The 230686-nt window shown below is 64.8% G+C and carries 209 protein-coding genes, 1 tRNA gene and 2 riboswitches (2 of these 212 only partly in view); of the genes, 129 read left to right on the top strand and 81 right to left on the bottom strand.

What is annotated here, in order from left to right; genetic code table 11:
• Nucleotides 1-848, top strand: the 3' portion of a protein-coding gene (locus tag WIMU1_RS19285) for a branched-chain amino acid aminotransferase (RefSeq protein ID WP_062799570.1). Its footprint begins 253 nt before the window's first position; 848 of the gene's 1101 nt are visible here — the last part of the coding sequence; the start codon falls outside the window, past its left edge; the stop codon is at nucleotides 846-848.
• Nucleotides 849-865: 17 nt separating this feature from the next.
• Here the strand turns inward: WIMU1_RS19285 and WIMU1_RS19280 are convergent, their stop codons facing one another.
• Genes WIMU1_RS19280 through WIMU1_RS19270 form a run of 3 tightly spaced genes read right to left on the bottom strand, consistent with a single transcriptional unit; the run spans nucleotide 866 to nucleotide 4044 of the window.
• Complete coding sequence (locus tag WIMU1_RS19280; RefSeq protein ID WP_023953783.1) at nucleotides 866-1630, bottom strand: adenosylcobinamide-GDP ribazoletransferase; 765 nt, start codon at nucleotides 1628-1630, stop codon at nucleotides 866-868.
• Entirely contained in the window at nucleotides 1627-3366 is a 1740-nt protein-coding gene (gene cobT / locus WIMU1_RS19275) for a nicotinate-nucleotide--dimethylbenzimidazole phosphoribosyltransferase (protein ID WP_062799568.1), read from the bottom strand. Before cobT ends, WIMU1_RS19280 begins: the two co-directional genes overlap by 4 nt.
• 6 nt (nucleotides 3367-3372) lie before the next feature.
• The gene (locus WIMU1_RS19270; RefSeq protein ID WP_062799566.1) at nucleotides 3373-4044 is read right to left on the bottom strand and encodes a DUF3043 domain-containing protein; all 672 of its coding nucleotides are present in this window, start codon (nucleotides 4042-4044) and stop codon (nucleotides 3373-3375) included.
• Nucleotides 4045-4168: 124 nt separating this feature from the next.
• On the opposite strand from WIMU1_RS19270, the gene WIMU1_RS19265 reads away from it, so the two are divergent.
• The 3 genes from WIMU1_RS19265 to WIMU1_RS19255 all read left to right on the top strand — a co-directional run bounded on the left by WIMU1_RS19265 (nucleotide 4169) and on the right by WIMU1_RS19255 (nucleotide 6917).
• Nucleotides 4169-5224, top strand: coding sequence for a glycerate kinase family protein (locus tag WIMU1_RS19265; RefSeq protein WP_062799868.1), 1056 nt, complete (start codon nucleotides 4169-4171; stop codon nucleotides 5222-5224).
• 134 nt (nucleotides 5225-5358) lie between these two features.
• The gene (locus WIMU1_RS19260; RefSeq protein ID WP_023953775.1) at nucleotides 5359-5733 is read left to right on the top strand and encodes a HesB/IscA family protein; all 375 of its coding nucleotides are present in this window, start codon (nucleotides 5359-5361) and stop codon (nucleotides 5731-5733) included.
• A 206-nt stretch (nucleotides 5734-5939) separates the two neighbouring features.
• On the top strand, nucleotides 5940-6917 hold the full coding sequence (locus tag WIMU1_RS19255) for a carbohydrate kinase family protein (protein WP_211339022.1): 978 nt from the start codon (nucleotides 5940-5942) through the stop codon (nucleotides 6915-6917).
• A gap of 26 nt (nucleotides 6918-6943) precedes the next feature.
• Here the strand turns inward: WIMU1_RS19255 and asnB are convergent, their stop codons facing one another.
• Nucleotides 6944-8872, bottom strand: coding sequence for an asparagine synthase (glutamine-hydrolyzing) (asnB, locus tag WIMU1_RS19250; RefSeq protein WP_062799564.1), 1929 nt, complete (start codon nucleotides 8870-8872; stop codon nucleotides 6944-6946).
• Between the two features lie 240 nt (nucleotides 8873-9112).
• On the opposite strand from asnB, the gene ctaC reads away from it, so the two are divergent.
• From ctaC to WIMU1_RS19235, 3 genes are all read left to right on the top strand, one after another.
• Nucleotides 9113-10192: an aa3-type cytochrome oxidase subunit II gene (gene ctaC, locus WIMU1_RS19245; protein ID WP_442316350.1), complete on the top strand. Its 1080-nt coding sequence runs from the start codon at nucleotides 9113-9115 to the stop codon at nucleotides 10190-10192.
• Nucleotides 10193-10209: 17 nt separating this feature from the next.
• Complete coding sequence (locus tag WIMU1_RS19240; protein ID WP_062799563.1) at nucleotides 10210-10626, top strand: cytochrome c oxidase subunit 4; 417 nt, start codon at nucleotides 10210-10212, stop codon at nucleotides 10624-10626.
• An 82-nt stretch (nucleotides 10627-10708) separates the two neighbouring features.
• On the top strand, nucleotides 10709-11197 hold the full coding sequence (locus WIMU1_RS19235) for a GNAT family N-acetyltransferase (RefSeq protein WP_245968972.1): 489 nt from the start codon (nucleotides 10709-10711) through the stop codon (nucleotides 11195-11197).
• A gap of 292 nt (nucleotides 11198-11489) precedes the next feature.
• Here the strand turns inward: WIMU1_RS19235 and qcrB are convergent, their stop codons facing one another.
• From qcrB to ctaE, 4 genes are read right to left on the bottom strand one after another with little or no spacing between them, the layout of a single operon-like run.
• On the bottom strand, nucleotides 11490-13106 hold the full coding sequence (gene qcrB / locus WIMU1_RS19230) for a cytochrome bc1 complex cytochrome b subunit (protein WP_030171511.1): 1617 nt from the start codon (nucleotides 13104-13106) through the stop codon (nucleotides 11490-11492).
• Entirely contained in the window at nucleotides 13103-14275 is a 1173-nt protein-coding gene (gene qcrA / locus WIMU1_RS19225) for a cytochrome bc1 complex Rieske iron-sulfur subunit (RefSeq protein WP_062799561.1), read from the bottom strand. Before qcrA ends, qcrB begins: the two co-directional genes overlap by 4 nt.
• Nucleotides 14272-15195, bottom strand: coding sequence for a cytochrome bc1 complex diheme cytochrome c subunit (gene qcrC / locus WIMU1_RS19220; RefSeq protein ID WP_062799559.1), 924 nt, complete (start codon nucleotides 15193-15195; stop codon nucleotides 14272-14274). The genes qcrA and qcrC overlap by 4 nt, the downstream gene beginning before the upstream one ends.
• Before the next feature lie 54 nt (nucleotides 15196-15249).
• On the bottom strand, nucleotides 15250-15861 hold the full coding sequence (gene ctaE, locus WIMU1_RS19215; protein WP_081729571.1) for an aa3-type cytochrome oxidase subunit III: 612 nt from the start codon (nucleotides 15859-15861) through the stop codon (nucleotides 15250-15252).
• Nucleotides 15862-16010: 149 nt separating this feature from the next.
• On the opposite strand from ctaE, the gene WIMU1_RS19210 reads away from it, so the two are divergent.
• Together WIMU1_RS19210 and trpD are read left to right on the top strand one after the other, a co-directional pair.
• Nucleotides 16011-16493 carry a hypothetical protein gene (locus WIMU1_RS19210; protein ID WP_245968973.1) on the top strand — a complete coding sequence of 161 codons (483 nt, stop codon included), beginning with the start codon at nucleotides 16011-16013 and terminating at the stop codon, nucleotides 16491-16493.
• Between the two features lie 9 nt (nucleotides 16494-16502).
• A complete protein-coding gene (trpD, locus tag WIMU1_RS19205; protein WP_062799556.1) occupies nucleotides 16503-17555 on the top strand; it encodes an anthranilate phosphoribosyltransferase in 1053 nt (350 codons plus the stop codon).
• A gap of 75 nt (nucleotides 17556-17630) precedes the next feature.
• Here the strand turns inward: trpD and WIMU1_RS19200 are convergent, their stop codons facing one another.
• Together WIMU1_RS19200 and WIMU1_RS19195 are read right to left on the bottom strand one after the other, a co-directional pair.
• The gene (locus WIMU1_RS19200; protein ID WP_023953755.1) at nucleotides 17631-17906 is read right to left on the bottom strand and encodes an Lrp/AsnC family transcriptional regulator; all 276 of its coding nucleotides are present in this window, start codon (nucleotides 17904-17906) and stop codon (nucleotides 17631-17633) included.
• 4 nt (nucleotides 17907-17910) lie between these two features.
• A complete protein-coding gene (locus tag WIMU1_RS19195) occupies nucleotides 17911-19698 on the bottom strand; it encodes a DEDD exonuclease domain-containing protein (protein ID WP_062799554.1) in 1788 nt (595 codons plus the stop codon).
• 204 nt (nucleotides 19699-19902) lie between these two features.
• Here WIMU1_RS19195 and WIMU1_RS26220 point away from each other — a divergent pair, with 204 nt between their 5' ends.
• The 13 genes from WIMU1_RS26220 to WIMU1_RS19135 all read left to right on the top strand — a co-directional run bounded on the left by WIMU1_RS26220 (nucleotide 19903) and on the right by WIMU1_RS19135 (nucleotide 31327).
• Nucleotides 19903-20127, top strand: a complete 225-nt coding sequence (locus tag WIMU1_RS26220; protein ID WP_147431381.1) for a hypothetical protein — start codon at nucleotides 19903-19905, stop codon at nucleotides 20125-20127.
• A gap of 109 nt (nucleotides 20128-20236) precedes the next feature.
• Nucleotides 20237-20416: riboswitch (cyclic di-AMP (ydaO/yuaA leader) on the top strand.
• 14 nt (nucleotides 20417-20430) lie between these two features.
• The gene (locus WIMU1_RS19190) at nucleotides 20431-21006 is read left to right on the top strand and encodes a C40 family peptidase (RefSeq protein ID WP_030171502.1); all 576 of its coding nucleotides are present in this window, start codon (nucleotides 20431-20433) and stop codon (nucleotides 21004-21006) included.
• A gap of 256 nt (nucleotides 21007-21262) precedes the next feature.
• Nucleotides 21263-22306 carry a C40 family peptidase gene (locus tag WIMU1_RS19185; protein ID WP_245968974.1) on the top strand — a complete coding sequence of 348 codons (1044 nt, stop codon included), beginning with the start codon at nucleotides 21263-21265 and terminating at the stop codon, nucleotides 22304-22306.
• A 16-nt stretch (nucleotides 22307-22322) separates the two neighbouring features.
• Entirely contained in the window at nucleotides 22323-23768 is a 1446-nt protein-coding gene (locus WIMU1_RS19180) for a gluzincin family metallopeptidase (RefSeq protein ID WP_062799552.1), read from the top strand.
• A gap of 19 nt (nucleotides 23769-23787) precedes the next feature.
• A complete protein-coding gene (locus WIMU1_RS19175) occupies nucleotides 23788-24912 on the top strand; it encodes a glycosyltransferase family 4 protein (protein WP_062799550.1) in 1125 nt (374 codons plus the stop codon).
• A gap of 73 nt (nucleotides 24913-24985) precedes the next feature.
• Nucleotides 24986-25405 carry an SRPBCC family protein gene (locus tag WIMU1_RS19170; RefSeq protein WP_062799548.1) on the top strand — a complete coding sequence of 140 codons (420 nt, stop codon included), beginning with the start codon at nucleotides 24986-24988 and terminating at the stop codon, nucleotides 25403-25405.
• Complete coding sequence (locus tag WIMU1_RS19165; protein ID WP_023953741.1) at nucleotides 25402-25839, top strand: SRPBCC family protein; 438 nt, start codon at nucleotides 25402-25404, stop codon at nucleotides 25837-25839. The genes WIMU1_RS19170 and WIMU1_RS19165 overlap by 4 nt, the downstream gene beginning before the upstream one ends.
• Nucleotides 25836-27092 carry an ArsA family ATPase gene (locus WIMU1_RS19160; RefSeq protein ID WP_084248396.1) on the top strand — a complete coding sequence of 419 codons (1257 nt, stop codon included), beginning with the start codon at nucleotides 25836-25838 and terminating at the stop codon, nucleotides 27090-27092. Before WIMU1_RS19165 ends, WIMU1_RS19160 begins: the two co-directional genes overlap by 4 nt.
• A gap of 38 nt (nucleotides 27093-27130) precedes the next feature.
• On the top strand, nucleotides 27131-27610 hold the full coding sequence (locus tag WIMU1_RS19155; RefSeq protein ID WP_062799544.1) for a hypothetical protein: 480 nt from the start codon (nucleotides 27131-27133) through the stop codon (nucleotides 27608-27610).
• 44 nt (nucleotides 27611-27654) lie between these two features.
• The gene (locus tag WIMU1_RS19150; RefSeq protein WP_023953733.1) at nucleotides 27655-28599 is read left to right on the top strand and encodes an ROK family protein; all 945 of its coding nucleotides are present in this window, start codon (nucleotides 27655-27657) and stop codon (nucleotides 28597-28599) included.
• Nucleotides 28600-28689: 90 nt separating this feature from the next.
• Nucleotides 28690-29397 (top strand): lysophospholipid acyltransferase family protein, encoded by a 708-nt coding sequence (locus WIMU1_RS19145; protein WP_062799543.1) that lies wholly within the window; start codon nucleotides 28690-28692, stop codon nucleotides 29395-29397.
• Between the two features lie 7 nt (nucleotides 29398-29404).
• The gene (locus tag WIMU1_RS19140; RefSeq protein ID WP_062799541.1) at nucleotides 29405-29914 is read left to right on the top strand and encodes a polyadenylate-specific 3'-exoribonuclease AS; all 510 of its coding nucleotides are present in this window, start codon (nucleotides 29405-29407) and stop codon (nucleotides 29912-29914) included.
• A gap of 9 nt (nucleotides 29915-29923) precedes the next feature.
• Nucleotides 29924-31327, top strand: a complete 1404-nt coding sequence (locus WIMU1_RS19135; protein WP_023953728.1) for a class II 3-deoxy-7-phosphoheptulonate synthase — start codon at nucleotides 29924-29926, stop codon at nucleotides 31325-31327.
• Nucleotides 31328-31352: 25 nt separating this feature from the next.
• Here WIMU1_RS19135 and WIMU1_RS19130 read toward each other — a convergent pair whose 3' ends face one another.
• Together WIMU1_RS19130 and pknB are read right to left on the bottom strand one after the other, a co-directional pair.
• Nucleotides 31353-32153 (bottom strand): 3-oxoacyl-ACP reductase, encoded by an 801-nt coding sequence (locus WIMU1_RS19130; protein WP_062799865.1) that lies wholly within the window; start codon nucleotides 32151-32153, stop codon nucleotides 31353-31355.
• A riboswitch (TPP riboswitch) is annotated at nucleotides 32145-32238 on the bottom strand. Its footprint overlaps the gene before it by 9 nt.
• Nucleotides 32239-32296: 58 nt before the next feature.
• Complete coding sequence (pknB, locus tag WIMU1_RS19125; protein ID WP_062799539.1) at nucleotides 32297-34531, bottom strand: Stk1 family PASTA domain-containing Ser/Thr kinase; 2235 nt, start codon at nucleotides 34529-34531, stop codon at nucleotides 32297-32299.
• 149 nt (nucleotides 34532-34680) lie between these two features.
• On the opposite strand from pknB, the gene WIMU1_RS19120 reads away from it, so the two are divergent.
• Nucleotides 34681-35046: an Rv2175c family DNA-binding protein gene (locus WIMU1_RS19120; RefSeq protein WP_030171473.1), complete on the top strand. Its 366-nt coding sequence runs from the start codon at nucleotides 34681-34683 to the stop codon at nucleotides 35044-35046.
• A 37-nt stretch (nucleotides 35047-35083) separates the two neighbouring features.
• Here the strand turns inward: WIMU1_RS19120 and WIMU1_RS19115 are convergent, their stop codons facing one another.
• Genes WIMU1_RS19115 through WIMU1_RS19105 form a run of 3 tightly spaced genes read right to left on the bottom strand, consistent with a single transcriptional unit; the run spans nucleotide 35084 to nucleotide 38625 of the window.
• Nucleotides 35084-35995: a phytoene/squalene synthase family protein gene (locus WIMU1_RS19115; RefSeq protein WP_062799537.1), complete on the bottom strand. Its 912-nt coding sequence runs from the start codon at nucleotides 35993-35995 to the stop codon at nucleotides 35084-35086.
• Nucleotides 35992-37548, bottom strand: coding sequence for an alpha-(1->6)-mannopyranosyltransferase A (locus tag WIMU1_RS19110; RefSeq protein ID WP_084248395.1), 1557 nt, complete (start codon nucleotides 37546-37548; stop codon nucleotides 35992-35994). Before WIMU1_RS19110 ends, WIMU1_RS19115 begins: the two co-directional genes overlap by 4 nt.
• Nucleotides 37549-38625 carry a polyprenyl synthetase family protein gene (locus tag WIMU1_RS19105; RefSeq protein ID WP_245968976.1) on the bottom strand — a complete coding sequence of 359 codons (1077 nt, stop codon included), beginning with the start codon at nucleotides 38623-38625 and terminating at the stop codon, nucleotides 37549-37551.
• A 104-nt stretch (nucleotides 38626-38729) separates the two neighbouring features.
• On the opposite strand from WIMU1_RS19105, the gene WIMU1_RS19100 reads away from it, so the two are divergent.
• Entirely contained in the window at nucleotides 38730-39665 is a 936-nt protein-coding gene (locus tag WIMU1_RS19100; protein ID WP_023953714.1) for a methylenetetrahydrofolate reductase, read from the top strand.
• Between the two features lie 25 nt (nucleotides 39666-39690).
• On the opposite strand, the gene WIMU1_RS19095 is transcribed toward WIMU1_RS19100, so the two are convergent.
• Genes WIMU1_RS19095 through WIMU1_RS19075 form a run of 5 tightly spaced genes read right to left on the bottom strand, consistent with a single transcriptional unit; the run spans nucleotide 39691 to nucleotide 44607 of the window.
• Nucleotides 39691-40785 carry a glycosyltransferase family 2 protein gene (locus WIMU1_RS19095; RefSeq protein ID WP_062799535.1) on the bottom strand — a complete coding sequence of 365 codons (1095 nt, stop codon included), beginning with the start codon at nucleotides 40783-40785 and terminating at the stop codon, nucleotides 39691-39693.
• Between the two features lie 20 nt (nucleotides 40786-40805).
• Nucleotides 40806-41534 (bottom strand): LppM family (lipo)protein, encoded by a 729-nt coding sequence (locus WIMU1_RS26440; protein ID WP_158599261.1) that lies wholly within the window; start codon nucleotides 41532-41534, stop codon nucleotides 40806-40808.
• A gap of 54 nt (nucleotides 41535-41588) precedes the next feature.
• Nucleotides 41589-42425 carry a carotenoid biosynthesis protein gene (locus WIMU1_RS19085; RefSeq protein ID WP_084248419.1) on the bottom strand — a complete coding sequence of 279 codons (837 nt, stop codon included), beginning with the start codon at nucleotides 42423-42425 and terminating at the stop codon, nucleotides 41589-41591.
• A complete protein-coding gene (locus tag WIMU1_RS19080; RefSeq protein WP_081729568.1) occupies nucleotides 42422-44029 on the bottom strand; it encodes a phytoene desaturase family protein in 1608 nt (535 codons plus the stop codon). Before WIMU1_RS19080 ends, WIMU1_RS19085 begins: the two co-directional genes overlap by 4 nt.
• Nucleotides 44026-44607, bottom strand: coding sequence for a GNAT family N-acetyltransferase (locus WIMU1_RS19075; RefSeq protein ID WP_030171444.1), 582 nt, complete (start codon nucleotides 44605-44607; stop codon nucleotides 44026-44028). Before WIMU1_RS19075 ends, WIMU1_RS19080 begins: the two co-directional genes overlap by 4 nt.
• Nucleotides 44608-44815: 208 nt before the next feature.
• On the opposite strand from WIMU1_RS19075, the gene WIMU1_RS19070 reads away from it, so the two are divergent.
• From WIMU1_RS19070 to ileS, 22 genes are all read left to right on the top strand, one after another.
• Nucleotides 44816-45295, top strand: coding sequence for an SAV_6107 family HEPN domain-containing protein (locus tag WIMU1_RS19070; RefSeq protein ID WP_158599262.1), 480 nt, complete (start codon nucleotides 44816-44818; stop codon nucleotides 45293-45295).
• 172 nt (nucleotides 45296-45467) lie between these two features.
• Entirely contained in the window at nucleotides 45468-45881 is a 414-nt protein-coding gene (locus WIMU1_RS19065) for an SCO2097 family morphological protein (protein ID WP_031330998.1), read from the top strand.
• Between the two features lie 381 nt (nucleotides 45882-46262).
• A complete protein-coding gene (gene mraZ / locus WIMU1_RS19060; RefSeq protein WP_023953698.1) occupies nucleotides 46263-46694 on the top strand; it encodes a division/cell wall cluster transcriptional repressor MraZ in 432 nt (143 codons plus the stop codon).
• 248 nt (nucleotides 46695-46942) lie between these two features.
• Nucleotides 46943-47887, top strand: coding sequence for a 16S rRNA (cytosine(1402)-N(4))-methyltransferase RsmH (rsmH, locus tag WIMU1_RS19055; RefSeq protein ID WP_062799853.1), 945 nt, complete (start codon nucleotides 46943-46945; stop codon nucleotides 47885-47887).
• Complete coding sequence (gene ftsL / locus WIMU1_RS19050) at nucleotides 47884-48741, top strand: cell division protein FtsL (protein ID WP_062799530.1); 858 nt, start codon at nucleotides 47884-47886, stop codon at nucleotides 48739-48741. The genes rsmH and ftsL overlap by 4 nt, the downstream gene beginning before the upstream one ends.
• A gap of 83 nt (nucleotides 48742-48824) precedes the next feature.
• On the top strand, nucleotides 48825-50837 hold the full coding sequence (locus WIMU1_RS19045; protein ID WP_062799851.1) for a peptidoglycan D,D-transpeptidase FtsI family protein: 2013 nt from the start codon (nucleotides 48825-48827) through the stop codon (nucleotides 50835-50837).
• A gap of 23 nt (nucleotides 50838-50860) precedes the next feature.
• Nucleotides 50861-52465: a UDP-N-acetylmuramoyl-L-alanyl-D-glutamate--2,6-diaminopimelate ligase gene (locus tag WIMU1_RS19040; RefSeq protein ID WP_062799529.1), complete on the top strand. Its 1605-nt coding sequence runs from the start codon at nucleotides 50861-50863 to the stop codon at nucleotides 52463-52465.
• Nucleotides 52462-52920 (top strand): UDP-N-acetylmuramoyl-tripeptide--D-alanyl-D-alanine ligase, encoded by a 459-nt coding sequence (locus tag WIMU1_RS19035; protein ID WP_120802715.1) that lies wholly within the window; start codon nucleotides 52462-52464, stop codon nucleotides 52918-52920. Before WIMU1_RS19040 ends, WIMU1_RS19035 begins: the two co-directional genes overlap by 4 nt.
• 32 nt (nucleotides 52921-52952) lie before the next feature.
• Nucleotides 52953-54041, top strand: coding sequence for a phospho-N-acetylmuramoyl-pentapeptide-transferase (gene mraY, locus WIMU1_RS19030; RefSeq protein ID WP_023961086.1), 1089 nt, complete (start codon nucleotides 52953-52955; stop codon nucleotides 54039-54041).
• A complete protein-coding gene (gene murD / locus WIMU1_RS19025) occupies nucleotides 54038-55519 on the top strand; it encodes a UDP-N-acetylmuramoyl-L-alanine--D-glutamate ligase (RefSeq protein WP_062799525.1) in 1482 nt (493 codons plus the stop codon). Before mraY ends, murD begins: the two co-directional genes overlap by 4 nt.
• The gene (ftsW, locus tag WIMU1_RS19020) at nucleotides 55519-57420 is read left to right on the top strand and encodes a putative lipid II flippase FtsW (RefSeq protein WP_084248392.1); all 1902 of its coding nucleotides are present in this window, start codon (nucleotides 55519-55521) and stop codon (nucleotides 57418-57420) included. Before murD ends, ftsW begins: the two co-directional genes overlap by 1 nt.
• Nucleotides 57417-58574, top strand: a complete 1158-nt coding sequence (gene murG / locus WIMU1_RS19015; protein ID WP_062799524.1) for an undecaprenyldiphospho-muramoylpentapeptide beta-N-acetylglucosaminyltransferase — start codon at nucleotides 57417-57419, stop codon at nucleotides 58572-58574. The genes ftsW and murG overlap by 4 nt, the downstream gene beginning before the upstream one ends.
• The gene (murC, locus tag WIMU1_RS19010; RefSeq protein ID WP_062799522.1) at nucleotides 58571-60091 is read left to right on the top strand and encodes a UDP-N-acetylmuramate--L-alanine ligase; all 1521 of its coding nucleotides are present in this window, start codon (nucleotides 58571-58573) and stop codon (nucleotides 60089-60091) included. Before murG ends, murC begins: the two co-directional genes overlap by 4 nt.
• Nucleotides 60088-61068, top strand: a complete 981-nt coding sequence (locus WIMU1_RS19005) for a cell division protein FtsQ/DivIB (protein WP_084248391.1) — start codon at nucleotides 60088-60090, stop codon at nucleotides 61066-61068. Before murC ends, WIMU1_RS19005 begins: the two co-directional genes overlap by 4 nt.
• Before the next feature lie 203 nt (nucleotides 61069-61271).
• Entirely contained in the window at nucleotides 61272-62471 is a 1200-nt protein-coding gene (gene ftsZ, locus WIMU1_RS19000; protein WP_030171406.1) for a cell division protein FtsZ, read from the top strand.
• Between the two features lie 14 nt (nucleotides 62472-62485).
• Nucleotides 62486-63199, top strand: coding sequence for a peptidoglycan editing factor PgeF (pgeF, locus tag WIMU1_RS18995; protein ID WP_051721856.1), 714 nt, complete (start codon nucleotides 62486-62488; stop codon nucleotides 63197-63199).
• The gene (locus WIMU1_RS18990; RefSeq protein ID WP_062799848.1) at nucleotides 63192-63947 is read left to right on the top strand and encodes a YggS family pyridoxal phosphate-dependent enzyme; all 756 of its coding nucleotides are present in this window, start codon (nucleotides 63192-63194) and stop codon (nucleotides 63945-63947) included. The genes pgeF and WIMU1_RS18990 overlap by 8 nt, the downstream gene beginning before the upstream one ends.
• Before the next feature lie 97 nt (nucleotides 63948-64044).
• The gene (locus WIMU1_RS18985; RefSeq protein ID WP_030171398.1) at nucleotides 64045-64770 is read left to right on the top strand and encodes a cell division protein SepF; all 726 of its coding nucleotides are present in this window, start codon (nucleotides 64045-64047) and stop codon (nucleotides 64768-64770) included.
• Nucleotides 64771-64836: 66 nt separating this feature from the next.
• Complete coding sequence (locus tag WIMU1_RS18980) at nucleotides 64837-65118, top strand: YggT family protein (protein ID WP_062799518.1); 282 nt, start codon at nucleotides 64837-64839, stop codon at nucleotides 65116-65118.
• A 337-nt stretch (nucleotides 65119-65455) separates the two neighbouring features.
• Nucleotides 65456-66280: a DivIVA-like cell division protein Wag31 gene (gene wag31 / locus WIMU1_RS18975; protein ID WP_062799516.1), complete on the top strand. Its 825-nt coding sequence runs from the start codon at nucleotides 65456-65458 to the stop codon at nucleotides 66278-66280.
• 20 nt (nucleotides 66281-66300) lie between these two features.
• Nucleotides 66301-66657 carry a hypothetical protein gene (locus WIMU1_RS18970; protein WP_062799514.1) on the top strand — a complete coding sequence of 119 codons (357 nt, stop codon included), beginning with the start codon at nucleotides 66301-66303 and terminating at the stop codon, nucleotides 66655-66657.
• A gap of 240 nt (nucleotides 66658-66897) precedes the next feature.
• Complete coding sequence (gene ileS, locus WIMU1_RS18965; RefSeq protein ID WP_281275245.1) at nucleotides 66898-70128, top strand: isoleucine--tRNA ligase; 3231 nt, start codon at nucleotides 66898-66900, stop codon at nucleotides 70126-70128.
• Here ileS and WIMU1_RS18960 read toward each other — a convergent pair.
• Nucleotides 70125-70871: a TetR/AcrR family transcriptional regulator gene (locus WIMU1_RS18960; protein WP_307715265.1), complete on the bottom strand. Its 747-nt coding sequence runs from the start codon at nucleotides 70869-70871 to the stop codon at nucleotides 70125-70127. The genes ileS and WIMU1_RS18960 overlap by 4 nt on opposite strands.
• Before the next feature lie 114 nt (nucleotides 70872-70985).
• On the opposite strand from WIMU1_RS18960, the gene WIMU1_RS18955 reads away from it, so the two are divergent.
• The gene (locus tag WIMU1_RS18955) at nucleotides 70986-71447 is read left to right on the top strand and encodes a nitroreductase/quinone reductase family protein (protein ID WP_062799509.1); all 462 of its coding nucleotides are present in this window, start codon (nucleotides 70986-70988) and stop codon (nucleotides 71445-71447) included.
• A gap of 67 nt (nucleotides 71448-71514) precedes the next feature.
• Nucleotides 71515-72876 carry a DNA polymerase IV gene (locus WIMU1_RS18950; RefSeq protein WP_084248418.1) on the top strand — a complete coding sequence of 454 codons (1362 nt, stop codon included), beginning with the start codon at nucleotides 71515-71517 and terminating at the stop codon, nucleotides 72874-72876.
• A gap of 3 nt (nucleotides 72877-72879) precedes the next feature.
• Here WIMU1_RS18950 and WIMU1_RS27000 read toward each other — a convergent pair whose 3' ends face one another.
• Nucleotides 72880-73452, bottom strand: coding sequence for a TetR-like C-terminal domain-containing protein (locus WIMU1_RS27000; RefSeq protein WP_120802968.1), 573 nt, complete (start codon nucleotides 73450-73452; stop codon nucleotides 72880-72882).
• A gap of 53 nt (nucleotides 73453-73505) precedes the next feature.
• Here WIMU1_RS27000 and WIMU1_RS18940 point away from each other — a divergent pair, with 53 nt between their 5' ends.
• Together WIMU1_RS18940 and WIMU1_RS18935 are read left to right on the top strand one after the other, a co-directional pair.
• Nucleotides 73506-74165 (top strand): lysophospholipid acyltransferase family protein, encoded by a 660-nt coding sequence (locus WIMU1_RS18940; RefSeq protein ID WP_062799508.1) that lies wholly within the window; start codon nucleotides 73506-73508, stop codon nucleotides 74163-74165.
• A gap of 135 nt (nucleotides 74166-74300) precedes the next feature.
• Nucleotides 74301-75863, top strand: coding sequence for an HNH endonuclease signature motif containing protein (locus tag WIMU1_RS18935; RefSeq protein WP_158599264.1), 1563 nt, complete (start codon nucleotides 74301-74303; stop codon nucleotides 75861-75863).
• A 63-nt stretch (nucleotides 75864-75926) separates the two neighbouring features.
• On the opposite strand, the gene WIMU1_RS18930 is transcribed toward WIMU1_RS18935, so the two are convergent.
• A complete protein-coding gene (locus tag WIMU1_RS18930; protein WP_062799504.1) occupies nucleotides 75927-76859 on the bottom strand; it encodes an asparaginase in 933 nt (310 codons plus the stop codon).
• Nucleotides 76860-77006: 147 nt separating this feature from the next.
• Here WIMU1_RS18930 and WIMU1_RS18925 point away from each other — a divergent pair, with 147 nt between their 5' ends.
• The gene (locus WIMU1_RS18925; RefSeq protein ID WP_245968981.1) at nucleotides 77007-77543 is read left to right on the top strand and encodes a WKL family lipoprotein; all 537 of its coding nucleotides are present in this window, start codon (nucleotides 77007-77009) and stop codon (nucleotides 77541-77543) included.
• A gap of 65 nt (nucleotides 77544-77608) precedes the next feature.
• Here the strand turns inward: WIMU1_RS18925 and WIMU1_RS25865 are convergent, their stop codons facing one another.
• Nucleotides 77609-78592 carry a hypothetical protein gene (locus WIMU1_RS25865; protein WP_245968983.1) on the bottom strand — a complete coding sequence of 328 codons (984 nt, stop codon included), beginning with the start codon at nucleotides 78590-78592 and terminating at the stop codon, nucleotides 77609-77611.
• A gap of 39 nt (nucleotides 78593-78631) precedes the next feature.
• Between WIMU1_RS25865 and lspA the strand changes: the two genes are divergently transcribed.
• The 7 genes from lspA (at nucleotide 78632) to ilvA (ending at nucleotide 87867) form a co-directional block, all read left to right on the top strand.
• On the top strand, nucleotides 78632-79333 hold the full coding sequence (lspA, locus tag WIMU1_RS18910; RefSeq protein WP_062799498.1) for a signal peptidase II: 702 nt from the start codon (nucleotides 78632-78634) through the stop codon (nucleotides 79331-79333).
• Nucleotides 79326-80252, top strand: coding sequence for an RluA family pseudouridine synthase (locus WIMU1_RS18905; RefSeq protein WP_030172828.1), 927 nt, complete (start codon nucleotides 79326-79328; stop codon nucleotides 80250-80252). The genes lspA and WIMU1_RS18905 overlap by 8 nt, the downstream gene beginning before the upstream one ends.
• A gap of 3 nt (nucleotides 80253-80255) precedes the next feature.
• Nucleotides 80256-80933 carry a hypothetical protein gene (locus tag WIMU1_RS18900; RefSeq protein ID WP_062799496.1) on the top strand — a complete coding sequence of 226 codons (678 nt, stop codon included), beginning with the start codon at nucleotides 80256-80258 and terminating at the stop codon, nucleotides 80931-80933.
• A gap of 62 nt (nucleotides 80934-80995) precedes the next feature.
• The gene (locus WIMU1_RS18895) at nucleotides 80996-82243 is read left to right on the top strand and encodes a serine/threonine-protein kinase (protein ID WP_062799495.1); all 1248 of its coding nucleotides are present in this window, start codon (nucleotides 80996-80998) and stop codon (nucleotides 82241-82243) included.
• A gap of 156 nt (nucleotides 82244-82399) precedes the next feature.
• The gene (dnaE, locus tag WIMU1_RS18890) at nucleotides 82400-85948 is read left to right on the top strand and encodes a DNA polymerase III subunit alpha (protein ID WP_062799493.1); all 3549 of its coding nucleotides are present in this window, start codon (nucleotides 82400-82402) and stop codon (nucleotides 85946-85948) included.
• Nucleotides 85949-86032: 84 nt separating this feature from the next.
• Complete coding sequence (locus WIMU1_RS18885) at nucleotides 86033-86470, top strand: nitroreductase family deazaflavin-dependent oxidoreductase (protein WP_062799491.1); 438 nt, start codon at nucleotides 86033-86035, stop codon at nucleotides 86468-86470.
• Nucleotides 86471-86493: 23 nt separating this feature from the next.
• Complete coding sequence (gene ilvA, locus WIMU1_RS18880; protein WP_084248387.1) at nucleotides 86494-87867, top strand: threonine ammonia-lyase IlvA; 1374 nt, start codon at nucleotides 86494-86496, stop codon at nucleotides 87865-87867.
• Nucleotides 87868-87902: 35 nt separating this feature from the next.
• On the opposite strand, the gene treZ is transcribed toward ilvA, so the two are convergent.
• Entirely contained in the window at nucleotides 87903-89648 is a 1746-nt protein-coding gene (gene treZ, locus WIMU1_RS18875) for a malto-oligosyltrehalose trehalohydrolase (RefSeq protein ID WP_062799840.1), read from the bottom strand.
• Between the two features lie 386 nt (nucleotides 89649-90034).
• Here treZ and WIMU1_RS18870 point away from each other — a divergent pair, with 386 nt between their 5' ends.
• From WIMU1_RS18870 to WIMU1_RS18830, 9 genes are all read left to right on the top strand, one after another.
• On the top strand, nucleotides 90035-90841 hold the full coding sequence (locus tag WIMU1_RS18870; RefSeq protein WP_062799488.1) for an MlaE family ABC transporter permease: 807 nt from the start codon (nucleotides 90035-90037) through the stop codon (nucleotides 90839-90841).
• Nucleotides 90841-91707 (top strand): ABC transporter permease, encoded by an 867-nt coding sequence (locus WIMU1_RS18865; protein ID WP_062799486.1) that lies wholly within the window; start codon nucleotides 90841-90843, stop codon nucleotides 91705-91707. Before WIMU1_RS18870 ends, WIMU1_RS18865 begins: the two co-directional genes overlap by 1 nt.
• A gap of 3 nt (nucleotides 91708-91710) precedes the next feature.
• A complete protein-coding gene (locus tag WIMU1_RS18860; protein WP_062799484.1) occupies nucleotides 91711-93012 on the top strand; it encodes an MlaD family protein in 1302 nt (433 codons plus the stop codon).
• Nucleotides 93012-94031, top strand: a complete 1020-nt coding sequence (locus WIMU1_RS18855; protein ID WP_062799482.1) for an MCE family protein — start codon at nucleotides 93012-93014, stop codon at nucleotides 94029-94031. Before WIMU1_RS18860 ends, WIMU1_RS18855 begins: the two co-directional genes overlap by 1 nt.
• On the top strand, nucleotides 94028-95047 hold the full coding sequence (locus tag WIMU1_RS18850; protein ID WP_084248416.1) for an MCE family protein: 1020 nt from the start codon (nucleotides 94028-94030) through the stop codon (nucleotides 95045-95047). The genes WIMU1_RS18855 and WIMU1_RS18850 overlap by 4 nt, the downstream gene beginning before the upstream one ends.
• On the top strand, nucleotides 95041-96168 hold the full coding sequence (locus WIMU1_RS18845) for an MCE family protein (RefSeq protein ID WP_062799479.1): 1128 nt from the start codon (nucleotides 95041-95043) through the stop codon (nucleotides 96166-96168). Before WIMU1_RS18850 ends, WIMU1_RS18845 begins: the two co-directional genes overlap by 7 nt.
• Nucleotides 96165-97280 carry an MlaD family protein gene (locus WIMU1_RS18840; RefSeq protein WP_062799477.1) on the top strand — a complete coding sequence of 372 codons (1116 nt, stop codon included), beginning with the start codon at nucleotides 96165-96167 and terminating at the stop codon, nucleotides 97278-97280. Before WIMU1_RS18845 ends, WIMU1_RS18840 begins: the two co-directional genes overlap by 4 nt.
• 10 nt (nucleotides 97281-97290) lie before the next feature.
• Nucleotides 97291-98445 (top strand): MCE family protein, encoded by a 1155-nt coding sequence (locus tag WIMU1_RS18835; RefSeq protein WP_371850309.1) that lies wholly within the window; start codon nucleotides 97291-97293, stop codon nucleotides 98443-98445.
• Between the two features lie 73 nt (nucleotides 98446-98518).
• Nucleotides 98519-99352, top strand: coding sequence for a hypothetical protein (locus tag WIMU1_RS18830; RefSeq protein ID WP_062799476.1), 834 nt, complete (start codon nucleotides 98519-98521; stop codon nucleotides 99350-99352).
• Between the two features lie 17 nt (nucleotides 99353-99369).
• Here WIMU1_RS18830 and WIMU1_RS18825 read toward each other — a convergent pair whose 3' ends face one another.
• From WIMU1_RS18825 to WIMU1_RS18805, 5 genes are read right to left on the bottom strand one after another with little or no spacing between them, the layout of a single operon-like run.
• A complete protein-coding gene (locus tag WIMU1_RS18825; protein WP_030172871.1) occupies nucleotides 99370-100479 on the bottom strand; it encodes an ABC transporter ATP-binding protein in 1110 nt (369 codons plus the stop codon).
• A gap of 60 nt (nucleotides 100480-100539) precedes the next feature.
• The gene (locus tag WIMU1_RS18820; protein WP_023961030.1) at nucleotides 100540-101415 is read right to left on the bottom strand and encodes a carbohydrate ABC transporter permease; all 876 of its coding nucleotides are present in this window, start codon (nucleotides 101413-101415) and stop codon (nucleotides 100540-100542) included.
• Nucleotides 101415-102380: a carbohydrate ABC transporter permease gene (locus tag WIMU1_RS18815; RefSeq protein ID WP_023961028.1), complete on the bottom strand. Its 966-nt coding sequence runs from the start codon at nucleotides 102378-102380 to the stop codon at nucleotides 101415-101417. Before WIMU1_RS18815 ends, WIMU1_RS18820 begins: the two co-directional genes overlap by 1 nt.
• 4 nt (nucleotides 102381-102384) lie before the next feature.
• Nucleotides 102385-103764 (bottom strand): ABC transporter substrate-binding protein, encoded by a 1380-nt coding sequence (locus tag WIMU1_RS18810; protein ID WP_062799475.1) that lies wholly within the window; start codon nucleotides 103762-103764, stop codon nucleotides 102385-102387.
• Nucleotides 103764-104756, bottom strand: coding sequence for a sugar-binding transcriptional regulator (locus tag WIMU1_RS18805; RefSeq protein WP_062799473.1), 993 nt, complete (start codon nucleotides 104754-104756; stop codon nucleotides 103764-103766). The genes WIMU1_RS18810 and WIMU1_RS18805 overlap by 1 nt, the downstream gene beginning before the upstream one ends.
• A gap of 109 nt (nucleotides 104757-104865) precedes the next feature.
• Here WIMU1_RS18805 and WIMU1_RS18800 point away from each other — a divergent pair, with 109 nt between their 5' ends.
• Both WIMU1_RS18800 and WIMU1_RS18795 read left to right on the top strand, forming a co-directional pair.
• Nucleotides 104866-105915 (top strand): NAD(P)-dependent alcohol dehydrogenase, encoded by a 1050-nt coding sequence (locus tag WIMU1_RS18800; protein WP_245968985.1) that lies wholly within the window; start codon nucleotides 104866-104868, stop codon nucleotides 105913-105915.
• Complete coding sequence (locus WIMU1_RS18795) at nucleotides 105912-107405, top strand: mannitol dehydrogenase family protein (RefSeq protein WP_062799469.1); 1494 nt, start codon at nucleotides 105912-105914, stop codon at nucleotides 107403-107405. Before WIMU1_RS18800 ends, WIMU1_RS18795 begins: the two co-directional genes overlap by 4 nt.
• Before the next feature lie 15 nt (nucleotides 107406-107420).
• Here the strand turns inward: WIMU1_RS18795 and WIMU1_RS18790 are convergent, their stop codons facing one another.
• Nucleotides 107421-107792 (bottom strand): VOC family protein, encoded by a 372-nt coding sequence (locus WIMU1_RS18790; RefSeq protein WP_062799467.1) that lies wholly within the window; start codon nucleotides 107790-107792, stop codon nucleotides 107421-107423.
• 108 nt (nucleotides 107793-107900) lie between these two features.
• Between WIMU1_RS18790 and WIMU1_RS18785 the strand changes: the two genes are divergently transcribed.
• On the top strand, nucleotides 107901-108770 hold the full coding sequence (locus WIMU1_RS18785; protein WP_062799465.1) for an aldo/keto reductase: 870 nt from the start codon (nucleotides 107901-107903) through the stop codon (nucleotides 108768-108770).
• 81 nt (nucleotides 108771-108851) lie between these two features.
• On the opposite strand, the gene xylB is transcribed toward WIMU1_RS18785, so the two are convergent.
• The 4 genes from xylB to WIMU1_RS18765 form a co-directional block, all read right to left on the bottom strand.
• Nucleotides 108852-110249 (bottom strand): xylulokinase, encoded by a 1398-nt coding sequence (gene xylB / locus WIMU1_RS18780; RefSeq protein WP_062799463.1) that lies wholly within the window; start codon nucleotides 110247-110249, stop codon nucleotides 108852-108854.
• 57 nt (nucleotides 110250-110306) lie between these two features.
• Nucleotides 110307-112625, bottom strand: coding sequence for a malto-oligosyltrehalose synthase (gene treY / locus WIMU1_RS18775; protein WP_062799460.1), 2319 nt, complete (start codon nucleotides 112623-112625; stop codon nucleotides 110307-110309).
• A 70-nt stretch (nucleotides 112626-112695) separates the two neighbouring features.
• Nucleotides 112696-115221: a glycogen debranching protein GlgX gene (gene glgX, locus WIMU1_RS18770; RefSeq protein ID WP_084248386.1), complete on the bottom strand. Its 2526-nt coding sequence runs from the start codon at nucleotides 115219-115221 to the stop codon at nucleotides 112696-112698.
• Between the two features lie 105 nt (nucleotides 115222-115326).
• Nucleotides 115327-117555, bottom strand: a complete 2229-nt coding sequence (locus tag WIMU1_RS18765) for an acyltransferase family protein (RefSeq protein WP_062799458.1) — start codon at nucleotides 117553-117555, stop codon at nucleotides 115327-115329.
• A 182-nt stretch (nucleotides 117556-117737) separates the two neighbouring features.
• Between WIMU1_RS18765 and WIMU1_RS18760 the strand changes: the two genes are divergently transcribed.
• Genes WIMU1_RS18760 through WIMU1_RS18730 form a run of 8 tightly spaced genes read left to right on the top strand, consistent with a single transcriptional unit; the run spans nucleotide 117738 to nucleotide 124817 of the window.
• The gene (locus WIMU1_RS18760) at nucleotides 117738-119045 is read left to right on the top strand and encodes an adenosylmethionine--8-amino-7-oxononanoate transaminase (RefSeq protein WP_062799455.1); all 1308 of its coding nucleotides are present in this window, start codon (nucleotides 117738-117740) and stop codon (nucleotides 119043-119045) included.
• Nucleotides 119042-120223 (top strand): 8-amino-7-oxononanoate synthase, encoded by a 1182-nt coding sequence (locus tag WIMU1_RS18755; RefSeq protein ID WP_084248385.1) that lies wholly within the window; start codon nucleotides 119042-119044, stop codon nucleotides 120221-120223. Before WIMU1_RS18760 ends, WIMU1_RS18755 begins: the two co-directional genes overlap by 4 nt.
• A 3-nt stretch (nucleotides 120224-120226) precedes the next feature.
• Entirely contained in the window at nucleotides 120227-120916 is a 690-nt protein-coding gene (bioD, locus tag WIMU1_RS18750) for a dethiobiotin synthase (RefSeq protein ID WP_062799451.1), read from the top strand.
• Nucleotides 120917-120956: 40 nt separating this feature from the next.
• Nucleotides 120957-121991, top strand: coding sequence for a biotin synthase BioB (gene bioB, locus WIMU1_RS18745; protein ID WP_062799450.1), 1035 nt, complete (start codon nucleotides 120957-120959; stop codon nucleotides 121989-121991).
• 29 nt (nucleotides 121992-122020) lie between these two features.
• Nucleotides 122021-122257, top strand: coding sequence for a biotin synthase auxiliary protein BsaP (bsaP, locus tag WIMU1_RS25860; RefSeq protein WP_030172909.1), 237 nt, complete (start codon nucleotides 122021-122023; stop codon nucleotides 122255-122257).
• Nucleotides 122254-122850 (top strand): DUF2567 domain-containing protein, encoded by a 597-nt coding sequence (locus WIMU1_RS18740; protein ID WP_158599265.1) that lies wholly within the window; start codon nucleotides 122254-122256, stop codon nucleotides 122848-122850. Before bsaP ends, WIMU1_RS18740 begins: the two co-directional genes overlap by 4 nt.
• A 51-nt stretch (nucleotides 122851-122901) precedes the next feature.
• Complete coding sequence (locus tag WIMU1_RS18735; RefSeq protein WP_062799446.1) at nucleotides 122902-124392, top strand: MFS transporter; 1491 nt, start codon at nucleotides 122902-122904, stop codon at nucleotides 124390-124392.
• Nucleotides 124392-124817 (top strand): MarR family winged helix-turn-helix transcriptional regulator, encoded by a 426-nt coding sequence (locus tag WIMU1_RS18730; protein ID WP_062799444.1) that lies wholly within the window; start codon nucleotides 124392-124394, stop codon nucleotides 124815-124817. The genes WIMU1_RS18735 and WIMU1_RS18730 overlap by 1 nt, the downstream gene beginning before the upstream one ends.
• Before the next feature lie 16 nt (nucleotides 124818-124833).
• Here the strand turns inward: WIMU1_RS18730 and WIMU1_RS18725 are convergent, their stop codons facing one another.
• The gene (locus WIMU1_RS18725) at nucleotides 124834-125529 is read right to left on the bottom strand and encodes an NUDIX hydrolase (protein ID WP_062799442.1); all 696 of its coding nucleotides are present in this window, start codon (nucleotides 125527-125529) and stop codon (nucleotides 124834-124836) included.
• Between the two features lie 192 nt (nucleotides 125530-125721).
• Between WIMU1_RS18725 and nadA the strand changes: the two genes are divergently transcribed.
• From nadA to WIMU1_RS18710, 3 genes are all read left to right on the top strand, one after another.
• Nucleotides 125722-126741 (top strand): quinolinate synthase NadA, encoded by a 1020-nt coding sequence (gene nadA / locus WIMU1_RS18720; RefSeq protein ID WP_023960993.1) that lies wholly within the window; start codon nucleotides 125722-125724, stop codon nucleotides 126739-126741.
• Complete coding sequence (nadC, locus tag WIMU1_RS18715) at nucleotides 126738-127607, top strand: carboxylating nicotinate-nucleotide diphosphorylase (protein WP_062799440.1); 870 nt, start codon at nucleotides 126738-126740, stop codon at nucleotides 127605-127607. The genes nadA and nadC overlap by 4 nt, the downstream gene beginning before the upstream one ends.
• A 210-nt stretch (nucleotides 127608-127817) precedes the next feature.
• The gene (locus tag WIMU1_RS18710) at nucleotides 127818-128831 is read left to right on the top strand and encodes an NAD(P)-dependent alcohol dehydrogenase (RefSeq protein WP_174548759.1); all 1014 of its coding nucleotides are present in this window, start codon (nucleotides 127818-127820) and stop codon (nucleotides 128829-128831) included.
• Between the two features lie 12 nt (nucleotides 128832-128843).
• On the opposite strand, the gene WIMU1_RS18705 is transcribed toward WIMU1_RS18710, so the two are convergent.
• Nucleotides 128844-129260: a phage holin family protein gene (locus WIMU1_RS18705; RefSeq protein ID WP_062799436.1), complete on the bottom strand. Its 417-nt coding sequence runs from the start codon at nucleotides 129258-129260 to the stop codon at nucleotides 128844-128846.
• Between the two features lie 110 nt (nucleotides 129261-129370).
• Between WIMU1_RS18705 and hisD the strand changes: the two genes are divergently transcribed.
• The 21 genes from hisD (at nucleotide 129371) to WIMU1_RS18600 (ending at nucleotide 152939) form a co-directional block, all read left to right on the top strand.
• Nucleotides 129371-130717 carry a histidinol dehydrogenase gene (hisD, locus tag WIMU1_RS18700; protein ID WP_062799834.1) on the top strand — a complete coding sequence of 449 codons (1347 nt, stop codon included), beginning with the start codon at nucleotides 129371-129373 and terminating at the stop codon, nucleotides 130715-130717.
• Nucleotides 130714-131844, top strand: coding sequence for a histidinol-phosphate transaminase (locus WIMU1_RS18695; RefSeq protein WP_062799434.1), 1131 nt, complete (start codon nucleotides 130714-130716; stop codon nucleotides 131842-131844). The genes hisD and WIMU1_RS18695 overlap by 4 nt, the downstream gene beginning before the upstream one ends.
• Nucleotides 131841-132461: an imidazoleglycerol-phosphate dehydratase HisB gene (gene hisB, locus WIMU1_RS18690; protein WP_062799433.1), complete on the top strand. Its 621-nt coding sequence runs from the start codon at nucleotides 131841-131843 to the stop codon at nucleotides 132459-132461. Before WIMU1_RS18695 ends, hisB begins: the two co-directional genes overlap by 4 nt.
• Nucleotides 132458-133117 (top strand): imidazole glycerol phosphate synthase subunit HisH, encoded by a 660-nt coding sequence (gene hisH / locus WIMU1_RS18685; RefSeq protein ID WP_023960979.1) that lies wholly within the window; start codon nucleotides 132458-132460, stop codon nucleotides 133115-133117. The genes hisB and hisH overlap by 4 nt, the downstream gene beginning before the upstream one ends.
• A 37-nt stretch (nucleotides 133118-133154) precedes the next feature.
• Nucleotides 133155-133409, top strand: a complete 255-nt coding sequence (locus WIMU1_RS18680) for a hypothetical protein (RefSeq protein WP_062799431.1) — start codon at nucleotides 133155-133157, stop codon at nucleotides 133407-133409.
• An 8-nt stretch (nucleotides 133410-133417) separates the two neighbouring features.
• Nucleotides 133418-134158 carry a bifunctional 1-(5-phosphoribosyl)-5-((5-phosphoribosylamino)methylideneamino)imidazole-4-carboxamide isomerase/phosphoribosylanthranilate isomerase PriA gene (gene priA, locus WIMU1_RS18675; RefSeq protein ID WP_062799429.1) on the top strand — a complete coding sequence of 247 codons (741 nt, stop codon included), beginning with the start codon at nucleotides 133418-133420 and terminating at the stop codon, nucleotides 134156-134158.
• 13 nt (nucleotides 134159-134171) lie between these two features.
• The gene (locus tag WIMU1_RS18670; protein WP_023960973.1) at nucleotides 134172-135032 is read left to right on the top strand and encodes an inositol monophosphatase family protein; all 861 of its coding nucleotides are present in this window, start codon (nucleotides 134172-134174) and stop codon (nucleotides 135030-135032) included.
• Nucleotides 135029-135802, top strand: a complete 774-nt coding sequence (hisF, locus tag WIMU1_RS18665) for an imidazole glycerol phosphate synthase subunit HisF (protein WP_023960971.1) — start codon at nucleotides 135029-135031, stop codon at nucleotides 135800-135802. The genes WIMU1_RS18670 and hisF overlap by 4 nt, the downstream gene beginning before the upstream one ends.
• A 31-nt stretch (nucleotides 135803-135833) precedes the next feature.
• Nucleotides 135834-136181: a phosphoribosyl-AMP cyclohydrolase gene (gene hisI, locus WIMU1_RS18660; protein WP_062799427.1), complete on the top strand. Its 348-nt coding sequence runs from the start codon at nucleotides 135834-135836 to the stop codon at nucleotides 136179-136181.
• Nucleotides 136075-136437 carry a tautomerase family protein gene (locus WIMU1_RS26905; RefSeq protein WP_371850306.1) on the top strand — a complete coding sequence of 121 codons (363 nt, stop codon included), beginning with the start codon at nucleotides 136075-136077 and terminating at the stop codon, nucleotides 136435-136437. Before hisI ends, WIMU1_RS26905 begins: the two co-directional genes overlap by 107 nt.
• Before the next feature lie 33 nt (nucleotides 136438-136470).
• Complete coding sequence (locus WIMU1_RS18650) at nucleotides 136471-138039, top strand: anthranilate synthase component I (protein WP_084248383.1); 1569 nt, start codon at nucleotides 136471-136473, stop codon at nucleotides 138037-138039.
• Entirely contained in the window at nucleotides 138036-138818 is a 783-nt protein-coding gene (locus WIMU1_RS18645) for a Trp biosynthesis-associated membrane protein (protein ID WP_084248382.1), read from the top strand. The genes WIMU1_RS18650 and WIMU1_RS18645 overlap by 4 nt, the downstream gene beginning before the upstream one ends.
• Before the next feature lie 141 nt (nucleotides 138819-138959).
• Nucleotides 138960-139778 carry an indole-3-glycerol phosphate synthase TrpC gene (gene trpC, locus WIMU1_RS18640; RefSeq protein ID WP_030172965.1) on the top strand — a complete coding sequence of 273 codons (819 nt, stop codon included), beginning with the start codon at nucleotides 138960-138962 and terminating at the stop codon, nucleotides 139776-139778.
• A 14-nt stretch (nucleotides 139779-139792) separates the two neighbouring features.
• The gene (gene trpB / locus WIMU1_RS18635; protein WP_023960960.1) at nucleotides 139793-141082 is read left to right on the top strand and encodes a tryptophan synthase subunit beta; all 1290 of its coding nucleotides are present in this window, start codon (nucleotides 139793-139795) and stop codon (nucleotides 141080-141082) included.
• The gene (gene trpA, locus WIMU1_RS18630; RefSeq protein ID WP_062799829.1) at nucleotides 141075-141914 is read left to right on the top strand and encodes a tryptophan synthase subunit alpha; all 840 of its coding nucleotides are present in this window, start codon (nucleotides 141075-141077) and stop codon (nucleotides 141912-141914) included. The genes trpB and trpA overlap by 8 nt, the downstream gene beginning before the upstream one ends.
• On the top strand, nucleotides 141911-143398 hold the full coding sequence (lgt, locus tag WIMU1_RS26720; protein WP_084248381.1) for a prolipoprotein diacylglyceryl transferase: 1488 nt from the start codon (nucleotides 141911-141913) through the stop codon (nucleotides 143396-143398). The genes trpA and lgt overlap by 4 nt, the downstream gene beginning before the upstream one ends.
• A gap of 148 nt (nucleotides 143399-143546) precedes the next feature.
• Entirely contained in the window at nucleotides 143547-148118 is a 4572-nt protein-coding gene (gene gltB, locus WIMU1_RS18620) for a glutamate synthase large subunit (protein ID WP_062799424.1), read from the top strand.
• On the top strand, nucleotides 148111-149616 hold the full coding sequence (locus WIMU1_RS18615) for a glutamate synthase subunit beta (protein ID WP_062799423.1): 1506 nt from the start codon (nucleotides 148111-148113) through the stop codon (nucleotides 149614-149616). Before gltB ends, WIMU1_RS18615 begins: the two co-directional genes overlap by 8 nt.
• 118 nt (nucleotides 149617-149734) lie before the next feature.
• Complete coding sequence (pyk, locus tag WIMU1_RS18610; RefSeq protein ID WP_023960951.1) at nucleotides 149735-151153, top strand: pyruvate kinase; 1419 nt, start codon at nucleotides 149735-149737, stop codon at nucleotides 151151-151153.
• 388 nt (nucleotides 151154-151541) lie between these two features.
• The gene (locus WIMU1_RS18605; protein ID WP_062799421.1) at nucleotides 151542-152423 is read left to right on the top strand and encodes an acyl-CoA thioesterase; all 882 of its coding nucleotides are present in this window, start codon (nucleotides 151542-151544) and stop codon (nucleotides 152421-152423) included.
• 30 nt (nucleotides 152424-152453) lie between these two features.
• Nucleotides 152454-152939, top strand: coding sequence for a hypothetical protein (locus WIMU1_RS18600; RefSeq protein ID WP_062799420.1), 486 nt, complete (start codon nucleotides 152454-152456; stop codon nucleotides 152937-152939).
• Between the two features lie 9 nt (nucleotides 152940-152948).
• Here the strand turns inward: WIMU1_RS18600 and WIMU1_RS18595 are convergent, their stop codons facing one another.
• Both WIMU1_RS18595 and WIMU1_RS18590 read right to left on the bottom strand, forming a co-directional pair.
• Complete coding sequence (locus WIMU1_RS18595) at nucleotides 152949-153746, bottom strand: crotonase/enoyl-CoA hydratase family protein (protein WP_062799827.1); 798 nt, start codon at nucleotides 153744-153746, stop codon at nucleotides 152949-152951.
• Between the two features lie 184 nt (nucleotides 153747-153930).
• Complete coding sequence (locus WIMU1_RS18590) at nucleotides 153931-154638, bottom strand: YoaK family protein (RefSeq protein WP_062799418.1); 708 nt, start codon at nucleotides 154636-154638, stop codon at nucleotides 153931-153933.
• A 241-nt stretch (nucleotides 154639-154879) separates the two neighbouring features.
• Here WIMU1_RS18590 and WIMU1_RS18585 point away from each other — a divergent pair, with 241 nt between their 5' ends.
• From WIMU1_RS18585 to WIMU1_RS18575, 3 genes are all read left to right on the top strand, one after another.
• Nucleotides 154880-156715 (top strand): AMP-dependent synthetase/ligase, encoded by a 1836-nt coding sequence (locus WIMU1_RS18585; protein ID WP_062799825.1) that lies wholly within the window; start codon nucleotides 154880-154882, stop codon nucleotides 156713-156715.
• Nucleotides 156716-156752: 37 nt separating this feature from the next.
• Entirely contained in the window at nucleotides 156753-157403 is a 651-nt protein-coding gene (locus tag WIMU1_RS18580) for an HAD family hydrolase (RefSeq protein WP_255283883.1), read from the top strand.
• A 127-nt stretch (nucleotides 157404-157530) separates the two neighbouring features.
• The gene (locus WIMU1_RS18575) at nucleotides 157531-157761 is read left to right on the top strand and encodes a hypothetical protein (protein ID WP_062799416.1); all 231 of its coding nucleotides are present in this window, start codon (nucleotides 157531-157533) and stop codon (nucleotides 157759-157761) included.
• Nucleotides 157762-157834: 73 nt separating this feature from the next.
• Here WIMU1_RS18575 and WIMU1_RS18570 read toward each other — a convergent pair whose 3' ends face one another.
• Both WIMU1_RS18570 and WIMU1_RS18565 read right to left on the bottom strand, forming a co-directional pair.
• Entirely contained in the window at nucleotides 157835-158695 is an 861-nt protein-coding gene (locus WIMU1_RS18570; RefSeq protein ID WP_062799821.1) for an LLM class F420-dependent oxidoreductase, read from the bottom strand.
• Nucleotides 158696-158776: 81 nt separating this feature from the next.
• Nucleotides 158777-159868, bottom strand: coding sequence for a glycosyltransferase (locus WIMU1_RS18565; RefSeq protein ID WP_245968987.1), 1092 nt, complete (start codon nucleotides 159866-159868; stop codon nucleotides 158777-158779).
• A 131-nt stretch (nucleotides 159869-159999) separates the two neighbouring features.
• Between WIMU1_RS18565 and WIMU1_RS18560 the strand changes: the two genes are divergently transcribed.
• Genes WIMU1_RS18560 through WIMU1_RS18550 form a run of 3 tightly spaced genes read left to right on the top strand, consistent with a single transcriptional unit; the run spans nucleotide 160000 to nucleotide 163333 of the window.
• Nucleotides 160000-160938, top strand: a complete 939-nt coding sequence (locus tag WIMU1_RS18560; protein ID WP_245968989.1) for a WcbI family polysaccharide biosynthesis putative acetyltransferase — start codon at nucleotides 160000-160002, stop codon at nucleotides 160936-160938.
• Nucleotides 160935-161960 carry a glycosyltransferase family protein gene (locus WIMU1_RS18555; RefSeq protein ID WP_062799410.1) on the top strand — a complete coding sequence of 342 codons (1026 nt, stop codon included), beginning with the start codon at nucleotides 160935-160937 and terminating at the stop codon, nucleotides 161958-161960. The genes WIMU1_RS18560 and WIMU1_RS18555 overlap by 4 nt, the downstream gene beginning before the upstream one ends.
• A complete protein-coding gene (locus tag WIMU1_RS18550) occupies nucleotides 161957-163333 on the top strand; it encodes a glycosyltransferase (protein WP_174548756.1) in 1377 nt (458 codons plus the stop codon). Before WIMU1_RS18555 ends, WIMU1_RS18550 begins: the two co-directional genes overlap by 4 nt.
• An 8-nt stretch (nucleotides 163334-163341) precedes the next feature.
• On the opposite strand, the gene WIMU1_RS18545 is transcribed toward WIMU1_RS18550, so the two are convergent.
• The 3 genes from WIMU1_RS18545 to WIMU1_RS18525 all read right to left on the bottom strand — a co-directional run bounded on the left by WIMU1_RS18545 (nucleotide 163342) and on the right by WIMU1_RS18525 (nucleotide 169652).
• Nucleotides 163342-164289 carry a quinone oxidoreductase family protein gene (locus WIMU1_RS18545; RefSeq protein WP_062799408.1) on the bottom strand — a complete coding sequence of 316 codons (948 nt, stop codon included), beginning with the start codon at nucleotides 164287-164289 and terminating at the stop codon, nucleotides 163342-163344.
• Nucleotides 164290-164410: 121 nt separating this feature from the next.
• Nucleotides 164411-165025, bottom strand: a complete 615-nt coding sequence (locus WIMU1_RS25850) for a uracil-DNA glycosylase (protein WP_158599266.1) — start codon at nucleotides 165023-165025, stop codon at nucleotides 164411-164413.
• A 1267-nt stretch (nucleotides 165026-166292) separates the two neighbouring features.
• Entirely contained in the window at nucleotides 166293-169652 is a 3360-nt protein-coding gene (locus tag WIMU1_RS18525) for an NACHT domain-containing protein (RefSeq protein ID WP_062799818.1), read from the bottom strand.
• An 834-nt stretch (nucleotides 169653-170486) separates the two neighbouring features.
• On the opposite strand from WIMU1_RS18525, the gene WIMU1_RS18520 reads away from it, so the two are divergent.
• From WIMU1_RS18520 to WIMU1_RS18510, 3 genes are all read left to right on the top strand, one after another.
• The gene (locus WIMU1_RS18520; protein WP_084248378.1) at nucleotides 170487-171953 is read left to right on the top strand and encodes an MFS transporter; all 1467 of its coding nucleotides are present in this window, start codon (nucleotides 170487-170489) and stop codon (nucleotides 171951-171953) included.
• Nucleotides 171954-172195: 242 nt separating this feature from the next.
• Nucleotides 172196-172999, top strand: a complete 804-nt coding sequence (locus WIMU1_RS18515; protein WP_062799814.1) for an S-methyl-5'-thioadenosine phosphorylase — start codon at nucleotides 172196-172198, stop codon at nucleotides 172997-172999.
• The gene (locus tag WIMU1_RS18510; RefSeq protein ID WP_062799399.1) at nucleotides 172999-174039 is read left to right on the top strand and encodes an NAD-dependent epimerase/dehydratase family protein; all 1041 of its coding nucleotides are present in this window, start codon (nucleotides 172999-173001) and stop codon (nucleotides 174037-174039) included. The genes WIMU1_RS18515 and WIMU1_RS18510 overlap by 1 nt, the downstream gene beginning before the upstream one ends.
• A gap of 2 nt (nucleotides 174040-174041) precedes the next feature.
• On the opposite strand, the gene WIMU1_RS18505 is transcribed toward WIMU1_RS18510, so the two are convergent.
• From WIMU1_RS18505 to WIMU1_RS18495, 3 genes are read right to left on the bottom strand one after another with little or no spacing between them, the layout of a single operon-like run.
• The gene (locus tag WIMU1_RS18505) at nucleotides 174042-175079 is read right to left on the bottom strand and encodes a sensor histidine kinase (RefSeq protein WP_062799811.1); all 1038 of its coding nucleotides are present in this window, start codon (nucleotides 175077-175079) and stop codon (nucleotides 174042-174044) included.
• Complete coding sequence (locus WIMU1_RS18500; protein WP_062799812.1) at nucleotides 175079-175795, bottom strand: response regulator transcription factor; 717 nt, start codon at nucleotides 175793-175795, stop codon at nucleotides 175079-175081. Before WIMU1_RS18500 ends, WIMU1_RS18505 begins: the two co-directional genes overlap by 1 nt.
• Before the next feature lie 5 nt (nucleotides 175796-175800).
• A complete protein-coding gene (locus tag WIMU1_RS18495) occupies nucleotides 175801-177168 on the bottom strand; it encodes a hypothetical protein (protein ID WP_062799396.1) in 1368 nt (455 codons plus the stop codon).
• A 113-nt stretch (nucleotides 177169-177281) separates the two neighbouring features.
• Between WIMU1_RS18495 and WIMU1_RS18490 the strand changes: the two genes are divergently transcribed.
• From WIMU1_RS18490 to WIMU1_RS18480, 3 genes are read left to right on the top strand one after another with little or no spacing between them, the layout of a single operon-like run.
• Nucleotides 177282-177977: a glycosyltransferase family 2 protein gene (locus WIMU1_RS18490; protein ID WP_062799394.1), complete on the top strand. Its 696-nt coding sequence runs from the start codon at nucleotides 177282-177284 to the stop codon at nucleotides 177975-177977.
• Nucleotides 177967-178638 (top strand): TIGR04282 family arsenosugar biosynthesis glycosyltransferase, encoded by a 672-nt coding sequence (locus WIMU1_RS18485; RefSeq protein WP_245968991.1) that lies wholly within the window; start codon nucleotides 177967-177969, stop codon nucleotides 178636-178638. Before WIMU1_RS18490 ends, WIMU1_RS18485 begins: the two co-directional genes overlap by 11 nt.
• Nucleotides 178635-179300, top strand: a complete 666-nt coding sequence (locus WIMU1_RS18480; protein WP_062799393.1) for a class I SAM-dependent methyltransferase — start codon at nucleotides 178635-178637, stop codon at nucleotides 179298-179300. Before WIMU1_RS18485 ends, WIMU1_RS18480 begins: the two co-directional genes overlap by 4 nt.
• 3 nt (nucleotides 179301-179303) lie before the next feature.
• Here the strand turns inward: WIMU1_RS18480 and WIMU1_RS18475 are convergent, their stop codons facing one another.
• Together WIMU1_RS18475 and WIMU1_RS18470 are read right to left on the bottom strand one after the other, a co-directional pair.
• Nucleotides 179304-179582, bottom strand: a complete 279-nt coding sequence (locus WIMU1_RS18475) for a hypothetical protein (protein WP_147431382.1) — start codon at nucleotides 179580-179582, stop codon at nucleotides 179304-179306.
• Nucleotides 179583-179669: 87 nt separating this feature from the next.
• Nucleotides 179670-180185 (bottom strand): hypothetical protein, encoded by a 516-nt coding sequence (locus WIMU1_RS18470; protein ID WP_245968993.1) that lies wholly within the window; start codon nucleotides 180183-180185, stop codon nucleotides 179670-179672.
• Nucleotides 180186-180769: 584 nt separating this feature from the next.
• Between WIMU1_RS18470 and WIMU1_RS18465 the strand changes: the two genes are divergently transcribed.
• Together WIMU1_RS18465 and WIMU1_RS18460 are read left to right on the top strand one after the other, a co-directional pair.
• Nucleotides 180770-182044, top strand: a complete 1275-nt coding sequence (locus WIMU1_RS18465; RefSeq protein ID WP_062799387.1) for a molybdopterin-dependent oxidoreductase — start codon at nucleotides 180770-180772, stop codon at nucleotides 182042-182044.
• Nucleotides 182041-182493 (top strand): hypothetical protein, encoded by a 453-nt coding sequence (locus WIMU1_RS18460; protein WP_062799385.1) that lies wholly within the window; start codon nucleotides 182041-182043, stop codon nucleotides 182491-182493. Before WIMU1_RS18465 ends, WIMU1_RS18460 begins: the two co-directional genes overlap by 4 nt.
• Nucleotides 182494-182544: 51 nt before the next feature.
• Here the strand turns inward: WIMU1_RS18460 and WIMU1_RS18455 are convergent, their stop codons facing one another.
• Together WIMU1_RS18455 and WIMU1_RS18450 are read right to left on the bottom strand one after the other, a co-directional pair.
• Nucleotides 182545-182928 carry a GtrA family protein gene (locus WIMU1_RS18455; RefSeq protein WP_062799384.1) on the bottom strand — a complete coding sequence of 128 codons (384 nt, stop codon included), beginning with the start codon at nucleotides 182926-182928 and terminating at the stop codon, nucleotides 182545-182547.
• A 490-nt stretch (nucleotides 182929-183418) separates the two neighbouring features.
• On the bottom strand, nucleotides 183419-184099 hold the full coding sequence (locus WIMU1_RS18450) for a YoaK family protein (protein WP_062799382.1): 681 nt from the start codon (nucleotides 184097-184099) through the stop codon (nucleotides 183419-183421).
• A 264-nt stretch (nucleotides 184100-184363) separates the two neighbouring features.
• Between WIMU1_RS18450 and WIMU1_RS18445 the strand changes: the two genes are divergently transcribed.
• Both WIMU1_RS18445 and WIMU1_RS18440 read left to right on the top strand, forming a co-directional pair.
• A complete protein-coding gene (locus WIMU1_RS18445; RefSeq protein ID WP_062799380.1) occupies nucleotides 184364-185098 on the top strand; it encodes a GAF and ANTAR domain-containing protein in 735 nt (244 codons plus the stop codon).
• 426 nt (nucleotides 185099-185524) lie between these two features.
• Nucleotides 185525-185878 (top strand): YciI family protein, encoded by a 354-nt coding sequence (locus WIMU1_RS18440; protein ID WP_062799378.1) that lies wholly within the window; start codon nucleotides 185525-185527, stop codon nucleotides 185876-185878.
• A gap of 472 nt (nucleotides 185879-186350) precedes the next feature.
• Here the strand turns inward: WIMU1_RS18440 and WIMU1_RS18435 are convergent, their stop codons facing one another.
• The 6 genes from WIMU1_RS18435 to WIMU1_RS18410 form a co-directional block, all read right to left on the bottom strand.
• The gene (locus tag WIMU1_RS18435) at nucleotides 186351-187145 is read right to left on the bottom strand and encodes an SDR family NAD(P)-dependent oxidoreductase (RefSeq protein WP_062799376.1); all 795 of its coding nucleotides are present in this window, start codon (nucleotides 187143-187145) and stop codon (nucleotides 186351-186353) included.
• Between the two features lie 71 nt (nucleotides 187146-187216).
• Nucleotides 187217-189226, bottom strand: a complete 2010-nt coding sequence (locus WIMU1_RS18430; protein ID WP_062799374.1) for a fatty acid desaturase — start codon at nucleotides 189224-189226, stop codon at nucleotides 187217-187219.
• Between the two features lie 163 nt (nucleotides 189227-189389).
• Nucleotides 189390-190628, bottom strand: a complete 1239-nt coding sequence (locus tag WIMU1_RS18425; RefSeq protein ID WP_062799808.1) for a PucR family transcriptional regulator — start codon at nucleotides 190626-190628, stop codon at nucleotides 189390-189392.
• Nucleotides 190629-191190: 562 nt separating this feature from the next.
• Nucleotides 191191-191979 (bottom strand): helix-turn-helix domain-containing protein, encoded by a 789-nt coding sequence (locus WIMU1_RS18420; RefSeq protein WP_062799372.1) that lies wholly within the window; start codon nucleotides 191977-191979, stop codon nucleotides 191191-191193.
• 15 nt (nucleotides 191980-191994) lie between these two features.
• Nucleotides 191995-192756 carry an ABC transporter permease gene (locus tag WIMU1_RS18415; protein WP_062799370.1) on the bottom strand — a complete coding sequence of 254 codons (762 nt, stop codon included), beginning with the start codon at nucleotides 192754-192756 and terminating at the stop codon, nucleotides 191995-191997.
• Between the two features lie 3 nt (nucleotides 192757-192759).
• Nucleotides 192760-193572, bottom strand: coding sequence for an ABC transporter ATP-binding protein (locus WIMU1_RS18410; protein WP_062799368.1), 813 nt, complete (start codon nucleotides 193570-193572; stop codon nucleotides 192760-192762).
• A gap of 445 nt (nucleotides 193573-194017) precedes the next feature.
• Here WIMU1_RS18410 and WIMU1_RS18405 point away from each other — a divergent pair, with 445 nt between their 5' ends.
• Nucleotides 194018-194647, top strand: a complete 630-nt coding sequence (locus WIMU1_RS18405; RefSeq protein WP_062799366.1) for an LppP/LprE family lipoprotein — start codon at nucleotides 194018-194020, stop codon at nucleotides 194645-194647.
• A gap of 32 nt (nucleotides 194648-194679) precedes the next feature.
• Here WIMU1_RS18405 and WIMU1_RS18400 read toward each other — a convergent pair whose 3' ends face one another.
• Nucleotides 194680-195633, bottom strand: a complete 954-nt coding sequence (locus WIMU1_RS18400) for an NmrA/HSCARG family protein (protein WP_062799805.1) — start codon at nucleotides 195631-195633, stop codon at nucleotides 194680-194682.
• Nucleotides 195634-195808: 175 nt separating this feature from the next.
• Between WIMU1_RS18400 and WIMU1_RS18395 the strand changes: the two genes are divergently transcribed.
• Nucleotides 195809-196156 carry an ArsR/SmtB family transcription factor gene (locus WIMU1_RS18395; protein WP_062799803.1) on the top strand — a complete coding sequence of 116 codons (348 nt, stop codon included), beginning with the start codon at nucleotides 195809-195811 and terminating at the stop codon, nucleotides 196154-196156.
• Nucleotides 196157-196297: 141 nt separating this feature from the next.
• Here WIMU1_RS18395 and WIMU1_RS18390 read toward each other — a convergent pair whose 3' ends face one another.
• The 19 genes from WIMU1_RS18390 to WIMU1_RS18300 form a co-directional block, all read right to left on the bottom strand.
• The gene (locus WIMU1_RS18390; protein ID WP_062799364.1) at nucleotides 196298-197563 is read right to left on the bottom strand and encodes an MFS transporter; all 1266 of its coding nucleotides are present in this window, start codon (nucleotides 197561-197563) and stop codon (nucleotides 196298-196300) included.
• A gap of 60 nt (nucleotides 197564-197623) precedes the next feature.
• Nucleotides 197624-198016 (bottom strand): RidA family protein, encoded by a 393-nt coding sequence (locus tag WIMU1_RS18385; protein ID WP_062799362.1) that lies wholly within the window; start codon nucleotides 198014-198016, stop codon nucleotides 197624-197626.
• Nucleotides 198013-198345, bottom strand: a complete 333-nt coding sequence (locus WIMU1_RS18380) for a hypothetical protein (protein ID WP_062799360.1) — start codon at nucleotides 198343-198345, stop codon at nucleotides 198013-198015. The genes WIMU1_RS18385 and WIMU1_RS18380 overlap by 4 nt, the downstream gene beginning before the upstream one ends.
• Nucleotides 198345-199436 (bottom strand): Rieske 2Fe-2S domain-containing protein, encoded by a 1092-nt coding sequence (locus tag WIMU1_RS18375; RefSeq protein ID WP_062799359.1) that lies wholly within the window; start codon nucleotides 199434-199436, stop codon nucleotides 198345-198347. Before WIMU1_RS18375 ends, WIMU1_RS18380 begins: the two co-directional genes overlap by 1 nt.
• Nucleotide 199437: 1 nt before the next feature.
• On the bottom strand, nucleotides 199438-199671 hold the full coding sequence (locus WIMU1_RS18370; RefSeq protein ID WP_062799356.1) for a recombinase-like helix-turn-helix domain-containing protein: 234 nt from the start codon (nucleotides 199669-199671) through the stop codon (nucleotides 199438-199440).
• Nucleotides 199668-200123 (bottom strand): alpha/beta fold hydrolase, encoded by a 456-nt coding sequence (locus WIMU1_RS18365; RefSeq protein ID WP_062799354.1) that lies wholly within the window; start codon nucleotides 200121-200123, stop codon nucleotides 199668-199670. The genes WIMU1_RS18370 and WIMU1_RS18365 overlap by 4 nt, the downstream gene beginning before the upstream one ends.
• Nucleotides 200120-201799: a thiamine pyrophosphate-binding protein gene (locus WIMU1_RS18360; RefSeq protein WP_062799802.1), complete on the bottom strand. Its 1680-nt coding sequence runs from the start codon at nucleotides 201797-201799 to the stop codon at nucleotides 200120-200122. Before WIMU1_RS18360 ends, WIMU1_RS18365 begins: the two co-directional genes overlap by 4 nt.
• Before the next feature lie 28 nt (nucleotides 201800-201827).
• Nucleotides 201828-202610, bottom strand: a complete 783-nt coding sequence (locus tag WIMU1_RS18355; protein ID WP_062799352.1) for an SDR family oxidoreductase — start codon at nucleotides 202608-202610, stop codon at nucleotides 201828-201830.
• A gap of 38 nt (nucleotides 202611-202648) precedes the next feature.
• On the bottom strand, nucleotides 202649-203392 hold the full coding sequence (locus WIMU1_RS18350) for an SDR family oxidoreductase (protein ID WP_062799350.1): 744 nt from the start codon (nucleotides 203390-203392) through the stop codon (nucleotides 202649-202651).
• A complete protein-coding gene (locus WIMU1_RS18345) occupies nucleotides 203389-204186 on the bottom strand; it encodes an alpha/beta fold hydrolase (RefSeq protein WP_062799348.1) in 798 nt (265 codons plus the stop codon). Before WIMU1_RS18345 ends, WIMU1_RS18350 begins: the two co-directional genes overlap by 4 nt.
• Entirely contained in the window at nucleotides 204183-205181 is a 999-nt protein-coding gene (locus WIMU1_RS18340) for a VOC family protein (RefSeq protein ID WP_062799800.1), read from the bottom strand. The genes WIMU1_RS18345 and WIMU1_RS18340 overlap by 4 nt, the downstream gene beginning before the upstream one ends.
• 11 nt (nucleotides 205182-205192) lie before the next feature.
• A complete protein-coding gene (locus tag WIMU1_RS18335; protein WP_062799345.1) occupies nucleotides 205193-206146 on the bottom strand; it encodes a PDR/VanB family oxidoreductase in 954 nt (317 codons plus the stop codon).
• 55 nt (nucleotides 206147-206201) lie between these two features.
• On the bottom strand, nucleotides 206202-206720 hold the full coding sequence (locus WIMU1_RS18330) for a cupin domain-containing protein (protein ID WP_030173083.1): 519 nt from the start codon (nucleotides 206718-206720) through the stop codon (nucleotides 206202-206204).
• Between the two features lie 44 nt (nucleotides 206721-206764).
• Nucleotides 206765-207133, bottom strand: coding sequence for a RidA family protein (locus tag WIMU1_RS18325; protein ID WP_062799343.1), 369 nt, complete (start codon nucleotides 207131-207133; stop codon nucleotides 206765-206767).
• Nucleotides 207130-208677: an aldehyde dehydrogenase gene (locus WIMU1_RS18320; protein ID WP_062799341.1), complete on the bottom strand. Its 1548-nt coding sequence runs from the start codon at nucleotides 208675-208677 to the stop codon at nucleotides 207130-207132. Before WIMU1_RS18320 ends, WIMU1_RS18325 begins: the two co-directional genes overlap by 4 nt.
• Nucleotides 208678-208917: 240 nt before the next feature.
• A complete protein-coding gene (locus WIMU1_RS18315) occupies nucleotides 208918-209442 on the bottom strand; it encodes a MarR family winged helix-turn-helix transcriptional regulator (protein ID WP_062799340.1) in 525 nt (174 codons plus the stop codon).
• A gap of 379 nt (nucleotides 209443-209821) precedes the next feature.
• Complete coding sequence (locus WIMU1_RS18310; RefSeq protein ID WP_062799339.1) at nucleotides 209822-213625, bottom strand: 5'-methylthioadenosine/S-adenosylhomocysteine nucleosidase; 3804 nt, start codon at nucleotides 213623-213625, stop codon at nucleotides 209822-209824.
• Nucleotides 213626-214653: 1028 nt separating this feature from the next.
• On the bottom strand, nucleotides 214654-214914 hold the full coding sequence (locus WIMU1_RS26715) for a hypothetical protein (protein ID WP_245968994.1): 261 nt from the start codon (nucleotides 214912-214914) through the stop codon (nucleotides 214654-214656).
• A gap of 277 nt (nucleotides 214915-215191) precedes the next feature.
• A tRNA-Leu gene (locus WIMU1_RS18300) sits at nucleotides 215192-215268 on the bottom strand.
• A 117-nt stretch (nucleotides 215269-215385) separates the two neighbouring features.
• On the opposite strand from WIMU1_RS18300, the gene WIMU1_RS18295 reads away from it, so the two are divergent.
• Together WIMU1_RS18295 and WIMU1_RS18290 are read left to right on the top strand one after the other, a co-directional pair.
• On the top strand, nucleotides 215386-216015 hold the full coding sequence (locus tag WIMU1_RS18295) for an ANTAR domain-containing response regulator (RefSeq protein ID WP_030173097.1): 630 nt from the start codon (nucleotides 215386-215388) through the stop codon (nucleotides 216013-216015).
• Between the two features lie 243 nt (nucleotides 216016-216258).
• Nucleotides 216259-217608 (top strand): ABC transporter substrate-binding protein, encoded by a 1350-nt coding sequence (locus WIMU1_RS18290; RefSeq protein ID WP_062799798.1) that lies wholly within the window; start codon nucleotides 216259-216261, stop codon nucleotides 217606-217608.
• Between the two features lie 183 nt (nucleotides 217609-217791).
• Here the strand turns inward: WIMU1_RS18290 and WIMU1_RS18285 are convergent, their stop codons facing one another.
• The 4 genes from WIMU1_RS18285 to WIMU1_RS18270 are packed head-to-tail and all read right to left on the bottom strand — an operon-like array spanning nucleotide 217792 to nucleotide 222066.
• On the bottom strand, nucleotides 217792-218640 hold the full coding sequence (locus tag WIMU1_RS18285) for an ABC transporter ATP-binding protein (protein ID WP_023960758.1): 849 nt from the start codon (nucleotides 218638-218640) through the stop codon (nucleotides 217792-217794).
• Complete coding sequence (locus WIMU1_RS18280; protein WP_062799337.1) at nucleotides 218637-219758, bottom strand: ABC transporter ATP-binding protein; 1122 nt, start codon at nucleotides 219756-219758, stop codon at nucleotides 218637-218639. The genes WIMU1_RS18285 and WIMU1_RS18280 overlap by 4 nt, the downstream gene beginning before the upstream one ends.
• On the bottom strand, nucleotides 219751-220740 hold the full coding sequence (locus WIMU1_RS18275) for a branched-chain amino acid ABC transporter permease (RefSeq protein ID WP_023960754.1): 990 nt from the start codon (nucleotides 220738-220740) through the stop codon (nucleotides 219751-219753). The genes WIMU1_RS18280 and WIMU1_RS18275 overlap by 8 nt, the downstream gene beginning before the upstream one ends.
• Nucleotides 220741-220743: 3 nt before the next feature.
• Nucleotides 220744-222066 (bottom strand): branched-chain amino acid ABC transporter permease, encoded by a 1323-nt coding sequence (locus tag WIMU1_RS18270; protein WP_062799335.1) that lies wholly within the window; start codon nucleotides 222064-222066, stop codon nucleotides 220744-220746.
• 221 nt (nucleotides 222067-222287) lie between these two features.
• Between WIMU1_RS18270 and polA the strand changes: the two genes are divergently transcribed.
• The 7 genes from polA to WIMU1_RS18235 all read left to right on the top strand — a co-directional run.
• Entirely contained in the window at nucleotides 222288-225029 is a 2742-nt protein-coding gene (polA, locus tag WIMU1_RS18265) for a DNA polymerase I (protein ID WP_051721921.1), read from the top strand.
• A 132-nt stretch (nucleotides 225030-225161) separates the two neighbouring features.
• A complete protein-coding gene (locus WIMU1_RS18260) occupies nucleotides 225162-225584 on the top strand; it encodes a YciI family protein (RefSeq protein WP_023960748.1) in 423 nt (140 codons plus the stop codon).
• 59 nt (nucleotides 225585-225643) lie between these two features.
• Nucleotides 225644-226849, top strand: a complete 1206-nt coding sequence (locus tag WIMU1_RS18255; RefSeq protein WP_062799797.1) for an RNA polymerase sigma factor — start codon at nucleotides 225644-225646, stop codon at nucleotides 226847-226849.
• An 83-nt stretch (nucleotides 226850-226932) separates the two neighbouring features.
• The gene (locus WIMU1_RS18250; RefSeq protein ID WP_030173116.1) at nucleotides 226933-227226 is read left to right on the top strand and encodes an Rv0250c family protein; all 294 of its coding nucleotides are present in this window, start codon (nucleotides 226933-226935) and stop codon (nucleotides 227224-227226) included.
• Entirely contained in the window at nucleotides 227223-228047 is an 825-nt protein-coding gene (gene sdhC / locus WIMU1_RS18245; protein ID WP_062799333.1) for a succinate dehydrogenase subunit SdhC, read from the top strand. Before WIMU1_RS18250 ends, sdhC begins: the two co-directional genes overlap by 4 nt.
• A 76-nt stretch (nucleotides 228048-228123) precedes the next feature.
• A complete protein-coding gene (locus WIMU1_RS18240; protein ID WP_062799331.1) occupies nucleotides 228124-230046 on the top strand; it encodes a fumarate reductase/succinate dehydrogenase flavoprotein subunit in 1923 nt (640 codons plus the stop codon).
• 36 nt (nucleotides 230047-230082) lie between these two features.
• A protein-coding gene (locus WIMU1_RS18235; protein ID WP_062799328.1) for a succinate dehydrogenase/fumarate reductase iron-sulfur subunit crosses the window boundary here: on the top strand, nucleotides 230083-230686 show its 5' portion. It continues 143 nt past the right edge of the window; the window shows 604 of its 747 coding nt (coding positions 1-604); it begins with the start codon at nucleotides 230083-230085; its stop codon lies beyond the right edge, outside the window.

Below are 230686 nucleotides of genomic sequence, written 5' to 3'. Positions count from 1 at the left end.
GGACGATCGCATCGTTCCGGCCCGACGCCAACGCAGCGCGGATGCAGCGTTCGGCGCGTCGGCTGGCCATGCCTGAACTGAGCACCGAGGACTTCATGGCCTCGCTGCAAGCCCTGCTGGCCGCGGATCACGAGTGGGTGCCCGCAGCCGGCGGCGAGTCGTCGCTCTATCTGCGCCCGTTCATGATCGCCACCGAGCCCGGCCTCGGGGTGCGGCCCGCGACTGAGTACCGGTACATGCTGATCGCGTCGCCTGCCGGTGCGTACTTCCCCCGCGGCGTTCATCCGGTGAGCGTCTGGTTGTCCACCGAGTACGTGCGGGCGGCGCCCGGCGGTACCGGCGCGGCCAAGTTCGGTGGCAACTACGCGGCGTCACTGCTGGCACAGGCCCAGGCCGCCGAGCACGGATGCGACCAGGTGGTCTGGCTCGACGCCATCGAGCGTCGTCACATCGAAGAGATGGGCGGGATGAACCTGTTCTTCGTGTTCGGATCCGGTGCCGACGCCAAGCTCGTGACCCCGGAGCTGTCGGGATCACTGTTGCCTGGGATCACCCGGGAATCGTTGCTGCAGTTGTCGACCGACGCCGGGTTCGACGTCAGTGAACGCAAGATCAGCGTGGAGGAGCTACGCAAAGGCGTGGCATCGGGCGAGATCACGGAGGTCTTCGCCTGTGGCACCGCCGCGGTGATCACCCCGGTCGGACACGTCAAGGGCGACGTCGACGACTACACGATCGCCGACGGCCAGCCGGGCAAGGTGACGATGGCCCTGCGCGACACCCTCACCGGCATACAGCGCGGGACGTTCGCCGACACGCACGGCTGGATGACCAAGCTCTACGGCTGAGGTCGGCGTCCGGCCTGTCAGCCGATCAACATCCCGCACAAGGCGATCAGTGCGCTCAGCTCGACGAGAGCGCCGAGAACGTCGCCGTTCACGCCGTCGAACCGTCGGGAACAGTGCGCGGTGAATGCCCAGGCGAAGGCTGCGACCACCACTGCGGTGAACGCACCGGGGATCGGCGGTACCGGCTCGATGGCGAACCCGGCGACCACAGCACCCATCACCCAGAACGGGATGGTCAGCCGCTGCGTGCCCGCGGTCAACGCACCGAACTTCGATTTCTCGGTGGCGTGCAACGTGATCCGGCATCCGATCACGGGGGCCACGCGACTGAGGAAGACCACGAAGACGATGGCGGCCCAGTTTCCCTGTTCGATGAGGGCGCCGTATCCGGTTGCCTGCGCACCCATCACCAGCACCAGCGTCGCTGCGCCGAAGGGACCGGTGCTGCCGCTGTGCATCACCTCGTGAACCCGCTCGGGCGGACCGAAACAGCCGAGTCCGTCGGCGGTGTCGGCCAGCCCATCGAGGTGCATGCCCCGGGTCAGGACCGCCAACAACCCGACGATCAACAGACCGAGCATCAACACCGGTAAGTCGGTGAACGACAACCCGAAAGCGGCTGTGGCGGCGATGCCGCCGAGGACCGCACCGACCAGGGGAGTGGACCCGATCACCGCGCCGCCCAAGGCGCGGTCGAACGGGCCCGGTGGTTCCGCCACCGGCAGGATGGTCAACCAGGACAGCGCGGTCTGGGGACCGCGCAGCGCGCGGCGAAGGCTCATCGACCGGCGCGCGTGGGTTCCGGTGCGCCGGTGACCTGGGCTTCGGCGAAGGTGGCCATCGAGGCGAGTGTGGCCACCGCGGACTGCACCACCGGGAGAGCGGTCAAAGCACCGCTGCCTTCACCGAGACGCATCGAGAGGTCAAGGAGCGGCTCGAGATCGAGTTGCTTGAGCGCGAGGCTGTGAGCCGGCTCGGCGGATCGATGCCCGGCCAACCACCACTCGCGAGCACCGGGCGCCATGTCGTTGGCAACCAGCGCAGCGGCTGTGACCACAAGACCGTCGAGGATGACCGGTGTGCGCCGTAACGCGGCCTGGGCCAGGAAGCCCGCCATAGCGGTGATCTCCGCGCCTGCCACGGTGCGCAGCAACTCGAGGGGAACCCTGCCGTGGGGGCGCGCACGACGCATCCCGTCGCGCACCGCCGCAGTCTTGCGGATCCAGCCGTTGTCGTCGATGCCGGTTCCACGGCCGACCACCACCACGGGCTCGTTGTCCGTCAGAAGACCGACGAGAATCGTTGCGGGCGTGGTGTTGCCGATACCCATCTCGCCGGCGATCAAAAGATCGGCGCCACTGTCGATCTCTTGGTCGGCGATGGCCCGCCCGGCGGCGAGGGCGGCGCGGGTCTGCTCGGTGGTCAGAGCATCTTCGACGGTGAGGTCTCCCGAGCTGCGCCGCACCTTGAACCGGCTGATGGCTTCGGGGGTCTCGGCGTCGACCGCGAGATCCTCGACCCTGACCTTCGCACCGTGCAGTCTGGCCAGCACGTTCACCGCGGCTCCACCGGCGGTGAAGTTGGCGACCATCTGTGCCGTCACCTCAGGTGGGTACGCCGACACCCCGGCGCGGGCGACCCCGTGGTCGCCGGCGAACACAACAACCGTCGGCTGACCGAAAGGCGATGGGGGACAGACTCCTTGGCATGAAGCGACCCACACTGCGATCTCTTCGAGCCGACCCAGCGAGCCGGTGGGTTTGGTCAGTTCGCCCTGTCGTGCCCTGGCCGCAATGGCTGCATCACGGTCGGGTGCGGCGATGAAGTCGAATTGCTCGGGGAGTTCGAACTCCGTCGCGGCGCCGAGGCCGGCGTGCTGCCCGGAATCGTCGGACCCCTCGGTCTGTGGGGTTGCCGACGTGGCCTCGATGTCCTCGGATGTCGATGCCTCGACCGGGACGGGCGCGGCGCTGACAGCGTTGATGGCAGCCGGCTGCGGGTCGCTGATCTCGAGCACTTTGCCCGCGACGACCAGGACCGTCCGGTCACACGTTGCCGCCACGGCGTTGTTGAGAAGCCCCAGCTGATCCTGAAACAGCCGTCCCGCCGGCGTGGGCGCCACCAGGGACAGGCCCACCTCGGGACTGATGATGACCAGGTCTCCGGTGAAATCGGCTATCGCAGAAACGAATTCGGCAATCTTGTCGGAGAGGTCGAAGTTGTCGTCGTCCCAGCCGCCCACATCGTCGATCTGTCTGCTGACCCACCCGCCGAGATCGTCGACAAGAGTCACCACGTCCGGGTCGGAGCGAAGTCGACCGGCGACGTCGGCGGACTCCACCGTCTGCCAACCGGCCGGCCGTCGTGACCGGTGCGCGGCGATGCGCTGTGACCACTGTGGGTCGCCAGTCGCCGGATCGGCCGCGGTGGCGATGTATCGGACGCCGGTTGCCGGGAGCAGTCCCTCGCCGAAAGCTGATTTACCTGAACGAATTCCACCAAGGATCAGAGTGCGCATCGTCGCTCAGACCGCGTCACCCGGCTTGACCCTCGGTTTTGGTGCCCGCATGAACCGCAGCTGCATAGCGCGGCTGAATCCGTACCAGCCGAGCTTGAATCCGCCGTCTTCGGTGCTCGGGAACCGCTCGCGGACACGATTGTTCAAAATCCGTCCCAGCAACACTCCGTCGATCACCAGGAAGATCACAAAGACCAGCATGAGCAGGGTGGCGTACACCGCGATGGCCGGCACGAACATGACGATGATCAGCAGGATGGCGAAGGGCATGAACATCCCGGCGAAGTTCCTGCGGGAGTCGACGATGTCGCGGGCGTAACGACGCACCTCGCCCTTGTCGCGCGGCATCAGATACCGCTCGTCGCCTTCCATCATCTTCTGACGCTGGTCGGCGCGCTGCTGACGCCGAGCGTCGGCCTGGTCCTTCTTCTCGGCCTTGGTCAGGGTGACGTTCGACCCCTTGAGTTCTTTCTTCCGTGCCCGTGCCTCGGCGCGGGTCAGCGGGGCCGGGCTGACCGGTCCGCGTCGCTTGCCCTGGGCGTCACGCCGCTTGGGAGTCGGGCGACCTTTGCCCTCGGTGTACCTGCGACTGCCCGCAGTTTCTTCCACCGTTGTCTGACCGGCGGTCGTGTCGACGGTGTCGCCTTCGACGTCGTCCTTCTTCCAGGGCAATTTCACCCCGTCAGATTATCTCCCCGGCGGCAGTTCTGATCCCCGGGTGGTGCAGGACTCCCCGCTGGCCGGGGCAGCCGGCGTCTTCGCTGCGCTGCCGGAGCTGCCTTGCCGTTCCTATACTCCCTCCATGAAGGCTTTGATCGCCCCGGACTCCTTCGGTGACACCCTCACAGCGGTCGCGGCCGCCCAGGCCATCGCGGCCGGGTGGAAGCTGGGACGTCCCGGCGACGAGTTGATATCGGTGCCCCAGTCCGATGGTGGACCAGGATTCGTCGATGTCCTGGCCAGCCGCTTCGGCGACCGCCGCAGCGAGACGGTGGCAGGTCCACTCGGAGCGTCGGTTCGGGCCGACTGGCTGCTGGATCGTCGGGGGGACCGTGCGACCGCCTACGTCGAATGTGCGCAGGCCTGCGGGCTGCACCAGTTGGGAGGCGGCCCCACTCCGCGGACCGCGCTGTCCGCGGACACGTTCGGGGTCGGCCAGCTGGTGGCCGCCGCGGTGGCCGCCGGCGCCACCGAGATCGTTGTGGGGCTGGGCGGCAGCGCGAGTACCGACGGCGGTCGTGGTCTGATCGACGCGCTGGGTGGTCTCGACGGCGCCGCACATTTGCTGAGGTCGGTCACGTTGGTGGCTGCCTCGGATGTCGAGAACCCGCTGCTCGGCCCAGGTGGTGCGGCAAATGTGTTCGGGCCGCAGAAGGGCGCCGACCCCCAGACCGTCTCCTTGTTGGAGGAAGGCATGGCCGAATGGGCCACGTCACTCAACGGTCTCGCCGGCCGCGACATCACCGAGGATGCAGGCGCAGGCGCGGCCGGGGGACTGGGTGCCGCGCTGATCGCGCTCGGGGCGTCGAGGGTGTCCGGGGCGACCGTTATCGCCGAGGCGACCGGACAACAGCAACTCATCGACGACGTGGACCTGGTGATCACCGGCGAGGGGCGGTGTGACGAACAAACCCTCAAGGGCAAGGTCGTCGCGGCGCTCACCACCGCCGCGCGTCGGCGAGGTATCCCGACCGTTGTGCTGGCAGGCCAGGTGACGCTCACCCCCGCGCAGATCGCCGAGGCGGGTATCGCCAGGGCTGACTCGATCGTCGACATCGCAGGATCGGTCCAGCTCGCGATGGATGACGCCGACAACCAGCTGCGCCGACTCGCGCGGCACGTCGCCGAGGAGTGGTGACCGGCGCTTTCGCCCGCCCGCGTGACGCGGGAATAGGTGGGACAGGAGTACGGTTATAGGCGTTGGAAGTTCGCATCCGATACCTGGCAACTGTGCCGATCGCACGCCTACGCCCCGCACACTGAGGAGAATCCATGACCGCATCGAATGAGACCGCTGTGCAGACCGAGACCGAAGCGCCTGCCCACGGTGTGATTCTGACCGATGCCGCTGCCGCGAAGGCCAAGGCCCTGCGCGAGCAGGAAGGTCGCGAAGAGCTCATGCTGCGCATCGCGGTTCAGCCCGGTGGCTGCGCAGGCCTGCGCTATCAGCTCTACTTCGACGACCGCAACCTCGACGGCGACCTGGTTGTCGAGTTCGACGGCGTCGGACTGGCCGTCGACCGGATGAGCGCGCCGTACGTCATGGGCGCGAGCATCGACTTCGTCGACACCATCGAGAAGCAGGGCTTCACCATCGACAACCCGAACGCGACCGGCAGCTGCGCCTGCGGCGACTCGTTCAACTGACGCCCAGCCCCGACGGGGCTCTGGCTCTCGGCAACGGCCGCATCCGATCACTCGGATGCGGCCGTTGTCCTGTCCAGGCAGTTGTCATGCCGGCCCGGCTGGAGGCGCCAGCCCATACTTTCGGCGGATTCGGGGTATGCCCTGCTTCGTCTGTGGGCGTATGTAGCGTTAGCCCCATCACCGGGTGAACAGAAAGGCTCGTTTTCGTGGCCATTGCCATTTGTGGATCGATCGCAACAGATCATTTGATGCGTTTTCAGGGGAAGTTTTCCGAGCAGCTGCTTTCCGAACATCTTGACCACATCTCTCTCAGTTTCCTGGTCGAGGAACTCATCATCCGGCGCGGCGGTGTCGCCGGGAACATCTCGTATGCGATGGGTGTCCTGGGTGGTTCACCGTTGCTCGTGGGGTCGGTGGGCAGCGACTTCGACGACTACCGCAAGTTCCTGGAGGACAACGGTGTGGACACGCGCGGTGTCCGCGTCTCGGAGACAGCCCACACGGCACGCTTCATGTGCACCACCGACGATGAGATGGCTCAGTTGGCCAGTTTCTACGCCGGAGCGATGAGTGAATCCCGCCAGATCTCCCTTGCCCGGCTCGCCGAGGAGTTCGGCAAGCCCGAGTTGGTCCTGATCGGCGCCGATGATCCCGAGGGGATGATCGTGCACAGTCAGGAGTGCCGGGAGCTGGGCATACCGTTCGCCGCCGACCCCTCGCAGCAACTCGCGCGACTCGACGGCGAACAGGTACGCGAACTCATCGACGGGGCCACCTACCTGTTCACCAACGAGTACGAGTGGGGACTGCTACGTCAGAAGGCCGGGCTCAGTGATGCCCAGGTCGCCGAGATGGTCGGCTTGCGTGTCACCACGCTGGGCAGCGGCGGCGCCGAGATCGTCGAGGCCGACGGAACACGCACCCATGTGCCGGTGGTGCCCGAAACCGAGAAGGTCGATCCGACCGGTGTCGGAGACGGCTTCCGGGCCGGATTCCTCGTCGGCAACGCAGCGGGTCTGAGTCATGAGCGCAGCGCCCAGCTCGGCTCGATGGTCGCCGTTCTGGTGCTGGAAACCATTGCGCCGCAAGACTGGACGTGGAACCGCGAATCAGCGTTGGCACGCATTGCGGGCGCGTACGGAGACGAGGCCGCTGCCGAGATCGGAGCGGTCATCCCGGCGTGAGATGGCCGCCCCGGCCTACGCCGAGGCTAGAGCTTGACGGGGTAGCGGTGATCTTCGATCTGGGGCGTGATGGTGCCCTCGACGAAGATCCCGTGCCACACCATGAAGATCAGCACCGTCCAGAGTCGTCGACTGTTGTCGACCACTCCGGCGCGATGCTCCGTCAGCATCTGCCGCACCGCGTCTTTGTTGAAGATGTGCTCGGTCTGAGACTTCTCGACGGTCTGCTGAGCCCAGTCGTAGAGTTCGGTCCCGGCCAGCCAGTGACGCAGCGGAACGGGGAACCCCAGCTTCTTGCGGTGCAGTACGTGCGCCGGGACTATTTGCTCGAGGGCCTTCCGCAACGCGTATTTGGTGGTGCCGTGCGAGATCTTCTCGTCGAAGGGCAGGGCCTCGGCGACCCGCATCACCTCGGGGTCGAGGAAGGGAACCCGCAACTCGAGCGAGTTCGCCATGGTGATCTTGTCGGCCTTCACCAGGATGTCGCCGCGAAGCCAGGTGAACAGGTCGAGATGCTGCATCCGCGCCACCGGGTCCCACCCCTGCGAGGTCGCGTAGATCGGAGCTGTCACATCAGTGTGGGTCCAATCCGGTCGGAAATCCTTCAGGACAGCGCGTAGCCGCGCGTCGTCGAAGCTGCGTGCGTTCCCGTAGTACCGCTCTTCGAGCGACATCGAGCCGCGGTGCAGCAGGCTCTTACCGCGTGTGCCCTCGGGTATGCGGTCCGACAACCGGCCCGCTGCCACTCGCAGTCCTCGGGGTAGCCGCTCGAAAGGCTTGAGCGACAACGGTTCTTTGTAGATCGTGTACCCGCCGAAGAGTTCGTCGGCACCTTCTCCGGACAAGACCACCTTGACGTGCTTACGTGCTTCTTTCGCCACGAAATACAGCGGCACCAGAGCCGGGTCGGCGACGGGGTCGTCGAGGTACCACACGATCTCCGGGATCGCGGCGGCGAACTCGGCAGGTCCGACGACCTTGACGACGTGCCGAGCGCCGATGGCCGCGGCCGATTCGGCTGCCACGTCCACCTCGGAGTAGCCCTCGCGCTCGAACCCGGTCGTGAACGTGATCAGGTCCGGGTTGTGCCTGATCGCCAGCGCCGCGATGGCCGTCGAATCGATGCCCCCGGAGAGGAACGAGCCCACCGTGACATCGGCACGCATGTGTTTGGCGACCGAATCCTCGAGCGCTGCGGCGATCTCGTCGTATCGCTTCTGCTGGGTGTCCGGGGTGAACGGGCGAACCTTGAACTGGGGAGTGAAGTACCGACGCACCTGCGGTCGTTGTCCGGGCTTGATGGTGGCGTAGCTGCCGGACTCGAGGCGACGGATGCCCGCGTGCAGGGTTTCTGGTTCCGGTACGTACTGCAGCACCGTGTAGTGCTGGACTGCGCGGGGGTCGAGACCGTCCGCGACGCCGATCCGGTCGAGGAGTTCGAGGAGGCTCTTCTTCTCGCTGCCGAAGACCGTTCCGCCCGAGCCCGTCGCGATGAAGAGCGGCTTGATGCCGAAGGGGTCGCGGGCGATGAACATCGACCGCTCCTCGGTGTCCCAGATCGCGAAGGCGAACATGCCACGCAGCCGGGCGACCGCGTCAGGACCCCAGTGATGGAAGGCAGCGACGATGGCCTCGCCGTCACCCTGGGTGCGAAACTCTGCGCCCTCGTCCCGGCTCAGCTGTTCACGAAGCTCGAGGTAGTTGTAGATCTCGCCGTTGAAGACCAACGCGTACCGCTCCGGATTGTCCGCGGGACCCCAGCGCAGCGGCTGATGCGAGTGCTCGATGTCGATGAACGCGAGACGGTTGAACCCGAAGGCGACATCCGCGTCGTGCCACGTTCCACCCGGCTCGTCAGGCCCACGGTGGCGCATGCAGTGCGACGCCGCGGCCACCAATTCGGCAGACTCTCCCGCAGACGCGTCGCTGGACAACAGACCTAGCAGACCACACACGAAAAAGCCTCAATTCGTCCTCCGGACAGCACTTCGAACATGCCCGAGTATGCCGCAACAACGGCCACCCCCGCCCGCCCGGCCCATGCGCGTCCTCGGCATTCCGGGCGTCGGTGACACGAACCCAAACCCCGATACGAATGTTGCGGGCGGTTGGTCTACGCTGCGTAGTACACGAGCTACCAATCGTGGGTGGCGGTGTGGCTGTTTGCAGTCTGGGCAGGGTAGGAAGGCGTGAAATTGGCACACGGTGGGCGACCTCCGGCATCGACTAAGCGTCAGCACCGCGGACGTCGAATCAAGCAGATCAGCGCGACCCTGTTCTTGGGTGTCGGCGCGATGATGCTGTCGAGCTGCAGCGCTGAAGAAGTGATGCGGTTCGGCTGGCCCGAGGGCATCACGCCCGAGGCCGAAAGCATGCGTCACCTATGGACCTGGTCGGTGATCGCTGCCCTCGTCATGGGAATCATCGTGTGGGCGCTGACCTTCTGGACCGTCACCTTCCACCGCAAGAAGCCCGGTGGCGACGAGTTCCCGCGTCAGACCGCATACAACGTGCCGCTCGAGTTGACCTATACGGCCATCCCGTTCGTGATCATCGCGGTGCTCTTCTACTTCACGATCATCGTGCAGAACGATGTCGAGGCGAAGAAGTCCGATCCAGATGTGGTCGTGAACGTCACTGCCTTCCAGTGGAACTGGAAGTTCGGCTACCGCACGGTGCAGCTGGAAGACGGCTCCCGTTACGACGGCACCCGCGAGAACCCGTACGAGAACCAGCGGGCCGAGCTGGAGGAGCACGCCGGCGAGAAGGCCGAGCAGGCCGGCCACAACGAACAGAACGCCATCGACGCGGAGCGCAACAACATCCGCGAGTACCTCATGTACGACAAGATCGAGACCACGGGTAACTCCGAAGAGATCCCGGTCTTGGTCTTGCCGACCGGCAAGCGCATCGAGTTCGAGATCGCTTCGAACGATGTTGTCCACTCGTTCTGGGTCCCCGAGTTCCTGTTCAAGCGCGACGTGTTCCCCTTCCCGGAGGAGAACCACACCGACAACCGCTTCCAGGTCAGCTCGATCGACCGCGAAGGCGCCTTCGTCGGGCGTTGTGCCGAGATGTGCGGTACGTACCACTCGATGATGAACTTCGAGGTGCGTGCTGTCAGTCCCGAGGAGTTCGACCGCTACATCAAGTTCCGCGAATCGAACCCCAACGCCACCAACGCCCAGGCACTCGAATCGATCGGTGAGCCCGCCACAGCGCTGACCACCAAGCCTTTCGACACCCGCCGCGGCACCCAGACGGCCTCGAACTAGTACCCAGGAGCCACGAGATGAGAATTGAAGCGCGCCTCTTCGAGGTACTCACCGGGTTCTTCTTCCTGGTCGCCATCGCCTACGGGCTGGCCAGCGGGTTGTCCAGCAAGAACGTCGAGTGGGTCGGTGTCACCGGTCTGGTCATGACCGGCGGCCTGACCATGATCATCGGAACGTACTTCCGATTCGTCGCTCGCCGCGTGGACATCCGCCCCGAGGACTACGAAGACGCCGAGGTGTCCGACGGTTCAGGCGAATTGGGTTTCTTCAGCCCCGGCAGCTGGTGGCCTGTGGTGATCGCGCTCGGCGCTGCGACCCTCGCCGTGGCCATGGCGACAAGCAACTTCTGGTTTGTCGGATTCGCTGCTGCAGCCATCATCGGGGCGGTCGCCGGTCTGGTGTTCGAATACCACACCGGGCAAGAAAAGCACTGACCAGCAGAACAACATCGATTCTTCTTTGCACTCAGCTCCTGGGACGTCCGTAGAGATACGGCACACCTGGGAGCTGAGTGCTTTGCAGCGCCGCCACCTGCGTGAGCTCTTCGACCGCGCTTTCGACGGTGAGTTCGCAGACACCGACTACGACCACGCCCTCGGCGGCCTGCACGTCATGGTCGCGTCCGACGGCGGCGACGTGGTGGCTCATGCGGCGGTGGTGGCCAGATCCATCGTCGTCGACGAAGAACCACTCCGCGTCGGGTATGTGGAAGCGGTTGCAGTCGACCCCACACGGCAACGACAGGGTCTCGGCCACCAGGTGATGGAAGCGTGCGAGCGAATAGTCCTCAACGCCTACGACTTCGGGGCGCTCAGCGCCAGTGCGGCGGGCGAAGCCCTCTATCGTGCACGAGGCTGGCGCCCGTGGGAGGGCGAACTCGGGGCGCTGACGCCAGACGGCTCGATCACGACGCCTGACGACCGTGGAGGCGTTCACGTCTTCGGTGAGATCGGCCGGCCCGATGGTCGTCTGCTGTGCGACTGGCGCTCCGGCGACCTCTGGTGATCCTGGCGGCCCTGTAGCGCTGCCGCTTATCCGCCTGCTCGTTTGTGGTTCCGTGTCGGGCGTCTCCGGCTCCAGATCGTCCTTTGACGGCCGCGTGCGCGTCCTGTGGCTCAAGTCTTTCCCGTCGTTGTCGAGACGCTCAGGAGACGTCCTTCTGAGCACACCGATCGCGAGCACGGCGGTGGGGTAGGGGAGAGGTGCCTGGTCTGAGGAATCTGTCCACACACAAGAAACCCGGGCACAAAAAATCCGGGCCCCGATACGGGACCCGGATTCCTTGTGGTGTTGCAGATCAGTCGGTGAACGGGCTTCCGCCACGAGCCTGAAGAGCGCGCAGGGCGTCCTTCTCGACGTGGTGGGCTTCGCTGTCGAGCTCGATCTGACGCTGTTGCTCTTCCGGTGGGTCAGCCACCAGGAGCGAACCGCTACCGGGGTGTCCGGCCGAGCCCAGCTTGTTCATCCGCTTGGGTAGCGCTGCACCCTCGTACGGCATCGGAAGCGGGTGACCGTGATCATCGAGAGGTCCGAGCGGCTGGTGCAGCTCGATGTACTCACCATGCGGGAGACGCTTGATGATTCCGGTTTCGATGCCGTGCTCGAGCACGAAGCGGTCACTGCGCTGCAGGGCCAGGGCCCAGCGGTAAGCGATGTAGTACGCGAGCGGCGGCACGATGATCAGACCGATGCGTCCCATCCACGTGGTCGCGTTGAGCGATATGTGGAACTTGTACGCGATGATGTCGTTCATGCACGACACGGTGAGCACGATGTAGAAAGCGAGTGCCATCGCGCCGATACCTGTGCGCACCGGAGTGTCACGAGGCCGCTGCAGCAGGTTGTGGTGCGCATCGTCGCCGGTGAGACGCTTCTCTATCCAGGGATAGGCGAACATCACGGTGATGATGATCCCGATGACAACTACCACCCAGAAGATCGCTGGGATCGTGTACGCGTTTCCGAAGTAGACCTCCCACGCCGGCATCAGGCGGGCAAGTCCGTCGGTCCACATCATGTAGATGTCGGGCTGCGAACCTGCCGACACGTGCGCCGGGTTGTATGGCCCGAGCACCCACACCGGGTTGATCTGGAAGATGCCGGAGATGATCGCGAGGAAGCCGAAGGTGACCGCGAACAGTGCACCGGCCTTCGCCGCGAAGATCGGGAGGATGCGGACGCCGACAACGTTCTGTTCGGTGCGGCCGGGGCCGGGGAACTGAGTGTGCTTCTGGTACCAGACCAGTGCGAGGTGTGCACCGATCAGGGCCAGGATGATGCCTGGGAAAAGCAGCACGTGCAGTATGTAGAGCCGCGGAATGATGATGTCGCCCGGGAACTGACCGCCGAACAGGGCCCAGTGGATCCAGGTACCGACAAGCGGTATTCCGAGGACGATGCCCGACATGGCAGCGCGGACGCCGGTGCCCGAGAGCAGGTCGTCGGGGAGTGAGTATCCGAAGAAGCCCTCGAACATCGCCAGGAGCAGCAGCATGCAGCCGATGACCCAGTTGGCCTCACGTGGCCGGCGGAACGCACCGGTGAAGAAGATGCGGGCCATGTGGATGATGATCGACGCCGCGAACAGCAGTGCTGCCCAGTGGTGGAGCTGTCGGACGAACAGACCGCCGCGGACCTCGAACGAGATGTCGAGCGTGGTGGCGTACGCCTTGGTCATCATCACGCCGTTGAGCGGTTCGTAGGCGCCGTTGTAGACGACCTCGCTCATCGACGGATCGAAGAAGAACGTCAGGTACACACCCGAGATCAGCAGGATCACAAAGCTGTAGAGCGCGATCTCGCCGAGCAGGAAGGACCAGTGGGTGGGGAAGACCTTGTTGATCTGCCGACGGAGACCGGGAGCCAGGTGATACCGGCTGTCGACCTCTTCTGCGCGTTGCGCGAGTTTGCTCATGGTCTGTCCTTCCCCTGGCCGCGTTCCCAGAACGCCGGCCCGACGGGTTCGATGAAGTCGCCGGCCGCCACCAGATAACCCTGTTCATTCACAGTAATGGGCAACTGCGCGAGCGCGCGAGCAGCTGGACCGAAGATCGGCTTGGCGAACTCGAGGGCATCGAACTGGGACTGGTGACACGGGCAGAGGATACGGTTGGTCTGCTGCTCGAAGAGCGATGCCGGGCAACCGAGGTGCGAGCAGACCTTCGTGTAAGCGAAGTAGTCGCCGTAGTTGAAACTTTCCTGGTTCTTGCGCTTGATGGCCCGGGCCGCATCGTTGGGACGCAGGCGGATCAACATCACGGGGTTGTCCACCGCACGCAGTCCCTCGAGGAGCTTGTGCCGAGATTCTTCCGTCTCTCCGACGCCATCGGAGACCCGCCACGGGAAGACCGTCTCCATGCCGCCGGCATCGAGATCTTCCGGCCGGACGAGGACAACTTGGTGTGGGTTGCCGGTGTCGCGACGCAGGAAGACCGTCTCGTTGGGGGTTTCGGGCGAGTTGTGGATCGGCGACCACCCGGTGTTCCAGAGCGGGGAGTCCTTGCCCTCGGCCCACGGGTTCTTGATGATTCCGCCGACCAGGGCGACGAGGCCGGTGACCGCGAAGGTTCCGAGGCCGAAGAGTCCGGCACCGATGATCATCTTCCGACGACCGATCGTGGACGACGTCACGGTGTTGCCGAGCATGGCGGCAGCGGTCTTCTTGTCGACCTCGGTGGAGCCGCCGTCGTGGCGGTCCTGGACCGAGATCTCTTCGGGGATGAACTTCTTGGTGAACTGGATGGCGCCCACTCCGATGGAGAGGATCGACAATCCGAAGGTCACGCCCAGCAGGGGAGTGTTGAAGATGTACTGCCAGTAGTGGTCTCCACCGGGCATCACGAATTCCCAGTGGTTGAAGATGAAGATGACAAAGCAGGCCACCGCAGACAGACCGGCCAGCAGGAACCAGAGCGCGACCGACCGCTCCGCGCGCTTCTCCGCCTTGCTGCCGGGCTCGGGGAACCGTTCCCGACGGTGGATGATCTCCACACCATCGAGATTGGTTCCGAGCTTGACCAGCTGGTCGTTGCTCATCCCGTCGAGCTCGTCCTGGGTGGGGACAGATTTGTGTTGATCGCTCATGTGCGTGATCCCATCCACATCGCGGCGGCGACGATAGCCACTACGCCGACAGCCCACATCGCCATTCCCTCGGAGACCGGTCCGAAGCCGCCCAGGGCGTACCCGCCCGGTGCTTCGGGGCGCGTCGCGTACTTGACGTAGCCGATGATGTCCCGCTTTTCCTCGTCGGTGAGCTGACGATCCGAGAACTTGGGCATGTTCTGCGGTCCGGTCAACATCGCCGTGTAGATCTGTTGCTCATCGGCTGGGTCGAGGACCGGCGCGAACTTGCCCGACGACAGTGCGCCGCCGCGACCGGTGAAGTTGTGGCACGACGCGCAGTTCAGCCGGAACAGCTCGCTACCGCGGCCGATGTTCTCGCCGCGCAACTGCTCCTGCTCGACAACCGGGTAACCGTCTTCGAAGATGACGTTTCCGTTGGCGTCCTTGGCGTACACGACCTGGGGGCCGCCGCCGACCGACTGGATGTAGGCGCCGAGTTGGTCGATCTGGGCCTGGGTGAACTTGGCCGGCTTGCGCTGGATCTGAGCCTCACCACGGACCGCGGGCATGCGCCCGGACGAGACCTGGAAGTACACCGACGCATCGCCGACGCCGACCAGTGACGGTCCGCGGTCGAGTACACCTTCGAGGTTGGCGCCGTGGCACGTGATGCAGGACGTCTCGTAGAGCTTGCGGCCATCCTGGATCAGCGCCGCACTCGACTCGCTGTCCGCCTTGGCGACCTGCGGGTCCGGGGTGATCGCGGTGGCCAGGCCTCCGGCGACCACAAGACCTGCGAGCAACAGCAGGATGCCGGACGCGCGACGTCGCAACTTGCGGCGTGCCTTGGCCTTTTTCGCGTCGATCCTGCCTGCGCCCTCGCTCAGGGCGCCCTCAACCGAATCCCCGGGTGAGGTGGGTGGGGGAGATGAACTCATCTGTGTCTCTCTGCTAAGCGGACTGACTCTGCCTGGGCTGAAGTGTGGTGCGCGTTACCGGATGAAGTAAATGGTCGCGAACAGGGCAATCCAGACGATGTCGACGAAGTGCCAGTAGTAGGACACGACGATCGCGGCGGTTGCCTGAGCCGGGGTGAACTTGCTCAACCGCGTGCGGATCAGCAAGAAGACAAAGGCGACGAGACCGCCGATGACGTGCAGGCCGTGGAACCCGGTGGTGATGTAGAACACCGAGCCGTAGGCGCTTGACGACAACGTCGTGCCCTCGTGAACCAGGTGGTAGTACTCGTACGCCTGACCGGCGACGAAGATCGCGCCCATGATCAGCGTGATCGTGTACCACCGGCGAAGGCCGAAGACGTCGCCACGCTCGGCGGCGAAGACACCGAGCTGGCATGTCACCGACGACAGGATCAACACGGTGGTCACCGGGATCGCCAACGTCAGGTTGAGCTCGGTGGGCTCCATCGGCCAGTTGCCGTAGTTTCCGGCTCGCGCGACGAAGTACATCGCGAACAATCCGGCAAAGAACATCAGCTCGCTCGAAAGCCACACAATCGTGCCGACGCTGACCATGTTGGGTCGGTTCAGCGAGTGCACGCGCTGGGTGATAGCTGATCCTGTGGGTGCTGCAGCGCTAGTCACCCCAGAAGTATGACGGTTCGTAGTAAGCGCTGACTACTTGGGTCCAGAATTTTTTCCGGCGGGTCGCGCCGACCCAGGTAGACGCCTGCATATGCCCTGTTCCCGGCGTGTCCGAGAGCTGGAAATCACACACCTGGGAGGCTGGTGGGGTGCCTCGCGACGTGAACGGGAACCCGGTCGAAGTGTCCCGGTGGAAACGATGGTCCGGTCGGCTCGCCGGTGGCCGAAAGCCCAACGGGGAGTTGTCTGCCGACGATCCGTCTCTCGTGGTGACAGCCGAGAGTTTCGACGACGCGGAGGCGGCGTCGGCGGTGCTCGCCGATTCCGGTTGGCGCGAGCACGAACAGTCGGTTCTGCGGCACCTGCTGGTGCTGCCGTCCGGGTCCGTCCCAGGGGCTCTGGAACTCGCCGCCCAGGACCACTACGGGCCCGTTCCGGTTCCACCGGGGACCGGTGTCGAGGCCGCCGGCGACAACGAGGTGGTGGCACTGGCTCGCGTACAGCTGATCGATGCCCTGCACGTGTCCCAGGAACGCTCCCGGATGGCCGGTCTGGCCCAGCGGCACGGCGGCTCTGCAGTGGGCTGGCAGGTGCTGCAACCGCCGACGAATCAGGTTGCGGGGGGTGGCTAGGCTGCCACTGTGACCCACTCGAACGTTCCGGCCCGTACGTGGCCGCAGATTCTCGGTGTTCTGGCCGATGGCCACGACCTGGATCCCGACGGTGCCGAGTGGGCGATGAACGAGATCATGACCGACAACGCGACCCCAGCGCAGATCGCCGCCTTCGGGGTGGCGATGAAGCTCAAGGGGCCGACCCCCGGGGAATTGCTGGGCCTGGCAACGGGGATGCTCGCCCACTCCAGTGTGGTGCCCACGACCGGCGATTGCGTCGACATCGTGGGAACCGGTGGTGACCGGTCGAACACGGTGAACATCTCGACGATGGCATCGGTCGTGGTGGCCGCAGCCGGTGTGCCGGTGGTCAAGCACGGCAATCGCGCGGCGTCGTCGAAGAGCGGTGGCGCCGATGTCCTGGAGGCTCTGGGCGTCAAGATCGCGCTGACCGCCGACGGCGTCGCCACCTGTGTCGGCCAGGCGGGCATCGCCTTCTGTTTTGCCCCCGTGTTTCATCCCGCGTTGCGGTTCGCGGCGGCCCCCCGCAAGGAGATCGGCATACCGACGGTCTTCAATGTGCTTGGCCCCCTGACCAATCCGGCACAGCCGACCAGCGGCCTTGTTGGGTGTGCCTTTGCCGATCTCGCGCCGGTACTCGCCCAGACATTCGCTGATCGTGGTCATTCTGTACTCGTCGTCCGCGGCGACGACGGCCTCGACGAACTGACCACGACGACGACGTCAACCGTGTGGCAGGTTGTCGACGGTGCCGTGCACAAACAGACTGTGGACCCAACGACCATCGGTCTGGCCCGGGTCGAGTTGGAAGCACTTCGAGGCGGCGACGCGGACCACAATGCGCAGGTCGCGCGGGACCTGTTCGCCGGCGCGACGGGGCCGGTACGCGATGCCGTGGTGCTCAATGCTGCCGGCGCACTGGCTGCCTACCGCCGCGACCGCGGCGCCGATCTGCACGAACAGCTGCGCACGCAGATCGACGTGGCTGCCGACGCAATCGACTCCGGCGCGGCCGCGACCCTGCTCGACAACTGGGTGCGCGTGAGCAACGCCCTCTGACGCACCCTCCATGGGGTTGTCAGGCGGGCTCCCCGGTAGGCCGCCGACCAGGGCGGCCGCCCGGGTGTTCCTTCGTTACTCGCCGATGGAGAAGCCGGCGTCGACGTCGGCGCTGGAGTAGCTCTTGAAGGCGATGTGGGTGGCGGTGTGCTTCACACCCGGCAGCCGACTGATCGCGGCGGTGACGACGTCGGCGATCTCCGCGTGGTCCCGGACTCGGATCTTCGCGATCAGGTCGACGTCACCCGCACACGAGTACACCTCGGTGACGCCTGAGATGTCGGCCACAGCCTGGGCGGTCTCCGGGATCTGATGGACATCGGTCTGGATCAAGACGATGGCGGTAATCATTGACTCAGCCTAGGTCGCCCTCGAGTGTGATGGTGCGACGCGCCGTACCCACCTTGTCGCGCCAGTGGACGTGCCGGCCGCCACCGTGCCGCGGCAGGCTGAACCCGCTGGAGGCACAGACGATTCGAACACCTGGTCCGGTGAGCCACCGGTACACCAACGCGACTTCCTCGTGGGGCGCGCCGTACAGCGGTCCCGGTTCGGGGAGCACCGTCTCCGCACCGGCCGCGAGCGCGGCGACCACGGGCATCGGCGGAACGCCCCGCGCGGCGACCCCGGCGCTTGCGAGGCGGCCGTGCCTGATCACCGCCAGGTCCCATCCGCCGCGTCCATCGGGTGCGGCGGCGACCATTTCCGAGATGCGGGCCAGCGCAGCCAGCCGCTGACACCGTTCCAGGTGGGCGATGAGGTGGTCGAGGCGATCGCGCAACCGCGCGGCGTTCTCGAAGAGCTCGGCACGGGCGAGCGACTCGAGTTTGTCCAGAGCCAGCTGAACAGGGAGGTCGGTTCGGCCGCTGAACAGCTCGGCGACGGTTCGGGCTCGGGGAAGATATGCCTCGGCACCAAGTGGTTCGGTGGTGGCCGCATGGCAGCCGCCGACCACGCGCCGCCCGCCCGGGCCCACCTCGCACACATGAAGTGCAGTGGCCCGTAGTGCGGTACGGCACGTGCGCAGGCCGCATGTTTCGGCGATGAGGTCTGCGACGTCATAGGCGATGGCGCGGGAACGAAAGGGGCCGACCGAGGTCGCGGTCGGGGTCCGGCTGATCTTCAAGCGCGGGAACGCCTCCTCGGTGAGACATATCCACCAGCCGAGATGTGGGAACTTCGACCGGCGGTTGTAGGGCGGCGCGTAGGCGCCGAGGAGGCGGAGTTCGCGCACCCCGGCCTCGATCCGATGGGCACACTGGACGTGGTCGACGCGCGTCGCCAGTTCGACCATCTCGCGTATCCGGGTGCGGTTCTCCGAACCGGTGAAATAGCTGCGGACCCGCCTGCGCAGGTCGGTTGCGGTGCCCACGTACAAGACCTCGTCAGAGGGGCCCCGGAACATATAGACACCGGGTTCTGACGGCAGGTGGTCTGCCAGGCCCCTCTTGTTCCGCGTGGCACGGGAGACCCCTGGCAGGAAGTTGCGGAGGTCGCCGAAGGTGTGGATGCCGAGATTGCCGACCCGCTCGAAGAGCCGGTGCATCACCTCGACGGTTGCGCGGGCGTCGTCGAGCGCTCGGTGGGTCGGGCGGGTCTGGACGGCGAAGAGGTCGGCGAGCGCCGAGAGTTTGACAGTCGGCGCCTCGTCTCTGGTCAGGACTCGACGGGCCAGCTTCACGGTGCACAGCACCCGGCGGAACGGCCACGGGTGGCCGAGCTCGGTGGCAGCGGCGCGCAGGAAGCCGGTGTCGAACCGGGCGTTGTGCGCCACGATCACCGAGTCGCGGGCGAATTCGAGGAAGGCCGGGAGCACCTGGTCGATCGTCGGGGCCTGGTAGACCATCGCTTCGGTGATGCCGGTGAGGCGAACGATGTGTGGAGGGATGCCGCGCTGTGGATCCACGAGAGTCGCGAAGTCGCCCAGCACCTCGCCGCCCCGGACCTTCACGGCGCCGATCTCGGTGATCCGGTCGCCCATCGGGCTGCCCCCGGTGGTCTCGAGGTCCACCACCACGAATGTGGTCTCCCGCAGGGGGACGTCGTCGGGGTGGTCCAGTACGGGATCGTCGAAACACAGCTGAGTCCCAGCAGCCTCACCAACAACACTCACACCGCGAACATTAGTTCGAACCACCGACATCGCCGCGGTGGCGCAGTGCGAGATGGCTTGTCAGACCGTGGAGTTAGCGTTCGGCCATCGGGGTCGAATCAGAGGGCTCCGGACGTCAGGGAGAACCCTGAGAACCCTGAGAAAAGGCCCCCTAAACCGAATGAGACGGAGATCACAATGCTCATAGACTGCAACACCTGCCCAGGCCGTCGGGTCGCCTGCGACGACTGCATGATGACCGTTTTCCTGGGTCCCGTAGGTGTCCCCAACAGCGCAAACGACGAAGTTCGCTGTGATGAATTCGTTATTGACCACCAGGCGCGCATCGATGACGCCATTGCGGTGTTCCATGCTGCGGGCATGATCGGCAAGTCTGACCGTCACGGTCAGGACGTGGCAGTCAACGCAGGTAACAGGGTTTTTGTTCCCCGATCTGGCGGTCATCTGCGAGCTGGATGACCCGACACGCCGGTCGGTCTCCTGTCGGTCCCCTAGTGGACACGGACCATCACGGTTTCGTAACCTTTCTGAGACCTTGCGAAAGCGTCCACTCCAACCGGAGCGGATCGTAGGGTCGCCGCTCAATCACCGTCCTGGTGAACCGGGGAACCACTGATGCGAATGCGAGTTCACATCCGGGGTGAATCCCACTGAACCCTGAGGTCTTCAGACTTCTGGGTTCACCGGGTAGGGCCATCTTCCGGCCCGAATCCGACAGCTAACCCGGTAGGCGGATAGGGAAGAAACAGGAGACATCGCTTCGTGGCGAAACATCGTTTGCAACAGCCGAACCGGGGCATCAAGAGCGCCCGGGGCGCACTGATCGCCGGATCGATCACTCTCGGCACCATGGGAATGGCCGCAGCGCCGGCCATGGCTGCTCCGATCACCGTTCCCGGTGTCGGAACCTTCGAGATCCCGGGCCTGGCCGAAAACCAGATCCCCAACGAGTTCAAATCCCCCAACATCCTGCCGCAGGCAGCGCAGCCGGTCCGGCCCGCAGGCCAGATCGCCGCTGATGCCGCAGTGAGCAAGATCGGTTCGCCGTATGTCTACGGCGCAGCCGGCCCCAGCGCATTCGACTGCTCAGGTCTCGTCTACTGGTCGCACCAGCAGGCCGGTCAGACCATTCCCCGGGACAGCTACGGCCAGCTCGGCGGTGGCACCCACGTCGACGCTGCGAACATCCAGCCCGGCGACGTCGTGATCTACAACGGTGGCGGCCACGCGGGCATCTACGTCGGTGGCGGCCAGGTCGTCCACTCCTCGACCGAGGGCGTGCCCGTCGGTCGGATGGGTCTCAACGACCAGTCGATCGTCGACATCCGTCGCTACTGATCTACACAACTGAACACGACCATTGGGCGGGGCCGCACTCGAGCGGCACCCGCCCAATGGCTTCCGAACACCCGGTTGCAGACAGTCTGGCCGTCCGCGCTCGGTGGGGCGAAGGCCTGTGTAGCCTGGCCGGGTTGGTCAGTGCAGCGGGATCGGTCGAACAAGACGTACCGAGTGGGCAGCTGATCTGTTCGGTACACACAGAGGTAGAAGGGCTCGGGTTGGCCCGCGTGAAGTGTTGAGGAGTTTCATCGTCGTGGTGCGGAAGCGTTATGCCGCCGTCATGCAGACCGTGATCGCGGCTGTGGTGTTGGCGTTGGCGGTTGCACTGGGCGCAGGTGCGCCGGCCGGTGCCGAACCGGGACCGCAGAGCCCGGATGACATGCTCACCGAATACACGCAGCTGGGCCGCGAGGCCGAGCAGGCCACCGAGGCCATTCACAACACCACGATCGAACTGAACAACCAGCGCGGCGCTGTCACGGCGGCGAACGAGGCCGCTTCGGCGGCCGAGCGCACCCTTGCCGAGCAGGAGAAGCAGGCCGAAAGCCTGCAGGGCGCAGTTGATGCACTGGTCAACGCCAGTTACCGGGGCGCGCGGGTCAATCGTCTCTACGCCGTCCTCGTCAGTGACTCGCCGCAATCGTTGCTCGACCAGATGTCCGGACTCGAGATGATCTCGCGTCAGACCGTTGCCGACGTGAAGACGTTCAAGGTCGCCAACGACAAAGCGCTGGAAGCGCAAAAGGTGGCGCAGGACGCGAAGACGAAGGCCGAGCAGGCAGTGGCCGTCGCCGAGAAGACCAGCGCAGACCTGCAGGCCAGGCAGAGTGAACGAATCTTCAAGGCCACCGAGATCAGGGCGATGTACGAGTCGTTGACCGGCAAGCAGCTCGCTGCACTGGCCGGGCCCAAGATCGAGTTCGACGCCTCGATGTTGCCCGCCGGGACGGCCCCCGAGGTCATCGCTGTTCGTGCTGCGCTCACCCGGATCGGCGATCCCTACGTGTGGGGCGCCACCGGGCCGGATCAATTCGATTGCTCCGGGCTGATGGTGTGGGCATACAAACAAGCAGGGAAGACGCTGCCGCGGTCCAGCCAGGCGCAACTGGCGGGCGGCACCCCGGTGGAGCGAGATGCTCTGCGGCCCGGCGATCTGATCATCTACTACCCCGACGCCACCCACGTGGGCATGTACATCGGTAACGGCTACGTGGTGCACGCCTCGACATTCGGTGTCCCGGTCAAGGTCGCTCCGATCGACGGAGCCGGCCCGTACAACTCGGCCCGTCGATACTGAAGTCACCGGACCGCCAGTGACATCCGAGCGCGAGTCCCCAGAGCGCGAGGACCTCGATGCCGCACCGGCAGCGAACGCCACGTCCGAGCGCCGGAATCCGCTGCGCCGGAAGTGGTTGTGGGTCCTGATCGCCGTGGTGCTCGTGGTCGTTGTCGGCATCGTCGCGACAGTGCTGGTGTGGCCGTCGGACTCGGACACCGATCCACCTGCTGCAACTCAGTCCGCGCGTCCGCAGAATCCGTACGAACAGTCACGGTCGCTGGGGGTCACCCTGACCTTGCAGGCCTACACCGATGCCCTGCGCGAGGGGGATGCCGAGTCGGCTCTGGCCCAGTTGGATGCCTCGGCGACCACTGCCTTGCGTGAGCGGACGGGTGCATCGGCAGCGGGTCTGCCGGCCTTGCCGCTCAGTGCTTTCGAGTTCCGATTGTCGGCGAGCCGCGAGTTCGAGCGTCTTGTCCCCGCCGAACTCCAGGAGCGTCTCGACGCGCAGGGGAGCAGCGACTCCTGGGTGGCCCCCGTGCAGTTGCGATACGGCTACGAGGGGATCGACTCGATCCCGGTTGTGCTCGACCTCCCCATGGTGATGGCCCAGTACCCGGAGGGCTGGAAGATGGTCGCCGATGCGGGGCCGCTGTTCGGGCAGCCCGCGCCTGCGGGTCAGGTGTGGGAGTTCCCGTCACCGTCGGCGACGTCCGTCGCCACCGCGCCGGGGGAGTCCTTGGTGTTGACCAACGGGTCCGACACCGGCTTCACCGCCCGCCTGGAGCAACTGCTGCCGGCCGCCGCCGGAGCCGTCACGCAGTTCTGGGGCACCAAGTGGCCGCAGGGCGCCGGGATCATCGCTGCCCCCACCGACGACGAGTTCCGATCGCTCACCGGTGCTGCGACCGCTGACGCCCAGGCTGCCGCGGCCGTCTCGATCTTCACAGGAGTCGATCCCGCTGGACCGACCGCCCTGGGGCAACGTGTGGTCTTCAGTCCTCAAGCGGCGCAACTGGATCCGAACGCACTCGCGGTGGTGCTCCGGCATGAGCTGTTCCACGTCGCCGCTCGCACCGTCACCGCTCAGGCCGCCCCGGTCTGGGTGACCGAAGGGGTGGCCGAATATGTCGGCCGCCGAGGGACGTACACCCGCCTCGCCGACGCCGCCCCGACCCTGGCCGGGCAGGTCGCAGCCGGTGAGGTGCCTGCGGACCTACCCAGCGATGCGAACTTCTCTCCGGGCAGTCCCGACGCGGCGTTGTCCTACCAGTCCGCGTGGTCTGTGGCGGCCTTCATCGCGGACAAGTTCGGCGACGACAAACTCAAACGTTTTTATGTGGCGCTGGCCGGCGCTGATCAGCCGACCGACCCTCAGCTGGTGGTCAAGTCCCAGGACACCGCCTCGAACATCGTTCTGGGGATCTCGCGCGAGGAACTCGTCGATCAGTGGCGTGGCTGGCTCACTGCGTCACCCTGATCGCCGCTACGGTGAGCCAATGCACCGTACGCTGTTGGTCACCAACGACTTTCCGCCCCGGCAGGGGGGTATCCAGTCGTACTTGCAGAACCTGGTCGAGCGGTTGCCCGCCGGCGACGTGGTCGTCTATGCGCCGCGATGGCGCGAAGACAGCCACATCCGGTTCGACGCGGAGCAGGGCTACGAGGTCGTCCGCCATCCCACGACGTTGATGTTGCCCACGCCTGCGGTTGCGCGGCGGGCAGCCGATCTGGTTCGGGCGCATCAGGTCGACACCGTCTGGTTCGGGGCGGCGGCTCCTCTGGCCGTGCTCGGTCCGGCCATGCGACGCGCAGGCGCACAGCGTGTGATCGCCAGTACGCACGGGCACGAGGTCGGCTGGTCGATGCTTCCGGTGGCGCGGCAGGGTCTCGGCGTGATCGGCCGAGGCACGGACGTGATCACGTACGTGAGCAAGTACACGCGTGACCGTTTCAGTGCGGCATTCGGCCCCCGCGCGGCACTCGAACACCTACCGCCGGGTGTGGACACCGAACGGTTCAAGCCGGATGACGTTGCCCGACAACGTCTTCGGCAATTGCACGGGCTCGGTGACGCGCCGACCATACTGTGTCTGTCCCGGCTGGTCCCACGCAAAGGGCAGGACATGTTGATCCGGGCGTTGCCCGAGGTCCGTGCAGAGATCCGCGACGCCACGTTGGTGATCGTCGGGGGTGGCCCCGATGCCGAGCGGCTTCGGGACCTGGCACGCAAAGTCGGTGTCGCCGAGCACGTTCTGTTCACCGGCTCGGTACCCGCCGACGAGCTTGCCGCGTACCACAACATCGCGGATGTCTTCGCGATGCCGGCGCGCACCAGAGGTCGGGGACTGGATGTCGAAGGTCTCGGCATCGTCTACCTGGAAGCCTCGGCGTCGGGGATCCCGGTGATCGCCGGTGAGTCGGGAGGCGCCCCGGAAACGGTGAAGCAGGGCGAAACGGGTCTGGTCGTGGACGGCCGGTCGATCAGAGAGATCACCGATGCCCTGACAGCTCTGCTGGGAGACCCGGACCTGTGCGCATCGATGGGTGCTGCGGGACGGGATTGGGTCCAGTCGCGGTGGCGGTGGGAACACATGGCCGGCCGGCTCCGGCAGCTGCTGTGACCGCCTGCCGCGCTGCGGACCCTCAAAGCAGGGTTGTGGTCGGACCGGCACGCCGATATGTGAAGCTAATGCGGTGACCAGTATCCAGGTTGCCGACCAAACCTTCATCGCGGCGCCGCCCGAGTCGGCGACCGCGGTGATCGCCGACCGCGCCAATTGGCGCCGATGGTGGCCTGATCTGCGGCTGACCGTGGTTCAGGACCGAAAAGAGCAAGGTGTGCGCTGGAAGGTGTCGGGCCCCGTCGAGGGGACGACCGAGCTGTGGCTCGAGCGGGTGCTCGACGGCTTCGTGCTGCACTATTTCCTGCACGCGGAGCCGACCGGGACGCTCCCGTCCGAGCCGAGAGCGCGCGGGACCGAGCTGGCGCGGATGAACCACCGGCGCCGGGTGGCCGGTCGCGTCATGTCGTTCGAGGTGAAAGACCGCCTCGAGCAATCCCGTCACGTCGGCGGACCGGCAGCCGGCGCACCGGCCGCGGGAGGTTCACGATGACCGACCGCACCGAACAATCCATCGTGATCAACGCAGACGCAGCCGACATCATGGCGGTCATCGCAGATTTCGAGCAGTACCCGCGGTGGGTTTCGGCGGCGCGCAAGGTGGAGGTGACCGTCCCAGGCCCCGGAGGCCGCGCGAAGCAGGTTCGGTTCGTGCTCGATGCCGGCGTCCTCAAGGACACCTACGAATTGAGTTACGAATGGGCCGCCGATGGGCACTCTGTGAGCTGGGACCTGGTCAGCAGCGATCTGCAGACCGCGCAGCACGGTAGTTACCGGTTGGTGCAGCAGGCACCCGGGTCGACGAAGGTCACCTACGAACTGACCGTGGACCTGTCGATACCGATGATCGGCCAGCTCAAGCGGCGGGCTGAGAAGGCCATCACCGACGCGGCCCTGAAAGAACTGAAGAAGAGAGTCGAAGACTGATCGATCTAGCGCCCATCCACCTCGTTCTCGGGCCGGGTGGTGCCGGAACGTCGACGGTTGCCGCCGCCGGTGCCGTCGGCCTGCCGCAGCACCACAGCGGGTCCGGACGACGCGGGAAGACGCTTCTGGTGTCACTCGGCCGCTTCCGTGACGTCTCGGCGATCTTTGGCGTGTTCGCTTCTCCGGGCGAGCCTGTCCCTGCCTCGCAACAGGTGGACATACTCGAACTGGACACATTGGCGATGGTCTCGCAGATGTGGGGTTCGGTGCGTTCTGCGCTGACCGCCGGGGAACTGACCGGTACGGGTGTGCCCGGGGCCGGCGCGGTGGTGTCCGGCCTGGACCCCGAGGAGATCCTCGGGATGCCCGGAGTCGAATCGTTGCTGGCACTGCGCCGGATTCGCGATGAGGCCGCGTCAGGTGAATGGGCGCAGGTGGTGATCGACATGTCCGGTGGTGTCGATCCCTTCGAGCTCATGCGGGTTCCGCAGATGGTGGCCGACATGATCGAGAGGTTGTGGCCGCGTCACCGGCGCCTGGCGGCCGCAGCGGACAACGCACGTATCGCCCGCGTCGTGGGGATGGTCGATGCCCTGGTGCGCGATTGCGCGGACGTCGACGAGCTGCTGTTCGACGCGTCCGGTGTTCACGTCCACGTGGTGGTCGGGGTCGACCGCAACGGTGCGGCCTCACTGGACCGTGCCCGAGCCGTCTTGCAGGTGATGGGGCTGCCGGTGTCGACCATCTTGGCCAATCGTGTTCTGCCCGAGGTGTTGTCGGTCGACGCGCACACAGCGGACGCGCCCGGCGGTTCTTCGTGGCTCGACCATCAGATCGCTGCCCAGTCGGCGGCGCTCGATCATCTGCGGGCGACCAAGGACGAGGCCGAAGTGGTGTGCGTGCCGTGGCTGTCCGGGCCGATCGATTCGGTCCTGTCGTTGCGCAAGCTCGGCGTCGATCTGTCCGGGGGACAGATGGCGGCGGTGGGTCCACGGGCCGCGCGGGTCGAACGCGAGTCCGGGGCCGGACTCGATTCGGTCTATCGGATGACGTGGACGCAGTCGCTTCCCGACCCGTCGGGACTGCAGCTCGGCCGCAGCGGCGACGATTTGATGATCACCGTGAGCGGGGTGCGGCAGCGGATACGGTTGCCGTCGGTCTTGCGGCGCTGCGTCGTCCTGGGCGCATTCTGGGACGCCGGCGACCTCACCGTACGCTTTCGGCCGGACCCCGATGTGTGGCCGCAGAACTGACAGATGAGTAAGAATGGCGGGCACCGCGAGAGTGTCCGATGGCGCAAGCAGTCGAACGAGAGAAGGCCGGCGTGAGCGACGAGCAGGGCAGGGCCGCAGGTGGGCCCGGCGGCGCCCGGTCAGGTAGCGAAGCCGAGGCCTGGCGCACCCTCGTCCTCGGTGTCCTCGAGCGAGTCGACCACTTCGCGTCCGTGCTGCTCGACGAGAACGGGGCGGCGGCGAGACGGGCGGCCGGCGCGACGGGGGACGGCGCCTCGTTCGTGGCAACCGACTTCGCCGGTCAGGCCCGCTTGGCGTTCGACACGATCATCGACGAGGCCGGGGATCTGTTGTGGCAGCTGCTCAGTCAGCTGATCGCCATCCTCGAGGCGGTTCAGCAGGCGCTGGAGCAGGTCATCGGGGCGCGTCCGGAACCCGGGCCGCACCGTCCGGCCGGCACGAGTGCCCGTGACGCCGGCTATCAGCCCATCACCGTGCTGTTCGAGCCGGTGGGGGACGTCCCGCGGGGTGATCCGTGAGTGCCCACGAGTCCACGCCGAACCGACAAGGGCAGCGCGGGGACATGGCGATCGGTATCGACATCGGCGGCACCAGCATCCGTGCCGCGATCGTCGACGAGCAGGGACAGGTGCACGACACGGTACGGGCTCAGACCCCCACGACGGTGTCCGCGCTCGAGACCTGCCTCGACCGCACCGTCGCCGAACTGACCGCACGCTGGGACGTCATCGGGGTGGGTCTCGCCGTCGCCGGGTTCCTCACCAGCGATCGTCAGGTCATCCGCTTCTCGCCTCATCTGCCCTGGCGCGAGGCGCGTGTGGCCGAGGAGATGTCGCGCAGGATCGGACTGCCGGTGGTCTGCGAACACGACGCCAACGCCGCCGCAGTCGCCGAGTATCACTTCGGCGCAGCCGCGCGAGGTCACAACACGCTGGTCATCGCGATCGGCACAGGCATCGGAGCGGGGTTGCTGCTCGACGGCGAGATCTACCGCGGCAGCTTCGGTGTCGCCCCCGAACTCGGCCATCTGCGGGTGATGCCCGACGGCAGGCCATGCTCGTGCGGCAAGTTCGGGTGTTGGGAAAGGTATTGCAGCGGAACGGCTCTGGTCGACACGGTGGTCGAGCTGATCGCCGACGGCGGGATGTGGAACAGCAAACTCGCCCGCGACATCGCGGACGACCCCGGCTCGCTGACCGGACGGCGGATAGCGGCGGCGGCGCACGAAGGTGATGCGCTGGCGCTGGCAGCGTTCGCCGAGTTCGCCCGTTGGCTGGGACTGGGTCTGGCGATGTGTTGTGACGTGTTCGACCCCGACCTGGTGGTACTCGCAGGCGGTGTCGGTTCGTCCTCGGGTCTGTTCCTGGACGAGGCGCGCGAACACTACTCGGCGTTGCTCACCGGTGCCGGACACCGGAGGATGGCGCGAATCCGCGGGACCCAACTGGGCGAGGCGGCCGGGATGATCGGCGCAGCCCAGATCGCGAGGACCGAGGCCAGGCGCTGACGCCACCGCAGCGGGGTGGGTAAGGTTTTGTGCGTATGTGGTGTCGGTGACAGTGGCGGTCGGAAGTGATTCGTCGGAGAGTGGGAAGACATGTGGTACTGGGTCTTCAAATACGTCCTGATGGGGCCGGCGCTGCGAGTGCTGGGGCGCCCCAAAGTCGAAGGGCTGGAGAACCTTCCGGCCAAGGGCCCGGCGATCCTGGCGAGTAATCATCTTGCGGTGGTCGACAGTTTCTATCTGCCGCTGATGGTGCCGCGGCGGATGTACTTCCTCGCCAAGAGCGAGTACTTCACCGGAACGGGCGCCAAGGGCGCCTTCCAGCGGTGGTTCTTCAACGCCTCGAGTCAGATCCCCATCGACCGCACCGGTGCCGACGCCGCGGCCGGAGCCCTGACGGCCGCCAAACGCAAACTCGACACCGGCGACCTGATGGCGATGTATCCGGAGGGAACCCGGTCGCCGGACGGGCGACTCTACAAGGGCAAGACCGGCCTCGCGCGGATCGCGATGGAATGCGGTGTCCCGGTGATCCCCGTGGCCATGATCGGCACGAGCGAACTCAACCCGCCCGGGACAACGATCCCGCGGTTCGGACGCATCACCGTCAAGATCGGCAAGCCCCTCGACTTCAGTCGTTACGAGGGGATGGAGGGCAACCGTTTCATCGAGCGCGCCGTCACCGACGAGATCATGTACGAGTTGATGCACCTGAGCGGCCAGCAATACGTGGACGTGTACGCCGCCTCGCTCAAGGAGCAGGGGCAGCCACCCGCCACCAACACATCGCCGGCCGCCTGAGCCGCCGGTGCGTTATTTCTACGACTGCGAGTTCATCGAGGACGGACGAACGATCGAATTGGTGTCGATCGGGGTCGTCGCCGAGGACGGACGTGAGTTCTACGCGGTGTCCACCGAGTTCGATCCCGACCGGGCCGGCCAGTGGGTTCGCGCACAGGTTCTGCCGAAGCTGCCGTCGCCGGCGTCCAAGGCATACCGTAGCCGCGCGCGCATCCGGGACGACCTGCTGGAGTTCCTGACCGCCGGGGAAGGCCGCATCGAGCTGTGGGCCTGGGTGGGCGCCTACGACCACGTGGTGCTCTGCCAATTGTGGGGACCGATGACCGCCCTGCCCCGGTCGATGCCGAGGTACACCCGTGAGCTGCGCCAACACTGGGAATTGAGCGGCCGTCCCGAATTGCCTCCGGTTCCGGACGACGCCCACGACGCGCTCGCCGACGCCCGGCACAACCTGAACAAGTGGCTGGCCATCGAGGCGTTCCGAGGTGAGGGGCAGCTCGATCACGCGGGGCATTAGGCTGGGCACGTGGTGAACTGGACCGTAGACGTTCCGATTGAAGAACTCCCCGAACTGCCGCCGCTGCCGGGAGACCTGGCAGAGCGGTTTGCGCAGGTGCTGGACAAGCCTGCGCTGCAGCAACCGAGCTGGCCTGAGGACAAGGCCCGTGCGATGCGCACGGTGCTCGAGAGTGTCCCCCCGATCTGCCTGCCGAACGAGGTCGAGCGCCTCAAGGCGCAGCTCGCCGAGGTCGCGCTGGGGCGGGCGTTCTTGCTGCAGGGCGGCGACTGCGCCGAGACCTTCGCCGACAACACCGAACCGCACATCAAGGGCAACATCCGCACCCTGCTGCAGATGGCAGTGGTGCTGACCTACGGCGCCAGCATGCCTGTGGTCAAGGTGGCCCGCATCGCGGGCCAGTACGCCAAGCCGCGCTCGTCCGACACCGATGCCCTGGGGCTGCCGTCCTACCGCGGCGACATGGTGAACGGCTTCGTCGCCGAACAGTCCGTCCGAGAGCACGATCCGTCTCGACTGGTACGGGCGTATGCCAATGCCAGTGCCGCGATGAACATGGTGCGAGCGCTCACCGGCGCAGGTCACGCCGACCTCCACCGCGTGCACGACTGGAACCGGGAGTTCGTGCGCACATCGCCGGCCGGTGCGCGTTACGAGGCGCTCGCCTCGGAGATCGATCGTGGGCTGCGGTTCATGGACGCATGCGGGGTTCGCGACTCGAACCTGGAATCGGCAGACATCTACGCCTCACACGAGGCTCTCGTGCTCGACTACGAGCGTGCGATGCTGCGGCTGGCCGACGACCCGGAAGACCCCGACAGCGGCAAGAAGGTGCTGTACGACCTGTCCGCGCACTTCTTGTGGATCGGTGACCGGACCCGACAGCTCGACGGAGCGCACATCGCCTTCGCCGAGCTGATCTCCAACCCGATCGGTCTCAAGATCGGCCCGAGCACCACGCCCGAGCTCGCCGCCGAGTACGTCGAGCGCCTCGATCCGCACAACGTGCCCGGCCGTCTCACCCTGGTCGCCCGGATGGGCAATGGCAAGGTTCGTGACCTGCTGCCGCCGATCGTCGCGGCGGTCGAGGCCACCGGGCACAAGGTGATCTGGCAGTGCGATCCGATGCACGGCAACACCCACGAGGCGAGTACCGGTTTCAAGACCCGCCACTTCGACCGCGTGGTCGACGAGGTGCAAGGTTTCTTCGAGGTCCACCACGCACTGGGAACCCATCCCGGCGGCGTGCACATCGAACTCACCGGGGAAGACGTCACCGAATGTCTCGGTGGCGCCCAGGACATCTCGGACATGGATCTGGCCGGACGCTACGAGACCGCGTGTGATCCGCGGCTGAACACCCAGCAGTCACTCGAGCTGGCATTCCTCGTCGCAGAGATGCTCCGGGGATAGCCGCTCGACGGGAGGGGGCGGTGCCTCAATCCTTGACGAGGCCACCGTCGACCACCAGGTTCTGACCGGTCACCGCCCGTGCCCACGGTGACGCGAAGAACAGAACCGCGTCGGCGAACTCGGCGGGAGTGGTGACCCGTCGCAGAGGCGTGCTCTGGGCGATGAGATCGAACACCGCCTCGGGGGTGGCGGCGCTGGCGTCGGTGGTTCGCAGCAGGCCACCGGACACCATGTTGACGGTGATCGACTCGGGTCCGAGATCGGCCGACAAAGTCCGCGTCAACGCGAGCAGTGCAGCCTTGGCCGCGGTGTAGTCGTGGTAGGGCACAACGGGGTTCTGGACGAGGTTGGTCCCGATGGTGACGATCCGGCCGAATCCCGCCTCGCGCATCCCGGGCAGAGCTGCCTGTGTGGTGTGCAGGGCGCCTGCAACACTGCCCCGTAGTTGGGCGTCGAACGCCTGCCATTCGATGGCGTCGACTGCCGGCCGTGCATCGCCGTTGAACGAGAAATCGATCAGCGCGTTGTTGATCACGGTGGTGACGGGAGCTCCGAAATGCGCACGGGCGGTTGCGAACATGTCCAGCACGGCGTTCCGATCGGTGACATCTGCCTGCACGGCCAGGCATCGGCCGGCCCCCAGTTCGTCGGCGAGCGCGTCGGCGGCCGCCTGGCTGCGGTGGAAGTTGATGACCACACGCGCGCCCTGGAGGGCGAACGCCCGGGTGATGGCGGCGCCGAGTCCACGGGCCCCGCCGGTCACCAGGACGATCTGCTCGGACAGTGGCCGGTGGTCGGAATCGTTCTCGGGCGCAACTGAATTCACGATGGACATCCCTCCGCCAGCATTACCTGGTCAGGTACAGCGGGTCTGATCTCAGCCGACGTGTTCGGCACCCCGTGTCACCGGCAATCACATCACACCGGGCCAATCGAAGGAGACCGGGCATGTTCGCCGGTCGGGCAACCTCAGGGGAACGAGGTGATCTGAACCGTACTGCCCTGCTTCACCCGGGTACCGCCACCCGGATTCTGCCCGACCACGAGCGACACACTCGAGCGCGTCAGGCCCCGGCTGTCCACGGAGAGGCCGGCCGCCTCGAGTTTGCTCTTCGCGGTCCCGACCGTGTCGCCGGTGACGTTCGGGACATCGACGCCGTCGGATACGAAGATGCGCACGACCGGGTCACGAGGGTCCACCCGCGCCCCGAAGGCGGGGCTGGCCGTGGTGATGGTGCCCGCCTTCGCGTCACCGTCGGTGGACGTGCCGCCGTCTTGCGCGATCAGCCCCGCGTCTTGCAGGACCCGCCTCGCCTCGTCGGGGGTCTTGCCGGACAGGTCCGGCACCTTGATCGCGTCGGACACCACGAGTGTGACGGTGCTGCCCGGCTCCGCGAGTGTGCCCGCGCCGGGGTCGGTACCGATCACCTTGCCGCCGTCGACATCCGGGCTGAACTCCTTGCGGACGGTGCCGGCCTTGAGTTTCGCCGTCTTGAGCAGTGCGGTGGCGTCGTCCTGATCGCGTCCCGTCACATCGGGCACCGAGATCGGCTCGGGGCCTCTGCTGGTGATGATCTGCACTTCACTGCCGACCGCAACCGTGGTGCCCGAACTGGGACTGAGTGAGACCACCGAGCCCTTCGGCGCGGTGGCGCTGTACTGCTGGCGTGCAACCACGGGTGTGAGAGTGCGGTCGCGCAGACGTTTCTCGACCACGGCGAGCGGATCACCCGAGGAGAGGTCTGGGACTTTGGGCTGTCCCACCGAATACGACAGATCGACGTCCGAGAATCTGCTGACGCGCGTGCCGGGCGCGGGCTCGACGGCCATCACCTGGTCGACGGGCAGCTCGTTGTCGTAAGTCGGCTTGTCCACCACGTCGAGTCCGGCGTCTTCGATCGCCTCGGTCGCTGCCACGCGGTCCATCCCGTTCAATTCCGGAACGGTGGTGAAGCGACCCGACCCGAGCCACCATCCGGCGACGCCGAGCGTCGCGGCGAGCAGCACCACCACGAGCACCCAGATCAGCGCATTGCGGCGCGACTTGCGCCGGCGTTCCTCGAACTCGGTGGCATGCGACAGCAACATGGGCGAGCCGGGCGGCGGGCCCTGGGCGTATGCGGGTGGGGGCGTCGGCGGTTGAGGCGGTCCGTGCCCTTCGGGATGCCGGGTGTCCGGTGGAAGTGTCTGCACACGAGTCGGATTACGGACGTCTGGTTGCGCGGCGGCTCTGGCCGGCAACGGGTCGGTGAGGTCCGGGTCGACGGCGGCGCCGGGACGGTGTTGCTGGCGGTCGCGGAACGCGACCATGGTCTCGCGTTCGGCGGAGCGGGTCGGCGCCGGGACGGTGAACGCGGGCAGTTGCAGATCGTCCGCGATCTCGTCGAGTACCTCGCGCATGTGATGTCCGTCGCGATAGCGATCCGCAGGGTTGCGTGCGGTCGCGGTGAGGACGAACTCATCGAACTCGCGGGGCACACCCGGGATCACCGAACCCGGCGGCGGGACGTCGTTGTGCAACCGCTGGTAGGCCAGACCCAGGGCGGTGTCGCCCGTGAAAGGTGTTCGGCCGGTGAGCATCTCGAACACCAGGATGCCGGTTGAGTACACGTCGGAACGAGCATCGGCCGACGCGGTTTCAACCTGTTCGGGGGAGAGGTAGGCAGCTGTTCCGAGGATCACGCTGTTGGAGGTGATCCCGGCGGCAGCGATCGCCCGGACCAACCCGAAGTCGACGACCTTGACCCCCCCGTCGTCGGAGATGAGGACGTTCTCGGGTTTGACGTCGCGGTGCACCAGCCCGGCGCGATGCGCGGCACCGAGTGCTCCCAGGACCGGCGCCGCGACCGCGGTGACCGCGTGGGGTGGCATCGGTCCGCGCTCACGCAGCAACTCGCGCAGGGTGCCGCCCTGGACGAGCTCCATCACCAGGAATGCGTAGTCGCCGTCCGCGCCCTGGTCGTACACCGCGACCAGGCCGGGGTCCTTCAGCCGGGCAACCGACCGGGCCTCGAACTCCAGGCGGGCAAGGAATTGCGGGTCGGCCGAGAAACGCGGATCCATGACCTTGACCGCCACCGGACGATCGAGGCGCAGATCCATGCCCAGGTACACACTCGACATCCCGCCGCGGGCGATCAGCGCATCGATCCGATAGCGACGCTCGATCAGGACGCCGAGCAACACGTCGGACGGGGCGTTCACCAACTTGGGCCTTTCTCGGCAGGGCGGGACACGAACAACGAGTCCACCCTAGCGAGGGAGTGTCGAGAAAAGATCACGGAACATGTGTGGCGCCCGCGCCCGGACCGGTGATTCGACGCGTCGACCATCGCCTGGGTACCCTCGTCTCCGTGGGTTCCGTACCGCTTTCCGAAGACACGCTGCCTGCTGACGTCGAGGTGTTGTCGGTGTCGCAGGTCTCCTCCCGAATGGGATTCTCGAACAGCAAGATCCTCAACCTGATCACCGACCACCAGTTGCTGGCGGTTCGCCGTGACGGGCAGGTGGCCATCCCGGCCCTGTTCTTGGACGGCCCGGAGATCACCAAACATCTTCCCGGGCTCATCGATGTCCTCCTCGACGGCGGCTTCAGCCGCGACGAGGCCTTGCGGTGGCTGTTCACGCCTCACGATGACCTCGACATCACCCCGGCTCAGGCACTGCACGGGCATCAGGCCCGTGAGATGGTGCGTCGGGCCCAGGCAGAAGCGTTCTGACCAGTCCGTTTGGATCGGGCCGGTCGGGTACCGGCGCTCAGGACCGGGCAAGCGTGCCACGGGTGCTCACGGCACGGGCGACGTGACCGAGGCGGGCCGGTTTTGACACCCGCACGCGTTCGGTGAGTACCCGGTAGCCGCTACGTTCCACCTCATCGAGGATCGCGCGGTACATGGTGAATGCTGCTCGGATGCCCGGCCGGCTCGACGGCGACAGCATCTCGATTCCCGGTTCGGCGCGGCGATATTCGGCACGGGTCACCGCGATCAGATGCGCCAGGGCGCGGCGTAGTTCACCCGGTACCTGACCTGTGCGGCGGCACCGTCGCAGCATGGATTCGTCCACCCCGAAGATCGCGAGTTCGTCGGTAGGTAGATAGATGCGGTCGCGATCGAGGTCTTCGCCGGCGTCCCGGATGAAGTTGGTCAGCTGGAACGCGTCGCCGAGCGCTCGCGCGGGCGCAATGGCGACATCCCCGTCGTCCACCGTGCCCAGGATCGGCAACATCTGCAATCCGATCACGCTTGCCGACCCGTACATGTAGTCGCGCAGTTCAGCCATCGTCCGGTACCGCGCGACGTGGATGTCGCTGTCGGGGACGTCCATCCTCATCGAGCGCATGAACGCGTCGAAGTACCGGCGGTCGATGTCGAAAGTGGTGATGGTGTCCGCGACAGCCTGAACTTCGGGCCGGCGGGGGAGATGTCCCGGATCGGACAGGGCCGCGTGCAGGTCGGCCTCGATCGCGTCGAGTGCGGACAGTCGGTGTTGCCCGGATCCCGTGTCGACGATGTCGTCGACCATGCGCGCGAAACCGTAAAGCGCGTAGACCCCGGCACGTTGTCGCCGCGAGAGCAGTTGCGTACCAAGGTAGTAACTGCGGCCATGGGTGGCGGTGAGCTTGCGGCAGTGCTCGTAGGCGGGTTCGAGTCGCCCGTCACCGATCATGCGGGCGTTCCGGTGACGGGGGCCGGGGAGGGTCCACGGGTCACCCGGCGCAGACGCAACGGGTCCTCGCGGATCAACGACCAACCCGCTAGTACCGAGAGGGCAACGGCGACAACCACATCGGTCAGCTTGTACATGAATATCTCGTCGTCCGGCCCGAACACCTGGAGGAGGAACACCGAATAGAACACGATGGCCACGACTGCCCATCGCTCGATGGTGAAGGCGGCAGCCAGCACAAGCGCCCAGGTGTAATACCAGGGCAGCGTGGACGGTTCGAGTAAGAGGACGGCGAGCATGGCCCACGCCATCCCGGTGACCGCGGCGCGCTCACCTCGTCGGAACCACAACCAGAGACCCACCAGGGTGAGCGCCAGGACAACCGACCCCACCGCGCGCGTCACCTCGAGCACCGGCAACAGCGGCAAGGCGGCGAAAGGTGATGCGGCAAAAGTGATGAGGTGCGCCACCGCGGTGGGAATTGTCAGCCAATTGATGATCTTCGCCGCCCACGTCAGCCCCAGCAGCCAGCCGAACCCGTGGCCGACGAGCAACGTCAGCAGTCCGAAGACGGCCGCGGACACCCCGATGATCCAGGCGAGCACGCGAGCCACGTCCTTGGCCCGGACGTCACGCTCATCGCGGATGTGGGACAACCAGATCCACAACACGAAGGGGATGGCGACACCGGCGGTGATCTTGATCGACATGGCGAGTGCGAGAACGCCGACGCCGACAACGTGTCTGCGTGTCACCACGAGCGTGACCCCGGCGATCAGGACGCCCATCATCAGCAGCTCGACGTGCGGTCCTCCCACCAGGTGCACCAGCACAAGAGGATTGAGGACGGCGAGCCAGAGCGCCAGAGCGGGGTCGGTGCCGAAATGCCTGGCCAGCTTCGGAAGCGCCCACAACGTCAAGAACAGCCCGGGCACCAGGACCAGCCGCATGACCAGCACACCAACGACGGGTTCGTCGCCGGTCACCCGGGTGACCGCGCCCGTGAGCGACATGAACGCGGGACCATAGGGAGCTGTGGTGGTCGCCCATACCTGGGCCATCGAGTCGAGCAGGGCCCCGGGCTGTACGGCAGGCCCATCGGCATACGGGTTGAATCCGTCGCGTAACAACGCCCCCTGGGCGAGATACGCGTACACATCCCGGCTGTAGAGCGGCATGGCGACCATCAGGGGCGCCGACCACGCGATGGCTGCCCAGCCGACAGTGCGGGCGGCGCCGTCGGTCGGGGTGGCGGCGCGGAGCGTGCGACCCACGCGCACCCACGCGACCACCATCACCGCCACACCAAGCCAGAACGACATCCCCGCCAGGGTTTTCCCGTGTCCGAACGACAGCCACGACAATCCCAGATCCTGCAGTGACGTCTGATTCCGCGGGATGTCGCCGACTCCGAAGCTCCCGATGGTGACGAGCAATGATCCGGCGAAACCGAGCAGGACGGATCCGCCGATCGCCGTCGCACCGAACTCACGCAGCCGACGAATGTTGTCTCCCACCGGCGTGCGCGGACGCGAGGTGTCAGAGCGAGCCATTCAGGTCTGCCGCCGGGTCATGGCCGTTGCCAGGTCCGTCAATTCGGATTTGGCGGCCGGGGTCGCGTTGCTGGCGGCCAAGGTCGTCAGAGCCGAGGCGACGAGACCGTCGATCTGCTGCTCCACAGCCTGCACTGCACCACTGTTCTCGATGATCCCGGTGATCTCCGCCAAGTCCGCTGGACCGAGGTCGTGCCCGATCCCGTCCCGAAGCTTCTGTGCGGCAACCGGATCGTTGGTGTCGGCGAAATCGAGTGCGGCGGCCAGAAGTGCGGTGCGCTTGCCTGCCAGGAGGTCGTCGCCTGCCGGCTTACCGGTCACCGACGGATCGCCGAACACCCCGAGCAGGTCGTCGCGAAGCTGGAACGCCACGCCGATGTCGGTGCCGAACGAGCGCAGAGCATCCACCAGGGCGTCATCGCCGCCACCGATCACGGCGCCGAGCTGCAGCGGCCGTTCCACGGTGTACGCCGCCGTCTTGAACCGCATCACCCGATGTGCAGCGGCAGGGGATTCGTCCCCCGACGCCTCGGTCCGGATGTCCAGCAGCTGCCCGGCCAGTACCTCTGTCCGCATCCCGGACCACACCGGTGTGACCTGGCCGAACACGTCGGGGGCGAATCCGGCGCCGGCGAGCAGATCGTCCGCCCAGGCGAGTGCGAGATCGCCGAGCAGGATGGCCGCGCCTTCGCCGTAGTGGTCCGCCGCGCCGAGCCAGCCGACGGCCCGATGTCCTTCTTCGAACTGGCGGTGGATGGTGGGGTGACCCCGGCGGGTGTCGGAACGATCGATGATGTCGTCGTGGATCAGGGCGCAGGCCTGTACGAGCTCGAGGGCCGCGCACACGGTCAGCATCTCGTCGGGAAGTGTCCGGGCCGGGCCGGCAGCGCGGTAACCGGCCCAGGCAAAGGTGGGCCGGACCCGTTTGCCGCCGCGCAGTACAAAAGCCTCCATCGCATCCACCGCCTCGGCGAAACCCGGGGAGATGGCAGTGACCGTGGGCCTGCGATCTTCGAAGACCTGCCGCAACAACTCGGTGGTCGCCATCGGGACGTCGCGCAGGTACTCGATTGCCACGGCTTCACCTTAGCGGTGGCGCGATCCGTGTCGTGTTGTCGCGGGTTGACCACGTCTGTGGCACCACATGGTCTCGACCACGGCGCCGACCGTATGCTTGTCAGGTGAGTTCGCAGCAATCCCACCCGTCGATCGTGCAGCGGCTGGCCGAGCCACATCCGGGGCCGGTGCCGTTTTCGGTCGAGTTCTACCCGCCCCGCGATGAGCAGGCCGAGGCGCGTCTGTGGCGTACGGTGCGGATCTTCGAACGAATGGGTCCCGCTTTTGTGTCCATGACCTACGGGGCGGGCGGGTCCACCCGCGACCGCACGTTGCGTATCACCGGTCAGCTCGCCCGGGAGACCACATTGCTGCCGGTGGCGCACCTGACAGCGGTCGGGCACAGCGTCGCCGAACTGCGCGCGATGATCGGTGGGTACGCGGACAAGGGCATCACCAACATCCTCGCGTTGCGCGGTGACCCCCCGGGTGATCCGCTCGGCGAGTGGGTCAAGCACCCCGAGGGCGTCGAGTACGCCGAGCAACTGGTGCGGCTCGTGCAAGAACTCGGCGACTTCAACGTCGGTGTCGCGTCGTTCCCGGAAGGCCATCACCGCGCGCCGGACCTCGACCACGACACCAAGTATCTGGTGTCGAAACTCCGCGCCGGAGCCCAGTATTCGATCACGCAGATGTTCTTCGACGTCGACGACTTCCTGCGATTGCGCGACCGGGTCACCGCCATGGACCCCGAACAGGGTGCCAAGCCGCTGATCCCCGGGATCATGCCGATCACGTCACTGGCGTCGGTCCGGCGGATGGTCGAGCTGTCGGGATCGGTGCTGCCCGAGGCCGTCGACCGGCGGCTCGCCGCGGCGGCGGGCGACGGTTCGGAGGAGAACCGGGAAGCTGTGAGGGCCGTCGGGATCGACCTGGCCACGGAGATGGCCCAGCGGTTGATCGATGAGGGCGTGCCGTGTCTGCACTTCTGCAGTCTCAACTTCGCCAAGGCCACCAGCGAGGTCCTCGAGCGCCTCGGTATGAACGTGATGGCTGCCTGACAGTCCGACCGGCTCCGCCCGTCGATCAGCGTGGCGTGAGACCGCGACCTTTCCAGTCGAGTGTGCCGCGCCGGCGGGCTCGCAGTGAGTCGCCCACCGCTGCAACGGCCAGCGCGGTCGACACAGGATGTGCGATGGCCGAGATGATGTCGACCGGGCTGAGCGCTCCGGTTTCGGCATGTCGGGCGACCATTCGGGACGCGGACGCCGCAGTCAGCGACAGCAACGCACGGGACCGTCGTCGACCGCGGACCAGGTCCACCACCGGCAGTACATAGACGGCACCGGCGACCAAGGCGACGATGCTCGCGCCGGCAGGGCTTCCGAACTCGGTGCTCAGCCACCGCCGGTATCCGCCCCAGGTGTCTGCCGCACCGTCGTACATCCGGCACCAGACGACCCCACGACCGCTGCGGATCGCCGACGACATCCCGGCGGAGCGATAACGGCGGGCCAACGCGAGATCCTCGGTGATGTTGGCGCGAACCGCGCTGTGGCCGCCGGCGCGGCGGTAGTCATCCAGCGACGTCACCAGGAACTGCCCGTTCGCCACGGCCATCGACCGGGGTAGCAGACGCTCGGAGATGGCCAACGGCACCGAGCTGAGCCAGGACCAACTGAGCAGGGGCTGAACCAGGTATTCGAGCAGCGATCCGGCCTGCTGCGACGGCCACACGGTGAGCAGCCCGCCGCCCGACCTGGCCAGTGTGCCGATCGCGCGGTGCAATGCGGCAGGGCCCAGACGCACGTCGGCATCCACGAACACCAGGGTTCCGTCGCCGATCTGGGCGGTCAGGAGATCCAGGGCATGGTTCTTGCCGGTCCATCCGGCCGGTGGCGGCTGCTGGTTGCGGACAACCGTGAAACGGGGATCCCCGGCCGCTGCCGCGACGGCCACCTCCGCGGTGCCGTCGGTGGAATCGTCATCACAGATCAGCACGCGCAGGTCCGCCATCGCGTGCTGGACTTTCAGGTCGTCCACCAGGTCGGCGATCCGCTCGGCCTCGTCGCGTGCCGGGACGCACACCCACACCACCCCGACCGCCGGGTCGGCGTCTGCCGCGAGATCGGTGAACCGCCGGGTGTTCACCACTGTCAGAACAAGATTGACGATGGACACCGCCGCCGCGAGGTTGCCGATCAGCGGGATGATCCCTGTTTGTCGCGTGGTCTCCTGGCCGGGGCACCTGGACGGGGGGACTGGTCCCGGTTGACCCAGGCCAGGGCGACGACGAGAACGGTCACCGCCAGGGCGATGCCGGCCATCAGGCCAGTCCAGCCGGTGAAGGCCGCCGTTCCGGGTTCGTCGTAGCGCGCTTCCGCGGTCATCGGGGAGGCCTTGCCGATCTCCGGCTTCCACGACACCGCGTCGTCGCCATCCTGTTGTCCGTTGGTGGCGCTGACCGGACCGGCGAACTGGACCGAGAACTCGACATAGTCGCGGCCGGGCGCCAGACCCAGCAGGTCGGCGGTACCGCGGAACGTGACCGCGTCGCCGCGACGCTGCGCCTGCAGGTCCATGGCCACGGCCGCGTCGGGATATGCATCTTCGACGAGTTCACCCAGCTGGGTGAACTGGCCCAGAGTCGCCTCGGTGAATGTGGCACGGGTGCCGATCAGTCCGTCGCGTTTGAATTCGGTCGCGCTGACCACGGTCTCCAGCGATTGGGGCACGTCGATCTGGGGGCCCTTCTCCTGGCCGACATCCTTCTCCGCGAGGACAAGAGCACCCCACATGCGGTCACCGAACTGGGCGGGGGAGTCCGAACACGCCGCCAGGAGTGGGGCCCCGACGAGGGCCATCAGCAGCATGACCAGCGTGAGGCCGCCGGTACGGCGACCACGGGGGCGGGTTTGGATCACAGGCACGCGATCATCTTTCCATCAGGCCGGTGCATCCGGGCACCGGTGCGCCATTTGCACTCACAGCGTGTCCCGCGAACGGTTTCGCGTCCGCCGCCACAGTGCCGATCCGGCAGGCACACCGAGCACTCCCATCACGATCAATCCGTAGGGCACCGCAGGTGGCAGGTCCGGATGACCGAGGAACACCAGAAAGGCCAGGGCCGAACCGAGCCAGGTCCAGCAGAACCAACCGACAGGGGTGATGGGGGCCGGTGGCGTGGTGTCGACGGGTTCGCGATCGAGTGTGGCGAGCAGTACGAACATCAGCGCCGCCACGCCCGCCCAACCCGCATAGTTGGTCAGTGGGATCTGGTCGACTCCGGGTAGCCCGCTGTCGCGGTCATCCCACGTCCACAGGCCGGCACTGACCATCTGAGGATCCAGATAGAGGTCCCAGCCCACCATCCCGACGGTCGCGAGTGGTATCCGCAACGCCGGGTTCGAGGTCACCAGCGAGCTGATCCACCACATGCAGTAGCCGCCGGCCGTCCAGGCCAGGCCGATGACAATCGGTACGTCGAGAACGGAGGGGCCGATGCGCCCGGTTGCGTACTCGTACGCCCCGAACGGGAAAGATGTTGCGGTGCCGAGGATCTCGGCCGTCCAGCCGACACCGGCGGTGGCCGCGAACACACCCACGGTGCGCAGTGCTCCCAGCCGGGCGGCCGAATGGGCGATCATGGCTGCCGCGGAGGCCAGCACCACCACCACGGTCGCGCGGTCGCGGCCGGCGCCCTCCACCAGGGGGTAGACGATCTGGGCGGCTATGGATGTGCCCAGCAATGCGGTGGACAGCCACAGCAGTGCGGCGCCCGGAGTCGACGCCCGCGTCGGGGTGTCGTCGCCGGAGGTCATCCCCATCGGCCGCGAGTGATCCTCGCGAGGGGCGACCGTCGATCGACGAGTACGGCAGATGCCGCGATCCTGCCGCTTGCGCCGCAGACGCCGCCGCCGGGGTGGGTCGAGGCGCCTGCAAGGAAGAGCCCGGCCGCACCGGGCACCCGGTGACGGGCCAATTCGGGATGGGGGCGCCAGATCATCATCTGGTCGAGTGACATCTCGACGTGCATGATGTTGCCGCCGGTCAGGCCGAGCTCGGACTCGAGATCTGCGGGTGTCTGGACATGGACGTGCTCGATGGAGTCGGTGAAACCCGGTGCGTGGCGTTCCAATTCGGCGATGATCGCGTCGGAGGCCTCGTCGGCGTGGTCGGTCCAGCTACGCCCGCCCGACAACCGGTAGGGATGCCACTGTGCCCAGAGGCTGGTCATGTGGTGTCCCGGTGGTGCCAGCGTGGGGTCGATCGCGGAGTAACTCATCGCGATGAGGGCCGGGCGCGTGGGGAGATCGCCGGCGGAGGCGTCTGCGTACGCCCGCGCGAGATGCCCCCGGTCGGTGACCAGCAGGCCGAGTGCGGCATGCACATCGGTGTCCGCAGGCAGGCCAGGGTAGGTGGGTACGTCCGTACCGCCGAGCCGCACGGCCATCCCGATGCCGTTGCCGATCCGGATCTGCGATCGCCAGCGATCCAGTGCGGTGCGATCGAAACCGCCGGCCCGCAACAGCTCCAGCGTGGTCAGTACGTGGCAGGCGCTCACCACGGATCTGGTGCGGTGCTCGCCGCCGTCGGCGCTGCGGACCAGCCAGCCGTCGCCGCGGGGCTCCAGAGCCGTTGCGGCAGCGGACAGGAACACCTGGCCGCCATCGGAGTCGAGTTTGCGCAGTAGGGACTCGCTCAGTGCCCCGCTGCCACCGATGGCCCGGCCGGGCGGAATGGTGTGCATCGCAGCGCAGAAGCCGACCATCGGTGCACTGCCGGGCTCGTTCATCGGAGGCCCGGATTGTGCCCCGAACCAAGCCAGCGCGGCCTTGAGGTGCTCGGATTCGAACCAGTTGTCCAGCAAGGCATTCCCGGACATCAGGAATTCCTGGGACAGGCCGATGCCGGCTGTTCCGCCCCCGCCCGGTATCCGGCCGGTCAGTCCCCAGAAGGCCCGGCCCAGGGCCATGGGAGAAGGCGAGGAGGTGAACGCCGACATCATCGCGTCCGACCGGGGCCCCCACACGGCCACGAAGCGCCGGTAGGCATCGGCGTCAGCCGCTCCGCACGCCGCCTCGATCGACGCACACGTCCGGTCGAGACTCTGGTGGAAGACGATCGGCGGCCCGTCCGCGGTCCCGGGGGAGAACGCCCACGGATCGCAGTCGACGTAGCGCAGACCGTGGTCGGCCAAACCCAGCTCGTCGATGATCGGCGTGTGGCGGATCATCAGGTGTGCCGACGACCCGCGGTCGACCTTGTAGCCGGGGAATCGCTCCACGGTGGACACCGCACCCCCGGGCACACTGTCGCGTTCGAGCACCACGACCCGCTGTCCGGCCGCGGCCAGGTAGCACGCCGCGATCAGACCGTTGTGCCCGGCGCCGATGACGACCGTGTCGATCATGCCGGCGGTCATCGGCCGAGGGGGAGGGTTCGGCCGAGTACTGCAAACGGCCTCGGATCTCCCGAAAAGGTGAAGCTGCGCAACACGTCCACGAACCCGAGGCGTCGGTAGAGCCGCCACGCGCGGTTGTTCTCCTCGGTCACCTCCGGGGTGGACAGCAGGACCTGGGGTTCCGGCCGGTCGGACAGGAGTCGGGACAACATGGCTTCTCCCAGCTGCCGCCCTTGGGCAGACGGATGGACGTGCAATTCTGTCAGTTCGAAATAGTCGCCGGTGATCGCTTCGATCCGTTCGGGACTGCAACCGGCCCGGGCCAGCCCCGAACGTACCTGCTGGTTCCACCACTGGTCTCGTGCACCGCGGTAGCCGTACGCGATGCCGACCAGCCTGTCGCGGGCTCCGGCACGTTCGGGCGAGTCGACGGCAGCGACCGCTTTCCACCCAGGCCGGTGCACGTGGTCTTCCCACAGCGGAGAACGCTGCATCTCGGTGCCAGGGGGATAGTTCATCGCCGTGACATACACCGTCAGGGCGTCCGGGAGCCACGTCCGAGCATCTTGGGCCGCGAGGTCCACGAGCCGGATGGCCACTGAAGTTTCCGCCTTCTTCGCTTGAGGGTTCACACCGTCGTAGGTATATTGAATATGTCGAACGGGTGTTCGAGGCTTCAACCTCCGCAAAGGCTACGCCGCATCGTTGCCCGCAAGACGCGAGGACGGTCCGATGGTCGACGAGGGAAGCGTGGGCCATCGGACCGAACCTTCCACAGTTCACCTCCGGGAGAAGGGAGTAGAGCAGATGTCGCCGACAACCGCCCAGCGTTCACGTGGCACAGCTCGCAACCGGACGTCCGAAGCCTCGAGGCTCGAGCCGTCGCAGATCATCGCGGCACGCGATCTCCTGGAGCGCGCCGAGGTTCGGCTGCGCGAGTCCGACATCGTCACAGATCCCACCGACGAGTTCAGTGCCCTCTATCAAGCCGCGCTTCGGGGTGCCGGCGCCGCGCTCGCCGTGGCCGAACGGCCCACCCGCCGTCGCGGCTCGCGCAGCGCCTGGTCCCGTCTGCCGCATGCCCTCCCGGAGATGACCGGTTGGGCAACCTACTTCGCGGGTCTGTCGCGGCTGCGCGCTGACGCCGAAGCCGGCATCCGGGCCGTCGATTCGGTCCAGATCGACGAGCTGCGCGTGCGGGTCGACGAGTTCCTCCACGTTGTCGAGATGGAAATCGTGCGTCGCGAGCAAGGAAAGACGTCAAAATTTCCGGCGGGAGCGGCTTGATGTCTCAAATTTCGGCCGTTCAGAGCCTTCTTCACCAACTCGTGCCAGGGAATGGTGGTCGAGAATCCCAACACCTCGTATCATTTCAGGTGAGCCCACCAAAGTGGACTCGGGCAACCGGAATCTGCCTCCCCGTGAGCCCTACCGAAACCATGTGCTGAAGGAGGGGCGGGTGCCACTCTCAGAGCACGAGCAGCGCATGCTCGAACAGATCGAAAACGCTCTGTACGCCGAAGACCCGAAGTTTGCTTCGAACGTACGGTCGCGTCGCTTCGGCGGTTCCACTGCTCGGCGTCGTCTACAGGCCTCTGTGTTGTTCCTCGTGGGCTTGTTCCTGCTGATCGGCGGAGTTGTCGTCGAGGTTCGACTCGGCGGCTTCCCAATCATCAGTCTGATCGGCTTCCTCGTGATGTTCGGTGCCGGACTGCTGGCCCTGTGGGGATCGCGTGCCGGATCAACTCCGACTCGCGATGCTGCTGCGGGACCCCAGTCGCCACGTGGTGGCTCGTCCGGCCGCGAGCAACGGGGGAGGAAGTTCTCCGAGCGGATGGAAGAGCGTTTCAATCGTCGGTTCGAAGAGGAGTAGGCCGCAAGCCCCTCGACAGACCTCTCAAACCGCGTATCGCATCAGCGATACGCGGTTTTTGTTTGTTCAAAAGGGCTGAGCGCCCACTGTCCACCCCGTTCCCCACTTTCTCCCACCATGGCCGGTTTCTCCTGCAGTTGTGACTGGAGGGGCACATGTGTCGCGCTCTAGGGCTGGTCAACCGGCGCTGACACGCCATGGCAGGTTTTACCCCCCACCGTCGAATTGGTTTTCACCTGCAGTTTTAGGCGAGCAGTCGGGTTCGGCCCCGACTTTGGGGTGGAAAGTGGAGTGTTGTGGGGTACAGTGGTGATCGTTGGTGGGAGAGAACCGGACTTTCCCCACTGACCTCGGGCTGGAGGTGTCGACATGGCTGACGCTATGTTCCTCGGCACCTACACGCCCAAGCTCGATGACAAGGGGCGGCTCACGTTGCCCGCGAAGTTCCGAGACGTACTGGCAGGAGGCGTGATGATCACAAAAGGTCAAGACCGCAGCCTTGCCGTGTACCTGCGAGATGACTTCTACGAGTTGGCCAAACGAGTTCTGGCCGCCTCGAAGAACGATCCCGCTGCCCGGGCCTTCCAGCGGCAACTCAGTTCGGCGACCGATGAGCAACGCCCCGACGGGCAGGGCCGGATAACCCTGTCGGTCGACCACCGCAGATATGCGGGGTTGGCCAAAGAATGTGTGGTGATCGGCAACATGAGCCACTTGGAGATCTGGGACGCGCAGACCTGGCGCGACTACCAGGACGAGCACGAGGAGAACTATTCGAGCGTTGGGTTCGACGCTCTGGACACGGTTCTGTAGGCCGGGACCAGAAGAGAACTCACGTGGGTGCATCGAGGCCTCTGCCCGATCCGACCCTGACGCACTTCCCCAGCGCCAGGTTCGCCGATCGGGCAGGGACCAGGATCCACCCGCCACTCGAGCTTCGGCTCTACGCGGAGTTCGGCATTCCATCGACGCCGCGGTGCCGGTCTTTCCGGTACCCACACCGCACGAAGGGCAGCAGTACCGTGGATCACGTCGAGGGCCGATTCGGGCATGTCCCGGTGATGGCGACGCGAATGGTCGAACTCCTCACTCCCGCACTCACCCGTCACCACGACGACGGCACAGGCGCGACCTATCTGGACGGCACACTCGGAGCCGGCGGCCACACCGAACTCGTGGCCAAAACCTTCCCCGGTGCCGCGATCATCGGGATCGATCGAGACGAGAACGCTCTCGAACTCGCCCGCGACAGACTGTCGGCGTTCGGTGACCGCATCACTTTCGTTCACGAGCGCTATGACGCCGTGGCCGAAGCTCTCCGGCAGGCGGGTGTCGAATCGTACGACGCGGGATTGTTCGATCTCGGTGTCTCCTCCATGCAGCTCGATCAACCCGAACGAGGGTTCGCCTACTCGGTTGACGCGCCCTTGGACATGCGGATGAACCCGGCCGACGACCTCACCGCCGCCGACGTGCTCAACACGTATTCACACGGGGAGATCGCGCGCATACTCTCCGAATTCGGCGATGAGCGGTTCGCGGGCAAGATTGCCTCGGCCATCGTGCGCGAGCGGGAGACCGAGCCGTTCACGACAAGCGGACGGCTTGTCGAACTGCTGTACCGCGCCATCCCTGCAGCCACGCGCCGAACCGGTGGACACCCCGCCAAACGCACATTCCAGGCACTGCGGATCGAGGTCAACAGTGAGTTGACATCGCTACGCAATGCGCTGCCTGCCGCCTTGGACAACTTGGCCGTCGGAGGCCGGCTGGCCATCATGTCCTACCAGTCACTCGAGGACAAGATCGTCAAACGTGAGTTCGTCACCAGGTCCACATCGACGTCGCCGCGCGGGCTGCCCGTCGACTTGCCCGGTACCGCACCCGAATTCGAGCTCATCACCCGCGGGGCGGAGCGTGCCTCGGACGCCGAGATCGAACAGAATCCACGCTCGGCCTCGGTGCGGGTACGTGCAGTCGAACGAATCGCCAGGAGGAATCCGTGACCGTAGTCGATGATCAGCCCGGTGCCCGGAGTCGTCGCACGGCCGAGCCCGGTACCCGGCAGCGATCGGCGGCCGCGCAAAGGGCACTCGAGCGTCGACGCAAACGCCTTGTGCGCGAGCCGAATGCGCCAGTGCGGTCGCGTGACCGACGCGACGCCCTGCGGGCGACGGGTGAAACCGTTGCGAACGAACGAGATTCGAATGTTGTTGTTCGCCTCGTCACGTCACCGATCAAGGCCGCACGGCGGATCCCCTTTGCGGTGGTTGTGGTCGGATTGCTATTGGCAGGCCTGGCCCTCACCTTGTGGCTGTCGACGAAATCGGCTCAGGACTCGTATCAACTCGGTGTGGCCAGGGAGCAGAACGAGCAGCTGTCGGACCGTCTCAACGCACTCGTCAAAACCTACGAGTCAGGCGATTCCGCCCCCGAATTGTCAGACAAGGCAGGGCGTCTCGGGATGATCCCCGTCACGGACGTACCGCGCCTGGTCGTCGGTCCGGACGGCAGATCAACGGTTGTCGGTGACATCACGCCGGCTGATGGACCAAAAGCGCCCTCGCTCAACGACACTCCGCGTTCGACCTCCTCGGCGAACTCGGATCCGTCGCCGACGTCACCTGCCCCGACACCGGGCCAGCCGGGTACCCCTGTTCAGCAAGGCACTCCGGTTCAGCAAGGTACTCCGATCGAGCAGGGTGCCCCCGTGAACGGTGCGTCGCCGGAGGAGACGGCCAGCGGACCGCTGCCGGCCCAGCCACAGACTCCGGCAAATCCGGCCACCACACCCGGATTCAGCAATGTTCTTCCCCCAACCGGCGGCGCGCCGGGCTCAAATTCAGGGCAAACCCGTTAGCGGAGCAGAGAATTGACAACCATGACGTGCTCCCGAGCGACGAACGCCACCGCCGACGGGCGTCGTGGCCCCGGATGCCCGCGATGACGCGCCCCACACGCGATCACGATCGGCGCGCCCGCCAGCGGGCCACCGGCCGAGACCGCGCCGGCGCGGCGCGGCGGCCCCGGGGTAGGCAAGGCAAGAGCGGAGCCGGTGCCCGCGAGGGCGACAATGTGGCGGCGGGACGGTCGGCGGCAACGCGGTCCGGGTTCCCGATCGGTGGTTCCCAGCATTCGAATCAACAGGCACTGCGGGCCGGACGCCAGTTCCTGGTGCGACATCGACTCGCCAGCCTGGTGATCGTCCTGATCGTGGCGGTGGTCGCGATCAAGATGGTGATGCTTCAGGTCGTGGATGCCTCGGGATTGTCCGCGGAGGCGGCGAGTCAGCGAGCGGTCACCGAGGTGCTCCCCGCCAAGCGCGGCGCGATCGAGGACCGCAACGGGAAGGCGATCGCGTACACCGATGACGCCCGTGCCCTGACCTTTCAGCCTGTGAAGGTCCGCAAGGAGATCGAAGAGGCGAACAAGAAGACCCCGAGCCTGCCCGGTGTCGACGAACGCATCGACCAGATCGCGGCGGGCATCAGTGCGGAACTGGGTAGTGAGTACAACCAGGATTCGATCAAAGAGCTGTTGCGCAGCAACGAGAACTTTGTGTACCTCGCCCGGGCCATCAGCCCCGAGGCGGCAGGCAAGATCATCGACGAATTCCCGGAGGTGGGGTCCGAGCGACAGGACGTGCGCCTCTACCCAGGTGGGTCGCTGGCCGCGAACATCGTCGGCGACGTCGACTTCGACGGCAACGGTCTCATCGGGCTGGAGTCGTCCATGGATTCCATCCTCTCGGGCACCGATGGATCGCGAACCTACGACCGCGGCTCCGATGGCGCAGTGATCCCCGGCAGCTCGAGAAACCTGCATCCATCGGTCAACGGCGGCACCGTCGAACTCACCATCGACTCCGACATCCAGTGGTACGTCCAGAACGAGGTCGAGAAGGCCAAGAAACTGTCGAAGGCCAAGAACGCGTCGGCGGTGGTGCTCGACGCGAAGACGGGCGAGGTCCTCGCGATGGCGAACGACGGCACCTTCAACCCCGCCAAGCCGCTCGACGAGCAGGACAACGCGCAGCTGGGCGACCTGCCGATCACCTCGCCCTTCGAACCGGGGTCGGTGAACAAGATCGTCACGGCGGCTGCCGCCATCGAATACGGGATCACCAACCCGACCGAGGTGCATCAGGTGCCGGGCAGTATCGACATGGCCGATGTCACGGTGAAAGACGCCTGGGCGCACGGTGTGGAGCCCTACACCACCACGGGAATCTTCGGTAAGTCATCGAACGTCGGAACACTCATGCTCGCCGATGAGGTGGGTGAGGACCGATTCGCGGACATGGTCAAGCGATTCGGCCTCGGTCAGCGATCAGACGTCGGGCTCCCCGCCGAAAGCGCAGGCGTGGTGCCGGCACGGTCCCAGTGGTCGGGAGGCACCTTCGCCAATCTGCCCATCGGACAAGGCCTCACGATGACCTTGCTGCAGATGACAGCGATGTACCAGGCGATCGCCAACGACGGTCTGCGCATTCCGCCCCGCATCATCAAGTCGATCGAGGGGACAGGTCAGGACGGCCAGCTGCCGGCGCCCGAGGGTGTGCAGGTGGTGAGCCCGCAGACGGCTCGGACGGTGCGGGACATGTTCCGCGCGACCATCCAGAACGACCCGATGGGCGTTCAGATGGGTACCGGCGCCAAGGCCGAGGTCCCGGGTTATCAGATCAGCGGAAAGACGGGTACCGCCCAGCAGGTCGACCCCGATTGCGGTTGCTACTCGCAGTCGAGCTACAACATCACGTTCGCCGGGATCGCCCCGGCCGACAACCCCCGATACGTCATCGGGATCATGCTCGACGCCCCCACCCGCAGCAGTGACGGCACCGGAGGCCAGAGTGCTGCTCCGCTGTTCCAGAGCATTGCGTCCTGGATGCTGCAGCGCGAGCAGGTGCCGATGTCGGCGCAGCCGCCGCCGCCGCTGGTGCTGCGAGCCGAGTGACCCGTCGGCGGTATGTTGATCGAATGTCTTCTTCCGATGACTCGGTGCTGCGCCCTGCCGTGGTCGCCCCGACCGAAGTGTCGGTGCTGTCGGCCGCCTGCCACGCACGGATGGATCTGATCGGTTCGGTCGACGAACGAACGCCGGTCACCGGGGTCACCCTGCGTGCCCAGGATGTGCGTCGTGGGGATCTGTTCGCGGCCTTGCCCGGCAACCGTTTCCACGGTGCCCAGTTCGCCGCAGATGCACTGGCGGCCGGCGCCACAGCTGTGCTCACCGATCCGGCGGGCAGCGCGATCATCCAGGGTCTCGACGGCCCGCTGGACTGTGTTGTGCTGGTACACCCCGATCCGCGGCAGGTTCTCGGCGATCTGAGTTCCCGGATCTACGGGCAGCCCTCGCGGCGTCTGACCGTCATCGGGATCACCGGTACCTCTGGCAAGACCACCACCAGCTATCTGACAGAAGCAGCGTTGATGGCGTCCGGACAGTCGGTGGGGCTGATCGGAACGGTCGAGACGAGGATCGCGGGCATCCGCCAGCCGAGCGCCCTGACGACTCCGGAAGCACCGGAACTGCAGGGCCTTCTCGCCGCGATGGTGGAGCAGGGGGTGAACTCGGTGGTGATGGAGGTGTCCAGCCATGCGCTGGCACTCGGCCGGGTCGACGGCTGTGCCTTCGCTGTGGGCGCGTTCACCAACTTGTCGCAGGATCATCTCGACTTCCATCCGACGATGCGGGACTACTTCAACGCGAAATCTCTGCTTTTTCAACCTGATTCACCGGTACGCGCCCTGCGGTCGGTGGTGTGTGTCGACGACGAGTGGGGCAGGGAGATGGCCGGCGTTGCCGGGCCTGACGCGATCACCCTGTCGACCACCGGTGTCGCGGCCGACTGGCACGCGTCCGACTCGCAGGTCGCCGCCGACGGCAGCCAGAACGTCACCGTCACCGGTCCGTCCGGCGATACCCATTCCATGACGGTCCCGATGCCTGGGCGCTACAACGTCGCCAACGCGTTGACCGCGCTGGCCATCTGCGACCACATCGGCATCTCGGTCCGGACGGTGATCGACGCCATCTCCGGAGTCGCGGTGCCCGGGCGGGTGGAGAAGGTGGATCGAGGCCAGGCTTTCCTGGCCGTGGTGGACTACGCCCACAAGCCCGCGGCGCTCGAGGCGGTGATCGCCACCTTGCGGAGCCAGATCGACGGGCGGTTGGCCGTCGTGGTCGGGGCCGGTGGCGACCGGGACACCGGGAAACGGCCGTTGATGGGCGCAGCTGCGGTTCGTGGAGCCGAACTCGTTGTCATCACAGACGACAATCCACGCACCGAACGTCCCGACGACATCCGCGCACAGGTACTGGCGGGGACTCGTGAAGTAGCGGAGGCCGAACGGCCGCCCGGCGCCGCGCCGGTGCGCGACATAGGGGACCGGCGTGAGGCAATCCGCGCTGCGGTGGCCTGGGCGGAACCGGGCGACGTGGTGCTGATCGCGGGCAAAGGCCATGAGGCGGGCCAGGAGATCGATGGCGTCAAGTACCCGTTCGACGACCGGCAGGTGTTGGCCGAGGCCATCGACGACCTCGTAACCCGGCCGGATTCACCCCCGGGAGGTGGGTCATGACATCTGGTGCTTTTGACACCGCAAGCGTGCGGGCGGGACTGCGACAGCTCGCCGATGCCGTACATGCGGCCCCCGGTCGGCGCAGCTGGGCCGTGCTGGGCGAACTCGACAAACCTGCCGACTTCGACCCCGACGATCGAGCCGCAATGACGTCCTGGGTGGTCGCCCACGACGAACTGGGACGGCTGGCCGTGCGTCTGGACATCGGTCAGATCATCTGTGTGGGGACATCCCGGGCCATGCACGGCCTGCACCAGGGTGCGGTCATGGAAGGATCGTGGGGCTCCGAAGCGGTCCTGGTGTCGGCAACGGAGCAGGCGGTGGAGATACTGGACGCTCAACTCGGCGAGCACGACGTGGTGCTGGTGATGGGTGGACGCGAGTTGGGGCTGGTCGAGGCGTTGGACGAGCACGTCCCGGCCGACAAACTCCTGATGCGACAAGGGTCCGAATAACTGATGGCATTCGAACAGGTGAGGACTTATAGGTGAGGCAGATCCTGATTGCGGGCGTGATCTCGCTGGCTGTGGCGATTCTGCTGACGCCGGTGCTGATCAAGGTCTTCTCGAGGCAGGGGTTCGGCCAGGAGATCCGGGTCGAGGGGCCCAAGAGCCATCAGACCAAACGCGGTACGCCCTCGATGGGCGGCGTCGCCATCGTCGCGGCACTCTGGGCGGGCTACTGGGGCGCTCATCTCGTGGGTCTCCTGACCGATGGGAGCGGACCGACAGCCTCGGGTGTCCTCGTGCTGTCGCTCGCGACCACCCTGGCCATCGTCGGTTTCCTCGACGACTTCATCAAGATTCGTAAGCAACGCAACCTGGGCCTGAACAAGACAGCCAAGTCGGTCGGCCAGCTGATCGCGGCCCTGCTCTTCGGCATCCTGGCACTGCAGTTCCGCAACGAGGCCGGCTACACGCCCGCCAGCACCCAGCTGTCGTATGTGCGTGACATCGACGCCATCACGATGAGCTCGGTGTTGTTTGTCGTCTTCTGCTGGCTGGTGGTGTCGGCGTGGTCGAACGCGGTGAACTTCACCGACGGTCTCGACGGTCTGGCCGCAGGATCGATGGCGATGGTCCTCGGCTCGTACGTGCTGGTCACGTTCTGGCAGTACCGAAATGCCTGCGTGGGTGGACCCAAGACGGCCGAACCCGGCTGCTACACGGTCCGCGACCCCCTGGATCTGGCGTTGATCGCGGTCGCCGGCGGTGGGGCCTGCCTCGGCTTTCTCTGGTGGAATGCCGCCCCGGCCAAGATATTCATGGGCGACACCGGATCACTTGCCCTGGGAGGCATGCTTGCCGGGCTGTCCATCACCACGAGCACCGAACTGCTGATGGTTGTGGTGGGCGCGCTGTTCGTCGCCGAGATCATCTCGGTTGTCATCCAGATCGCAGTGTTCCGGACCACCGGTAGACGAGTGTTCCGAATGGCGCCGTTCCACCACCACTTCGAACTGTCGGGGTGGGCGGAGACAACGGTCATCATCCGGTTCTGGTTGCTCACGGCCATCGCCTGTGCCCTGGGATTGTCGCTGTTCTACAGCGAGTTCCTGGCGGCCAGCGGAGGATGACCGTGCCCGCTTCCGGCACCGGCACGCCGTGGGGACAACGCGTCCTGGTGGCAGGTGCCGGGATCGCCGGTGCCTCTGCGATCCGGTTCCTGCTCGGCCAGGGCACATCGGTGACGGTGTGCGACAACAACAGCAAGGCCACACGTCCACTCGTGGATCTCGGAGCCGCGGCATCCACGGTGGACGAGATCCTCGCGCGGGAGGCGTGGGTTGATGACTTCGATCTTGTGGTCACCTCTCCGGGCTTTCGTCCTGACAATCCGATGCTGGTCGCCGCGGCGGATGCCGGTCTACCCGTGTGGGGTGAGGTCGAACTGGCCTGGCACGTCGATCGGTCCGGCATCACCGGACCGCCGCGGCAATGGCTCGTGGTGACCGGGACCAACGGCAAGACCACCACCACCGGCATGGTCGAGGCCATCATGACCGCTGCGGGCGCGTCGGTGAGCGCGTGCGGCAACATCGGCCTGCCGGTGCTCGATGCCCTGGTGGCCGAGCCGCGGTCGGACGTCCTGGCGGTTGAACTCTCGTCGTTCCAGCTGTACTGGGCGCCATCGGTGCGGCCGACCGCAGGTGCCGTGCTCAACATCGCCGAAGATCACCTCGACTGGCACGGTTCCATGTCGGCCTACATCAAGGCGAAGTCGGTTGCGTTGTCCGGGCCGATTGCCGTTGTGGGGCTCGATGACCCGGTCGCCGGCATCCTTGCCGCCACCTCTGAAGGTGCGCGGACCGTGGGGTTCCGGCTCGGCACCCCGCACCCCGGCGAACTCGGGGTCTCCAACGGACAACTCGTTGATCGGGTGGACTGGGACGAGAGTGGCGACAACTCAGTTGTCGCGTTGATCGCCTTGGACAAGGTCCGGCCGACCGGGCCGTCGGGACAGTTGAATGCTCTGGCTGCCGCAGCGCTGTGCCGGGCCATCGGTGTCGGACCAGAGGCCGTGGAAGCCGGGCTCGAATCGTTCACCGTCGGCGGTCATCGCAGCACACCGGTTGCGGTCATCGACTCCACGACCTTCATCGACGATTCCAAGGCCACCAACCCTCACGCCGCGCTCGCATCCATCAGGGGACATCGCCGGGTTGTGTGGCTGGCCGGAGGGCTCCTCAAGGGGGCTTCGGTGGACGACCTCGTCGTCGCGGTTCGCGATCGGCTCGCCGGGGTGGTGATCATCGGAGCCGATCGCGACATCATTGCCGACGCAATGACACGACACGCCCCTCTGGTACCAACAGTCACAGTAGTAACAGGGGAAGATGGGGCGGTGAACACTGCTGACCCCACTGCCGTCATGGCCAGGGCGGTGCGCGCCGCCTGGGAGATGTGCGTTGCCGACCCGGACACACCGGACGCGGTCCTGCTGGCTCCCGCCGCGGCCTCACTCGACATGTTCGCCGGTTACGGGGTCCGTGGTGATGCCTTCGCCGCCAGCGCTCGCGCCCTGCCGGGTGCGCGTGTGTTGGGGGCATCCTGATGCCCCGCGGACTCGATCCCGAAGAACCCACAACAACCGGGCGCTCGCCCGACGATCAGGCCGCCGAAGACTCGGCGTTCGACGAGGCCGCCGATGCCGACGGCGCGGAGTCCGAATCAGCGACCGATGAGAAAGATTCTGCCGGAACGGATTCGGTAGCCGACGACAAGCCGGCGGCCGGTGCGTCGACCACCCGCAGGCGTCCCGAACGCAGGGTCATCACGTTCGCCGAAGGCATCGGAAACGTAGTCACGGCGATCTCCGGAGTCCTGAGCCGCCCGCTCGCCTCATTCCATCTCATTGTCACGCTGACCGTGCTGTTGACCTCGTTCGGTCTGGTGATGGTGTTGTCGGCCTCCTCGGTCGAGGGGTACTCGAAGACCGGATCGTCCTATGGGCTGTTCACCACGCAGCTGGTGTTCGCCGCGCTCGGTGTGGTGCTGTTCTACTTCGCCGTCCGGATGCCGATCAGGTTGATGCGCAGGTTGGCTGCGCCCGCCATGATCGTCGCGACGATCATGCTCATGCTCGTTCTGGTGCCGGGCATCGGCAGCCTGGTCCAGGGTTCGCGGCGGTGGTTCACCGTCGGTGGCTTGTCGGTCCAACCGTCCGAACTCGCCAAAGTGGCCCTGTGTGTTTGGGGCGCTCATCTGCTGGCGTCGCGTCGGCGTGACAACGCATCGCTTCGCGAATTGCTGGTCCCGCTGATTCCGGTCTCCTTCTTGGTATGCGTGCTCATCATCCTCGAGCCGAACCTCAGTACCACCATCACCATCGCGGTCATCGTCGGTGCGCTGCTGTGGTTTGCCGGCCTGCCGGTGAAGGTGTTCTTGTCATTTGCCGCCACCGGTGTGGTCGCGGCCGGTGTCCTGGCGATGACCGCCGGGTACCGAAGTGAGCGCGTGCAGAGCTTCCTCGGACACATCGACGACCCGCAGGGCGCGGGATATCAAGCGCGACAGGCAGGCTACGCCCTCGCCAATGGGGGTGTCTTCGGTGAAGGACTCGGCCAGAGTCGCGCCAAATGGAACTACCTCCCGAACGCCCACAACGACTTCATCTTCGCGATCATCGGCGAGGAGCTCGGACTAATCGGTGGCGTTGTTGTCCTGCTCCTGTTCGGACTTCTCGCGTACGTGGGTCTGCGCATCGCCACGCGCTCGGTGGACCCGTTCCTGCGGCTGCTGACCGCAACCATCACCGTGCTGGTCACTGCCCAGGCACTGATCAACATCGGCTACGTTGTCGGCCTCCTGCCGGTCACCGGTATCCAGCTGCCCCTGTTGTCGGCCGGTGGCACATCCACGTTCACCACGTTGGTGATGTTCGGCCTGCTCGCCAACGCCGCACGACACGAACCCGAGGCGGTTGCCGCGTTGGCTGCCGGGGGAGATGGCCGTTTCGGCCGCATGTTGCGACTGCCCAATCCGGTTCCGTATTCACAGACCCGCGCCGAGGTGCTCCGCGAACGACTCGATCGTCGCCGGGGTAAGCAGGATTCACGCCCGGCCACCCGCGCCCGCAGGGCCGCGGTCGCCGAACCCGCCCGACGTCGGACGCGCGGTACGCAGCCGCCACGCAGTTACCCGCCACCACAGCGGACCAGGCGCGGGCGTGGGGTGCCGAGGCAGCAGGACTGGGGATATGGCGGTACCGCCAGCCCACCGCAGACACGGGCTCGGCCCCTGCGCAAGCCTGCGGATGCCTCGGCCGCCAGCCCACCGCAGACACGGGCTCGGCCCCTGCGCAAGCCTGCAGATGCCTCGGCCGCCAGCCCACCGCAGACACGGGCCCGGCCCCTGCGCAAGAATGACCCGTATGCCCGACAGCGTCAGCAACAAGATCCTCGCCGTGGGAGCACCCCGGCACCGCGTTACCGGGATCCGGAACGGTGGCGGTGACCGGACCCGCATCTGCGGCGGTACCCGAAGTGAGTGAGTCGACCCGTCCGTTGTCGATCGTCGTCGCAGGCGGTGGGACCGCCGGACACATCGAGCCGGCGATGGCTGTCGCCGATGCCGTGCGCGACCTCGATCCGAGTATCGAGGTCACAGCGCTCGGCACCGCTCGCGGTCTGGAGACCACTCTGGTCCCAGAGCGTGGCTACCGGCTCGAACTGATCCCGCCCGTCCCGTTGCCCCGCAAGCCCAACGCCGATCTGGCCAGGCTGCCGCTACGGCTTCGCGCGTCGGTGGCGGCCACCCGTCGAGTTCTCGACGAGGTGAACGCCGATGTGGTGATCGGATTCGGCGGATACGTGGCCCTGCCCGCCTATATCGCTGCCCGGATGCGCCCGCGTTCGCGGCGGGTGCCGGTGGTCATCCACGAGGCCAATGCACGTGCAGGCGTGGCCAACAAGGTCGGCGCTCGGCTGGCACAGCGGGTGCTCGCCGCCGTGCCCGGCTCGGGTTTGGATGCCGAAGTCGTCGGCATTCCGGTGCGGGCATCGATCTCGGATCTGGACCGCGCAGGTCTTCGTGCGCAGGCCCGTGAGTTCTTCGGGCTGGACCCTGATGCGCCGACGCTGTTGGTGTTCGGTGGATCGCAGGGCGCCCTGAGTTTGAACACTGCGGTGCGGGGTGCCGCTCAGGTGTTGGCGGACAACAAGATCGGTGTATTGCACGCTTACGGCAAGAAGAACACGCTCGAACCGTTCGAGGCCGAGTGTCCCTACGTGGCGCTGCCGTACATCTCGCGGATGGATCTGGCGTACGCCGCCGCAGACCTGGCGATCTGTCGATCGGGAGCGATGACGGTTGCCGAGGTGTCGGCGACCGGACTCCCCGCGGTCTACGTGCCCCTGCCACATGGCAATGGGGAGCAGCGGTTGAACGCGGCACCGCTGGTGTCGGCCGGTGGCGGGATCTTGGTCGACGACGCCGATCTCACGCCCGACTACGTGGCCCGCACCATTCCACCCCTGCTGACCGATCCCGGCCGGCTGGCCGCGATGTCGAAGGCCGCGGCGGGCGCAGGAGCTCGGGGTGCGGCCCAGGCCGTGGCTCGGGCCGGCATCGAGCTCGCGCAGGCGCATCGCTCCGGGGGGTCGACATGAACGAGACCTCGACCACCGGCGTCGAACAGGCTCTGCCACCGCAACTCTCACGTGTGCACATGGTCGGTATCGGTGGGGCCGGAATGTCCGGGTTGGCGCGCATCCTGCTGGCGCGCGGGGGACAGGTGTCGGGTAGCGATGCCAAGGAGTCACGCACTGTCATCGATCTCCGGACTCGCGGTGCCAAGATTCAGATCGGTCACGACCGGTCGGCACTCGAGTTGCTCGAGGGTGGGCCCACCGTGGTCGTCACGACCTTCGCGGCGATCCCGAAGACAAATCCCGAACTCGTCGCCGCGCGTGAACTGGATATCCCGGTGCTGCTGCGGCCGGCGGTGTTGGCGACGCTCATGGAGGGTCATCGCAACCTGCTCATCGCGGGCACCCACGGAAAGACATCCACCACTTCGATGGCCGTTGTCGCGTTGCAGCACTGCGGCTTCGAGCCGTCGTTCGCCGTCGGGGGCGAGCTCAACGAGTCCGGTACCAACGCTTATCACGGCTCCGGCGACGTGTTCGTCGCCGAAGCCGACGAGAGCGACGGCTCGCTGCTCCAGTACAGCCCGGACGTCGCGGTCGTGACCAACGTGGAGTCCGACCATCTCGATTTCTTCGGGACCACCGAGGCCTATGTGCAGGTCTTCGATGACTTCGCCGACCGGATCAATCCCGGTGGCGCTTTGATCGTGTGCCTGGACGATCCAGGCTCGGCTGCGCTGGCCGGCAGAGTGGCTGCGCGGATGGCCGAGCGTGGGGTGTCCGTGCTCGGATACGGCGAAGGTACCCAGGCGCACCTGGCCGGTGGCGTGGGACTCACCGTCCAGTTGCTCGAATGGCAGAGCCGGGCCAGCGGTGGCATCGCGAAGGTGCGGTTCACCGATGTCGATGGCGATGTGCAGGAGCGGTCCATCATCCTGACCGTTCCCGGCAAACACATGGCGCTCAACGCGATTGCCGCGATGATCGCGGGCGTGTGTCTGGGGGCGTCGGTCTCGGGCGTCATCGAGGGCGTCGAGGGGTTTGCCGGAGTGCACCGTCGTTTCCAGCTCCGTGGCCGAGTCGGACGCATACGCGTCTTCGACGACTACGCCCATCACCCCACCGAAGTACGCGCTGTGCTCACCGCGGCCCGGGACATGGTGGATGCAGACGGCGGTCGCGTGGTGGCGATATTCCAGCCGCACCTGTATTCGCGCACCGAAACCTTTGCCCGTGAGTTCGCCGAATCGCTGAGCCTCGCCGACCAGGTGATCGTGCTCGACGTCTACGGTGCTCGGGAGGAACCGATCCCGGGCATCTCGGGTCTGACCATCGCCGACCAGATCACCAAACCCGTTGCCTTTCAGCCCGATGTCTCGGCGCTGCCCGCTCAGATCGCCGACATGGCTGCTCCCGACGACGTGATCCTGACCATCGGCGCCGGCGATGTGACGATGCAGGCCGCCGAGATCGTGGAGGCTCTGCGTGATCGGGGGCATCACCGAGCTGATGGCGGGACGCCGAAAGGTGGCCGATGAGCGAGCGGCGCCGGCCCCACCGGGGCAGGGGCAGACGTGGCGATCATCGAGATGCCAAGGGATCGCGCGGCGTTCCGGTGGACCCGAAGGGACAGTCGCACCCTGACGACCTGACCGAGCCCGATGACCTCACCGAACCCGATGAGTCCGAACCCGATGACCTCACCGACCTGGTCGACGTGACGGTCGGTGGTGGAATCGGAAGTGAACCCGGTGACCCGGTCGACCCCGACGAGCCGGTGGACTCGGACCGATCCGGTGCGGTCGCGCGCAAACCTCGCCGAGGAGCCAGAGCCTCCCGTCGCGCACGGGGTGTCAGTGGGCTGCGACTACTGCTGCTCACAGTGGGGGCCATCGTGGTGGTGATCGCACTGACGGCGGTGGCCTATTTCTCTCCTCTGATGTCGGTTCGAACCATCGAGGTGACCGGTAACTCGATTGTGCAGTCTCCGGAGATCGTCGCCGCGGCAGCACTTTCCAAGGGCGAGCCGCTGATGCAGGTGGACACCGCAGCTGCGGCCCAGAGGGTGTCGATGATCCCGCGCGTGGCCACGGTGCGGGTCAAGCGCGAGTATCCGTCGACCATCACCGTCTCCGTGGTCGAACGTCAGCCGGTGGTCTTCACCGAGCGAGACGGCAAGCGTTATCTGATGGACAAGTTGGGCTTCGAGTTCGCGCAACAGGATCCACCGCCGGGCCTGGCCGAACTGGTCACGCCGAATCCCGGTTCCGGAGATCCTTCGACCCGTGCGGCGCTCAGTGTGATGACCGGGGTCCCCGCCTATGTGGCCGATCAGGTCGCCCGTATCGAGGTCACCTCGCCGGTGAACATCGTGCTGCAGCTCAAGGACAATCGCACCGTGGTGTGGGGCGACGACGAACGCAACGGTGAAAAGGCGGAGACACTCCGGCACGTTCTGGGGCAGGAAGGCACCGAGTACAACGTGTCGAGCCCGCAGAATCCGACCTTCAAGTAGATTTCGAGCCCGATTTCTTCGGTTCTTGGCGACACGCCGCAGCGCTTGCTGGCTCCACAGTCCGATGGTGCCTAGCGTTTCCCCCAGCACGTGACTACTTGACATAACTCTAAGCCTGTGGTTTAGGTTGAGGGTTTTCGTCCCGGTGGGTGCGAGCAGCAGAGCCAGATGGTTCGGATCGAAACAAAAGGAAGGCGAGCGCTATGACGCCCCCGCACAACTACCTTGCCGTGATCAAGGTCGTCGGTATTGGCGGCGGCGGAGTCAATGCCGTCAACCGCATGATCGAACAAGGCCTCAAGGGGGTCGAGTTCATCGCGATCAACACCGATGCACAGGCCCTGCTGATGAGCGACGCCGACGTCAAACTCGACGTCGGTCGCGACTCCACGCGTGGCCTCGGCGCCGGTGCCGATCCCGAGGTGGGACGCCGCGCCGCCGAAGATGCCAAAGATGAGATCGAGGAATTGATCAAGGGCGCCGACATGGTGTTCGTGACCGCGGGTGAGGGTGGCGGTACCGGAACCGGTGGCGCTCCTGTCGTCGCGAGCATCGCACGCAAACTGGGTGCACTCACGGTCGGTGTCGTGACCCGCCCGTTCTCCTTCGAGGGAAAGCGTCGTGGTGGCCAGGCAGAGGTCGGTATCGCCGCACTGCGTGAATCATGCGACACCCTCATCGTGATCCCCAACGACCGGCTGCTCCAGATGGGTGATGCCGCAGTCAGTTTGATGGATGCCTTCCGCAGCGCCGACGAGGTTCTCCTCAACGGTGTGCAGGGCATCACCGATCTGATCACCACGCCTGGTCTGATCAACGTCGACTTCGCCGACGTCAAAGGTGTGATGAGCAATGCGGGCAGTGCCCTGATGGGCATCGGTTCGGCGCGGGGAGAGTCGCGGGCGACCAAGGCCGCGGAGTCGGCGATCAACTCGCCGTTGCTCGAGGCCTCCATGGAAGGTGCTCACGGCGTGCTGATCTCGATCGCCGGCGGAAGTGATCTCGGCCTGTTCGAGATCAATGAGGCAGCGACGCTGGTGCAGGAAGCCGCACACATCGACGCGAACATCATCTTCGGCACGGTCATCGACGACAATCTCGGAGACGAGGTGCGGGTGACGGTGATCGCCGCCGGCTTCGACAGTGGTTCGCCCGCACGCAAACCCGTCGAATCTGCTGCGACTGCTGCAGCACGTACGAGTGGCTCGGTCGGTTCGGCACGCGCCGGGTCGGTGTCGGCCGGTGGCAACACCACCGAACGGCGTGACCCGCTGTTCGCGCAGGTGCCCGCCGGTGACCCCTTCGCCGACGATCGCTCGTCGCGCAACGGCTCGTCGCGTCCGGCTCACGGTCTCGACGAGGCCGACGACGAGGTGGATGTCCCACCGTTCATGAAGCGCTGAGCCCCGTAGTGGGGATACGGATCAGGCGGGTTGTCACCGCCCGGTCCGGTGGTGTCTCCACCGGTCCGTACGCGTCGTTCAACCTCGGTGATCATGTGGGCGACGATCCGGATGCGGTGCGCCGCAATCGGCTTCGCCTCGCCGAGAAGATCGGCGTGGACCCGGCGCGCATGGTGTGGATGGAGCAGATCCACAGCCGCAACGTGACCCGGGTGGACGAGCCGGTGACGGGCGCAGTGCCTGCCACCGATGCGTTGATCACCACCACGCCCGACCTTGCGTTGGCCGTCCTCAGTGCTGATTGCGTGCCGGTGATGCTCAGTGACGAGACGGCGGGTGTGATCGCCGCGGTGCATGCCGGCCGGGTCGGAGCGCGCATCGGGATCATTCCCCGCACGCTCGAGGCCATGGAGGAAGCCGGCGCCAAGGTCAGCCGGATCGGCGCGTTCCTCGGCCCCGCCGCCAGCGGTCGTCAGTACGAGGTGCCCGCGCAGATGCAGGCAGATGTCGAAAAGCACCTCCCCGGTAGCGCCACCCGCACCGCCAAGGGGACTCCCGGACTGGACCTGCGTGCCGGGATTCGCCGTCAGCTCCTGTCCTCGGGCGTCTCGGCGGTGGCCGAGGACCCGCGGTGCACCATCGAGGACCCCGCGCTCTTCAGTCATCGCCGCGACAATCCCACCGGCCGGCTGGCCTGTGTGATCTGGATGGACAGTGGCAGTGCCTGATCAGGAGTCGGTGTCGCCTGCACGGGCGTCGCAACTGGCGGCCAATCTGGCCGGCGTCCGCCGGCGCGTGGACGAGGCGTGTGTCGCGGCCGGTCGTTCTCCCGCCGATGTCGCGCTGCTGCCGGTGACGAAGTTCTTCCCTGCGGCGGACGTGTTGGCGCTGATCGAGGCCGGTGCCACCGAGTTCGGTGAGTCCCGGGAACCCGAGGCCGGCCGGAAGGCCGAAGATGTGCGAACCGCCACCGGCCGCACGGATCTGCGCTTCCACATGATCGGTCAACTGCAGCGCAACAAGGCCAAGTCCGTTGCGCGCTGGGCTGATCGAGTGCATTCGGTGGACAGCCTGAAGTTGGCGCACACCCTCGACCGCGCCACCGGCGTCGCCCTCGACAATGGTGACCGCGCTGCCGCGTTGGAGGTGCTGATTCAGGTCGGCCTAGATGATGACGAGGCGAAAGGCCGTGGGGGAGTGGCGGAAAGCGACCTCGCCGGGCTGGCCGAGTCGATCGCCGAACTACCCAATTTGGTTCTGTGCGGGCTGATGGTCATCGCTCCGCTGCACGGTTCGGCGGACCGCTGGATGGCGGAGTCAGCACGCATCCACCGCGATTTCGTAGCGCAGTACCCCGAGGCGCGAGAGCTGTCCGCGGGTATGTCGGGAGACTTGGAGATCGCAGTGCAACACGGATCAACCTGCGTGCGTGTCGGTACCGCGATCATGGGGGACAGGCCGCTAATCTCGCCATAACGGTTAGTCACATCAGTAACAGCGACAACATGACTAACAGTGGCAACAGGACTGCAGGAGTTGTCGAGTACCGGCCGCGGCTGAAAGAGGAATTGCGATGAGCACCATCCACAAGTTCAAGGCGTACTTCGGCATGGTCCCTCCCGGTGACTACGAAGACGACTACCTGGACGATCCCGCTCCCGCGCGGTCGCGCCGCTACGAGCGCGACTACCGCGACGAGCCCGACTTCCGCGAAGGCGATTACCGCGCCGAGTACCGCGACGACGTGGACGACCGCGACTACCGCGAAGCCGACTTCCGTGACGGTGAATACGAGCGCGTTCCCGAGTACGCCTACGCCGGCGCCCGGCGCCCGCAGTTCGAATCGATCGACCGTTACGCTGCTGCCCCCGCGCCGGCACGGATGACCGGCCGCCTCGAACCGCTCGCCACGCGCACGGTCGGCACCCGGCCCTCCGCAGTCGGTGGCCCCTCCACCCGTGGCGCCCTCGCCATCGACCCGCGCGCAGAACTCGACCGGGTCTTCGAAGAGGGCAACCCGCTCGGCAAGATCACCACCCTTCGGCCCAGCAGCTATGCCGAGGCGCGCACGATCGGCGAGCGGTTCCGCGACGGTAGCCCCGTGATCATGGATCTCGTTGAGATGAGCAACGCCGACGCCAAGCGACTCGTCGACTTCGCCGCCGGTCTCGCGTTCGCGCTGCACGGCTCGTTCGACAAGGTGGCCACCAAGGTGTTCCTGCTGGCTCCTGCCGACATCGACGTCTCGCCCGAGGATCGCAAGAAGATCGCCGAAACCGGTTTCTACAACCACCAGTAGGTCGGCCGACCGGCCCGCCGGCCTGTCGTTTTCACATCCGGGACCGAAATCGGGCAGAGTTGTGGCGTGACGATCGCACGCGAGATTATCTACTACCTCCTTTTCATCTACTGGCTGCTTCTGCTCGGTCGGTTGGTGATCGAATTGGTGCGAACCTTCGCCCGGGAGTGGCGACCCACCGGAGCCTCGGTGGTGGTCATCGAAACTGTCTTCACCACGACAGACCCACCCATCAAGGCCCTGCGTCGAATTCTGCCGCCGATCCCGCTCGGACCTGTTCGCCTGGACCTGTCGCTGATGATCACGATGATCGTGGTTCTCATCGCGATGTCGTTGGTCGCCCCCTAGTCGGATTCGACCGCGGGTCGTACCCCCGGATGGCAAGCGGGGGCATTAGTATCGAGTAGGTTGATAACGAACGGGTCACAAACTCGGGACGCGCCGAAGTAAATGGTGCGTTTTGACACCCGTTTGATTTCGACATAGCAACCAAAGGGTGCGACGAACGGTTCTAGTGTGACAGGATGGACGCCAGTTACAGCTAGATGTCGATCGTGAATAATATGGCTGACTGATCCATGATCTGGGTCGCGTCAGAAGTGGAATTCATGGGCGGTGACTACGCCAGCCAGCACCTCCAGACAAGCAGACCAATGTTCGACACAAGGTATAAGGGGACCGACCAATGCGGCTGACACCAGCTGATGTGCACAACGTCGCGTTCAGCAAACCGCCGATCGGTAAGCGCGGCTACAACGAGGACGAAGTCGATCAGTTCCTCGACTTCGTAGAAGCTGAACTGGCGCGTCTGATCGAAGAGAACTCCGACTTGAAGCAGCGCGTCGAGGAGCTCGAAGGCGAGGTGGATCAGGCCAAGAAGTCTGCGCCCGCGCAAGAGCCGGCGACACAGACCTTCGCCAAGCAGCAGCCTCCGGCCCCCGAGCCGGCGGCGCAGCAGCAGCCGCAGCAGTCCTCCAACGAGGACCAGAGCATCCGGGCAGCCCGCGTGCTGGGCCTGGCCCAGGAGACCGCGGATCGTCTGACCAACAACGCGCGCAGCGAGTCCGAGGCCATGGTTGCCGACGCACGCGCACGTGCCGATGCTCTCGTCGGCGACGCCCGCTCGAAGTCCGAGGCGATGCTGAGCGATGCCCGTCAGCGTTCCGAGGCGATTCTGGCCGACGCGCAGTCGCGCGCCGAGACCCAGACCCGGCAGGCGCAGGAGAAGGCCGACGCTCTGCAGGCCGACGCCGAGCGCAAGCACACCGAGATCATGGGCACGATCAACCAGCAGCGCTCTGTACTCGAGGGTCGAATCGAACAGCTCAAGACGTTCGAGCGCGAGTACCGCACGCGGCTCAAGACGTACCTCGAATCCCAGCTCGAAGAGTTGCAGCAGCGTGGCAGCGCCGCACCGGTGGACAACGCACGTGGTGGCGACGCTTTCTCGTCCGATCCCGGCAATGGTGGTTTCACCAACTCCGGCGGATTCAGCAAGCCGAACAACTGATTTTCGTCGGGGTCTGATCCGTGCTGGTGCTGGCGCTGGGCGCCACCCTGGTGGGATTCGTCCTGCTGGTGGCGGCGCTGATCAGCGGGGTCCTCTGGCTCGCGGTCGCGTGCATCGTGGTGTGCGTGATCGGAGTCGGATTCCTGCTGGCAGACCTGATCGGGCTCGGCCGCCGGTCGAACTCTGATCAGGCCGACCACGACGCCCGGGCAGACTCGGGCGCGGACGACCAAGCAGACCCCGGGTCCGCCGATCAGGTGCGAGACCGGAGCGGGCATCAGCAGGACGCGGATGCGCAGGGTCACTCGGATGCGCCGGGTCACCGGTACGACGATGACCCGCCCACCGAGGAAATACATCTCGACAAGCCGCGTTAGACTTGTCATCAGCGTTGATCCGGCCATCACCGGGGAGCTCTCGGAAGAACAGGATCGCCCTGGGCGATCCCCAGTAGAACCGGGCGGGTGAGGCCCGTCAACGCCTCGACGATTACCGGCGTCTCGCCGGCAGATCGACCGAGTGGCGTCCCACGGACGCAAGCGGGGTGGTACCGCGGCCGATGATTCATCGGTTCGTCCCCGTGCCAGGCAGCAAAGCCGACGCACGAGGAGACGGTAGTGACCACACAGGACCCGATATCAGCCCCATCGACGAGTGGCTCAGCAACTCGCGTGTACCCGCTGGTCGATCTCACCGGGGGAACCAAGGCCGGAGCGCCGTCTTTTCCCGATGTCGAGAAGCGAGTGCTCGACTACTGGCAGGCCGACGACACGTTCCGGGCCTCCATCGACAACCGTGCCGACGCGCCTGAGTTCGTCTTCTACGACGGGCCCCCCTTTGCCAACGGACTGCCGCACTACGGTCACCTCCTCACCGGGTACGTGAAAGACCTCGTTCCGCGTTTCCAGACCATGCGAGGCAAGAAGGTCGATCGCCGCTTCGGCTGGGACACCCACGGCCTGCCTGCGGAACTGGAGGCCGAACGCCAGCTCGGGATCACCGACAAGTCCCAGATCGAGACCATGGGCGTCGCGAAGTTCAACGACTACTGCCGCGCATCGGTGCTGCGCTACACCGACGAGTGGCGGGAGTACGTGACGCGCCAGGCCCGATGGGTCGACTTCGACAACGACTACAAGACCCTCGACATCGACTTCATGGAGTCGGTGATGTGGGCGTTCAAGGCGCTCCATGACAAGGGCCTGATCTACCAGGGCTACCGCGTGCTGCCGTACTCCTGGTACGAGCAGACTCCGTTGTCGAATCAGGAGAGCAAGCTCGACGACGCCTACAAGATGCGCCAGGATCCGGCTGTCACGGTGCGAATGACCCTGCGTCCCAGCGATACCGGTCCTGCCGCGCTCGACGGGGTGGAAGCCCTGATCTGGACGACCACACCGTGGACACTGCCGTCGAACCTGGCCATCGCCGTGAATCCGGAGTTCGAATACAGTCACGTTCGCGGAGAGGACGGGCAGCAGTATCTGCTCGCCACCGCGTTGCTCGGCAGCTACGCACGTGAGTTGGGTTCAGAGCCCGAGGTTCTGGGGACCTACCGAGGTGCCGAACTGGAGAACGTGCACTACACCCCGCCGTTCGACTTTTTCGCGGGTCACGAGGGGGCGCACCGTGTTCTGCTGGGTGACTACGTCACCACCGACAGCGGTACGGGAATCGTCCACCTCGCACCGGCTTTCGGTGAAGAGGACATGGAGCTCGCGACCGCGTACGGCATCGAGGTGGTGCAACCACTGGATGCGGGCGGGCGATTCACGAGCCTGGTCGCTCCCTATGAGGGCCTGCAGGTCTTCGACGCGAACCCGGTGATCATCAAGGACCTCAAAGCCGCGGGCAGGATCCTGCGCCACGAGACCATCGAGCACTCCTATCCGCATTCATGGCGGTCGGGAAAGCCGTTGATCTACATGGCGGTGCCCTCGTGGTTCGTCGCGGTCACCACGTTCCGCGACCGGATGGTGGAGCTCAACAAGCAGATCGAGTGGTCGCCGGAGCACATCCGCGACGGCCAGTTCGGTAAGTGGCTCGAAGGGGCCAAGGACTGGAATATCAGTCGCAACAGGTACTGGGGTGCGCCCATCCCCGTGTGGGTGTCCGACGATCCCGAGTACCCGCGGGTCGACGTGTACGGCAGTCTCGACGAGCTCGAGCGCGACTTCGGCGTGCGTCCCCACAACCTGCACCGCCCGTTCATCGACGAGCTCACCCGCGCCAATCCTGATGATCCGAGCGGTAAGTCGACGATGCGACGGGTTCCGGAAGTGCTGGACTGCTGGTTCGAGTCCGGTTCGATGCCGTATGCACAGGTGCACTACCCGTTCGAGAACACCGATTGGTTCGAGGGAACGGACTCTCTACCGGGACACAGTCCGGGCGACTTCATCGTCGAGTACAACGGGCAGACGCGCGGATGGTTCTACAACCTGCACGTCCTGTCGACCGCACTGTTCGACCGCCCGGCGTTCCGTACCGTTGCCGCCCACGGCATCGTGCTCGGCGACGACGGGCAGAAGATGTCGAAGTCGAAGCGCAACTACCCCGACGTCAACGAGGTGTTCGACCGTGACGGCAGTGATGCCATGCGGTGGTTCCTGATGGCGTCTCCGATCCTGCGTGGTGGCAACCTGGTGGTGACCGAGCGCGGCATCCGCGAGGGTGTTCGGCAGGCGTTGCTACCGCTGTGGAACGCGTACAGCTTCCTGCAGTTGTATGCGGACCGGCCTGCGCAGTGGAGTACCGGCTCGACCAACGTGCTCGATCGGTACATCCTGGCCAAGGCAGCCGCCACTCGCGATGTGATGACCGGGCAGATGGAGACCTATGACATCGCGGGGGCGTGTGACGAGTTCCGTCACTTCTGCGATGCGCTGACCAATTGGTATGTGCGCCGGTCGCGTTCGCGTTTCTGGGCGGGCCAGGACGATGCGCCCGAGGCCTTCGACACGTTGTACACCGTGCTCGAGGTGGCCTGCCGCCTGGCGGCGCCGCTCCTGCCGCTCGCCACGGAGGCGATCTGGCGGGGCCTGACCGGAGGTCGCTCGGTCCACCTCACCGATTGGCCGACCGACGACGAGCTGCCGGCCGATCCTGATCTGGTTGCGGCGATGGACGATGTGCAGGCCGTCTGCTCGGTGGCGTCGAGTCTGCGCAAGGCGAACAAGCTCCGGGTGCGCCTCCCGCTGCCGTCGTTGACCGTCGCATCCGCCGATGCCGAGCGGTTGAGGCCGTATTCCGACCTGATCGCCGACGAGATGAACGTGAAGTCCGTGCGTCTGACCGACGATGCGGACCAATACGGCCGGGTTGAGCTCGCGGTGAACGCCAGAGTTGCCGGACCCCGTCTGGGCAAGGACGTCCAGCGCGTCATCAAGGCGGTCAAGGCCGGCAACGTCACGATCGACGAGCGTGATGGTGTCGATGTGGTCAGCGCGGATGGGATCGAGCTGCTCGAAGGCGAGTACACACGCAAACTCGTTGCGGTACAGCCGGAGTCGACCGCAGAGCTGCCTGCCGGGGCGGGTCTGGTGGTGTTGGACACGTCCGTCACCGAGGAACTCGAGGCCGAGGGCTGGGCCAAGGACCGCATCCGCGAGCTGCAAGAAGCGCGCCGTGCGGCAGGTCTGGATGTGTCCGACCGCATCCGCGTGACACTCGCGGTGCCCGACAACCACGTCGAGTGGGCGCGGCGGCACCGCGATCTGATCGCCGGGGAAGTTCTTGCGGTCGAGCTCGACCTGGTGGCCGGTCACGACGGCAACGCCGCCGGCGAGTGGGTGGCCTTGGGTGACGGTGTGCAAGCGACGCTGGTGAAGGCGACCACGGCCGGTTAATCACCCGTCGACTGGTCGCGGCCGAGTCCGATCCGATCGAGTACGCCGCCGATCTGGAGGTCGAACAGGACCTCCAGATCGGTCGGCGGTTCGGATCCGAACTGGCCGAACACTTCCAGGCTCGTCAGCCCAACCGTGGTGGCCCACAGCAGGATCGCCGTATGAACGTGCTGGTCGTCGATGTCGAGGGCGAACTCGTCTCTGATCGGCGCGAAGCCGGCACCTGGTAGGTCGCCATAGCTCGGTTGATCTTCGATCCGCCCGGCAGATGCGGCCTGGTGCAACGTCTTCAGCAGCAGGCCGACTACGCGAGTGCCCGGCTCGGTGGTCAGTTCTGCGGGTGCCTGGTAGCCGGGCACGGGGCTGCCGTAGAGCAGTGCGTAGCGGGCCGGTTCGGCCACCGCCCATCGTCGGAAAGCTTGGCAGCTGACCATCAGTCGTTCCCGGAATGCGTCCGGGGCGGCTGATTCGTGGGCTTCCGCCACGTGATCTGCCAGCTCGGTGTACGCATCCACCACCAGCAGCGTCAACAACTGGTCGCGGTTGGCGACGTACCGGTAGACGGCGGACGAGACCAAGTCGAGGTCGCGTGCGATGGCACGCAGCGACAGCGCCGCAGCGCCATATCTGGCCAGATGATCGCGGCCGAGTTCGAGGATGCGTTCCTGCGTGCGGGCGCGGGCCATCGCGCGCGGTGTCGACTCCGTCGCGGTCTTTTCTCGGTGAGTCGATTGCGGGGGCACCCGTCCATCCTCGCACAAAAGAGAGCAGTGCTCTTGCATTTCTGGCGACGGGGGCGCACACTCGGAGAAACAGAGAGCAGTGCTCTCATCAACTCGAGAAACCCAGGAGCCACCATGACCGCCGCGACCCACTACAACAAGCCTGGTAAGTCCGTTGCCGTGTTCAACTCGGTTGTCGCCTGGATGGCCGACCGTGGGATCACTCTCGCCGGCGCCCGCACGCTCGAGGTCCGCGGTCGCAAGACCGGTGCGATCCAGCGCATCCCGGTCAACCCGTTGCGTCTGGACGGCCGGACATTCCTGATCGGTGCTCGCGGAGAGACTCAGTGGGCGAGGAATGTGCGGGCGTCGGGGGAGTGCACACTGCGCGGTGGCCGGACTTCGACGACCTACCGCGTCACCGAGCTGGCCCATGCGGACAAGCCGCCGGTGCTTCGCCCGTATCTCAAGCGCTGGGGCTGGGAGGTTGCGTCGTTGATGCCCGTCAAGATCTCCGCAGACTCGAGCGATGACGAACTGACCGCTGCGGGCCCGGCCATTCCGGTGTTCGAGCTGACGCCGGTGCACGTCCCCTGATCCGCCGAACGGGGCATACCATCACTGTGTGCGGGTGCAGGACGGGAACATCAGTTCCCGGTGGGTGATGCATATCGACATGGATGCGTTCTTCGCATCTGTCGAGCAGCTCACCCGTCCAACACTTCGAGGCCGCCCGGTGCTGGTCGGGGGACTGGGCGGCCGAGGAGTGGTCGCCGGCTGCAGTTATGAGGCGCGGGTTTTCGGTGCACACTCGGCAATGCCGATGCACCAAGCGCGTCGACTGGTCGGTCCGGGCGCCGTCGTCCTCCCGCCCCGCGGATCCGTCTACCGGGCGGTGAGCCTGCGGGTCTTCGGCCTGATTCGCGCCCAGGTTCCTGTCATCGAGATGTTGTCGTTCGATGAGGCTTTCGCGGAGCCGGTCGAACTGGCAGGCGCGTCGGCCGACGTCGCCGCAGCTTTTGCCGAGCGCCTCCGGGCCCGTATTCGGGACGAGCTGGGCTTGGCCGCCTCGGTCGGCTTCGGGAGTGGCAAACAGATCGCAAAGATCGCGTCGGGTATGGCAAAGCCGGACGGTGTGGTGGTGGTGACGCCGGGGGAGCAGCGCGAGTTCCTCGCCCGGCTGCCCGTGCGCAAACTGTGGGGCATCGGCCCGGTCGCCGGGGAGCGACTGCAGCGCTTGGGAATCGACACCATCGGAGACCTTGCACGAATGTCGACGCTGGAGGTGTCGTCGGTTCTCGGTGCCACCGTCGGACCCGGGTTGCACCTGCTGGCTCAGGGGATAGACGACCGACCGGTCGCCGAGCGCGCATCGGCCAAGCAGATCAGCGCCGAATCGACGTTCGCCGAGGACATCACCGACCTCGGGCATCTACGCGGTGCTGTCGAGCGGGCTGCGACGTCTGCGCATCGGAGACTGCTCGCCGATGGGCGGGGCTCGCGCACGGTGGTGGTCAAGCTGAAGAAGTCGGACATGTCGGTGCTGACCCGGTCGACCACTCTTGCGGCTGCGACCACCGAGCTGCCCGTACTCGCCGCGGCCGCGCAGCGCCTGGCGTTGGACCCGCAGGAGATCGGGCCCATCCGTCTTGTCGGCGTTGGTTTCTCGGGACTGACCGCGGTGCAGCAGTTTGCGATGTTCCCCGAGCTCGACTCCACTTTCGAGGCCCCGGAGTCAAGCGCGGAATCGACATCGGAGGAGATGTACCACCCGGGCGGTCGCGACCCCAACGCCGACCGACTGCGTTGGACCACCGGCAACGATGTGCACCATCGCGATTACGGGCATGGGTGGGTCCAGGGCAGCGGACACGGCCGGGTCACGGTTCGATTCGAAACACGAAGTCGCGGTCCGGGATTCGCCAAGACGTTCTCGCTGGACGATCCGCAGTTGGAAGTGGCGGATCCACTGCTCAGCCTGGATTGGCCGGAAGAACATCTCCGGTTCGCGAACGAGGATGAGTAGCGGTCACTGCTCGGCGGCTGCATGCAGATGGACAAACACCGCATCGGTCACCATGGCGTCGAGGTCCGTCTCGAACACGTCGAGCGCGCGAGTCGCGGTCAGCGCGGCAATTCCGTGTATCGACGCCCACAGCAACAAGGCTCGGCTGCTCGCCTGGTCGCGCCCGACAACGGTCGCGACCAGCCCCTCCACGGTCGTGAGCATGGGGATCGTCGTGCCGCGCAGGTTTTCGCCACCACCTTCGAGTAGATCGTGGCGGAACAGCAGTTCGAACATCCCGGGTCGGCGTGCGGCGAAATCGACGTAAGCGCGAGCCATCGCTGACAGTGTTGTGTTCGGTGACGTAGACGGCTCCGAATCTGACTCCGCCATAGCTGTTTTCAGATCGTCCAGGCCGGCCGCTGCGATTGCCGCCAACAGGCTCCGGTGAGTGGGGAAATAGCGCCTTGGCGCTCCGTGTGACACGCCCGCGTGTCGCGCAATCGATCTGAGTCCGACCGAAGCGAGCCCCGCAGAGTCGACGAGTTCGATGCCTGCCTGCACCAAGAGCGCTCTTGTATCTGGAGGGTCCGCCATGTAGACAGTGTCTACCAGCGGTGTAGACATTGTCTACAAAAGGAGGTCGATCCATGTGGTACTGGGTTTTCAAATATGTCTTGATCGGTCCCTTTCTGCGGCTCGTCGCGCGTCCAAGCGTTGTCGGGTTGTCGAACTTCCCCCCGACCGGACCTGTGATCGTGGCGGCGAACCACTTGGCGGTGGTCGACTCTCTGCTGATGGTTCTCGTGTTGCCGCGCCGGGTCACCTTTGTCGCCAAGGCGGAGTACTTCACGGGCGCAGGTATTCGTGGCTGTGTGCAGCGGTGGTTCTTCTCGGCCACCGGGCAACTTTCCATTGACCGCCGAGGGGGTGCCGCAAGCGTTTCCGCACTCGATGAAGCTGTTGCCATCGTCGGTGCCGGCGGCGTGTGGGGCATCCACCCTGAGGGCACGCGATCGAGAGATGGGCTGCTGCACCGGGGGAGAACCGGCGTGATGCGTGTCGCCTTGGCGACGGGTGCGCCGGTTGTGCCTCTGGCACTCAAGGGAACCGACCGCGTGAACCCTCCTGGCGCGCGGCTATGGCGGCCTGGCAAAGTGCACGTCGTCGTCGGGCAGCCCCTCGTCTTGTCGACATTCTCCGCTGACAGTCCAACGGATGTCCGAGAGGCCACGGACCATCTGATGGCGGCCCTCTCGCGATTGTCGGGCCAGCAGTATGTCGACAGCTACACGCAGCGCGCTGCGTGAATGGTCCTCTACCAACACATTTGATTCTCTTCCGCGACGGGTGCGGGGCCGAAATGGGTTCGAACGGGTGTTCGACATTGTCGAATTCGGTTGGTAGACTTTATGAAAGGGGTTCGAGGGCTGGGGGGCTTGTCGATGAGTGATTCAGTGACGGTGGATCCACCGCCGGTTGCGTTGTTGGTGGCGAAGTATGGCCAGTTACAGGATGTGTTGGCTGATATTGCTGCCACGTCAGCAACTGATGTTGATGATGTGCAGGTTGCTGAGTTGGTGCGGGTGAACGAGAGAGTTGTTCGGGCACTGTCGTTTCAGGGCCTCAGGCGGTTGCAGGAGGTGAATGATCGGGGCTTGTTTCGTAAGGCTGGTCATTCGACGTTGCACCGGTTTGTGATGAGTGAATTGCGGGTCTCTCGTGGTGATGCCTCCTCGCGGTTGAAAGCACTTGATGCTGCTGGTGTGTTGTTGTCGATGCAGGGCGAGCCGTTGCCCCCGAAATGTCCGGCCGCTGCGGAAGCTCTGGCCGACGGGACAATTGGGTTGGCGCACATGGATGTGATGCTCAAAGTCCGCGACCGCATCCCGCACAAATCAGCACCGGAAGTGTATGACGTGGTCGACGCGTGGATGACCGACAACGCCCGGACCCTGGGCCCGACTGCGCTTGAAGTGTGTGGGCGAGAAGTCCTGGCGCGGGTCGATCCGGATGGATCATTGACCGATGACGCTGACCGCAAACGCAACCGTGGCTTGTCTGACGGTGCACAGGGTTTGGACATGATGGCCAAAATTACTGGCCATCTCGACCCGGCAACGTTGGCACTGTTTCGCACGGTGATGGACGTGTGGGCAGCACCTGGGATGAACAACCCGGATGATCCCAACTCACCCGTCGGCGCTATTGACGACCCTGGTGTGGACGCGCAGGTGATTGAGGCTGCCGCAGGGCGCGATACCCGGAGCAGAGCGCAGCGTCAGCACGATGCGTTCAAGGCGATCTTGAAGACCATCCTCGAGTACAAACTGTTGGGTACCTCCCATCGTGGCCTGCCAGTGCAGGTCATCATCACGATGACCAAACAGCAACTTGATGAGGCCGCGGGGATCGCCCACACCGCCTCCGGTGTTGACCTGCCGGTGAAAGACGCTCTCGAACTCGCCGCCCGGGCGGACTGGTCGTTGGCAGTGTTCGCCAACCACTCCGCGGACGTCCTGTACTTCGCCCGGGCCAAACGCACCGCCCAGCAAGGCCAGCGGATGGCGTTGTTCGCCAAAGACCGAGGCTGCACCAGCCCAGGCTGCCGTAACCCGATCTCCTGGACCGAAATCCATCACACCACCGCCTGGGCCGACGGCGGACACACCGACATCGACGAACTGGCCCCGGCGTGCATTCCGCATCACGCGATGATCGGGCCCGGCGAAGATCAATGGCAGACAGTGATGGTCACCGACGGCCCCGATACGGGCCGGGTGGCGTGGATCCCACCCACCTACATCGACCCGGACCAACAACCACGCATCAACCGGGCCCACCACACCGACCACACCATCGAAACGGCATGGCAAAACATCATCGCCGAACGCCAAGCGGCTCTCGACGACCGCGAAGAACGGATGCAGCTCCAACACAACCGGGCCGAGTTGATGGTGAACCCAGACAGTGACGACACGGGTGACTGCGACGATTCAACGAATTGATCCGAGAAGTAAGCGGCCCAAGCGCACATAAGGCACCGGCGCGCGAGCTCCGGGGCCGGACGTCTACTCGGCGGCGAAAAATTCCGCGACATCGGCATGCCCTGCGCCACCGGCGAGCAACGCCTGCAACGCCATTCGCGCCTGGGGCCCCCGCAACCACGGCGAGATGATCGCACCACGGGCGGCCAGATCAACAGCGCCGCCACCGCCGCCATATGTCGCGACGATCTCTCCCCGCGGAACCCGGGAACACACGACCACCACAACGCCACGGCCGATGGCGTCGGCCACCGCATCCACCACCCGAGGGTGCGTGTTACCGGAACCCGTGGCTACCAACACGATTCCCGACGCGCCCGCGCCCGCGCACCAACCAATGATCGAGGGGTCGACGCCGGGATACAACATCACGATGTCCACCCGCGTGCCGGCGATGGAAGTCGGCGTAAGCAGAGGCCGCGGGAGATCGGCGCGCACGGTGGCAAAAGGTGCATCGGCAGCACTGTCGAACTTGGCGGTGCCACGAGCCGGTACCAGCGTGCCACCCATCGCGATGAGAACCCCGCGGCCGCGAGACAAGGGATCGACCGCCGCAGCGATGGCAGCAGATAGATTCGCGGGACCATCGGCGTCTGGTGAATCTGCCGGACGCTGGGCGCCGGTCATGATCACCGGCCGGGGGTCGGCGTGCATCAGATCGATGAGCATCGCCGTCTCCTCCATGGTGTCGGTGCCGTGGGTCAGCACCACGCCCGTCACCGATGGATCCTCGAGCTCGGCCACCACCGCCGACCGCGCCGCGTCGAGGTCCTCCGGCAACAGAGACGAGGAATCGAGGTGGAGCACCTCGCGGGTCCGAAGCTCGACGCCGGCTTCGGCACTGCCCGCCACCAGCTCTTCAGCTGCCAGCGCCGGACGCGCGCCATCGGCGAATCGGCGACTGGCGATGGTGCCACCAGTGGTGAGAATCGACACCAGAGGTTGTGTTCTGACCACGCCGCCAGCTTTGACGGCTTCACCGCTATGCGTCAACTCGACATGTTTTTGGCATAGTGGGGCAGGACCGACGGCCCAAGCGGCCGACCGACTAGTTCTCACTGCCTCCATTTCGGTGGTAGCGGTGACAATGAGTAAGGACGGATTTTGAAGCTTCGCAAGTTCGTGACCGCCGGCGTCGCACTATGCGCCTTTGTTTCCATCGCTGCCTGTTCAGACGACGGCGGTAGTGACGACCCCACCACCACCACGACGACCTCCACCACCACGGATGCCGGACCGAGCGGGTCCACCAGCCCCGGCGACCTCACCGACCCCAAGAAGCCGCCGACGGCCGCCGCGCTCAACACCATGCTGGAAACCGCACTCGATCCCAAAATCCCGAATACGGAGAAGACCGAACTGGTCGAGGGGTCGGATGCGGATCCGGAGATCTTCGACAAGCTGATCGCGGGTATGAAGGCCAACCCCGACGTCACCTACGAGATCGTCGCTCCCGTGCGTCCCGCCGGAGCCAACCAGGCCAAGGCCAACGTCAAGATCAACTTCCCCGACCAGCCGCAGACGCAGGTCGAGGCGCTGATCGCCTATAACGAGGGACGTTGGAAGCTGTCGAAGACGACGGTGTGCCTGCTGCTCAGCGGAGCCAACGAGAAGAGCCCGATGTGCCCAGCAACTAGCTGACACCCACATCAGAACCAGAAGCGCCGCAGACGACATGTCGTCTGCGGCGCTTTTTCGTGTGGACGTCAGTTGGCCGGCGACCACGCCGAATCGAAGCCGAGCAGCTGACTGAACGGTTGTGCTCCCTCGGCACCGACGAGGGTCCGGCCACCAGAGATCTTCAGCTGGCCCGAAATCGGCACGCCCCTGGCCAGGTCGATCACCACTGAACCGGCCCCCGTCATCGAGTAGGCGTCGATGGTCAACACCCCACCGTCGGGGAGCCGAAACGCAGAGTCGGTGGGCGACTCGTCGATGCTGTAGTCGATGGTCAGCCGCTCGCCCTCGTGGGCGGTGAGAGTGGCGGTGATCGTCTGACGCACCGTCGCCCCGGCGTTCACCGTCCGAACGGCCTGCCAGCGCGCCCCGACCCCGATCGGCTCGGTCGGCAGGGTCACAGACCGCTGCAGCGTCGCGACCAGCGCTTCTTCGACGGCCTGGCGGGCACTGTCGTCGGCTTTCTCGGTCGGCAATATCCGCAGGGAGATGGGCGCCACACCGGGCCCGATGCTCATGCCCGCGCGCGAGCCGTTCTGGGCCTCGAGCGCCTGGTCCAGGGCAGTGTCGGGGGAACCCGCATCTCCGATCCGGAGATCGATGTCTGTTGCGTCCGTGCAGTTGACCCTGACCGTCATCGGCAGATCGACCGTGGTCGCGCCCGAGTCGGCATCCTGCTGCCCGGTCGCAGAAGCAAACGTGGACGTGGTGACCAACTTCGCCGACTGCGCGGTCCCGCGATCGAATCCCGCGACCGGCACCGACCTGGGCTCGGCGCCGTTCGTCTCCACCGTGACCTTCGCCGGAGGCACCGGCAAGAGCGCCGCAGAGCTGGAACCCGCCGTCGAATCGGTGGCGCACCCCGACGGCGGCGGAGGCGGCGGTTCGTCATCGGAACCGCAACCGGCGAGCCCGATCGCCACAATCGTCACCGCGGAGATCACAACCGGCGTGCTGAGCAGACGGGACGACAGGGGGCCGGAGGTGGCGCGGGCCAGAGCGGGATGGGACACGGCAGCCAGCGTATCGACCGGGTCGTGGATGATGGACAGGTGACAAGCGAGAAAGGGTCCAGACCGTCGAGCGAACCCCGGCCGTCGAACGAGCCCACGCCCTCCCCGGCGGACAACCCGGCCGACAGCACGTCGGGCAACCCGGCCGACAGCACGTCGGGCAACCCCACCCGTCCCAGGATGTGGCTGATCCTCTTGGTCGTGGCGGTCACCGTGCTTATTGCCGACCTGATCACCAAGATCGTCGCGGTCGCCCTGATCGAACCCGGCGACCCGGTGGAGATCATCGGCGACACCGTCACCTTCAAGCTCGTACGGAACAGCGGCGCCGCATTCTCGATGGCCACCGGCTATACGTGGATCCTCACGCTGATCGCGCTCGCCGTGGTCGCGGGCATCATCCGCTACAGCCATCGGCTCGGCTCGATCTGGTGGGCGCTCGGTCTCGGTCTTGTGCTCGGCGGTGCTCTCGGTAACCTGATCGACCGCATCTTCCGGGCCCCAGGCCCGCTGCGCGGCCATGTGGTCGACTTCATGTCGGTGGGCTGGTGGCCCGTGTTCAACGTCGCCGACTCCGCCGTGGTGTGCGGCGCGATCGGTCTTGTGGTGCTCACCCTGTTCGGATTCGAGTTCGACGGAACGCGTTCGGGTGGAGCAAAAGACGCCGACGACCCTGCCCGGACCGACTCCGACACCGCGACCGGCTCGACGCAGAGCGACCGTCAGGCACCCGATGCGTGAATCACGGTCGATGCCGATCCCGGACGGGATCGACGGAATGCGCACCGACGCGGGCGTTGCCCGCATGCTCGGATTGTCGAGGACGGTGGCGGCTCAGCTCGCCGACGACGGGGACATCAGCGTCGACGGTTCGCCGGTCGGCAAGTCCCACAAGCTTGTCGGCGGTCAATGGCTCGAGGTGCTGTTACCGGCGCCGGCCCGCGTGCTCACCATCGAGGCCCAGCCGGTCGAGGGCATGGAGATCATCTATTCCGACGACGACATCGTGGTGGTCGACAAACCGGTCGGCGTCGCGGCACACGCGTCGGTGGGATGGACCGGACCTACGGTGATCGGTGGACTGGCTGCCGCGGGTTTCCGGATCTCCACATCCGGGTCGCACGAACGGCAGGGCATTGTGCACCGCCTCGACGTCGGGACCTCGGGGGTAATGGTCGTCGCCACGTCGGAACGGGCTTACACACTGCTCAAACGGGCGTTCAAGCAGCGAACTGTGGACAAGCGCTATCACGCTGTGGTGCAAGGTCATCCGGACCCGCCCACCGGCACCATCGACGCCCCGATCGGTCGCAGTCGCGGCAATGACTGGAAGTTCACGGTGTCCGCGGCGGGCAAGCCCAGCATCACCCACTACGACACCATCGAGATGTTCCGCGCGGCAAGCCTTCTCGACGTTCATCTGGAAACGGGGAGGACGCACCAGATCAGAGTGCACTTCTCGGCTCTTCATCATCCGTGCTGCGGCGACCTCACCTACGGTGCTGATCCGGTACTGGCCAAACGGCTGGGGCTGGAGCGCCAGTGGCTGCACGCCCGCGCATTGTCGTTCGCCCACCCCTCCGACGGTCGTCTCGTGGAGTTCACCAGCCCATACCCCGACGACCTGCAGCATGCGCTTGATGAATTGCGTGCCGGCTAGCAGGTGAAGGTCGCAGCTCGCACCACCGTCGTGGCGGTCGCCGTCCTGGTGTTCGTCGTCGGAGGCCTCTATGTGGTCGGGCGGCTCAACCCTGCGCCGACCGCCCCCGTCACCACCGACATCTTGGGTCCGGAAAACGGCGAGCAGGTGCCGGACTACATCGCTCGGGCCACGCGCTCGCTCGAAGCGACGACCTCACCGGACTCGGCACGCTGGGCCCTGGTGTCGTTGTCGGCGCCGGTGAGTGTCGGTGCAGCGTGGGATCTGGTCGGTTCCAGGCCACGGGTCATGCTGTCGCAGAACATCTTCAACGTGCCGATCGATCGCGTGCAGACGCCCACCGTGGTGGTGCCGACCGGCAACACCAGCGAGTCGTTCGCCGCGTCGGTGCAGGTGGGCGCTCAGGCCGTGATGAGTCGGACACCCGGTACGCCGCGGGCCGAGCAGGTGAACGAGGTCGCGGCCCGACGGCTGCAGGCGAGCTGCTCATGCCTGATCGGAATCGTCGTGCGGGCAGATCTCGGGCAACTCCGATCGATCGCCGGGGAACCGGGTGTCCGCGCGGTCCAGGCACTGCCCCCTGATGCGCTCGCCGGCTTGTTCACCGTCATCCCGCTGCTGCCCTCGGTCACCACGGTGGTCGGTCCGGGGCCCGACGATGGCGAGGTCCCGGCCGCCTAGGTCGTTATATGGTGTCTTCCGAAGACGGCCCTCCCGCGGACGGAGGCCGGTTAGGGGAGATCATGTTGCAGCCGGGATCCTGGATAGCGGGGTACCGGGTGGAGCGCGCTCTCGGTAGTGGCGGCATGGGGGCCGTCTACCTGGCCAAACACCCCGAACTTCCCCGCAGCGATGCCATCAAGGTCCTCGGCGAGCAGGTCGGCGCCGACGAACAGTTCCGCAAGCGCTTCCTGCGCGAGGCCGAAGTCGCGGCGGGACTGGACCATCCCAACATCGTCACCATCTACAACCGCGGCCGCAACGACGGCATGCTGTGGATCGCAATGCAGTACGTCCCCGGCACCGACTGCGCGCAGGAACTGCATCGAGCACAGGAGAAGGCCGGTTCGGACGTCGGTCTGCCCCCTGAGCGCGTGGTGCGGATCGCCGGTGAGATCGCCAGAGGACTCGACTACGCGCACCGCAAGGGTTTGCTGCACAGGGACATCAAACCGGCCAACATCCTCCTCTCGGAGGTGGAGAGCGACGAATACGGCGACGGGATCGAGCGGCGCTACTCGCTCCAGGATGACGAGCAGCGCGTGCTGCTCACGGATTTCGGTGTGGCGAAGGCAGCAAATGAAACGGAGTCGCTGACCGTGGTGGGCACCGTCCTCGCGACACTGTCGTACGCCTCACCCGAACAACTCAAGGGCCAGCCCGTCGATCCGCGCACCGACCAGTACTCGCTGGCCGCCACCGTCTTTCATCTGATCGCAGGCCGGGTGCCCTTCCGTGGCGACAGCACGGCGGATGCGATCAGCGGTCATCTGAGCAAGCCGGTCCCCAAGCTCTCGGAACTGGTTCCGTCGGTGCCGCCTGCGGTGGACTCGGTGATCGCGAAGGCCATGGCCAAGGAAGCCGATGACCGATTCGCGAACTGCCGCCAGTTCACCGATGCGTTGCAGTCCGCGTTGCGGCAGGCAAAGGGGCCCGTCGGGTACCCGGCCCAGGCGCCACGCCGACCCGTCACCTCCACGCCACCGCCGATGCCCGTCGCACGTCCTGACGCCGGAACGCCCCCGACCCACCAGCGATTTCAGCCGTCGCCGCCCCCGCAGCATCTGGTCTCCCAGCAGTACGGTCAGGGATTTCAGCACACCCCGGCCCCTACGGCTCATGGGAGGTCCGTGCATCCGCAGTCAGGCCAGGGCACTGCCGGACACAACACCGGTGCGCCGTCGGGTTCCAATGCGGTGATGATCGCGCTGCTCGTGGGACTGGTGGTGGTGGCGATCGCGATACTGATCGCCATCCTGCTGGTGGCCTGAGTTGTCACATCAGCACCATGCGTCACCACTCCGGGAGGCGTCGGACGCGCCTGCCCGCCGGCGTCGGTACCCCCGCCTAGACTGAAGACCTTGCGTCACGGCCCCGTCTCCGGTGGCCGGCGCAGGCGCTCGAGAGTTCGAAATGAGAGGCGACGCGTGTCGGATTCGTTTGTGCATCTGCATAACCACACTGAGTACTCGATGCTTGACGGGGCGGCGAAGGTCAAACCGATGATCGCCGAGGCCACGAGGTTGGAGATGTCCGCGATCGGCATGACCGACCACGGAAACATGTTCGGCGGCAGCGAGTTCTACAACGTCGCCACCGACATGGGGGTCAAGCCCATCATCGGTATCGAGGCCTACATCGCGCCGGAGTCGCGCTTCAACACCAAGCGGGTGCTCTGGGGAAATCGAGAGCAGAAGAGCGACGACGTCTCGGGCTCGGGTGCCTACACCCACATGACGATGGTGGCCGAGAACGCCACCGGTCTGCGCAACCTGTTCAAGCTGTCGTCGCTGGCATCCATCGAAGGCCAGCTCGGCAAGTGGTCACGTATGGACGCCGAGCTGATCGCGGCTCACGCCGAGGGCATCATCGCGACCACCGGCTGCCCGTCCGGCGAGGTTCAGACGCGTCTGCGTCTCGGCCACGAGCGTGAAGCGCTCGAAGCCGCCGCCAAGTGGCAGGACATCTTCGGGAAAGAGAACTTCTTCCTCGAATTGATGGAACACGGCCTGGAGATCGAAGGCCGGGTCCGCGACGGGCTGCTGGAGATCGGCCGCAAACTCGGGATCCCGCCCCTGGTCACCAACGACTGCCACTACGTCACCAAAGGCCACGCGGCGAGCCACGAGGCCCTGCTCTGCGTGCAGACGGGCAAGACCCTGTCCGATCCCACGCGCTTCAAGTTCGACGGCGACGGCTACTACCTCAAGTCGGCCGCCGAGATGCGCGAGTTGTGGGACAAAGAGGTGCCCGGCGCCTGCGACAACACCCTGCTCATCGGCGAGAGGGTGCAGAGCTACGCCGAGGTGTTCGAACACCGTGACCGGATGCCGGTGTTCCCGGTGCCCGAAGGCGAGACGCAGCAGACATGGTTGCGCAAAGAGGTGGCCCAAGGTCTCAAGACCCGGCGGTTCCCGGACCGCGAGGTGCCGCAGGAATACCTCGAGCGAGCGAACTACGAGCTGGACGTCATCATCCAGATGGGCTTTCCCGCGTACTTCCTGGTGGTCGGGGACCTCATCAGGCACGCCAACGAGGTAGGCATCCGGGTGGGGCCCGGTCGTGGTTCGGCCGCCGGTTCGCTGGTGGCCTGGGCGTTGGGCATCACCAACATCGACCCGATCCCGTATGGGTTGCTCTTCGAGCGATTCCTCAACCCCGAGCGTGTGTCGATGCCCGATATCGACATCGACTTCGACGACCGCCGCCGCGGCGACATGGTGCGTTACGCCACCGAGAGGTGGGGCAGCGACAAGGTCGCTCAGGTCATCACGTTCGGAACCATCAAGACCAAGGCCGCGATCAAGGACTCCGCCCGCGTCCAGTTCGGTCAGCCCGGGTACGCCATCGCCGACCGCATCACCAAGGCGCTGCCGCCGCCCATCATGGCCAAGGACATCTCGATCGCGGGCATCACCGATCCCACGCACGATCGGTACAAAGAGGCCAGCGAGGTCCGCCAGCTCATCGAGACCGATCCCGATGTCAAGAAGATCTACGACACCGCACTGGGGCTCGAAGGGCTGATCCGCAACGCCGGTGTGCACGCCTGCGCGGTGATCATGTCGTCCGAACCGCTGACCGAGGCGATCCCGGTATGGAAGCGCCCGCAGGACGGCGCCATCATCACCGGCTGGGACTACCCCTCGTGTGAGGCCATCGGCCTGTTGAAGATGGACTTCCTGGGGTTGCGCAACCTCACGGTCATCGGCGACGCGATCGACAACCTCAAGCTCAACCGCAACATGGATCTCGACCTGGATTCGTTGCCGCTGGATGATCCCAAGACCTACGAGTTGCTCGCCAGGGGAGACACTCTCGGCGTGTTCCAGCTCGACGGCGGGCCGATGCGTGAGCTCCTCAAACGTATGCAGCCCACGGGATTCGGCGACATCGTGGCGGTGCTCGCGCTGTACCGCCCCGGCCCGATGGGCATGAACGCCCACAACGACTACGCCGACCGCAAGAACAACAGGCAGCCGGTCAGCCCCATCCATCCCGAGCTCGAAGACCCGCTCAAGGAGATCCTGGCGGACACCTACGGCCTGATCGTCTACCAAGAGCAGATCATGCAGATCGCCCAAAAGGTTGCCGGTTACTCGCTCGGGCAGGCCGACCTGCTCCGTCGGGCCATGGGTAAGAAGAAGCTGTCCGAACTCGAGAAGGCGTACGCCGGTTTCCGTCAGGGAATGCTCGACAACGGATTCTCCGAAGCGGCGATCAAGGCACTGTGGGACACCATCCTCCCGTTCGCCGGATACGCCTTCAACAAGTCGCACGCAGCCGGCTACGGGCTGGTCTCGTTCTGGACCGCCTATCTCAAGGCCAACTACCCGGCCGAGTACATGGCCGGTCTGCTCACCTCGGTTGCCGACGACAAGGACAAGGCCGCGATCTACCTGGCCGACTGCCGGCGCCTCGGTATCACGGTGCTGCCACCCGATGTCAACCACTCTCAGCAAAACTTTGCGGCCGTCGGTGACGACATCCGATTCGGACTCGCTGCGGTGCGCAACGTCGGAACAGGTGTGGTCGCCTCGATTCTCGCTGCGCGCGAAGAGAAGTCGAACTTCTCGAGCTTCTCGGACTACCTCGCCAAGATCAACGTCACGGCCTGCAACAAGAAGGTCACCGAGTCGCTCATCAAAGCAGGCGCCTTCGACTCGCTCGGTCACGCCCGTAAAGGGCTGTTCCTGGTCCACGCCGATGCGGTCGACGCTGTCCTGGGTACCAAAAAGGCCGAAGCCGTCGGCCAATTCGACCTGTTCGGCGACGCCGGCGGTGACGGTGGTGCGATGACCGACGACGCCTTCGCCGTCAAGGTCCCCGACGAGGAATGGGACACGAAGCACAAACTCGCACTGGAGCGAGAGATGCTGGGACTGTACGTGTCCGGGCATCCACTCAACGGGGTCGAGCACGTCATCTCTGCCCAGACCGATACGTCGATCAGCTCGCTCCTGGAGGGCAACGTCAAGGACGGGGCCCAGATCGTGATTGGCGGCATCATCTCTGCGGTTACCCGACGTGTCAACAAAAAGGGCGAGTCGTATGCGGTGGTGCAGATCGAGGACATGGTCGGTGGGGTCGAGGTCTACTTCTTCCCGCGTGCCTACCAGGCGTACGGCATGGACATCGCCTCGGACGCGGTGGTGCTGGTGAAGGCACGGGTCAATCTGCGCGACGACAGCATGATGATCTCCGCCAACGACCTCGCGGTTCCGGACCTGTCTCACGTGGGCGTCGGGAAGCCGATCTCCCTGACGATGCCCACCAGGCTGTGTACCGCGGACCGCGTCAGTGCGCTCAAGCAGGTACTGGTGCGCCATCCCGGCACCGCCGATGTGCACGTGCGCCTGATCAGCGGCGACAAGGCCACCACCCTCAAACTCGACGACCAACTGAGGGTCAACCCCACGTCGGCCCTGATGGGTGACCTCAAGGCGCTGTTGGGGCCCTCCTGCCTGGCCACCTGAGGTTGCTCGTACGGAATAGGCTAGGGCGACCCCGGGGTTGTAGCTGATCGAACCGAACGTCACTCCAGCGGAAAGAAGCAGCCGATGCCACTTCAGGGCGAGTACGAACCGAGTACCAGCGATTGGGCGCGCGAGCAGGCCGAAAAGTACGAGAAGTCCGGCGGCACCGAGGGCACCGACCTCAACGGTATGCCGGTGGTGGTCCTGACCTCGGTGGGGCGCAAGTCCGGCAAGCTACGTAAGTCGCCGCTGATGCGCGTGGAGAACGAGGGTAAGTACGCCGCTGTTGCTTCGCTGGGTGGCGCACCGAAGAACCCGGTTTGGTATTACAACGTGGCGGCCAACCCGCATGTCGAGCTGCGTGATGGCCCGGTGGTCAAGGACATGATCGCCCGCGAGGTCACCGGTGACGAGAAGGCCGAATGGTGGGAGCGCGCCGTGGCGGCATTCCCGCCCTACGCCGACTACCAGAAGAAGACCGACCGGGCGATCCCGGTGTTCGTGCTCGAACCCGCTGAGTAAATCGCTGGAAGTTCAGTGAGACCATAGGGACCGTGACCACACGACACACTGCTGATCCGACCCCGCACGCCACCGCTCCCGACCTCGACGCAGATGCGATCGAGGCGGCGGCGGAGCGAATCGGCAACGTGGTGGTGGCTACCCCGCTGCAGCTCAGCGAGCGTCTGTCGGCGAACACGGGCGCACAGGTCTACCTCAAGCGCGAAGATCTGCAGTCGGTCCGTTCGTACAAGATCCGCGGTGCCTACAACGTGATGTCGCTTCTCACCGAGGCCGAGCGTGCAGCCGGTGTGGTGGCGGCGAGCGCGGGCAACCACGCCCAGGGCGTCGCCTACGCAGCGCGCACGATGCAGATCCACAGCCGGATCTACGTTCCCACCAACACGCCGAAGCAGAAGCGTGACCGTATCCGTTGGCACGGCGGCGATTTCGTGGAACTGATCGCGGTCGGGGACACCTACGATGCCGCGGCTGCGGCTGCGCAGGCCGATGTGCTGGAGACCGGTGCGACCTGGATCCACGCGTTCGACGACACTCGTACGGCGGCAGGTCAAGGCACCATCGCCAAGGAGATCGTCGAGCAACTCGGCGTCACACCCGACCTGGTGGTGATACCGGTCGGCGGTGGTGGGGCGCTCGCAGGCATGGTGACGTATCTGCGTGCGCACAGCCCGGAGGTCCGCATCGTCGGAGTGGAACCCACCGGTGCGGTGTCGATGTCGGCCGCTCTTGTGGAGGGCGGCCCGGTCACGTTGACCGACATCGACCCTTTTGTCGATGGTGCGGCCGTCAAACGCATTGGCGCACTGGGTCATCGCGTGATGGCGGACGCCGGCGCCACGGTGGCCCAGCATCCCGATCTGCCACCGTCCGGCACGGTACATCGAGGACACGAGCAACTGCCCGCCGGAGCCACGCACATCACACACGTCGACGAGGGTGCGATCTGTTCGGCGATGCTCGAGCTGTATCAGAACGAGGGCATCATCGCCGAGCCCGCAGGCGCACTTGCGGCGACCGTACTCGAGGATCTTCCGATCGAACCCGGCTGGAACGTGGTGTGCCTGCTCTCCGGCGGTAACAACGACGTGTCACGGTACGGCGAGATCATCGAACGGTCACTGGTCCACCGTGGCCTCAAGCACTACTTCCTGGTCGACTTCCCCCAGGAGCCCGGTGCCCTGCGCCGGTTCCTCGACGAAGTCCTCGGACCCGACGACGACGTCACCCTGTTCGAGTACGTCAAACGGAACAACCGTGAGACCGGAGCCGCGCTCGTGGGCGTCGAGCTCGGGGCGCCGGAAGGTCTCGGCCCGCTGCTCGCCCGGATGGACGCTTCGCGACTCAAATGCGAACGGCTCGAACCGGGTTCGCCGGCGTACCGCTACCTCACCTGACCGCCTGTCGGGCAGTCAGATGAGGCCGCGCGACGTCAGTCGCGCCGGATGATCAGCACACTGTGCCCGGCCAGGGTCGGTGACGTGACGTTCCGGCCCGGTTCGATTCCATCGGACGCGCCGTTCTCGAATGCGAGCAGAACGGTGCCCGAGAACGGTGGTTCCGCGGGCGCCTCGGTCAGGGTCACGATCGTCGACAGTGCTCCACGGTGCATGGCGAACCAGGTGTTGCTGTCGTCGAAATCGATTGCGACCGAGTCGAAGTCGTCGTCGGAGTACTCGAGCTGACTCTTGCGGAGCGTGATCAGGTCGCGATAGAACCCCAGCAGTGCGGCGTGTGGCTGCTCGGCGAGTTCGTCCCAGTTCAGCTTCGATCGCGAGAAGGTTTCCGGGTCTTGGGGATCGGGCACGTCGGCCGCATCCCACCCGTGCTCGGCGAACTCGGCCTTACGGCCGTTCGCGGTGGCCTCACCGAGTTCTGGTTCGGGGTGGGAGGTGAAGAACTGGAATGGGGTGCTGGCTGCCCACTCCTCACCCATGAAGAGCATGGGCGTGAACGGTGAGGTGAGCACCAGCGCTGCCTTGATCGCCAGCTGGCCCGGATCGAGGTAGTGCGAGGGCCGGTCTCCGAGCGCGCGGTTACCGATCTGGTCGTGATTGCAGGTGTAGACCACCAGCGAAGTGGTGACCACCCGTTGATGATTGATGGGTCTGCCGTGCCTGCGCCGACGGAAGGACGAGTAGGTGAGGGCGTGGAAGAAGCCTTCTCGCAAAACCTTCGACAGGCATTCGAGACTGCCGAAGTCGGCGTAGTAACCCTGTCGTTCCCCCGACACGGTGGTGTGGATCGCGTGGTGGCCGTCGTCGCTCCACTGGGCAGCGAGGCCATATCCGCCGTCAGTGCGGGAGGTGATGAGTTTGGGATCGTTCAGGTCGCTCTCCGCGATCAAGGACAGCGGCCTGCCGACCCGGTGTGACAAAGCGTCGGTACGCATCTGCATTTCCTCGAGGAGGTGCAGCGCGGTGCGGTCGACCAGGGCGTGCACGGCGTCGAGTCGCAGTCCATCGACATGGAACACCTCGAGCCAGCGCAGCGCCGAACCCAGGATGAACTCGCGGACCTCGTCGGAGTCGGCTTCGTCCAGGTTCACCGACTGCCCCCACGAGGTGGCACCTTCGGTGAGATACGGACCGTAGTTGGGAAGGTAGTTGCCCGACGGGCCGAGATGGTTGTACACCGCGTCGATGATCACGCCGAGTCCCCGCAGGTGGCAGGCATTGACGAAGCGCGCGAGGGCGTCGGGACCCCCGTAGGTCTCTTGTACCGCGTACCAGCCGACGCCGTCGTAGCCCCAGTTGTGGGTGCCGTTGAAGGTGTTGACCGGCATCAGCTCGACGAAATCCACGCCGATGTCCACCAGGTGGTCCAGTTTGGCGATCGCAGAATCGAGGGTGCCGTCGGGAGTGAACGTTCCGACGTGCAATTCATAGATGACTGCGCCGGCAACGGGCCGGCCTTGCCAGTCCGAATCAGACCAGATCTCTGGGTCGATCTCGTGCACCTGGGACAGTCCGTGGACGCCATCGGGTTGTCGCGGTGAGCGAGGGTCGGGGAGTGGGTCGGTGCTGTCGTCGATGAGATAGCCGTAGCGGGCGCCGGGCAACGCAGGTACAGGACTTTCCCACCAGCCATCCCCGGTCTCGCGCATCGAATGGATGTCACCGTCGATCGTCACTCGCATCTGCTGCGCCGTCGGCGCCCATACCGGTAGAGAGGTCACCTCTAAACCGTAGGTGCTATCCATCCGCGCCGCCGGGGTGGTCGCTCGGCGCGTCCACGATGTGGACCGCGCGGATCCACGCCGAAACGGCTTAAGTTAACGACAAATCACGGCAATGGTAGGACTGCGAGAGCTTTTGGGCTAATGTGAGCACGCGCGCTTCCAGATCGTGGTGAACACGATCGCCGCTGCGTACGGCGGCGGTGCGACGAAAGAACATCGTGTCGGGTCGGAAACGTTGGTTCGTCGGCGATTTCGATTAGCTATATGGCACTATGAGCGAACTCATACGCAGGGTGTGCGTATGACGGGGATCACTGAGGCAGGGTGTGAGTACAGAAACCGTGGCGACACGCAGCAGGCGAACAGCCTCGGCTCGTAGTGCAATGCTGCCCGCCAAGCGCTGGTTCCGCGGCCACGTGATCGCATCGTTCGAGACCTTCGGGCGGCAGATGACGCTGTTCTTAGAGGTCTTCAAGGTGCTGTTCGTCGACATCGTGAAGCGACGGTTCCCATTCGGTGAGTTCATCCGCCAATGCGCGTTCATGGCGAACACCTCCGTCATCCCCACTCTTCTGGTTGCCATCCCGGTCGGTGTGATCGTCTCCATCCAGGTCGGCAATATCGCCAACCAGATCGGCGCCACCTCGTTCTCGGGCGCGGCAACCGGTCTCGGCGTGATCAGGCAGGGCGCTCCGCTGGTCACCTCTCTTCTGCTCGCCGGCGCGGTCGGGTCGGCCATTGCCGCCGACCTGGGCTCGCGAACCATCCGCGATGAGATCGACGCGATGCGGGTCATGGGAGTCAATCCCACCCAGCGGCTCATCTCGCCGCGACTGCTGGCCACGATGGTCGTGAGTTTCCTGCTCTGCGGCTTCGTGTGCTTCATCGGCTTCGTCACCGGCTACGTCTTCAACGTCTACTTCCAGGGAGGTACGCCGGGTAGTTACACCGGCACCTTCTCGTCCTTTGCATCCCCGGCCGACCTCGCGTTCGCCATCACCAAAGCAGTGATCTTCGGCGCGATCGTCGCCGTGGTGGCCTGCGACCGCGGGCTCACCACGAAAGGGGGACCCTCAGGTGTCGCCAACTCGGTCAACGCGGCGGTGGTCAATTCCGTGATCCTGTTGTTCACGGTCAATGTCATCCTCACCCAGATCTTTGCGATTGTCGTCCCGGCCAGGGTGGTCTGATGGTTGCCTCCAAGTACACGCCGCCTGCCCTCAAGCCACTCGAATGGGGCAAGAAGGTTTATCAGTCACCCCGCGACACCTTGGTGCTGATGGGGCACCAGGTCACCTTCCTGGTCCGGTCGGTCGGTGCGGTCCCGACAGCCTTCAAGCACTACAGCAAAGAGATCTGGCGACTGCTCTCCGACGTCACCTGGGGTAACGGCGCCATCGTGGTGGGCGGCGGAACGATCGGCGTGATCATCTTGCTCGGCATCATGGGCGGTGCAACCGTGGGTATCGAGGGCTATACAGCCCTCAACCTGCTGGGCATGTCGCCGGTCACCGGTGCCATCTCGGCATTCGCGACCACCCGCGAATTGGGTCCCCTGCTGGCTGCGGTCGCGTTCACCGCGCAGTCCGGGTGCCGCTTCACCGCTCAATTGGGCTCGATGCGGATCAGCGAGGAGATCGACGCACTCGAATCGATCGCGATCCGGCCGATGCCGTACCTCGTCACCACCCGCATGATCGCCGCCGTGATCGCCATCATCCCGCTGTACTCGGTGTCGCTGGCCGCGAACTACCTGGCCTGCCAACTCATGTTCCAAGTGCAGAGCGGGCAGGGCCGCGGCGCATACCTGTCGTACTTCTACCAGTTCATCCTGTCCAAGGACATGGTGTTCTCGGTGATGAAGGTCGTGGTGTTCGTGCTGCTCACTACGTTCATCCAGTGCTACTACGGTTTCTTCGCATCAGGCGGACCAGAGGGTGTGGGGGTGGCAGCCGGCCACGCGATCCGGCTGTCGATCATCGTGCTGGTCTTCGCGAATCTTCTCTTGACACTTGTTTTCTGGGGCCTGTCGCCCGGCATCAGGATTTCGGGGTAACACATGTTCGTCGACACCACCGGACGCAATCCGTCTGTGACCCAGTACTTTCTGCGCGGCGTCGCATTTGTCGTGGCGCTCGTGCTGATCCTTTTTGTCCTCATGCTCAGGTACCAGGGCACTTTCGAGGAGAAACTCGAGGTGACGGCGACTCTCGACGATGTCGGCGACGGTCTCACGAGTCAGGCGGACGTGCGGTACAACGGTGTCATCATCGGCAGCGTCAAGTCGATCGAGACCGCGAACAACGACCTCTCGGACGTCCTCATCGAGGTGGCCCCTGAGCAGGCGCAGGGCGTACCCGCCAACGTGACGGCACGAACGGTGCCCAGCAACCTGTTCGGCGTCAACTCGGTGGAACTCATCGCACCACCTGATCCCAAGGGTCACCTGTCTAACGGGAGCAAGATCACCGCGGACGAGTCGAAGGAGACCGTCGCCCTGCAGACCGTGCAGAACGATCTGCGCGAGCTCTTCGTCGCCGTCCCGCCGGAGGAGATCGGTCGCGTTCTCGGGACCATCGCCGATGCGCTGCGTGGCGGTGGAAACGTGTTCTCCGCCTTCGTGGGCACGCTCAACCAGTACTGGCAGCAGATCAATGCCCAGTTCCCCGATGGCGCACCTCCCGGATTCGACAACTTCAACCGGGCCATGCAGGGGATCGAACAATCGACACCTCAGCTACTCGACACCATGGGGCGTGCGGTGATCCCGTCCATCACGATCATCGAACGCCAACGCGACCTCGCGAGCACTCTCACCGCGGCCCAGTCGATGATCGACCGCATCCAGGAGTTGTTCGCGCGCAACGGTGATTCGGGCATACAGATCGTGCAGAACCTGAACACGATGACCGGCGCGGTGGCCGTGGACTCCGAGGCGCTCCCAGGCGGCATCCGGGCACTCAACCAGCTGGCCGGCAAGGTCCTGACCGTTTTCACCGGAACCAATGGGAAGCCGCAGTTGAACATCGGCGTGAGCCTCAGCCCGTTCTTGCAGTACAACCGCCAGAACTGCCCTGTATACAACGGCGGTGAGTACGGCATCACCCGGGGACCGGGATGTACCGGACCCGGTACCGGCACCGGACCGACGAACTCCGGGCCCCTCGTGGTGCGGCCCGCCGGAGCTGACACCGAGACGAACACCGACGCATCCACCCTTCCCAAGGCGGTCACAACGGGCACCGACAACGAGACGCTGCGCGCTGCACTCGATCGCGAACCCTCGGCAGCCGACACGATGATGCTCGGCCCGCTGGTCCAGTCGGTGCGGGTACAGCAGAACACCGGCGGTGAGGGCTGATGGGTTACCGCAAGCCTCTCATCGGGTTCAGCCTGTTCGCCGTGCTGGCGCTGCTGCTCACGTACACGATCTGGTCGACGCTGGAGCGAGCCGTGCCGGGTCAGACCAACGGGTACACCGCCTATTTCAGCGACGCCTCGGGCCTGCACCCGGGTGACGACGTGCGGATGGCCGGGGTCCGGGTCGGCCGGGTCTCGGACATAGCCCTCGATCGCAACCGGGCCAAGGTGACGTTTGACCTGCAGACCGACCAGACCATCTTCTCCAACACGCAGGCGTCGATCCGCTACCAGAACCTGATCGGACAGCGCTACCTGGGACTCGACCTCGTCGAAGGCGCAGAACAGAAGAAGCTCAAGCCGGGGTCCACTCTCGAAGAACCGTCACAGGATTCGTTTGACGTCTCGGCGTTGCTCGCGGGCTTCCAGCCGGTGTTCGACACTCTCGAACCCGAGCAGGTCAACCAGCTGTCGGAGAGTCTTGTGCAGACCTTCCAAGGCAACCAGGTATCGCTCAGCTACACGATCGAGCAGATCGGAAAGCTGGCCGCAGACTTCGGAAATCGAGATCAGGTCATCGGAGCCCTCATCACCAATCTGAGTGCGGTGATGGGAGACCTCAGCTCGCAGGGCGATCAGATGCAGGTACTGGTGAAGAACCTCGCCGGATTGATCGAGGGGCTGAACGGCAACTCGACGTCGCTGGGTGCTTCGGTCGACAGCATCGGTGACGCGACGAGCCGCCTCGGTGGGCTGCTCGGCCGGATTCGTCCTGATGCCGAGCAACTCGGGCAGAGCTTGCGGGACACAACCGGCCGCATGATCGGCATCGGGTCCAAACTCGATCAGCTGGCAATCGATCTGCCGCTGTTCCTGGTGCACTTTCCCATGGTGATGGGACAGGGCGCCTACCTGAACATCTACGCCTGCGAACTGGACGTATCAATCGGTGGTGTTCTCTTCCCACCGGGGTTGATCAGCCAGATCGGCGGCACCCAGCACTCGGTGGTGTGCCGATGAGCCCCGGGGAGGCACATGCTGTGAAGCCGAACATTCTGCGCCGCAGCTGGTCCGAGCATCGATATTTCTGGCTCGGAGCAATCGGGTCGGTGGTGCTGGTCCTGATCGTGGTGTCCACGTTCGCGATCTCGGAGTCCGGAATCGGTAAGCGGGAGTACACCGCCGACTTTTCCCAGGCCGGCGGTATCCGCCCCGGTGACAAGGTCCGCGTCGCCGGCATCGACGTGGGGGAGGTCTCGAAGACCACCTTGGCCGGTGATCACGTCGCGGTTGCCATGGAGGTGCAGAAGGACGTCGAAGTGATGTCCGACGGTTCCGCCGAGATCAAGCTCTCGACGCTGCTCGGTCAGCGTTACGTCGACATCAAGGTCGGTGAATCGACTGCTCGTCTCAGCGGCTCGAGGATCGCCCGCACCCAGGTGCCGTACGACCTGCAGGAAACCATCGAGCGGGGGACCCCGATCCTGTCGGGGGTGAACGCTGAAAGCCTCAGCGACAGTGTGGATGCGCTGAACAAACAGTTGGCCGGCGCGCCGGGGATCACCCGCACCACGTTGGATTCCCTGACCGAGATGTCCAGGGTGATCAGCAACCGCAGTGATCAGATCAACCTGCTCATCAAGGACACCAACTCCGTCACCGAGATCGTCAACAGCAGCCAGTATCAACTGTCGGTGATCGTCGGTCAGGGCCAGCTGCTGGCTCAGAAGATCGCCACCCGGCAGCAATTGGTGATCAAGATGCTCGATGGCGTCGCGGACCTGTCGAACCAGATGTCGGCTATGGGCGCGGAGAACAACAATCAGTTCGCGCCCCTGATCGCCAACCTCAACACGATCTCCGAGGGTATGGAAAAGAACCGCGACAACCTCCGTCACATGCTCGAGGTCCTGCCGCTCACCGTCCGGGCGATCGCCAACACCACCGGATCCGGCCCGTACGCAATGGGTTACCTCCCGTGGGGCATCTTCCCCGACAACTGGCTCTGCGCAGCGAGGGTGGTCGACGGATGTTGAGCACCAAGCATGTCTCGCGCCGAGGCGCGAGCACGGTACGCCGCTCGATGGTGATGACAGCGCTGCTGATCACCACCGCACTCCTCGGCACCGGATGCACGCTGATTCCCGCCGAATGGCGCCACGCAGCGGGCGAGTCGATCAAGCTGACTGCCTACTTCGACAGTGTGGCAGGGCTTTACAACGACAACGACGTGGATGTGTTGGGCATGCCCGTGGGTCGGGTCCTGTCGATCACGCCTCAGGGTGACCGGGTCAAGGTGGAATTCACCGTCGACAAGTCGGTACCCATCCCGGCAGACGCCACCGCCGCGATCATCAACACCTCGTTGGTGACCACCCGTCACATCGAGTTGTCGCCCACCTACACCGAAGGTGCGAAGCTCGAAGACGGTGACACCGTGGCCAATGCGAAGAGCCCGGTGGAGATCGGGGAGCTCTTCGACACCGTGGACAACCTCGTGGAGGAGTTCAAGGCAGACCCGGATGGCAGTGGGCCGCTCGGTGACATGCTGACGATCTCGTCGGGGATCTTCGGCGGCAACGGCGAACGGATGGCCGTTGCGCTGGAAGAACTCAACAAGGTCGCGCAGGTCGGCGTCGACAACGGAGATGCACTCGTCGAGATGATCAAGAAGATCTCGATTCTGACCACGGCGCTGGTGGACAACTATCCGAAGATGACGGCGTTCTCGTCGGCGATCACCCAGGTCTCGCAGATGCTGGGTGACCAGTCGCCGGGTCTGCAGGCAACCATGCAGGCGCTGAACCAGACATTGAACAACACCGCCACGTTCCTCGAAGGGAACGTCAATGTCGTCGACAGTTCGATGGGCCGGTTGGCCGCACTGATCAGCAATCTCAGTGATTACTCGCGTCAGCTGGTCGACACGATCGATGTCGCGCCGTTGGCCTTCGACAATCTGGCCAACTCGGTGTCCGTGGAGCAGAGAGCGTGGCGCGCCCAGTTGCTGATCGACAAGTCGTTGCTCGACACCGAACTGCTGTCGACCTTCTGTGAGGCCATCAACTTGCAGGAAAATGGCTGCCGGACCGGCAAATTGAAAGATTTCGGCCCCGATCTGGGTGTGTTCTCGGCGCTGGTGGAGATGACAAAATGACACGCAGACGATCGGTGATGCAGGCCCGGGGGGCAGTCGTGGCGGGCCTGGCGGCAACGATGTTGCTGTCGGGTTGCGGCTCCATCCCCGGCCTGACGATCGACCAGATCCCGCTGCCGGCGCCGGGAGGAGTCGGTGACGGTTACGAGATCAAGGGTTCGTTCGGCAACGCGCTGAACCTGCCGTCGCAGGCCAAGGTGAAACTCAACGGCAACGACATCGGGCTGGTGGAATCGATCTCGGCGAACAACTACGCGGCCGACGTCACGATGAAGATCCGCAAGGACATCAAGCTGCCGGTGGGCACCGGGGCCGAACTCCGTCAGGGCACACCTCTCGGTGACGTGTTCGTCGCGTTGAAGCCCCCGGAAGGTGATGACGCCCAAGGGACCATGGCGCCCGGGGACGAGCTGACAGGCGAGACGTCCGAGGCGGCAACCGTGGAGGATCTGCTGGTCACCGCGACCGCATTCGTCGACGGTGGCTCCATCAAGAACCTGACCGAGATCATCAACGAGTTGTCGGACGCGCTCGGCGGCAAGGCTCCCGAGCTGACCGGCCTGATCGATGGCATGACCACAGGCATCAGCCGCCTCGCCCAGAACACCGTCGAGTTCGACACTGCGCTCGAATCGTTCAACGGACTCGCCGAGGACCTGTCGAACGGGCGGGAACAGCTGGTCGCTTCCATCAACACGGTCGGTCCTGCACTGGACGTGGTCAACGGTCAGATCCCGGCCCTGGTCACCACGCTGGACAAGACCAGTACGGTCACCGATGCGCTGAACGATTTCCTCGACACCCAGACAGAGAATGCGGTGGAGATGACCAACAACCTGCTGGTGGACATCGATGCCCTGGGCGAAGCCGTCGGAGAACTCGGTCCGTTGGCCGACAAACTACGTGTCCTGACCCCGAAGTGGGTTGATGCCACCCCCGGCACGGCGGCCACGGTGAGTGCCAGGCTCTGGTATCTGTCACCAGGATTCGGGTTCGATTCGGGTAGCCGGCTACCGGAGATGGAAGATTTCAATCAGGGTGTCAACAGCTTGAACCAGACGCTCACCCGAGTCCTCGCCCGGCTCACCGGAACCCGCGGATGTTGTGGGTGAGGGGACGATGATGACATTCCTCCGTAATCACCGGATCCTGCTGTCCAACCTCGCATTGATCCTGGTGATGCTGATCGGGTTCGGCTATCTCACACTGGGCGTCCTCCGCTGGCGTCCGTTCGACGACAGTTACACGCTCACAGTCGAATTCGCGAACTCAGGCGGTGTCCAGGAGACTTCCGAGGTCACGCTCCGGGGCTCGCGGATCGGCGAGGTGGACACCGTTCGGGTCACCCCGGCGTCTGTCGAGGTCAAGGTCACGATCGACAGCAAATATCAGATCAACACCGATTCCGAGGTCAAGGCTCTCGGACTCTCCGCGGTCGGTGAGCAGTACGTCGACTTTCAGCCACCCACCTCGGACGGCCCGTACTTCTCGAACGGCGACAAGATCTCGTCGGTCCAGACCTCGTCGACGGTTGCGTTCCCGAAATTGCTCGAGTCGACGGTCGGAGTGGTCAAACAGATCGATCCGGTCAAACTGAAGACCACGATCGACGAACTCGACATCGCACTCGACGCCGGTGGCAAGAACCAGCTCCGCGCCTTGTTCAACAGCGGTGGTGTGATCTTCGCCGACCTGTACCGAGTGTTGCCCGAGACGGTGACGCTGATCCAGAACACCGGCACCATCCTGGAGACGACAGCAGACGTTCAGCCTGATCTCGGCCGGCTCACCGGCGGGATGAGCGGATTGATCGACGCTCTCGTGGCCTCTGACGAGGAACTGCGTACGTTCCTCGGTAGCGGGCCGGCGCGGCTGACCACCCTGGCGGGCTCGCTCAATCAACTGCAGGACCCGCTGACCGATGTCCTGAAACAGTTCCTCGACATCGCCCAGCAAGGTGCGCTCCGTGCTCCCGCGATGGTGAACCTGCTCCCGTCGATCCGTGATGGTGCCACCACCGCGCAGGCGATGTTCCACGATGGAGCGTGGTGGGCGTTCGGCTCGATCTATCCGCGGCCGTACTGCGAGTACCCGACGATGCCGCAGCGGCCCACCCAGATCCTGGAGAGCTCGGTTCCGGTGAATATGTACTGTGTCACCGAAGATCCGACTCAGCAGATCAGGGGAGCCGCGAACGCACCACGGCCGCCGGGCGACGACACCGCCGGCCCTCCGCCCAACATGGACCCCAACGCGCGCACCGCTCCGCTGGGCTGACAGCCGACCGCTTCACGGTCCCGGCAGATGCCGTCACCGTTCTCGAGACCTGTTGTGAGGTAGAAACGCCGTTATGGCAGACAAAGATGTATCAACGCCCGCCGGCGTCGGCGATGACGCCGACCAACCGTCGGCGAAGAAGGTTCCGTCGGGCAAGTCCCGGCGGGCGAAGCCGGTTGTCGCCGAGTCCACCGCAGGAACATCGGGATCGGCCACGTCGTCCGCGAAGAGTCCTGCCGCCTCCGCCGCGGCGTCGCCCGGAGCGGACACCAAGCAGGCCAGACAGATAACCATCAGTGTCTCGGCAATCGGCAAGGTGGCAGCTGGAGCGTTGCTGATCGCACTGATCGCGGTGACGGTGTTCTTCGGGCTGAAGTGGAAATCCGACCAGGACAAGATCACTGCGGCCGAAGATGCCAAACAGGCCTCCGACTACTTCGTCACCCAGTTGCTCAACTCCATGAACACCACCACCGCGGGCGAGTACGTCGACACGATGTCACCGCTGACCACCGGTCAGTTCAGGGACAACCTGCTCAAGGAGCGGGAGAAGACCCAGGCCGACATCACGCAGATGCAGTTGAAGATCACGCCGTCGATCTGGTCGTCGGGTGTGGTGTCGGCCGAAGGGGATTCGGCGACCACCCTGATCATCGCCGAGATCACCGGAACCAGCAGCGTTGCCACCACACCGGTGACCAACGTCGGCATGTTCCGTCTGACGTTGGAGAAGCACGACGGTAAATGGCTGGTGTCCCAGATGGATCCGGGTCCGTCCAGCTCAGGTGCGGGATCGGCGGATTCAGGAGCACCGGTTGATCCCAATGCCCCCGCGGATCCGAACGCTTCGGTCGTGCCGAATGCACCGGTGGAGCCGGCGCCGGTGACCCCGGCGCCGGCCGGCTGACCGCCGATCGTCCAGCGCTAGAGGCTGATCCGCTCGCCGGTCTCGGGATGGAACAGGTGCACCTTTCCGCTGTTCTGCCGCAGCCGGACCGCTTCGCCCAGCTTCGCGGGTGACCGCTGGCCCGATCGTGCCACCAGTGTCAGCGGTCCGCCCTCGAGACTCCTGACATGCGGGTCGTCGAGCGTGGCGTACACGTACGTCTCGCTGCCCAGTTCTTCCATGAGGGCCACCGTCACACCGAGTCCGTCGCCACCGTCGCCGAGGGAGAGTTCTTCGGGTCGGATGCCCACCGTGACCTCCTGCAGACCGGACTTCTCGATCAACGTGGTCGAGTCCGCGTCGAGGTCGATCCTGGACCCGGCGACGGTCACTGCACCGTCGCGTACCGGCGCGGTGAACAGGTTCATCGCGGGCGACCCGATGAAGCCGGCGACAAATGCGTTCTTCGGTCGGTCGTAGAGCTCGGTCGGTGTGCTGAACTGCTGCAGCACACCGTTTTTGAGTACCGCAACGCGGTCACCCATGGTCATGGCCTCCACCTGATCGTGGGTGACGTAGACGGTGGTGGTGCCGAGACGCCGCTGCAACGCGGCGATCTGGGTGCGGGTTTGCACACGCAACTTCGCGTCGAGGTTCGACAGCGGTTCGTCCATGCAGAACACCTGAGGTTCGCGGACGATGGCCCGGCCCATCGCCACCCGCTGGCGTTGGCCGCCGGACAGCTTGCCCGGCTTGCGGTCGAGGTAGTCGGTGAGATCGAGGACCTTGGCGGCCTCGGCGACCTTGCGCTTGCGTTCCTCGAGCCCCACACCACGCATCTTGAGCGCGAAGCCCATGTTCTCGCCGACTGTCTTGTTCGGGTAGAGAGCATAGTTCTGGAAGACCATGGCGATGTCACGGTCTTTGGGGGCCACGCCGACCATGTTGTTGCCGCCGATCTTGATTGCCCCGCTGTCGATCTCCTCGAGACCGGCGAGCATGCGCAGCGCGGTGGACTTACCTGAACCCGAGGGGCCGACGAGAACAACGAACTCGCCGTCTTCGATGTCGAGGTTGAGTGAGTCGACGGCCAGTGAATCGGCGCCCGGGTAGACGCAGCAGGCGTTTTCGTAGCTGATGGTTGCCATTGTGTGCTCCTGTTTATTTGATGGCCCGGGCGGAGCCCGAATGATGTGCTCTGCCGAACCTCATTTGATGGCTCCGAAGGAGAGGCCGCGGACGAGTTTGTTCTGAGCGATCCAGCCGCAGATGACCACCGGCAGAGCGGCGATCACCGAGGCGGCGGACAGCTGGGCCCAGAAGAGCCCCTGCCCTGACATGAACCCGGTGAGGGCCACCGGCATCGTCTGAGCGTTGACGGCCGTCATGTTCACCGCGAAGAAGAACTCGTTCCACGAGAAGATGACGCAGATCAGTGCGGTGGCCGCGATTCCAGGGGAGATCAGCGGAAGGATCACCTCTCGAACCGAGGTCCAGAGACTGGCACCGTCGATCTCGGCGGCCTCCAGCAGTTCGCTGGGTACCTCCAGGAAGAACGATCGCATCATCCACACCGCGATCGGCAGGTTCATCGAGGTGTACAGGACGATGAGTGTCCAGACGTTGTCGAGCATCCCGATCTGGCCCACGATGACGTACAGAGGGATGATGACGGCGACCACGGGCAGCATCTTGGTGCTGATGAAGAAGAACAGGGCATCGCTCGTCTTCTTCACCGGACGCAGCGAGAGTGCAAACGCGGCCGGGATGCCCAGCAGCAGAACGATGATCGTCGACACCGTCGTCACGAACAGTGAGTTCAGCAGCGCGGTTCCGACGCCCGCGTCGAAGACCGCCTTGAATTGGTCGAGCGTCGGGGTGAAGAAGAACGTCGGGGGATTGGTCGCCGCATCGCTCTCCTGCTTGAACGCCGTGAGCACCATCCAGGCGACAGGGAAGAAGAACCCGATGGCGATGATCCAGGTGAAGGCGGTCAGCAGGCTCCCGCCTCGGTTGCGCCGCTTCTTGATGTCCTTGATGTCGGTATGTGCTTGTGCCGGTGTGTTGTTCACTGCGGTGGACATCAGGCTGCCTCCTCTTTCCCGCTGAAACTCTTGAAGATCAGGCGAAGGGCGAGGCTCGACAGGATGATGGTCGCGACCACGGTGACCACGCCCATCGCGGCCGCCTGTCCGACATCGAAACCGAGGAACGCGCGCTGGTAGATGTAGAAGGGCAAGTTCGAACTGGCGACACCCGGACCGCCGGAGGTCATCATGTACACGGCGTCGAAGGTGTTGACCAGGTAGATGGCTCCGAGGACAGATCCCAGTTCGATGAACCTGCGCAGGTGAGGCAGGGTCAGTTCCCGGAACAGCCGAAAGCTGGTGGCGCCGTCGACGCGGGCGGCCTCCTGGATGTCCTTCGGCATCGACTGCAGGCCGGCGAGGATCAGCAACATCATGAAAGGTGTCCACTGCCAGACCAGTTCGGCCATCACGCTTGCGAGCGGGAACTCGCTGAGCCAGTCGACGTCACCGAGGCCGAATGGGCTCAGCGCCCAGTTGACCAGTCCGTTGGTGGGGGAGAGCAGACTCGTCTTCCACAGCAGCGCGGCGGCCACCGGGGTGACCAGGAACGGGGTGATCAGTAACGTGCGGACAATGCTGCGCCCGATGAACTTGCGGTCGAGGAGGATGGCGAAGAACAAGCCGAGCAGAACCGAGATGACAACGGTCCCGACGATGAGGATCACCGTGTTGAGTGCCACCGTCCGGAACTGGCTGTCGGTGAAGACATCGACATAGTTGTTGAGCCAGTTGAACTCCCGAGACCCGGGGCGCACCAGGTTCCATGACTGGGTGGAGTAGTACAGCGTCACGATGAAGGGGATCTGCGTGACGATGATCATGAATATCAACGCCGGGAGCAGCGGCCCCCGCCGTCGCCATCCCTCGGCGCGCGAGATCCTGTCCCGTTTGGACGTTATCGGCGGCGGCGCGGAACCCGGATCGGGCTCGGTGCCTCGCTCTGCGAGTGCGGTGGCCATGTCCTCACTGCTCCTTCTTGTAGGACTCGCCGACTACCTCGGCGTACTTCTGGGACTGTTCGAGCGCTTCGTCGACAGAGATCTGTCCGGCGATTGCCGCGCTGATCTGCTGGCTCACCCGGGTGCCGAAGTCTTGGAACTCGGGGATGGCGAGGAACTGGATTCCGGTGTAGGGCACGGGGTCCACTGTCGGTTTGTTCTGATCGGCGGCCTGCATCGATTTGAGGGTCGGCTCGGCGAAGGCGCCCGAGATCTCCTTGTACGCCGGCAGCTCATAGGTGGAGAGCCGGCTGCCGGGCGGGACGCTGGCCGCGCCGAGCTGCTCGGCCACCATCTTGATGTAGTCCTTGCTGGTCATCCATTCGATGAACTTCCAGGCGTCGTCTTTCTTCTTGCTGCTCTCGGGGATACCGAGCGACCAGGCGTACAGCCAGCCGTTGCCGCCCTTGGCCATGCTGGGAGCCATGGCGTATCCGACATTGCCCGCGATATTGCTGTCGTCCGGGCTCTCGAGCACCGAGACCGCGGAGGTCGCGTCGTACCACATCGCAACCTGGCCCTGCGACATCAAGTTGGCGCATTCCTGGAAACCTGTTGAGGCAGCACCGGGTTCGCCATATTGACGGACGGTGTCGACATAGAACTCGACTGCTTCTCTGACCTGCGGACTGTCGAGCTGAGCATTCCAGTCCTCGTCGAACCAGCGTCCACCGAAGGCGTTGATCACGGTGTCCAGCGGTGCCAGGGTCTCACCCCATCCCGGCTTGCCGCGCAGGCAGATTCCCGACACCTCGCCCTTGTTCAGGGTCTTGGCGGCCTCCTGGACCTGGGGCCACGTCGGCTCCGCGGGCATGTTGATGCCCGCGTCGGCGAGCATCTGCTTGTTGTACATGAGGAACGAGGACTCACCGTAGAACGGTGCCGAGTACATGTTGCCCTCGTAGGACAGCGCCTCGCGGAGGGTCGGGATGAAGTCGTCCTGGTCGTAGCCGGGGCTGGAGACCATGTACGGGGTGAGATTGACGAGCCACCCGTTCTCGGCCCAGGTCGCCGTCTCGTAGTTGCTGATCATCACCACGTCGAACTCGCCGCCGCCGGTTGCCACCGAGGCGGTGATCTTGGCGCGTGCCTCGTTCTCGGACAACGTGACGAACTTGAGCTTGACGCCGGGGTTCTCCTTCTCGAACTGGGGAGACAATGCGATCGCATCTTGCATCTGGGAGTTGGAGACCAACGCGATGGTGACTGCCTCACCGCCGCCGTCCGTGAAAGATCCGGCGCCACTGCAGGCGGAGGCCGTCAGCGCAACGGTTCCCGCGAGGGCAAGGGGCGCAAGGGCTCTGCGCCATCTCGCCCGTCTTCTCGGCTTCGTCGAATCAGTCATCATTGACCTTTCTCTTGCGTGATGAGCCAGTGCGCAGTGCCCAGATCGGTGATCAGTGTGGTGGCGAGGCCACCTCGGAGGGCACCCAGGATCGACTCCCGGCGGTGGGTTCCACCGGAGATGAGCATGGTGGTGGGGCAGGAACGGACGGCCTCGAGCGGAACGGAGACCGTGCGGTCGACGAGCGACGATTCGACCGTGACCCCGTCCTTGTCGTAGAACCGCCCGCCGATCTCGCCGACCGCCCCGAGCCCGGTCAATTCGTCGAGGATGGCGGCGTCGATGTACGCCCCTTCGAAGAGGGTGGTGGACGTGGTGACCGACCCGACACCGAACACCATCACATCGGCTTCTTCGGCGGCCTTGAACGACTGCGACAGGATGGAGTCCCGCTGCAGCGCCTTCACGGTGTCGGGATCGGCGTAGAGCGGGGCAACAAGCCGAAGTGGTTGTGCGCCCAGGCGTTCGGCGAATCGGGACAGTGCGTGATCAACGCCGGTGTGGTACTCGACAGACGTCATGGAGCCGTCCATCTGCACCACCCGCCGGCAGCTGGCAGAGCGGGGAGTGATCGAGTCGGCCACGGCGACCGTTTCCGGCCCCCATGTGAAGCCGAGCGTGCTGTTCGGCTCGAGTCTCCGGATGAGAACCGACGCCCCAGCCCGTCCGAGCGCGGAGTCACCGGTCTGCGTCCCGTCGGCGAGCTGGTCGATGATCAGGGCCTCTTTGAGCCCGAACGCAGTCTCGAGATCGCGCTCCTCGTCGGTGTGAATGGAGCCGGCCAGATGCGGGGGTGCGTCGATGACCACACGCACCAGGCCCTGGGCGCGTGCCCTGGCGATGAGCCGGCCGGCGGTGGGGCGCGAGAGGCCCAAGCGCGCGGCGACCTCCGCCTGGGTGAGCCCTTCGAGGTGGTACATCGTGGCCGCACGAACAAGTAGGCGCAGGTCTTGCCCGGTGTCGGCGGTGGGCTCCAGCGGTGACGCGTTCACGCGCCCTCCTCATCGAGGTGTGTGTGAGCAAATGCTCACTGGTCGTGCATATGCTCAGTAAGCTAACATCCTGATTGTGACCCACGCAACACCCACAGAGGACCGGCGAATGACTCCTGCCACCATGACCGCGAGTGTCCTGACCGCACCCGGCAGTCTGACCATCGAGCAGCGAGAGGTCCCGTCGCCCAACCCGGGTGACGTGTTGGTCCAGGTGAGCGCGGTAGGGGTGTGCGGATCCGACACCCACTACTACCGACATGGACGGATCGGTGACTTCGTCGTGTCGTCGCCGTTGGTGCTGGGACATGAAGCCGCCGGGCGGATCGTGGCGGTCGGCAGCGGAGTGCCGGAGTCGCGGATCGGGGAGCGGGTGTCCATCGAACCCCAACGACCGGACCCCGACGACGAGCCGACACGACGCGGACAGTACAACCTGTCTCCGCACATGCGGTTCTACGCAACTCCACCGGTGGACGGTGCACTCGCCGAGTTCGTGACCATCGGGTCGGCCTTTGCCCACCCTGTGCCCGACTCGGTGAGCGATGAGGCGGCCGCATTGTTCGAACCACTGTCGGTGGCGATCGCTGCTTGCCGCAAGGCAGAGGTCGGGATCGGTGACGGCGTGTTGATCACCGGTGCGGGTCCCGTCGGTCTGCTCTGTGTCCAGGTGGCGCGGGCGGCGGGTGCCACCCGCATCGTGGTGACCGACGTGAACCGCACGCGACGCGCGGTCGCGGCCGGATTCGGGGCAACGGACGTGCTCACCCCGGATGAGCTGGACACCACGATCGGCGTCGACTCCTTCATCGATGCATCGGGTGCGGAATCGGCGATCTCATCCGGCATCGCCGCCGTCCGACCCGGTGGCCGCGTGGTCCTGGTGGGCATGAGTGCGAAATCGACGATGGCGTTTCCCATCTCGCTTGTCCAGAATCGGGAACTCGTTGTGACAGGGGTGTTCCGGTACGCCAACACCTGGCCGATCGCGCGCGAGTTGGTCACCTCGGGCAAAGTAGATCTCGACTCGATGGTCACCGGGCGCTTCGGTTTGTCCGAGGTGGCCGAAGCCCTGGATGCCGACCGGCAACCGGGGAGTATCAAAGCTGTTGTCTACCCGGGCAGGCTCGGTGGATCGGCAGGGGCGGGGGCATCGTGAAACTGGACAACGCAAGTCTGGCCGATCTCGTGGCGGTGCCGAAACCCGAGTACGACCGAACCCAACTGGGCTGCGGCATCGTGCATTTCGGTGTCGGTGGATTTCATCGTGCTCATCAGGCCATGTACGTCGACGCGTTGCTCACCTCGGATCCTGCCTCGCGGGATTGGGCGATCTGCGGCGTAGGAGTGCTACCGGGTGATGTGCACATGCGAGATGCGCTGGTACCGCAAGATGGGCTCTACACGTTGACCCTCAAGCATCCCGACGGGGCCATGCAGACCTCGGTTGTCGGCTCCATCGCCGAGTATCTGTTCGCACCCGACGACCCCGCAGCGGTGATCGACAAGCTCGCCGACCCGGCCACCCGAATCGTGTCGCTCACCATCACCGAGGGCGGGTACAACTTCTCCTCCACGACAGGGGATTTCGATCTGACCAACGCGGCGATCCAGGCCGATCTCCAGCCGGGTGCTGTTCCTTCGACGACGTTCGGCCTCGTCGTCGAGGCCCTCGGCCGTCGTCGCGACGCCGGGCACCCCTCGTTCACGGTGATGTCGTGCGACAACATCGAGGGCAACGGGGACATCGCACGCAAGACCTTTACGGCCTTCGCGTGCAGCAAGGACCCCGGTCTGGCCGAGTGGATCGGCGACAACACAGCTTTCCCGAATTCGATGGTCGACAGGATCACCCCGGCCACGCCACCCGAACTCGGCGATGAGGTGCAGGCGCGCACCGGCATCACGGACCGATGGCCCGTGGTGGCCGAACCTTTCACCCAATGGGTTCTCGAGGACTCGTTCTCGGCCGGCCGACCCCGACTCGAGTCGGTCGGTGTGCAGGTGGTCTCCGACGTGGGACCGTACGAGCTGATGAAGCTCCGGCTGCTCAACGCAGGCCACCAGACCCTGTGCTACTTCGGCCATCTGATGGGCTACCGGCTTGTGCACGACGCAGCGCAGGATCCGTTGATCCGCCGTCTCCTGCTGGGCTACATGAACAACGAGGCTCGGCACACACTGTTGCCCTTGCCCGGTGTGGATGTCGACGCCTACATCGAGACACTGATCAAGAGGTTCTCCAACCCGTCGATCGCCGACACCATTGCGCGACTCTGCCAATACTCGTCGGACCGGATACCGAAGTGGTTGTTGCCCGTCATCCGTCAGCAGCTCGAGGCCGGTGGCGACGTGGTGTTGGCTGCGGCGGTGGTGGCCAGCTGGACCCGCTACGCGGAAGGGGTGGACGAAGCAGGCGAGCCGATCGACGTGGTCGACCCGCTCGCGGATTCGTTGGTCCCCCTCGCGGTCCGGAGCCGCAACGAGCCGTTGGCGTTTGTGCAGAATCGTGAGCTGTTCGGTGACCTCGCCGACGAGAACCGGTTTGTGCGCCCCTACCTGTGGACATTGGAGTCGTTGCGCCGCAATGGCGCTCGGGAGACGTTGCAGCAACTGCTGGTGGAGAACAACAACCCCCGAGGAGTCTGACGGGGCCGCCTGGAGTTACTCGGATGCCGCGTCGTCGTCGTGGCTGACGATGTTGATGACGTTGCCGTCGGGCGCCCGGACGAAGAACCTGCGCACGCCCCACGGTTCCGTGGTCAACGGATGGACGATCTCGAACCCGCGTCGTTGTGCTTCGGCATAGGCCTCTTCCACCTGGTCGCCCACGTGTACCGAGATCACAGAATCGACAGGTGAGGTCGCATCCTCGGTGACGAGCTGAATCGCCGCCCGGCCGTCTGCGGACCGGTAGTTGGCCACCCAGCCCAGGTTGAACGCCTCGATTGCGAGGCCGAGATAGTCAGAGTAGAAGTCGCGCGCAACGGTGATGTCGGGCACCGACAGATTCGCTGTGACACCGGTGGGTTTCATGGGCACTCCTTCGGCTGTGTTGTGGTGACAGTGTGGGGCGAAGGGCCTGTGAGGGCAAGGGTCCCCGCTCTTGACTTCAAGTCGCGTTGAGGTCCTATCGTTGACCCGATGACGAACACGCAGCCATGGTCTGCTGACGATCCGCCCGAGCAAGGGCTCGGACTCATGCGATTGACGGAGGCGGGTACCGACCCTGATCGTGATCCGACGGCGGTGGTGCATGCCGCACTGGACGTCGGTGTGACCCTGCTGGACACCGCCGAGATGTACCGCAACGAGGAACTGGTCGGGCGTACCATCGCCGGACGCCGCGAAGAGGTCATCCTGTGCTCGAAGTTCGGTGTCAGATGGGGTGATTCAGGTCGATTCGATGACTGGAGTGTGCACGCAGACGCCGCGACGGTGGTCTCCTCGTGCGAGGGCAGCCTGCGCCGCCTGGGGGTTGAGGTCATCGATCTCTACTACTTGCACCACCGCAGTGAGCACACCCCGATCGAGGAGACGGTCTCGGCCATGGCCGGGCTGATCGAGGCGGGCAAGATCCGCTCGATCGGCCTGTCGAACGTCACCGTCGAGGACGTTCGCCGAGCGCACGCGGTCCATCCCGTCCACGCGGTGCAGGAGGCGTGGTCGCTCTCGACACCCATACCCGGGTTGATGTCGGAAACATTGGCGGAGTTGGGTATTGCGTTGGTCGCGCATTCACCGACCGGCCACGGCGCGCTGCGTGCGGAGGATTCCACATCTCTCGGTGTGGCGCTGGCCGACGTCGCCCGACACCGCGGGGTGTCGCCGGGACAGGTCGCCCTGGCCTGGGTGCACTGTCAGGGCAGGAGACGGGATGAGGTCGTCGTACCGCTCCCGGGGACCACGAGTGTGCGCCATCTGCACGACAACGTGGCCGCCATCGGCATCGAGCTCGATGACAGCGAACTCGATCGGCTCACCGAAGCGGCAGCGCCGACATCAGTCGCGTGAGAGGTAGCCGAGGGCACCATGCCCTCGGCTCATACCCACGGGGACGATGTCGGCGGCGGCAGAGTCGGTGTCGGCGTGCGGTCAGTTCCGGCCGACGGTCAATCCGGATGCCTCGTGGTACTGCTCGACGACATGAGGCGTCGGATCGGCCTCGTAGACACGTTCGTCGGCCGCTGACCAGCGAGGTGGTTCGGACGTGGGGTCCAGCGACCAGGCGGCCTGACGAGCGGCGCCGAGCGCCACGTATTCGCCCGGTTCCGGGACCACGACGGGGCGGGCGAAGATTGCCGGGGCCAGCTCCCGGATGGCCGCAGAGCGTGCGCCGCCACCGACGAGGATGATCCGGTTGATCTCGATGCCTTGGTCGCGGATCCGGTCGGCGCAGTATTGGAGGGAGCACAGCAAACCTTCGACGCCCGCCCGGGCGATGTTGGCGCTGTTCAGGTTTCGTCCGGTCATGCCGTGCAGGGCTCCGCGGGTGCGCGGCAGGTTGGGGGAGCGTTCCCCCTCGAAGTACGGCACCAGGGACAGCCCGTCGGCGCCCGCAGGCGCAGACAGGGCAAGGTCGGACAACGTGTCGAAGTCGACGTCGAGCATCTTGGCCACGGCCGCCAGCACGGGGGCCCCGTTCAGAGTGCACACCAGCGGCAATTGCCGGCCCGTGGCGTCGGCGAAACCGGCAACGAGCCCGGCGTAGTCGGTCGGTGCACTGTCACTGACCGCGCTGACAACTCCAGAGGTGCCGAGTGACACGATGCAGTCGCCGGGGGCGGCGCCGAGCGCCAGCGCCGCCGCTGCGTTGTCGCCGGCGCCCGCACCGATGCCCGCGCCCGACCGCATGGCGCCACCGTTCTGTGCTGGGCCGACGATCCGGGGCACCATCGGCGCCCGGCCTCGCATCGCCAACTCCAGCAACCGAGGCTGGTACTCATCGGCCGCTGCGCTGAAATAGCCTGTGCCACTTGCGTCGCTGCGATCGGTCCACAGGTCGGCCAGGTCGGTACTGCCGGTGAGCTTCCAGCTGAGCCAGTCGTGGGGGAGGCACACCGCAGCGGTGCGATCGGCGTTGGCGGGTTCGTTGTCGGCGAGCCAGCGCAGCTTGGTGGCGGTGATCGACGCGACCGGGACCACTCCCACCTCGTCCACCCACTGCTGCGGCCCGCCGAGGTCGGCGATGAGTTCGTCGGCGGCGGGGCCGGATCGGGTGTCGTTCCACAGCAGCGCCTCTCGCACCACCTCACCGGATTCATCGAGACACACCATGCCGTGTTGCTGCGCTCCGACGGATACCGCTGCGACGTCGTCGAGCCCCCCGGCAGCTTCGATCGCCGACCCGAGGGCCTGCCACCATTGATCCGGATGCACCTCGGTGCCCGTCGGGTGTGGCGCGCTACCCGAGCGCACGACGTGGCCGTCGGCTACGTCGCACACCACCACCTTGCTGGATTGGGTCGACGAATCGATTCCTGCGACCAACATGGTGTCCAACTCCTCAGTGCGCGCTCGCGTTGGTGAAGCCCGCAACCAGGACGCTGGTCACTCCCTCACACGCTCGAAAATGCCGACCGGTGTGGCCAACTCTGACAGCGTCACATTACCGTTGACGTCAGTGCCGGTGATCTGCTCCCGCCACGTACCGGCGGGGAGGTCGAGATGGGTCTGGGCCCATTGCTCGGCGTCGAGGCCGACGGTCCAGCGAGCTGCCGCGACAATCACTTCGAATGCCCCGGCCGTTGAGGTGCGGCCGAAGGCCACCAGATGATCGGCGGCGGGACCGGTGCCCGACAGCGGCTCGTACCCACCTTGGACGAACACCTCCTGCCGGCGCCGGCGCAGGGTCAAGGCCGCCCGCACCACACGGGTCTTCGGGTGATCGCCGTCGCGCGTGTAGTCCACCGCCCGGCGATTGTCCGGGTCGACGAGGGAATCGTCGAACCACTCGGTGCCCTGATAGACGTCCGGGATTCCGGGCAGCAACGACGCCAGCGCCTTCTGCACCAGAGCGTCGGATTCGATGTGAGGCAGCGTTTCCTGTACGAGCTGGGTGTACTCGGGCGCACACGGGCCGTCGAACGAAGCATCGATCCAGGCGTGTACTGCGGTCTCGAACTGTTCGTTCACGTCGGTCCACGTGGTGCCCACCCCGCCTTCGCGGATCGCCTTCGTGGCGTACTCGTGGAAACGGGTACGCAGGGCCCCGGTGATCACGCCGTCGGCCGGCCAGATCCCGAACAGGTTCTGGCGCAAGAAGAGTCCGGTGACCCCGGCGGGCGCGGGGTTGCGGGACTCCGAACGATCGACGAAATCGGTCCACCTCTGCGGGATCTGGGACAAGATGCCGATGCGTGCCCTGACGTCCTCACTCCGCTTGGTGTCGTGAGTCGACAGCGAGGTCAGTGCCCGCGGCCAGCTCTTCGCCCGGGTCACGTTGGCGGCGTGGAAGTCGTCGATCGATTCACCGAATGCCGCCGGGTCGCCGCCGACCTCCTGCAGGCTGACCAGCCGTGCGGTCCGGTAGAAGAGGCAGTCCTCGACGCTCTTCGCGGTGACGGCGCCGCACACCTGGGCGAGCCGGCTGCGCGATTCGTCGTCGGTGGCCACTGCCGATGCGAGCAGTTCGAAGGCAGTTGCCAGGGCCGGCAACCGTTCTCGCTCACTTGCGATGACCGAATCCAGAGTTCCGGCGAGTATCGGGTAGTCGGCGCGATAGACGCCCAGACCCGCGATCACCGCGCCGATCGCCGAATCGAGGTCGTCGTTCGAGAACACTTCGCGATCACGGGCCGTTGCGGTGATCGCCCGTCGCAGGCGGGCCCGTTCGGCAGGGAAGGTCTCGTCGAGGATCGACAGTTTGAGCTGTCGTTCCGCGGCGTGCAGCCACAGCTTGTCGCCGCGATCACCGGTGTACTTCTGATGCAGCTGTCCGAGAGCCGATTCACCGGTGGGGTCGATGAGCACCGCGCCCACCGAACGCATCGTCTCGTAGCCGGTGGTGCCGTCGACCGGGAGGCTCGGATCCAGGGGCTCGTCATGGGCAAGGATCTTCTCGATCAACAGGATCCGGTCCGGTCCGATGTCCGCACGCAGCCGCTGCAGGTAGTCCTGGGGGTCCGCCAGACCGTCCGGGTGGTCGACGCGAAGACCGTCCACAAGGTCTTCCTCGACGAGCTGACGGATCAGGTCGTGGGTGGCCGCGTAGACAGCGGGGTCCTCTTGTCGCAACCCCGCCAGGCCATTGACGGAGAAGAAGCGGCGATAACCGATGACGCCGATGTTCCACGGCACCAGCCGGTAATGCTGCCGGTCATGGACCTCTTGGGCGGACTGGCCGGCTTCGGTGCCGGGGGCGAGCGGAAACCGGTGTTCGTAGAACGAGAGTTCTGGTTCGTCCCCACTTGTGTCCACCTCGAGCGATGCCACGTCGTCGGCGGACCCGAGAACCGGCAACGCGATCTTGCCGTCGGCCCCGTTGTCCGACGACCAGTCGATGTCGAAGTAGTCGGCGTACCCGGACGACTTGCCGTTGCGTAAGACGTCCCACCACCACGGGTTCTGCCGCGGGTCCTCGACCCCGGTGTGATTGGGGACGATGTCGACGATCACACCGATGCCGCGGTCGGCTGCAGCCGACCGCAGTTCCCGCAATCCCTCGATCCCACCGAGCGACTCGGCGACCGCGGGCGGCGGAACCCAGTCGTACCCGTGCGTCGACCCCTGTTGCGCGGTCTGGATCGGCGACAGGTACAGATGGCTGACGCCCAGCCCTTCGATGTGGTCGAGCTGTTCAATTGCGTCGGCGAAGGTGAACTCGCCGTGCAGCTGAAGCCGGTAGGTGGCCGTCAGCGGCAGGATCATGGGTACTCCAGCGGTTGTCGAGCCAGGCCGGCATCGGTGTCCGGCCAAGGCGTTGGCACAAGATCGAAGGTCAATTCACTTTGCGGAGTACCAACAACGACCGTTCCCTAACCAACAGTGCGCTGCCGGCTTTCGCGTTGACCGTGCTCGAGCCGGTCGGGTGGGCGGTGTCGAGCTCGCCGGTCCATTCGTTGGCGTAGAAATCGGTCGGCACCCGGAAGACGATCGGTTCGTAGTGCGCGTTGAAACACATCAAGAAATCGTCGTCGACAACCAGCCGTCCGCGAACGTCCTTCTCGTTGATGCCGGATCCGTTCAAGAAGACGGCCAGGGATTTACCGAAACCGCTGTCCCAGTCCTCCTCGGTCATCTCCTCGCCGCTGGGTGTGAGCCAGGCGATGTCACGTGCCTGGTTGCCGGACCGGATCGGGCGCCCGGCGAAGAACCGGCGCCTGCGGAACACCGGATGCGCCGAGCGCAAGGCGATGACCCGTCGGGTGAACTCGAGCAGATCCGAGTTCTTCTCCGCCAGTTCCCAATCCATCCACGCGATCGGGCCGTCCTGGCAGTAGACGTTGTTGTTGCCGTTCTGGGTGCGGCCGATCTCGTCGCCGTGGGCGATCATCGGGGTGCCCTGGCTCAGCATCAGCGTTGCCAAGATGTTGCGCTGCTGACGCGCACGAAGACGCTCGATGTCGGGGTCGTCGGTGGGACCTTCCACACCGCAGTTCCACGAACGGTTGTGGCTTTCCCCGTCCCGGTTGTCCTCGCCGTTCGCCTCGTTGTGTTTCTCGTTGTAGGACACCAGATCTCGCAGGGTGAAGCCGTCGTGCGCCGTCACGAAGTTGATGCTGGCGCTGGGACGGCGCCCGGTTGCCTCGTAGAGATCTGACGAGCCTGTCAGCCGCGATGCGAATTCTCCGAGTGTCGCGGGCTCGCCGCGCCAGTAGTCACGCACGGTGTCGCGGTATTGCCCGTTCCACTCGGTCCACAGTCCCGGGAAGTTACCCACCTGGTAGCCGCCCTCGCCCACGTCCCATGGCTCGGCGATCAACTTCACCTGGCTGACCACAGGATCCTGTTGCACCAGATCGAAGAAGGCCGACAACTTGTCGACGTCGTGCAGCTCGCGGGCGAGTGTCGAGGCGAGGTCGAAACGGAAACCGTCGACGTGCATCTCGAGCACCCAATACCGGAGCGAGTCCATGATCAGCTGCAGCGTGTGCGGATGGCGCACGTTCAGACTGTTTCCGGTACCCGTGTAGTCCATGTAGTGCCAGGGTTCGCCGTCGAGGAGTCGGTAATACGCCGCGTTGTCGATGCCGCGGAATGCGATGCTCGGACCGCGATGGTTGCCCTCGGCGGTGTGGTTGTAGACCACATCGAGGATCACCTCGATCCCGGCCTCGTGGAATGCCCGCACCATCGCCTTGAACTCCGGGACCGCACCGCCGGCCCGCTGGTTGGCCGCATAGTCGGCGTGGGGTGCCATGAAGCCGAAGCTGTTGTACCCCCAGTAATTTCGCAGACCCTGATCGAGCAGAGTCTGATCCTGGAGGAACTGGTGCACGGGCATCAGTTCGATGGCTGTGACACCCAATGACGTGAGGTGATCGATGATCGCCGGGTGGGCGAGCCCGGCGTAGGTTCCGCGGAGCTGTTCGGGCACTTCGGGATGGGTTGCCGTCATGCCCTTGACGTGGGCTTCATAGATGATGGTCTCGTAGTACGGGCGATTGGGAGACCGATCGTGCTGCCAGTCGAAGAACGGGTTGATCACCACCGACGTCATCGTGTGTCCCAGCGAGTCGAGCCTGGGAGGTTCGCCGAACAGGGGGTCGGGCGTCGATTCTGATCGCGGTTGGGGCGTGGGCTCCTGTGCGGGTGCTGCCGAGCCATCGTCGTCGTCATCCGAGGACTCGAGAGTGGTTGCGGTCGCGACGTTTTCGATGTCAACGGACGGGTCTGTGGGCTGGTCTGACCCTGCGGTGACGCCGTTCTCCGAACCGGCATCGAGCAAAGCCAGCGTGTCGGTGTCGGTGTCGGGCTGCGTTCTCGCGTCGTTGCCGCCGTTCGTGTCGGCCGCGGGCTCGGTCGACTCCTGTTCCTGCGGAGTTTCGTCGAGCACGATCGGGTATGAGTACAGGGACGCGTCGCCGTCGAACTCGCCATGGAATGCCTTGCCGTACGGATCGACCAACAGCTTGGAGGGGTCGCAGCGATGGCCCTGGCGAGGGTCGTAGGGGCCGTGGACCCGATAGCCGTAGAGCTGACCGGGCGATATCGACGGCAGGTAGGCGTGCCAGACGTAGCCATCGACCTCTTCGAGGGGCACGCGTGTCTCAGACCCGTCAGGACCTATCAGGCACAGGTCCACGGCGGTGGCCACTTCGGAGAAGAGCGAGAAGTTGGTACCGGCTCCATCGAACGTGGCGCCGAGGGGATATGCGGTACCCGGCCACACCATCAGCTCCTCGACCACGCCGCCTGTGGCGTCGGCGGTGGTGCCGTGGACGGCCACCGCGACGTCGTCAGAGCCGGTCGAATCGTCCACGGTTCTGGCGGACGACGCGTCGCTTCCGGGGGTTGATGTCATGGGCACCCTCGCATTTTCATGTTGATGACCCTACTGTTCGCGGAGGCCCGCGGCACTGTCAGTGCGGAGCCATCGCACCAGATCACCGGAAGAGTAGAGGGTGGTTCAGGTCCAGGGCAGCGCGGCTTGCATCTGACGTTGCAGTTCGGCTGTGAGACTGCGCACATAGGTCGCACTCAGGTGATGCCAGTCGTGGTAAACGGTGATGTTCCCGACCACGGCAGGGCAGGTCGTGTCGTCGCACATGCCGTCCGTCAGATCGAGCGGCAAGACGTTCGGGTGGTCCGCCACGATGTCGAGCGTGGGGTTTGTCGGCGCGAAGGAGGCGGAACGCGCGGTGTCGCAGTTGTCGCTGTCGCGGGTGTTGGCCAGGCAATCCGGGGTGTTGATCGGTCCGTCGGCGTTGTGGGGCCACGAGCTGTCGCGTATCCCGAGGATGGGGATGTTCGCCTGGGCGAACTGGTCGAAGATCGGCAGGTAGTCGCCGGGCACCCAGTCGCCGGGCCCGTCGTCGCGCGGCCGGGTTGTGTTGGTGAACAGTGCATCCGGCTTGTCGGCGATGATTTGCGGGACCACTTTCTGCACCCAGTCATGACACTGCGGATAGGGAACTCCGCGTTGCTTCGGCACCAGCTCGGTGGACAGCGGACAGCCCATCTTCAGATAGGTCTTCACCTTGAAGTGGTTCTGTTTGCCGATGATGTCGAGCGCCGTGATCCAGTATTCCGCGTGCGAGCCGCCTGCCAGCGCAATCGTCTTGGTGGCCAACGGATCGCCGTACACCCCGACGTGCACCCCGGTGTCGTCGAAGTCGCTGATGTGGCCGTTGAACGAGGTCACCGGCAGGTCGTTGACGACCTGTAGTGCAGATGGCTGGGGGTCGACGTGGGGGACCGGGGCGTTGTCGAGGAGCGCCCGGGCACCGGGGTAGACACGGGGATCGAGCTTGGTGGTGTCCACCGTCATGTGGGTCACGTGGTAGTCCCAGGCCTTGAAACCGACCGTCATCACCACCGCGCTCACGATCAGCACGCTGGTCACCACAGTGGTGTAGTCCAGGAGTCTGGCTCGCCACGGGTTCACCGTGGCTGCGTGCGTCGGGTGGTGGTGACGCGTCGGGGTGCCCTTGTGCGGCGGATCTTCTTTGTGGATCGACACCGACCGGGGTGCTCGCAGTGGCTCTTCGATGTACCTCTTGGTCAGCCATGCCATCGCGATGGACACCGCGATGAGAACGGTTCCCTCGACGATCGACGCATGGTTCTTGTCACGCCACGTCAGGTAGAAGATCAGCAGCGGCCAGTGCCACAGGTAGAGGGAATAGGAGATCGACCCCAGCCACACCATCTGTCGGGCGGACAGTGCGTGATTGACAACCGGTTGTCCCGACTTCGGGCCGTGCTGCAGCGCGGTCGCGCCCGACCAGATGATGGCGAGCGTCGACAGTACGGGAACCAGCGCCCACGGTCCGGGATACTGCTCGACACCCACGATCCACCAGCCACAGGTGATGATCAGTCCCAGGGCGGCGACGGCGACGATGTTGCGGATGACGTTGGGAACCCGCCATTTCGGCATCCAGACGGCGAGTAGACCGCCGGCGAGAGGCTCCCACACGCGGGAGATGGTGTCGTAGTAATTGAACTGCTGGTTGACGTCCATCCGCATGTGCGCCCAGTAGAACGACACGGCGGCCACCCCGAGGAGCGATACGCCGATCAGGATGCGGATGACCGTGGGGTCGGCCAGCTTGCGCACTCCGGCACGCACCAGCACCGTGATGATCCCGGCGACCGCCAGGGCGGTGAGCATGGTCAGCACGAAGAACTGGCCCTGTACCGACATCGACCACAGATGCTGCAGAGGACTGTTCGCCGAACTGGCCGCCGTGTAGTCCTGCGAATTGAACGCCAGATGCCAGTTCTGGTAGTAGAACAGGCTCGCGATGACCTCTTGGCCCGTCGCCCGCCAGCGGGTCTCGGGGAAGATGAGCAATGTACCGAGGCTGATGACAACCAAGATCGCGACGAGCGCGGGCAGCAGTCGCCTGCCGAGCCGGGTCAGTCGTTTGACCGGGTTGATCGTGGGCCAGAGTCCGGCATGCTCGTTCTGTGCGCTGACGATGACGTGCCGCAGCAGGGAGCCGACGAAGAAGTACCCCGACAGGGTGAGGAACACGTCGACACCGCCGGACACCCGCCCGAACCAGATGTGGAAGCACGCCACCAAGACGATGGCCAGGCCCCGCAGACCGTCGAGGTCGGTGCGGTAGCTGGGGACCGTGTCGGCGGGTACCGCCGGTGGCCTCTTCTCAACGCTGGGTGCGGCTGTCAACTGCTCTCTAGTCTCACTTGTTCGGTGGCGCTGAAATCGGTGTCGTCACAGCTTCGGGGTGGGCGGTTCCGGCACGTAATCTACCTGTTGCACCTTAGAATCCCCGGCCTGGAACGCCGCGGCGCGCTCATTAGGGTGGGTAGGTGCCCACATTGCCCGAATCTCAGATCAATCGGCCTCCCATGGCGGAAGAACAGATCACCCGGATCGACTCGGAGATGATCTGGCATCCGTACGGGACCATGCCGCATCCGGACCCCGTTCCCCGCGTTGTCAGGTCGGCGTCGGGTGTCCGCCTGACCTTCGCGGACGGGACCACGGTTGTCGACGGCATGAGTTCGTGGTGGGCCGCGATCCACGGCTACCGGAACCCGGTGCTCGACGCTGCGGCACGCACCCAGCTCGACTCGATGGCGCATGTGATGTTCGGTGGTCTCACCCACGAACCTGCAGCCAGGCTCGCCGAGCTGCTCGTCGAGATAACCCCCGATCCGTTGCAGACCGTGTTCTTCTGCGACTCCGGGTCCGTGTCGGTCGAGGTCGCGGTCAAGATGGCCCTGCAGTACTGGCGGGCCCGGGGCGAAGCCGGCCGCACCCGCCTGCTGACGTGGCGCGGCGGCTACCACGGCGACACCTTCACCCCCATGAGCGTCTGTGACCCCGAAGGCGGGATGCACTCGCTGTGGACCGACGTGCTCACCAGTCAGGTGTTCGCGTCGGCGCCGCCGTCCGAGTTCAACGTGGAGTACGTCACAGAGCTCGAAGACCTCGTGTCCGAGCATCGCGGTGAACTCGCCGCCGTGATCGTCGAACCGGTGGTCCAAGGTGCAGGCGGGATGCGATTTCACGATCCCCGTTACCTCGGCGAGCTGCGCCGGATCTGCGATGAGCAGGGTGTACTCCTCATCTTCGACGAGATCGCCACGGGGTTCGGCCGGACCGGAGAGTTGTTCGCCGCCGACCACGCCGGGGTGTCCCCGGACATCATGTGCATCGGCAAAGCGCTCACCGGTGGCTATCTGTCCATGGCGGCAGCGTTGTGTACCCGCGACATCGCGGACACGATCTCGCGGTCCGACGTGGGGGTACTGGCACACGGGCCCACATTCATGGCGAACCCGCTCACGTGTGCGGTGGCCGTGGCATCCACCGAACTGCTACTCGCGTCCGGGTGGCGCGATCGGGTCGCCCACATCGCCGATCGACTACGGGAAGGGTTGAGCCCTCTCGCCGACCTCCCTGGCGTCCGTGACGTCCGGGTGAAGGGCGCCATCGGGGTGGTGCAACTCGACCACCCCGTCGACATGGCTGCGGCGACGGACGCCGCGGTGTCGGCGGGGGTGTGGCTACGGCCGTTCCGCGACAACATCTACACGATGCCTCCGTATGTGTGTACCGACGACGACCTCGACGTTCTGATCGGTGGGGTGTCGGCTGCGGTCCGTGCCTGCACGGCTCAACCCTCGCCCGCCGCAGCCGAAGCGTTATGAGACTCTGTTCGTCAGTGAAACCACTTGCCCCGACCGACAGAAACACAGATTCGGACAGCGCCCTGGACTGGCTGGCCGAGGCTGCCGACGTCCGTGAGGCCGCCGGGCTGCACCGCACGTTGGTGCCGCGCGTGGCGGACAACGCGCTGATCAATCTGGCGTCCAACGACTATCTCGGGCTGTCCTGCGATCCCCGGGTCCTGGCCGGCGCGCACGCCGCGCTCGACACCTGGGGTGCGGGCTCCACATCGTCGCGGCTGGTCACCGGCACCACCTCCCTGCACGAGGCGCTGGAGCGGGATCTGGCCGAGTTCCTCGGTTACCCGTCGGCGCTGGTCTTCTCGTCCGGGTATCTCGGCAACGTCGGGGCGGTGGCCGCTCTGATGGGCCGCGGAGACGTGATCATCAGCGACGGTGGCGCCCACGCATCGCTGATCGATGGCTGCCGGCTCTCGCGCGCACGAGTGGTGGTGGTCGATCGTGGCGACCACGAGGCCGTCAGGCGCGAGCTCGCCGAACGCAGCGAACAGCGGGCCATGATCGTCACCGACTCGGTCTACTCGATCGACGGTCAGATCGCACCGGTTGCCGAGTTGTACGCCGCCGCCCGCGAGCATGGAGCGATCCTGCTGGTGGACGAGGCGCACGCGTTGGGCGTCCGTGGCTCCGGCGGGCGCGGCGTACTGGACGAGGTGGGTCTGGCCGGCGCCGCTGATCTGGTGACCACCACAGTGCTCTCGAAATCCCTTGGCGCACAAGGGGGAGTGGTGCTCGGTACAGAGGCGGTCCGCGACCACCTCATCGACCGGGCCCGTAGCTTCATCTTCGACACCGGGCTGGCGCCGGCCGCGGCGGGAGCCGCCCAGGCCGCCCTCGCGGTGCTCCGCGACGAACCGGGTCTGTCCGAACGGGTACGGACGAACGCGGCACTGCTGGCGCACTTGTGCGGCGGCGAACCGCCAGAGGCTGCCGTCGTCTCCATCATTGTGGGCGATCCCGCTCAGGCTCTGCTGGCGGCGCAACGGTGTCGCGAACAGGGTGTGCTGGTCGGGTGTTTCCGGCCGCCGTCGGTACCGCCTGGAACTTCTCGCCTGCGTCTCACCGTGCGCGCCGACCTCACCGACGACGACATCCGCACGGTGGCCGGCGTGGTGACCTCCGTGCTGAACGGGCTCTGACCAGTGAATCTGGTCATCACCGGTACATCCACCGAAGTGGGCAAGACCATCACCACTGCGGCCCTCGCTGCAGCGGTGATGGCTCGTGGCCTCGACGTCGCCGTGTGCAAACCCGCCCAGACCGGGGTCGGTCCGGACGATCCCGGCGACATCGATGAAGTCGTGCGTCTCGCCGGCGTCAGGACAACGGCGGAAGGTGCCCGTTTCCGGGATCCACTGGCCCCCGAGCGTGCGGCCCGTAACGAAGGCGCCCCCCCGGTGCAGTTGTCCGACATCGTTGCGGCAGTGGACGGTCTGGCCGGGTCCGATCTTGTCCTCGTGGAGGGCGCCGGCGGTGTGCTGGTCCGGCTGGCTGTCGATCTGACCATCCTCGATGTCGCCGCGGCCATCGGTGCGCGTGTACTCGTGGTCGCTGCACCGGGACTGGGCAGTTTGAACCACACCGAACTCACCGTCCGCGCGATCACCGGGGCGGGACTCGAGTGTGCCGGGGTGGTGATCGGGTCCTGGCCCGTCGAGCCGGATCTTGCCGAACGGTCCAATCTCGAGGACTTGCCGCAGGTCACCGGCGTGCCCATCGTCGGGAAGGTGCCCGCCGGGGCGGGTACTTTAGACCGGCAGGCCTTCGTGTCGCAGGCAGTTGGATGGTTCGATCGCGATTGGCTGACCGCCATGTGTCCCACCCCAAACTGACCGCCCACGGTGATAGGGCACACTGAGACCCGCAATACTCATGACAAGAGGGAGGCCCCACGTGACCCAGGCACCAGTACGCACAGACATTCTGGACGTCGCGCGCGAGCAGGTGTTGGAACGCGGTGAAGGGCTCGACAAAGAGCAGACACTGCAGATCCTGCAGCTGCCCGACGAAAAACTGACCGATCTTCTGCAGCTCGCGCACGACGTGCGGATGAAGCACTGCGGGCCGGAGGTCGAGGTCGAAGGCATCATCTCGCTCAAGACCGGCGGTTGCCCCGAGGACTGCCATTTCTGCTCGCAGTCCGGCTTGTTCGCATCACCGGTGCGCAGCGCGTGGATCGACATCCCGGCTCTCGTGGAGGCCGCCAAGCAGACCGCGAAGTCCGGCGCCACCGAGTTCTGCATCGTCGCGGCGGTACGTGGTCCCGACAAGCGCCTTATGACGCAGGTTGCTGCCGGCATCGAAGCGATCCGCGCTGAGGTCGACATCCAGATCGCCTGCAGCCTGGGCATGTTGACGCAGGAACAGGTCGATGAGCTCAAGGCGATGGGTGTACACCGCTACAACCACAACCTGGAGACCGCGCGTTCGCACTTCCCGAACGTGGTCACCACCCACACCTGGGAGGAGCGGTTCGGAACGCTGAAGATGATTCGCGAGGCCGGTATGGAGGTGTGCTGCGGCGGCATCCTCGGCATGGGCGAGTCGCTCGAGCAGCGCGCCGAGTTCGCAGCGGATCTGGCGGCACTCGATCCCGACGAGGTCCCGCTGAACTTCCTGAACCCGCGTCCCGGCACCCCGTTCGGCGACCTCGACGTCTTGCCGGCCGCAGAAGCGCTCAAAGCGGTCGCCGCCTTCCGCCTGGCGCTGCCGCGCACCATCCTGCGGTTCGCCGGTGGCCGGGAGATCACCCTCGGTGACCTCGGCGCCAAGCAGGGCATCCTCGGCGGGATCAACGCGGTCATCGTCGGTAACTACCTCACCACCCTCGGCCGTCCGGCCGAGACCGATCTGGATCTGCTCGAAGAGCTGCAGATGCCGATCAAGGCCCTCAACGACTCGATCTGACAGTTCGCATCTCAAGGAACGCTCCGACGATGACCGACATCCCCGCGCCACTGGCCGCGCCTCTCACCTTCGGGGTGTACACGGGCGTGCGGTTGGAGCTCGAGCACCCGGACTCGGTGCCCAAGGCCGCGCAGTTGGGTCTGGAGCCGCCACGATATTGCGGCCAGTGTGGGCGCCGGATGGTCGTTCAAGTCCGTCCTGACGGATGGTCCGCGCGCTGCTCACGACACGGCACGGTCGACTCGGTGGAGCTGGCACAGCGTTGACCGGTTCGCGCCGGGCGTTGTCGCCTTCCGCATCGGCGGCCGCGCTGGTCGTGGCGGGGATTGTGTTGGTCGCTATCGCATGGGGAGTGATCTGGGGACTGCTCACCCCGGGCATCGACGGTCGGGTGATCGAATCGGGCAGGGCGGTGGCCACCGGCGACGCCGGCACCGAGTTCTCCGCCCTGGCGATCTTCTTCTGCGTGGCACTGGCCGCCGGTGTGGTGCTTGCCGTGGTGCTCTGGGTATCTCCGCTACTCCGTGGTCCGTTGGGCGTGGTGGTGTTGACCCTGTCGACGATCACGGCCGGTGTCGGGGCGGTATGGGTGGGCGATGCCATTGCGCGTCTGCGCTTTTCGGGTCGAGATGGGGTGGCGATAGGGCAGGAGTTCACCCAGCCGCCCAGCCTGCGCATCGTCGGCGCCCAGCTCGACATCTCCGGAGGAGTCGGATTCTCGTGGGCACTGCTGGTGATCGCGCCTCTGACTGCGCTGGTCACCATCATCTTGCTGGTCGCCCTTGAACGCGGCGAACCCCGCGAGTCGACGACCGACGAGGGTGCCCCCGTCGAAGCGAGTGTGTCGCACCGAGAGTGACGTGCTGCACAGGCACTTGCGCAGAAACAGTTGTAGTTTCACAATAGTTTCGTGACCAAACCAGTCGAGGATCTCAGTCGCAATCGCAAGGTGGCGATTCTCGCGACCTGCTGTCTCAGCCTGCTGATCGTCTCGATGGACGCGACCATCGTCAACGTCGCGATCCCGTCGATCAGGAGTGACTTCGAAGCCACGCCCACCGAATTGCAGTGGGTGATCGATGTCTACACGCTGGTGTTGGCCAGTTTGCTGATGCTCGCCGGAACCACCGCAGACCGATTCGGGCGGCGGCGGGTGTTCCAGATCGGCCTGACGTTGTTCGCTCTGGGCTCGCTTCTGTGCAGCCTGGCACCCAGCGTCGAGGTCCTCATCGCCGCCAGATTCCTCCAGGCGGTGGGCGGTTCGATGCTCAATCCGGTGGCCATGTCCATCATCACCCAGACGTTCTCGGGCCGGGTCGAACGTGCTCGGGCGGTCGGCGTCTGGGGTGCGGTGGTCGGGGTCTCGATGGCGCTCGGCCCGATCGTGGGCGGCGTGCTCATCGATCTGTTCAGTTGGCAGTCGGTGTTCCTGATCAACCTCCCGATCTGCCTGATCGCGGTGATCGCCACCATTGTTGTTGTGCCCGAATCGAAGTCGCAACGCGTTCGCGGACTCGACCCCATCGGACAAGGCCTGGCGATCACGTTCATGGCTGGTGTTGTCATCGGGTTGATCGAGGGGCCCGGCATGGGCTGGACTGATTGGCGGACGATCGGGATCTTTGTGGTGGCGATCGTCGCCTTCGGCGGTTTCTGCGCGTACGAACTGCGCCGGACCGACCCGTTCATCGAACTACGGTTCTTCCGCAGCATCCCGTTCTCGGCGGCCACCGTCACCGGCATCTGCGCCTTTGCCGCCTATGGCGCGTTCCTGTTCATGATGTCGATCTACCTGCAGGGAATTCGCGGCTACTCCCCGGTCGAGACGGGTCTGATGTTCCTGCCGATCGCGATCGGCACCATCATCTGCTCGCCGTTGTCCGGACGCCTGGTGGGCCGCTATGGAACGCGCCCATCCCTGGTGTTCGCGGGTGTGATGCTCGCATTGGCATCGAGCCTGCTCACGCAACTGGGACCGAACACCCCCAACTGGCAGATGCTCATCGTCTTCGGCATGTTCGGGGTCGGTTTCGGAACCGTGAACGCGCCGATCACCACGGCTGCCGTCAGCGGGATGCCGCGCGAACGCGCAGGTGCTGCGTCGGCGATCGCATCGACGAGCCGCCAACTCGGGATCAGCGTGGGGGTGGCGCTGTCGGGAACCATTGCCGGGTCGGTGATCGCGGCAGGACCCGAGTCGCCGGTGTCCGTCTCCGCGATGGCTCCGCTGTGGTGGGTGACCGCGGGACTCGCCCTCACCATCGCAGGACTGGGGATCTTCTCCACCACAGAGGCGTCGGCGCGCACCACGTCGCGGGTTGCCGACCTGTTCGCCGAGTCTGACGAGAAGCCGATCGTCCAGCCGACGCATCACACCCCCGCCGGCGGCAGGGGCCGGTGATGGGGGATCAGCGTGACGAGGTGTGGCGCACGATGACGACGCTGGTGCACAGTAACCGCGAGACGTGGCGCCGCGCGGTGATCGACCAAACGGGGTTGCCGTTCAGTCGATTCCGGATGCTGAGCCGGCTCGACGGGGGTCCACTCACCATGAAGCAGCTGGCGTCGGCGGCCACGGTGGACGCACCTGCCGCCACGGTGGCCGTGACAGAGCTGGAGCAGCGGGGACTGGTGGACCGTCGAACGGATCCGGCCAACCGGCGCAGCAAGGTGGTGTCGTTGACCGAGGCGGGGCGGGAGATGCTCGATGCGGCACGAGCGGTCGAGGATCCGGCGCCCCTGCCTTTCGACGCGCTCAGCGACGACGAGGTCGCTTCCCTCGCGGTTCTCCTGACAAAACTGGCCGAACACACGCGGACCGGGTGAGCGCGTTCGCGGCGGGTCAGGGCGGCGGGCGGAGCGTCGCGAACTCGTCGGTGATGCGCAGTTGTTTGTCGGCAAAACGGTAGAGCGCCGGTGGCCGCCCACCCGACGGGCCGGTCCGCCCGACTGTTCCGGTTGCGGTGATCACGCCGCGGCGGGACAGGATGCGCAGCAGATTCGTCGAGTCCACCGGGTAGCCGAGGGCGGCGCAGTAGATGTCGCTCAGAGCCGACATCGAGAACTCGGCGGGCGCGAGTGCAAACGCGATGTTCGTGTACGACAACTTCGCAGCCAGTCTCGACCGTGCCCGTTCGACGATCTGGCTGTGGTCGAAACTGATCTCCGGTAGTTGCGAGACCGGGTGCCATCGGGTGTCGGGTGGCAGATTCGGCTGTGAGTCGGACGGCACCATACCGAGATATGAGGACGCGATGACACGCGGTCCGGGCATCCGTTTGGGGTCGGAGAAGACCGACAGTTGCTCGAGGTGGGCGACTTCGCGCACGTCGACCTTCTCGGCCAATTGCCGCAGCGCCGAGGTCTTGAGGTCCTCGTCGGCTCGAAGGCCGCCGCCGGGCAGCGACCACGATCCGGCCTGCGGGTCGAACGCCCGCTGCCACAGCAAGACCGAGAGTTGGGGAGCGTCGGAGTCACCCGATTCGCGCACCTGGAACACGGCGCAGAGCACTTCATGAAAGACGCTCGGCGCAGGCATGGCTGCGAGTGTAGTGGGTGTCCGGTGCCCTGTTTGACCATGTCGAGGGGGTCGCGGATGCGGCCTTTCGGTGGCCCGTGGCGGGCGAGTGCTACGATCGGGTCGAGGTTTTCGATCTACAGTCGAAAACCCCAGCCCAGTATCCCAGGCCGGCCACCGTAGGTCGGCGCCACGAACAGGAGGTGGTTGGACATGACCACCACGGAACTCCCGATCGGCTCTACCGCACCTCTCTACACCGGAGTCGACCCCACGCCCGAATGGTTCGCCGAGATCAAGCGCCTGGCCAAGGCACGCAACGCGACCTTGCTGGCCCACAACTATCAGTTGCCCGCCATCCAGGACGTCGCCGACCACGTGGGCGACTCCCTTGCGCTGTCGCGCATCGCGGCCGAGGCCGAGACCGACGAGATCATCTTCTGTGGCGTGCACTTCATGGCGGAGACGGCCAAGATCCTCAGCCCCGACAAGCGGGTGCTCATCCCGGACGAGCGGGCCGGATGTTCGCTCGCTGACTCCATCACCGCCGAGGACCTGCGGGCCTGGAAGGCCGACTACCCGGATGCGGTGGTCGTCTCCTACGTCAACACGACAGCAGAGGTGAAGGGTCTCACCGATATCTGCTGCACGTCGTCGAACGCCGTCGATGTGGTCAACTCCATCGACCCCGACCGTGAGGTGCTCTTCCTCCCCGACCAGTTCCTGGGAGCCCACGTCAAGCGGGTGACCGGCCGTACGAACATGCAGATCTGGGCCGGCGAGTGTCACGTGCACGCCGGTATCAACGGTGATGAGCTGACGGAGAAGTCCCGGACCCACCCGGACGCCGAGTTGTACGTGCACCCCGAATGTGGTTGCGCCACTTCGGCTCTCTATCTCGCGGGCGAGGGCTTCGTGCCGGCGGACAAGGTCAAGATCCTCTCCACCGGTGGAATGCTCGACGCCGCCCGCGCCACCGGCGCAACACAGGTGCTGGTGGCCACCGAGGTCGGCATGCTGCACCAGCTGCGCAAGGCTGCCCCGGACGTCGATTTCCAGGCAGTCAACGACCGCGCGTCATGCCCGTACATGAAGATGATCACCCCGGCCGCTCTGCTGCGCTGCCTCACCGAGGGCAAGGACGAGGTGCACGTCGACGCCGCCACGGCCGAGCGCGCCCGGCTGAGCGTGCAGCGGATGATCGAGATCGGCAATCCGGGGTCGGGGGAGTGACGGCGGGCAACCCTGCCGGCACCGCTGAGGTCGCCGCACTGATCGCGACCGCACTGGACGAGGATCTGCGCTACGGACCCGACGTCACCACGGCCGCAACGGTTCCCGAGGGAGCAGTTGCGACCGTGGCCCTCGGCAGCCGGCAATCCGGTGTACTCGCCGGCCTCGACGTTGCACTACAGGTGTTCGATGCGGTGATCGGCACCGGCGCATACGAGGTGCTCGACCGCCTCGAGGACGGCGCGGTGGTCGAACCGGGCACGGTCGTCGCGACGTTGCGGGGCCCGGTCGGCGGACTGCTTGTCGCCGAACGCACTGCATTGAACCTCCTGTGTCATCTGTCGGGGATCGCCACCGCCACCGCGCAGTGGGTCGCCGAGCTCGATGGCACCGGCGCCAAGGTCCGTGATTCCCGAAAGACGTTGCCCGGCATGCGATCGCTCCAGAAGTACGCGGTGCGGTGTGGCGGGGGAGAGAACCACCGCATGGGGTTGGGCGACGCTGCACTGATCAAGGACAACCACGTGGCCGCGGCGGGTTCTGTCACGGCCGCGTTGCAGGCGGTGCGTGCCGCGTCGCCGGACCTGCCGTGTGAGGTCGAGGTGGACTCGCTCGAACAGCTCGACGAGGCACTGCTGCTGGAGGCGGAGCTGGTTCTGCTGGACAACTTCCCGTTGTGGCAGACCCAGATGGCGGTGCAGCGCAGGAACTCGCGGTCGCCGAAGACCAAACTCGAGTCCTCGGGTGGTCTGAGTCTGGATGTCGCCGAGGACTACGCCCGAACCGGTGTCGACTACCTCGCTGTCGGAGCGTTGACCCACTCGGTCATCGCGCTCGACCTAGGATTCGATTGGGTCGGCGACTAGTTCTCCGCAACGGCCGGATTTGTGTCCGTCCGCAGGTTCTGCAACTCCTGCACATCGACGCAAGGCCTGCGTTCGCGCTGACTCAGCGAACGGGGCCGGGGACATATGCGTCTGTACGATTGAATACGGCGCTCGACGCCATTCATTCGCACCACCAACGCCAATCCCCTGGAGGTAGAACACGTGCCGACCGTCAATGCCTACGCCGCGATGTCCGCGACGGAAGAGCTGGTCCCCACCACCATCAACACTCGTGAGGTGGGTCCGCACGATGTTCGCATCGCGGTTGCGTACGCCGGGATCTGTCACTCGGACATCCACACCGCTCGCAACGAATGGGGCAACACCGCATACCCCGTCGTGCCCGGTCACGAGATCGCGGGAACCGTCTCGGAGATCGGTTCCGAGGTGACCAAGTACCAGGTCGGCGACCGGGTGGGAGTCGGGTGCTTTGTCGATTCATGCCGTGAGTGCGAGGCCTGCGTCCTCGGCCAGGAGCAGTACTGCAGGCGCGGGATGGTCGGCACGTACAACTCGACCGGTCGCAACGGCGAGCCGACCACCGGTGGATACGCCCAAGAAGTGGTGGTCGACGCGAATTACGTGCTCCGCATCCCCGATTCCTTGGGGCTCGATGTGGCAGCTCCGCTGTTGTGCGCCGGGATCACCACCTACTCGCCGTTGCGGCACTGGGGTGCGGGGCCGGGCAAACGGGTCGCGATCATCGGTCTCGGGGGACTGGGTCACATGGGCGTCAAGATCGCTGCGGCCATGGGCGCCGAGGTGAGTGTGATCTCGCAATCCCTCAAGAAGATGGAAGACGGATTGCGGCTCGGCGCGCAGCACTATTACGCCACCGACGACCCGGCAACGTTCAAGCAACTGCGCGGAAAGTTTGATCTCATCATCAACACGGTGTCGGTCAACTTCGACATCAACAAGTACATGGGCATGCTCGCGCTGAACGGCACGCTGGTGGAACTCGGGCTGCCGGAGAAGCCGATCTCGGTCCGGGCGATGTCCCTGACCGCGAACCGGCGTTCGCTGGCCGGCTCGATGATCGGCGGCATCGCCGAGACCCAGGAGATGTTGGACTTCTGCGCCGAGCACGATCTGGGGTCGGAGATCGAGGTCATCCCCGCACAGCAGATCAACGAGGCCTACGAGCGGGTGATCGCATCCGACGTCCGCTACCGGTTTGTCATCGACAACTCGACGCTGTGAACCCGCCGGTCGTCATCTGAACGTCTGACGCGCTTGTCTCCGGTCCCGCGATCTGCGATCGGGAACAAGCGCGCCGAGCAGGAAGTTGACGATCGAGATGATCACCGACCCCCACACCGCGGTCCAGAACCCGTCGATGCTGAGCCCGAACTCGGTGGAGTCGGTGATCCACGCGGTCAGCAGCAGCATCAAAGCGTTGATGACCAGCGTGAACAAGCCGAGTGTGAGGATCAGCAGGGGGATCGACAGCAGTTTCACCACCGGCTTGATCGCGGTGTTCACCACGGTGAACACCAGGGCGATGAACAGGACGATCAGGACCTGTGCGGACGTGTCGCGGCCGTCGGTGGCGATGGAGATGCCGGAGACGAGCGCCGCGGCCATCCAGATCGCGATGGCGTTGATCAGCAGGCGGACGACGAAGACCATGTACTGATCGTAGGGCCGCCGGTGAAAACGGCTGGCCGCACCGCATATCCTTGAACTCGGATCCATAGCGCACTATGGATCGCCGACCCACCCGTCAGGAGTATTCGCCGATGCTTGCCCGCACCGACCTACGCGGTGCCCGTGCCACCACTGCTCAACTGCGCCGGGCGATGCCGCGCGGCGCGACCGACGTCGACGCAGTCCTCGGACAGGTCAAGCCGGTGATCGACGCGATCCGCGACCGCGGGGCCGAGGCCGCCCTGGAGTACGGGAAAAAGTTCGACGGCGTCGCACCCGACACCGTGCGGGTCCCGGCCGAGTTGATCGACCAGGCTCTGGCCGACATCGACCCGGACGTCCGCGCCGCACTCACCGAGTCCATCGACCGGGCTCGGAAGGTGCACGCCGACCAGCGCCGCACCGATGTGACAACTGAGGTCAGTCCAGGCGGAACGGTGACCGAGCGCTGGATCCCCGTGAGCCGCGTGGGTCTGTACGTGCCCGGCGGCAACGCCGTGTACCCCTCCAGTGTCGTGATGAACGTGGTGCCTGCCCAGGAAGCCGGCGTCGACACCCTGGTGGTCAGTTCCCCGCCTCAGGCGCAGTTCGGTGGCAGGCCGCACCCGACCATCTTGGCGGCGTGCGCGCTGCTCGGGGTCACCGAGGTGTGGGCGGTGGGCGGCGCGCAGGCGGTGGCACTGCTCACCTACGGCGGCACCGACACCGATGGCACCGACCTCGACCCGGTCGACCTCATCACCGGCCCCGGCAACATCTACGTCACCGCCGCAAAACGGTTGTGCCGCAGCGTTGTCGGGATCGACTCGGAGGCAGGGCCCACCGAGATCGCGATCCTCGCGGACGATTCGGCGAACCCGGTCAATGTGGCCGCCGATCTCATCAGTCAGGCCGAGCACGATGTGATGGCTGCGTCTGTCCTGGTCACCGACAGCACGGCCTTGGCCGATGCAGTGGAGGCCGAACTCGAAGTACAGATCGAGCGCACCACACACAGCGAACGGGTACGCACCGCGCTGGGCGGACCGCAATCAGGGGTGATCCTCGTCGACGACATCGAGCAGGGACTCCGGGTGGTCAATGCCTACGCGGCCGAGCACCTCGAGATCCAGACCCGCGATGCCAAGGGTGTTGCGGCGCAGGTGCACAGCGCCGGCGCCATCTTCGTCGGCGACTTTTCGCCGGTCAGTCTGGGTGACTACTGCGCGGGTTCCAATCACGTGCTGCCCACATCGGGGTCGGCTCGGTACAGTTCGGGACTGTCGGTACAGACATTCCTGCGTGGCGTGCACGTCATCGACTACGACGAGGCCGCTCTCAAAGAGGTCTCCGGGCATGTGCAGACACTTGCGCGTGCCGAGGATCTTCCCGCCCACGGCGAAGCTGTCCGCCTGCGGTTCGCCGGCGCGGTGGACAGTACCGGCGGCGAGCAGCGGTGAGCGCTCCCAGTAGCCGCATCGGGTTGGACGACCTTCCGCTCCGCGAGTCGCTGAGGGGCCAATCACCCTATGGCGCACCGCAACTGGAAGTCCCCTATCGGCTGAACACCAACGAGAACCCGCACCCACCGTCGCAGGCACTGGTCGACGACCTGGCAGAGTCGGTGCGTGCTGCGGCAAGTCAGTTGCACCGCTATCCCGATCGCGACGCCGTTGCCCTGCGTACGGATCTGGCCGCATACCTCACCACCCGGACCGGCATTCGGCTCGGTGTCGAGAACCTGTGGGCAGCAAACGGATCCAATGAAGTGCTGCAGCAGTTGTTGCAGGCCTTCGGCGGGCCGGGACGAACGGCACTCGGATTCGTGCCCTCGTACTCGATGCATCCGATCATCTCCACGGGTATCGACACCACCTGGATCGAGGCCAAGCGCAGCGCCGATTTCTCGTTCGACCTCGACGTGGCACTGGCCGCGATCGAGGAACTGCGGCCCGACGTGGTGTTCCTGACGTCGCCGAACAATCCGACGGGTGGCTCGATACCGCTGGACGAGATGCGGGCAGTCGCGGCGGCGGCGCCCGGCATCGTCATCGTCGACGAGGCCTATGCGGAGTTCTCCGCGGCACCGAGCGCTGTCGCCCTGATCGAGGAGTTCCCGGCCACGGTTGTTGTCAGCCGGACCATGAGCAAGGCGTTCGCCTTCGCCGGAGGACGGCTCGGTTACCTGGCCGCCGACCCGGCCATGATCGACGCCCTGTTGCTGGTCCGTTTGCCGTATCACCTCTCGGTGATCACGCAGGCTGCCGCGCGCGCGGCACTGCGGCACGCCGACGACACCCTCGCGGGAGTCGCGGCCATCGTCGCCGAGCGCGAACGGGTCACCGCGGGACTGACCGACCTGGGCTTCCACGTGGTCGACTCCGACGCCAACTTCATCCTGTTCGGCGACTTCGCCGACGCCACCGCCACCTGGCAGCACTATCTCGACGGCGGTGTGCTGATCCGGGACATGCTCATCGCCGGGCATCTGCGTGCGACCATCGGCCTGCCCGCCGAGAACGACGCACTGCTGGCACGCAGTGCCGAACTGGCCGGCTCCGACCTCGTAGGAGGACAACAACAATGACAACCCAGGCTCGCGTCGCGCGAATCGAGCGCACCACCCGCGAATCATCCATCACCGTCGAGATCAACCTCGACGGCACCGGCAACACCGAGATCTCCACGGGGGTGGCCTTCTACGACCACATGCTCACCGCGTTCGGGGCACACGGCAGTTTCGACCTGACCGTCGCGGCGAAGGGCGACGTGGAGATCGAGGCGCACCACACCGTCGAGGACACCGCGATCGTGCTCGGCCAGGCGATTCGACAGGCGTTGGGTGACAAATCGGGTATCCGTCGCTTCGGCGACGCATGGATCCCCATGGACGAGACACTCGCGCAGGCGATCGTCGACGTCTCGGGCCGGCCCTACTGCGTGTTTACCGGAGAACCCGACCACCTTCTCACCAGCACGATCGGTGGCAATCCGGGTGTGCCGTACCACACGGTGATCAACAAGCACGTGTTCGAATCCCTGGCGATGAACGCACAGATCGCACTGCATGTCCGCACGCTGTACGGTCGCGATCCCCACCACATCACCGAGGCGCAGTTCAAGGCAGTGGCACGCGCTCTGCGGGCGGCGGTGGAGCCAGACCCGCGGGTGAGCGGGGTTCCCTCGACGAAAGGTGCGCTGTGAGCAACACCGGAAGCGGCACCGAAGGCCGCACAGTCGCCATCCTCGACTACGGATCAGGCAATCTGCGCTCGGCGCAGCGAGCGCTCGAGCGCACCGGTGCCGACGTCACCGTTACCTCGGACGCACACACGGCCCTGGAGGCCGACGGACTCGTCGTGCCCGGCGTCGGAGCCTTCGCGACATGCATGGAAGGGCTGCGCGAGATCAAGGGCGACCGCATCATCGATGATCGGCTCGCCGGCGGTCGCCCGGTGCTGGGCATCTGCGTCGGAATGCAGATCCTGTTCGAACGGGGCGTCGAGTTCGGTGTCGAGGCGGACGGGTGCGGGCAGTGGCCGGGCACGGTCAGTGCGCTGCCTGCCCCGGTGCTCCCACACATGGGCTGGAATACCGTTGAGGCGGAGCCGGATTCGGTCCTCTTCGAGGGTATGCCCGCCGATGAGCGGTTCTATTTTGTGCACTCCTATGCGGCGCAGACATGGGAACTGCACTCCGAGGGACATTTCAAACCCGCCAAGCTCACGTGGTCCGAACACGGTGGTCGATTTCTCGCCGCCGTTGAGAACGGCCCACTGAGTGCGACCCAGTTCCACCCGGAGAAGTCCGGTGACGCCGGAGCCCGGCTCCTGCGCAACTGGGTGCGGTCGTTGAAGTGAGCTCGACCTGCCCGACCGCGATCACGCGCGGACGGCGATGAGCCCGGCGCGCCAGTTCTCTTTTGCCCGACTCGCCGTGTTCGCACTCGGCGCCGGCACGGCGGTTCTGGTGCTCTCGGTGCCCGTGGTGATCTGGTTGGCGCAGGTCGCACCGCTGGCCGCCCTGGTCGTCGCGCTGCTGGCACTGGTGGTCGCGGTCGCGGCGATGGGTATTGTGGCCAACCGGATGGTTGACCGGGCAGCCCATGCCGGTGGCGCCGAGATCGACCCGAAGAACACCGAAAGGGATTGACACACAGCATGAGCTCACGACTTGAACTGCTTCCGGCGGTCGACGTGGCCGATGGCCAGGCGGTGCGGCTGGTGCAGGGCGCCGCAGGCAGCGAGACGTCCTACGGTTCTCCGCGAGAGGCCGCATTGACGTGGCAGCGCGACGGTGCCGAGTGGGTGCATCTGGTGGACCTCGACGCGGCGTTCGGCCGGGGCAGCAACCGCGAGTTGCTGGCCGAGGTGATCGGTGAGCTGGACGTGAAGGTCGAACTGTCGGGCGGTATCCGCGACGACGATTCCCTCAAGGCCGCGCTCGCCACCGGCTGTGCGCGGGTGAACCTCGGCACCGCTGCACTGGAGAACCCACAGTGGTGCTCGCGCGCGATCGCCGAACACGGCGACCGGATCGCGGTGGGTCTCGACGTCCAGTTCGTCGACGGCTCGTACCGGTTGCGAGGGCGGGGATGGGTGTCCGACGGCGGCGACCTCTGGGAGGTTCTGACCCGGCTCGAGCGCGACGGCTGTAGCCGCTACGTCGTCACCGACGTGACCAAGGACGGCACCCTCACCGGGCCCAATCTCGAACTGCTGCGCGAGGTCACCTCGAAGACCGATGCCCCCGTCGTCGCCTCAGGTGGGGTGTCGACTCTTGACGACCTCGTGGCGATCGCCGGTCTGGTCGAGGGTGGCGTCGAAGGCGCCATCGTGGGCAAGGCACTGTATGCCGGGCGGTTCACCCTGGTGGAGGCGCTTGCGGCGGTGTCGTCATGAACGTCGAACCCGCATGACCGCCACCGACGTCCCCGGTTTCCCGGCCGACCTCGATCCGAACCGTCTGCTCGCCACCGCGGCCGACGTGCTCGACTCGGTCACCGCCCGCTTTCGTGATGGTCTGGGTGCACCCAGCGCGATCACCAAGGGCCACACCGACTTTGCCACTGAGTTCGATCTGGAGCTGGAACGGATCATCTCGGCCGAACTGCAGGAGCGCACCGGGATCGGTGTGCACGGCGAGGAGTACGGCGGCCCCGACCTCACCGAAGGCACCGTCTGGGTGGTCGATCCGATCGACGGCACGTTCAACTACTCGGCCGGGGTGCCGGTGGCCGGGATCCTGCTGGCGCTGCTGCACAACGGACTGCCGGTGCTGGGACTCACCTGGCTCCCGCTCTCGGATCTGAAGTACGCCGGGTTCGTGGGTGGCGGGCTCACCTGCAACGGCAAGCTGCTCGATCCGCTGCCGACCCTGCGACTCGACGAAGCGATGCTGGCCTTCGGTGCCTTCAACCTCGACAGCCGGGGGCGCTACCCCGGGTCGTTCCGGGTGGAGTTGCTCGGCGAACTCAGCAGACGGACCGCCCGACTGCGTCTGTTCGGCAGTACCGGCTTCGACCTGGCCCTGACCGCCGGTGGCCAGATCAACGGCGCGATCAGCTTCGGCCACCACGCCTGGGACAACGCGGCGGGCGCCGCGCTGGTGCTCGCTGCGGGTGGTCAGATCAGCGACCTCGCGGGCGAACCGTGGACGGTCAACTCGCCGTCCATCCTGGCCGCTGGGCCAGGGGTGCACGGCGAACTGGTCGAGCTCATCTCGCAGCTCGGCGATCCACGTGCGTTCGAGGTTCCGAAGGAGAAATACCGATGACGGTCGCCGTACGGGTCATCCCGTGTCTGGACGTCGATGCCGGCCGTGTGGTCAAAGGGGTCAACTTCCAGAACCTGCGCGACGCCGGCGACCCTGTGGAACTGGCCGCCGCATACGACGCGGACGGGGCCGACGAGCTCACCTTCCTCGACGTCACCGCCTCCAGCGGTAACCGCGGCACCATGCTCGACGTGGTCAAGCGCACCGCCGATCAGGTGTTCATCCCGCTCACCGTGGGCGGCGGTGTCCGCACGGTCGCCGACGTGGACCGATTGCTGCGGGCCGGTGCGGACAAGGTCGGTGTGAACACCGCCGCCATCGCCAACCCCGATGTGCTCGGCGAGATGAGCCGGCACTTCGGATCGCAGTGCATCGTGCTGTCCGTCGACGCCCGCACTGTGCCCGACGGCGAGTCACCGACCCCATCGGGTTGGGAGGTCACCACCCACGGAGGCCGTAAGGGCACCGGCATCGACGCGGTCGAATGGGCCAGACGCGGCCAGGACCTCGGGGTCGGGGAGATCCTGCTGAACTCGATGGACGCGGACGGCACCAAGAACGGTTTCGATCTCGACATGATCACCGCTGTCCGGGCCGCGGTCCAGGTCCCGGTGATCGCCAGTGGCGGAGCGGGCGCGCTGGAACATTTTGTCCCTGCGGTGCGTTGCGGGGCAGACGCGGTGCTGGCCGCCTCGGTGTTCCATTTCGGCCAGCTCACCATCGGTCAGGTCAAGGACGCGATGCGGGCCGAGTCCATCCCGGTTCGCTAGCGCGCGGCCCGTTTCAACCCCAGGAGTTCCCATGTCGCTCGACCCGGAGACAGCCGGCAAGCTCAAGCGCAATGCCGACGGTCTGATCTGCGCGGTGGTGCAAGAAGCCGGGACCGGCGATGTGCTGATGGTTGCGTGGATGGATGACGACGCCCTCGAACGAACCCTCGCCACCCGTGAGGCCACGTACTTCTCCAGATCACGCGGCACCCAGTGGATCAAGGGCGCCACCAGTGGCCACACCCAGAAGGTTCTCGAGGTGCGCCTGGACTGTGACGGTGACACCGTGCTGCTCACGGTCGAGCAGACCGGCGGGGCTTGCCACACCGGCGACCACAGTTGCTTCGACGCGGACGTTCTCTTCACGTCCATCTCGTGAGCAGCTGCCGTCAGAACCCACAGCGACCGCACAATTCCAGCGACGCAGAACCCAGCGAAACAGTGAGGCCGACATGCCGTTGATCCAGATCTCTCAGACCCCAGGACTCAGCGACCGGGTCAAGCGCGAGACCATCGCCGCGGTCACCGAGGCCTACGCCCGCGCAACCGGGAAGAACCCTGATTCCGTGTGGGTCACGATCACCGAGGTACCACGCACGCAGTGGGGTGTCGGTGGGGAACCGCTCGGTCAATAGCGGCGGCCGACCGGGACGAAGTCCGTTGATGAAATGATGGTCGGGATGCCGAACAAGACCACAGCCGCCGCACCCGCCGGGGGTTTCTCAGACACCACCACGCTGGCCGAGTTCCTCGACCTCGCCGCCGACCATCGGGTGGTCCCGGTGACCCGCAAGGTTCTCGCCGACGCGGAGACCCCGCTGTCGACGTACCACAAACTGGCCGGCGACCGGCCCGGGACCTTCTTGCTGGAGTCGGCGGAGAACGGGCGCTCGTGGTCGCGATGGTCGTTCATCGGGGCGGGTTCACCGTCTGCGTTGACCTCCGTGGACGGGGAGGCGACGTGGTGGGGGACCAGGCCGGCCGGCGCGCCGTCAGGCGGCGACCCACTTGCCGCACTCGCCGAGGCGTTGAAGATCTTGGCGACGGACCGGCTGCCCGGTTTGCCTCCGTTGACCGGCGGGTTCGTCGGGTTCCTGGCGTACGACGCCGTTCGGCGGCTCGAGCGTCTGCCCGACACCACCGAGAACGATCTGCACCTGCCCGAGATGCTGATGATGCTCGCCACCGACATCGCAGCAGTCGACCACCACGAGGGCACCATCACGCTGATCGCCAACGCGGTCAACTGGGACGGCACCGCCGAACGCGCCGAGCTCGCCTACGCCGATGCGCTCGCCCGGCTCGACACGATGACGGAGGCGCTCGCCGCTCCGGCGCCCTCGACGGTGTCCACCTATCGGCCGGTCGAGCCGGAGTTCACTGCTCAGCGCACCCGTGAGGAGTACGGCACCATCGTCACCAGCCTCGTGTCGGAGATCGAGGCCGGCGAGGCATTCCAGGTTGTACCGTCCATGCGTTTCGAGATGCAGACCGATGCCGATCCGATCGACGTGTACCGGGTGCTGCGCACCACGAACCCCAGCCCGTACATGTACCTCCTGCGCATCCCCGGCATCGGACGCGCGGACTTCACGATCGTCGGATCCAGCCCGGAAGCGCTTGTGACCGTCAAGGATTCGGTGGCAACCACTCATCCGATCGCGGGTACCCGCTGGCGTGGGGACACCGAGGCGGACGACCTGCTGCTCGAGAAGGATCTGCTGGCGGACGAGAAGGAGAACTCCGAGCACCTGATGCTCGTGGATCTGGGACGCAACGATCTCGGCCGCGTGTGTGAACCGGGCACCGTGCAGGTCAGCGACTACCGGCACATCGAGCGGTACAGCCATGTCATGCACCTGGTGTCCACGGTGTCGGGCCACCTGCGTGATGACAGCACCGCGCTCGACGCGGTGAACGCGTGCTTCCCGGCGGGGACCCTGACCGGAGCACCCAAGGTGCGCGCGATGGAACTGATCGACGAGCACGAGAAGACGCGGCGAGGTCTGTACGGGGGTGTGGTCGGTTACCTCGACTTCGCCGGCGATGCGGACACCGCCATCGCGATCCGTACCGCGGTGATGACCGAGGGCCGGGCCTACGTGCAGGCCGGAGGAGGCGTGGTGGCCGACAGTCAGGCTGACTACGAGTACAACGAGGCGAGCAACAAGGCGCGAGGTGTCCTCAAGGCCATCGCCGCCGCCGAGACGATGTCACGAGTGGGTGGCGACCGATGACCGAACCCGGCGATACGACGAACCCCGGCGAACTGTCGTCCGGTGAGGCGGTGGCCGGCCGTCGCGGTGGTGGACGTGGCCGGCGGCTCGGCGTGATCGCCGTTCTGCTCGGAGTGGCGGCGGTTGCGTTCTGGGCCGCCTCACGCATGACGTGGGCCGAACTGATCGCCGCAGACGGCATGGCGCCGCCCCGCACGTTCACGGTCAAAGGCTCGGACTGGACGCTGCTGTTGACCCCGCTCGCGATCGTCCTGCTGGCCGGGATCGCTGCGGCCGCCTCTCTGCGTGGGTGGGCGCTGCGAATCGCCGCCGTCATCGTCGCGGCCATTGCCGTGCTCGGGATCCTGCCCGCGATCACCCTTCTCACCGGCGATGACCACACGACCTACGCCGCGAAGGTGATCGACATGCCGGCGCGGTATCAGCCGCTCGAGGTCGACACCTCGGTGCTGCCAGGCATTGTCGTGCTTCTCGGTGCGCTGGCAGCAGTGCTCGGGGCCGTGGTCATGCTGCAGACGGCCGCCCTGGATGCCCCCATGTCGTCGAAGTACAAATCGCCTGCGGCACGCCGGGCCGAGCTCGAGGAGCAGGTGTTCGCCAAGCGTGAGGCGGACAAGAAGTCGGGGCGAATCTCCGGCTCGAACGACCCTCGGGAGGGTGGTGGCACCTCGTCCAACGAGGCGGCCGCGGACGGTGCGCCGAACAACGAACGCATGCTTTGGGACGCCCTCGACACAGGCGATGATCCGACCGTCGGTCCGTCCGATCGGCAACCGTGACGCGTCTCACGTACCGGCCTGGTACCCCGAATCCGAACGGTATGGCAGCGCAGCTACCCTTTGTGTACGGAAATCACGAGCAGCTGTGGCCGTTAGCGTGTTGCGCGCAACCTCGCCAGTAGCGTGAGAAAGGGGTTGATCATGAGCACGCAAACCGTCCTTGACTCGATACTTGCCGGGGTGAAAGCAGACGTCGCCGCACGTGAGTCCGTGATCGACTTCGCGTCCATCAAGGCCGCCTCGGCCAAAGCGCCGGAACCCAAGGACGCCCAAGCCGCGTTGCGGGAACCCGGCATCGGTGTCATCGCCGAGGTGAAGCGGGCCAGCCCGTCCAAGGGCGATCTGGCCGACATCATCGATCCGGCCGCGTTGGCCACCGCTTACGAGTCCGGCGGAGCCCGGATCATCAGTGTGCTCACCGAGGAACGGAAGTTCCGCGGTTCGCTCGCCGACCTCGACGCGGTTCGCGCCGCGGTACAGGTGCCCGTCCTCCGCAAAGACTTCATCGTCGGGCCCTATCAGATCCACGAGGCGCGGGCTCATGGCGCCGACGTCATCCTGCTCATCGTCGCCGCGCTCGAACAGAACGTCCTGGCGTCGCTGCTCGACCGCACCGAGTCGCTCGGGATGACGGCGCTGGTGGAGGTCCACACCGAAGAAGAAGCCGACCGGGCCCTACAGGCCGGTGCGTCGGTGGTGGGCGTCAACGCCCGCAATCTCAAAACCCTCGAAGTCGACCGGGACAGCTTTGCTCGCATCGCTCCCGGGCTGCCCACCGAGGTCATCCGGATCGCCGAGTCCGGAGTACGCGGCACCGCCGACCTGCTGGCCTACGCCGGCGCCGGCGCGGATGCCGTGCTGGTCGGGGAGGGGCTCGTCACCTCAGGTGACCCGCGCGCCGCGGTATCCGAACTGGTGACCGCCGGAACCCACCCGTCCTGTCCCAAACCAGTCCGTTAGGCCTTCGCCGCAACATGACGTCTTCGTCCTCATCTGCTTCACCGTCCCAGTCGTTCTCGGATCTGCCCCCGGCCAGTGCCGGGCTCGCCTCCCGGACGTCGTTCGAACCGGATCGCGGCGGGCACTTCGGTGTCTACGGCGGACGGCACGTCCCCGAGGCCCTGATGGCCGTCATCGAGGAAGTGACCGCCGCCTACGAGAAGGTGCGTTCGGACGACGAGTTCCTCGGGGAGCTCGACCGGCTCCAGCGCGACTACACCGGTCGCCCCTCACCGATGTACGAAGCCCGGCGTCTCTCCGAGCTCGCCGGCGGTGCACGTATCTTCCTCAAACGAGAAGACCTGAACCACACGGGTTCTCACAAGATCAACAACGTGCTCGGTCAGGCGTTGCTCGCGAAGAAGATGGGCAAGAACCGCATCATCGCCGAAACCGGTGCCGGCCAACACGGTGTGGCCACCGCGACCGCCTGCGCGATGCTGGGCCAGGAATGCATCATCTACATGGGTCGCGTCGACACCGAACGGCAAGCGCTCAACGTCGCCCGGATGCGACTGCTCGGTGCGTCGGTCGTTGCGGTCGAAACCGGCTCGGCGACTTTGAAAGACGCCATCAACGAGGCGATGCGTGACTGGGTGACCAACGCCCACGACACGTACTACTGCTTCGGTACCGCGGCCGGTCCACACCCGTTCCCGATGATGGTCCGAGACCTCCAACGAGTGGTCGGGCTCGAGGCGCGCCAGCAGATCCAGCAAGCGGCGGGTCGACTGCCCGACGCGGTCGTCGCCTGCGTCGGCGGCGGGTCGAACGCGATCGGCATATTCCACCCGTTCCTCGAGGACACCGATGTTCGGCTGATCGGCTACGAGGCTGCCGGTGACGGCGTCGACACCGGCAGGCACGCGGCAACGTTCACCGGCGGAACCCCGGGCGCCTTCCAGGGTGCGTACTCCTACCTCCTGCAGGACAGCGACGGTCAGACCACGGAGTCGCACTCCATCTCGGCCGGACTGGACTACCCCGGAGTCGGACCCGAGCACGCACACCTCAAGGACATCGGACGGGCCGAATACCGGCCGATCACCGATACAGAGGCGATGGACGCACTGGCGCTTCTGAGTCGCAAGGAGGGCATCATCCCGGCGATCGAATCGGCGCACGCCGTCGCCGGTGCCCTCAAACTCGGCCAGGAACTCGGTCCCGACTCGATCATCGTGGTCAACCTGTCCGGACGTGGTGACAAAGACGTCGATACCGCCGCCAAGTGGTTCGGACTCTTCGAAGTGGATGGTCATGTCTGAATCCCCGACGGCCGACTCCCGGCTCGGCCCCCTGTTCGCCCGTTGCCGCGAGGAGAAGCGCAGCGCGCTGATCGGGTACCTGCCGGTGGGCTACCCGGATCTTCCGGGGTCGCTGGACGCGATGCGCACCATGGTCGATGCCGGCTGCGACATCATCGAGGTCGGGGTGCCGTACTCCGACCCGGTCATGGACGGACCGACGATCCAGGACGCGGCCGATCAGGCATTGCGCTCGGGTGTGCGCGTCCGAGACGTGTTCACCGCCGTCGAGGCGATCTCCGACGCGGGCGGCAGCGCAGTGGTGATGACCTACTGGAACCCAGTTCTCCAATACGGCGTGGATGCGTTCGCGCGTGACCTCGCCGGCGCCGGCGGCCTGGGCCTGATCACCCCCAACCTGATCCCCGAGGAAGCAGACAGCTGGATCGCTGCGTCCCACGAGCACCATCTCGACCGCATCTTCTTGGTGGCACCGTCGTCCACCGAGGAGCGGTTGGCCATGACACTCGAGGCCAGCAGCGGCTTCGTCTACGCGGCCTCCACGATGGGCGTCACCGGCGCCCGCGACAGCGTCTCCACCATGGCCCCGGAACTCTGTGCCCGCATCCGCCTGCACTCGGACATCCCGATCGGGGTCGGACTGGGTGTACGCAGCAAGGCGCAGGCCGCCGAGATCGCCGGATACGCCGACGGCGTGATCGTCGGATCCGCTCTGGTGAGCGCGGTGGCCGAGGGCGGCGACGCGCTTCGTGCACTGACTGTCGAACTCGCCGAGGGCGTCCGGGCGACGTACGCCGGGCAAGACCCGGTGTCGACCGAGGTCCCTTCGTGACCACTGAGCTGCTGGCGTACATCCCCAGCCCGTCGCAGGGTGTCTGGCATCTCGGTCCCTTCCCGCTGAGGGCCTACGCGCTCTGCATCATCGTCGGCATCGTCGTCGCGATCTGGTGGGGCAACCGACGCTGGATGGCACGGGGCGGCCGTGATGGCGAAGTGCTGGACGTGGCCATCTGGGCGGTTCCGTTCGGTCTGATCGGTGGCCGCATCTACCACGTGATCACCGACTGGAACACGTACTTCGGCGACGGCGCGAAAGAGCCGGTCGACGCCTTCAAGATCTGGGACGGCGGACTGGGTATCTGGGGCGCCGTGGCATTCGGCGCCCTCGGCGCATGGATCGGGGCTCGCCGCGCCGGGATCAAGCTTCCGCCCTTCGGCGATGCCATCGCTCCACCGATCTTGCTCGCCCAGGCCATCGGCCGGCTGGGCAACTGGTTCAATCAGGAACTCTATGGAGACCGGACCGATCTGCCCTGGGGTCTGAAGATCTACGAGAGGTCGGATTCCTCGGGCTTCACCAGCCCCAACCTCATCGACGGCAAGTCCACCGGCGAGGTCTACGCGATCGTGCAGCCGACGTTCCTCTACGAGCTGCTGTGGAACCTGCTGATCGTGGCCGCACTGATCATCATCGACCGTCGGTTCCGGATCGGCCATGGGCGGCTGTTCGCGCTCTATGTGGCCGGCTACTGCGTCGGGCGCTTTGTCATCGAAACCCTCCGGACAGACCCGGCCACCATGCTGTGGGACATCAGGATCAACCTGTTCACCTCGGCGCTGGTGTTCGTCTGCGCGGCCCTGTATGTGGTCATCGCGCCCAAGGGCCGGGAGACGCCGCACGAGATCTATCACCCAGGTGCGGCCCCCGAGGCCGGACCCACCGAGCACCCCGTCGACGGGTACGTCGAAGACGAACGCGAACCGGCGACGGTTGCTGCGGCGGGCACCGCGAAGAACTCCGACGACGATTCGACCCGCACCCGGCGCGTCGATCTCGACAAGTCGGCCGAGTCGGCTGGACCGGTTGCCGGGCGCGAGTCCGAAGCGCCGTCGACGACGACCGCGGAGGCAACACCGGACGAGACCACACCGGTCGAGACCGCACCCGATGCGAATGCACCGGCTGAGATCGGCGCGGCCGAGTCGGCGGATGCCGCGGATACCGAGACGGTGGACAAGCCTGCGACTGCAGGCGCCACCGCAGCAACGACCACCGAGCAGGAAACCTCGGCGACGGACAAGTCCGAGCCCGAGACGAAGAACGCGGAGACAGCCGAACCCGACCAGGCCGATCCCGAGACGGCCGAACCCGGCGAGTCGGCAACCGAGACAGAACTGCCTCCGCCGCCCCCGGACGATCTGCCCCCGGATCCCGACATCGAGACCACCGGGGACCCGAAGCTCGACAAGGCCGCGAAACCGTATCGGAAGCCCAAGCCAGACACCGCAACCGAGGCCGACGAGAGCCCCAACTGACCCGGTCTTTCCTCCACCTTTGCTGCTAACATCGGAACTTACGCCACTGTGAAGTTCGCAGCGTCGTGTTCACCCCACGGGCCAGAGACGTCCTGAGGATTGCTGGCTGGTTCCCCCGCGAGGCGGGGGCAAGGCGTGGAGGTCGGATTTGCTGTTCTCTCAGCTCCCCGAAGCCCAGGGTCTGTACGACCCGGACAACGAAGTCGATTCCTGTGGTGTGGCGATGGTCGCCGACATCCACGGACGGCGTTCCCATTCGATCGTCGCCGACGGCCTTCTTGCCCTCGAGAACCTCGATCACCGCGGCGCGGCTGGAGCTCAGACCAACAGCGGTGACGGCGCGGGCATTCTGATGCAGGTTCCCCACGCCTTTTTACGTGAGGTGGTCGAGTTCGACCTGCCTCCGGCAAACCTCAACGGCGAGAACACTTTTGCTGCGGGAATCTGTTTTCTCCCTGCCGACCCGGGCGCCCGACGACGTGCGATCACCCGGGTGGAGGACATCGCCGCCGAGGAGAACCTCCGAATCTTGGGCTGGCGAGACCTGCCCGTCGAGGTGGATGAGGCCGACATCGGTGAGACGGCGCGGGGCTGCATGCCGTTCATGAGCCAGCTGTTCGTCAGCGGACCACTCGACGACGACGGCATCGCACCGTCGGGGCTGGAGCTCGACCGGCTCGTGTACCCGCTGCGTAAACGCGCGGAGCGGGTCACACCGGACCTCGAGGCCGACGGCAGCGGATTGTATTTCGCCTCGCTGTCCAGTCGCACCATCGTCTACAAGGGCATGCTGACCACCAAGCAGTTGCCGCTCTACTACCCGGATCTGCGCGATGAGCGGGCCGAGAGTGCCATCGCGATCGTGCACTCGCGGTTCTCCACCAACACCTTCCCGTCCTGGCCCCTGGCGCACCCGTTCCGGTTTGTCGCCCACAACGGGGAGATCAACACCGTTCGGGGCAACCGGAATCGGATGCGGGCCCGCGAAGCGCTTCTGGACACCGACCTGATCCCCGGCGACCTCAAGCGGCTGTTCCCGATCTGCACCCCGGATGCCTCCGACTCCGCGTCGCTCGACGAGGTGTTGGAGCTACTGCACCTCGGTGGTCGCAGCGTGCCGCACTGCGTGATGATGATGGTGCCCGAGGCCTGGGAGAACGTGCCCGACATGGATCCTCGGCGCCGCGCGTTCTGCCAGTTCCACGCCTCGATGATGGAGGCATGGGACGGTCCGGCCTGCGTCACCTTCACCGACGGCACGATGGTCGGTGCTGTGCTCGACCGCAACGGACTGCGGCCCGGGCGCTGGTGGCAGACCCGCGACGGACGGGTGGTCCTTGCCTCCGAAGCGGGCGTACTCGACATCCCCACCGACGACATCGTCGCCAAGGGCCGTCTCGAGCCGGGCAAGATGTTCCTGATCGACACCGCGGAGGGCCGGCGGATCACCGATGAGGAGATCAAGGGCCAGCTGATCGGTGAACAGCCGTACGAGGAGTGGCTGCACGCCGGACTGCTCGAACTGGCCAGGCTCCCGGAGCGTCCCCGGTTCCTGCCGACCCACGAAAGTGTGGTCCGCAGGCAGGTGTCGTTCGGGTACACCGAAGAGGACCTGCGCGTCCTGATCACCCCGATGGCTGCCTCCGGGTACGAGGCGCTGGGCTCGATGGGCACCGACACCCCGATCGCCGTGCTCTCACAGCGTTCGCGTCTGCTCTACGACTACTTCGTGGAACTGTTCGCACAGGTCACCAATCCACCGCTGGACGCGATCCGCGAGGAGATCGTGACCTCCATGGCTCGGGTGATGGGTCCCGAGCAGAATCTGCTGCACCCGAGTGCGGCGTCGTGCCGGCAGATCCTGCTGCCCTGGCCGGTGTTGAACAACGATGAGCTGGCCAAGATCGTGCACATCAACGACGACGGCAATCACCGGGGCCTGGCTGCCAAGGTGCTGCGCGCGCACTACCCGGTCGCCGAAGGGGGACCGGGTCTGGAACGCGCGCTCGAAGAACTGCGCAGGCGGGCCAGTGAGGCGATCGCGAACGGCTATTCGACGCTGGTGATCAGTGACCGCGAGGCCGACCGGGACAATGCGCCGATCCCGTCGTTGCTCGCGACGTCTGCCGTGCACCACCATCTGATCCGCACGAAGGAACGCACTCGGGTCGGTCTTGTCGTCGAGACCGGTGATGCGCGCGAGGTGCATCACGTCGCGCTGCTCATCGGCTTCGGAGCCGCAGCAGTGAACCCGTATCTGGCATTCGAGACCATCGAAGACCTTGTCCGCGAAGGCGAACTCACCGGCGTCACCCCGTCGAAGGCGGTTCGTAACTACTTGCAGGGACTGGGCAAGGGTGTGCTCAAGGTGATGAGCAAAATGGGCATCTCGACCGTCGGAAGTTACACGGCTGCACAGTGTTTCGAAGCCGTAGGACTCTCCGGCGACCTGGTGAAGGAGTACTTCACCCGTACGGTGTCGCGTATCGGCGGGGTCGGACTGGACGAACTGGCCGAGGAGGTCCGGATCCGTCACCACCGGGCCTACCCGCCCAACCCCACCGAGCAGGTCTACCGCCGGCTCGAGGTCGGTGGCGAATATCAGTACCGCCGTGAAGGTGAGCTGCACCTGTTCAGCCCGGAGACGGTGTTCTTGTTGCAGCACGCCAGCAAGTCCGGCCGAACCGACGTCTACCGCAAATACACCGACGAGGTGAACCGGCTCTCCCGCGAGGGCGGCACCTTGCGTGGGCTGTTCGAGTTCGACACCGAGGGTCGCGAGCCGATCCCACTCGACGAGGTCGAATCGGTCGAGTCGATCATGACGCGGTTCAACACCGGCGCGATGAGCTACGGGTCGATCTCGGCCGAGGCACACGAGACGATCGCCATCGCCATGAACAGCATCGGTGGACGGTCGAACTCGGGTGAGGGCGGTGAGGACACCGATCGGCTCTACGACCCCACGCGCCGGAGCGCGGTGAAGCAGGTGGCCTCGGGGCGCTTCGGTGTCACCAGCGACTACCTCGTCAACGCGACCGACATCCAGATCAAGATGGCGCAGGGTGCCAAACCGGGTGAGGGTGGGCAGCTGCCCGCCTACAAGGTGTACCCGTGGATCGCCAAGACACGGCACTCCACGCCGGGCGTCGCGCTCATCTCGCCGCCCCCGCACCACGACATCTATTCGATCGAGGATCTGGCCCAGCTGATCCACGACCTCAAGAACGCCAACCCGCAGGCGCGCATCCACGTGAAGCTCGTCAGCGCGATGGGTGTGGGTACGGTCGCGACCGGTGTGTCCAAGGCCCACGCCGACGTGGTGCTCATCTCTGGCCACGACGGCGGGACGGGTGCGTCCCCGCTGACCTCGCTCAAACACGCGGGCACCCCGTGGGAGATCGGTCTTGCCGATGCCCAACAGACGTTGATGCTCAACGGTTTACGCGACCGGATCACCGTCCAGTGTGACGGGGCGCTGCGCACCGGCCGGGACGTCATGGTCGCGGCCCTGCTCGGTGCCGAGGAGTTCGGATTCTCCACCGCCCCGCTGATCGTGGCCGGCTGCATCATGATGAGGGTCTGCCATCTCGACACATGCCCCGTGGGTGTGGCGACACAGAACCCCAAGTTGCGAGCCCGGTTCACGGGCAAGGCCGAGCACATCGTGAACTTCTTCAAGTTCGTCGCCGAGGATGTCCGCGAGCATCTCGCGATGCTCGGATTCCGGACCCTCGATGAAGCGATCGGACGTTCCGATGCGCTCCACACCGCCCCCGGGGTGGCGCACTGGAAGTCGAAGGGGATCGACCTGTCGCCGATCTTCCACACGGCCGACACCGACTCCCCGAGGCGGCGGACCCGCGAGCAGTACCACGCCCTCGACAAGGCGCTGGACCAGACCTTGATCCAGCTGGCGGAGGGAGCGCTCGAAGATGCGCACCCGGTGACCCTCGACCTGCCCGTTCGTAACGTCAACCGCACGGTCGGAACCCTGCTGGGGTCAGAGGTGACGCGACGGTACGGCGCAGATGGTCTGGCCGAAGACACGATCACGGTGTCGTTGACGGGGTCCGCCGGCCAATCGCTGGGGGCGTTTCTCCCGCCGGGTATCACGCTGAACCTCACCGGCGACGCCAACGACTACGTCGGAAAGGGGCTGTGCGGCGGAAAGATCATCGTCCGGCCGCATCCCGACGCCCTGTTCATCGCCGAAGACCAGGTCATCGCCGGCAACACCATCCTGTACGGGGCCACCAGCGGCGAGGTCTATCTGCGCGGCCGAGTCGGCGAACGGTTCTCGGTGCGCAACTCCGGCGCCACGGCCGTGGTCGAAGGTGTGGGCGACCATGCCTGCGAGTACATGACGGGCGGGCGGGTGCTGATCCTCGGACCCACCGGCCGCAACCTCGCGGCGGGGATGTCCGGTGGCATCGCGTACGTCTACCGCCTCGATCCGGGCATGGTGAACCAGGCGATGGTGGCGCTGCAGAATCCGGACCCCGACGACCTGCTGTTCCTGCACGAACACATCCGCAGACACGTCGAACTCACGGGATCGGCGGTGGGGGCGTCGATGCTCGCCGACTGGCCTCGGCGAAGCCGCAAGTTCACCAAGGTGATGCCCACCGACTACCAGCGGGTGCTCGACGCCGCCCGGATGGCCGAAGCGGAAGGACGCGACGTGGAAGCTGCGATCATGGAGGCGGCTCGTGGCTGATCCGCGCGGATTCCTGGAGGTCGGCAAGACCGAGGCCCCGACCCGGCCGGTGTACGAACGGGTCAACGATTGGCGTGAGGTCTACGTCGACAAAGACCCCGACAAGGAGAACCAGCACGTCTCCGAGCAGGCCCGCAGGTGCATGGACTGCGGAATCCCGTTCTGTCACTCCGGATCTGCAGGTTGCCCGTTGGGCAACCTGATCCCCGAATGGAACGACCTGGTGCGCCGTGGCCGGTGGGATGCGGCCAGTGACCGCCTGCACGCCACCAACAACTTCCCCGAGTTCACCGGCAAGCTCTGCCCGGCGCCCTGCGAGGCGGCCTGCGTGCTGTCCATCTCGCACGCCACCACCGGCGGCAGCGTCACCATCAAGCGCATCGAGAAGACGATTGCCGAAGAGGCGTGGCGGGAGGGACTCGTCGTCCCGCAGACCTCGGCGACACTGTCCGGCAAATCGGTCGCGGTCGTCGGTTCAGGTCCCGCTGGTCTGGCGGCCGCGCAACAGCTCACCCGCGCAGGTCACGCGGTGACCGTCTACGAGCGAGACGACCGGATCGGCGGTCTGCTCCGGTACGGCATCCCCGAGTACAAGATGCAGAAATCGGACATCGACCGGCGGATCGCCCAGATGAAGGGGGAGGGCACCGAGTTCGTCACCGAGTGCAACGTCGGAGAAGACCTGACCGTCGCCGAGCTCCGCGACCGTCACGACGCCGTCGTCCTCGCTGTCGGCGCGCTCAGGGCCCGCGACAACCCCGAGGTGCCCGGACGTGAGCTGGGCGGTGTCCACCTCGCCATGGAGCATCTGGTGCCCGCCAATCGCGAGTGTGAGGGCGACGGGGCGTCACCGATCTCCGCGCACGGCAAACATGTGGTGATCATCGGCGGCGGCGACACCGGAGCCGACTGCCTGGGTACCGCCCACCGGCAGGGCGCTGCGTCGGTCACCCAGCTCGACTACAACCCCGAGTTGCCACCGGAACGGGACGAGAGCCTCTCACCCTGGCCGACATGGCCGTTGATCTTGCGCGACTCCGCCGCGCACGTCGAGGGTGGCGAGCGTAGATATCAGGTTGCGGTGCAACGTTTCCTTGGCGATGACAACGGCAACGTCACCGCGATGGTGCTGGCCGAGGTCACCGTCGAACGCGACGACAACGGCAGACGAAATGTCGTGCCGGTGGGGGATGAGTTCGAAATGCCCTGCGAATTGGCACTTTTCGCGATCGGGTTCGAGGGTGTCGAACGCACCACGTTGCTGACCGACCTCGAGTTGGCCCCCAACGGCCGCGGCGCGCTGTCCTGTGGCAGCGACTGGCAGACCGACACGCCCGGGGTGTTCGTCTGTGGCGATGCCCACCGCGGGGCGTCGCTGGTGGTGTGGGCGATCGCCGAGGGGCGGGCGGCGGCGCGTGGTGTCGATGAGTTCCTGATGGGCGAATCGGATTTGCCCTCACCGGTTCATCCCGCGGCGCTTCCGCTCTCGGTTCGCTGACGACGGACTGCCGCGGCGGCACCCACGACGGGGCCAAAGGCGGAGTTCGACGTAATTTCACGTGACGTCTTGGGTGCTTACGTGGAGGAGATCGCCGTCGCGGACTAGGCTCGGCGGAGTGAATCGACGTACCAAAATCGTGTGCACCCTGGGTCCTGCAACTGCAACCGACGAGCGCGTGCGTGAGTTGGTCGAGAGTGGCATGGATGTGGCCCGGCTGAACTTCAGCCACGGCAAACACGAAGACCACCGAGAAATGTACAACCGCGTGCGCAAGGCCTCCGACACCACCGGACATGCGGTGGGCATCCTCGCCGACCTGCAGGGCCCGAAGATCCGGTTGGGAACGTTCGCCGACGGACCGGTGCAGTGGCCCGCGGGTAAGCAGGTCCGCATCACCGTCGATGACTGCGAAGGCACCGCCGAACGCGTGTCGACCACCTACAAGCAACTGGCCGTTGACGCCCGCCCCGGCGACCGACTGCTCGTCGACGACGGCAAGGTGGGGCTGACCGTCACCGACATCGACCAGAACGACGTCATCTGCACGGTGACCGAAGGCGGACCCGTCAGCAACAACAAAGGCGTCTCCCTCCCAGGGATGAACGTCTCGGTGCCCGCGATGTCCGACAAGGACGAAGCCGACCTCGAGTTCGCCCTGAAGCTCGGCGTCGACCTGATCGCCCTGTCTTTCGTCCGTTCGCCGGCCGACATCGAACTGGTCCACACCATCATGGATCGCGTGGGCCGCCGGGTCCCCGTCATCGCGAAGCTCGAAAAGCCCGAGGCCATCGACAACCTCGAAGCCGTCATCCTGGCATTCGACGCAGTGATGGTCGCCCGCGGTGACCTCGGCGTCGAGCTGCCCCTCGAAGAGGTCCCACTGGTGCAGAAACGGGCCATCCAGATGGCCCGCGAGAACGCCAAGCCGGTGATCGTCGCCACCCAGATGCTCGAGTCGATGATCGAGAACTCGCGACCCACCCGCGCCGAGGCGTCAGACGTGGCCAACGCTGTGCTCGACGGCGCCGACGCCGTGATGCTCTCCGGTGAGACCTCGGTCGGCAAGTACGTCATGGAAACCGTCCAGACCATGGCCCGCATCGTGAAGGCAGTGGAAAGCGGACCCCGCGACGTCCCGCCGCTCTCACACGTCCCGCGCACCAAACGCGGCATCATCTCCTACGCCGCCCGCGACATCGGCGAACGCCTCGACGCAAAAGCCCTCGTCGCGTTCACCCAGTCCGGCGACACGGTCCGCAGGCTCGCGCGCCTGCACACCCGACTGCCGCTGCTCGCGTTCACCCCGCTGCCCGAGGTACGCAGCCAACTCGCAATGAGCTGGGGCACAGAGACATTCATCGTCCCGCGCGTCGAATCCACCGACGCCATGATTCGTCAGGTGGACCAAGCGCTCCTGGAAATCGGGCGCCTCAAAGTCGGTGACCAGGTGGTCATCGTCGCCGGAGCCCCTCCCGGCACCGTCGGCACCACCAACCTGATCCATGTGCACAGGATCGGTGAAGACGACCACTGATATTTGCTCGCTCCGCCGGTGTTTGATGGCTCGCTCCGCTCGCTTTGTCGGTGTGGCCGTCATCGCGCGTTCTTCCCTCCTCTTCACATCGCTGGCGCTCGTTCATCGTCAGTCCAGAACGCGCGTGGCCACACCTCCCAGGTTCGCTTTGGTCGCTTGCGCTCCCTCGCTCGGCCACACCTCCGGGGCTCGCATCGGTCGCTTACGCTCCCTCGCGAGTTTTGAGTGAGCGAGCGAAGCGAGTGATTGTCGCGGGTGGCCCCGCGTGCTCTGGACAGAGGAGCGAGGGAGCGCAGCGACTGAGTCGACGAAGGAAGAGCGCGTGACCCGGGCCACCAGCCCGCGAGCGGAGCGAGCCATCAGACACAGCTCAGCTAGCATTCGTCCTGTGACTGATGCCCCCGGCTCGACGTCCGACCTGAACAAACTGCTGGCGCTCTTCGATCTGGAGGAACGCGAGACCGACGTCTTCATCGGCGTCCACCCCGCTCAGATGGGGCCACGCACGTTCGGCGGTCAGCTGCTCGGTCAAGGTGTGGTGGCTGCCGGGCGCAGTGTTCCGCGGCCCACGCCCGTGCATGCGCTGCACGCGCATTTCATCCGCGGCGGGGACGTGACCAAACCGCTGGAGTACCACGTCACCCGTCTGCGAGACGGAAAACCGTTCGCCAATCGTCTGGTCACCGCACTGCAGGACGGCGAAGAGATCCTGTCGATGCTGGTCGCCTTCCAGGACAACAAAGCCGGCCTGGAGCATTCGGTGCAGATCCCCGATGTGCCGTACCCCGAGGACCTGCCACCACTCGGTGAACACTTCAAGGGTTTTGAAGATCGCATCGCCATGTTCGTGAATGCGTTGCATCCCATCGACATTCGCTTCGCCAACGACCCCACGTGGAAAGTGCGCGAGTCAGGCGACACCCTGGAACACAACCGGGTGTGGATGCGTACCGACGGCCAGATGCCCGACGACCCGCTTCTGCACATCGCAGCGCTCTGCTACGCCTCGGACACCACAGTGCTCGATTCGATCCTGACAACACACGGATTGTCCTGGGGGATCGACCGGTTGTTCGCCGCCACCGTCAATCATTCGATGTGGTTCCACCGCGAGTTCCGGTTTGATGACTGGTTGCTGTACGCAAGTGAATCGCCGGTCGCGGCCGGCTCGCGAGGGCTGGCTTCGGGACGGTTCTTCACCCGCGAGGGCTTGCTGGCGACGACCGTGGTCCAAGAAGCGCTCATCAAGTACTTCCCGCCACGCGGCTGACCCGACGCGCCGATGAGGCAGACTTGAATCATGTATCCAGCGCAGCAGACGCCGCAGTACTGGCTGGCGCCCGGACCTGATCTGCCGCCCCGCACCTGGCAACGGCGCACTCGGACACCGATCATCATCGTCAGTGCCGTCGTCGGTGTTGTGCTCGCCGTCATCGCGCTCGGTGCCATGGCCTGGGGTGTGCAAGGCCGCGACTTCACCGCCGAAGGCGAAGTTGTCCTCACCGGCGGCCAATATGCCGTGCCATCCGCTGACATCTGCGGTGGCACAGGCGAATTCGAAGACCTCAAGGTCGGTGCTCGAGTGCGCATCCTCGACGAGGAGCTCACCATTCTGGAAGAGGGCACACTCGGCGCACCTGAACTCTCCGACAACCGATGCCGCCTCGGATTCGCGGTCTCCGGGGTACCGGAGGGCCGCGGCCGCTACGTCGTCGAGATCGGGACCACCGTCCGGCACGAGGCGAGCGAAGGCGTGCTCGAACGCGGCATCACGTTCGAGTTCTGAGCGGAAGGCTCAGAGCTCGCGGTCCACGAACTCCGGGGTTGTGCGCTTCATGCCCGCTTTCCGGGCAATGGCGTGGTTCTTGCCGCGCAGCAGCCGCAGTTGCAGCACCTGCTCCACCGGGAACGAGAACCGGGGAGAGCGCGACCAGGTCTTCTCGAGCAACGTCTTCGTGGACGCCACCGAATCGGGGGAGCGGGACGCGATCTTCTCGATCAAGGCCATTGCCTCAGCCATCGGATCCTCGGCGACACCGGTGACCAGCCCGATCTCCTTGGCATGATCGGCAGAGAACATCTCGCCGGTCATCGTCAGTCGCTTGGCGATGTCGATGGTGGTGAGCTGAGCCAACGCGGCCGATGCCGACATGTCGGGGATCAATCCCCACTTGGCCTCCAAGACGGAGAAGTCGGCGTCAGGCGTGGCGAACCGGAAGTCGGCTCCCATCGCAATCTGCAGCCCGCCGCCGTAGCAATGGCCATGCACCACCGCGATGACGGGGACGGGAACCCGTCGCCACTCCCATGCGGGGTCCTGAAAACCGTTGGAGCCCTTCAGAAGGTTTGGGATGAAGTTCCGGTAGATGCTCTTCTCTTTGCCCTGGAGGCTGGCGAAATCAAGTCCGGCACTGAAGGATTTGCCCGCGCCGCTGATGATGACGGCGCGCAGGGTGCGGTCCTTGGCCGCCTGCCGGGCTGCTCTGGTGAGTCCGGCGAGCAACGGCAAGGTGAGTCCGTTGTGCTTGTCGGGCCGGTTGAGCTGCACATGCGCGATGGGACCGAATGGTGTCTTCTCCACCCGGTAGGTCACCGAATCGTCAGCCGCGGGGCGTGTCTCAGGGTCCGCGGCAATTGCCAGAGATGCGGGTCGCGAGGTGGCATCGGTCGAGGACATTCGGATCTCCTTCGGTGCGTATTCGCTTCGAGGGTACGCCCGAGGCCCTACCCCGATGGACCGGCATCGACCCCTCCGGAGCTGCCGGTGGTGGGCGGGCTCACACTGCCGCGGCGCCGTGACCTGCGTCCTCGTCGGGTCCCGAACTCGTATCGCGCTCGTCGAGAATGAAAAAGGCGAGGGTGACGGCAAGAAAGCCGGCGGGCAGCCAGGCGGCGTGCACACCCAGCCACTCCGTCGCGAACGCGCCGACCGCAGCGCCCACGAAGAACGAGCCGATGACTTTGGAGTAGACGGCAAGCGCGCGCTTGGACGTCTCGGATCCGGTGGTGAGGACGCCGTACGCGGACTCGACGGTGCGCATCAAGTTCCCGGTGGTCGCGACCACCATGTAGTTGAGATCGCCGATCGAGCGGAACAGCTCGATCTGCATCGCGGCCATGAAAGAGATCGGCACCGTGACGTACATGTGGGGGACCGTCTCGGGAACGAATCCGATGGCGGCCAACGACAGGGCCTGGATGCCCATCGTCCATCGGATCGGATGGGTCACCACCGAGTCGAGGCGTCCGGTCTTGATGTGGGTCGACAGGGTGACACCCAGCAAAAACGCGACGATCGGCCAGATCCGCGCCACCGCGTCGGCGTAGTGCTGTTCAGACAGGTTGATGAAAAAGAAGATGACGTTCCCCGTCTGCACATTGGCGAACACGCCGCCGCGAACAAGGAATGTGTACGAGTCCAGGAAGCCACTGGCGCAAGTAACTAGCAAAGCGAATCGCAGCGTTGTCGTCGTGGTCGTCGGCATGGTTCTCCCGCCCGGAATCTCCTGTCCGAGGTGATGTTACGGCCGAGGTGCGCCCTCCGGGTGCCAAGCGGCGCGGGCAGTCTGTCGGGGGTGTTGCGTCGTGGTCGCCATATTGCAGGTGGATGTCGGCTGTCCGATTTGTCGGGTCATCGGCGAATCGCCTTCGGGAGCGGCGCGGCAGCGCTAGATTCTGATCACAGCCGTGTTCATGATGCGTCGCGACCAACCGCCGGGAGAACTGATGAGCGAGAACACCACCGACGTCGTCTTTCACCACGCTTCGGGAGTCGCCGTGCACACCACGGCCGAAGCGTTTCAGCAGACCGCCATGATGCACCCCGATCGTGTCGCGTTGCGCACTCCGGGCGGGATCCAGGAGATCACCTGGCGTGAGTACGCTCAGCGTGTCGAGGCAATCGCACGAGGCCTCGTGCGTCTCGGTGTCACACGTGGCGACACCGTCGGCCTGATGTTGACCAATCGCCCCGAGTTCCACCTCGTCGACACCGCCATCGTTCACCTGGGAGCGATCCCGTTCTCGGTGTACAACACCAGCGCACCCGAGCAGCTCGAGTACCTGTTCACCGATGCCGCCAACAAGATCGTGATCACCGAGCAGGTGTTCATGCCCGCCATCAAACAGTCCGGCGTGGCGCTCGAGCACATCATCACCGTCGACGGCCCGGCCGAAGGTGCCATCGAACTCAAAGACGTGGAAGCCCAGGGCGACGAAGAGTTCGATTTCGAAGCTTCCTGGCGCGCAGTGGAATCCGATGACCTGGTCACGTTGATCTACACCTCGGGAACCACGGGACCTCCGAAGGGCGTGGAGATCACGCACAGCAACGTGATCTCCGCCGCGGAATCGGTGGCCAACGAACTGCAGTTCGGATTCGACGACCGGATCATCTCCTACCTGCCGGCCGCACACATTGCCGATCGGGTGTCATCTCACGGTGCCAGCCAGATGCGCGGAATCCAGATCACCTCGGTGGCCGATCCGCGAGAATTCGCTTCAGCGCTGCCCGATGTACGGCCGACCGTCTTCTTCGGGGTTCCCCGTGTGTGGCAGAAGGTGAAGGCCGGCATCGAAGGCAAGCTTGCCGAAGAGACGAGCCCGGTGAAGAAGAAGCTTGCGGGATGGGCGCTCGACGTGGGTCGGCGTGCAGCCAAGGCCGACTTGGCGGGCACTCCGAGGGGCAAGACCCTCGCTGCTCAGCACCGCGTGGCAGACACCCTCGTGCTGTCGAAAGTCCGTGCGGCGCTGGGACTCGACGAACTGAAGGTGGCCATCTCGGGTGCGGCGTCCATTCCGGCCGAGGTGATCGAGTTCTTCGTCGGGATCGGCATTCCCGTCATCGAGGTGTGGGGTCTGTCCGAGACGACCGGAGCTGCGACGAAGACGACCACGGACAATCTGAAGGTCGGCACGGTCGGCAAACCCGTGGACGGTGTGGAGATCAAACTGGCCGACGACGGCGAAGTGCTGGTCCGAGCTCCGATGGTCATGCGGGGTTACCGCAACAAGCCGGAGAAGACGGCAGAGGCGATCAATGCAGATGGGTGGTTCGCCACCGGCGACGTGGGCAAGATCGACGACGAGGGAAACCTGACAATCGTCGACCGCAAGAAGGAACTCATCATCAATGAGTCCGGCAAGAACATGGCACCGAGCACGATCGAGAACGCGGTGAAAGCGTCCTCGTCGCTGATCAGCCAGGTGGTCGCGATCGGCGACAACAAGCCGTACATCAGCGCCTTGGTGGTCCTTGATCCCGACGTCGCGACGTCGCGTGCAAAAGCTCTGGGTGTCCCCGAGGCGCAGATCGCGGATCTTGCCGAGAACCCCGAGATCATCGAAGAGGTCACGCTGGCAGTGAAGGCAGGCAACTCGAAGTTGTCGCGGGTGGAGCAGGTCAAACGGTTCGCGATCGTGCCATCTGCCTGGGATCCGGGCGGCGACGAACTGACTCCGACGATGAAATTGCGGCGCAAGCCGATTGCCGGCAAGTATGCCGACACGATCGTCGATCTCTTCTCGAACCCGCCGGGTGCCGGAGTCATCGACCTCGGGTGACCGCGCGCGGTCTCATCGCGCAGGCGATGATGGTGCAGTGACTGCAGCAGTGATCTTCGACATGGACGGTGTGCTCATCGATTCCGAGCCCATCTGGGAACAGGTGCGCCGGGATGTGGTGGCCGAACACGGCGGTCGGTGGCTTGACGAGGCACAGACCGCACTGATGGGGATGAGCACTCCGGAGTGGGCGAAGTACATGAGTGAGGACCTCGGTGTGGGCAAGCCCCCGAATGAGGTCGCGCAGATCGTGATCGACAAGATGGTCGAGCGGTATGAGGACCATCTCCCGGTGTTACCGGGCGCCGATGACGCAGTGCGACGGTGTGCCGGGCGGTGGCCATTGGGGCTGGCCAGCTCGTCGCCCCGGCAACTCATCGATGCTGTCCTGCGGTCGGCGGGATGGACCGACCTTTTTGCGGTGACCGTGTCGACCGAGGAGCTCAGCAGGGGTAAACCCGCGCCCGACGTCTACCTCTCGGCGGCACGGGCGTTGGGGTTCGAGCCCGCAGAGTGTGTTGCGGTGGAGGATTCGTCGAACGGTATGCGGTCCGCGACCGCCGCCGGACTGGTGCTCATCGCTGCACCCCGGCCGGAATACCCGCCGGCCCCGGACGCCATCGCAGGGGCAGCTGTTGTGCTCGACGATCTCGACGGGCTCGAGGATCGCGTCGCGGCACTCGCTTGAACGCGCGCACGGGCGTCTCGATCCCGCCGGCAACCACTGTGATGTAGTTGAGGCGCGCGATTGGGTACCCGTCTGAGGTCATACTTTTCCATCCGAACAGACGAATCCATTGATACGGGAGGCAGCGATGAGCGATTCACACCCGAACGAGCAGCCTGGCAGCACCGATGAGCCGAGCAAGACGGTCGATGATCTGGAAGAGAAGATCAGTCAAGAACATGCTGACTCGGGCAAAGCCGGGCCGTCCATCAACGACAGCGACCCCGGGGACAGTGCCGATTCGGATTCGAGCGGGTCGGATCCCAGTGGTGACACCAGCACCGCGCAGGGGTCGGCTACCGGCGAACCACCGGACTGACAATCCGGAAAACCCGCCCGATCATTCACGATTCGGCTTCGCGTCGACGATCGGACGGGTTTTGCTCATGGCGTCACAACAAGGCCGGAGCCAGACGACGCCACTGCTCCCTCGGGTACACCTTGGGGTCGGTGTCGAGTACTTGCACACAGACGTGGTCGGCACCGGCGGCGAGGTGCTCCTGCACCCGGCCGGCGATGGCGGCTTCGTCGCCCCACGCGATGATGGCGTCGAACAACCGGTCGCTGACCGATGTCAGATCGTCTTCGGTGAAACCCGAGCGCAGCAGGTTGTTCGCGTAGTTCGGCAGCCCGAGGTAACTACGCAGCCAATCGGTTCCGATCGAGCGGGCGTGGTCGGCGTCCGTGGTCAGGATGGCGGTCTGCTCGGGGAGCAGTAGAGGGCCGGTGCCCAGGGATTCGCGCGCCCGGGCGGTGAAGTCGGGCGTGACCAGGTACGGGTGTGATCCGTTCGCGCGAGTTGCGGACAAGTGCAACATCTTTGGTCCCAGCGCGGCGAGGACGCGGGCGTCGACGGGGACTGGCTGTTCGGTCGCGTCGAGAGCCTCGAGGTACGCCTTGGTCGCAGCCAACGGCTTCTTGTATCGGCCCGGGTCGCCCGCGTCGATGAGTGGAGCGTGACTCACGCCGATTCCGAGCAACAAGCGCTCTCCGTGCGCAGAGACCAGGGACTGGTATTTCGCGGCGACGTCCACCGGTTCGTGCATCCACAAGTTGAGGATGCCCGTTGCGACGACGGCTTTGCTCGTGGCTCCGAGGAGGTTCTCCACGGCGTCGAACAGCGGACCCCCGACGTCAGGGATCCACAGTGCGGTGTATCCCAGGTCCTCCAGTTCGGCGGCTGCTTCTGCGGATTCGGCTGCATCGCCATAGCGCAACTGCGAACTCCAAACGCCTACACCTGCAAGTTGCATGGTCATCTCCTCGGTGACGCACCAGGGCGTCGTCGGCGCTCATGAGCGCGTGATGTGATTCGAGATCTGCTGTCCACGATGCTAGTCGATCGCTTGATCGGCGCGACCGGTCGCGGTGGAGTATTGTTCGAGCGCTCGCGAGTACACGGCGTCATGCATCGCCGAAATGCGCTGCCGCTCAATTTCTCTCGAGGCTCTGCTGGCTGCCGGTGTGCTGTCGCGTTCGGCGTGTGTGGCCCTCAAGGCCTCGGTCAGGCTGCTGGGATCGAATCTGTCCAATCCGAAACCGTATGTTCGACATGGCTTTTGATCACCGAAGTAGCCGCAGTCCGGAGCGATCACCGCGGTCCCCAGGTCGTAGCACGCTTCCAGCCATCCCGAATGTGTTCCGAATCGGTAGGGGAGCACACTGACATCGATCTCGGTCAGGTACTGCCAGAGTTCGTTGTCGTCGAACCGGTCGTGAATCCTGAGGTCCACATTGTGCCCGGTCGCGTAGTCGGTGATGATCGCGGCGAGGTCGGCCGTTTGTTGATCGCCACCGGGGTCGAAGACGTGGGAGTCCAGGTCCACCCGCGCACGCGTGTCGGGGATACCCGCCGCCGAGGTCACGATGGTGTCGAGTATGGCAAGAGGATCGAGATTGGCCCGGAGACTTTTTGCATGCACGCCCACGACGAACTCGGGTCCGTGACCACGAGGCCGGCCGATCATCCCCAAGGGAGCTACATGTGGGTGGGGGATGACGGTGGCCTCGACGCCCCAGCGCTGGACGATCTCCGTGGCCGCGCCGGGAGTCAGGGTGATGACCTCGTCGGCGCCGCGCACCAGGACGTTCAGCTGTTCGAGGTGGAGCGTGTTGTCCCGGAAGTGAGGGTTGTGCAGGTCGTGGGCGGTGAACACCAGTGGTTTGTTGTGATGGTGGAGCAGGTCGACGACCTGGTGGAGGCGGCCGGGGGAGATGGAATCGAATCCGAAGTGCAGATGTAACACGTCGAAATCATCGATGTGGTCGCTCAACCAGGCGGGCTCGAGCCACCGCGGTGGCCACCACCGATCGCTGGAGCCGGCGCCCTCGGGCACCGGGTCGGGAAGCCGTCTCACCCGCGAATCGCCGGCGGCGAGGTGGGCTACATAGCGGTGGCCGGTGGGCACCGAGGCGACGGTGATCAAGTCGATGATTCCTTCGTGCGCAATTCGGATACCCGGTGATGTGGCGACCCCGCCCGGCTGTTCGAGAGGAGATGCGTCCTGACATCAAAGTACTATCGCGGCGCCCAGCCGATATGCAGGGTCCGACGACGGTGAGCAGAAGGGCAGAAGTGGACGGACGTACCCGGCACTATGGAGAGTTCTACGGTGTCGCCGACACCGCGACGACGGACGATCGGCAACTACTGGTCGTGTGGGGCAACTGTCAGGCCGAGGCACTGCGGATCGTCTTGTCGGGTTCGCGCGACCTTCCTTACCGCACGGTCCGGGTTCCCCCTGTCCACGAATTGGAGGCCTCCGACATTCCGCATGTAGAAGATCTGATCCGTCAGGCCGCTGTCATCGTGTCCCAGCCGGTGCGTGGGGGATACCGGGGCCTGCCGATCGGCGGTCCCGATCTGGCGGAGATGGCACCCTCGGCGCAGCGCATCGTGTGGCCGGTGATCCGCTACGGAGGGCTGTTCCCCTTCCAGGTCATCGTGAGGCACCCGGCAAGCCCGGCTGCGGTGCCGGCGGCCGTTCCCTACCACGATCTCAGGACTGTTCTTGCCGCTCGCGACGGACGAGAGTCCTTCGCGGACTGGGACGTCGAGGTCACGCCTGAACGTGTTCGTGAAGCAGCGCAGTGGAGTATCGCTCAGCTGTCGGCCCGTGAGAGCCGACATTGCGACGTCACGATTTCCGATGCCTTGCTCGACTTGGGGGCAGACGCCGCGCACACGATCAATCACCCCGGCAACAAGACGTTGATCGTGCTCGGCGAGCGGATACTCGACGCACTCGGTGCACCCGCGCCGATCGCGCCGGATCGCGAGTTGCTCGGCAACATCCGGGCTCCACTGGAACAACGAGTGATCGAGGCCTTGGCTGTGGATGCCCCCGCTCGGCTCATGTGGTCGGTGGATGGGGCGCCGGTGAGCGAAGAAGATGTCCACACACGTCAAATGCGCTGGTACGCCGAGCATCCGGAGTACATCGATGCGGCCCTGGATCGGTACCGGGAATTGGTCTCGATATTGGGTCTGTCATGACAAGACCGATCGGTCACCTCGCCGTCGGGCCTCGATCGCATGGTGTTGTCCGCTACGCGCATTCGGTCTTCGATGCTGCGATCGCCGAGGGTGCCGACCATCGACTTCACCACCTGGATTGCCCACTTGTCGACGAACCGACCACTGATGTCGGAGGCGTGTTGGACGACTGCGCGCTTGTGCATCTGCACGTGACAGACCGTCTGTTCGGACGTACGCCGGCCGAAGCCCGCGGCACGGTGTTGTCGATGATCGAGAATTTGAGTCGGCCCGTTTCGGTGACCCTGCACGACCTTCCTCAGCCATCGGACGGGCAGTCCATGCCTGCCCGGGTGGAGTTCTACCGGTCGGTGGCGCAAGCTGCCTCAGGGGTGATCGTGTCGAGCCGCCATGAAGCGAAACTGTTCGCCGACTTCATCGACCGAGACATGGTCGTCGAGGTGGTGCCGCTCATGTTCGACGATGTTCGTGTCGAAATGCCTGTTCCGACTGCACGATTGACGGTCGGCGTCCTGGGTTTTCTATACCCCGGTAAGGGGCATGGCGAGACCCTGCAAGCGATGTCGGGGCTCGATCCGTCAGTTGGCTTCGTCGCCCTCGGCCGTCCTTCACCGGGCCATCAACACATCGCCGATGAACTCGAGAAAATGGCGGCGGATATGGGTCGACCGTGCGAGATCACCGGCTTTCTGTCCGATGACGAGCTTCGCAGGCGAGCGGCCGAGATCACCGTGCCGGTGGCCTATCACAGGCATATGTCGGCATCAGGCTCCATCAACTCATGGATCTCGGCGGGCCGCCGGCCACTGGTACCGCGCACTGCGTATACCGAGGAGATCGCGACACGGTCACCTGGTGTGGTCGCGGTGCACGCCGACGACACCAACTCGCTGCGCGTCGCGATCCATCGCGCCCTCGCCGATCCTGGGAGCACCTGGATCGATTCGTCGGCAAAGCCGTTGCCGACGCCCGCGGACGTGGCAACGACGTACGAGCGGCTACTGCGGCGGTGGAGTGCGTGAGCGCGATTCCTCTCGACGACGGACGGATGATCCTGCCCGACAACCGGTGGGACCTCGTCGAGTACTCGTCGGATACGCCGTTGGTGAGTGTTGTCATCCCGTACTACAACCAGCAACGTCAGCTGGAACTCGTGCTGAAAGCGTTGACGGCGCAAACATATCCACTGGATCGGTTAGAGGTGGTGATCGCCGATGACGGGTCCGCGCGGGCACCCGATGTCGGCGAGTGGGCCTCGACGCTGTCGGTGACAGTGGTCAGCCAGGAGGACCGAGGGTTCCGTGCGGCGGCGGCTCGTAATCTCGGCGCGTCGACGTCCAAGGGGTCGATCTTGTGTTTTCTCGATGCCGATACCGTGCCCACACCCGACTACATCCGCCGGGCCGTCCGATTGCCCGCGGTGGCCCCGGACACCGTCGTCGTCGGAAGGCGTAAGCACGCGGACCTCGCGCAGGTCACTGCGGAGTCGGTCGTCAGCTGGTTGTCGGACAACGCGCACACGGAACAAACGCACCACCACGAACCGCAATGGTTGGTGGACGGATACGACCGCACCCGCGACCTTCTCACGCCCGGTTGGGATGGGTACAAGTACATACTCAGTGCTGTGATGACATGCAGCCGTGGACTGTTCGAAGCCATCGGGGGTTTTGACCAGTCGTTTGTGCAGTACGGGGGAGAGGACTGGGAACTGGCGAACCGGGCCTTCATGATGGGCGCCGTATTCGCGCATGAACCTGCAGCGGTGGCCTGGCACGACGGGCCTGACTGGGCGGAGCGCCCGGTGACGGACCGAGCGGCGGAAAAGAACGCCGAAGCACTGGCCCTGGCGCCGTTGCTCACCGATCCTGCCGCGAGAGCCACCGGTCTGCAGTACTTGATTCCGGACGTGGCCGTCGTGGTCTCGACTGATGGTCATACTGCGCCGTCGTTGCTGCACACGGTGTCCAGCGTGCTCAGAGGCGTCGACGCTGCGGTGTGGTTGACCGGACTCGACGCCGGCACTCTGTTGCGTGAACTGGGTATTCATGACTCCCGTGTCCGTCTCGGTGAGCCGGACCCGAAGGTGCTGTCGCGGTGCCGGTTCGTCGTCGCGGTGACCGGTCGCGTCGTCGTCTCCGCCGACAGCATCGCTTGCCTCACTGCCGAGGTGGCGCCCGGTGCGGCCGGGCAGGTGGATGTCGAATTCGGTTCTGGGTACTCGGCGTCGGTGACGACGTGGTCGTCGCGTGCGCTACACAGGTCACGACGATGGTCGGAAGAAGCAGGGCTGACCACCGCGGAGCTGATCGAGATGTTGTTCGGCGTCCGACGCGTCGAGTCCGGAAGTGTCGGAATCGTTGTCGCCGAGGATGACCCGTTGTTGAGTTGGTAGCGCTGGGGTCAGGGTAGCAAGATCACCTTGCCGGCGGCGTGACCGTCTTGCAGGTATCGGTGGGCGTCCGCAGCGTGGTCGAGCGGATAGGTCCGGTCGATCTCGACCCGCAGGCTGCCGTCGCCGGCCAAGCGCGCGAGGTCGGCGCGTGCGGCATCACGAATGGCGGTGCCGGGGTCGGCCCCGGGCCCGTTACCGAGGAGTCTGATCCCGGTCCCGTCAGTTTTGCCGAAGCCCGCGATGGTCGCGATCCGGCTTTGATCCGAGACCAACTCGAGCGATACCGATATTGCTTCGTCCGTGCCCACGGTGTCAATGGCGGCGTCGACGCCCTCCGGTGCGAGGGAACGGACGCGGTCGGCCAGGCCCGACCCGTAAAGGACAGGCACAGCACCCGATTCGGTCAGAACCCCGTGTCTACGGTGGCTGGCGGTGGCGATCACCGTGGATCCACGCTGCACTGCCAGTTGCACGGCGCTGAGCCCAACACCGCCGGCGCCACCGTGGATCAGTACCGTTTCGCCCGCCACAGGGTGAACGGTCTCGAGTAGATGAACTGCGGTCGCACCGACGAGCATCAGACCCGCCGCTTGTTCGAACGAGATCGTGGCGGGCTTGGTCACCACGTTGGAGGCCGACGTCAGCACCTGCTCTGCATAGCCACCTTTGACCCGGAAGGCGATCACCTCGTCGCCGACGGACAGTGGACCTGAGATGCCCGCGGCATCGGGTCCGACGGCGGCGATCACACCCGACACCTCCATGCCCAAATGCAAAGGGAGCTTGCTCGGGTCGGTACCGAAGGCGCCGCTGTAGAGCTTGAGGTCGACGGGGTTGACGCCCGCCGCCTTGACGTCGATCAGCACTTCTCCCGGCCCTGGGTTACCGAGGTCGAGATCTTTGACCTGGAGGACTTCCGGACCGCCATACGAGCTCGCGACTACTGCCTTTGTCATGAGCGCAATCGTAGATCCAGGATCAAGGTCCGAAACCGACAGCCGTCGGCTCACTGAAAGAGTTCGGCCACGGCGCCGGCGTTTTAATGCCTGTCGGGCTCAGGGGCGTCGGGTACGGCCACTAACCCTCGGCGGTGGCGATGTGTTCAGCGACACGAGTCAGCGTGGAACGAAGGCGGTCCGCGGCGGCGATTGCGGCGAGCGCAGTGCGTTGTGACGGGTGGGGTGTGGACACCAGGCGATAGAGGCCTGGCAACTCACCCGCCCACAACGCGCGGGTGAGTCCGTGCAGCGCGGGCCTACCTACGGCCACAACGACCTCAAGCGCGGGGAGCTGGGCGAGCACGGGGATCAACATGGGTCGTGCGGCATCGATGTCGGCGAAAGTAGGTGCCCGAGTGGGCAAAACCGACGGAACGACGTTCCATTTCACACATGCAGATCGGGCCAAGCCGACCTCGGCCATCATCGACCGCATGGTGCGGTTCGAGCGATCGTCGTTGTCCAAAGAGCAAAATGCTGCCGCGCCCATTTCAGCAGTAGCAGGGGCAGGTGATTCCATCAAGATCAGGACTCTCGCCGCTGCTCCCGCGTCATCGGGATCGAACCACGGGACCACTGGACTACCGGGGCCTTCTCGCCACTGGTTCACCATTGCGTTCAACGTCGCAACATGTGGGTGTTCGAGCCGCTCGCTCTTTGACTCGAACTGGGGCGAAGAGTGGGTAGCAGCCATGCCACCATCATGGCCTGCGGTAAATCGGGCTGGCCGTGCCGAAGAACTGGCCCGCCCCAGCCGCGGCCCGGATGGGGACATCCTGCGCTAAATCCAATTAGCGCAGGAACACCGCGAGATGCCTGCACTAATGGCGAAATTGACGCAATCTTGAGGTGCCTGAGCTGCGGAGAAGGGCGTCACTGTGACCATGACGCAGCATTCGAGCCCGTCGTTCGCGTGACCGCACGGCGGGCCCGCGTCCTGGGTCGCGGGCGCCTTCGCGGACATGGATCCGGACGTGGTCTCGCCGCATGTGCGGATGCCGCGTCTTGCGTTGCGACCGACGAGGACTAGGTTTGGATCGCCACGCATTCTGACGCGGTCGGTGCGGCCATCGACCACCACCATCGGTGCTCGTTCGGACAACGAGGGCCGTGGCTGGTCTGTCGGTATGCCGGGGCCGACGACGCGCTGTCGATCACCGCGATGCTCGAGGCCGCGATAAGCAGTAGTCGTGGATCGGTGGGCAGCGTGGTGCTGGTCGCGACCGCTGCCACACTCCTACCCCACACGCTTGCGTCGGACCCGTCCGCGTTGTGACAGAGGAGCTCGCACTGCCCGCGGTGCTCGGTCCTGCCCTGGTGCCTGAGGATCTGCGGCGCCGGGTCGAAAGCTCCCGCTCGATACTCACGCCGAGTCCACCCGCCGTAATTACACGCGGGCGTGGACGGCGTTCGACATCTACTTACCGCCAGCAGGGGTATCAGGCGTTGCCGGCGCTCCCGCTTGTGGTGGCTGACTAGATCCTCGCCTTGGAGAACACGGTCAAAGCTGATGGCACGGCGCATATTCGATGTCGGCGATCAAGGTCGTCCACAAACCCCACACCCTCCGTGCTCAAGAATCCTCCGGCAGTCTGGATACGGTGGAGGAGCAGGCCTGGTGGTGGCTGAGCCCCGTGGTGTCGGGGACGTTGTCGGCGATCCGTCGCCGCGGCGCGCGGCCGCGCCTCGAGGAACCCTGTTTGATCTTGTGACCTGCGGTGCCTACCGCCCGCGAGCCGGCGACGTCGTGGCGCACGAGGTTGCCGGAGTGCCGCGACACCGCGGCCGTGCTCGGGTGGGCGGGGGGATGCGCCGCTCGGAAATCGTCGCTCTCACTGTGGGGGACGTCCGCCGGGCCGGTGACGGTTGGATCATCGAGGTCCGCAAGTCCAAGATTGATCAAAGAAGGCGCCGGGTACAAGAAGCCTTGCCGGCGGGGACTAACCATGTGCGTGCGTATGTCACCGGTAGGTAGCGGCGGTGTCGACCTTCAGCCATCGCTGGGAGCGAGCGACGCTGAGAAGCGCTGCCGATGGCGTGTGATCGCCCGCGATGAAGCGGGCTTCTGGCTCGATCGGTGAGTTCAGCGTGCGCAGTTTGTTGAGCTCGGACAGGGCGGCGTCGGGGGCTTCGGCGGTGACTGGCCGCCGCTGTAACCATCCGAATAGCGCGATCTGTTCTGCTGCGCGCAGAACGATCCGTCGCCGCGAGAGCGGAAGTTGTTCCAGAACCTGTGCGAGTTCAGGCAGCAGTTCGGTGACGACTGACCCCGATGCGACACACCACAGGGCGAGCGCCCACTGTGCGCGGCCAAGTTCGTCGTCGATGGTGTTCAGCTGCTCACGCCACCAGCTCACATTGCTCTCGTTCGTGCGAACTTGAGCATGGAGTACCGATGGATGGGCACCGCGCCCGAATGCGTTGACCTCAGGCCTCTTTGCGTATCCGGGTCGGAATGGCGACGCAGCACCGATGATTGCGATCTCCGAGGCGATCCAGCAGCCACCGGTGTGCTCATGCACCGCCGCGGCGGTATTTGTCCAAGGGAACGTACTGCCCCTGTGGCCAGTACTGAATGCACGCTTTTTGCCGATCTGCTCCCACGGTGAGTGGGCCTTTCGTAGCTGGTTGATCGCTTCGTTCCTGCGGCGTTTGGCCCTATCGTCGCCAGATATGAACCCGGCATCGGAGGTGGTCAGGAACTCTCCGGGGGCGAGGGTGGCCGCGACCTGCGCCGGCATGGAACGGATGGAAGTTACGCAGGGGCACTCTCCGTTGAGCACTGCGTTGAGCAGGGCTGTCTCGATGGGGCTTTCGGCCTCCGGGATGAGCCCCGTGCTGAGGAAGAGTTCGGCGCCGTCGCCTGAGAGGTCCATGTTCTCGAAGTTTGCGGCAATCCCTGCGCCGGCCTCGCAGCAGGCCCCTATGGCGAGCCACGCGTTCTGGTGTGCGGTGCCGATCGCTGCGGAGAGCTGCTCGTGCCACCATGTTGTGAACTCGGTGCCCTGGTTGAGTAGCTCCCGAAGAACGCGCACACGCTGTGGGTTCGCCGGGTCCTCGGGATCTGCCCTAATCAACATCGTCAGGCGCGTCCAGGTGGGATCGCCATCGCCGTCGGTGGGGCTAGGCAGTTCGGGCAAGGCGACGATGTCGCGACGGTCCAGCGCGGACAGCAGGAACGCGATACCTACATCTGAGCAGAGTGCCGTTAGCACCTTGCGTGCTTCGTGCGGCCGGCGCTGGAAGACGCCGTCGGTTAACAAGGCCCAGGAGGCGAGGTAGGGCGCCGGAACAGAAGCAGTTGCCAGTTCCTGATCGATCCCGGCCGCCAGAACGTATAAATCACTGCCCTTCGCGTTACCCCCGTAGAACCGGGCGGTGTTGAGCCAGTACGGGCGACGTAGGAGTTCTCGAAGTACCGTCGTGTTGTCGAAGTGGGGGTTGTCCTCGCCGGCGTTACGGTAGAGGAACCGGGCAGCGAAATACTCTCGCAACGACAGAACCTCGAACTCATAGGTGCCCTCCACCTGGCTGGTGAGTGCCCACAGGCGGTCGCTGACGCCCTCGAAGAGCTCATCCACGATCGACTCGCGGTTGCCGTAGGTGGTTTGGAAGTGGCGCATGGCCGCTTTCAACTCATCTACAGTCATGCGGCCGTTGATCTGGGATTCCTCGGTGTGGGCTTGGAGATACCAACCAAGGAACGGGATGATTTCGAGGAGTTCGTCCTTGTGGTCGCGAACGGCTTTAGGGTGCTTGTTCGCCTCCCGGGCCAGGAGCAAATCGACATACGCGTCGTAAAGGTCAGTCCGCTGCGTGGGTGTGGCTGCCCCTTGCCGATGCAGGAGGTCCAACAGGATCGTGAGCTGCATAGGGTTTCCGGCAAGCTCGCGGATGTACGGCTCGCGGCTCTTCTCGTTGAAGCTCCTCCGCAACGCTCGGCCGTCCCCACTTCGGATTCCCCGGACCGCGCACCACTTGCGCAAGTAATCAGCCTGCTGCTCGCCCGTCAGTTGGTTTAGGGCGATGATCTCGAACTTGTCCGACGCCGGCTCCGGAAGCTCACCGGCGCTGGGGCGCGTAGTCACAACCATTTTAAGTGGGACGGTATAGGTCCTCGCCCGGCCGGCGAACGCGTCGATCTCCTTGACCACCTTGCGCCGAATACTCACGCTGCCGACCTCGTCGAGTCCGTCGAGAACGACGAGACTGGGAACTCGCTCAAAGATGTCCTGGACCACTCCGACGGTGGTGGTGATACCACCACTCTCGTGTGTCATTAGATCGGCAAGGAAGCACTCGATCGTCGCCTGCTCGCCCTTTGGGGCTTTCCCCCTCCTTGACTTGCGGTCGTCTGAGTGGTCCCAGATGTTATTGCCGGCAAGCCACAGTGCGTAGTCGCTCAAGTCCAGTCGGATCGGGAACCGAGGATTCTCCAAGATAGGCAAGGTTTCGGTCCGCTCCGCCCCTGGTACGAATGCGGCGCGGTGCACCTGGCAGACGTATTGGCTGAGCGTCGACTTCCCCTGCCCGGGAGCGCCGCGGACCAATGTGAACGGTGTCGGCGCATTCAGTAAGTGCGCGGCCGCCCCGCCGAGGGAAGACGTATGGAGGGAGGATCGCAGCCGGATGCTCGGCGGCGAGTGAATCAGGTCGGCGGTCACGTCAACGAAGAGGTCCACCATTCTCTCCCGGTCCACCTCAGCTTGGCTGAACTTGACCCGCTGGTCGTCGTCCCACTGCGCTGCGGCGACCTGCCGGATTAGCTTGCGATCCGCTCGGTTCTTGGTCGCTCCGACCTGATCAGCGACCAGGAACCGGATGAGATCCCATCCCGCGAGCATCTCTGCATAGGCCCATTTGGTCTCAGTCGGTGCGTTGTCGACCCAAGGGTTGAGCGCCTCGCGCCAGATGCAGGTCATCTGGTCGTAGCCGAGGTCTTTCGCGTACGCCTTGAGTTTGCTGTCGACCTGGACGAAGGTGCCGGTTTCGGGCTTAGCCGTGCTCGCCACGTTGGTTACCAGGACGTAGTGACGAACGCCCTCCTCGGCCAATCGGCGCAGGTTGTCCAATTCCTTCCTGACGACCCCGTCCAGCCAGCTAATTGGGTTCTTATTCGTACCGCTGGCTGACCACTTGACCTGGTAGATGAGCAGCGTTTCGGGGTCGATGTTGCGCAAACCGTCGATGCCGCCGTCAGTTTGGCGAAGCGCCATAGGGAGATAGTCCGGGAACTGGCTCGCAAGCAGCGCGCTGACGAGCTGTTGAAAGTCGTGGTCTCCGAGACGTTCGTAGAGGTAGCGGTGACGGCTCTCGGGCAACGGGCTCGCTCCTTCTCGCTCAACCCGATCGTGCCGGTACCGCCGTCGGGAATCGATCCTTGCCTCCATTCAACCTGGAGACACCCAGCCTGATCGACAAGCCTGCGCCCGTGTCACCGCAGCAGGGTGCCAAGAGACCTCCCAAGCCTCGGCGCCCGTGACGCTCCGCATCCTCGCGGACGTTCAAAGCCCGCGTAGTTGGGCAATACGAGACGTTGGTTCGCCGTCAGCACTGAACTGTCGGATAGTCCGCGTCATCTGCTTGCGATCAGGCTGCTCTTCGTCGCCGGTTGCGGGGCTGTCGTGCACCGCAACTGTTTGCGCCGACAATGTCGTGACGTATCAGTTCTCGCGTGACCCGTGCGGTCTCGCGGCCTTCGTCGAGTGGGGTGCGAAACTATCGGGAACGTGCGCCTGATGGGAACCGGACTACCTGACATAAGGGCGGCTTATCGGTGATTACGTTGACTCATTAGGGGACGCTGCTAAAACCAGTTAGCGCAGGACGAATGCGAAACAGGCGCGTCCGTTGCTTGATGGCGCGTGGGTGCATTGTCCGTCTTGCCGTCTTGGGGTGGTCAATCTCGTATCGAGTGGCGGGTGCCTGAGACAGTCCTGGCCGGCGCCGGTGCCCAACAGGCCGCCGCCTTGACAAGAAGTCATACACATCGCCGATGCGACGACCTACACACCGACGGCGGTGTGTACCGCTACCTGCGGGGCCGGTCATGCCCGTCTGTCAGCCCGATGTAAGCAGGCGACAGCGCGTGACAGGCTGATGTAAGTACCAGCTCCTAGCGTCAGGTCCGACATGACCCGGCCTAGGAGATTCGCGTGAACCCCACCAAAACCATTGCGATTGCGGCACCCTCGCGCACATACACATCCCTCGCTGCGGCGTGGATACCCCTTGCCGCACTGTGTTTGGCGTTCTTCGTCGAAATGGTCGACAACACACTGCTGTCCATCGCGCTTCCGACCATCGGTCGCGACCTCGGCGGCGGCACCACAGCACTTCAGTGGGTGACCGGCGCATACTCGTTGACTTTCGGAGGCCTACTGCTGACTGCCGGGTCGGTCGCTGACAGATTCGGCCGCCGACGGGTCTTGCTGATCGGGCTCGCCGTGTTCGGCGCGTTGAGCTTGCTCGTCCTGGCCGTGAGCTCCACGGGCGAACTCATTGCGCTACGTGCAGCCCTCGGTCTTGCTGCCGCCGCCATGGCCCCCATCACGAACTCGCTGGTGTTCCGCCTGTTCGACGACAAGACGCTGCGTATGCGTGCCATGACGGTGATGATCGTCGTCGGGATGTCCGGGTTCGTTCTCGGCCCGGTGCTCGGTGGAACCGTGTTGACCCATTTCCGATGGGAATGGTTGCTCGTCGCCAATGCGCCGATCGCTCTGCTCGCAGGCATCGGCGTTTGGCTCGGGGTTTCGGCCGACCGGCGCCAGGACTTGACGAACGACCCGCTCGACCTGCCCGGTGCCGTCCTGAGTATCGCGACGATCGGTCTTGCCTGCTGGGCGCTGACCAGCGGTGTCGACCACGGTTGGCTCTCCGCGCTCACGGTGATGTCGGTTCTCGGCGCAGCGGCCGCCGGCGCCGCCTTCATCTGGCATGAACGTCGCAGTGCCTCACCCATGCTCGATCTCCGACTGTTCTCAGTCGGCACCGTCAGAGGCGCCGCTATTGCCCAGATCGGGACGTCGATCGCGATGGCCAGCGTGATGTTCGGGCTCATCCTGCATTTCCAGTACGCCTATGGCTGGAGCCCGATGAAGGCCGGTCTCGCGAACCTGCCGATCATCGTGACAATGATTGCGGCAACACCGCTTTCAGAGTGGCTCGGCGCCCGATTCGGCCACCGGATCGCGTGCCTCATCGGCGCCCTATGTCTCGGCGGGTCCCTGGCTGGTCTGTCGTGGGGCGTCGAGCACGGGTATGCCGCCATCGCTGCCTGCTTGGTTGTGATGACAATTGGACTACGCACGGTGATGACGATCTGTGCTGTCGCCCTCGTCGAGGCGATGCCGGCCAACCGCACCTCGATAGGCACAGCCCTGAACGACACCGCGCAAGAAGTCGGCACCAGTGTCGGTACCGCGCTGGTCGGAACTCTCATCGCGGCCCTGGTCACCACTCAACTGCCCGTTGGTCCATGGACCAGCAGCCTCATGGGCTCCTTCTTCCATGGTGAGCGGATCACGTATGGAGTGCTAGCTGTCGTCGTCGGGCTGATCGCTGCGGGCGGCGCGCTCATGCTCACCAACTCACGCGCCACCGGCGGCGCCGATCACTGACACCAGCGCTTGACTCGGCTATTCGTGATGTCATACCTCCGAAACCGACACTGGGATCGCCTTGATTGAAGCCAGTGTGCCGAACTCGACCGCAACGCATAGACACTTGTGATCATCGGTTCGGGCGATGTGCACGAGCACCAGGGGTCCTGGTAGATCATCGGCATCCTTCGTGATGACGGATTTGTGACGTTGGCGCTCTGGGGGGTGCCCGACCGCATGTGGTGATGCAGGCTGGTGCCATGAGCTCTTATCCGCGTCCCAGCATCGGTGTGATCGGCGGTACCGGCTTCTATTCGTTTTTCGGCGCCGGAACCGAGCAGGTCGAAGTACAGACCCCGTATGGCAAGCCGAGTGCCGCGATCACTATCGGCGACGTCGGTGGAGTGTCGGTGGCTTTCTTGCCCCGGCATGGAATGGCACATGAGTTCGCACCCCACACCGTTCCTTACCGCGCGAATGCGTGGGCTCTGCGGTCGGTGGGGGTGAGGCAGGTGTTTGCGCCGTGCGCGGTCGGTGGGTTGAGCACCGAGCTTGCACCGGGCACGATGGTCATTCCTGACCAGCTCGTGGACCGCACGACCACTCGTGTTCAATCGTTTTTCGACGGCTCGGCCGTCCACGTCGGATTCGCCGACCCGTACTGTCCGACCTTGCGCCGTGTTGCCGGGAGCGCCGCACCGGAGGCCGTCGACGAGGGAACGATGGTGGTCGTGGAGGGGCCGAGGTTCTCGACCCGTGCGGAAAGCCAGTGGTATGCCCGGCAGGGTTGGGCGCTGGTGAACATGACCGGACATCCCGAGGCAGTCTTGGCCCGCGAACTGAAAATGTGTTACGCCGCCATCGCTTTGGTCACCGACACCGATGCCGGCTTGGTGGAGGGGGAAGGTGTCACCACCTCTGAAGTGTTCGCGGTCTTCGAACGCGGACTCGAGCGTCTGCGCGAAGTCCTCGTGGCGGCGATTGCCGGGGCCGCGTCGCAACCTGAATGTTCCTGTGCGAAAGGTGAACACGACATCTCGTCGGTGATGAAGGTCGATTCGTGATGCGAGTTCTGCTCACGGGGGCCGCAGGTTTCATCGGTTCCCACATCATGTCCTCCCTGATCGCGGGCGGCCACGAGGTGGTCGCGGTTGACGGTATGCTGGCGGCAGCGCACGGACATGGCGCCATCGCCCCCGACGGTGTGCGGGTGGCCGAACTCCGGACGGCGTCCTTCACCGAGCTACTGGAGGGCGTTGACGTGGTCTGCCATCAAGCAGCCCGGGTCGGCGCAGGTGTCGATGCGCGCGATGCGCCTGACTATGCCGCCGACAATGATCTCGTCACCGCACGACTGCTGTCGGCGATGTTCGAAATCGGTTGCAAGCGATTGGTTCTTGCCTCGTCGATGGTGGTGTACGGGGACGGCACCTATCGCGATCAGGCCGGCGCGGTGGTCACTCCACCGCCGCGTTCGGTTGTCGATCTCGAGTCAGGGAGGTTCGAGAGGTATCTGGCCGACGGTGAGCCAGCTCAATGGGCACTGACCTCAGAGGACGCGCCGATTGCGCCGCGTAGTTACTATGCCGCGAGCAAGGCCGCGCAGGAATCATATTGCCGTGCTTGGTCGCTCGAGACCGGTGGAGCTGTGACGGCGCTGCGTTATCACAATGTCTACGGCCCGCACATGCCCCGTGACACCCCCTATGCGGGGGTTGCTGCCATCTTCCGGTCCCAGCTCGAGGCAGGCGAGCCGCCCTCGGTGTTCGAGGACGGGGGCCAAATGCGTGATTTCGTCCATGTGGCCGATATCGCCGCAGCCAATCTCGCGGCCATCGAACGGCTCGGAGCAGATGCCGACGGCTCGGGTGCGTTCGAAGCATTCAACGTGTGTTCAGGACGCCCTGTATCGATCAAAGAAGTTGCCAGTGCCTTGACCGCCGGCATCGAGGGCTCGCCACCGGTGACCACAGGGCAGTACCGGCCGGGCGACGTCCGCCACATCGTCGCCGATCCAGCGCGAGCGGCAGCAGTTCTCGGATTTCAAGCGACGATCATGCCTGAGCGCGGCCTTCGTGAGTTCGCAACGGCGCCGCTGCGTTAGCTTCATGCACCTTGTTCCTTGGTCGACATGGGTAGACGCACTTCGAAGCGACTGCCCGGTTCGCGGTTGGAGACGGTGATCCGGCCGCCGTGGGCGACGACGAGTCCTTCGGCGATGGCGAGGCCCATTCCCGAGCCGACGGGCAGGCCGTTGTCGCGGCGGGGTGTGCGTGCGGACGTGCCGCGGTATGCGATGTCGAAAATACGAGTCAGTTCGTGCTCGGCAATTCCTGGGCCGGCATCATCGACTCGGAGGTAGGCGTGAGCATCGTCTCGGCCGACCGCGATCACAACCGGGCTGCCGGCCGGGGTGTGCGCGATGGCGTTGATTATCAGATTGGTCAACACCCGTGAGACGGCTCTGCCATCGGCGTCGACGATCACCGGGGAGTCGGGAAGGGCGGGTTGCAGGCGCACGTCGTTGCGTGCAGCCGTTGCTCCGCAACCAGCGACGACTTCGTCTACTACCTCACGAAGGTCTAAGTGTTCCCGTTCGAGTCGCATGGCGCCGGCGTTGATTTTCGACATTTCGAAAAGGTCATCGACCATCGCGGACAGTCGGGCCGCATCAGTGTCGATTTGGCGGGCGAACGTCGCGATTTCCTCGGTATCGGTGATCACGCCGTCGGCGAGGGCCTCGGCCATCGCGCGGATATCGGCCAGCGGGGTGCGCAGGTCGTGACTGACCCAGGCGATCAACTCCCGGCGTGATTGCTCGGCTGCCCGTTCTTTTTCTCGTGCGTGACGTTCCCACACCGTGCGGCGTGCTTGAAAACGCCCGAGCAGGACCGCTGCGGGAATGGCGATGATGGCCACAGAGGTGAGCACCGTCGCGGTCCTCTTGAGGTCGTCGGTGAACATGAAACCACTGACCCCGACGACTCCCATGAGGATGGCCACCGGCGGGATCAGTGTCAGGATGACGGTGCTCGTCACCAGCGATATCCGTGGGAGGCGCAAGAGGACAACGGTTCCGAGGAGCACCGTCGGCGCCGACCACAGGAGTGAAAGTCCCACGATCTGTGGGATGTGCGTGGGCATCACGTCGTCTCTTGCCGGCTGGCCGGTTCGGAGCCCCATCGGTAGCCCTGTCCCCAAACGGTTTCCAGCGAATCGCAGTCGCCGAGCTTGGCACGTAAGCGTTTGACGTGCACGGTTACGGTGGACAGGTCGCCGAACGACCAGCCCCAGACGAGTGACAGCAACTGTTCTCGGCTGAAGACGGCGTCGCGGTGCGAGAGAAAGAAACGCAGTAGATCGAACTCACGTTTTGTGGTGTTGATGAGCTCACCTGCCACCGTGACGGTTCGTGCTTCGGCGTCCATGACAATGTTGCCGTCGCTGAGGTCGGACGCAGCAGCCGGCCCGGACCAGGTGGCGACGCTGCGGCGCAGCACCGACTGCACGCGCAGGACCAATTCGCGGGGGCTGAACGGTTTGATCACGTAGTCGTCGGCACCGGCCTCCAACCCGACCAATCGGTCTTCCTCTTCCCCGGAGGCGGTCAACAAGATCACGGGCATCCCCGCCCGGGGTCCGCGCCGGATCTCGGTCAACACCTCGATGCCGCCGCGTCCGGGCATCATCACATCGAGGATCACGAGATCGACCTGATGGTTCTCGAGATGTTCCAGCGCTGCATCGCCGGCACCGACCAGGGTGACCTGCAGTCCGTCGCGTTCGAGATAGCGGCGGACGACGTCACTGACGATAGGATCGTCGTCGGCCAGCAGAACGCGCACTCCTCCAGCAAACATCGCATTCACCAATAGGTCCATACGAGATGGTTGATCAGTAGTGCAGTGATTGCCTGCCCGGCGAGCCAGAAGCGCTGCGACGTTCGCGGTAGCAACGCGGTGGCCACCAGAAGCCACACGCTGAACGGCAGCCAGATCCGTTCGACCTCGGCTTTGCTGAGTGCACTGACGTCGGCCACGATCATCGCGAACAACCCGGCCAGGGCCAACAGTGCAACGGCTTCCCGCCGGCGAATTCTGCCGGGTCGCACAGCACGCCCCAGCCCCACCGCAGCTGCCGGACCGACCGCACACAAGGCGGACGCAAAGTTGGCCCACCCCCAGTAGGAGAACGGCCGCAAGGTCGCCACGCCCTGGTAGTAGCGGTCGACCACCAGGTGGTAGCCATCGAGCCACCAGAAGCCGAAAGCGGCGAAGCAGCCCACTACTGCCAGAGCGGCGGGAATCGAGTAGACGAGTGGCCGATACGTGCGGGCGATGACCAACACAGCGATCGCCACCAAGCCGATGAGTATCAGCCCGTAGTTGAGGAATATCGCGAACCCGAGGACAAGGCCGCTGCCGACGCCGGCGGCGACCGCCCGTGCGCCGGTCGTTGTCGCGGCGATGGCCAGCAGGGCGATTCCCCATGCGGCGACACCCATGTAGTAGCCATCCGCTGATACCCCCATCCACACCGCGGCCGGAGTGAGTGCAACAAACGGAGCGATGCGCCGAGCCGCCAGCTCGCCGCCGAGACGCGCGGTGGTGACCAGTAGAGCGCCGGCAGCGCTGCAGCCGACGAGCACGACAAGCACTGCGGCCCAGGCGCCGCCACCGAGCCCGATGCGGTCGAGCAGAACAAACGTGAGCAACGACCCTGGTGGGTGCCCGGACACGTGCGTAGTCCACGAGTCGGGTTGGTAATCAAGGATGCGACTGGAGAACTCGTCAAGCATTCCCGTGATGCTCGAGACGCCGGGCACTTCGGCAAGGTACTCATCGGGACGAACCAGTCGGCCGGCGAAACCGCGATCCCACCCGTCGATCATCGCGAGCGCGAACGTCCACGCGGTGCACGCCGCCATACTGCCCACAATCAATGGGCGCCAGGATAATCGGACGGACAGAGCTGGGCCGTAGACGATGACACCAACCGCAATGAGAACAGCAGGGAGCGTCCCATACCCGACGTGGGGACCCCATTCACCGAACAGCGGCGGCGCCAGCGCGAAGATGTTGATACGCCACTGGCGATCGCCGACCAGGGGCGCGACGACCGCAGCGAGCAGCAATGTGGTTGCCGTCGCAAGGGATACGACATCACCTCGGCTGATCCAGCGCCGCCGGTCCAACTCGTCGTATCCGGCCGGGGTGTCCAGAGAGGTGGTCACTGTTACAAGGTAGGCGCTGGCCGCCTGTTTGCAGAGTCAGACGGCGCAGACGTCACAGTTCCGTCACCGGATAATGCTGGCCCTGCACGCCCCGCCCTCATACCGTCGAAGACATGGGCAACCAACGCATGTCGCACATCCGTGCCACTGTCGTGATCCCGTGTCGTGACGAGGCCGAGTCGTTGCCCGCGCTCGTCCGTGCTCTGCCCGAAGACCTGCATCCCTTGGTTGTCGACAACGGCAGCACCGACGGCACCGCAGGAATTGCTGCCAGCCTGGGCTGCACCGTTGTCCACCAGCCGATCCCGGGCTATGGGTCAGCTGTCAACGCGGGGATCGCAGCGTCGAAGACGGAAATCGTCTGCACTATCGACGGTGACGGTTCGATGGATCCGGCCGATCTGACGCGATTGGTCGAGGCGGTGGTCGCTGGGGCCGACCTTGCTGTGGGCCGGCGTAGGCCCGTCGATCGGCGCAGTTGGCCCCTGCATTCACGCCTGGGCACCCAATGGATCGCTCGCCGACTACGGCAGCGATATCGACTACCCATTCATGACATCGGCCCGCTGCGAGCAGCTCGACGAGATGACCTACTCGGCCTCGGCATCACCGACCGCCGATTCGGTTATCCCGTCGAATTGTTGGCCCGGGCGGGGGCCGCAGGGTGGCATGTCGTCGAAGTGGACACCACCTATCGAGCACGGGCCGGGGGTACGTCCAAAGTGTCGGGATCACTGAAAGGAACGTGGCGGGCCGCCCACGACTTCCTGAAGGTTCTGCGCCAGATGGAGAAGCACGTTGCTCACTGACACTCCCCACGGGATCTTGATCGTCGCCAAGGCGCCAGTCCCCGGCCAGGTGAAAACTCGCCTGACAACCTCGATTTCGGAAGTCGCGGCTGCTGATCTGGCTGCGGCCGCGTTCTTGGACACCCTGGAAACCGCCCTGTCGGTGTGCTCTGTGGTGGTTGCGATGACCGGCAGGCTCGAGGCCGCGATGCGCAGGGCGGACATCGGAACATACCTACGTCACGCGACCGTGCTCGCACAGCGGGGCAGCACTTTTGGCGAGCGCCTACAAAACGCACACCACGATGCCGTTCACGTGCTGAACGGTGCGGTGTTCCAGGTAGGGATGGACACACCACAGATCACCCCCGTGCAGTTCAGGACCGCGCTGACCACGCTGTCGGCCACCGACTCGGTTCTCGGTCCCGCCGCTGACGGTGGGTGGTGGGGACTTGGTCTGCACAATGCCCGGGGCGCAGACACTCTGCGCGACGTGCCCATGTCATCAGCACACACCGGCGCAGCGACCCGCGCCGCGCTTGAAGGCTGCGGTCTACGAGTGCGTGAACTGGCGATGCTCACCGACGTCGATCATGCCGAAGACATTGACGTCGTCGCCCGGCGTTGCGCCCCCGGAAGCAGATTCGCCGCCGCGGCAGCAGTGCTGGAGCCCTCCTCATGACGGTCGCCGACGACACCGCTGACACACAGTGTTTTGACAGCGCTGTTTCTGAAGGCGTTGCCGGCGAACGGACGTGGCTTCGTCAGGCAGATGGCACGCGCGACGTGTTGCCCGTCGACCGATGGCTCGGAACGAGCTCGGTCAGTTCAGATTCCGAGTTCGACAGCCGGGTGGCAGGCAAATGTTTCGGGCCCACAGTGGATCTCGGGTGCGGGCCGGGACGGTTGGTTCACCGCCTGCTGGGCAATGGCATCGCAGCATTGGGCGTCGACAACAGCGAGCAGGCAGTGACCATGACGCGCGCGCTGGGCGGAGTAGCCATTCGCCGAAGCCTGTTCGATCGCCTTCCGGGTGAGGGCCGATGGCGGCACGCGTTGTTGCTGGACGGGAACATCGGCATCGGTGGCGACCCCGAACGCCTCACACGACGGGTTCGCGAACTGGTCGGAGCACGGGGGTCGATCATCGTCGAGATTGATTCTGTCCTCCCCGGGCTGTGGCGAGGCGCTGCCCGTGTCGAAACGGCACACGCGCACGGCGCATGGTTTCCCTGGGCGCGAGTCGGAGTCGATTACATAGCCGAACTCGCCGATCACACGGGACTGTGCTGTCGTTCCGAAGTCATCGCCGGGCGAACGCTGGCTGAACTCACCCTGCGGTGACGGTCAGCTGTGACCCACACGGCCGGCCGCGTCTACCCCCATCGGTCGTAACCCGGTTTCCTGTGCACCGTCGGCCACACACCAGTCGTCCACCTCGTAGCAAATACGCACGGTGGTCGGTCCTACCCACTCGGCTGACACCGCCCCGCACACCCTCTCGCCATGAGATCTCGCCTCGAGTGCGGCCAAGTCAGTGAAGAGTCCGCTGTCGCGCATCGACGCCAAGGCGGGATCGTTCCGGGCCAGCGTCAGCTGATCGAGAATGAGTTCACGTCTGCTCATCGCATCTCCTCCATGTGCTTTGGCCTGCATCCATAGCTGTGACCAGGACCTCTCGGTCCTGGCCACAGCTACCTCTGACAGCGAGAGCTACTGGGTGTTGATGGTGATGGTCGCAACGCCTACCACCAGGCCGGCCTTGACCGCGTCGGTGTTGAACGTCTTGTTCAACAGCCCTGCCGCGTCGGCGGACATCTTGACGGTGGTCCCGGTCAGCACGGCGGTGCCGTCCGGATTGGACTGCAGCGGCTGCAGGGTGCTGCCGTCGAGGTCGAAGATGACGGCCTGCGGAGCAGCAACGGTGCCGTTGACGGTGACGTCACCCATCAGCTTTGATGTGCCGGGGTCGATGTTGAAGTTGGTGAGTTCGACAACGGTCTCGCCGGCTGTCAGGGATAATCCACTGCCCTGGTGGTTGATGATGCCTTGCACGTACGGCTGGATGCTGCCGGGTGTGTAGTAGGTGACATTGCCGCCGGTGATGGGAAAGACCACCGAGCCGCCCTCCATTGTGGCCCCACCCACGACGCCGGGGGTGAGCATCAGAGTGGTGAGCGCGTCCGTGAACCCCTTGTCCAACGCCACCGCCGTGGTTCGTCCGGTCAAGTTGGGCACCACCGCAACTGGGGCGGGGGCGGCCTGCTCACTCGTGGGGGCGGCCGACTGCGCAGACGTGGCCGGTGAACTCGAGGTTCCTCCTCCCGAAGAATCATCTTCAGAACAAGCCGCTACGCCGAGAACGGCGATCGCGGTGATTGCTGTGCTGGCAAATACTTTCCGAGCAGTAAACATTTTATTGTTCCCGTCTGCCCGAAGGCATCGTGTGTGTTATTGCCTATTCGCAGCCCTGGCCCCGTTCGGATGGGTCACCCGCGAGGGATGCCTGAAGAATTGCAACGAACTGAACGGTAATGACAACAAACCGATTGCGACACAACGGTATTCAGCCGATCGCGAATGAGAAATTGTTCGGTCTTTTCGGTTCGGTGGTCTGCAACCGCGGGCGCAATTGGGCATTTCTGGTTTTGCGAGCAGGACCCAGGCTCGCGCACGCGGTCACCGCGCAAAATAGGCAGTGGCCGCGACCAAGCCGAACGGGGCCCCGGTTACGAATAACTGATATGTCTGGATTGCGGCGCGCTACTGTCAACCGGTGGCGGAACTCTGCCAGGCAGAAGGCTGGTGGGTTGATGAACACAATCAGTGACACCGCGGCCCGTGAAACCGGCGTGCGAAGTCCACGACTCACCGCGCGGGTGGGAATGCTCCTCGGGGTATCGATCACCGTCTGTTTTGTTACCGGGATGCTCAGTCACTGGATTCAGCATCCTCCCGGCTGGTTTTACTGGCCGTCCCGCCCGGTGTGGGGCTACCAATTCACTCAGGGGCTGCACGTGATCACCGGCGTCGTGACGATTCCGCTGCTCCTGGTCAAACTGCAACTTGTCTACCCGAAGCTGTTTGCGCGGCCCATCGTCGGCAGCCCCGCACGCGCGATAGAACGAGCCTCGATCGCAGTACTGGTCAGTTCAACAATCTTCCAGCTCCTGACTGGTTTGCTGAACACCGCGCAGTGGTATCCGTGGGCGTTCTTCTTCACCACCACGCACTACGCCATGTCGTTTCTCGTGGTGGCGTCGATCCTGGTGCACATTGCCGTCAAACTCCCTGTCATCCAGCGCGCCTTGAGCAGCCCACTGGCGGCCACCGACTCGCTCGACCACGACACCTCGCACTCCTTGCCACCGAGGCAGCCTGCACCGCTGGTCGAGCAGACACCAGGCAACGCAGGGTCGACCGGCACCGCCGATCACCGCACCCCGCCCAAGCGGCAGGATGAAGTTTCCGCGTCCAGCCCCTCTGGATCAGACAAACGGGTGCTGTCGCGGCGCATGGTCTTACAAGGCACTGTCGCTCTCAGCGTGCTGTCGGCGTTGGCGTTTGCCGGCCAAAGCGTCCCCTTTCTCCGTTGGCTTGCCTTCCTCGCTCCACGCTCAGGCGAAGGACCGCAGGGGATTCCGATCAATCGCACCGCATCCGCGGCCAACGTTGTCGAGTCTGCCCAACGCCCCGACTACCGACTGACCATCACCAATGGGCCCCGCACACAGGAACTCACCATCGATCAGCTGCGGGCAATGCCACAACACACCAGCGAACTCCCGATCGCCTGTGTTGAAGGGTGGAGTGCCCGCGGCACGTGGCAAGGCGTCCGTGTGTGCGACCTGGTCGCATTCATCGGCGGCGACCCCAGCCGCGACATCCGCTTCACCTCGCTCGAGGCGGGACTGTACGGAATCAGCACACTGCCCGCGAACATCGCCAACGACCCACTCTCGCTCATCGCGCTCCAACTGCACGACGAACAATTGACCCTTGACCACGGATACCCTTGCCGCCTCATCGCTCCGAATCGGCCCGGTGTACTACAGACAAAGTGGCTCAGCAGGATAGAAATACTATGACACTGCGCATAGTTCGGCTTGTGCTGATCCTGTCTGCTTTGGCGCTGGGTGGCTACGGGATCTCGTTGGTGTGGGCAATGCCCGGTCGAGACCAACTCTCCATCGTGTTCTGGCTCGTCGGCGGGCTCATCGCCCACGACGCTCTCTTTGCTCCCTTATGCATTGCGCTCGGGCTGAGCGCGCGAAGAGTGCTGCCGCAACGATGGTGGATCCCAACATTGTTGGCTCTTGCGGCGAGCCTGATCGTCCTCATTCTGTCATTGCCGGTCCTGCTTCCCCGGCCTTCAGACAAGTACCCCGACAATGCCACCATTCTTGACCGTCCCTACGGGACAAGCGTTGTGATAACGCTAGCCATCATTTGGGTACTGACGGCCGCGATCGTCATGACCCAGCAGCGCGTCACGCGGTCGGCACCTACAACCACCGGCGACGGCACCTCGCTCTAGCCGGCGCCGCACGTACGCCTGGCTCGACCGCCTGTTGACTGCTGGTTTACCTCAAGTCGCCCTGAACACCCGGCGGAGCCCCAAAAAACGCAGCACGGTGGCCACGAGATTCGCGGCCACCAACACAGCCACCTCCAGAGCCCGCGACGAGTTCGGTACTCCCAGATGAAGAAGCCACAAGGCTCCACTGGTCACTGCCAGACCGAGTAGAAACACAACGAACCCCTGAAGGTACTGCCGAACGATCGCATCTGCCCCTCGGATACCGAAGGTGAATCTCCGGTTGGCCGCCGTGTTGGCCACCGCTGAGATCAACAGCGCCAACACATTCGAGACCTGCGGCGACAGCGAGGTGCGGAGAAGAAGAAACAACACGACGTACGCCAGCGCGCTGGCACCGCCAACGAGATAGAACCGAAACAGTTCGCTGCGCATATACTTGCCGATCACAGTTGCCCGGCCCGGTTTCGCGTTCTCACCACTACCTCAAACCTGTTGACGCAGAGATCCTTGCGTAGCAACAGCGGTACCTCCGATCACCCCCGAACGTCGACCGAATTGGCGGGTACACCAACCGACACTGATCGGGTCAGGATTGCCTTGTAGTCGTGCGAACCAACAGATATGTAGTGGAACTCTACCTGAACTCCGAAGCATGCCGAGAAGAGCTGATGGGTACTAGGGATCCCCCATTGCTCGGCAGAAGAGTCAATTGCACTGCAGCGGGATGTATTTCGACGTCATTGGTACGCCAGTCCGTGACACAAGGTGGCTGGCCCAGGCGTCATGCGGCGGGCCGCATGTGGCATCCTCGGGCTGGCATCTGCTGGCACCAGGTCCTCGTCAGGTGATGACGTGGCTCGTCGGTTCGATCCGTCTATCGGGTTGGGTTAGCGTGAACCGGAGTCGTCGATTGTGGGATGCGTCATCCGAGGATGGTCGAGTTCTCTTCGGTGCGGCGGTAGGTGTACAAGGTGGTCACCGCGCAAACAATGGTTGCTGCGATCAAGATTTGCGGACCGGTGATGGCCAGGCTCATGACGCCTCCAAGGACTGCTCCGCTGATAAAGGCTGCGTACAGGAGAAAGTATTCGAGCCAGTCTCGTGCCGACCCGCCGCTGACATGCCGTTCGATGCCTTGGCCCATCTTGACCAATGTGCCTGTGACGTAGCTCAGCGGGATCGACACTTCACCGTTCTTGACGAACGAGGTGTTGAGTGCGCCCATGGCGAACGAGATGAACAAGATGGGAACAAACTGAACTTGTGGGGCGCTCCATCCTGCCATCACCACGTCCACCACCGACGCGCCTGCCAGGGCGACGGTGGTCAGGACGGTGGCTCCGTGGGGGTGGTCCCGCCACAGGTGGCGTCGGCACAGTGACGCAATGACCACTCCCGCAACAAAAATGACGATCAGCAACAGCGCTGCAGCTGCCATCGTGGTCTCATCGCGGAGGAACCCCACGGCTGCGCGTTCAGTGTTACCGGTCATGAACGTCACGAAGTAGCCGGCGGTGTTCGTGAGCGCGGCAGCACCTACCAGGCCCGCGAGCGCAGCCAGAACCCAGGACAGACGGGCATGAGAATCGAACAAAGGGCGCATACGCCCCACGGTATGGACAGCGGCCACGAACGGCCTTATGTGATGGCTCACCACAGACCTCGATACGCGATGCCACCACAGTGCCGCGCGGGCGACGTCGCCATCGCGTGATGCCTCCACTGACACCCCACGCCCGGTTAATGCGCGTAAGGTTCAGTTAGCAGCACTTCACGCCCGCGTGTGAGATGTCGACGGAATAGGTGTTTGCATCGCTACTCAGAATTGAGAGAGCAAACAACGATGTCGCACACTGATTTTGAAGGCATGGACCACCGAGACCTGGCCGCAGCGCTGGCTTCTCTCGCCCAAGGTGTCACCACCTCCCGCAACGTCGACGATGCGCTGTCGGCCGTCACGACGGCCGCCACCGATCTGCTCGACGGAGCCGATTGCGCCGACATCCTGGTCATCTCCCGGCGGAAAAAGCAGTTCCGTTCGCATGCGGCCACCAGTTCCTTGCCGAGGAAGATGGACGACCTGCAGGAACAGTTCGGCCAGGGCCCCTGCATCGAGGCGGCCACCGGTGCAACGATGGTCCGGGTCGATGACTTCAGCACCGAAACCAGATGGCCACAGTTCTGTCAGGCAGCGGCCGAGATGGGCGTCACCAGCATGTTGTCGTTCAAGCTCTATACCGCGCCGGGGGTCATCGGCGCCCTGAACATCTTCGGCAAGGCAGTGAGCGCCTTCTCCGACCGGGACGAGGAGATCGGGTTGATGTTGGCCACCAATGGGGCTGTCGCGCTCCAACTCGTCACCAACAGAACGCAATTCGAATCGGCGTTGGCCAGCCGTGACCTCATCGGGCAAGCCAAGGGCATGATCATGGAACGGTTCGGCATCGACGCCGTACAAGCATTCGCGTTGCTGACAAAACTGTCGCAGGATTCCAACACGCCGGTCGCTCACATCAGTGCGCAGCTCGTCGAGCAAGGACCCGTCATCGACAGCCAATCCCCAAATGCCGCCCGCCGGGCGTCGTCGCCGACCGGTACGTGACCTGGATCGACTCATCGCCGAGAAGAAAATTCCAGTACTTCGATGATCTCGACGGCACGGCTCTTGAACACTGACGACCTTTGTCCCGTCGACTGGGCATGGCGGGGTGTCTGATGTGCTGCAGGCTCGATACCTCATCGTCGAGCTCGAACGGGTCGCCGGTACTCTCGTCGATAAGATCGACACCCTCGAACGCCTAACGGGTGGCCACCTCGAGGCGACACGGCGTCGCCAAGAGTTTCATGGTGTTGCCCGTCCAGATCGACGCGCTACGACGTCGGTTTGCCGAACAGAGCTAGTGACGCCAGATCGGGCCGGGGCGGTTCGCGCACACGCCTACTTGACTTCAAGTCCAGTTCAAGTTTCAGGATGATCATGCGACGTCGAAGTGTCGCGTAACCACACTACTGAGGAGATCGAGGGCAAATGGGCGAGTATCTAGCGGTGTTTCGGAGCCACGCGAACACCTTCGACACATTGTCGAATGGTGAGATCCAGCGGTTCAACCGCAAGTGGGAACAGTTCTGGGCCGAGGGACATCGCGACGGGTGGTTGCTCGATGCTAGTGGAGCTTTGCAGACCGACGGCCGGGTGATTCACGCGGACGGCCACATCACAAACGGCCCATTGGTGGACCGTGATGATGTCGCCCGCGGCTACCTCAAGATCAAAGCCGAGTCTTTGGACGCCGCGGTTGAGCACGTCAGGGGATGTCCTGTGTTACTGCACGATGGCCGAGTTGAGGTTCGTCCGTTCTTCGTCGGACATCCGGGAGAGTAAGCACGGCAAGTGCTGCGCAGCCCACCCCAGTCGGCAGGGTTGACTCTGCAAGCGTTGCAGTTTCGTTCAACTACTTCGGCCGAATGGCATCGCGTGCGTATCGATGTTGCCCGCGACCGGCAGGCCGTCATCGATCGCAGAAGTGGTTGGGACCGGCGACAATGAGCGCCTCTCCGGGTGGGAGTCCACGGGCGGACTACCGCGCAAGCGGATTCGGCCTCCCGCGGCGCTCCCGCGGTGTGATGCGTTCCACCGAAGGTTCAGATAGCCGTGGCGGTCCTATCTCGCTTCCGAATCCCACTGTTAGCGGCGACGTTTCAGATCGGATCGATTGGTATCGGTCAAGGACCGGTCATCGCTGACGAACCCGGTACCATGCGCCTTAACCAAGCCGGAGCTCATACCAACGGCGTCGGAACCCGCGGCCGTCTGTTCCCAGTGCTCTCATCACAGATGGCGCCCGAAGGGTCGGTCAGGGTCGTTGGGCGCCAGTGCGTGCGGTCACGTAAGCCACCGGCCGGGGGAAGGCGCGGGCGATGGGTGCCATCATCGCCCACCGCCACGGGAGATGGACGTCACGGCGTTCACGTTCGAGGGTCGACAGGATGCTGTGGGCAACGGCGTCGGGCGTGGTGGAGCCCAGCAGCGCTTCGGCTTTCGGGATCTTCTCGGCTGCCCCCGGGTTGTTGTCGAAGTAGGGACTGTTGACCCGTGTGGGAGTCACCGAGCTCACGACGAGACCGGTTCCGCGAAGGTCCTGACGAAGAGCTTCGGTGAATCCCTTCAGTGCGAATCGGGCCGATGCATACCCGACGGCGCCGGGCCACGGCATGGTTGACACCGGCGAATTCACCATCAGGACAACGCCTGTGCCACGGACCAGCATCGGCTCGATGAACACGCGCGTGGTGAAGAATGCTGCGAAATAGGGCGCAGCCATCATTTCCTCGGCCTCCGCCGGATCGGTTTCCTCGATGCGCAGAAACCGGCCGGCGCCGGCGTTGTTGACGATTGCGTCCGGGACCCCGATTCGTTCGAGCACGTACTGAGCCATTCGCGCCGCATCTTCGTGGCGTCCGAGATCGGCAGCGACTGCGGTCGCTTGCAAACCCTGTTCTCGCAATTCGATTGCTATTGATTCGATGGCCTCAGCGTTGCGGGCGACGAGTACCACGTGGGAACCGGCGTGCGCCAGCAAACGTGCGGTCTGAGCGCCGATACCCGACGACGCGCCGGTCACCACGATCAAGCTTTTGTTGATGTCCACGGGGGTTCGTCCTTCGTAGATGCGGGTGATGTTGCGGTCGCGGCGCGAGCTCGCCGATCTGTGTTCTGGATCTAGGTGGGTCGGCTGTCGTAATCGACTGCGACAGTGTCGGTTATCGGGTGCGATTGGCACGTCAGGACGAACCCTTGTTTGACCTCGGTCTCGCTGAGTGCGAGGTTCTGATCCATCGAGACCGATCCGGACGTGACCTTCGCGCGGCACGTGCCACACGCACCGCCGAGGCAGCTGTAGGGGACGTTGATCTTGTTGGCCAGTGCAGCTTCGAGAACACTCGAACCCCGCGTCGACGTCAGTTGATGATCGGCTCCCGACAGTTTGATGCTGACGGTGGACTCGAGCTCGTCGCCGGCCTTCGCCGCACGGGTAGCTCCACCGAACAGTTCTACGTGTACCTGCTCGGATGGGACACCGTTTGCGAGAAGGTCAGAGCGCACCGATGTGATCAGATCGGTGGGACCGCAGAGATACCACGTGCCTATCGCGGTCACGTCGGCGTCGAGCAACTTGACGATGAGCGGTGTGTTGATCCGGCCGCTGAGGCCCTCGGGGTGGTCCGGTTGCTTCGAGCGGATATGGAAAACTCGCAACCGCTCCGGGTAGCGCGTCGCGAGCTCGTAGAGTTCGGTTGCGAACATGGTCGATTCGGCAGAGCGGTTGCCGTAGAAGAGCCTGAATCGGCTGTTCGGTGTGGTCTCCAGCGTCGTTGCCACGAGCGACAGGATCGGGGTGATGCCGCTGCCGGCAGCGACTGCGACATGGTGGTCAGAGGTGACGGACTCACGAGGTGCGCCGAATGTCCCGGCTGGTGGCTCCACTTCGAGGATGTCCCCGACACGTAAATTATCGACGGCGTAGGTGGAGAAGGTGCCGCCGTCGACCTTGCGGATCCCGATGGCGAGCACGCCCGAGGTTGTAGACGTGCAGATCGAATAGTTGCGGCGGACCGGTTGTCCGTCGACGCGATGGTGAATCGTGATGTGCTGACCCGGCTTAAAGCGGAACTCCTCGCGCAAGCTGTCAGGGATCTCGAAAGTCACACGGACGCTGTTGTACGTGAGCTGCTCGATCCCGCTCACCGTGAGTGGGTGAGTGGTGCGGGTGCCCGCGCCGGTGGTGTGGATTCGCCGGATCGGCAATAGAGGGATTGTCTTGCCGTTGAGCTGCTTCCACTCCCGGTACTCCTGCGGGTCGAGTTGCTGGCCGAACACGGTCCCGATGGCTGCGCCCCGCTCGAGGTAGGCATCTTCGTTGCGCCGCCACGCCGCGACATATCGGTAGAAGGGTATGGAGGGATGCAGGTGGTGGACCAGGTGGTAGTTCTGCGACAGCAACAGCGGGGTCAGTATCCATTCCGACCCCATTCGGTTGCGGGTGGTGCGATAGCGGTTTTCGCGTGGGGTGTCGTCGAGATCGTGGTGCGGAAGCCAATCGAACCACCAGGCGAGAACGAACATGGCGACCCGCGATGGGATGAGGTACACGACTGCGAACATCCACAGGTGCCCGGAGACTGCGGCGGCTGCGATTGCAATGACCGTTGCCGACATCAGGAACGCCGTCTCCGCTATCTCGGAGCGAGGCCGCCGCTTGATGTTTCGCGCCAGGCAGCTGAGGTAGGGGAGGTCCATGATGGGAAACCGGAAGGGTAGCTGCCAGTAGGTCGCGGCGCTGACAAAATGATCGGGATCGGAATCGTCGTCGTTGGTGTTCCGGTGATGCTCGATGTGGATGAAGGCGAACGCAGAGAACGAGATCAGGGGAGATACGAAGAGCATCGCCCCCCGACCGAAAGCAACGTTGACCCATCTGTGTGAGCTGATCGAGTAGTGCGACGCGTCGTGCAGGACGGTGAACATCATGAAGATAGCGACGCTGCTGGCTGCGATGGTCGCGGTGGCGGGAACCGCGTGATTGACGGCAGCAACGCTGGCCCCGGCGAACACGGCAAGCGACAGGGTGAAGATCCCGACGATGGGCCACGACAGGGTGGGCACCCGCTCACCGGGGTCAGGCAAGGGAAGAGTCGAATCTGGCGCCGCAAACGACGGTTGCTCGGTCATTGTCGACACAGGTATGCCTCCGGCTCGGGATATCAGGACATCTCGAGGCTAAGAAGTTTCGCTCTTCGTCAACAAGGCCTTTGCGCCCACCGTCATGTGCTGTGCGCACACTCTCTGGCGGCAGGTGTGCTGGCGGTGGGTCGAGAGGGGTGCCGCGTCGCGGTCAGGCCTGGGACGACGCGAGAACGGTGGGACCTATCGCGTCGCAGACACGTAAAGCAGCGTGTAACTCGGCTACCCGCTCGGAGGCCGGGAGACCGCGACTGTGCTCGGCGCGCCGGACCCGCTGCAGGACGGTGTTGCGGTGTACCCCCAGGTAGCTTGCGGCGCCGGCCAGGCTGCCCTGTGCGTCGAGCACAGCAAGCAGCGCAGCTCGTTCGTCGGCCTTGCGCGGATCGTCAGACGCGAGGTCGCCGAGCTCGTCTGCGACAAAGGACTTTGCTGCCTCGAGATCGCGAGTGATCACATCGACCAACGCCACGTCGGCGAATCGGGTGATCGACGCAGTGGCGCGCACCGACATCTCGGCGACCCGCCGTGCACGTCGCGCCTCGTCGTGCGAACGCCGGAAGCCGGCCGGACCCGGGTGCGGCGAACCTACTGCCACGTGCGCGTTCGATCCGACCGCGGAGGACGTGATCGTGGGTTGGCCGGTCGCTGCCTTGCTCGAGATCGACACCCAACCCTGCACAGCCTCTGGCCCGTCGATGAGGACCAGAGGATGGGGCGAACCCAGCAATAGCGCCACTCGCCGAGCCACCTTTTCGAGGTCGACGTCGCGGTCGTGCGACCAGCAGATGAAGCCGACTTGGATCCCCGTGAGGCGGTGCCCCAGAGTGCGTTCGGCCGCTGCTCTGCCAACCGCTTCGCCCGCCAACAGTGCACGGACAACCTCGCCGCGTTCGGCACGGGCCTGGTTCTGCCGACGTCTGAGTTCGGCGAGATACTCGACCGCCACGGCGTTGGAGATTCGGTCGATGTAGCGAATTCCGTACCGCTGGAGCGCAATGAATGTACTCAAGGCCACCGACGGATCATCGATCCAGGCCGGAATTGCGTCGCCCAGCTTGCCGAGAAAAAACTCGTACCCGAGCCGATAGAAGCGCAGCATCACGTCGACGTCGTAACCGCGCGCTGCCATTCCTCGCGCATGCTCCAGCGCAGTGACCGGGGCCTCGGCGGCCGACACGTCGATGCCATGGCGCACCATCGACAGCACTGATTCGATATTCGACGAGCAGGATCCGAGGGTGAGCCCGCGCAACTCGTCGTCGACCACGGCCTCCGGGATTCGCTCAGCGAGATAGGCAAGCATCTCGTCGGCGAACGGGGTGATGTCGGCCAGAAGTCTCGTGGCCACCACCCCAGCGCGCGCCATCTCGCCGGACTGTTCGTCTTCCATCATCGGACCCTAACCGCGCCCGCCGATGTTTTGCGGGCGTGGCCTCAAAGGTGTCGTTCACGGGGGAGTGCGCCCAGAAGCCTGACGTTTGATCTCTGGCTGGTGTGAGGTTCAGGTCGGGGTGTCGGTTTCGTCAGCACTGCTGAACGCGCCCGCGGATCGAGGAGTGGTCGGCTATCCCCGTTCGTCGGTGGACTGCAAACACTCTGCTGTGCAGGTTGCCGGGTTCACCGCAGGCACTCGAGCGTGCGATCGCGGTGGCATCCGATCTCGTTGCCGGTACCTCTCCGGTGTGGCAGATGCTCGGTGCTCTGACCCCGGAAGTTGGCGCATCGGGCAGAGTCCGAGGCAATTTACGTGAGAGGGGCGTCCGACGATGTTCGAGGCTGTCGCTGCGTTTCTCGAGAAGCGGGTACCCGACTTTCCGCAGGCGGTGTCGGGAGGGGTGCCGAACGTATTCGGTTGAGGCGCACGGTGCGTAGATGAAGATACGTATGGTGATCCACGTCTGGATGGCCATCGGGGCTCCGACATCGCGCCCGACACCGGCAAGACCCGAGCGCTACGACGAAGGTGTCATGTCGAGTCTGTCGGCTGGTACCCGTTCGATGCGCGTCCACCCTTTCCATCCTCGTTTCTCGAGGTTCGCAAAAATGGCTTTCATGACCGGCGCAGCATCAAAAGTGGTGGAGTCCAATAAATTGATGAACGGGTCGTCGAGTCCGTCGACTTCGATCTCGCCTGCCTGCACAGCCGCGATCATCTGGCGCTCGATGATCTCGGCCGCCTCATCGACTCGTGGATCATCGACGGCCCAATCGAACGCATCGCTCAGCAGACTATAGAGCCGTAAGGTATCCGGGTCGTCCAGCTGCCTGTGCTTCGACACGATTATGTCGTCGATCTGGTCTGGTACTTGGGCGGCGATCATGATCCACGCGTCGCGTTCCATCTCGATGTAGCGTTCCTCGACGTCGAGACCGCGCAGCCGATCCAGATATTCGACCACGCTCTGCGGGAGGGCCAAGTGATCCCCTGCGGCGAGACGGGTCAGCCGTTTGCGAGTGTCTTGCAGTCGGCGGATCTCGGCGCGTAGTTTTCTGTCGATCTCAGTCAGCCCCTCGGCGAACTCGTCGGGTTCTGCGTCGAGTAACTCTTCCACCCGGGCAAGTGGCACACCTGCGTCGGCCAAAGTGCGGATTCGGATCAGCCTGACAACCGCCGCTGCGTCATAGCTTCGATACCCGGAGTGGTCGCGCACGGGCTCGGCCAGCAGCCCGATCTTGTGATAGTGCCGGATGGCCCGCACAGTCACGCCCGCGTAGGTGGCCAATTGACTGATGGTGAGCATGGGTCTCAGACTGCCTCAGCCGATCTTCCGCCGGTAGGTGATTGCGGCGAAACCGTATGCGATGACGAAGATGCCGGCACACCACGCCACCGCGATCCACGTGTCCGAGGCCGCAGCCTGACCGGTCAGAAGTTCTCGGATCGCGTTGACGATCGACGTCGCAGGCTGATTCTCGGCAAACCATCGCACCGGGCCGGGCATGGTCTCGGTGGGCACAAATGCTGAGCTGACGAAGGGCAGGAAGATGAGTGGGTAGGCGAACACGCTCGCCCCTTCCACCGATGTCGCGGTGAGCCCGGGAATCACCGCGATCCAGGTCAGCGCAAGCGTGAACAACAGCAGGATCGCGACAACTCCGAGCCAGGCCGGCATCCCCGCGGCGGAACGAAATCCCATGAGCAGAGCCACCACAACGACGATCACCAACGAGATGATGTTGGAGACCAGTGAGGTCAGCACGTGTGCCCACAGCACCCCTGATCGGCCGATCGGCATAGAACGGAAACGCTCGAAGATGCCGCCCTGCACGTCCTGAAAGAGTCGAAATGCAGTGTAGGAGGTGCCAGAGGCGACCGTGATGAGCAGAATGCCGGGCAGCATGTAGTCGATGTATTCGACTGCGCCGGTGTCGATTGCGCCTCCGAACACGTAGACGAACATGAGCATCATGGCAATCGGCATGAGCGCGGTGGTGATGATGGTGTCCACACTGCGCGTGACGTGACGCAATGTGCGTCCGGTGAGGACAGCGGTGTCCCCTAGAGACTGAATGGCCATGAGTCAATCCTTGGTCGTCGGTCGAGGCTCTGCAGCCCGTGTCGTGTCTGACTTGTCACCGACGATGGCGAAGAACACGTCTTCGAGTGTCGGCTGCTTCTCCACGTACTCAACCTTTGTGGGAGGAAGGTGCTGTTTGAGGTCATCGAGTGAACCGTTCACGATGATCCGACCACGATGGAGTATGGCGATCCTGTCCGCGAGATGTTCCGCCTCCTCCAAATATTGCGTGGTCAGCAAAACGGTTGTACCGCGCCCGGCGAGCTCTTTCACGGTCCGCCACACCTCGACGCGCGCCTCAGGGTCAAGCCCGGTCGTCGGCTCGTCCAAGAAGATCACCGGCGGATCTCCGATGAGACTCATGGCAATGTCCAGACGACGGCGCATCCCACCTGAATACGTCGACACTCTCCGAGAAGCCGCGTCGGCCAGCGAAAACTGCTCCAAGAGGGCATCTGCGGTGCCCGCAGGGTCTGGTAGGTGCCGGAGCTTTGCAATGAGGACCAGGTTCTCCCGCGCGGTCAAGATCTCATCCACCGCGGCGAACTGTCCGGTGAGGCTGATCGACTCGCGCACGTCACCGGGTCGCGTAGTGACGTCGAAACCATTGACGACGGCCGAACCTCCGTCGGGTCGCAGCAACGTCGACAAGATCTTCACGGCGGTGGTCTTGCCCGCCCCGTTCGAGCCGAGAAGCGCGAAAATGCTGCCTCGCGCCACATCGAAATCTACGCCGCGAAGCACCTCGAGCTGACCGAACGACTTTCGAAGTCCCTCGACGCGAACGGCCGGCTCACCATCACGTAGTTGGTTCACGGGTGTGTCCACAAAGTAAGTGCCGCCACGGTATCGCGCGCCGAGACCACCCCGGCACGGGTCGCGGATGGCCCACCACGATCGTTCTTCATCACTTCTCCAGTCATTTACTACCTCTCCAGTGAAGCTGTCCCGCTGGTCGGGCAGCAGCTCGTGGAAGTAAGGATGAATGGTTGACCCAGCGTCAAGGTCAAGCGTGCTCCAACCCTGGACGCCTGATCGCGATGCCACAGCGGTGATCGGGTCCCGGTCTCCGCCGGGTATATCCCTGCTGTGAGTTCTGACCTCGACGACAGCCCCTGTCTGACTGTCGTTCGGCCGGCCGACGCCGCCCTCCCTGAGCTGCAACGACGCCGGCCGCCGGTCATCGACACCTTTCCGTGACTAACTCTTTCGACGCTGATTGCGACGGTAGGAGTGGGTCGGCAACGAAAGGATCTGCTCAATGAAAAGTATTGTCAGTGCTCGGATTTCGAAGTCAGCAGCCGGTACGGCGCTCACCGCCTTCGCGGCTGTGGCGCTCATGACGGGATGTGCAGACGACACTACGGAAAGCTCTGCCCCCGTCACGACCACGTTGACCGAGACACGCACCGCAGACCCTGCCATCACCTCTCCGCCGCCGGCCGCAATGGACGTGCCGGCGACCGAGTCTGATGTGGAGGAAGCGCCCTGCGGGTCACAGGTCGATGCGACGATGATCGATGATGCAATCGCGCAGATCGCGCCCCCGATGCCAGGTGTGAATTGGGTGAGGGGCGAGAGCAACGCCGGCACTTGTTCGTTGCTGGTTTTCGTGGCCCTTCATACCCAGGGTGGTACGGGCTCGTCGCCGAATCAGCTGTTGCTCTTCCGTGGCGGCGACTTTCTCGGTACCGGTACCGCCTGCAACCTGAGCTACCAGATGATCACTGGCGCGGCCGACGATCAGATCGACGTTCGGTACCGCTACATTGTCGCCGACGAACCCAATGCCGCCCCGCAGGGCGAGGTGAACGTCGCCTACCGGTGGAACGGGTCCGGCATCGACATGATCGGCGAACTCCCTGAGGAGATCACCGACGGTGAATGCTGAACGCCCGTCCTCGGAGCCTGAAACCGCACCACTCAGCCGGCGAAGGACACCCGACCACCACGCCACTTGGTAACGCTCAGAAATCGTTCCCAGCTCAGAGTTTCGGGATCAATGGTTCGGCTCCAGCGCATGTCGCGGTCGTAGCCGAAGTAGCCGAACTGCACCGCGTACTCGGCCATACCGAGTACTTCGTCCACCAAGAGGGAGTTTTCGCCCAACTCCGGAAAGTAGGTGAGTAATCCGTCTCGTGAGTAGGCACTGCGATACTCGGCTTTCAGGCCGGTGACGCGGGAGAAGGCGTCGACCATCTCGCCAGGGGAGATGAACTCGCCAATGATCGGCAGGGATGCACCCAGGTAGGGGTCGGGGTTTGAGAACACCTCGAGCACAGCTGGTCCGGTGGCAGTGGTCGGATCCACGAACGGGGCGCGAAAGTCCTCGGGCAGATAGAAGGGTATCAACGTCGTGTCGCCCTCGATGCGAGGTGGGTAGTACTCCAGGACGTTGGTGTAGATGAACGACAGCATGACAAAGGTGTGCGCCACGGGCAGGGTGCGGATGTGGTCAGCGACGCGGGCTTTGTCGGTGAAGTGCGGAGCGTATTTGGTTCCGCCTGTTCGTTGTTCGACATTCTCGAGGGTGCTGAAGACGAGATGCTCCACACCGGCTTCGACCGCTGCCTCGGCGAGCCGGCAGCCGAGGATGAACTCCTCGGTTGACGGCGGCGCGACCGATGGCATCATGAGGAACGCTCCTTGTGCCGAGCGAAACGCATCTTCGAACCCACGCCAATGATCCGGAGTCAGGGCGCCGGTGCTGATCTCGGCGCCCAACGCCGCCAAGTGCCGGGCCTGGGCCGAGGCGGTGTCTCGCGTCAGGGCGCGCACCCGGAACTTGCCACTGCCGAGCAGGGAAGTGGTGACGCTTCTGCCTTGCTTGCTGGTTGCTCCCGCGACAACGATCAGTGGCTTACTCGTATCTGACACAACACGCTCCATTCGTTTCGGCCGGACTCTCCGCAACCTGTTGAGGACGGAGCCGCAGCAGTTCACTTGGCCGCCCGAAACATATCGTAATACCTCGATATGTCAATGTGTTGACTAGGTGCTGAACCTGTCACATCGAGATACAGTGATATGTCTTGAGTGAGGGGAGGTGAACGTGGCACGTCAACGCAACACCGCCGACGGTCCGGGCGACCTCGATGACGCAGTCGAGGCTCTGAAGGCCCTGGCAAACCCCGCCAGATTGCAGATCATGAACTGGCTTGGCGACCCCGACGGCGAGTTCGCTCAGTGGGAACCGATCGCCGACCGGCAAGAGTTCGGAGTCTGCGTCAGTCATCTGCAAGCGAAATCGGGGCTGGCTCAGTCGACCATCTCGTCCTACATGGCGACCCTGGAGCGTGCCGGCCTCGTGCAGTCCACGCGGATCGGCAAATGGACCCACTACAAGCGGGACGAGGACGCCATGTCCCGGCTTGGCGCGATGCTGGCTGGGGCGTCCTGATCGGCCCGTGTGCGAGCGACGGCGGATAACGATCGCATCTCTAGCATCGGGAGATTGCGGAAATTAGTTGCCTCAGAGCACGTTTCGCGACTCTTAACCGCGCCGGTCTTCACTGGTTGTGACGGCGTGTGTCGTCGGAAGTCACTGACCAGCCTGGCCCGTGACACCGTCGGAGTAGCGCGACTGAACCTTGCCGAGCGCCAGAACGACCACCAGCGCAGCCGCCACGGGTAGGCAGGCAATGAGAACGATCCAGCTGGTGGATACACCGAGCCCGATGAGCGCTCCGCCGACGATGGGTCCGACGACTGATCCCAATCGCCCCATCGAACTCGCCCAGCCGACGCCGGTTGCCGCGGTGGCCTGCGGGTACAACGACACGGCCACGGCGGCTTGCCCGATCATGCCGGCCTGTAGACCGAGGCCCACCCCGCCGAACACCAGCAGCAGGAGAGCCTTGTCTGCGCCCAGGAACGCAGACAGGACCAGAAAGACGATCGCGACCGCCGTGGTGCCCGCGAGAACCGAGGTCATCCGAAATCGCCTGGCCGCCAAGATCAATACGCCTGCTCCGATGATGCTGCCGACTCCCAGCGCCGCTGATCCGAGTGGGGCGAGTCCCTTGGTGAAGCCGTAGCTGGTCAACAGCGTCGGCAGCCACGAGGAGAAGATGTAAAAGACCGAGAACACCAGGAATGCGAAGACCCACAGCAAAATCGTGCGAGTCCGCACCCCGGGCTCGAAAAGGCGGGCGACCGATGCGCCGTGTTTGGCATGAGGCGATGCCACGGTGAGACCTGTCATGCCTCGTTCGTCGGGAAGCCATCGCCACAGGAAAGGAAGCAGCAGCGTCGATGCCGCGGCGCCGAGGATGAAGACCCATTCCCACCCGAATGCGCCGACGATCTGGGAGCCCACGAGTCCGGCGATGAGCGCACCGAGTGAGATGCCCGTGGTGACGAACACCGCTATCGACTGACGATGACGCGCCGGGTTCAGTGCGGTGGCCTGGGCAACGGCCGCGGGCATCACTGCGCCGAGTCCGAACCCGGTGATCAACCGGAGCGCGCTGAGCTCGATGATGGATCCACTCCAAGCGGTAAGGAATGATCCGATGGTGAATGCGACGACGGCGGCGAGGATGACGTTGCGGCAACCGAAGCGCGCTGTCAGCCGCCCGACCGCTATGTAGCCCAACGCGACTCCGAGGCTGGTCAGGGATAGCGCCGGGGTGAAGTGTGAGGTGGGCACGTCCCAGTCGTCGGCCAGGGCGGGTACCGACAACCCGAGCGCAATGGTGTCGTAGCCGTCGAGTACGACGGCGATGAATGCGAGAGCGAGCACAGGCCAGTTCGGTCTGGAGATCTCGGCTGTGGTGGCCGGCTGGGTCATGGTCGGTCCGCTCATGATGGCGTCCTTGTGGTTGTCGGCGCGTGAGCGCCGGTTCGGCTGATGTTAGTCGTCCGGCTATCGGACGTTCGGGAGAAAGCCTTGGGCTTCGACCTCGACGGTGAGGCCGGGTTCCACCAGCGCCGACACTTCGACCAGTGTCGAGCAGGGCAGAGGTGCGGAGAAGGCGGCACTTCGGGCGCGACCGACCGCTGCCTTCTCCGCGATGTCGGTGACGTAGATGCGCAGGGTGACGATGTCGTCGATCCCCGCACCGCACGCTTCAGCAAGTGCCCGGGTCCGCCGGAAGGCCTCGACTGCCTGCGCGTAGGTGTCGTCGCCGCCGACAGGTCCGTGTGGGGTACCCGCGTGCATTCCGGACAGGAAGAACTGACCTCCGACGACCCGGGCATTGCTGAACATGCCCGGCCGTGGCGGTTCCGGGACGCCGGGGTGACCGACCGAGGTCATCGGCCCGACACCTCGCGGCGCGCATCGGACTCCTCTGTGAGGCGGGCGCGCACCTCGCGGAAGTCGTAGGTGGGGTAGAAGTCTGTCCGGAACGTGCCCCAGGCCCGTCGTTCGAGTTCGACGTTCACAGCGGGCAGACGGTCAGGAGCCAGCCGGAGCGTCACGATTTGTCCGATACCCATCGCAACAACCCAGGAGACCACCTCGCAACCCTCCGGGGGGAACTCATGCCACCAGTCGTTCTCGTCGAGACGAGCCTGCAGCTGGTCCAGATTTTGACCCTGGTCGTGGCGCAGGAAGATCGTCAGCATCATGGTGGCATCGCTCATCAGGCGTTCGCCGCCGCGAGAACTTTGGCCTGCGCGACGGCGTCGGCGCGGTACAACCGCCGGATGCGGGATACCCCCAGATCGTGCTGATACAGGTGCTCTTCGCGGTCTGCGTCACCGGCGAGGGCTTCGAGGACTGCCCGGTCTTGTTCGAGGACCTCCCAGTGCTTCTCTTCGAGTCGCGTCCGGTAGAGGAACCGCCAGGTCTCACGTTCCCAGCCGCTCACCCGCCGGGTGCGCCAGTGGAAGATCGCGGACGTCTCGCGGTCGATCGGGGTGCTCATACCGACGATGCCGAACACGCCGCCGGGGCCGGCCGCTGGGCCGTAAGGGATTTCGAGATCAACAAAATCCATGGATCCCCGGACGAATTCGACCCAGTCGAAATTCACGCCGCGTTGATCGGTCTTCTCGAAGAAGAACCCACGGTCGGTCTCGCGGATACGGAACCGGGCCGAGATGTCGCCGCCGAACATCGAGTGCGAATTGCGGTGAAGGAACGCGCCGTGCATCGGGTCGAGCACGTTGTCCATGTAGAACCGCCAAGGACCGGCCCACTCGGCGTAGTTGGGGAACCACGACACCTCGGGGTCGGCGAGGCGGTCGGGGAGCACAAACGGTGTCGGCACGGATTCTGCGGTGAGAGGCACGTACGCAAAGATCGTGTCGGCCGCTTCGACCACGCTCAGTGACACGGTTGCTCGCCGACCTTCGAGAGCACATCCCGGCATGCCGGGAACCGAGACGACAGTGCCGCTGCCGTCCACCTGGACCCCGTGGTAGAGGCAGGCGATCCGGTCGCCGAGGTGTTGTCCGACCGACAGCGGGGCGCTGCGATGAGGGCACCGATCTTCGAGCATGTGGACGACGCCTTGCGCGTCGCGGAACAGCACCCAGTCCACCTCGAGCCGGCGAACCGGCACCATCGCACCTGGCTCGACCATGTGCGAGGGGAGGATCGGGTACCACCGATCGCGCAGACCCGTTGCCGCGATCTCGTCGGCATCGAGGTGTCGTCGTGTCCCCACAGCGAAAGTGGGGCCGCGATTTCGGGCGGTTTGTCTTGTATTGCTGACTGTTTCGGTGGTCATATCACTTTCCCAATCTGCGCATCTCGGCGCGGAAGCTGTCGTCGGTCCACCGATCGCCGCCGGGACTGTGGAGTCCCAGGTCATTGAGACCCGCGACGACCTCGGCGAGAGTTGTTGCGCCGCCGGTGAACACCTCTGAGATAGAGCCCGCGAGCTTGGTCTCGTAGGGCGTGATCGGCTCCGGGTGGGTTTGGTGGACTTCGAGATAGGGCTCGCGGGCTGTGCGAGTTGTCATCGGAGGACTCCTTCGACGAGGGGGGTTGGTGGGATGGGGAGCCTGCCTTCGCGGGCGGCCAGTCCTTCGGCGATGGCGACGAAAGACGAACTCCACTCTGTGAACGACGAACGACTCGCGGTGTGGACCGGTTGGGCAGATCCGTCCACGACCACAAACACCGCGTTGTCGATGTCGCCCGCGAAGAGTTGGGCGGCCGTCAGATCGGTATCAGGGTGCGGTGCCGATGCGACGACGAGTGTGGGAACCGATACCCGCGGGAGCAAGGAGGACGAATCTTCCTCCGGCGTAACAGGATCAGCCAGAACGAGGCTCAGCACGACGTCGGGACACCGGATGGCGAGCCGGACTGCCTTGACGGCATCGGCACCTGCCGCGAACACATGTGTCCGTTCGCCGGCCTCCACCGCAGCCAGGGCCCCGTCGTCCCACCACAGCGTGCAGGCGTTCACGACTGGGCCTCCGTCGGCACGTGGACAGGGGGAACAAAGGCACCCGGTGTCGGGTCGAGTGCCGTGACGTCCACTTCGATCATCGTCGGGCCTGGCCTGTGTACGGCGTCGGCGAGCGCGTCGGCGATGCTGCCGGGACCCTGGATGAGTCGGTAGGGCATGTCCATCGAGGCGGCGAGCAGATCGAAGCGTGGAGTGTGCAGATCGACACCGGAGCGTCGGAACCCGTTCTTTTCCTGCATGTTTCGAAGCACGCCGTATCCGCCGTCGTTGAAGACCATCACGATGACATGTGCTCCGGATCCGGCGAGCGATGCCAGTTCGCCGAGGTGGACTGCCAGTCCGCCGTCGCCGACCATGACAAGCGTGGGGACTTCGGGTCGGGCGTGCGCGGCGCCGATGCCCATCGCCAGGCCCTGCCCGATACCGCCGCCGAGGGGAAAGATGTTGGTGGCACGCTCATAGACTGGGAGGAGACGATTGCCCCACTGGCTGCTCGGAATGGTCACATCGCGTGCGATCACCGCGCGGGCCGGCAGGGCCGACCGAATAGCGGCGCAGATTTCGGCGTAACCGCCGATGTAGTCGGACAGGTCGGCACGAACACGGTGACGAAGGTCCTCGACCCGCCCTCGCCAGCCGTCAGTGCCGGAAGGGCTTTCGATGGCCTCGGCAAGTGCGGTGACGGTGCGCAGGGCATCACCGGCGAGCGCGACGTCGGCGGGATACACCCGGCCGAGGGTGGCGGGCTCGACGTCGACCTGGATGAGTGTCGCCGGGAGCGAGAGTGTGTACGAGGCTGTCTCATTCGAGCGAAAATGTGTGCCCACCGCGAGCATGACATCGGCATCGGCGATGAGCTCACGGGCTGCGGGGGTGGTCGCGAAGTTGCCGATCACCAGGGGATCGGCCTCGGAGACGATTCCGCGGCCCGAGTTGCTGGTGAAGATGCCCGCACCGAGTCGATGCGCCAACGCGGACACGGCGTCGCCCGCGCCGGCAGCGCCGCCGCCAAGCCAGATGAGTGGGCTCTTCGCGTGTGCCAAGAGGTCGGCGGCACGGGCAACAGAGTCGGGGTCAGCGGCCGCGACGACGCGTGGCGAGCACTCCGCGGGTCGCTGCCGGTCTGGCGAAGCGAGATACTGCAGATCAGTAGGCCATTCGACGCTGGCCGGCCCGGTCGGTGCCGACTGAATGTGAGCTATCGCGGATTCGAGTTCGGCGTCGGCCTCCTTGGCGTCGGTGATGGTCGAGGCGTGTGCTGACACCGCCTCGAGCATCTGCGGTTGCGCCGGGAACTCGTGGATCACCCCTCGACTCGCGGCAGGTCGCCCAGGGGCGAGGTACTCGCTCTCGATCTGTCCGGTGATGTGCAGAACACGACTACCGGCGGTCAGCGCCTCGACCATCGAGCCTGCGGCGTTACCCGCGCCGGTTCCGGTGCTGGTCAACGCGACTCCGATACCGCCCGACGCACGAGCAAACGCATCGGCAGCATTGACGGCGGCAGCCTCATGCCGCATCTCGACAAATTTCAGGTCCCGGTCGACGGCCTCGACGAGCGGAAGGTTGTGGATGCTGATCACACCGAACGCGGTGGTGATGCCATGCCGGCGCATCACCTCGACCAGTACGTCACCGCCGGTGCGGCGCGGGGTCTCGGGTGCTGGATTCATCGTCTTCTCCTGATGTTCGGTGAATGCGTCAGACGTAGCGGTGGACTCCGCCACCGACGTCGAGGGATGCTCCGGTCATGTAGCTGTTGCGCGGTGAGAGCAGTGTGGAGATGGGAAAAGCGAGTTCGTCGGCGGTTCCGAAACGACCGAGCGCGATCCTCCGGTCCTGCGCTATGTCAGCGCTCCAGGTGTCGAAGTCGACACCCGAACCGTTCTCCTGAAATCGACGTTGCCACTGCCCGGTGTCGACCAGGCCCAGCAGAACCGAGTTGACCCGGATGCCTTCGGGCGCGAGATCGTCTGCGAGGGAACGTGACAGGTTGAGCAGCGCGGCTCGGGCAGCTGCGGTGACGGCGAGCCGCAATTCGGGCTGACGCGACAAGATGGCGTTGACCATCACGATCGAACCCGCGTCGGACGCCGCCAACGCCTTTCGTGCCGCGCGGACCACGTTGAGAGCCCCGAAGATCTTGAGGTCGAACTCGTCTCGGACCTCGTCGTCGGTGGTCTCGTCGAGGGTGCGCATCAACGACTTGCCGGCATTACACACAACACCGTCGATTCCACCGAGTGAATCGATGGCGCGGCTGACGAAGGTGTTCACCGACCCTCTGTCGGTGACATCGCAGGCCGCCGTGACGACATCGGTAATCGCCGCCAGTTCGGCTGTCGCGGTGCGTAACCGGGATTCGTCGCGTGCACACAGGGCGAGCGTCGCACCTTCTGCCGCAAGCAGTCGTGCCGTCGCAAGCCCGATGCCGGAGCTGGCACCGGTGATCAGAATGCGGCGTCCCTTCAACTGCAGGTCCATCGGTTCTCCTTGTGGCGTATTTGTTCGTGTTGCCGGCGTCAGCGAAAGATGAATCCGCCGTCGACGACGATGGTTTGTCCGGTGACGAACGCGGCGTCGTCTGACAGCAGGAAGCGCACGACGCCGGCGACATCGTCGGGTGTTTGCTCGCGTGAGAGCGCGCGACCGTCGGCATAGGTCCGGTACCGCTCGTCGGGAACGGTTTCCGTCGCCTCGATACGAATCAGTCCGGGGGCCACTGCGTTGACTCGTACTCCGTACTCGCCGGCGTCGCGGGCCATGGATCGCGTCATGCCGATCACCGCCGCCTTTGACGACACGTAGTGCACCAGACGCGGCGAGCCGTACATGGCTACGTCAGAGGCGATGTTCACGACGGCGCCGCGAGCGGCAAGCAGTTGCGGCCACAGGTATTTGGTCACCGACCAGGTACCTCGAACGTTGACGTCGGTGACCCGGTCGAACTCGTCGTCGGCCAGCTCGAAGAAGGTCGCACCTCCGACACCGTCGGCGATCGCGGCATTGTTCACCAGGCCAACCAGGTGAGAGTCGAGACGCTCCAGCTCGTCGGCCAGGGCGCGGACGGACTCGACATCTCCGATGTCGGTGACGACGGCCGTCGCGAGGCCCCCGGCGGCGACGAGGTCTTCGGCTGCGGCATGCGCGGTGTCGGGATCACGTTCGGCGATCACCACGTGATGGCCCTCGCCGCAGAGCCGTCCGGCAATGGCTCGCCCCAGTCCGCGTCCGCCGCCGGTGACCACCACGGTCCCGGCGTTCACGGCAGCGTCCTGATGAACTCTGCGACCATGTCGGCGACGTTTTCCGGCTGTTCCTGGATGGCGACGTGACCGGCGTCGGGCAAGATGCGCAGCAGTGCGCCTGGGATGCGCTCGGCCAGCAATCGTGACTCGTCCACTCCGGTGACGACGTCGTGCTCACCAACGAGAATGAGTGTGGGGCAGGAAATGTTCTGCAGGTACGGCCCGTGGTCGGTTGCTGCCATGTACTCGGCTGCCGCCCGGAACCCGGGTAGCCGCAGGGCTGCCATCGAGTCGTGAACCTTGGTGACGATTGCGGGATCCGCACCGGGTGCGGTCAACCGTGGCGCTCTTTGCAACGCAACCGTCGCGCCGCCGACCGCCACGAATTCGTCAATGCGGCTCAACATCGCGGCGGCCTTCTCCGGCGTGGTGCCCGAGCCCCGGGTGCTGTCGATCAGGACAAGCCCCGCGGCCCGGTCCGGCCTACGAAGGGCCACCGCAGTGGCGACGACGCCACCCCAGGACGTGCCGAGCAGCACGACGGGGAGCGTTGGTGAGACCGCCTCGAGAAACTCGATGACTGTCGCCACCAGGTCTTCGCCGACCGACGGATCGGCAGACTCCCCGTATCCCGGCGCATCGAGGCACCACGATGAGAATCCCTGTGCTGCCAAGTTTTCGGCGACGGGTTCGCATGATCGGGCCGATCCACCGATCCCGTGCAACAACAGGGTCCGCGGAGCGTCGAGCGGGAGTTCTGCGGAGCGTTCGACAGCGTGCAGGCGCTCGCGGACCGCCGATGCGGTGGTCATGACGTGCCCACCGTCTGCAAGGCGCCGTAGAAATAGTCGGCGTCGCGGGCGGTCACCAGAGCTCGGGCGCCTGGGTCCGGTATTCCTGCCATCGCTGAACGGACGGTCGCGGTGGGGGGACCCGCCGTTCCCCACTGGTCGGACAGCTCGGCAGTTCGACGCCACGTGCGGCAGAGCCAGGCATCCTCGTCGATCTGCGCAACCTCTGAGGTGTACTCGCACACGAGGCCGGCAGGGTCGGTGAAGTACGAGAACGTGTTGTCACCGGGGCCGTGCCTGCCTGGCCCCCACTGTGGCGAAATGCCATGAGAGTGCAAGCTTCCGATGCCTCTCATGAAGTGGTCGATGGTAGGCATCTCGTAGGCGATGTGGTTGAGCGAAGCCCACGGTGCCTGATTGAGGGCGATGACGTGATGGTCGGAGTTGCATCGCAGGAACGTCATCTGGCGTTCCGACCAGTCCGAGATGCGCATCCCCAGCACCTGGGTGTAGAAGGCCGCGGTGCGCTCGATGTCGGTGGTGTTGAGGACGACGTGCGCGATCTTGCGGGGGACGGCCCTTCGGCCGGCTGGTTCCTGAGCGGAGACGGCGAACGTGTCGGCAGATAGTTCCACCACACGTCCCTCCGGATCGACCAATTGCAGGCCGTAGCCACCGCCCGCGTCGTCGAGCAGCCCCGGTGTGCGCAGCATCGGCACCCCGATTCGGTCGAGCGCTCGAGCGGCGTCGTCGACCTCGCGTGGCGTGCCGACGGCAAAGCTGATGTGGCCGAGCGCATTCGAATCACCTCGTCGCAGGTCGAGGACGTGATGGTCTGTGCCGGTGGCTCGTAGCCAGAACCGGTCGCCGTCCTCGTCCACTGTCGACAGGCCCCACACCTCGTGATAGAAATCGCGAGAGGCAGCGGGGTCGGGAACGCTGAGCGCGACGGAACGCAGACTGCGCAACGTGCACACCGGCGTGTCGGTGATTACCGGGAGTTGGGAGTAGAGCATGAGCACTCCTGTCAGAGGTCGAGTACGAGTTCGGCAGAGCGGCAGCGGGATACGCAAGGGAACATGGTCGTGTTCGCGGCGTGTTCGGACTCGCTGAGCAGGAAGTCGCGGTGGTCGACGTCGCCCTTGACAACGCCCACCTCGCACGTGCCGCAGATTCCTTCGGTGCAGGAACTCGGAACATCGACGCCTGCGTCGATCAGTGCATCGAGGACGGACACATCGGGACCCACCTGTAGCCGGGTCCCGCTGCGTTCGAGGACAACGTCGAATGCAGATTCGTCGACAGCGGGAGCGGCGGCAGGCGGCGCGGAGAATCGCTCGGTCCGCAGCGTGACACCGGTCGGCGTGACCGCTGCGACTGCGTCGAGCAGCGCTGCCGGCCCGCAGCAGTAGACCACCGCGCCGGGTCCGGCTGACCCGACAAACGACGCCAGGTCCGCAAGGCCGCCGTTCTCGTCGTCCGCATGAACGATCGACTGCCCCACGTGACCCGCCACCTCGTCGACAAAAGCCATGGAGGTCCTGGAGCGGCCCGCGTAGAGCATTTTCCACGCACTGCCGTCGTTGTTCAGCCTGCGCATCATTGCAACGATCGGGGTGATGCCGACGCCTCCTGCCACCAGCAGGTGTTCTTGCGCATCGGGGTCGAGCTCGAAAGCGTTGCGGGGGCCGTCGACCTCGATCAATGCACCTACGGACAGCTGATCATGAACGAGAGTGCTTCCGCCCCTTGACTGTTCGGCGCGCAGGACGGCGACTGTCCACAGCGTTGTGTCTGCGGGATCAGAGCACAGGGAATACTCGCGAACGAGACCGCCGGGCAGATGCAGGGCGATGTGTGCACCCGGTTCCCAAGAGGGCAGCGATGCACCAGCCGGGTCGACGAGCGTGATGCTGGTGACCCCGTCGGCTTCCCAGGTCTTCTGGTGTACGCGTAGCACTCGCGACGTCGGTTCGTGCATCGCCGTTCCTCTCGGTGTCGTTGGTCGGTGGGGTGGTCGGTGTGGCTACTCGGTGTCAGCGGGTGACGCCGAACATCTCCGAGCTCGGGGGATAGGTGGGCAACTGCGGCTTGGGAGCGCCGATGATCACGCAGAACAACGCGTCCGTGTCGCCGACATTGGCAAGGCTGCGGGGCACACCGGCGGGGACCCGGATCAGGTCCCGGTAGCCCAGCCGTCGCACGGCCTTCTTGGTGCCGTCTTCGACGTCATGCACCGCGACCTCGAGCTCACCCTCGAGGACAAAGAAGACCTCTTCGACATCGTGGTGGGTGTGTTCAGGGCCAACTGCCCCGGCGGGCAGGCGCATGTTGGAGAACGTGAAATGTTCGGACGGCAGCGTGCGATTGTCGCCGTCGTGATTGCCGGTCGCGCCAGAACCGATGTATCGAATCTGGGCACGCTTGAAGCGATCCCCGCCCTTGGCTGCCTGGAACCCGAGGGTGTCCCAGTCTTCGTATCGGGTGTCGCGGCTCGCAATGCAGGAGTCGATCTGCTGGTCGAGATCGGAGATGGTCTTTTCAGGGGCAGACATGATGTGTCCTTTCGGTGGGTGTAGACAAGGGGTTTCGGTAGGGCTCAGGAGCGGTGTGCGATGGCTTCGATCTCGACCGTGGCGCCGTAGGGCAACGCAGCGACCTCGACGAATGACCGGGCCGGGCGCGGCGCATCGAAGATGTTCTCGTAGTGGAGATTTGCGGCATCCCGCAGAGACACGTCTGTCACGAAGTAGGTGGTCTTGACCACGTCGTCGAGCGTCATGTCGATGGTTGCGAGTCGTTCGGACAGTCTGGCGACGGCGGCGTCGAGTGCGGGCTCCACGCCGGCAACCGCGCGCCCGTTCTCGTCGACGGACAGTGCGCCCGAGACGAATCCGAAACCGGCGACGGCGAAAGCCGGACTGTACGGGTGCGCCGAACCGGTGCCGGTCTGGGTTGAGGTGGTCATGAACGAGCCCTTTCAATCGGAGCGCCCCAAGCGAGGGGAGCGTCGGTGAGGTCCAGATAGATGCTTTTCTGATCGGAGTAGTGGCGAATGGCGTCGCGTCCCTTCTCGACGCCCAGTCCGCTGTCACGAAGTCCGGTGAACGGGGTGGAGATGGAGAACTGTTTGTAGGTGTTCACCCAGACCGTGCCGGCGTTGATCGCGTCACCGATCCGCAACGCACGGCGGTAGTTCTCGGTCCAGATACCGCAGGCGAGCCCGTAAACGGTGTCGTTGGCTTGGGTGGTGACGTCGGCCTCGTCGTCGAACGGCATGATCGCGGCCACGGGGCCGAAGACTTCCTCCTGGCAGATGGCGTCCGCGTTGGTGACGTCGGTGAGGATGGTGGGTGGGTAGTAGCAGCCGTGCTCAAGCCGATCGTCTTGGGGCGGCGCACCGCCCAGACGTACACGGGCGCCGGCCGCGACGGCAGCATCGACCATCGACGCGACCGAGTCGCGGTGCTGCGCCGAGATCATCGGTGCAACGGCGGTGTTCGGATCCGTTCCGGGGCCGAGGCGCAACTGTGCCGCCCGTTCGACGAGTTTGTCTGTGAAAGAATCGAAAATGCTGCGCTGCACGAAGACTCGGGATCCGGCAATGCAACTCTGGCCGCTGGAGGAGAAGATGCCGAACAGCACTCCCTGGATCGCCCGTTCGGTGTCGGCGTCCTCGAAGACGATGGTGGGTGATTTGCCGCCGAGTTCGAGGGTGATGGGCATGAGCTTGTCGGCGGCGATGTGGGCCAGGTGCCGTCCCGTCGAAGTTCCACCCGTGAAGCTCACTTTCGCCACGTCCGGGTGGCGCACCAGCGCTTCGCCGACGGTCCGTCCGGGGCCCGGAAGCACCGACAGCACGCCGGGAGGTAGTCCGGCTTCCTCGCACAGGCGCGCCAGGAGCAGCGTCACCCAGGGTGCCCACACCGGCGGCTTGCTGATGACGGCGTTACCGGCGGCCAGAGCGGGCGCAAACTTCTGCGCGTCTGAGGCAATCGGTGAGTTCCATGGCGTGATCGCTCCGACCACGCCCATCGGCCGATGGATCGACATCGTCAGCCACGGCCCACGGGGCGTCGTCAGCGCGCCGTCCATGGTTTCCAGCGCCGCGGCCATATATCGAAAAGTGTTGGCAGCACTGGTTGCAAGTGCTCGCGTCTCGGTCAATGTCTTGCCGGTGTCGAGCGTCTGCAACGCAGCGATCCGTTCGCGGGCGTCGTCGATTGCGTTGCCGATCCGGTGCAAGACGGCCGCCCGCTCGTGCGGGAGCATGGTCGACCAACCGCTCGTGCGCGCTGCTGAAAGACCCTCGCGGACTGCGACATCAACGGTATCGGTGGTTGCTGCGTGCAGGGTTGCGAACACCCTGCCGGTCGCCGGGTCTACCGACTGGATCAGTTCGCCTTGTCCGCGCTCCCACTTACCGGCGACGTAGATCCGGTCGATGAGATCAGGTGCGGGATCGTGGGCGGCAGGTGCCGGGTTGCGCGGGGCGCTCACTGCGAGTGTCATGCGGTGTCCGTTCCGACGGGTTAGACGTCCGGCGCGTGTGCGCCGTATGCGCAACTATCTTTGCGCTAAGATAGTTGTAATCCCTTAGCGCTAAGAGGTCAACGCCAGAACGCCCAGCGTAGGGCTTTGTAGCGGCAGATTTACACGCCCGAAATCAGCGAGACGCAGGTCACACGGGGTGTGGTGGCGATCACTTGGTCGCGAAAAAAGTTTGAGAAAGTTCGTCAGACGGGGCTTGAATCAGCCGGGAAAACCAGAATCCGCGCTGTCGTCGTGCGCCACCGAGCGGGCCGAGGTCTCGAGTTTGGTCAGGAGTGAGGCCAACGTGGAGGCTTCGTCCTCGGTGAGCTGACCAAGCATGGAATGGAGTTTGGCGAAGTGTTCCTCGGCAACCCTGTCGACGAGGGCGGCTCCCGCCGGTGTGAGTTCGACGTACACGACCCGGGCGTCGCCGGCGTCTTTGGAACGAGTGACCAAGCCGGCATCCTCGAGCCGTTTGACCCGAAGCGACAACCCGCCCGTGGTGACCAGCGTCTGTTCTGCGAGTTGACCCGCGGTCAATCGGTGATGTGGCACCGAACGCCTCAGGCACGCCAGTACATCGAAACCGGAGTCGGTGATGTGGTGTTTGTCGAAGGTCTCGGAGATCTCGCTCTTGTAGATGAGGAAGCTCCGGTGGAGTCGACCGAAAACCTTCAGCGCCGAAACATCGAGTTCCGGGCGGGCAATCGCCCAGTGCGACACGATGACATCGACTCCGTCCATGATGCATGGACACTACCCGCATCGGTGACGGCTCGGCCGGTGGCACGGCCGGAGTCGGGGAGGTTCTCGGCTCGGCCGAGACTGCTGACATCCGCCGGCACGTTCCAGTCGCTTGCTTAGACCTGAGCGTACGAAGCTCCATGGGAGCGCGGGTAGCAATCTTCGACAAGTACCTTGCTGCGTGGTGCCCCCGGCCAGACTCGAACTGACACTGGACGGGTTTTGAACTTGCGGGAGCGGAAGGTTGCTAGCTGGTGGTGTTGTTGGCGGTTGTGAATTATTAAGTGGGGAGCGGTATTAGTGTTTACTGGTGGTGGTCGTATGTGACTGTGTTCACGGTGCCTGCATACCCTCTGCACACCCGATCGATCCTCCGTTCCTATTCGACTAGGGTCGGCTCCCAAATCCGCAGTCCGTCGTGTGTAAAGGCTAGGTAGCCTCGTATGCGTTCGTTCTCGTGACGGCCGCGGACAACTCCGGCGCGCTGGGGAACGAAAAAGGCATCCACCCCGGAAACCTCCGCAGTACCTGCCTGAGGCCCGCGTATCTTCTTAATGCGCGCCTCGACAATTCGGAGCCGCGACGTGTCTGCCCAGAAATCGAGAGCTGGGTCCCATTGGCCTAGCTCAGAATGGTGCACAAGCGACGCCATGCCCATCCCATCGCCGTACCAGTCGACTGACCGTGTTCGAGTGCCTTCGCTCCTCGCCAACTCCGCACTCCTGCGGGCGTGCTTAGCGGCGTTCGCAACTGAGGTGGGTAGTCCAGCGAGCACATCGAGCGAGTAGGCGACGAACGAGCAGTACTCGGCATCCAGGCAAGGGTTCGACTCCCGCCAGTACGCGAGGACTTCCTTAACTCGCTCGTGGGACACGGCTGGGTTTTTCAGTCGGACCGCGCGCCACCACGCTAACGCATCGGATGAGGTGTAACCGTCTACTGTGAGATTCTCATCGAGTAGTGCGACCACACGGTTAACGTCCTTGGCAGGCAGTGCTCGCCAATTTCGGTCTACACGTGCGAGGTAGGTCCAAACCAGTTGGCGACGGACGATCGCTAGTGGGACGGTTCCCTTCTGAAGCAGAGAGTCTAAGAGTTGGAGTGATTTTGAGAAGTCGCCATACATGCGTTTAAGCTTGGCGCGCTCCGTCTGCTCGAAGCCGCTCGGCTTTCTCGGGTCGCCTCGATAGCGCAGCGTCGACATTAGGTCTTCGGCTTTTTCCACGCTTGAAACGACGAGCTGGTGCGGAGCGTTCCTGAGATAGCTAGATAGAGAACTCTCTCGTATCGCGTGCTCGACTATCTTGACTCTCATTTGGATCTCGCTAACGAAGCCGTGATCTTTAGTGCTCGCTGCCAGGTCTCGGGAAATTTCGAACTCCCTTGAGGCGTCATCGACCCACGGCGACAGCTCATCTAGCGACACATTCCTCCCGAGGCCGTCGTAAACTCGTGACCGGTAAACCATGCCCAGGATGTGGTGCAACGTGGAGCTATCTGGAGAGAGAGCACTCGCACGTTTCGCGTATGTCTCTGCTGTCTGGAAATGTGCCATGCGAAAGGCGTAGTAACGGGCCGTGTGTGCCCACACGTGCGGATTGTCTGGTTGACGATCCGCGAGGTACTTCAATAGCTCGGAAGCTCCATCTCTCGACGGAATTTTCTCGATAAGGCGGGCGAAACTCTCCCGGTTCACCCCGGGTTGTGCGGCGTCGTCGTCACGCTCAGTAAAGACGCTTGCGATGAGCTGATGCATTGCGTCATCATCATCTCCGTCGAGACAGAAGTCCGCGAAGACACGACCCCACCCCGACAACGCCTGCGTCCAGAGATTGTGACCGCCGCCTAGCTGGCGGAGGATCTCTTCTGCCACGAGCGGATGGGTCGTCCGCCACTGACCTTCTTCTGACCGCCAGAGCAGCCCGCGCAGTTCAGGGGCAAGAATGCGCGCGAAGCCACCCGAACGGGATGGCGGAAGCCCGACGATGCGGGCGAGCGCGTATTCAGGAACCGGGGATTGTCCGAAATAGTAGGCGATGCTGCATACCAGCATGACTTCGCGCTGTGCACCCTCTACGCCTGCCAATCGACCTCGGACGAAGGGTTCGATTCCCTGGAAGTTCTCTTCGAAAGCCGCGAGACCGAAGTAGAACGCATTTCGCCGATGGTCGTTGTAGCCGGCGATTGTTTGTAAGGTCTTTAGTGCAGCGAAATTCTTTGCGCTGTACTTGTCTACGAAATCCTGCGCCTCGGTATCACTGAGAACCTCTGCGATATAGGGTGAGGAGGACGCTGCTGAGGGTGGGCTGTAGGCGCGGGATACGGCTAGTACGACTGCGGGCAGCGAGACCGAGTGGAGCTCGTTCATAAACGCGGCGATTTGGTCATCGCGAACGTCTGGGGCTTCGGCTACGACCAAGACGGCGTGTTTAGTTTGACGACTCAACGACTCGATTCGCCGGATCGTTTCCGCTTCTCTGAATCGGCGCAGGAATACGACTGGGAACTGGGTACGGATGTTGAATCCTATCCTTCGTGCAAGCGTCGATCCGCCTGCGCCCGGCGCATGAAACAGGTTGAGGCGTAATGTCCGGCGGCCACCGAGCATGCCGAGTAGCTGTTTCTGGATCGACGCCGCCTGGGCGCGGCTCACGTCCGCATTAGCGCCAAGCGCTGCGAGCGTGATTTCGCCCCCTCTGAGGAAGTCGAGAGTCCCGGCTTCCGCACCGGTACCGCCTGGCTCGGCGGTCCAGTAAATGGCTATGTCCTCCTCGATCCAGCTTGCGTCGACCGCAGATATTTCAACAAGCCCGCCGGCGCCGGGGAGCATGCGAGCGGTCGACGCCCGGTCGAGAGGGATGATCGCGGATAGAGCTGTTGCCAATTCGGCTGGGCGCAGTGCGAGTCGGAAGTCCGATTCGACAGACCGGCCGGTTCCGAGCATCCCGACGTATGCGCGTTCCCCGAACTCCGTCAGCAGGTCGTCCACCAGCGCACCGCACCACCCGTCCCACGTGCCGTCATTGTCGTCCGTTACGAGAATCGTGATACGGCGTCCGCCGATAGCGGAGGCGAATGTGGCAAGGCACGTTCGCCATGTTCGACGGACGTTGCGAGTCCACTTATGGAGATCTGTTATCGGGTGGTCTAGACCTTGCACACTCACCCAAGCAGACGAGCTTGTACCGAACGGGGGCGGGTTTTCCGGGGAACCCAGGTGAACGGCCCTACGAGTCTCAAGGTCAGAACGTGTTCTCGCGAGAAGCCCTCCCTCGTCGGACCTGGGATTGAGATCGATGACCAGCGAGATCGGCAGCCCACTGGCGACCACTGCTTCTGCGTGGGCCGAAGCTGGGACCGCGATCAAGATATAGCACTCGGTGGGAGAAGGCAGCGGAAGTCCAGCAGCCAGGAGATCCGACGTCAGATCCTCGACGGGTACCCCGGCTTGCGCGACGGCATTCCAAGCCTCGATGAGTCGAACCGTGGTCTCGCGAGCATGCTCGATGGCACGTTCCTGCCCGCCTTCGGCATCGGTCTCGGACTTGTTGGAAATGAGGTCGGAGATGCCGCGGACTACGAAGTGATCGGCTGTAACATCGGCGCGGTCGATGGCACTGAGAACCGCTGCCCCTTCCATCTCGACGGCGAGTGAATCGCCCCCGAGAGCGCGAATCCGCTCAAGTTCAATGGAATTAATGTCGGCTACTACCTTGTCGCCGCTTGCGAGTGCCCCAATGAAAAGGCGATATTCACTGGGGGAGAAGTTCGCCCGGAGCTTTCGAGCGATGCTTAGGAGTTTCGACGGTATGGTGCGAGTGTCGGGTCTCGCTTGAAACTGTCCGTCTGCGACCTTTCCAATCTCATACGGGTAGACTTTGTCAACGACTACGACGTCTCCTATCCTTACATCCTTAATTCCACCGGCGATTCCGACGAAGACTACGAGGGCGGGCTGATAGGTTTCGACAGCCTTGAGGGTGGCCATGGCCGAAATGGTCAGCCCCATGCCGACCTCAACGAGTGCTGAACTTAGGCTGCGTCCGTCGACCTCAATTCGTCCTCGAATCGCCGGATCGCTGTGGCGTGCATCTGGGGTCGCGTCGACTAACAACGACTTCAGGCACTCCCATTCGACCTGGACAGCGCAGAGCAACAGAACGTCAACGCCGTCGATCTCCATGGATCCTCCGAATTCGTCCTGCGGCTTACTTTGCAAAGTAGGGCGGGATTGCTCCGTGCGTCTGGATCCCGGGGTGCCGGTACAGATCGTACCGAAATCGACTGGCAGTACGCATGAATCACTCGGGTTCATTCGTTCGAGGTACTTGGGAGGAATGCGCGTGGGCTAATGCCATGTTGGATGCCGATCCTCTCCGTGAACGCTCAATCGCGCGGTCGACGCGAAGCGTTGAGCAAGACCTAGTCAAGGCAGGGAAGCGTTGCAGCCTGGCAGTTGCGGTGGTGTCGAGGCGGCTGACGAAGGGAAGTTGGGTGACGTTGAGGGCCTGAATCGGTGGATTGGGCTCGTGCAGTCAGCAAAAAGGGGGGGGCAATCCCGGCGATGTAACGGACGGTACCGGCGCAGCGGGTTCCGCAGTCCGGGGGATTGTTTCCCATTGCTATGCCCAGCTCCATCTCTGGTGATCTGTGCAATCTCGATGTGCCGCAGGGCATTGTCCACATGGCGCATGGCTTGCTCGCTCCCCGGTGAACGACGTGACCGCCGACTAAGCGTCCGCGGTCATCGGTCCGCAACTTCCACTAGCGATGTCCCGTGTGGAGACGTGGGTATTCCTGCAAGTAGCAACTCAGTGCATTGTGTAGGTGCACCGCCAAGGCTGGTGAGGTTCTGAAATCCGTGAACGTGCAGTCGGATCAACGCAACTCTGACTGCACTGCGACTGTCGCAGTGAACCACCGTCGTAAGTACGGGTGCTCCTGGCGGAGCTGTGGTCGGTCAACAAGAGAGTTGACGTACCAGTTCGCCAGCCCATCCCATACAGCGATGTGCCGGCGGCGAGCAATGGCCGCCTAGCTGCTCAAACGCCCACTGGGCTTTGGCCGAGTTGCGGAGCTTCGAGGTGGTGACCCAGTTCGAGTCGTCGTCGATACCGCTGCGGGCGACAGGCACAAGGTGGTGATAGGCGGGAACACCTCGCAGAATCGAAGTAACTTTTGCTCATGTCCCAATTTGGATGAGCTGGAAAGTCATTGGGTAGCAAGATGGACAGCGACCGTAGCGCGCCCGGGGTGGACGAGCTGGGCGCCGCTGTACCGGTCGATGAATCCATCTCGATAGAACACCCGCAAACTTTTGCGCTCGGTGTATCTCCGCGCCACCTTCGTCGTCGGTACGAACGGGGACCCGGCGCGCAGGGTCGCGCTTGCGCGGGACGGGTCGTCGTTGCTCAGTGCTGCGCACGCATCGGCAACCACCCGTGCCTTTGTTGCGTCTGGTGGACGATCCATTCCCATCAGCCTGTCACGGCCGAGGGCGGCATTGCTCCGGATACCTACGAAGCTAGGACTCTCGAAAGGTAGCTGGCGTCCGCGGTGCCTACGGGGTGAGATATTGCCTGCGCAGCTGCGTACTAGTGCTCGAAGTTGCTGTTGCGTGTGTCGATGCGTCGCGCTGCGAACTGTGGGTGATTTGGCCGCCCGAAACGGGCTCTCGTCAAATCTTCTGGATACCCACTTCATACCGGGGTCTACTAGCAAGTCCTGCGCAAAGCTTTCAGCGGCTGCGTGGTGCCCCCGGTCAGACTCGAACTGACACTGGACGGGTTTTGAATCCGTTGCCTCTGCCAATTGGGCTACGGGGGCGCGTCGCAGACCACACTTTAGATGACGGGCCGGGCGCCGATCCAACCGGTACTGTTGCACCACATCACGGCGCTCGACTGCGCACGGGACGGCGATTTCAATGTGGAGGTGGGACCGATGGCAACGACGGACGCAAGTGCAGCTCAGGCCAAGGAGCCGGCAGCAACGGTCCGCCGTGTCCTGGTCGCCGAAGACGATTCCTTGATCCGGATGGACCTCATCGAGATGTTGCGCGAAGAGGGCTACGACGTGGTGGGGGAGGCTCCCAACGGTCAGGTGGCCGTAGAGCTCACCGAGGAGTTGCGGCCCGACCTCGTCATCATGGACGTGAAGATGCCCGTCCGCGACGGTATCGACGCGGCAGCGGAGATCGCCAGCAAACGGCTGGCGGCCGTCGTCATGCTGACCGCCTTCAGTCAGCGAGATTTCGTGGAAAAAGCCCGGGACGCCGGCGCGATGGCGTATCTGGTAAAACCCTTCACCAAAGCCGACCTGGTGCCGACTATCGAGGTCGCGGTGAGCCGGTACACCGAACTCAACGTCCTCGAACGCGATGTCGCCGACCTCACCGAACGTCTTGAGATTCGCAAATTGGTGGAACGCGCAAAGGGCATCTTGATGGAGTCGCATTCGTTCAGCGAGCCTGATGCATTCAAGTGGATTCAGCGTGCGGCCATGGATCGCCGCACCACGATGAAAGCAGTGGCCGAAGTGGTCATCGAAACCCTCGGCAACAAGGCCAAATAAGCGCTCTGTCAGGCGTTTCCGTCGCGGCCGAGACGGTTCGGTGCCCCGCCGGTGCAGACGCGCCGAAGCGCCGGCCGGACAACCGTGTTTCAAATCGGTCACGGCCAGGCTGCAGGTGCTCTCCAGTTTCACGAACGTTACTCGCGGGCAACACGATGGCGCTAGCTTTACCCAAGCGAGTGGCGGTCGTATGCGTCGTAGAAGACGCGCCGCGCTCGGTGGTTTACCGCGAGGAGAATGTTGATGTCCCACAGATATCTCTTGAGGGGAACGATTGCCGCGGCGGTTTCCGTCATGGCAATTGCCGGCTGTAGTTCAGACGATTCTGACGACACGGCGACGACCGGAGGCGCGACCGGTGCATCCGCGTCTTCGTCCACGGAGGCAACAACCAACACCGACTGTGGTGAGAACGCCGACAAGGCGACGCCAGGACCGGTCAGCACGGCCCCCCTGAAGATCGGCACGCTGCTTCCCGCCACGGGAAGCCTGGCGTTCCTCGGACCGCCTGAGTTCGCAGGCGTCAAGCTCGCCGTGCAGGACGTGAATACGGCAGGCGGCGTACTCGACCAGCCGGTTCAGCAAATTGACGGTGACTCCGGAGACACCACGACCGACACCGCCAACGCCACCGTGGACCGCGAGCTCGCAGCCGGCACCCAGGTGATCGTCGGCGCTGCATCCTCGTCGGTGTCGCTGAAGGTCATCGACAAGATCAGCAACGCCGGGGCAGTAATGTTCTCGCCGGCCAACACATCCGATGAGTTCACCTGCTACGCAGACAAGGGTCAGTACTTCCGTACCGCTCCTGCCGACACCCTGCAGGCCCAGGCGCTTGCACAGGTCATGGCCGAGGGCGGCGTGCAGCGTGTCGCCATCCTGGCGATGAACGACCCGTACGGCACCGGTCTGGCCAAGAACACCGTCTCCGATCTCGAGGCCGCGGGCATCCCGGCCGACCAGATCAAGACGATCATCTACGACCCCAACGCGCAGTCGTTCAACGCCGAGGTCGACCAGGTCAAGAACTTCAATCCTGACGGCATCGCCGTCATCGGATTCGAGGAGAGCGCCAAGATCATCACCCGCATGAACGAGGTGAAGATCGGACCGAAGGACAAGCTCGTCTTCGGTGTCGACGGCAACATGGGCAACGCCCTGGGTGAGTCGGTCGGTCCAGGCATCCTCGAGGGGATGAAGGGCACCACGCCGCTGACCAACGTCGGCCCGCAGTTCGAGGCCCGTCTGAAGTCCGCCGACCCGGCACTGATCGACTTCAACTACGCCGGTGAGAGTTACGACGCGGTGGTCATCTCCGCGCTCGCCGCCGAAGTGGCGAAGTCGACCAACGGCCGTTCGATCGCAGCGAACATCAACGCCGTGACCGAGGGTGGCACCAAGTGCAAGACGTTCCAGGAATGCCTCCCGCTGGCCAAGGCCGGTACCGACCTCGACTACGACGGTGTCACAGGCGAATTGGCCTTCGTCACCGCCGGTGAGCCGTCGGTTGGTTCGTACGGTGTACTCGAGTTCGATGGCAGCAACAAGTTGATCACCCCTGTCGCCGACTACAAGGTCGTCAAGGGCAACTGATCACCTCGCAGAGGTGAATGCACAACACTGAGAAAGGCCCGGGTCGCGAGACCCGGGCCTTTCTGCTTGCGCTGATTGATGAGACCCGGTCCGCACGCCACGCAGACAACGTATTTCGCCGAAACCAGAACGATCCGCCCCGGTCAACCGGAGCGGATCGTTGCGTGAAGCCTCTGAGTCGAGCTACTTCTTTTCGGCGCTTCCTGCCAGCGTCCCGAGATACAGCTCGATGATCTTCGGATCGTTCGCGAGGTTGGTGCCGGTGTCGGTATAGGCGTTGCGTCCCTGATCGAGCACGTAGCCACGATCGCAGATCTGCAGGCAACGTCGGGCGTTCTGCTCCACGAGGATCACCGAGACGCCGGTGGCGTTGATCTTCTTGATCCGGATGAACACCTCGTCCTGGAACATCGGGGACAATCCGGCCGACGGCTCGTCGAGCAGCAGTACCGAAGGTTCCATCATCAGAGCCCGGCCCATGGCCACCATCTGACGTTCGCCACCGGACAGCGCTCCGGCCTTCACCTTGCGGCGTTCGGAGAGCAAGGGGAACAGTTCGGACACGAAGGCGAAGCGCTCGTTGAACTTCTTGGGACGCAGATAGATTCCCATCTCGAGGTTCTCTTCGATGGTGAGGGCAGGGAAGACGTTCTGGGTCTGCGGGACGTAACCCACACCCTTGGTGACCAGCACGTGCGCCTTGGCCGAGGTGATGTTGTCTCCGCGGAGCGTCACCGCTCCGACCCGCACCGGGATCAGCCCGAACAGGGTCTTGAGCAACGTCGATTTACCGGCGCCGTTGGGCCCGATGATCCCGACGATCTCACCGTCGTCGAGGTAGAAGTTGCACTCCTCGAGGATGTTGATACCCGGTAGATAGCCGGCGGTGATGTCATCGGCGCGCAGCAGTGCGTTGGCGGCCAGCTTGCGGTGTTCCTCAGGCGTGGCGGCCAATTCAGCGTGGCTGAGCCCGCCTGGCGCCGCGGTTGCGCCCGATGAGGTGGGCGATTTCGAGAGGTCCGGTCCACTCATGGTTTGTCCTTTTTTCCGTGCGAGGTGGACGGAGTGATGGGGTCGGGCTGCGACAGGTCTCCGCCGGCTTGGAGGGTTTCTTCGATCGCGGCCTCGACCTGCTCTGCCAGCACGGCGGTTTCGCCGACCGGGTTACCGTCCTCGTCGAACTCGAGCGCTTGATCGTGGTGGCCGCCCAGATACGCATCGACCACCGCCGGGTTGTCGCCGAGGCGGCCGGGGAGTGACTCGGCGATCACCTTGCCCTGTGCCATCACCACCACCCAGTCACTGATGTCGCGGATGACGTCCATGTCGTGTTCGACGAACACCACGGTCATACCCTCATCGCGCAACGCCTTGATGTGTTCGAGCAGGCTCTGGGTCAACGCCGGGTTCACCCCGGCCATCGGCTCGTCGAGCATGACGACCTCGGGATTGGTCATCAACGCGCGTGCCATCTCCAGCAACTTGCGCTGACCACCCGACAGCGAGCCCGCGTAGTCGTCGGCCTTGGCATCGAGCTTGAACCGCTTGAGTAATTCGTATGCACGCTCGGTGGTTTCGGCCTCCTGCTTGCGCCACGTCCACGGCGCCAACGCCTGCAGCATGTGCTCGCCGCTCTGGTGACGAGCACCGAGCCGCACATTGTCGAGTACCGACAATTTGGACAGCGCCTTGGTGAGCTGGAAGGTACGCACCATGCCGTTGCGGGCAACCCGGTGCGGCACAACCCTTCCCATGTGCTTGCCGTTGAGCGACCAGCTACCCGTGTCGGGCTTGTCGAACCCGGTGATCAAGTTGAAGAACGTGGTCTTGCCCGCCCCGTTGGGACCGATCAGACCTGTGATGCATCCGCGTTGGATCTCCAGGTGCTTCACATCGACGGCTTTGAGGCCACCGAATGTCCGGGTGATGTTGTCCACCGAGATGATCGGGTCGGGTTTGGCCGAACCTGGTTCGGCGGTGACACCAGCGAAGAGTTCGGCACGCTCGGCCGCGCTGAACGCCTTCAACTCGGCAAGAGTGGCCGGGGCAGCCTCGGTCACCAGGGTCGAGGCATCCACCCCGATGCCGGGTTCGGAGGCCGATCCGGGACCGTCGGGACCGGGGGGCTGTGTGTGACGTCCGTCAGGCATCGAGCTGGACCTCTCGCTTGTTACCGAGGATTCCTTGCGGTCTGAAGACCATCATCAGGGCTATCGCCAATCCCAACAAGACGTAACGGGTGGCGCCGACCTGCTGCTGCGTCATCTCGAACCAGGGGTCGGGGCCGGACGTGACCTGACGCAGCAAGGCGTCGGGGATGGCCAGCAGGAACCAGAACAGCATCGCGCCGACAACCGGCCCGAATACCGTGGCGGCGCCGCCGAGAATCAAAGCTCCGTAGGCGAAGAAGGTCTGCGCCGTGGAGTAGAAGTCGGGGTTGATCGACTGGGTCTGCAGCGCGTTGTACACACCCGCCACGCCACCGATGCAACCACCGAGCACCAGGGCCTGCATCTTGTAGAAGTAGGCATTCTTACCCAGCGACCGGGCGGCGTCCTCGTCCTCACGAACAGCCTTGAGGACGCGACCCCAGGGACTGCGCACGAGCAGCCACACCAGGAGACAGAGCAACAGCACGATCGCCCAGCCGACCACCATCGCCCAGAGGTCGGTGCCCTGGAACTTGACGCCGAAGAACGAGTACTGCTTGCCGTTGTCGAACGGGCTGTAGTCGAAGAACCCGTCCGCGTATCCGAAGATGCCGTTGGTCGAGTGCGTCAGGTCGTCGGAGGCGGTGGACCGGAAGACCAGTCGCAAGATCTCCGACGCCGCGATCGTCACGATGGCCAGATAGTCGGCCCGTAATCGAAGCGTGGGCAAACCGAGCACAAGGGCCAAGATCGCGGCGGCGACGATGCCGACGATCGCACCCACCCACAGCGGCTGGTCGTAGTTGTCGGCCATGATGCCGACGCCGTAGGCGCCGAGCAGGGCGAAGCCGATCTGACCGAAGTTGAGCAACCCGGCGTAGCCGAAGTGCAGGTTCAGCCCGATCGCCAGCAGCGCATAGAAAACCGCTGAAGGACCGATCAATTGGGCAAACGAGGTCTGAAGTGCAGAGATGAGATCCATGAGTCAGCCGATCCTCGCTCTGGACCCGAGGATGCCCTGGGGTCTGATGGTGAGAATGACGATGAGAACGAGAAGGCCACCGATGTACTTGAGGTCGGGGTTGATCCAGTAGGTGGAAACCTGGACCAGAAGGCCCACGATCACACAGCCCAGCAGCGCGCCGTAGGCCGTTCCGAGTCCGCCGAGGGTGATGCCGGCGAACATGAGCAGAAGCAATTTGAAACCCATCTCCCATTGGACACGGCCACCGAGTTCGGACATCGCGAAGAGAACGCCGCCGAGGGTTGCGAGACCGCCTGACAAGGCCCAGACGAACAAAATGACGCGGTCCACGTTGATGCCGGACGATGCGGCGAGGTCGCGGTTGTCGGCGACGGCTCGCATGGCCTTGCCGATCCGTGTCTTCTGCAGCATCAGCGCCACCAGCAGCAGCACCACGAGGCTGATGATGATGCACCACAGGTTGACCGGGGTGATCGCGAAGGCGCCGGAACCGATCTGCGTTTGCACCTGGTAGTCGTCGAAAGGTTCGGCGCGGTCGGAGAAGAAGATCAGGATCCCGTAGCGCATGATGAGCGCCAATCCGATCGACACCACCAGCATCGCGATGAGTCCGGATCGGCGGCGCCGCAGCGGTCGCCATATGCCGAGTTCGTTGAGTATTCCGACACCTATGCCGACGATGATCGCCAGGATGGTCGCCGGTATCAGCTGGACACCGAGTTTGACGTTGATCGCCCAGGCCACCACCGCACCCAGGGTCACCAGCTCGCCGTGGGCGAAGTTGGTCAGCCCGGTGGTGCCGAAGATGAGACTCAGGCCGACACCGGTGATCGCGATGATGAGACCGAATCTCAGACCGTCGATCGCCAGCCGCGTGAGTTCCTCGGCGGCGCCGATCTCCGTGGCGGTGCGCTCCTCACCGAAGAGGAAGATCACCGGCCGTGGAGAGCCGGCGGTGACCGTGACCGCGACGGTGTCTTTCTGTACCTCGACCCCACTCGGGATGGTCGACTTGTCGATCACCACCGAATAGGTGCCGGGCGGCAGGTTCATCGTCCACGCCCCGGTATCGGAGGAGGTGGACGATTGGACCACGGCGCCGGCCTGGTCTTTGGCGTCGACTTTCACTTCTGCGACGGGATCGGAACCATTTCGCAGCGTTCCGAACACCCGGACGGTGTCGTCTGAAGATGGAGCTGGGGTGGCGACAGCGCTTCCGGTGCCGACTATCCCGGCAAGTAGAAGCGATGCCAGCAAGGTCAGGAGAGCGCCTGCCCCTAACTTGGCTCCCAAGACCCGTGCTCGCTGAGCATGACGGGGCATCACGCGTGAATCCTCCCGAAGGTGGTCGGCGCGCGGCACTTTGCCGCGCGAACATCTCGTTTGGCGACCCTATAACCACCGAGGACTCGCGGCAGGGTTTCTATGTTTCCCCCGAGTTACTGTTGAGTAACTCGCCTTTGTGAGCTGGTTCGACGCCGAGAAAATTGGTTTTGGTGAGGCGTCTTGCCGGGACTGTCGGCGAAGCTCCATACACTTGCGTCGTGAGTCCTGCCCAGATCAGCAAACCCGGCCGTACATCGGCGAAATCAGCGTCCAAGGCGCAGCAGCCGACCTTGATGCTGCTCGATGGTCACTCGTTGGCGTTCCGCGCATTTTTCGCGCTACCCGCCGAGAACTTCAAGACCGCATCAGGTCAGACCACCAACGCCGTGTACGGGTTCACCTCGATGCTGATCAACCTGCTGCGCGACGAGAACCCGAGCCACATCGCAGCGGCCTTCGACGTGTCGCGGCAGACGTTCCGTGCAGAGGTGTTCCCCGAATACAAGGCGCAGCGCAGCTCGGCGCCTGACGAATTCCGTGGCCAGATCGACCTCACCAAGGACGTCCTGGGGGCGATGGGCATCCCGGTTCTGGCCCGGGAGGGTTACGAAGCCGACGACATCATCGCCACGTTGACCACCCAGGCAGCGGAGCAGGGTTTCCGCGTTCTGGTGGTCACCGGTGACCGCGACGCGCTGCAACTGGTGACCGACAACGTCACCGTTCTCTACCCCAAACGCGGCGTCTCAGAGTTGACGCGGTTCACCCCGGAAGAGGTGGAGAAGAAGTACGGACTGACGCCGTCGCAGTACCCGGACTTCGCCGCGCTGCGCGGAGACCCGTCGGACAATCTCCCCGGCATTCCCGGTGTGGGGGAGAAGACCGCGTCGAAGTGGATCCGGGAGTACGGATCGCTCTCAGGTCTGGTGGAGAACGCAGACAAGGTGAAAGGCAAAGTGGGCGACGCCTTTCGCGCCCACGTGGCCAGTGTTCAGATGAACCGCCAGCTCACTGAGCTGGTCCGTGACATGGACCTCCCGATCGGTCCCGACGACCTGCAGCTGGCACCGTGGGACCGCAACCAGATTCACCAGCTGTTCGACGACCTCGAGTTCCGGGTGCTGCGCGACCGGTTGTTCACCACCCTCACCTCGGCAGAGCCTGAGGCCGAGTCGGGTTTCGATCTTCGGGGCAGCCAGCTCGGCGCGGGCCAGGTTGCGGATTGGCTCGCCGCGCACGCGGCGCCCGGCACCGGCCGGGCAGGCCTCACGATTGTCGGGCCCCGGCAGGTCTACGGGTCGGACGTCACAGGCATCGCGATCGCTGCGGCCGATGGCGAGTCGGCCTACCTCGATCCTGCCGAGATCGGGCCGGCAGACGAAGACGCGATCGCCGACTGGCTGGCCGATACCAACGCCGCCAAAGCCATCCACGAGGCCAAGTGGGCGTTCCACGCACTTCGGGGTCGGGGCTGGCGTCTCGGCGGGGTCACCAGTGACACGTCGCTCGCTGCCTATCTGGTTCGTCCCGGGCAACGATCGTTCAACCTCGATGACCTCGCCCTGCGGTACCTCCGGCGTGAACTGCGCGCGGATGCGGCCCCCGACGACGGTCAGCTCTCGTTGCTCGACGAGGACTCCGGCGCACAGGCCGCGGCCGACCAGGCGATGCTGCAGGCCCAAGCCGTCGGTGAGCTGGCCGACCGCTTCGACGAGGAGTTGGCGAAGATCGACTCGGCCTCGCTCCTGACGGACATGGAGCTGCCACTGCTCTTTGTCCTGGCCGAACTCGAAGCAGCCGGCATCGCCATCGATTCAGCACATCTCGAGGATCTCGAGTCAGGATTCGCTGCGCGGGTGCGCCAATCCGCGGAAGCGGCCTACGAGGTGATCGGCGAGCAGATCAACCTGGGATCGCCCAAGCAATTGCAGGTCGTACTGTTCGACAAACTCGAGATGCCCAAGACCAAGAAGACCAAGACCGGGTACACCACCGACGCCGATGCGCTGCTCGCGATGTTCGAGAAGACGGGGCACCCGTTCCTGGAACATCTTCTGGCGCACCGCGACGCCACACGGCTCAAGGTCACGGTGGACGGACTGCTGAAGTCCGTCTCGGACGACGGACGGGTGCACACCACCTTCAACCAGACCATCGCGGCGACCGGACGGTTGTCGTCCACCGAGCCGAACCTCCAGAACATCCCGGTCCGTACCGATGCCGGCCGTCAGATCCGCCAAGGATTTGTCGTGGGTTCGGGTTTCGAGACGTTGATGACCGCCGACTACAGCCAGATCGAGATGCGGATCATGGCACATCTGTCCGGCGACGCCGGATTGATCGAGGCCTTCAACACCGGTGAGGACCTGCACAGCTTCGTCGGATCTCGTGCTTTCGGCGTGCCGATCGACGAGGTCACCCCCGACATGCGCCGACGGGTCAAGGCGATGAGTTACGGGCTTGCGTACGGCCTGAGTGCCTTCGGCTTGTCGGCGCAGCTCAAGATCAGCACGAGCGAAGCCAAAGAACAGATGGAGGCCTACTTCACCCGGTTCGGCGGGGTGCGCGACTACCTGCACGAAACCGTCGAAGAGGCCCGCCGCAACGAGTACACGTCCACCTTGTTCGGTCGCCGTCGCTACCTGCCCGACCTCAACAGCGACAACCGGCAACGGCGCGACGTCGCCGAGCGAGCGGCGCTCAACGCGCCCATCCAGGGCACGGCGGCCGACATCATCAAGGTCGCCATGATCGATGTGCAACGAGCGCTCGCAGAACAGAACCTGACGTCGCGCATGTTGCTGCAGGTGCACGACGAGTTGGTGTTCGAGGTCGCGCCGGGTGAGAAAGAGCAACTGGAGTCGCTCGTGCGCGCAAAGATGGGTGGGGCGATCGAGTTGTCGGTGCCGTTGGACGTATCGATCGGCTACGGCCGGTCATGGGACGAGGCCGCGCACTGACGATCAGTGGACCGCCCGAAGTTTTTTCGGATCCGTGTCGATCTGACGGATCGTCGTTCGACGTATGGCTGAGAACCTCGAACGGAACTCTCGCAGGGACACCCTGCGGTCACACGGAACAGGGAGAACACAATGCGCTACATGCTGATCATGCGGACCACTGAGGAAGCCATCGAGGCGAGCAAGTCGATGGACTTCGAGGAGATCATCGCCGCCATGGGGGCGTACAACGAGTCGCTGATGAAGGCGGGGGTACTACTCGCCGGTGAAGGCCTCTCGGGCGCAGAAGAAGGCTTCGTGGTGGACTTCGACTCCGACCCGCCCGTGGTCACCGACGGCCCGTACGCCGAGGCGAAAGAACTCTTCAGCGGCTTCTGGATCCTGCAGGTCGCGAGCAAAGAGGAAGCGGCGCAATGGGCTTCGCGGTGCCCGCTGGGTCCGGGTGTGAAGCTCGAGGTGCGCCGCGTCACCGAGGTCGAGGACTTCCCGGCCGACAACGAGTGGATTCAGAAGGAAGAGAAGTGGCGCGAGGAGCTCGATCAGCGCACCAGCTGATCTGAGCGCAGGTGAGTTCGCCGGAAGCCATCCACCGCATCGTCGACGCGGTGTGGCGTATGGAGGCAGCCAAGATCATCGCCACCCTGGCACGGATGGTGGGTGATGTCGGTGTCGCCGAGGACCTGGCGCAGGAGGCGCTGATCCAGGCGCTGACGCAGTGGTCGGACTCGGGTGTCCCGCGAAATCCGGGCGCCTGGCTCACCACCGTGGCCAAGCGCAGGGCAGTTGATGGCTGGCGTCGGCAGGAACGTCTCGACGCGAAGTATGTGGAGATGGCCCGCGACCTGGACTCCAGACCGGATGCCGACCTCGAGTGGGACCCCGACCACATCGACGACGACGTGTTGCGACTGGTCTTCGTCTCCGCCCACCCGGTGCTGTCGCGGGAGGGGCAGATCGCTCTGACGTTGAGAGTTGTCGGTGGTCTCACTGCCGAAGAGATCGCCAAGGCGTTCCTCGTGTCCACGTCCACCGTTCAGCAGCGCATCGTGCGCGCGAAGAAGACGCTCAGCGCGGCTCGGGTGCCGTTCGAGGTGCCGCCCCGCGAGGACTATCCGCGCCGGCTCTCCGCCGTGCTCAGTGTGATCTACCTGGTGTTCAACGAGGGTTACGCGGCGTCGTCCGGCGATCGGTGGATCCGAACCGAGTTGTGCGACGAGGCGTTGCGGCTCGGCCGGATCCTGGCAGGACTTGTTCCCGGCGAACCCGAAGTGCACTCGCTCGTGGCGTTGATGGAGTTCCAGGCATCCCGTTTTGCCGCTCGCGCAGCACGGGACGGTTCGCCGATCCTGCTGGCCGACCAAGACCGCAGTCGGTGGGACCGTACCCAGATCCGCCGGGGCGTCGCGGCGCTGGCTCGCGCCGACGCATGCGGTCGCGGACGCGGTCCCTACGGTCTGCAGGCGGCGCTGGCCGAATGCCATGCCAGCGCGCCGACCGCCGACGACACCGACTGGTCACGCATCGTCCTGCTCTATGAGGCGCTCGGCCGCCTGTCACCGTCTCCCGTCATCGAGCTCAATCGTGCTGTTGCGGTGTCGATGGCCACTGGCCCGGCGGCAGCACTCGACATCGTCGACGGACTCGTCGCAGACGGTACGTTGGCGCGCTCGCACCTGCTTCCGGCGGTGCGCGGCGAGCTCCTGGGGCAGCTCGGGCGGGTTGACGAGGCACGCACCGAATTGCTGACCGCTGCGGGGATGACCGGAAACCGAAGGGAGCGAGACGTTCTCCTCGCCAAGGCCCGCGCATTCGACGCGTAGCCGGACACATTGGGAAAAAGCCGAGAATCCAGCGGTACCCCCAGTAGTGTGGTTGAAGTCACACATCGCTTGGAGGTATGGACATGGCATCAGCCGGTATGAACGAACTCCATCACAGCATCGGAGCTCTGCGGCACCACATCGTCGCGCTGAAATTGCAGTACGGGGACGCCGACGCGGTGCGCCGACTGACCAATGATCTCGACCGGCTCGAGATCGACCTGCACGATTTCGAGCAGTCGCCCCCGCGCATGCTGCGACCACCGGTCAACAAGTCCGACGTGGTGTACGTACCCGACAGCAAGTCCGACGAGTCGGCATGGCTGGGCGCACAAGACGAAGGGCTGGGTTTCCACTCGCGTGAGCGGACGATGTGAGCGCCCCCGCGACTGAGCGGGGCACAACGGGAGTCTTTTCGCCGGGTCGGGCACGCATCTTGGTGCGCACCCTCCGCGAGGACCGGTGGTGGGTTCCGCCCCTGCTGACGGTGCTGGGACTCTTCGCGTTCATCATCTACGCCACGGTGCGGTCGTTCGTCCGCAGTGCGTACTGGGTCGAGGACTATCACTACCTCACGCCGTTCTATTCACCCTGTCTCAGCGAGTCGTGCGTGCCCGGTTCGAGTCACTTCGGCACCCCGTTCCCTGAACTACCCATCTGGATTCCGCTCGGGTTCGTGGTGTTGCCGTTCCTGCTCGGTTTCCGATTGACCTGCTACTACTACCGCAAGGCCTACTACCGCTCGATCTGGTTCTCGCCGCCCGCGTGCGCGGTTGCCGAGCCACACAGTCGCTACACGGGGGAGACGCGGCTTCCGCTGATCATCCAGAACGCGCATCGGTATTTCTTCTACGCGGCGGTCATCGTGTCGGTGATCAACACCTACGACGCTCTCACGGCATTCCATGGCAAAGGTGGGGGTTTCGGTTTCGGTCTCGGCAACGTGATCCTGATCGTCAACGTGGTTCTGCTCTGGATCTACACGATCTCGTGCCATTCCTGCCGGCATGTCACCGGTGGCCGCCTCAAACACTTTTCCGCCCATCCCATCCGATACCGGGTGTGGACACAGGTGTCCAAGCTCAACACCCGGCACATGCAGTTCGCCTGGATCACGCTCGGCACGCTTGTCCTCACCGATTTCTACGTGATGCTCGTTGCCAGTGGCACGATCTCCGATCTGCGTTTCGTGGGTTGATCCCTTGCCACGCAGCACCTTTCGAGCGATCGATCCACATATGTCCCTGTCGTCAGCCCGGAGGAGTCAGCTGTAGATGACCGAAACAGAACGCCATCAGTACGACGTCGTGGTCATCGGCGCCGGTGGCGCAGGCCTGCGTGCGGTCATCGAGGCCCGAGAACGAGGCCATTCGGTGGCGGTGGTCTGCAAATCGCTGTTCGGCAAGGCGCACACCGTGATGGCCGAAGGCGGTTGCGCGGCATCGATGGGTAACGCCAACTCGAAGGACAACTGGCAGACGCACTTCAAGGACACCATGCGCGGGGGCAAGTTCCTCAACAACTGGCGGATGGCCGAGTTGCACGCCAAAGAGGCGCCGGACCGGGTCTGGGAACTGGAGACCTACGGTGCGCTGTTCGACCGGACCGAGGACGGCCGGATCTCCCAGCGCAACTTCGGAGGGCATACCTATCCCCGTCTGGCGCATGTCGGCGACCGCACGGGGCTGGAGCTGATCCGCACCATGCAGCAGAAGATCGTCTCCCTGCAGCAGGAAGACTTCGCGGCCACCGGCGACTACGAGTCTCGTATCAAAGTGTTCGCCGAGTGCACGATCACCGAACTGCTCAAGGACGGCGACGCCATATCGGGGGCGTTCGGGTACTGGCGCGAGTCGGGCAGGTTCATCCTGTTCGAGTCGCCGGCGGTGGTGCTGGCCACCGGCGGGATCGGGAAGTCGTTCAAGGTCACCTCCAATTCATGGGAGTACACCGGTGACGGGCATGCCCTGGCACTGCGGGCAGGCGCGAGCTTGATCAACATGGAGTTCATCCAGTTCCACCCGACGGGGATGGTCTGGCCTCCCAGCGTCAAGGGAATCCTGGTGACCGAGGGTGTGCGCGGCGATGGCGGTGTTCTCAAGAACACCGACGGCAAGCGGTTCATGTTCGACTACATCCCGCCGGTGTTCAAGGGCCAGTACGCCGAGACCGAGGAAGAGGCCGACGAGTGGCTGGCCGACAACGACAGTGCCCGCAGGACTCCCGACCTCTTGCCACGAGACGAAGTCGCCCGGGCCATCAATGAAGAGGTCAAGGCCGGGCGCGGCACGCCACACGGAGGGGTGTTCCTCGACATCGCCTCGCGGATGCCGGCAGACGAGATCATCCGGCGGCTGCCGTCGATGCATCATCAGTTCAAGGAACTGGCCGACGTGGACATCACCGCCGAGCCGATGGAAGTGGGCCCCACGTGTCATTACGTGATGGGCGGTATCGAGGTGGACCCCGATACCGGTGCGGCCGCGGTTCCGGGTCTGTTCGCGGCAGGTGAGTGCTCGGGAGGGATGCACGGGTCGAATCGACTCGGCGGCAACTCGTTGTCCGATCTCCTCGTGTTCGGGCGTCGGGCCGGACTCGGGGCCGCGGCGTACGTGGAGTCGCTCGAGTCACACCCGAAGGTGTCCGACGACGACATCGACCGGGCAGCCAAATTCGCCCTCGCGCCTTTTGATCCGCCCGCCGAGGGCAAGCCCGAGAATCCGTACACGCTGCAGACCGACCTCCAGCAGGCGATGAACGACCTGGTCGGCATCATTCGCAAGGCCGACGAGGTCGAGCAGGCCATCGAAGTCCTCGGCGAGATCCGCGGTCGGCTGTCCGGGATGCAGGTGGAGGGTCACCGCCAGTTCAATCCTGGGTGGCATCTGGCGGTCGACCTGCGCAACATGCTGATCGTCTGCGAATGCGTGGCGAAGGCCGCGTTGATGCGTACCGAGAGCCGCGGCGGCCATACCCGCGACGACTACCCGGGGATGGACTCGGCCTGGCGCAACACACTGCTGGTCTGTACGGCCGACGGGTCAGGCGACGATCCGGTTCCGGAGGTCTCGGTCCGCAAGAAGGAACAGACCCAGATTCGGCCAGAACTACTCGAACTCTTCGACTTCGACGAGATCGAGAAGTACTACACGGCCGACGAGATCTCGGGGCATCCGAATGCCGGCGCCGGGGCATGACCGTGCACTCAGCTCCGACGAGGCAGGAGATTCGACATGGGGTATGACGCCAACTTCCGGATCTGGCGGGGGGACATCGAGGGCGGTGAGCTGCAGGACTTCACCGTCAACGTGAACGAGGGCGAGGTGGTGCTCGACATCATCCACCGGCTCCAGGCCACCCAGACGCCCGATCTGGCGGTGCGCTGGAATTGCAAGGCAGGCAAGTGTGGCTCGTGCTCGGCTGAGGTGAACGGTCGGCCAAAGCTGTTGTGCATGACCAGGATGTCGACCTTCACCGAAGCGGACGTCATCACCGTCACCCCGTTGCGCACGTTCCCGGTGATCCGGGACCTCGTCACCGACGTGTCGTTCAACTACCAGAAGGCCCGTGAGATCCCTTCGTTCACGCCGCCGCCGGGCCTCAAGGCTGGGGAGTACCGGATGAAGCAGGTGGACGTCGAGCGCTCTCAGGAGTTCCGCAAGTGCATCGAGTGTTTCCTCTGCCAGGACACCTGCCACGTGGTCCGCGATCACGAGGAGAACAAGGAGCAGTTCGCCGGCCCCCGCTATCTGATGAGGATCGCCGAACTGGACATGCACCCGCTCGACGTCGCCGAACGTCGCGATTCGGCGCAGGCCGAGCACGGACTGGGGCTGT

The sequence above is a fragment of the Williamsia muralis NBRC 105860 genome (genome assembly GCF_001598915.1).
GTDB lineage: Bacteria > Actinomycetota > Actinomycetes > Mycobacteriales > Mycobacteriaceae > Williamsia > Williamsia muralis.
Note: the sequence above shows the minus strand (reverse complement) of the source record. Positions and strands in the feature narration are given on the sequence as shown.

Bases quoted from the DNA above. Each gene is read 5' to 3' on its own strand.
- WIMU1_RS19280 (WP_023953783.1), bottom strand. From the start codon at position 1,630: ATGAGCCTTCGCCGCGCGCTGCGCGGTCCCCAGACCGCGCTGTCCTGG.
- cobT (WP_062799568.1), bottom strand. From the start codon at position 3,366: ATGCGCACTCTGATCCTTGGTGGAATTCGTTCAGGTAAATCAGCTTTC.
- WIMU1_RS19265 (WP_062799868.1), top strand. From the start codon at position 4,169: ATGAAGGCTTTGATCGCCCCGGACTCCTTCGGTGACACCCTCACAGCG.
- WIMU1_RS19260 (WP_023953775.1), top strand. From the start codon at position 5,359: ATGACCGCATCGAATGAGACCGCTGTGCAGACCGAGACCGAAGCGCCT.
- WIMU1_RS19240 (WP_062799563.1), top strand. From the start codon at position 10,210: ATGAGAATTGAAGCGCGCCTCTTCGAGGTACTCACCGGGTTCTTCTTC.
- qcrB (WP_030171511.1), bottom strand. From the start codon at position 13,106: ATGAGCAAACTCGCGCAACGCGCAGAAGAGGTCGACAGCCGGTATCAC.
- qcrA (WP_062799561.1), bottom strand. From the start codon at position 14,275: ATGAGCGATCAACACAAATCTGTCCCCACCCAGGACGAGCTCGACGGG.
- qcrC (WP_062799559.1), bottom strand. From the start codon at position 15,195: ATGAGTTCATCTCCCCCACCCACCTCACCCGGGGATTCGGTTGAGGGC.
- WIMU1_RS19200 (WP_023953755.1), bottom strand. From the start codon at position 17,906: ATGATTACCGCCATCGTCTTGATCCAGACCGATGTCCATCAGATCCCG.
- WIMU1_RS19195 (WP_062799554.1), bottom strand. From the start codon at position 19,698: ATGTCGGTGGTTCGAACTAATGTTCGCGGTGTGAGTGTTGTTGGTGAG.
- WIMU1_RS26220 (WP_147431381.1), top strand. From the start codon at position 19,903: ATGACCGTTTTCCTGGGTCCCGTAGGTGTCCCCAACAGCGCAAACGAC.
- WIMU1_RS19175 (WP_062799550.1), top strand. From the start codon at position 23,788: ATGCACCGTACGCTGTTGGTCACCAACGACTTTCCGCCCCGGCAGGGG.
- WIMU1_RS19165 (WP_023953741.1), top strand. From the start codon at position 25,402: ATGACCGACCGCACCGAACAATCCATCGTGATCAACGCAGACGCAGCC.
- WIMU1_RS19155 (WP_062799544.1), top strand. From the start codon at position 27,131: ATGGCGCAAGCAGTCGAACGAGAGAAGGCCGGCGTGAGCGACGAGCAG.
- WIMU1_RS19150 (WP_023953733.1), top strand. From the start codon at position 27,655: ATGGCGATCGGTATCGACATCGGCGGCACCAGCATCCGTGCCGCGATC.
- WIMU1_RS19145 (WP_062799543.1), top strand. From the start codon at position 28,690: ATGTGGTACTGGGTCTTCAAATACGTCCTGATGGGGCCGGCGCTGCGA.
- WIMU1_RS19115 (WP_062799537.1), bottom strand. From the start codon at position 35,995: ATGATCGGTGACGGGCGACTCGAACCCGCCTACGAGCACTGCCGCAAG.
- WIMU1_RS19110 (WP_084248395.1), bottom strand. From the start codon at position 37,548: ATGGCTCGCTCTGACACCTCGCGTCCGCGCACGCCGGTGGGAGACAAC.
- WIMU1_RS19085 (WP_084248419.1), bottom strand. From the start codon at position 42,425: ATGACCTCCGGCGACGACACCCCGACGCGGGCGTCGACTCCGGGCGCC.
- WIMU1_RS19080 (WP_081729568.1), bottom strand. From the start codon at position 44,029: ATGACCGCCGGCATGATCGACACGGTCGTCATCGGCGCCGGGCACAAC.
- WIMU1_RS19070 (WP_158599262.1), top strand. From the start codon at position 44,816: ATGTCGCCGACAACCGCCCAGCGTTCACGTGGCACAGCTCGCAACCGG.
- mraZ (WP_023953698.1), top strand. From the start codon at position 46,263: ATGTTCCTCGGCACCTACACGCCCAAGCTCGATGACAAGGGGCGGCTC.
- rsmH (WP_062799853.1), top strand. From the start codon at position 46,943: ATGGCGACGCGAATGGTCGAACTCCTCACTCCCGCACTCACCCGTCAC.
- WIMU1_RS19045 (WP_062799851.1), top strand. From the start codon at position 48,825: ATGACGCGCCCCACACGCGATCACGATCGGCGCGCCCGCCAGCGGGCC.
- WIMU1_RS19040 (WP_062799529.1), top strand. From the start codon at position 50,861: ATGTCTTCTTCCGATGACTCGGTGCTGCGCCCTGCCGTGGTCGCCCCG.
- WIMU1_RS19035 (WP_120802715.1), top strand. From the start codon at position 52,462: ATGACATCTGGTGCTTTTGACACCGCAAGCGTGCGGGCGGGACTGCGA.
- murD (WP_062799525.1), top strand. From the start codon at position 54,038: ATGACCGTGCCCGCTTCCGGCACCGGCACGCCGTGGGGACAACGCGTC.
- ftsW (WP_084248392.1), top strand. From the start codon at position 55,519: ATGCCCCGCGGACTCGATCCCGAAGAACCCACAACAACCGGGCGCTCG.
- murC (WP_062799522.1), top strand. From the start codon at position 58,571: ATGAACGAGACCTCGACCACCGGCGTCGAACAGGCTCTGCCACCGCAA.
- WIMU1_RS19005 (WP_084248391.1), top strand. From the start codon at position 60,088: ATGAGCGAGCGGCGCCGGCCCCACCGGGGCAGGGGCAGACGTGGCGAT.
- ftsZ (WP_030171406.1), top strand. From the start codon at position 61,272: ATGACGCCCCCGCACAACTACCTTGCCGTGATCAAGGTCGTCGGTATT.
- WIMU1_RS18985 (WP_030171398.1), top strand. From the start codon at position 64,045: ATGAGCACCATCCACAAGTTCAAGGCGTACTTCGGCATGGTCCCTCCC.
- wag31 (WP_062799516.1), top strand. From the start codon at position 65,456: ATGCGGCTGACACCAGCTGATGTGCACAACGTCGCGTTCAGCAAACCG.
- WIMU1_RS18955 (WP_062799509.1), top strand. From the start codon at position 70,986: ATGACCGCCGCGACCCACTACAACAAGCCTGGTAAGTCCGTTGCCGTG.
- WIMU1_RS18950 (WP_084248418.1), top strand. From the start codon at position 71,515: ATGCATATCGACATGGATGCGTTCTTCGCATCTGTCGAGCAGCTCACC.
- WIMU1_RS27000 (WP_120802968.1), bottom strand. From the start codon at position 73,452: ATGGCGGACCCTCCAGATACAAGAGCGCTCTTGGTGCAGGCAGGCATC.
- WIMU1_RS18940 (WP_062799508.1), top strand. From the start codon at position 73,506: ATGTGGTACTGGGTTTTCAAATATGTCTTGATCGGTCCCTTTCTGCGG.
- WIMU1_RS18935 (WP_158599264.1), top strand. From the start codon at position 74,301: ATGAGTGATTCAGTGACGGTGGATCCACCGCCGGTTGCGTTGTTGGTG.
- WIMU1_RS18905 (WP_030172828.1), top strand. From the start codon at position 79,326: ATGCGTGAATCACGGTCGATGCCGATCCCGGACGGGATCGACGGAATG.
- WIMU1_RS18895 (WP_062799495.1), top strand. From the start codon at position 80,996: ATGTTGCAGCCGGGATCCTGGATAGCGGGGTACCGGGTGGAGCGCGCT.
- WIMU1_RS18885 (WP_062799491.1), top strand. From the start codon at position 86,033: ATGCCACTTCAGGGCGAGTACGAACCGAGTACCAGCGATTGGGCGCGC.
- WIMU1_RS18870 (WP_062799488.1), top strand. From the start codon at position 90,035: ATGCTGCCCGCCAAGCGCTGGTTCCGCGGCCACGTGATCGCATCGTTC.
- WIMU1_RS18865 (WP_062799486.1), top strand. From the start codon at position 90,841: ATGGTTGCCTCCAAGTACACGCCGCCTGCCCTCAAGCCACTCGAATGG.
- WIMU1_RS18860 (WP_062799484.1), top strand. From the start codon at position 91,711: ATGTTCGTCGACACCACCGGACGCAATCCGTCTGTGACCCAGTACTTT.
- WIMU1_RS18855 (WP_062799482.1), top strand. From the start codon at position 93,012: ATGGGTTACCGCAAGCCTCTCATCGGGTTCAGCCTGTTCGCCGTGCTG.
- WIMU1_RS18850 (WP_084248416.1), top strand. From the start codon at position 94,028: ATGAGCCCCGGGGAGGCACATGCTGTGAAGCCGAACATTCTGCGCCGC.
- WIMU1_RS18845 (WP_062799479.1), top strand. From the start codon at position 95,041: ATGTTGAGCACCAAGCATGTCTCGCGCCGAGGCGCGAGCACGGTACGC.
- WIMU1_RS18840 (WP_062799477.1), top strand. From the start codon at position 96,165: ATGACACGCAGACGATCGGTGATGCAGGCCCGGGGGGCAGTCGTGGCG.
- WIMU1_RS18835 (WP_371850309.1), top strand. From the start codon at position 97,291: ATGACATTCCTCCGTAATCACCGGATCCTGCTGTCCAACCTCGCATTG.
- WIMU1_RS18830 (WP_062799476.1), top strand. From the start codon at position 98,519: ATGGCAGACAAAGATGTATCAACGCCCGCCGGCGTCGGCGATGACGCC.
- WIMU1_RS18825 (WP_030172871.1), bottom strand. From the start codon at position 100,479: ATGGCAACCATCAGCTACGAAAACGCCTGCTGCGTCTACCCGGGCGCC.
- WIMU1_RS18820 (WP_023961030.1), bottom strand. From the start codon at position 101,415: ATGTCCACCGCAGTGAACAACACACCGGCACAAGCACATACCGACATC.
- WIMU1_RS18815 (WP_023961028.1), bottom strand. From the start codon at position 102,380: ATGGCCACCGCACTCGCAGAGCGAGGCACCGAGCCCGATCCGGGTTCC.
- WIMU1_RS18810 (WP_062799475.1), bottom strand. From the start codon at position 103,764: ATGACTGATTCGACGAAGCCGAGAAGACGGGCGAGATGGCGCAGAGCC.
- WIMU1_RS18800 (WP_245968985.1), top strand. From the start codon at position 104,866: ATGACTCCTGCCACCATGACCGCGAGTGTCCTGACCGCACCCGGCAGT.
- WIMU1_RS18790 (WP_062799467.1), bottom strand. From the start codon at position 107,792: ATGAAACCCACCGGTGTCACAGCGAATCTGTCGGTGCCCGACATCACC.
- WIMU1_RS18785 (WP_062799465.1), top strand. From the start codon at position 107,901: ATGACGAACACGCAGCCATGGTCTGCTGACGATCCGCCCGAGCAAGGG.
- xylB (WP_062799463.1), bottom strand. From the start codon at position 110,249: ATGTTGGTCGCAGGAATCGATTCGTCGACCCAATCCAGCAAGGTGGTG.
- treY (WP_062799460.1), bottom strand. From the start codon at position 112,625: ATGATCCTGCCGCTGACGGCCACCTACCGGCTTCAGCTGCACGGCGAG.
- glgX (WP_084248386.1), bottom strand. From the start codon at position 115,221: ATGACATCAACCCCCGGAAGCGACGCGTCGTCCGCCAGAACCGTGGAC.
- WIMU1_RS18760 (WP_062799455.1), top strand. From the start codon at position 117,738: ATGGCGGAAGAACAGATCACCCGGATCGACTCGGAGATGATCTGGCAT.
- WIMU1_RS18755 (WP_084248385.1), top strand. From the start codon at position 119,042: ATGAGACTCTGTTCGTCAGTGAAACCACTTGCCCCGACCGACAGAAAC.
- bioB (WP_062799450.1), top strand. From the start codon at position 120,957: ATGACAAGAGGGAGGCCCCACGTGACCCAGGCACCAGTACGCACAGAC.
- bsaP (WP_030172909.1), top strand. From the start codon at position 122,021: ATGACCGACATCCCCGCGCCACTGGCCGCGCCTCTCACCTTCGGGGTG.
- WIMU1_RS18730 (WP_062799444.1), top strand. From the start codon at position 124,392: ATGGGGGATCAGCGTGACGAGGTGTGGCGCACGATGACGACGCTGGTG.
- WIMU1_RS18725 (WP_062799442.1), bottom strand. From the start codon at position 125,529: ATGCCTGCGCCGAGCGTCTTTCATGAAGTGCTCTGCGCCGTGTTCCAG.
- nadA (WP_023960993.1), top strand. From the start codon at position 125,722: ATGACCACCACGGAACTCCCGATCGGCTCTACCGCACCTCTCTACACC.
- WIMU1_RS18710 (WP_174548759.1), top strand. From the start codon at position 127,818: ATGTCCGCGACGGAAGAGCTGGTCCCCACCACCATCAACACTCGTGAG.
- WIMU1_RS18705 (WP_062799436.1), bottom strand. From the start codon at position 129,260: ATGGTCTTCGTCGTCCGCCTGCTGATCAACGCCATCGCGATCTGGATG.
- hisD (WP_062799834.1), top strand. From the start codon at position 129,371: ATGCTTGCCCGCACCGACCTACGCGGTGCCCGTGCCACCACTGCTCAA.
- hisB (WP_062799433.1), top strand. From the start codon at position 131,841: ATGACAACCCAGGCTCGCGTCGCGCGAATCGAGCGCACCACCCGCGAA.
- WIMU1_RS18680 (WP_062799431.1), top strand. From the start codon at position 133,155: ATGAGCCCGGCGCGCCAGTTCTCTTTTGCCCGACTCGCCGTGTTCGCA.
- priA (WP_062799429.1), top strand. From the start codon at position 133,418: ATGAGCTCACGACTTGAACTGCTTCCGGCGGTCGACGTGGCCGATGGC.
- WIMU1_RS18670 (WP_023960973.1), top strand. From the start codon at position 134,172: ATGACCGCCACCGACGTCCCCGGTTTCCCGGCCGACCTCGATCCGAAC.
- hisF (WP_023960971.1), top strand. From the start codon at position 135,029: ATGACGGTCGCCGTACGGGTCATCCCGTGTCTGGACGTCGATGCCGGC.
- hisI (WP_062799427.1), top strand. From the start codon at position 135,834: ATGTCGCTCGACCCGGAGACAGCCGGCAAGCTCAAGCGCAATGCCGAC.
- WIMU1_RS18650 (WP_084248383.1), top strand. From the start codon at position 136,471: ATGATGGTCGGGATGCCGAACAAGACCACAGCCGCCGCACCCGCCGGG.
- WIMU1_RS18645 (WP_084248382.1), top strand. From the start codon at position 138,036: ATGACCGAACCCGGCGATACGACGAACCCCGGCGAACTGTCGTCCGGT.
- trpC (WP_030172965.1), top strand. From the start codon at position 138,960: ATGAGCACGCAAACCGTCCTTGACTCGATACTTGCCGGGGTGAAAGCA.
- trpB (WP_023960960.1), top strand. From the start codon at position 139,793: ATGACGTCTTCGTCCTCATCTGCTTCACCGTCCCAGTCGTTCTCGGAT.
- trpA (WP_062799829.1), top strand. From the start codon at position 141,075: ATGTCTGAATCCCCGACGGCCGACTCCCGGCTCGGCCCCCTGTTCGCC.
- WIMU1_RS18600 (WP_062799420.1), top strand. From the start codon at position 152,454: ATGTATCCAGCGCAGCAGACGCCGCAGTACTGGCTGGCGCCCGGACCT.
- WIMU1_RS18590 (WP_062799418.1), bottom strand. From the start codon at position 154,638: ATGCCGACGACCACGACGACAACGCTGCGATTCGCTTTGCTAGTTACT.
- WIMU1_RS18585 (WP_062799825.1), top strand. From the start codon at position 154,880: ATGAGCGAGAACACCACCGACGTCGTCTTTCACCACGCTTCGGGAGTC.
- WIMU1_RS18575 (WP_062799416.1), top strand. From the start codon at position 157,531: ATGAGCGATTCACACCCGAACGAGCAGCCTGGCAGCACCGATGAGCCG.
- WIMU1_RS18570 (WP_062799821.1), bottom strand. From the start codon at position 158,695: ATGCAACTTGCAGGTGTAGGCGTTTGGAGTTCGCAGTTGCGCTATGGC.
- WIMU1_RS18555 (WP_062799410.1), top strand. From the start codon at position 160,935: ATGACAAGACCGATCGGTCACCTCGCCGTCGGGCCTCGATCGCATGGT.
- WIMU1_RS18545 (WP_062799408.1), bottom strand. From the start codon at position 164,289: ATGACAAAGGCAGTAGTCGCGAGCTCGTATGGCGGTCCGGAAGTCCTC.
- WIMU1_RS25850 (WP_158599266.1), bottom strand. From the start codon at position 165,025: ATGGCTGCTACCCACTCTTCGCCCCAGTTCGAGTCAAAGAGCGAGCGG.
- WIMU1_RS18515 (WP_062799814.1), top strand. From the start codon at position 172,196: ATGAGCTCTTATCCGCGTCCCAGCATCGGTGTGATCGGCGGTACCGGC.
- WIMU1_RS18510 (WP_062799399.1), top strand. From the start codon at position 172,999: ATGCGAGTTCTGCTCACGGGGGCCGCAGGTTTCATCGGTTCCCACATC.
- WIMU1_RS18505 (WP_062799811.1), bottom strand. From the start codon at position 175,079: ATGCCCACGCACATCCCACAGATCGTGGGACTTTCACTCCTGTGGTCG.
- WIMU1_RS18500 (WP_062799812.1), bottom strand. From the start codon at position 175,795: ATGTTTGCTGGAGGAGTGCGCGTTCTGCTGGCCGACGACGATCCTATC.
- WIMU1_RS18490 (WP_062799394.1), top strand. From the start codon at position 177,282: ATGGGCAACCAACGCATGTCGCACATCCGTGCCACTGTCGTGATCCCG.
- WIMU1_RS18480 (WP_062799393.1), top strand. From the start codon at position 178,635: ATGACGGTCGCCGACGACACCGCTGACACACAGTGTTTTGACAGCGCT.
- WIMU1_RS18475 (WP_147431382.1), bottom strand. From the start codon at position 179,582: ATGAGCAGACGTGAACTCATTCTCGATCAGCTGACGCTGGCCCGGAAC.
- WIMU1_RS18465 (WP_062799387.1), top strand. From the start codon at position 180,770: ATGAACACAATCAGTGACACCGCGGCCCGTGAAACCGGCGTGCGAAGT.
- WIMU1_RS18460 (WP_062799385.1), top strand. From the start codon at position 182,041: ATGACACTGCGCATAGTTCGGCTTGTGCTGATCCTGTCTGCTTTGGCG.
- WIMU1_RS18455 (WP_062799384.1), bottom strand. From the start codon at position 182,928: ATGCGCAGCGAACTGTTTCGGTTCTATCTCGTTGGCGGTGCCAGCGCG.
- WIMU1_RS18450 (WP_062799382.1), bottom strand. From the start codon at position 184,099: ATGCGCCCTTTGTTCGATTCTCATGCCCGTCTGTCCTGGGTTCTGGCT.
- WIMU1_RS18445 (WP_062799380.1), top strand. From the start codon at position 184,364: ATGGACCACCGAGACCTGGCCGCAGCGCTGGCTTCTCTCGCCCAAGGT.
- WIMU1_RS18440 (WP_062799378.1), top strand. From the start codon at position 185,525: ATGGGCGAGTATCTAGCGGTGTTTCGGAGCCACGCGAACACCTTCGAC.
- WIMU1_RS18430 (WP_062799374.1), bottom strand. From the start codon at position 189,226: ATGACCGAGCAACCGTCGTTTGCGGCGCCAGATTCGACTCTTCCCTTG.
- WIMU1_RS18425 (WP_062799808.1), bottom strand. From the start codon at position 190,628: ATGGAAGACGAACAGTCCGGCGAGATGGCGCGCGCTGGGGTGGTGGCC.
- WIMU1_RS18420 (WP_062799372.1), bottom strand. From the start codon at position 191,979: ATGCTCACCATCAGTCAATTGGCCACCTACGCGGGCGTGACTGTGCGG.
- WIMU1_RS18415 (WP_062799370.1), bottom strand. From the start codon at position 192,756: ATGGCCATTCAGTCTCTAGGGGACACCGCTGTCCTCACCGGACGCACA.
- WIMU1_RS18405 (WP_062799366.1), top strand. From the start codon at position 194,018: ATGAAAAGTATTGTCAGTGCTCGGATTTCGAAGTCAGCAGCCGGTACG.
- WIMU1_RS18390 (WP_062799364.1), bottom strand. From the start codon at position 197,563: ATGAGCGGACCGACCATGACCCAGCCGGCCACCACAGCCGAGATCTCC.
- WIMU1_RS18385 (WP_062799362.1), bottom strand. From the start codon at position 198,016: ATGACCTCGGTCGGTCACCCCGGCGTCCCGGAACCGCCACGGCCGGGC.
- WIMU1_RS18380 (WP_062799360.1), bottom strand. From the start codon at position 198,345: ATGAGCGATGCCACCATGATGCTGACGATCTTCCTGCGCCACGACCAG.
- WIMU1_RS18375 (WP_062799359.1), bottom strand. From the start codon at position 199,436: ATGACCACCGAAACAGTCAGCAATACAAGACAAACCGCCCGAAATCGC.
- WIMU1_RS18370 (WP_062799356.1), bottom strand. From the start codon at position 199,671: ATGACAACTCGCACAGCCCGCGAGCCCTATCTCGAAGTCCACCAAACC.
- WIMU1_RS18360 (WP_062799802.1), bottom strand. From the start codon at position 201,799: ATGAATCCAGCACCCGAGACCCCGCGCCGCACCGGCGGTGACGTACTG.
- WIMU1_RS18355 (WP_062799352.1), bottom strand. From the start codon at position 202,610: ATGGACCTGCAGTTGAAGGGACGCCGCATTCTGATCACCGGTGCCAGC.
- WIMU1_RS18345 (WP_062799348.1), bottom strand. From the start codon at position 204,186: ATGACCACCGCATCGGCGGTCCGCGAGCGCCTGCACGCTGTCGAACGC.
- WIMU1_RS18340 (WP_062799800.1), bottom strand. From the start codon at position 205,181: ATGCTCTACTCCCAACTCCCGGTAATCACCGACACGCCGGTGTGCACG.
- WIMU1_RS18335 (WP_062799345.1), bottom strand. From the start codon at position 206,146: ATGCACGAACCGACGTCGCGAGTGCTACGCGTACACCAGAAGACCTGG.
- WIMU1_RS18330 (WP_030173083.1), bottom strand. From the start codon at position 206,720: ATGTCTGCCCCTGAAAAGACCATCTCCGATCTCGACCAGCAGATCGAC.
- WIMU1_RS18325 (WP_062799343.1), bottom strand. From the start codon at position 207,133: ATGACCACCTCAACCCAGACCGGCACCGGTTCGGCGCACCCGTACAGT.
- WIMU1_RS18320 (WP_062799341.1), bottom strand. From the start codon at position 208,677: ATGACACTCGCAGTGAGCGCCCCGCGCAACCCGGCACCTGCCGCCCAC.
- WIMU1_RS18315 (WP_062799340.1), bottom strand. From the start codon at position 209,442: ATGGACGGAGTCGATGTCATCGTGTCGCACTGGGCGATTGCCCGCCCG.
- WIMU1_RS18310 (WP_062799339.1), bottom strand. From the start codon at position 213,625: ATGGAGATCGACGGCGTTGACGTTCTGTTGCTCTGCGCTGTCCAGGTC.
- WIMU1_RS26715 (WP_245968994.1), bottom strand. From the start codon at position 214,914: ATGGATCGTCCACCAGACGCAACAAAGGCACGGGTGGTTGCCGATGCG.
- WIMU1_RS18295 (WP_030173097.1), top strand. From the start codon at position 215,386: ATGGCAACGACGGACGCAAGTGCAGCTCAGGCCAAGGAGCCGGCAGCA.
- WIMU1_RS18290 (WP_062799798.1), top strand. From the start codon at position 216,259: ATGTCCCACAGATATCTCTTGAGGGGAACGATTGCCGCGGCGGTTTCC.
- WIMU1_RS18285 (WP_023960758.1), bottom strand. From the start codon at position 218,640: ATGAGTGGACCGGACCTCTCGAAATCGCCCACCTCATCGGGCGCAACC.
- WIMU1_RS18280 (WP_062799337.1), bottom strand. From the start codon at position 219,758: ATGCCTGACGGACGTCACACACAGCCCCCCGGTCCCGACGGTCCCGGA.
- WIMU1_RS18275 (WP_023960754.1), bottom strand. From the start codon at position 220,740: ATGGATCTCATCTCTGCACTTCAGACCTCGTTTGCCCAATTGATCGGT.
- WIMU1_RS18270 (WP_062799335.1), bottom strand. From the start codon at position 222,066: ATGCCCCGTCATGCTCAGCGAGCACGGGTCTTGGGAGCCAAGTTAGGG.
- WIMU1_RS18260 (WP_023960748.1), top strand. From the start codon at position 225,162: ATGCGCTACATGCTGATCATGCGGACCACTGAGGAAGCCATCGAGGCG.
- WIMU1_RS18255 (WP_062799797.1), top strand. From the start codon at position 225,644: ATGGAGGCAGCCAAGATCATCGCCACCCTGGCACGGATGGTGGGTGAT.
- WIMU1_RS18250 (WP_030173116.1), top strand. From the start codon at position 226,933: ATGGCATCAGCCGGTATGAACGAACTCCATCACAGCATCGGAGCTCTG.
- WIMU1_RS18240 (WP_062799331.1), top strand. From the start codon at position 228,124: ATGACCGAAACAGAACGCCATCAGTACGACGTCGTGGTCATCGGCGCC.